Annotated in this window: 183 protein-coding genes, 1 tRNA gene and 11 pseudogenes; 109 read left to right on the forward strand and 86 right to left on the reverse strand. The window is 62.3% G+C overall.

Annotation, left to right across the window (positions count from 1 at the left end):
• The 13 genes and pseudogenes from X733_RS1000000169785 to X733_RS141625 all read right to left on the reverse strand — a co-directional run.
• Positions 1-230, reverse strand: a 230-nt coding sequence (locus tag X733_RS1000000169785; RefSeq protein ID WP_196813767.1) for a hypothetical protein, incomplete at its 3' end; no start/stop codon positions are given.
• A 546-nt stretch (positions 231-776) separates the two neighbouring features.
• A complete protein-coding gene (locus X733_RS141675; protein ID WP_023734807.1) occupies positions 777-1,688 on the reverse strand; it encodes an ABC transporter permease in 912 nt (303 codons plus the stop codon).
• A complete protein-coding gene (locus X733_RS141670; RefSeq protein WP_023695008.1) occupies positions 1,685-2,785 on the reverse strand; it encodes an ABC transporter permease in 1,101 nt (366 codons plus the stop codon). Before X733_RS141670 ends, X733_RS141675 begins: the two co-directional genes overlap by 4 nt.
• Positions 2,782-4,305 carry an ABC transporter ATP-binding protein gene (locus X733_RS141665; RefSeq protein ID WP_023819708.1) on the reverse strand — a complete coding sequence of 508 codons (1,524 nt, stop codon included), beginning with the start codon at positions 4,303-4,305 and terminating at the stop codon, positions 2,782-2,784. Before X733_RS141665 ends, X733_RS141670 begins: the two co-directional genes overlap by 4 nt.
• 3 nt (positions 4,306-4,308) lie before the next feature.
• Positions 4,309-5,403: a BMP family ABC transporter substrate-binding protein gene (locus X733_RS141660; protein WP_196813771.1), complete on the reverse strand. Its 1,095-nt coding sequence runs from the start codon at positions 5,401-5,403 to the stop codon at positions 4,309-4,311.
• A gap of 26 nt (positions 5,404-5,429) precedes the next feature.
• Complete coding sequence (locus X733_RS141655; protein ID WP_023689144.1) at positions 5,430-6,809, reverse strand: amidohydrolase; 1,380 nt, start codon at positions 6,807-6,809, stop codon at positions 5,430-5,432.
• 1 nt (position 6,810) lies between these two features.
• On the reverse strand, positions 6,811-7,470 hold the full coding sequence (locus X733_RS141650) for a glutathione S-transferase family protein (protein ID WP_023819710.1): 660 nt from the start codon (positions 7,468-7,470) through the stop codon (positions 6,811-6,813).
• Positions 7,467-8,312: an aromatic ring-hydroxylating dioxygenase subunit alpha gene (locus tag X733_RS141645; RefSeq protein ID WP_023819711.1), complete on the reverse strand. Its 846-nt coding sequence runs from the start codon at positions 8,310-8,312 to the stop codon at positions 7,467-7,469. The genes X733_RS141650 and X733_RS141645 overlap by 4 nt, the downstream gene beginning before the upstream one ends.
• Complete coding sequence (locus X733_RS141640; protein WP_023819712.1) at positions 8,309-8,962, reverse strand: Rieske 2Fe-2S domain-containing protein; 654 nt, start codon at positions 8,960-8,962, stop codon at positions 8,309-8,311. Before X733_RS141640 ends, X733_RS141645 begins: the two co-directional genes overlap by 4 nt.
• Positions 8,963-9,118: 156 nt before the next feature.
• Positions 9,119-9,385 carry an acylphosphatase gene (locus X733_RS141635; RefSeq protein ID WP_023819713.1) on the reverse strand — a complete coding sequence of 89 codons (267 nt, stop codon included), beginning with the start codon at positions 9,383-9,385 and terminating at the stop codon, positions 9,119-9,121.
• A gap of 265 nt (positions 9,386-9,650) precedes the next feature.
• Positions 9,651-9,727: transfer RNA gene (locus X733_RS141630), tRNA-Arg, on the reverse strand.
• A gap of 163 nt (positions 9,728-9,890) precedes the next feature.
• Positions 9,891-10,873: pseudogene (locus X733_RS01000000166545) on the reverse strand (DUF1003 domain-containing protein).
• Positions 10,874-11,304: 431 nt separating this feature from the next.
• Entirely contained in the window at positions 11,305-12,273 is a 969-nt protein-coding gene (locus tag X733_RS141625; RefSeq protein ID WP_023819714.1) for a D-alanyl-D-alanine carboxypeptidase family protein, read from the reverse strand.
• 266 nt (positions 12,274-12,539) lie between these two features.
• On the opposite strand from X733_RS141625, the gene X733_RS0135500 reads away from it, so the two are divergent.
• From X733_RS0135500 to X733_RS141610, 4 genes are all read left to right on the forward strand, one after another.
• Complete coding sequence (locus X733_RS0135500; protein ID WP_031193887.1) at positions 12,540-14,351, forward strand: chemotaxis protein; 1,812 nt, start codon at positions 12,540-12,542, stop codon at positions 14,349-14,351.
• A gap of 316 nt (positions 14,352-14,667) precedes the next feature.
• Entirely contained in the window at positions 14,668-15,759 is a 1,092-nt protein-coding gene (locus X733_RS141620; protein ID WP_023819716.1) for a hypothetical protein, read from the forward strand.
• Positions 15,760-16,028: 269 nt separating this feature from the next.
• Positions 16,029-16,649: a nucleoside triphosphate hydrolase gene (locus X733_RS141615; RefSeq protein WP_023671222.1), complete on the forward strand. Its 621-nt coding sequence runs from the start codon at positions 16,029-16,031 to the stop codon at positions 16,647-16,649.
• 85 nt (positions 16,650-16,734) lie between these two features.
• Positions 16,735-17,106, forward strand: coding sequence for a hypothetical protein (locus X733_RS141610; protein WP_023683605.1), 372 nt, complete (start codon positions 16,735-16,737; stop codon positions 17,104-17,106).
• A gap of 25 nt (positions 17,107-17,131) precedes the next feature.
• Here the strand turns inward: X733_RS141610 and X733_RS141605 are convergent, their stop codons facing one another.
• The 3 genes from X733_RS141605 to X733_RS141595 form a co-directional block, all read right to left on the reverse strand.
• Positions 17,132-17,836: a glutathione S-transferase N-terminal domain-containing protein gene (locus X733_RS141605; protein ID WP_023671224.1), complete on the reverse strand. Its 705-nt coding sequence runs from the start codon at positions 17,834-17,836 to the stop codon at positions 17,132-17,134.
• 152 nt (positions 17,837-17,988) lie between these two features.
• Complete coding sequence (locus X733_RS141600) at positions 17,989-19,197, reverse strand: beta-ketoacyl-[acyl-carrier-protein] synthase family protein (RefSeq protein WP_023819717.1); 1,209 nt, start codon at positions 19,195-19,197, stop codon at positions 17,989-17,991.
• A gap of 5 nt (positions 19,198-19,202) precedes the next feature.
• Entirely contained in the window at positions 19,203-19,457 is a 255-nt protein-coding gene (locus X733_RS141595; protein WP_023671226.1) for an acyl carrier protein, read from the reverse strand.
• 214 nt (positions 19,458-19,671) lie between these two features.
• Between X733_RS141595 and X733_RS141590 the strand changes: the two genes are divergently transcribed.
• From X733_RS141590 to X733_RS141570, 5 genes are read left to right on the forward strand one after another with little or no spacing between them, the layout of a single operon-like run.
• Positions 19,672-20,514, forward strand: a complete 843-nt coding sequence (locus X733_RS141590; protein WP_023819718.1) for an urease accessory protein UreD — start codon at positions 19,672-19,674, stop codon at positions 20,512-20,514.
• Between the two features lie 30 nt (positions 20,515-20,544).
• Positions 20,545-20,847 carry an urease subunit gamma gene (locus X733_RS141585; RefSeq protein ID WP_023671228.1) on the forward strand — a complete coding sequence of 101 codons (303 nt, stop codon included), beginning with the start codon at positions 20,545-20,547 and terminating at the stop codon, positions 20,845-20,847.
• Between the two features lie 11 nt (positions 20,848-20,858).
• Positions 20,859-21,113, forward strand: a complete 255-nt coding sequence (locus X733_RS141580; protein ID WP_023671229.1) for a DUF1272 domain-containing protein — start codon at positions 20,859-20,861, stop codon at positions 21,111-21,113.
• Between the two features lie 29 nt (positions 21,114-21,142).
• Positions 21,143-21,736, forward strand: a complete 594-nt coding sequence (locus X733_RS141575) for a HupE/UreJ family protein (protein WP_023671230.1) — start codon at positions 21,143-21,145, stop codon at positions 21,734-21,736.
• Positions 21,737-21,744: 8 nt separating this feature from the next.
• Positions 21,745-22,050, forward strand: coding sequence for an urease subunit beta (locus X733_RS141570; RefSeq protein WP_023671231.1), 306 nt, complete (start codon positions 21,745-21,747; stop codon positions 22,048-22,050).
• 26 nt (positions 22,051-22,076) lie between these two features.
• Here the strand turns inward: X733_RS141570 and X733_RS141565 are convergent, their stop codons facing one another.
• Positions 22,077-22,574, reverse strand: a complete 498-nt coding sequence (locus X733_RS141565; protein ID WP_023671232.1) for a hypothetical protein — start codon at positions 22,572-22,574, stop codon at positions 22,077-22,079.
• 123 nt (positions 22,575-22,697) lie between these two features.
• A complete protein-coding gene (locus X733_RS141560) occupies positions 22,698-23,060 on the reverse strand; it encodes a hypothetical protein (protein WP_023671233.1) in 363 nt (120 codons plus the stop codon).
• Between the two features lie 177 nt (positions 23,061-23,237).
• Between X733_RS141560 and ureC the strand changes: the two genes are divergently transcribed.
• The 8 genes from ureC to X733_RS141520 all read left to right on the forward strand — a co-directional run bounded on the left by ureC (position 23,238) and on the right by X733_RS141520 (position 29,482).
• The gene (gene ureC / locus X733_RS141555) at positions 23,238-24,953 is read left to right on the forward strand and encodes an urease subunit alpha (protein ID WP_023671234.1); all 1,716 of its coding nucleotides are present in this window, start codon (positions 23,238-23,240) and stop codon (positions 24,951-24,953) included.
• 91 nt (positions 24,954-25,044) lie between these two features.
• Complete coding sequence (locus tag X733_RS141550; RefSeq protein ID WP_023683601.1) at positions 25,045-25,638, forward strand: hypothetical protein; 594 nt, start codon at positions 25,045-25,047, stop codon at positions 25,636-25,638.
• A 42-nt stretch (positions 25,639-25,680) separates the two neighbouring features.
• Positions 25,681-26,286 (forward strand): glutathione S-transferase family protein, encoded by a 606-nt coding sequence (locus tag X733_RS141545; RefSeq protein ID WP_023683600.1) that lies wholly within the window; start codon positions 25,681-25,683, stop codon positions 26,284-26,286.
• Positions 26,283-26,885 carry an urease accessory protein UreE gene (ureE, locus tag X733_RS141540; protein WP_023689158.1) on the forward strand — a complete coding sequence of 201 codons (603 nt, stop codon included), beginning with the start codon at positions 26,283-26,285 and terminating at the stop codon, positions 26,883-26,885. Before X733_RS141545 ends, ureE begins: the two co-directional genes overlap by 4 nt.
• Complete coding sequence (locus X733_RS141535) at positions 26,878-27,564, forward strand: urease accessory protein UreF (protein ID WP_023819719.1); 687 nt, start codon at positions 26,878-26,880, stop codon at positions 27,562-27,564. The genes ureE and X733_RS141535 overlap by 8 nt, the downstream gene beginning before the upstream one ends.
• Entirely contained in the window at positions 27,561-28,019 is a 459-nt protein-coding gene (locus X733_RS141530; RefSeq protein ID WP_023745871.1) for a DUF3995 domain-containing protein, read from the forward strand. The genes X733_RS141535 and X733_RS141530 overlap by 4 nt, the downstream gene beginning before the upstream one ends.
• Complete coding sequence (gene ureG, locus X733_RS141525; RefSeq protein ID WP_023671240.1) at positions 28,016-28,648, forward strand: urease accessory protein UreG; 633 nt, start codon at positions 28,016-28,018, stop codon at positions 28,646-28,648. Before X733_RS141530 ends, ureG begins: the two co-directional genes overlap by 4 nt.
• A gap of 66 nt (positions 28,649-28,714) precedes the next feature.
• Positions 28,715-29,482 (forward strand): class II aldolase and adducin N-terminal domain-containing protein, encoded by a 768-nt coding sequence (locus X733_RS141520; RefSeq protein WP_023819720.1) that lies wholly within the window; start codon positions 28,715-28,717, stop codon positions 29,480-29,482.
• An 81-nt stretch (positions 29,483-29,563) separates the two neighbouring features.
• Here X733_RS141520 and X733_RS141515 read toward each other — a convergent pair whose 3' ends face one another.
• Positions 29,564-30,196, reverse strand: a complete 633-nt coding sequence (locus tag X733_RS141515) for an HAD family phosphatase (RefSeq protein ID WP_023745869.1) — start codon at positions 30,194-30,196, stop codon at positions 29,564-29,566.
• A 220-nt stretch (positions 30,197-30,416) separates the two neighbouring features.
• Here X733_RS141515 and X733_RS141510 point away from each other — a divergent pair, with 220 nt between their 5' ends.
• On the forward strand, positions 30,417-31,376 hold the full coding sequence (locus X733_RS141510) for a sugar-binding transcriptional regulator (protein WP_023689163.1): 960 nt from the start codon (positions 30,417-30,419) through the stop codon (positions 31,374-31,376).
• A 37-nt stretch (positions 31,377-31,413) separates the two neighbouring features.
• Here X733_RS141510 and X733_RS141505 read toward each other — a convergent pair whose 3' ends face one another.
• Complete coding sequence (locus tag X733_RS141505; RefSeq protein WP_023745868.1) at positions 31,414-31,599, reverse strand: hypothetical protein; 186 nt, start codon at positions 31,597-31,599, stop codon at positions 31,414-31,416.
• Positions 31,600-31,709: 110 nt separating this feature from the next.
• Here X733_RS141505 and X733_RS141500 point away from each other — a divergent pair, with 110 nt between their 5' ends.
• The 10 genes from X733_RS141500 (at position 31,710) to X733_RS141455 (ending at position 42,194) form a co-directional block, all read left to right on the forward strand.
• Positions 31,710-32,618: a LysR substrate-binding domain-containing protein gene (locus X733_RS141500; protein ID WP_023671245.1), complete on the forward strand. Its 909-nt coding sequence runs from the start codon at positions 31,710-31,712 to the stop codon at positions 32,616-32,618.
• 171 nt (positions 32,619-32,789) lie between these two features.
• Positions 32,790-33,071, forward strand: a complete 282-nt coding sequence (locus X733_RS141495; protein ID WP_023819721.1) for a hypothetical protein — start codon at positions 32,790-32,792, stop codon at positions 33,069-33,071.
• 242 nt (positions 33,072-33,313) lie between these two features.
• Complete coding sequence (locus tag X733_RS141490) at positions 33,314-34,624, forward strand: sugar ABC transporter substrate-binding protein (RefSeq protein ID WP_023806257.1); 1,311 nt, start codon at positions 33,314-33,316, stop codon at positions 34,622-34,624.
• Positions 34,625-34,746: 122 nt separating this feature from the next.
• Positions 34,747-35,619, forward strand: coding sequence for a sugar ABC transporter permease (locus X733_RS141485; RefSeq protein ID WP_023671249.1), 873 nt, complete (start codon positions 34,747-34,749; stop codon positions 35,617-35,619).
• An 11-nt stretch (positions 35,620-35,630) separates the two neighbouring features.
• Complete coding sequence (locus X733_RS141480) at positions 35,631-36,455, forward strand: carbohydrate ABC transporter permease (RefSeq protein WP_023671250.1); 825 nt, start codon at positions 35,631-35,633, stop codon at positions 36,453-36,455.
• Between the two features lie 50 nt (positions 36,456-36,505).
• The gene (locus X733_RS141475; protein WP_023689168.1) at positions 36,506-37,510 is read left to right on the forward strand and encodes an ABC transporter ATP-binding protein; all 1,005 of its coding nucleotides are present in this window, start codon (positions 36,506-36,508) and stop codon (positions 37,508-37,510) included.
• Positions 37,507-38,277, forward strand: a complete 771-nt coding sequence (locus tag X733_RS141470) for an L-iditol 2-dehydrogenase (protein WP_023819722.1) — start codon at positions 37,507-37,509, stop codon at positions 38,275-38,277. Before X733_RS141475 ends, X733_RS141470 begins: the two co-directional genes overlap by 4 nt.
• 46 nt (positions 38,278-38,323) lie before the next feature.
• Positions 38,324-39,802, forward strand: a complete 1,479-nt coding sequence (locus X733_RS141465) for a mannitol dehydrogenase family protein (RefSeq protein WP_023819723.1) — start codon at positions 38,324-38,326, stop codon at positions 39,800-39,802.
• 11 nt (positions 39,803-39,813) lie between these two features.
• On the forward strand, positions 39,814-40,473 hold the full coding sequence (locus tag X733_RS141460; RefSeq protein ID WP_023729776.1) for an HAD family hydrolase: 660 nt from the start codon (positions 39,814-39,816) through the stop codon (positions 40,471-40,473).
• Between the two features lie 134 nt (positions 40,474-40,607).
• Positions 40,608-42,194, forward strand: a complete 1,587-nt coding sequence (locus X733_RS141455) for an FGGY-family carbohydrate kinase (protein WP_023819725.1) — start codon at positions 40,608-40,610, stop codon at positions 42,192-42,194.
• 54 nt (positions 42,195-42,248) lie between these two features.
• On the opposite strand, the gene ugpC is transcribed toward X733_RS141455, so the two are convergent.
• The 7 genes from ugpC to X733_RS141420 all read right to left on the reverse strand — a co-directional run bounded on the left by ugpC (position 42,249) and on the right by X733_RS141420 (position 49,514).
• Positions 42,249-43,343, reverse strand: a complete 1,095-nt coding sequence (gene ugpC / locus X733_RS141450) for a sn-glycerol-3-phosphate ABC transporter ATP-binding protein UgpC (RefSeq protein ID WP_023819726.1) — start codon at positions 43,341-43,343, stop codon at positions 42,249-42,251.
• A 2-nt stretch (positions 43,344-43,345) separates the two neighbouring features.
• Entirely contained in the window at positions 43,346-44,392 is a 1,047-nt protein-coding gene (locus X733_RS141445; protein WP_023819727.1) for an NAD(P)-dependent alcohol dehydrogenase, read from the reverse strand.
• A 15-nt stretch (positions 44,393-44,407) separates the two neighbouring features.
• Positions 44,408-45,220 (reverse strand): carbohydrate ABC transporter permease, encoded by an 813-nt coding sequence (locus X733_RS141440; RefSeq protein ID WP_023671259.1) that lies wholly within the window; start codon positions 45,218-45,220, stop codon positions 44,408-44,410.
• Between the two features lie 11 nt (positions 45,221-45,231).
• The gene (locus tag X733_RS141435) at positions 45,232-46,098 is read right to left on the reverse strand and encodes a sugar ABC transporter permease (protein WP_023683583.1); all 867 of its coding nucleotides are present in this window, start codon (positions 46,096-46,098) and stop codon (positions 45,232-45,234) included.
• A gap of 98 nt (positions 46,099-46,196) precedes the next feature.
• Positions 46,197-47,468, reverse strand: a complete 1,272-nt coding sequence (locus tag X733_RS141430) for a sugar ABC transporter substrate-binding protein (protein ID WP_023693095.1) — start codon at positions 47,466-47,468, stop codon at positions 46,197-46,199.
• Between the two features lie 229 nt (positions 47,469-47,697).
• Positions 47,698-48,615: an AraC family transcriptional regulator gene (locus X733_RS141425; RefSeq protein ID WP_023819728.1), complete on the reverse strand. Its 918-nt coding sequence runs from the start codon at positions 48,613-48,615 to the stop codon at positions 47,698-47,700.
• 95 nt (positions 48,616-48,710) lie between these two features.
• Complete coding sequence (locus tag X733_RS141420) at positions 48,711-49,514, reverse strand: LuxR C-terminal-related transcriptional regulator (RefSeq protein WP_023819729.1); 804 nt, start codon at positions 49,512-49,514, stop codon at positions 48,711-48,713.
• A gap of 119 nt (positions 49,515-49,633) precedes the next feature.
• Here X733_RS141420 and X733_RS141415 point away from each other — a divergent pair, with 119 nt between their 5' ends.
• From X733_RS141415 to X733_RS141390, 6 genes are all read left to right on the forward strand, one after another.
• On the forward strand, positions 49,634-50,770 hold the full coding sequence (locus X733_RS141415; protein ID WP_023819730.1) for an ABC transporter ATP-binding protein: 1,137 nt from the start codon (positions 49,634-49,636) through the stop codon (positions 50,768-50,770).
• Positions 50,751-51,914 (forward strand): spermidine/putrescine ABC transporter substrate-binding protein, encoded by a 1,164-nt coding sequence (locus tag X733_RS141410; RefSeq protein WP_023819731.1) that lies wholly within the window; start codon positions 50,751-50,753, stop codon positions 51,912-51,914. The genes X733_RS141415 and X733_RS141410 overlap by 20 nt, the downstream gene beginning before the upstream one ends.
• Positions 51,915-51,976: 62 nt before the next feature.
• Entirely contained in the window at positions 51,977-52,840 is an 864-nt protein-coding gene (locus tag X733_RS141405; protein WP_023819732.1) for an ABC transporter permease, read from the forward strand.
• The gene (locus tag X733_RS141400) at positions 52,840-53,652 is read left to right on the forward strand and encodes an ABC transporter permease (RefSeq protein ID WP_023703706.1); all 813 of its coding nucleotides are present in this window, start codon (positions 52,840-52,842) and stop codon (positions 53,650-53,652) included. The genes X733_RS141405 and X733_RS141400 overlap by 1 nt, the downstream gene beginning before the upstream one ends.
• Positions 53,653-53,680: 28 nt before the next feature.
• Positions 53,681-54,442 (forward strand): glucose 1-dehydrogenase, encoded by a 762-nt coding sequence (locus tag X733_RS141395; protein WP_023752495.1) that lies wholly within the window; start codon positions 53,681-53,683, stop codon positions 54,440-54,442.
• A gap of 188 nt (positions 54,443-54,630) precedes the next feature.
• A complete protein-coding gene (locus X733_RS141390) occupies positions 54,631-56,034 on the forward strand; it encodes an MATE family efflux transporter (RefSeq protein ID WP_023752494.1) in 1,404 nt (467 codons plus the stop codon).
• Between the two features lie 175 nt (positions 56,035-56,209).
• Here X733_RS141390 and X733_RS141385 read toward each other — a convergent pair whose 3' ends face one another.
• From X733_RS141385 to X733_RS1000000170980, 6 genes are read right to left on the reverse strand one after another with little or no spacing between them, the layout of a single operon-like run.
• A complete protein-coding gene (locus X733_RS141385; RefSeq protein WP_023752493.1) occupies positions 56,210-57,130 on the reverse strand; it encodes a 5'-methylthioadenosine phosphorylase in 921 nt (306 codons plus the stop codon).
• Positions 57,131-57,144: 14 nt separating this feature from the next.
• A complete protein-coding gene (locus X733_RS141380) occupies positions 57,145-57,936 on the reverse strand; it encodes an ABC transporter permease (RefSeq protein ID WP_023703703.1) in 792 nt (263 codons plus the stop codon).
• Positions 57,929-58,816 (reverse strand): ABC transporter permease, encoded by an 888-nt coding sequence (locus X733_RS141375; protein WP_023752492.1) that lies wholly within the window; start codon positions 58,814-58,816, stop codon positions 57,929-57,931. The genes X733_RS141380 and X733_RS141375 overlap by 8 nt, the downstream gene beginning before the upstream one ends.
• Entirely contained in the window at positions 58,813-59,850 is a 1,038-nt protein-coding gene (locus X733_RS141370) for an ABC transporter ATP-binding protein (protein WP_023700444.1), read from the reverse strand. The genes X733_RS141375 and X733_RS141370 overlap by 4 nt, the downstream gene beginning before the upstream one ends.
• A 27-nt stretch (positions 59,851-59,877) precedes the next feature.
• Positions 59,878-60,420, reverse strand: a complete 543-nt coding sequence (locus X733_RS1000000170975) for an extracellular solute-binding protein (protein WP_245264390.1) — start codon at positions 60,418-60,420, stop codon at positions 59,878-59,880.
• Positions 60,396-60,992 (reverse strand): extracellular solute-binding protein, encoded by a 597-nt coding sequence (locus tag X733_RS1000000170980; protein WP_245274498.1) that lies wholly within the window; start codon positions 60,990-60,992, stop codon positions 60,396-60,398. Before X733_RS1000000170980 ends, X733_RS1000000170975 begins: the two co-directional genes overlap by 25 nt.
• A gap of 195 nt (positions 60,993-61,187) precedes the next feature.
• On the opposite strand from X733_RS1000000170980, the gene X733_RS141365 reads away from it, so the two are divergent.
• Positions 61,188-62,186, forward strand: coding sequence for a LacI family DNA-binding transcriptional regulator (locus tag X733_RS141365; RefSeq protein WP_023752490.1), 999 nt, complete (start codon positions 61,188-61,190; stop codon positions 62,184-62,186).
• A 173-nt stretch (positions 62,187-62,359) separates the two neighbouring features.
• Here X733_RS141365 and X733_RS141360 read toward each other — a convergent pair whose 3' ends face one another.
• The 8 genes from X733_RS141360 to speB all read right to left on the reverse strand — a co-directional run bounded on the left by X733_RS141360 (position 62,360) and on the right by speB (position 69,529).
• The gene (locus X733_RS141360) at positions 62,360-63,163 is read right to left on the reverse strand and encodes an ABC transporter permease (RefSeq protein ID WP_023752489.1); all 804 of its coding nucleotides are present in this window, start codon (positions 63,161-63,163) and stop codon (positions 62,360-62,362) included.
• Positions 63,160-64,014 (reverse strand): ABC transporter permease, encoded by an 855-nt coding sequence (locus X733_RS141355; RefSeq protein ID WP_023671273.1) that lies wholly within the window; start codon positions 64,012-64,014, stop codon positions 63,160-63,162. The genes X733_RS141360 and X733_RS141355 overlap by 4 nt, the downstream gene beginning before the upstream one ends.
• Positions 64,011-65,048, reverse strand: coding sequence for an ABC transporter ATP-binding protein (locus X733_RS141350; RefSeq protein ID WP_023671274.1), 1,038 nt, complete (start codon positions 65,046-65,048; stop codon positions 64,011-64,013). Before X733_RS141350 ends, X733_RS141355 begins: the two co-directional genes overlap by 4 nt.
• 77 nt (positions 65,049-65,125) lie before the next feature.
• Complete coding sequence (locus X733_RS141345) at positions 65,126-66,205, reverse strand: extracellular solute-binding protein (protein ID WP_031193903.1); 1,080 nt, start codon at positions 66,203-66,205, stop codon at positions 65,126-65,128.
• Positions 66,206-66,282: 77 nt separating this feature from the next.
• The gene (locus tag X733_RS141340; protein ID WP_023711356.1) at positions 66,283-66,930 is read right to left on the reverse strand and encodes an amino acid ABC transporter permease; all 648 of its coding nucleotides are present in this window, start codon (positions 66,928-66,930) and stop codon (positions 66,283-66,285) included.
• Positions 66,927-67,583, reverse strand: coding sequence for an amino acid ABC transporter permease (locus tag X733_RS141335; protein ID WP_023683571.1), 657 nt, complete (start codon positions 67,581-67,583; stop codon positions 66,927-66,929). Before X733_RS141335 ends, X733_RS141340 begins: the two co-directional genes overlap by 4 nt.
• Before the next feature lie 6 nt (positions 67,584-67,589).
• Entirely contained in the window at positions 67,590-68,384 is a 795-nt protein-coding gene (locus tag X733_RS141330; RefSeq protein WP_023711355.1) for a transporter substrate-binding domain-containing protein, read from the reverse strand.
• A gap of 83 nt (positions 68,385-68,467) precedes the next feature.
• A complete protein-coding gene (gene speB / locus X733_RS141325; RefSeq protein WP_023819733.1) occupies positions 68,468-69,529 on the reverse strand; it encodes an agmatinase in 1,062 nt (353 codons plus the stop codon).
• 212 nt (positions 69,530-69,741) lie between these two features.
• Here speB and gcvA point away from each other — a divergent pair, with 212 nt between their 5' ends.
• From gcvA to X733_RS01000000166555, 8 genes and pseudogenes are all read left to right on the forward strand, one after another.
• On the forward strand, positions 69,742-70,710 hold the full coding sequence (gene gcvA, locus X733_RS141320; RefSeq protein ID WP_023671280.1) for a transcriptional regulator GcvA: 969 nt from the start codon (positions 69,742-69,744) through the stop codon (positions 70,708-70,710).
• Positions 70,711-70,879: 169 nt separating this feature from the next.
• On the forward strand, positions 70,880-72,184 hold the full coding sequence (gene pncB, locus X733_RS141315) for a nicotinate phosphoribosyltransferase (protein WP_023683568.1): 1,305 nt from the start codon (positions 70,880-70,882) through the stop codon (positions 72,182-72,184).
• 191 nt (positions 72,185-72,375) lie between these two features.
• Positions 72,376-73,818: a hypothetical protein gene (locus X733_RS141310; RefSeq protein ID WP_023819734.1), complete on the forward strand. Its 1,443-nt coding sequence runs from the start codon at positions 72,376-72,378 to the stop codon at positions 73,816-73,818.
• A gap of 152 nt (positions 73,819-73,970) precedes the next feature.
• The gene (locus X733_RS141305; RefSeq protein ID WP_023671283.1) at positions 73,971-75,275 is read left to right on the forward strand and encodes an ABC transporter substrate-binding protein; all 1,305 of its coding nucleotides are present in this window, start codon (positions 73,971-73,973) and stop codon (positions 75,273-75,275) included.
• A gap of 159 nt (positions 75,276-75,434) precedes the next feature.
• Positions 75,435-76,316, forward strand: a complete 882-nt coding sequence (locus X733_RS141300) for a branched-chain amino acid ABC transporter permease (protein ID WP_023671284.1) — start codon at positions 75,435-75,437, stop codon at positions 76,314-76,316.
• Entirely contained in the window at positions 76,313-77,275 is a 963-nt protein-coding gene (locus X733_RS141295) for a branched-chain amino acid ABC transporter permease (RefSeq protein WP_023689192.1), read from the forward strand. The genes X733_RS141300 and X733_RS141295 overlap by 4 nt, the downstream gene beginning before the upstream one ends.
• On the forward strand, positions 77,272-77,997 hold the full coding sequence (locus tag X733_RS141290) for an ABC transporter ATP-binding protein (protein WP_023693111.1): 726 nt from the start codon (positions 77,272-77,274) through the stop codon (positions 77,995-77,997). The genes X733_RS141295 and X733_RS141290 overlap by 4 nt, the downstream gene beginning before the upstream one ends.
• A pseudogene (locus X733_RS01000000166555) lies at positions 77,994-78,828 on the forward strand (ABC transporter ATP-binding protein). Before X733_RS141290 ends, X733_RS01000000166555 begins: the two are co-directional and overlap by 4 nt.
• Here the strand turns inward: X733_RS01000000166555 and X733_RS141285 are convergent.
• Together X733_RS141285 and pncA are read right to left on the reverse strand one after the other, a co-directional pair.
• The gene (locus X733_RS141285) at positions 78,829-80,196 is read right to left on the reverse strand and encodes a sodium:proton antiporter (RefSeq protein ID WP_050588706.1); all 1,368 of its coding nucleotides are present in this window, start codon (positions 80,194-80,196) and stop codon (positions 78,829-78,831) included.
• An 85-nt stretch (positions 80,197-80,281) separates the two neighbouring features.
• Positions 80,282-80,896, reverse strand: a complete 615-nt coding sequence (gene pncA, locus X733_RS141280) for a bifunctional nicotinamidase/pyrazinamidase (protein ID WP_023819736.1) — start codon at positions 80,894-80,896, stop codon at positions 80,282-80,284.
• A gap of 281 nt (positions 80,897-81,177) precedes the next feature.
• On the opposite strand from pncA, the gene X733_RS141275 reads away from it, so the two are divergent.
• The 6 genes from X733_RS141275 to X733_RS141250 are packed head-to-tail and all read left to right on the forward strand — an operon-like array spanning position 81,178 to position 88,473.
• Positions 81,178-82,041, forward strand: coding sequence for a xanthine dehydrogenase family protein subunit M (locus X733_RS141275; RefSeq protein WP_023819737.1), 864 nt, complete (start codon positions 81,178-81,180; stop codon positions 82,039-82,041).
• The gene (locus X733_RS141270) at positions 82,038-85,016 is read left to right on the forward strand and encodes a molybdopterin-dependent oxidoreductase (protein ID WP_023819738.1); all 2,979 of its coding nucleotides are present in this window, start codon (positions 82,038-82,040) and stop codon (positions 85,014-85,016) included. The genes X733_RS141275 and X733_RS141270 overlap by 4 nt, the downstream gene beginning before the upstream one ends.
• Positions 85,013-86,554, forward strand: a complete 1,542-nt coding sequence (locus X733_RS141265) for a hypothetical protein (RefSeq protein ID WP_023739686.1) — start codon at positions 85,013-85,015, stop codon at positions 86,552-86,554. The genes X733_RS141270 and X733_RS141265 overlap by 4 nt, the downstream gene beginning before the upstream one ends.
• On the forward strand, positions 86,554-87,438 hold the full coding sequence (locus tag X733_RS141260; RefSeq protein WP_023693117.1) for a thiamine biosynthesis protein ApbE: 885 nt from the start codon (positions 86,554-86,556) through the stop codon (positions 87,436-87,438). The genes X733_RS141265 and X733_RS141260 overlap by 1 nt, the downstream gene beginning before the upstream one ends.
• On the forward strand, positions 87,431-88,015 hold the full coding sequence (locus X733_RS141255; RefSeq protein WP_023703687.1) for an amino acid synthesis family protein: 585 nt from the start codon (positions 87,431-87,433) through the stop codon (positions 88,013-88,015). The genes X733_RS141260 and X733_RS141255 overlap by 8 nt, the downstream gene beginning before the upstream one ends.
• Positions 88,012-88,473, forward strand: a complete 462-nt coding sequence (locus X733_RS141250) for a MarR family transcriptional regulator (RefSeq protein WP_023689200.1) — start codon at positions 88,012-88,014, stop codon at positions 88,471-88,473. Before X733_RS141255 ends, X733_RS141250 begins: the two co-directional genes overlap by 4 nt.
• Position 88,474: 1 nt before the next feature.
• On the opposite strand, the gene X733_RS141245 is transcribed toward X733_RS141250, so the two are convergent.
• Both X733_RS141245 and X733_RS141240 read right to left on the reverse strand, forming a co-directional pair.
• Complete coding sequence (locus X733_RS141245) at positions 88,475-89,590, reverse strand: aminomethyltransferase family protein (RefSeq protein ID WP_023819739.1); 1,116 nt, start codon at positions 89,588-89,590, stop codon at positions 88,475-88,477.
• Positions 89,591-89,660: 70 nt separating this feature from the next.
• The gene (locus tag X733_RS141240; protein ID WP_023700430.1) at positions 89,661-90,431 is read right to left on the reverse strand and encodes an ABC transporter substrate-binding protein; all 771 of its coding nucleotides are present in this window, start codon (positions 90,429-90,431) and stop codon (positions 89,661-89,663) included.
• A gap of 254 nt (positions 90,432-90,685) precedes the next feature.
• Between X733_RS141240 and X733_RS141235 the strand changes: the two genes are divergently transcribed.
• Positions 90,686-91,576: an SGNH/GDSL hydrolase family protein gene (locus tag X733_RS141235; protein WP_023689203.1), complete on the forward strand. Its 891-nt coding sequence runs from the start codon at positions 90,686-90,688 to the stop codon at positions 91,574-91,576.
• Positions 91,577-91,598: 22 nt separating this feature from the next.
• Here X733_RS141235 and X733_RS141230 read toward each other — a convergent pair whose 3' ends face one another.
• Positions 91,599-93,281, reverse strand: a complete 1,683-nt coding sequence (locus tag X733_RS141230; protein ID WP_023700429.1) for a hydantoinase B/oxoprolinase family protein — start codon at positions 93,279-93,281, stop codon at positions 91,599-91,601.
• A 1-nt stretch (position 93,282) separates the two neighbouring features.
• A complete protein-coding gene (locus X733_RS141225) occupies positions 93,283-95,367 on the reverse strand; it encodes a hydantoinase/oxoprolinase family protein (protein ID WP_023819740.1) in 2,085 nt (694 codons plus the stop codon).
• A 221-nt stretch (positions 95,368-95,588) separates the two neighbouring features.
• Between X733_RS141225 and X733_RS141220 the strand changes: the two genes are divergently transcribed.
• The 5 genes from X733_RS141220 (at position 95,589) to X733_RS141200 (ending at position 102,286) form a co-directional block, all read left to right on the forward strand.
• Positions 95,589-96,416: a ferredoxin--NADP reductase gene (locus tag X733_RS141220; protein WP_023683551.1), complete on the forward strand. Its 828-nt coding sequence runs from the start codon at positions 95,589-95,591 to the stop codon at positions 96,414-96,416.
• Positions 96,417-96,622: 206 nt separating this feature from the next.
• The gene (gene deoC, locus X733_RS141215) at positions 96,623-97,672 is read left to right on the forward strand and encodes a deoxyribose-phosphate aldolase (RefSeq protein ID WP_023703681.1); all 1,050 of its coding nucleotides are present in this window, start codon (positions 96,623-96,625) and stop codon (positions 97,670-97,672) included.
• A gap of 225 nt (positions 97,673-97,897) precedes the next feature.
• A complete protein-coding gene (locus tag X733_RS141210) occupies positions 97,898-100,270 on the forward strand; it encodes an aldehyde dehydrogenase family protein (RefSeq protein WP_023819741.1) in 2,373 nt (790 codons plus the stop codon).
• A gap of 292 nt (positions 100,271-100,562) precedes the next feature.
• Positions 100,563-101,294 (forward strand): SDR family oxidoreductase, encoded by a 732-nt coding sequence (locus X733_RS141205; protein WP_023689209.1) that lies wholly within the window; start codon positions 100,563-100,565, stop codon positions 101,292-101,294.
• 146 nt (positions 101,295-101,440) lie between these two features.
• Positions 101,441-102,286 (forward strand): fumarylacetoacetate hydrolase family protein, encoded by an 846-nt coding sequence (locus X733_RS141200; RefSeq protein ID WP_023689210.1) that lies wholly within the window; start codon positions 101,441-101,443, stop codon positions 102,284-102,286.
• A gap of 81 nt (positions 102,287-102,367) precedes the next feature.
• Here the strand turns inward: X733_RS141200 and X733_RS141195 are convergent, their stop codons facing one another.
• Positions 102,368-103,387, reverse strand: a complete 1,020-nt coding sequence (locus tag X733_RS141195) for an LLM class flavin-dependent oxidoreductase (protein ID WP_023819742.1) — start codon at positions 103,385-103,387, stop codon at positions 102,368-102,370.
• Positions 103,388-103,469: 82 nt separating this feature from the next.
• Positions 103,470-103,667, reverse strand: coding sequence for a hypothetical protein (locus X733_RS1000000170510; protein ID WP_155924267.1), 198 nt, complete (start codon positions 103,665-103,667; stop codon positions 103,470-103,472).
• 60 nt (positions 103,668-103,727) lie between these two features.
• On the opposite strand from X733_RS1000000170510, the gene msuE reads away from it, so the two are divergent.
• From msuE to X733_RS141175, 5 genes and pseudogenes are all read left to right on the forward strand, one after another.
• A complete protein-coding gene (gene msuE, locus X733_RS141190) occupies positions 103,728-104,285 on the forward strand; it encodes an FMN reductase (protein ID WP_023683545.1) in 558 nt (185 codons plus the stop codon).
• A gap of 55 nt (positions 104,286-104,340) precedes the next feature.
• Positions 104,341-105,717: an LLM class flavin-dependent oxidoreductase gene (locus X733_RS141185; protein ID WP_023819743.1), complete on the forward strand. Its 1,377-nt coding sequence runs from the start codon at positions 104,341-104,343 to the stop codon at positions 105,715-105,717.
• 24 nt (positions 105,718-105,741) lie between these two features.
• Positions 105,742-106,741 (forward strand): annotated as a pseudogene (locus X733_RS0135525) (ABC transporter permease).
• Between the two features lie 57 nt (positions 106,742-106,798).
• Positions 106,799-107,797, forward strand: coding sequence for an ABC transporter substrate-binding protein (locus X733_RS141180; RefSeq protein WP_023819744.1), 999 nt, complete (start codon positions 106,799-106,801; stop codon positions 107,795-107,797).
• Between the two features lie 25 nt (positions 107,798-107,822).
• On the forward strand, positions 107,823-108,590 hold the full coding sequence (locus tag X733_RS141175; protein WP_023819745.1) for an ABC transporter ATP-binding protein: 768 nt from the start codon (positions 107,823-107,825) through the stop codon (positions 108,588-108,590).
• Between the two features lie 180 nt (positions 108,591-108,770).
• Here the strand turns inward: X733_RS141175 and X733_RS141170 are convergent, their stop codons facing one another.
• On the reverse strand, positions 108,771-109,253 hold the full coding sequence (locus tag X733_RS141170; RefSeq protein ID WP_023819746.1) for an RES family NAD+ phosphorylase: 483 nt from the start codon (positions 109,251-109,253) through the stop codon (positions 108,771-108,773).
• The gene (locus X733_RS141165; RefSeq protein ID WP_023755433.1) at positions 109,250-109,681 is read right to left on the reverse strand and encodes a DUF2384 domain-containing protein; all 432 of its coding nucleotides are present in this window, start codon (positions 109,679-109,681) and stop codon (positions 109,250-109,252) included. The genes X733_RS141170 and X733_RS141165 overlap by 4 nt, the downstream gene beginning before the upstream one ends.
• 813 nt (positions 109,682-110,494) lie before the next feature.
• Here X733_RS141165 and X733_RS01000000166560 point away from each other — a divergent pair.
• Both X733_RS01000000166560 and X733_RS141160 read left to right on the forward strand, forming a co-directional pair.
• Complete coding sequence (locus X733_RS01000000166560) at positions 110,495-111,886, forward strand: DUF1173 family protein (protein ID WP_081740735.1); 1,392 nt, start codon at positions 110,495-110,497, stop codon at positions 111,884-111,886.
• A 97-nt stretch (positions 111,887-111,983) separates the two neighbouring features.
• Positions 111,984-112,268 carry a hypothetical protein gene (locus X733_RS141160; RefSeq protein ID WP_081740738.1) on the forward strand — a complete coding sequence of 95 codons (285 nt, stop codon included), beginning with the start codon at positions 111,984-111,986 and terminating at the stop codon, positions 112,266-112,268.
• Here the strand turns inward: X733_RS141160 and X733_RS141155 are convergent.
• Both X733_RS141155 and X733_RS1000000167315 read right to left on the reverse strand, forming a co-directional pair.
• Complete coding sequence (locus X733_RS141155; RefSeq protein WP_023819749.1) at positions 112,225-112,824, reverse strand: thermonuclease family protein; 600 nt, start codon at positions 112,822-112,824, stop codon at positions 112,225-112,227. The genes X733_RS141160 and X733_RS141155 overlap by 44 nt on opposite strands.
• The gene (locus X733_RS1000000167315) at positions 112,824-113,363 is read right to left on the reverse strand and encodes a hypothetical protein (protein ID WP_155924268.1); all 540 of its coding nucleotides are present in this window, start codon (positions 113,361-113,363) and stop codon (positions 112,824-112,826) included. Before X733_RS1000000167315 ends, X733_RS141155 begins: the two co-directional genes overlap by 1 nt.
• 89 nt (positions 113,364-113,452) lie before the next feature.
• On the opposite strand from X733_RS1000000167315, the gene X733_RS0135535 reads away from it, so the two are divergent.
• The 14 genes from X733_RS0135535 to X733_RS141090 all read left to right on the forward strand — a co-directional run bounded on the left by X733_RS0135535 (position 113,453) and on the right by X733_RS141090 (position 127,308).
• Positions 113,453-114,307 (forward strand): lytic transglycosylase domain-containing protein, encoded by an 855-nt coding sequence (locus X733_RS0135535; protein ID WP_032911436.1) that lies wholly within the window; start codon positions 113,453-113,455, stop codon positions 114,305-114,307.
• Between the two features lie 12 nt (positions 114,308-114,319).
• Positions 114,320-114,628, forward strand: coding sequence for a TrbC/VirB2 family protein (locus X733_RS141150; RefSeq protein WP_023819752.1), 309 nt, complete (start codon positions 114,320-114,322; stop codon positions 114,626-114,628).
• A 5-nt stretch (positions 114,629-114,633) separates the two neighbouring features.
• Positions 114,634-114,942: a type IV secretion system protein VirB3 gene (locus X733_RS141145; RefSeq protein WP_023819753.1), complete on the forward strand. Its 309-nt coding sequence runs from the start codon at positions 114,634-114,636 to the stop codon at positions 114,940-114,942.
• Between the two features lie 2 nt (positions 114,943-114,944).
• Entirely contained in the window at positions 114,945-117,353 is a 2,409-nt protein-coding gene (locus X733_RS141140) for a VirB4 family type IV secretion system protein (RefSeq protein ID WP_031193916.1), read from the forward strand.
• Entirely contained in the window at positions 117,317-118,231 is a 915-nt protein-coding gene (locus X733_RS141135) for a hypothetical protein (RefSeq protein WP_245274500.1), read from the forward strand. The genes X733_RS141140 and X733_RS141135 overlap by 37 nt, the downstream gene beginning before the upstream one ends.
• Positions 118,232-118,281: 50 nt before the next feature.
• Positions 118,282-118,956 (forward strand): type IV secretion system protein, encoded by a 675-nt coding sequence (locus tag X733_RS141130; protein ID WP_245274501.1) that lies wholly within the window; start codon positions 118,282-118,284, stop codon positions 118,954-118,956.
• A gap of 226 nt (positions 118,957-119,182) precedes the next feature.
• Positions 119,183-120,253 carry a type IV secretion system protein gene (locus tag X733_RS141125; protein WP_023819757.1) on the forward strand — a complete coding sequence of 357 codons (1,071 nt, stop codon included), beginning with the start codon at positions 119,183-119,185 and terminating at the stop codon, positions 120,251-120,253.
• A gap of 13 nt (positions 120,254-120,266) precedes the next feature.
• Positions 120,267-120,998 carry a virB8 family protein gene (locus tag X733_RS141120; protein ID WP_023819758.1) on the forward strand — a complete coding sequence of 244 codons (732 nt, stop codon included), beginning with the start codon at positions 120,267-120,269 and terminating at the stop codon, positions 120,996-120,998.
• A complete protein-coding gene (virB9, locus tag X733_RS141115) occupies positions 120,995-121,831 on the forward strand; it encodes a P-type conjugative transfer protein VirB9 (RefSeq protein WP_023819759.1) in 837 nt (278 codons plus the stop codon). The genes X733_RS141120 and virB9 overlap by 4 nt, the downstream gene beginning before the upstream one ends.
• Before the next feature lie 7 nt (positions 121,832-121,838).
• Positions 121,839-123,173, forward strand: a complete 1,335-nt coding sequence (gene virB10, locus X733_RS141110; protein WP_245274502.1) for a type IV secretion system protein VirB10 — start codon at positions 121,839-121,841, stop codon at positions 123,171-123,173.
• Positions 123,139-124,185, forward strand: a complete 1,047-nt coding sequence (virB11, locus tag X733_RS141105; RefSeq protein ID WP_023819761.1) for a P-type DNA transfer ATPase VirB11 — start codon at positions 123,139-123,141, stop codon at positions 124,183-124,185. Before virB10 ends, virB11 begins: the two co-directional genes overlap by 35 nt.
• Positions 124,163-126,487 carry a type IV secretory system conjugative DNA transfer family protein gene (locus X733_RS141100; protein WP_023819762.1) on the forward strand — a complete coding sequence of 775 codons (2,325 nt, stop codon included), beginning with the start codon at positions 124,163-124,165 and terminating at the stop codon, positions 126,485-126,487. The genes virB11 and X733_RS141100 overlap by 23 nt, the downstream gene beginning before the upstream one ends.
• Before the next feature lie 219 nt (positions 126,488-126,706).
• Positions 126,707-127,030, forward strand: coding sequence for a type II toxin-antitoxin system RelE/ParE family toxin (locus tag X733_RS141095; RefSeq protein WP_023819763.1), 324 nt, complete (start codon positions 126,707-126,709; stop codon positions 127,028-127,030).
• Complete coding sequence (locus X733_RS141090) at positions 127,027-127,308, forward strand: XRE family transcriptional regulator (RefSeq protein ID WP_006205593.1); 282 nt, start codon at positions 127,027-127,029, stop codon at positions 127,306-127,308. The genes X733_RS141095 and X733_RS141090 overlap by 4 nt, the downstream gene beginning before the upstream one ends.
• 133 nt (positions 127,309-127,441) lie before the next feature.
• Here the strand turns inward: X733_RS141090 and X733_RS141085 are convergent, their stop codons facing one another.
• Positions 127,442-129,709, reverse strand: a complete 2,268-nt coding sequence (locus tag X733_RS141085; RefSeq protein WP_023819764.1) for a relaxase/mobilization nuclease domain-containing protein — start codon at positions 129,707-129,709, stop codon at positions 127,442-127,444.
• Positions 129,706-130,116 carry a hypothetical protein gene (locus tag X733_RS0135540; protein ID WP_244493981.1) on the reverse strand — a complete coding sequence of 137 codons (411 nt, stop codon included), beginning with the start codon at positions 130,114-130,116 and terminating at the stop codon, positions 129,706-129,708. Before X733_RS0135540 ends, X733_RS141085 begins: the two co-directional genes overlap by 4 nt.
• 324 nt (positions 130,117-130,440) lie before the next feature.
• On the opposite strand from X733_RS0135540, the gene X733_RS141080 reads away from it, so the two are divergent.
• The 3 genes from X733_RS141080 (at position 130,441) to X733_RS141070 (ending at position 131,955) form a co-directional block, all read left to right on the forward strand.
• Positions 130,441-131,133 (forward strand): ParA family protein, encoded by a 693-nt coding sequence (locus X733_RS141080; protein ID WP_023819766.1) that lies wholly within the window; start codon positions 130,441-130,443, stop codon positions 131,131-131,133.
• The gene (locus tag X733_RS141075) at positions 131,130-131,471 is read left to right on the forward strand and encodes a hypothetical protein (RefSeq protein ID WP_023819767.1); all 342 of its coding nucleotides are present in this window, start codon (positions 131,130-131,132) and stop codon (positions 131,469-131,471) included. Before X733_RS141080 ends, X733_RS141075 begins: the two co-directional genes overlap by 4 nt.
• 211 nt (positions 131,472-131,682) lie before the next feature.
• On the forward strand, positions 131,683-131,955 hold the full coding sequence (locus X733_RS141070; RefSeq protein WP_023819768.1) for a WGR domain-containing protein: 273 nt from the start codon (positions 131,683-131,685) through the stop codon (positions 131,953-131,955).
• A 215-nt stretch (positions 131,956-132,170) separates the two neighbouring features.
• Here X733_RS141070 and X733_RS141065 read toward each other — a convergent pair whose 3' ends face one another.
• Positions 132,171-132,407, reverse strand: coding sequence for a hypothetical protein (locus X733_RS141065; RefSeq protein WP_155924269.1), 237 nt, complete (start codon positions 132,405-132,407; stop codon positions 132,171-132,173).
• 257 nt (positions 132,408-132,664) lie between these two features.
• Between X733_RS141065 and X733_RS1000000169795 the strand changes: the two genes are divergently transcribed.
• Both X733_RS1000000169795 and X733_RS0135550 read left to right on the forward strand, forming a co-directional pair.
• Positions 132,665-133,111, forward strand: a complete 447-nt coding sequence (locus X733_RS1000000169795) for a hypothetical protein (RefSeq protein WP_155924270.1) — start codon at positions 132,665-132,667, stop codon at positions 133,109-133,111.
• Positions 133,112-133,382: 271 nt separating this feature from the next.
• A pseudogene (locus tag X733_RS0135550) lies at positions 133,383-134,144 on the forward strand (MFS transporter); the annotation flags it as partial.
• Position 134,145: 1 nt separating this feature from the next.
• On the opposite strand, the pseudogene X733_RS1000000168610 reads toward X733_RS0135550, so the two are convergent.
• Positions 134,146-134,692: pseudogene (locus X733_RS1000000168610) on the reverse strand (class I tRNA ligase family protein); the annotation flags it as partial.
• A 340-nt stretch (positions 134,693-135,032) separates the two neighbouring features.
• On the reverse strand, positions 135,033-135,449 hold the full coding sequence (locus X733_RS141055; protein ID WP_245274503.1) for a hypothetical protein: 417 nt from the start codon (positions 135,447-135,449) through the stop codon (positions 135,033-135,035).
• A gap of 305 nt (positions 135,450-135,754) precedes the next feature.
• Between X733_RS141055 and X733_RS1000000169800 the strand changes: the two genes are divergently transcribed.
• From X733_RS1000000169800 to X733_RS141040, 4 genes are all read left to right on the forward strand, one after another.
• Positions 135,755-136,159 (forward strand): hypothetical protein, encoded by a 405-nt coding sequence (locus X733_RS1000000169800; RefSeq protein ID WP_155924271.1) that lies wholly within the window; start codon positions 135,755-135,757, stop codon positions 136,157-136,159.
• Between the two features lie 131 nt (positions 136,160-136,290).
• Positions 136,291-136,533, forward strand: coding sequence for a hypothetical protein (locus X733_RS141045; protein ID WP_023819774.1), 243 nt, complete (start codon positions 136,291-136,293; stop codon positions 136,531-136,533).
• A gap of 269 nt (positions 136,534-136,802) precedes the next feature.
• A complete protein-coding gene (locus X733_RS1000000167320; RefSeq protein ID WP_023819775.1) occupies positions 136,803-137,390 on the forward strand; it encodes a DUF309 domain-containing protein in 588 nt (195 codons plus the stop codon).
• 167 nt (positions 137,391-137,557) lie between these two features.
• Positions 137,558-138,853 carry a DUF2130 domain-containing protein gene (locus X733_RS141040; RefSeq protein ID WP_023819776.1) on the forward strand — a complete coding sequence of 432 codons (1,296 nt, stop codon included), beginning with the start codon at positions 137,558-137,560 and terminating at the stop codon, positions 138,851-138,853.
• A 191-nt stretch (positions 138,854-139,044) separates the two neighbouring features.
• On the opposite strand, the gene X733_RS141035 is transcribed toward X733_RS141040, so the two are convergent.
• The 3 genes from X733_RS141035 to X733_RS141025 form a co-directional block, all read right to left on the reverse strand.
• Positions 139,045-139,353, reverse strand: coding sequence for a DUF736 domain-containing protein (locus X733_RS141035; RefSeq protein ID WP_023819777.1), 309 nt, complete (start codon positions 139,351-139,353; stop codon positions 139,045-139,047).
• A gap of 918 nt (positions 139,354-140,271) precedes the next feature.
• Positions 140,272-141,198, reverse strand: a complete 927-nt coding sequence (locus X733_RS141030) for an ArdC family protein (protein ID WP_023819778.1) — start codon at positions 141,196-141,198, stop codon at positions 140,272-140,274.
• Between the two features lie 334 nt (positions 141,199-141,532).
• Positions 141,533-142,120: a hypothetical protein gene (locus tag X733_RS141025; protein WP_023819779.1), complete on the reverse strand. Its 588-nt coding sequence runs from the start codon at positions 142,118-142,120 to the stop codon at positions 141,533-141,535.
• A gap of 510 nt (positions 142,121-142,630) precedes the next feature.
• On the opposite strand from X733_RS141025, the gene X733_RS141015 reads away from it, so the two are divergent.
• Positions 142,631-142,939, forward strand: a complete 309-nt coding sequence (locus X733_RS141015; RefSeq protein WP_023819781.1) for an alkylphosphonate utilization protein — start codon at positions 142,631-142,633, stop codon at positions 142,937-142,939.
• 13 nt (positions 142,940-142,952) lie between these two features.
• Here X733_RS141015 and X733_RS141010 read toward each other — a convergent pair whose 3' ends face one another.
• The 12 genes and pseudogenes from X733_RS141010 to X733_RS140965 form a co-directional block, all read right to left on the reverse strand.
• A complete protein-coding gene (locus tag X733_RS141010; RefSeq protein ID WP_023819782.1) occupies positions 142,953-143,270 on the reverse strand; it encodes a hypothetical protein in 318 nt (105 codons plus the stop codon).
• The gene (locus X733_RS141005; protein ID WP_023819783.1) at positions 143,270-144,154 is read right to left on the reverse strand and encodes a hypothetical protein; all 885 of its coding nucleotides are present in this window, start codon (positions 144,152-144,154) and stop codon (positions 143,270-143,272) included. The genes X733_RS141010 and X733_RS141005 overlap by 1 nt, the downstream gene beginning before the upstream one ends.
• Complete coding sequence (locus X733_RS141000; RefSeq protein WP_023819784.1) at positions 144,151-144,627, reverse strand: hypothetical protein; 477 nt, start codon at positions 144,625-144,627, stop codon at positions 144,151-144,153. The genes X733_RS141005 and X733_RS141000 overlap by 4 nt, the downstream gene beginning before the upstream one ends.
• Before the next feature lie 97 nt (positions 144,628-144,724).
• A complete protein-coding gene (locus X733_RS140995) occupies positions 144,725-146,467 on the reverse strand; it encodes a ParB N-terminal domain-containing protein (RefSeq protein ID WP_023819785.1) in 1,743 nt (580 codons plus the stop codon).
• Positions 146,468-147,121: 654 nt separating this feature from the next.
• Positions 147,122-147,590 (reverse strand): annotated as a pseudogene (locus tag X733_RS01000000166575) (MucR family transcriptional regulator).
• Between the two features lie 414 nt (positions 147,591-148,004).
• The gene (locus tag X733_RS140990) at positions 148,005-148,193 is read right to left on the reverse strand and encodes a hypothetical protein (protein WP_023819786.1); all 189 of its coding nucleotides are present in this window, start codon (positions 148,191-148,193) and stop codon (positions 148,005-148,007) included.
• Between the two features lie 328 nt (positions 148,194-148,521).
• Positions 148,522-153,614: pseudogene (locus tag X733_RS01000000166580) on the reverse strand (helicase-related protein).
• Positions 153,615-153,700: 86 nt separating this feature from the next.
• Complete coding sequence (locus X733_RS140985) at positions 153,701-154,099, reverse strand: DUF3085 domain-containing protein (protein ID WP_023819787.1); 399 nt, start codon at positions 154,097-154,099, stop codon at positions 153,701-153,703.
• 10 nt (positions 154,100-154,109) lie between these two features.
• Positions 154,110-154,715, reverse strand: coding sequence for a DUF1419 domain-containing protein (locus tag X733_RS140980; RefSeq protein ID WP_023819788.1), 606 nt, complete (start codon positions 154,713-154,715; stop codon positions 154,110-154,112).
• Positions 154,716-155,052: 337 nt separating this feature from the next.
• Positions 155,053-155,952 (reverse strand): DUF3991 and toprim domain-containing protein, encoded by a 900-nt coding sequence (locus X733_RS140975; protein WP_023819789.1) that lies wholly within the window; start codon positions 155,950-155,952, stop codon positions 155,053-155,055.
• A 180-nt stretch (positions 155,953-156,132) separates the two neighbouring features.
• The gene (locus tag X733_RS140970) at positions 156,133-156,321 is read right to left on the reverse strand and encodes a hypothetical protein (RefSeq protein ID WP_023819790.1); all 189 of its coding nucleotides are present in this window, start codon (positions 156,319-156,321) and stop codon (positions 156,133-156,135) included.
• Between the two features lie 1,110 nt (positions 156,322-157,431).
• Positions 157,432-158,328, reverse strand: a complete 897-nt coding sequence (locus tag X733_RS140965; RefSeq protein WP_023819791.1) for a hypothetical protein — start codon at positions 158,326-158,328, stop codon at positions 157,432-157,434.
• A gap of 386 nt (positions 158,329-158,714) precedes the next feature.
• Between X733_RS140965 and X733_RS140960 the strand changes: the two genes are divergently transcribed.
• Positions 158,715-159,791 (forward strand): CBS domain-containing protein, encoded by a 1,077-nt coding sequence (locus X733_RS140960; RefSeq protein WP_031193932.1) that lies wholly within the window; start codon positions 158,715-158,717, stop codon positions 159,789-159,791.
• A gap of 281 nt (positions 159,792-160,072) precedes the next feature.
• On the opposite strand, the gene X733_RS1000000170985 is transcribed toward X733_RS140960, so the two are convergent.
• From X733_RS1000000170985 to X733_RS1000000167325, 3 genes are all read right to left on the reverse strand, one after another.
• Positions 160,073-160,231 carry a hypothetical protein gene (locus X733_RS1000000170985; protein WP_245274504.1) on the reverse strand — a complete coding sequence of 53 codons (159 nt, stop codon included), beginning with the start codon at positions 160,229-160,231 and terminating at the stop codon, positions 160,073-160,075.
• A gap of 86 nt (positions 160,232-160,317) precedes the next feature.
• Positions 160,318-160,431, reverse strand: coding sequence for a type II toxin-antitoxin system prevent-host-death family antitoxin (locus tag X733_RS1000000170990; protein ID WP_023819793.1), 114 nt, complete (start codon positions 160,429-160,431; stop codon positions 160,318-160,320).
• Positions 160,432-160,543: 112 nt separating this feature from the next.
• Complete coding sequence (locus tag X733_RS1000000167325; protein ID WP_023819794.1) at positions 160,544-161,215, reverse strand: hypothetical protein; 672 nt, start codon at positions 161,213-161,215, stop codon at positions 160,544-160,546.
• Positions 161,216-161,594: 379 nt separating this feature from the next.
• Here X733_RS1000000167325 and X733_RS140955 point away from each other — a divergent pair, with 379 nt between their 5' ends.
• The 4 genes and pseudogenes from X733_RS140955 to X733_RS140945 all read left to right on the forward strand — a co-directional run bounded on the left by X733_RS140955 (position 161,595) and on the right by X733_RS140945 (position 165,232).
• A complete protein-coding gene (locus tag X733_RS140955) occupies positions 161,595-161,969 on the forward strand; it encodes a DUF6088 family protein (protein WP_245274506.1) in 375 nt (124 codons plus the stop codon).
• A pseudogene (locus X733_RS140950) lies at positions 161,966-162,208 on the forward strand (nucleotidyl transferase AbiEii/AbiGii toxin family protein); the annotation flags it as partial. The gene X733_RS140955 and the pseudogene X733_RS140950, both read left to right, overlap by 4 nt.
• A gap of 875 nt (positions 162,209-163,083) precedes the next feature.
• Positions 163,084-164,154 carry a group II intron reverse transcriptase/maturase gene (ltrA, locus tag X733_RS01000000166590; RefSeq protein WP_245274507.1) on the forward strand — a complete coding sequence of 357 codons (1,071 nt, stop codon included), beginning with the start codon at positions 163,084-163,086 and terminating at the stop codon, positions 164,152-164,154.
• A gap of 184 nt (positions 164,155-164,338) precedes the next feature.
• Complete coding sequence (locus X733_RS140945) at positions 164,339-165,232, forward strand: nucleotidyl transferase AbiEii/AbiGii toxin family protein (RefSeq protein WP_023819797.1); 894 nt, start codon at positions 164,339-164,341, stop codon at positions 165,230-165,232.
• On the opposite strand, the gene X733_RS140940 is transcribed toward X733_RS140945, so the two are convergent.
• Positions 165,229-166,101 (reverse strand): hypothetical protein, encoded by an 873-nt coding sequence (locus X733_RS140940; protein ID WP_023819798.1) that lies wholly within the window; start codon positions 166,099-166,101, stop codon positions 165,229-165,231. The two genes, X733_RS140945 and X733_RS140940, sit on opposite strands and share 4 nt — an antisense overlap.
• Positions 166,102-166,209: 108 nt before the next feature.
• Positions 166,210-166,485: a hypothetical protein gene (locus X733_RS140935; protein ID WP_023819799.1), complete on the reverse strand. Its 276-nt coding sequence runs from the start codon at positions 166,483-166,485 to the stop codon at positions 166,210-166,212.
• A gap of 389 nt (positions 166,486-166,874) precedes the next feature.
• Here X733_RS140935 and X733_RS140930 point away from each other — a divergent pair, with 389 nt between their 5' ends.
• The 3 genes from X733_RS140930 to X733_RS140920 are packed head-to-tail and all read left to right on the forward strand — an operon-like array spanning position 166,875 to position 175,557.
• Complete coding sequence (locus X733_RS140930) at positions 166,875-168,689, forward strand: hypothetical protein (protein WP_031193939.1); 1,815 nt, start codon at positions 166,875-166,877, stop codon at positions 168,687-168,689.
• A complete protein-coding gene (locus tag X733_RS140925; RefSeq protein WP_023819801.1) occupies positions 168,689-170,230 on the forward strand; it encodes a hypothetical protein in 1,542 nt (513 codons plus the stop codon). Before X733_RS140930 ends, X733_RS140925 begins: the two co-directional genes overlap by 1 nt.
• On the forward strand, positions 170,227-175,557 hold the full coding sequence (locus X733_RS140920) for an FtsK/SpoIIIE domain-containing protein (RefSeq protein ID WP_023819802.1): 5,331 nt from the start codon (positions 170,227-170,229) through the stop codon (positions 175,555-175,557). The genes X733_RS140925 and X733_RS140920 overlap by 4 nt, the downstream gene beginning before the upstream one ends.
• On the opposite strand, the gene X733_RS140915 is transcribed toward X733_RS140920, so the two are convergent.
• Entirely contained in the window at positions 175,545-176,009 is a 465-nt protein-coding gene (locus X733_RS140915; protein WP_023819803.1) for a hypothetical protein, read from the reverse strand. The genes X733_RS140920 and X733_RS140915 overlap by 13 nt on opposite strands.
• Before the next feature lie 119 nt (positions 176,010-176,128).
• Here X733_RS140915 and X733_RS140910 point away from each other — a divergent pair, with 119 nt between their 5' ends.
• Genes X733_RS140910 through X733_RS140895 form a run of 4 tightly spaced genes read left to right on the forward strand, consistent with a single transcriptional unit; the run spans position 176,129 to position 182,415 of the window.
• The gene (locus X733_RS140910) at positions 176,129-177,262 is read left to right on the forward strand and encodes a cysteine desulfurase family protein (protein WP_032911438.1); all 1,134 of its coding nucleotides are present in this window, start codon (positions 176,129-176,131) and stop codon (positions 177,260-177,262) included.
• Between the two features lie 40 nt (positions 177,263-177,302).
• A complete protein-coding gene (locus X733_RS140905; RefSeq protein WP_023819805.1) occupies positions 177,303-178,238 on the forward strand; it encodes a DUF4007 family protein in 936 nt (311 codons plus the stop codon).
• On the forward strand, positions 178,235-181,570 hold the full coding sequence (locus X733_RS140900; RefSeq protein WP_023819806.1) for a hypothetical protein: 3,336 nt from the start codon (positions 178,235-178,237) through the stop codon (positions 181,568-181,570). The genes X733_RS140905 and X733_RS140900 overlap by 4 nt, the downstream gene beginning before the upstream one ends.
• A complete protein-coding gene (locus X733_RS140895; protein ID WP_196813770.1) occupies positions 181,567-182,415 on the forward strand; it encodes a phosphoadenosine phosphosulfate reductase family protein in 849 nt (282 codons plus the stop codon). The genes X733_RS140900 and X733_RS140895 overlap by 4 nt, the downstream gene beginning before the upstream one ends.
• Positions 182,416-182,504: 89 nt before the next feature.
• Here the strand turns inward: X733_RS140895 and X733_RS140890 are convergent, their stop codons facing one another.
• From X733_RS140890 to X733_RS140860, 5 genes are all read right to left on the reverse strand, one after another.
• Positions 182,505-183,902, reverse strand: coding sequence for a restriction endonuclease (locus tag X733_RS140890; RefSeq protein WP_023819808.1), 1,398 nt, complete (start codon positions 183,900-183,902; stop codon positions 182,505-182,507).
• A gap of 23 nt (positions 183,903-183,925) precedes the next feature.
• On the reverse strand, positions 183,926-184,780 hold the full coding sequence (locus X733_RS140885) for an SIR2 family protein (RefSeq protein ID WP_023819809.1): 855 nt from the start codon (positions 184,778-184,780) through the stop codon (positions 183,926-183,928).
• The gene (locus X733_RS140880; protein ID WP_081740737.1) at positions 184,780-185,826 is read right to left on the reverse strand and encodes a DUF262 domain-containing protein; all 1,047 of its coding nucleotides are present in this window, start codon (positions 185,824-185,826) and stop codon (positions 184,780-184,782) included. Before X733_RS140880 ends, X733_RS140885 begins: the two co-directional genes overlap by 1 nt.
• An 820-nt stretch (positions 185,827-186,646) precedes the next feature.
• Positions 186,647-187,735, reverse strand: coding sequence for a hypothetical protein (locus X733_RS140870; protein WP_031193945.1), 1,089 nt, complete (start codon positions 187,733-187,735; stop codon positions 186,647-186,649).
• Between the two features lie 265 nt (positions 187,736-188,000).
• On the reverse strand, positions 188,001-189,131 hold the full coding sequence (locus X733_RS140860; RefSeq protein ID WP_023819814.1) for an RHE_PE00001 family protein: 1,131 nt from the start codon (positions 189,129-189,131) through the stop codon (positions 188,001-188,003).
• Positions 189,132-189,367: 236 nt separating this feature from the next.
• Here X733_RS140860 and X733_RS140855 point away from each other — a divergent pair, with 236 nt between their 5' ends.
• The 10 genes and pseudogenes from X733_RS140855 to X733_RS140820 all read left to right on the forward strand — a co-directional run bounded on the left by X733_RS140855 (position 189,368) and on the right by X733_RS140820 (position 198,737).
• Complete coding sequence (locus X733_RS140855) at positions 189,368-190,465, forward strand: hypothetical protein (protein WP_023819816.1); 1,098 nt, start codon at positions 189,368-189,370, stop codon at positions 190,463-190,465.
• Between the two features lie 7 nt (positions 190,466-190,472).
• A pseudogene (locus X733_RS01000000166595) lies at positions 190,473-191,603 on the forward strand (integrase).
• 232 nt (positions 191,604-191,835) lie between these two features.
• Positions 191,836-192,045, forward strand: coding sequence for a hypothetical protein (locus X733_RS140850; protein ID WP_023819817.1), 210 nt, complete (start codon positions 191,836-191,838; stop codon positions 192,043-192,045).
• Positions 192,042-192,305, forward strand: a complete 264-nt coding sequence (locus X733_RS1000000170995) for an ATP-binding protein (protein WP_023819818.1) — start codon at positions 192,042-192,044, stop codon at positions 192,303-192,305. The genes X733_RS140850 and X733_RS1000000170995 overlap by 4 nt, the downstream gene beginning before the upstream one ends.
• A 66-nt stretch (positions 192,306-192,371) precedes the next feature.
• Positions 192,372-193,072: pseudogene (locus X733_RS1000000171540) on the forward strand (DUF4143 domain-containing protein).
• Between the two features lie 929 nt (positions 193,073-194,001).
• Positions 194,002-195,216, forward strand: coding sequence for a plasmid partitioning protein RepA (gene repA / locus X733_RS140840; RefSeq protein ID WP_023819820.1), 1,215 nt, complete (start codon positions 194,002-194,004; stop codon positions 195,214-195,216).
• Positions 195,213-196,211: a plasmid partitioning protein RepB gene (gene repB / locus X733_RS140835; RefSeq protein ID WP_023819821.1), complete on the forward strand. Its 999-nt coding sequence runs from the start codon at positions 195,213-195,215 to the stop codon at positions 196,209-196,211. Before repA ends, repB begins: the two co-directional genes overlap by 4 nt.
• A 232-nt stretch (positions 196,212-196,443) precedes the next feature.
• Positions 196,444-197,649 (forward strand): plasmid replication protein RepC, encoded by a 1,206-nt coding sequence (repC, locus tag X733_RS140830; protein WP_023819822.1) that lies wholly within the window; start codon positions 196,444-196,446, stop codon positions 197,647-197,649.
• A gap of 183 nt (positions 197,650-197,832) precedes the next feature.
• Positions 197,833-198,222 carry an MbcA/ParS/Xre antitoxin family protein gene (locus tag X733_RS140825; RefSeq protein WP_023819823.1) on the forward strand — a complete coding sequence of 130 codons (390 nt, stop codon included), beginning with the start codon at positions 197,833-197,835 and terminating at the stop codon, positions 198,220-198,222.
• Positions 198,219-198,737: an RES family NAD+ phosphorylase gene (locus X733_RS140820; RefSeq protein ID WP_023819824.1), complete on the forward strand. Its 519-nt coding sequence runs from the start codon at positions 198,219-198,221 to the stop codon at positions 198,735-198,737. The genes X733_RS140825 and X733_RS140820 overlap by 4 nt, the downstream gene beginning before the upstream one ends.
• A gap of 63 nt (positions 198,738-198,800) precedes the next feature.
• On the opposite strand, the gene X733_RS140815 is transcribed toward X733_RS140820, so the two are convergent.
• Positions 198,801-199,220: a hypothetical protein gene (locus tag X733_RS140815; RefSeq protein ID WP_023819825.1), complete on the reverse strand. Its 420-nt coding sequence runs from the start codon at positions 199,218-199,220 to the stop codon at positions 198,801-198,803.
• Positions 199,221-199,436: 216 nt separating this feature from the next.
• Here X733_RS140815 and X733_RS1000000169805 point away from each other — a divergent pair.
• Positions 199,437-199,562: pseudogene (locus X733_RS1000000169805) on the forward strand (IS256 family transposase); the annotation flags it as partial.
• 11 nt (positions 199,563-199,573) lie between these two features.
• Here X733_RS1000000169805 and X733_RS140805 read toward each other — a convergent pair.
• On the reverse strand, positions 199,574-199,902 hold a 329-nt coding region (locus X733_RS140805; protein ID WP_023819828.1), incomplete at its 5' end, for a tyrosine-type recombinase/integrase.

Consider the following 199,902-nt stretch of genomic DNA (forward strand, 5'->3'; position numbering starts at 1 on the left):
CTGGCGGTGGTGCCGCTGGTGCCGCCGACCGTTGCGCCGACATTGGCGCCCTTGCTGCCGCCGACCGAGACGCCGACGCCAAGCCCGCCGCCACTGCCGCCGACCGAGACGCCCACCCCACCGCTGCCGCCGATGCCCACACTGACCCCGCCCGCGCCAGCCGGAAAGCACAAAGCCACGGCAACAGCGCCACCGGCCAAGGCCTTTGTTAAACTTTTAAAGAAATCCATAATGACGCTCCCCGTGTTGGTTGCCTGTACGCAGGTTGAACAGCATCCGTTACCAATATGATTACGCGAGTGTAGCGTTTTTAGTTTCTGCGAGAATAGGTAGTATTGGAAATCGTTGATATGGCTGCTTGCGGCGATCGGAATATATATTTTGGAATTGGCGGAAAAAATCGAGGATTTGCGGTTAGACTCGGAACCTTAGACAGGCAGGACGAGTGCTCGCATGCGGGAATTTACCGGGCGCATGCCTCAGGCCATCTTGCGACGCCGCTTCGCTAGGCTGCGGTGGAGAATGGACCTCGAGAATGGGGCTCGTACTGCAGAAAAGGGGACGACCCAAGAAACCCGCGACGATCTCCACCGATGTCGGGCGCGTTGTGCGTCACATCGTTCCGCTGCTCGCAGTCGACGGCGTCAGCGCTACCCTTGCGGGCATACCTTCGCCCCGTTTGGCGTTTCTGCCCTTTGGATCGGATGCCGATCGTCCGCTGGCGTTTCGAATCTCTTCAACTTACGCCGAGTTTCGCAAATCCACTTTCATCCCGGCTAACGTTCGAAGGGTTCGCCAAGCGAGGCGACACCGTTCAGCCTGAGCAAGCGGCGGTCCGCCGAGATGACACCGAGCACGACGATCGTAACGAGATAGGGAAGGCTGGAAAGCAGTTGCGATGGCAAGTCCAGACCGGTCGCCTGGGCGGCGAGGCTCATCAGCGAAACCGCGCCGAAGAGGCAGGCACCCAGGAAGATGCGGCCAGCGAGCCACGTACCAAAGACAACGAGTGCGATCGCGATCCAGCCACGTCCGGCAATCATACCGTCCGCCCAAAGGGGCGTGTACACCGCCGCCGCATAGGCGCCGGCAAAACCCGCCATCATGCCACCAAAAGCTATGGCCGCGACACGGATAGCGATGACCGGATAGCCGATGGCGTGGGCTGCCTTGGGATTCTCGCCGATTGCCCTCACGACAAGGCCGACTCTCGTATAGGCAAACATCGCCCAGATCGCAAACGTCACGGCAAGGGAAAGCCATACGACGACGTCCTGGACAAACAGCCTGCCGACTACCGGGATTTCCGAGAGGCCGGGAAAGACAAGTTTCGGGAGCCCCTTCACCGTCAAGCTCTCGTAGCTTTTGCCGAACAGCGCCGAAAGGCCTTGGCCGAGAATGCCGATCGCAAGGCCTGTCGCGACCTGGTTTGCCCGGAATCCGAGTGCCAGCACTGCAAAGACGAGGGACAGGACGGCGCTACCGAGGCCGGCGGCAACGAACCCCAGCAGGTGTCCACCGCCGTGGTAGACGACGATGAACGCGAGCACCGCGCCGAGGGCCATCAGGCCCTCTACGCCGAGGTTAAGAACACCGGCGCGCTCGACCACCAACTCGCCGAGTGCGGCAAGGAGAAAGGGGGTTGCCGCTGCGAGCATGCCCGAAATAATGAACTCGACGGCGTTCATGGCTGGCTCAGGTGATGGGGGCGGCGCCACTCGATGCGGTAGCGCACGAAGGCCACAGCGCCGAGATAGGCGAGCAGCAAGCTGCCTTGGAAGACGCGGACGGCGGCGATCGGCAGGTTTGCCGACACCATCGCATTGTCGCCGCCGATATAGAGGACAGCCATGAAGAGCGCGGAAAAGATGATGCCGACTGGATGCAAGCCGCCGAGATAGGCGACAATGATGGCCGCATAACCGTAGCCGGTCGAGATCGAGCGCTGCAGCTGGCCGAGCGGACCCGCGACTTCCGCCGCGCCTGCCAGTCCCGCCGCCATGCCACCGATCAGAAGCGATAGCCAAATCGCACGCCCTTCGCTGAAGCCGGCGTAACCGGCCGCGCGCGGGGCAAGGCCGCCGACCTTGAGCTTATACCCCATGAAGCTTCGCTGCATGAAAACCCAGGCCACCAGCGAGAGCGCAAGTGTGATGAGCAGCGAGACGTTGACGCGGGTACCGGTGATCAGGGTCGGCACCATCGCGTCGTTCTGAAACATGACGGACTGTGGGAAATTGAAGCCGGCCGGGTCCTTCCATGGGCCGAGCAGCAGGTAGTTGAGGACTTGCGCCGCAACGAGGCTCAGCATCAAGGAGACCAGGATCTCGTTCGCATTGAGCCTGACGCGCCAGAAGGCGGTGATAGATGCCCAAAGTGCACCGCCGAGGGCACCGAGAAGCAGCATCAGCGGCCAGATCCACTGCCCGGTCGCCTGCGGAAACCAGACGGGGATCGCCGAGGCGAAAATAGCGCCCAGGATAAACTGGCCCTCCGCGCCGATGTTGAACACTTTTGCGCGGAAACCGATCGCCAGCCCCTGAGCAATGAGGAGAAGAGGCCCCGCCTTCAGCAGCACCTCCGCGAACGATGCCCAGGAGAGGAACGGCTCGAGAAGCATCGCGTACAGGACGGCCGCCGGATCTCGGCCTATCAGCACATAAAGGCCCAGATTGAGGATGATCGCCATGCCAAGCGCGACAGCAGGGGCCAGCATGGCCGCGACGAGCGAGGCATGCTCCCGGCGGACGAGCGCGGGGAGGAACGTCGCGGCCCAAACGCTCATGCAGGAACCTTCTCTGGCGAGGCATGTGCTCCGATCATGTATCTGCCGATGTCTTCGGGGCGCGTGTCCCGCGTGACCAGAGGCGGACTCAGCATTCCATGATGCAGCACCTGGATGAAATCGCAGAGTTCGAAAAGTTCCTCGAGTTCCTCGGAAATTACGAGGATCGCCACGCCCAGGTTGCGCAACGCGATGAGCCGCCTTCTGATGGCGGATGCAGCGCCAATGTCTACACCCCAGGTCGGCTGCGCCACGAAAAGCAGTTTTGGCGACAGCATCATCTCGCGACCGACGATGAATTTCTGCAAGTTGCCGCCGGACAGCGAGCCCGCTTCGGCATCCGGGCCGGAGGCGCGGACGTCGTACCGACGGATGCATTCGCTGGTGAAAGCCGTCGCTCCGGCGCTGTTGATGAGGCCGCGCCTCACGAGATCGAAAGGATGGGCGGTAAGAACGGTGTTGAGCACGAGCGACATTTCAGGGACCGCGCCGCGTCCCAGCCGGTCTTCGGGCACGAAGGCGAAGCCAAATCTCCTGCGCGCGGCCGCATCGAGTGTGCCTACGTCGCGGCCCATCATGTAAATCCGGTCGCGTTGTTCCTTCAGCAGCATCGCTTCGCCCGAGATGAGCGCGGCAAGCTCGCCTTGGCCATTGCCCGATATTCCGGCTATGCCAAGGATCTCGCCTGATCGTACCGTGAGGCTGATGCCGGAGAGCGGCGTGGCAAAGGGGTCGTCCGGCGTGTAGTCCATGCCGATTATTTCCAGCCGCTTCTCCCCCTCGGGCATGGCCAACGCGGGCATCACCTCGGGCATGTCGCGGCCGATCATCATCCGGGCGAGGTCGTGCGCATCATAGTCGCGTGGGTCGACGGTGCCGATAACGCGCCCTCCACGCAAGACCGTCGCCTGGTCACAGATCGTGCGAATTTCCTCCAGTTTGTGGGAGATGAACAGGATGGACACGCCGCGGTCGCGAAGGCGCCTGAGCGTGTCGAACAGCTTCTTCACCGCCTGCGGCGGCAAGACCGAGGTCGGCTCGTCGAGAATGAGCAGCTTCGGGTCCGTCATCAGGCAGCGGATGATCTCCACCCGCTGCCGTTCGCCGACCGAGAGCGCGTGCACATCGGCGAGAGGATCCACTTCAAGGCCAAAATCCTGGCCGAGGCTGCGGATGCGCGCCGCCAGCTCCGCCTTGCCGCCGGGGACGACGAGCTGGATGTTCTCGACGACAGTCAGCGTCTCGAACAGCGAGAAATGCTGAAAGACCATGCCGATGCCCCTGCGCCGTGCCTCAGCCGGCGAGGCAAGGCGCAGAGGCTCTCCGTTCCAGACGACGGTGCCTTCGTCCGGCTGTTCAACGCCATAGATGAGCTTCATCAGCGTCGATTTGCCCGCCCCATTCTCCCCGAGGATCGCATGGATCGATTGGGGCGCCACGTCCAGATCGATGGCTTGGTTGGCCCGGATCTGGCCGTAGCTCTTCGAGATGCCGCGGAGCGACAGAAGGGGCGGGGTCATGACTTACTTCGGCAGTGGTGTGGTGACACCCTTGACGTGCCAGTCCATCGCGACGATCTCGGGATCCGCTATCGTCGCACCGGCGGCGGCTTCGCTGCCGTCGGCCTTGGTGATTGGACCTGTGAAGGGCGAGAAGCTGCCGTCGGCGATCTTCGCCGCCACTTCCTTGATCTTCGTCATCGTGTCGGCTGGGATATCTGAGTTCCAGTCCACGACCTCCACCACCTTTTCGGCGACGCCGAGGAAGGTGTTGGCGCCCTTGAAAGTTCCGGCGAGATGGGCATCCACGGAAGCCTTGAAGAAGGGCGACCAGTCTGTCGCGATGCAGCCGAGATATTTCTTCGGTGCATATTTCTTCATCGACGAATTGAGGTTGAACACATAGACGCCAGCCTCCTCGCAGGCCGAGATCACGGAGGGTGTGTCCTGCGCGTTCGAGAAGATCACGTCGCAGTTCTGTGCCATCAGCGCCTTGGCGGCTTCCTGTTCCTTGGCCGGGTCGAACCAGGAGTTCACCCAGACGACCGATACCTCGACATCGGGATTTACGGTCTGTGCGCCGAGCGTGAATGCGTTGATCGAGGTGATCAGCTCCGGAATGGCGAAGGCCGAGACGGAGCCGAGCTTGCCGGTCTTGGAAAGAGCTGCGGCGGCTATGCCGAGCAGGTAAGTGCCCTGGAAATACTTCGCCGCGAAGGGCGAGAAATTCGGCGCGGTCTGGAAGCCGGAGGCATGCAGCACGGTGACCCCAGGATCGCGGCGGGCGATCTGTAGTGCACCATTCTGGTAGCCGAATGAGCCGGCGATCAGGAACTTGTTACCGTCGGCGACGGTCTTGTTCATGATCCGGTCGGCGTCCGGCCCTTCGGCGATGTTCTCGATGACGGTGATCTTCACCTTGTCGCCGTAGGCGGCCTTGACCGGCTCGAGGCCGGCGGCGAGCGCATGGCCCCAGCCGACATCGCCGACCGGCGACGGGAGCACGAGCGTGATACCGAGCGGCTCGTCGGCCGCAAAGGCGGGACGGCTGCCAAGCGCGCCGGCAAGCCCTGTCGCGGCAAGGCCCTTCATCAGAGTTCTGCGGGTCAGATAGTTCAGCATGTCAGTTCCCCTGTCTTAAGTTGTTAGAATTCCACCGCGGCAAAGGCGGCTTCCGCGTCCGCAGCAAGCCGGGCCTCGTTCAGCCCGGTAAACGCACCCTTCTCCCAGACGATGCGGCCGTTGATCATGGTCATGTCGGTGGGCATGCCGATACCGACCTTGGCGATCAGGCTCAATGGATCGTGGCGCGTGCCGACATAATCCATGCGGCGCGTGTCGATCGCGAAGAGGTCGGCGGCCATGCCGGGCGACAGTCGGCCGATGTCATTGCGGCCCAGAAGCGCGGCCCCGCCCGTTGTCGCATAGCCGAGGAAATCGACCGGCGCAGGCACGGGATGAGCGCGCGTCGAGGCCGCCAGGCATTGCAGCATGTAGGCGGAATGGATGCAGTGCATGAGGTTGGAATTGTCGTTCGAGGCAGCACCGTCGCAGCCGAGACCGACGCGCAGGCCAAAGGCGGACATGGCGGGAATATCAGTCACCTCCGCGCCCACCAGATAGACCGGCTCAGGGCAATGCGAGACACCGGTGCCGCTCGCCGCCATCAGCCGCAGTTCGTCATGCGTCAGCTCCCAGCAATGGGCATAGAAAGTGTCTCGGCCGGCAAATCCGAGGTCCTCGAGATAGTCCACCGTACGCATGCCATGGCGGGCCTCGATGATCGGGCTTTCGCCCTCGCCGACATGGGTGTGCATCCGCACCCCGCGATCACGCGCCAGCGAAACCGATTCCACGAAGGTCTCGCGGTAGCAGTTGACCGGCTGGCAGGGAGCGACCACGACCTGACGCATGCTGAAGGGACTGGTGTCGTGATAAGTGTCGATGAGGCGTGCGCAGTCGGCAATGAATTCGTCCGTGGTCTCCAGCATCTCGTCTGGAATGGTCGAGCCTTCCGATTTTGGCAGCGTGTTGCCGCCGCGGCCGGCATGGAAACGCATGCCGAGAAGATCGGCCGCTTCGAACTGCCGGTCGATGAGCCGTTTTCCGGCATGGCGCGGAAAATTGTACTGGTGGTCGAAGGCCGTCGTGCAACCGTGCTTTATCATCTCTGCCATCGCCGTGATCGAGGCGTGGTAGAAACAATCCTCGTTGAGCCGGGAGAAGATCGGATAGATCCGGTCGAGCCATTCGATGACCGACAGCTTCGTCCAGTCGAGTTCGGCACGGTTGCGCACAAAGCACTGAAAGAAGTGATGGTGCGTGTTGACGAGGCCGGGATAGACGAACCAGCCGTCGGCGTCCTGCACGATAGTACCGGCCGGCAACTCGCTTCTGTGCAGGCCTTGCCCGATTGCCTCGATCTGCGGGCCATTCGTCAGCACATCGACATTGCGCCGGACGCTCGGACCCCTGCCCTCGTCGGTGATGACCGCTGCGCAATTCTTCAGGAGATAGCCGGTCACCTCACGCCTCGTCCAGCATGGGTCGCGGTTCGGGCCTCAACTCGTGCAGCCGGTGAATACCGGGCATTTCGATGAAATTGTCGAGGCTGCGGAGCGCTCGCGACCAGAGCCGGATCGTGGGATACGGATCGAGGGAAACGCCACCGTCGGGCGCGAGCGCGACATAGGGAAAGCAAGCAATGTCGGCAATCGTCGGCCGGTCGGATGCGAGAAACCGATCGCCACGCATTTTTTGTTCGAAAAGGCCGGCTTCCAGCTCACGTAGTGCCGCTATGCCATTGGCCTGAAGCGCACCGATGTCACCGGGGCGCAGCAGCATCTCATGCAGGCGCGCGCCGCCGAGGTTGGCGGTCAGCCTGTGCGAGAAGGAAAGCCATTGCTGGATGCGCGCCGTCTCCTCAGGGGCGCCGCTGCCGAGCCAGGCCGGTGCTGCCTTCGCGGCGAGATAGCCAAGCATGGCGGAAGACTCGGTCAGGATCAGGTCGCCGTCTTCAAGGATCGGGATGGAGCCTCCCGGATTAAGCGCCATAAGCTCGGGGCCACGATGCTCGGCGCCGGGATGGAAGTCGACCGGGCGGATTTCGAGCTTCACACCTGACAGCGTCGCCATCAGGCGCACCTTGTAGCAACTTGGGGAGAGGATGTAGTCGTAAAGCTTCATTGTGCCACCAATTGCGCGCCGTAGGTATAATTGTGGCGCTTCAGCCAGCGGCGATAGGCGATCGAGGTCAAGTCGGCGCGCGTCGGGATTTCCATGCCGGGATCGAGCGGCAGAAGACGCGGGATCTGGTTTTCGAGGATCGAGCGGTCCTGCAGGAAAATCGTCTGCTGGAAATGGATGAGGTCGGTCTGTGGCGTCTCGTCATCGAAAAGCGCCATCCACGGCCAGACGTCGCAGAGATCCTCGGCAAGCGGTTGGACGAATAGCGCAATGACATCCCATTCGCCCGGGCGCGGCGGGCAGGTCTTGTAGAGGACTGAGCAGGTCGGAGCCGGCACGCGGTACATGTATTCCGTCGTGATACCTCCGCTCGCGGATTTCGCCGCCTGCGGCTGGTAGAACTTCACCTGGGTCGCCCAGACCTCGTCCTCTTCCTCGCGGATCTCGACCTTGTAGTTTTCGACCTCGGTATGCGGCTCCGAGCCGAGGATGTCGGTATGGACGAAGGGGAAGTGCGCGATGTCGAGGAAGTTCTCGACGGCGCGGAGCGGCGAGCAGCGCACCCGCACCACGCCGACATCGACGAAGCGGCGCCCGGGCTGGTCTGCCTCGGGAATCGGAAAGACCGGTTTCTTCGGTTCGCCGAGCGACGACCAGATATGGCCATAGCGCACCGAAACCGGCAGCACGCGCCCGTTTTCGCCTGTCACTTTCGCCGCGCCATTGGCGTCGAGCGCAACCTTGATCGGCTCGTCCATCAGGGTGGTCTCGCGCCCATAGCGGTCGAGCCGGCTGAAAAGCCCGACCGGATACCATTCCTGGCGCATCGCATCGTCGATCATGGCACAGTCCCTTTCGCCTCGATCCCTTCGGCCATGCGCCGAAGGCTCTCGGCGGCTCGCGAGGCCGCGATGCGCTCGGACGCATCGCAATCGGCTGGAACAAGGACGTGGATCAGCGTCTCGCCGGCTTCCTGCGGGATAGGCAGCAGGCGGATTGCCGGCGCGCCGGGTGCCTGCCAGACGCATCCTTCAACGGTGGCCTTCGTACCGGCAGCGACAAAGAGCGCCGAACTTCCGGCGCGGGCCGTCAATGAACGGAGCGGGACGTAACCCTCAAAAAGGGGTGGCTTGCCGTCAGGCTCTCCATCCGCGACCCAGATGATCCCGCCTGCCTCTTCGACCAACCGGGTCGCAACGCGAATCGTCTCCGGCGGCGTGAGGCTGGGATGGGCAGGAATGCGCAGGCACTGACCGGCCTGCGAATAGGTCCAGCCGTGATAGATGCAGGAGAGCGCCTCGCCGCGCACGAAGCCATGGGAGAGGCGCATGCCGCGATGCGGACAGCGATCCGCCGATGCCGCCAAGCGCCCCGATTGGCTTCGCCAGAGGGCAATGGGACCGGCGGGCGTCCGCGCCGGCATTACCTGTCCTGTTGGCAGATCCTGGGTAAGGGCGACCGGCACCCAGGTGTCCGTCTTGTCGGACAGCATGACCTTACTTTCCGTACTGATACTACTGTTTCCCGACCAGAGAGATGCCGGCGCAAGGAGTTGGCGAACCGCTCGATGCGGCTGACGTATGCATAATAATTTCGCAATTGCAATATTGGTTAAATTAAGTGCAAACCGAGGTAACCACACGCAAAGCTATATGTTTTTTTGCTCGACAGGCGCGCGGTCGATCGTCTCGACCCAGACCTCAACGGGCCCAAGCGAACATCCCATCTCCATCATGTCGATCAGCTCCGCCGCACCGGCAATATCGAGTTCGATGCGATCGGTGCTTGCATGAGCGATGTGGTGCGCGAGACCGAGCTTGGCCGCATGGCGCATGATCCAGGGCACGAAGGACGCGGGTTCGAGGTGGCCGCGAATGGTCATCCGCTCATGCAAGCGGTGTTGACTTTGCTTCATCACGAACGGAACGCGCGCCTTGGTGTCACGGTCAGCAGCATAGCGTCTGACTGAACGGGCGGAAGTGGTAATCGACGCGCCAATAACACCGAATATCGACTGATCGCCCGTGCCTAGACCCGGGCACTCATGCATGTCGCCCAGAAGTGAGCCGCGGTCCTGGGACAACGACATGCATTAAAACAAAGACTTCAAGCGCGTCGCATGAATCCGTTCAGCGTGACGGGCTTTAGGGTTATCTGAGCTATTGTAATACATCGGTAAGTGGCGCACCCGACAGGATTCGAACCTGTGACCTCTGCCTTCGGAGGGCAGCGCTCTATCCAGCTGAGCTACGGGTGCCTTCAAGGAACCTGAAAACGAACCAGCCGATAGGCCGGCCAGCCACGGCTTCTTAGCGGAAGCCGCGCCGGGCTTCAACGGGCAATTGGCGTGGCGATATTTTTCGAAGCCACGTCGCGCGGCTTGGCAACTTCGCGTCCGCCCTGCAGCCTCAGCCCGGGACTCACCCCGCCACCTCCACCTTCGCCACCCGCCTGCGCACCCTGCGCGGCGCCCGCTTCGCCTTCTTCGCGCCGGTCAGTTCGTGCATCGCATCCAGCTGCATCTGCTGCATTTCGGCCAGCCGCGTCCATTGGCGCGAGATCAGATAGTCGAGCTTTTCGTGCAAATGGCGCACTTCCAGCTCGGCTTTCAGGTTGACCCGGTAGTCGTTGAACGAGCGCAGGCGATCCTTGGCCTCCGTCCGTCTCTGGCTCATCATGATGATCGGCGCCTGGATGGCGGCGATGCAGGAGAGCAGCAGGTTGAGCAGGATGAAGGGGTAGGGGTCGAAGGCGCTGCTCACGCCCGCGATCAAATTGATGCCGATCCACACCGCAAGCACGCTGCCGAACGAGATCAGGAACCACCAGCTGCCGCCGAAAGCCGCCATGTTGTCGGAGACGCGGTCGGCGAACGAGCGGTGCTCCTCGAACTCCTCTTCCGAGTTTTCCGAAATCGTGTCCTGCCTGGCGATCGATTCGACCACCTGGCGGTCGAGCTCGGAGAATTCGCCATGCTCCTGCTGCAGCAACTCCTCCATGTAGCGCATGCGGTAGCGGCCGAGCTCTTCGCGGCNGAGAATTCGCCATGCTCCTGCTGCAGCAACTCCTCCATGTAGCGCATGCGGTAGCGGCCGAGCTCTTCGCGGCTGATGCGGGCGCCGCGCGGCAGGTCGGGATGGTCGGAGCGGATGCGGTCGGCCAGGCTTGGCCGCAGGTCGTCGATGCGCACCAGGTCGCGCTTGCGGAACTTTCTACCTGATATCGCCGACGGTTTTCGCTTCGGCTTCAGGCGGCCGTGGGGTTCGGAGTCCGGCACATCGGGCGCTTCCAGCGCCTCGTCGGCAGCCAGTTCGGCGTCGTGATCGCCGATGGGCGGCGCCTCGAAATACTCGCCGCCGCTGTCGTTTCCATTGTCGGCCTGTTCGGATGGGTTTGGGCTCATGATGCCGGCTCCTGCTGTCGCGCCCACGATACGCCAAGGCGAGGCGGCATAGCCACTGTGGCGGTGAAGATTGGGGGCTTGTGCAAGCGCTTGTGATGAATGCCTGCTGCAATTGCCTGTGGCGGCGCAGCCCCCCGGGGCCTCGCTCGCCTGCTGCTCGGCAACCAGACCGCCGAAGTGCTGTTGCCGACGGAGGTCGCGCCTGCTGCAGAGTTAAGATGAGGCAGCGATCCTTCACGACCCCCCTCTGTCCTGCCGGACATCTCCCCCTCAAGGGGGGAGATCAGATGTCGCCATGGCTTCGCCAAACACGAAAAAGAGGCGAGACGCCGAAGCTGCTAATCTCCCCACTTGAGGGGGAGATGGCCGGCAGGCCAGAGGGGGGTGCTGTCCCGCCGGCGTTTCAGAGTTCCCCCACTCAACGACGGGTTCTATTGCGGCGGTAAACCAGGTAACTGCGACCCCTGCGCCGGCAAACCAGGCGGCGGCAGGCCGGGCGACGCGGCCGGCTGATCTCCCGCAAACATCAGCCGCGTCTTCGTATCGGCCAGCGTCGGCGAAAGACTGCGCTGGATCAGCGCTTCGACATGGTCGTTGCGCTGGCGTGCGCTGTCGGCGCCCATCACCACGGCGATCAGATGCCGGCCGTCGGCATTGTAGGACGTGACGATATTGTAGCCGGATGCCCTGATATAGCCGGTCTTGATGCCGTCGACGCCGCGCACCCGGCCGAGCATGTCGTTGTGGCCGCGCACCAGCCGACCGCGGAACATGAAGTCGCTTTCGGAGAAATAGTGGAACTGCTGCGGGAAGCGGGCGCGCAGCGCCATCCCCAGCGTCGCCATGTCGCGCGCCGATGTGTGCTGGCCATCGTCGGGCAGGCCGGAGGCATTGCGGAAGACGGTGCTGCTCATGCCGATCTGGCGCGCCTTCGAGGTCATCATGGCGGCGAACTGGTCCTCCGAGCCGCCGAGATATTCGCCCACCGCCACCGCCACGTCATTGGCCGACTTGACCACGATCGCTCGGATCGCCGAATCGACATCGATGCTCTCGCCGCGCTTGAAGCGCAATTTGGTCGGCGGCTGCCGGGCGGCATTGTCGGAGACCGGGATCTGCGTTTCCTTCGAGACGCGGCCGGACTCCAGCGCCTCGAACAGCAGGTACAGCGTCATCATCTTGGTCAGCGACGCCGGATAGCGTTGCGCCCTCGAACTGACTTCGAACAGCGTCTTGCCACTGCCGGCATCGATTACGATGGCGGCATATTTCTCCTGCGGCGCCGGCACCGCCAGCAGGCTGTCGGGCGGTGCGGTGGTGCTGCAGCCGGCCACGAAGACGAGCAGCAGGAGGGCTGCGAGAAATTTTTGGACGAGGGAGCGGAAATGGAAGTTTGGCAAGGCAAGTCCGGCGTTGCTGAGAGGGCCGGAACCTAGCCTAACCCATTGTGTTCGTCCATTTGGTTAACGGCGGAGCTGCCGATGACGCTGCCAATCTCCCCCGCAAGGGGGGAGATCAGATGTCGCTTCGGCTTCGCCAATCATCGGCGCTGAAACGGCAACCTCGACATCCGCCCACCCGCCCGAAATCGCCTGCTTCCTGTCCTGTTTTGCCTGCGGGGTCGCGGTGCTGCTATAGAGGCGGCAATTGCTTGGGGGATTTGACAATGACCGGTGACATCGGCGCGGCTGCGCCATCTCTTATCAGGGCTTCGCTCAGCCGCACCGGCAAATGGGCCGGCAGCGTCGCTTTCATCGGCGGCGCTGCTTCCGACATCCTCAATCCGCTGGCGCCATTCGCCGCCTATATCGCGCTGGTCGCTTCGGTTGCCGCCGCCATCATCGCCATTGCCATCGTTCTGCGGCTGGTGCTGGCCGCCAAGGCGCTGCCGGCGCTGATCTTTGCCACCAGCGCTGCCGCCGTCGCCGGCGGCGTCTATGGCCTGCAGCAGCAGACCAATTCGCAGAACGGTGTGATCGCCGGCCTGGTACCGGCCATCGCCCAGTTGCAGCAGCAGATGGGCATCGTCTCGGCCAGGGTGGCCAGGATCGAGCAAACGGTAACCGAGACGAAGCTGACGGTCGACCAGGTCAAGCAATCGACCGACGCGGTGGCGAAGAAGACCGAGGAAATTGCGTCGACCCAGCAGCAGCAGGCTGAGCAGGGCGCGCAGACGCAAAAGTCGGTAGAGGCGGTCAAGCAGACGACCGAAACGCTTGCTGCCGGCCAGCAGAAACAGGCCGAGCAGGCCGACAAGCTTCAGGCGACCACCCAGCAGATCGCCGCCTCGATCGACACCATCGCCAAGGGCTTTGCCGCATTGGCCGCGCAGGGCGGGACGATCGCCGAGCCGAAGCGGCCGGACGAATTCTACCACAATGCCCGCGTCTACGAGCTTTCCGGCGACATGCTGAATGCGCGGCGCTCCTATCTCGCTTTCGCCGGTTTCGACGTCGACGCCGTCGATCCCTACACACGCTTTGCCACCCTGCTGCGCGTGCAGGACGGCAAGGCCGGCGCCCGCGAAGTGTTCGGCGCCCTGGCCGACAAGGCCAAGGCGCTGTCGATCAAGCTGGTCCATATCCTGCAGTTCGACGATGCCCAACGTCTCGACAAGCTCAACGCCTTCATCGCGGCCAATCCGGATTTCGCACCGGCCTATTACCTGCTCGCGCAGGAGTTTTCCGAGGATCGCCTCGGCGTCCAGTCGCTGTCCGACAAGCGCAGCGAGGCCGAGGCGCTGACCAGGTTCGTCTCCTATGAAAAGGAAGGCGGGCTGCTCAAATATTTCGTCGACCAGACGCAGCTCGCCGACTGGCTCGACCGCAGCCGTACCCGCCTGACGGCGCTTGGCGACGTGCTCGACCCAGCACGCTTTGCCCCGACGCTGACGCCGATGCGCTCCAATGCCGGCTGGACGATCTCCATCTCGCTGCCCGAGGCCGCGACCGGCATTTCCTGGCGCATGGGTGTGTCAGGTCCGTTCACCGACACCGGGCTGATGGCGATGAACGACCAGCGCACCGGCAAGCCGATGCCCAATCCGAGCTTCGAATTGCCCGACAGCACCACGGCCACCACCATCGGGGTCAAGTATCTCGATCTCAGGGGCCGCGAGACCGGGCCGTTCGACATAAGTTTCGATCCGGACGCGGCGCTGCAACAGGGCAACAAACAGATCCTCGACCAGTTCTGGACGTCGTGGATCGCCTTCGGCGCCAGCGGCAATCACGGCCTGGTCTATTTCTCCCAGATGCTGTCATTCCGCTGCGGCATCAAGGAGGTGCGCTACAGCCTGAACGGCACGGCGCTCGACAGGGAGATCAAGCTGCCGCCTTGCGACAAGAAGGACCCGTACGCCATTCCTTATGACTACCAGCCTTACTTCAAGGTCGCCGACAACGTGACGTCGATGGCGGTGCAGGTCACCTACACCGACGGCACCAAGTCGCCGGTGCGCGAGTATAAGCGGCAGTAGGCGCCCACCCTCCCCCATGTGGGGAGGGTCGATCCGCGTAGCGGATCGGGGTGGGGGTCCTCGTAGGGCGCTACCNGTAGGCGCCCACCCTCCCCCATGTGGGGAGGGTCGATCCGCGTAGCGGATCGGGGTGGGGGTCCTCGTAGGGCGCTACCCCCACCCCGTCGATCGATCTCCGCTTCGCTCCGATCGCTCGCCGACCCTCCCCACAAGGGGGAGGGTAAAAATCGCCCTGATGCAAAATGCCGGTCGCTGTGCTTGCGCATCCCTCGCGGAGCGGGTTTGTTCGCTGCCATCAGAATCAGCAGGTGCGCGGATGGATACGGTCACGATCAAGGCAAAGGGCATTTCGGTCACGCTCGATCTCACTGTCGGCCATATCGCCGACATAACGGTCGACAGCGATGGCCGCCAGCTGAAGCCGCTGCACCGCGCGCCCTGGATCGATGCCGGCGAGACGCTGCCGCCGGATCTGCCTCAAGGCACGGTGCGGCTGTCGGGCGATTTCCTATGCGCACCGTTTTCGGCCAGCGACATCGAGGCCGCACCGCTGCATGGCTGGCCGGCCAACAGCGCCTGGGATGTCACCGCCAGCGAAGCGACATCCGACGGCTGGCGGGCCGTCTTCCGGTTGCGCCGCACGGTGATGGGCGCGACGGTCGACAAGATCTTCACGCTCCGCAACAGTCATCCCTTTCTCTATCAGGAGCATGTCTTTTCCGGCGGTTCCGGAGCGGTCTCCGCCGCCCACCATCCGATGGCGGCGATGCGCGATGGCGGCCGGCTGGCCTTTTCGCCGAAGCGCTTTGCCGGGACACTGGACGCACCGCTGGAGCCCGATCCGGCCCGCGGCCGCTTCAAGCTTTCCTATCCCGCCCGCTCGACCGATCTGACGCGCTTTCCAGCCACTGGCGGCGGCACGCTCGATCTCACCGACTACCGCATGGAGGATGAGCGCGAGGATTTCATCACCCTGGTCGAAGCCGATCATGACGGTCCGGGCTGGACGGCGCTGGCGCGCCGGGCCGAACAGGATCTGGTGCTGGTGCTGAAGAACCCGGCGGAGCTTCCGGTCACCATGCTGTGGTTCAGCAATGGCGGCCGCGACTACGCGCCGTGGAGCAGCCGCCATCGCGGCGTGCTCGGCATCGAGGACGGCCGCGCCGCCATCGGCCATGCCGCATCGATCGACGACAATTGGCTGAAGCGCGAAGGGGTCGCGACCGCTTTTACCCTCGGCGGCGAAGTCTCCTTCCGCCATGTCATCGGCACGCTGCCGCTGGCGAGCGGCGAGCCGCCGCGCGCTATCGGGACAGCCTCAGGTCACATGCATCTCACCGGAGCCGATGGTTCGACCCGCGATGTCGCATTCGACAGCGATTTCCTGCGGATCGGCCAGCCCGGCTGATTTTCGAACGCTGGCCCTGCCCCTCACCTGCCTGCCGGCATCCTCGACACACGGCACATGGAGCTTGTCCGCCGCACCGCCGCGCCAACCAATCTGCTTGGCGCTGCGGCGGACGCATAGGGGGAGAAGTGTTACCCATCTATCGGCTGCACACCGGCAGGGCGACGAGGGGCAGCGCTGACGTGGCGGATGTCGTGAGATTGCCCAAATCGCGGTTTGAAATTTCCTCAAACTGCCGACAAGATGCAAAGCATAGCTGGAAGCGCCCAATGTCCGAAATCGCCCATCTCGCCGCCACCATCTTCAAGCGCGCCGGCAAGGCGAAACGCTTCATCGTCGCCATTGCCGGCCCGCCCGGCGCCGGCAAGTCGACGCTCTCGGCCGGCCTGCATGATCTGTTGCCGGAGGGCGCGGCTGAAGTCGTGCCGATGGACGGCTTCCACTATGACGACATCGTGCTCGACCAGCGCGGCCTGCGGTCAAGAAAGGGCGCGCCGGAGACTTTCGACTTCGCCGGCTTCGAGACGCTGTTGAAGCGCATCCGTTCGGGCGAGCCAGACATCGCCATTCCGGTGTTCGACCGCAGCATGGAATTGTCGCGCGCCGCCGCCTCCATCGTTGCCGCCGAGACCAAGTTCATCCTGGTCGAAGGCAATTACCTCCTGCTGGACGAGGAGCCGTGGTCGCGGCTGGCGCCGCTGTTCGACTTCACCATCTTTGTCGATGTGCCGCGTGCCGAACTCGAGCGCCGCCTTCTGGTGCGCTGGCACGAGCACGGCCGCTCCGACGAAGACGCCCGCGCCTGGATCGCTTCCAACGACATGCCCAACATCGATCGCGTGCTCGGCCGTCGCAGGTCCGCCGACCTGGTTGTTGGCGATCCCGCATAGTTCGCTGGACTTCGGAACGGGAACCTTAAGACTTTCAGGTCGTTATCTCTCATCGGCAATCGTGCCGCCGTGAGGGAACCGTCAGATGGCAACCAAGGCAAAAACACCCGCCAAGAGCAAGACCGCTCAACCCAAAGCCAGGCAGGCAAAGGCCACGCAGGCGAAGGCAGGCGCCGGCCCGGCGATCGCCGAGCGGTCCAAGGACGCAAAGCCGGCTTTCGGCAAAGCGGCGCCAAAGAAGGTAGAACCGGTGGCGACGGCAAAGGTGACGGCGAAAACCGCCAAACCCAAGAAGCCGGCAAGCAGCGGCTCGGTGGCCGGCGGCGCGATGCGCACCGTCAAGGCGACCGCCAATGTCGCCGCTGGTGCGGTGGCGGCGACAGCCAGGGGCGCTGCGTCCCTCGCTGCGTCCGTCATCGGCAAGGGCGGCTCGAAAAGCAAGGCCAAGGCGAAATAGACCCGGCTGCTTCGGCCGGCCGAGGTCAATTCCTGGCGGGAATGGTCAGGCCGCGCTGCACCGCGGGCCGCGCCAGCCCGCGCTCCAGCCATGCCGCGACGGTGGGGAAGTCGTCGAAGCCGACGAGTTCGCGCGCCTCGTAGAAGCCGATCAGATTGCGCACCCAGCCCAGCATCGAAATGTCGGCGATGGTATAGTCGTCGTCCATGATCCAGGTTCGACCCTTCAGCCGCGTCTCCAGCACCCCGATCAGCCGCCGCGATTCATTGCGGTAGCGATCCAGCGGCCGCTTGTCGGCGATCTCGCGTCCGGCGAATTTGTTGAAAAACCCGACCTGTCCGAAAATCGGCCCGATCGCCGCCATCTGGAAGAACACCCATTGGATGGTCTCGTAGCGCCGCGCCGGATCGGCAGGGATCAGCTTGCCGGTCTTGTCGGTGAGGTAGAGCAGGATGGCGCCGGATTCGAACAGGCCGAATGGCCTGCCGCCCGGCCCGTCGGGGTCGATGATCGCGGGTATCTTGCCGTTCGGGTTCAGCGACAGGAATTCCGGCGTCCAGCTCTGGTCCTTGCCGATATCCACCAGATGCGCCTCGTAGGGGAGGCCGAGTTCTTCCAGCGCGATCGAGACTTTCACCCCATTCGGCGTCGTCGCGGAATAGAGCTGCAGGCGGTCGGGGTGGCTGGCCGGCCAGCGCTTGGTGATCGGAAAAGCGGACAGGTCGGTCATCGAAAGCTCCGGTCGGGAATTTGGCGCGGTATCGCGCCGTCTGGCGAGTTGCGAAGGATTATCCTCGGCTTCTTTGCCGATCAACCGGTCGAAGGTGCACACACCGTCTTCGCAGTCATTCAGGGCCAGTCGCTCAGGCCAGTCGCTTGCCGTCAGACCGCCTTGAACGCCACCACGGCATTGGTGCCGCCGAAGGCAAAACCGTTGCTGATCGCCGCGCGCACCTTGCGCTCGCGCGCCACATTCGGCGTGATGTCGAGATCGCAGTCGGGGTCGGCCTGCCGGAAATTGGCCGTCGGCGGCACGATGCCTTCGCGGATCGCCATCACGCAGGCGATCATTTCCAGGCCGCCCGAGGCGCCGAGGCAATGGGCATGCATCGACTTGGTCGACGACACCGACAGCTTGTAGGCATAGTCGCCGAAGACGCGCTTGATTGCCGCCGTCTCGATCTGGTCGTTGGCCTTGGTGCCGGTGCCGTGGGCGTTGAGATAATCGACGTCCTCAGGATTGAGCCCGGCGTCGGCCAGGCAGGCGCGCATCGCCGCCGTCGGCCCCTCGACTGTCGGCGCGACGATATCGGAAGCGTCGGCGGAAAGGCCGGCGCCGGCAAATTCGGCCAGAATGGTAGCGCCGCGTGCCATGGCGTGTTCATAGGTTTCCAGCACCGCCATTCCAGCACCTTCGCCGAGCGACAGGCCCTGGCGATCGGCCGAGAACGGCCGGCAGGTATCGGGCGCCAGCACCCGCAGGGCCTCCCAGCCCTTCAGGATGCCCCAAAGCAGCGGCGCGTCGGTGCCGCCGGCGACCATGACATCGGCGCGGCCGAGCCGGATCTGGTCGACCGCCGAGGCAAAGGCGTGATTGGACGAGGAGCAGGCCGAAGTGACGCCGAACACCGGCCCGCGCAGGCCGAGATTCATGCTGACATGGCCGGATGCCGCACTCGGCATCACTTTCGGCACGGTGAAGATGCCGGCCCGGTTCTTGCCGTCGACCAGGATGGCGCGATAGTTCTCCTCGATCGCCTCCCAGCCGCAGACGCCGACGCCGACAACCGCGCCCATCCGGTAGGTGGTTGCTTCAGTCGATGTCAGGCCGGCATGCTGCATGGCTTCGCGCGCGGCAATCGTCGCCAAAAGGCTGAAGCGGTCCATCGACACGGTCTGCTTGTGGCTGATGCCATGGTCGGGCAGCGTCTTGATTTCGCAGCCGACCTTGACCTTCAAATCATGCAAACCGGGATTGCTGATTTGACCGATGGCCGATCGGCCGGCCCGCATTTCGTTCCAGATTGCAGGCGCATTGGCGCCGAGCCCGCATATGCCGCCGATGCCGGTAATGACGACGCGCTTTTGCATTCAGCTCAGGCTTTTTTCGCAATCAGCGCGCGAACAGCCTCAACCATATCGCCGACATTCTTGAGATTGCTCCAGGCATCGACCGTGTTCATCTCGATCTCGATGCCGTACTGCTCCTCGAGATCGAAGATGATCTCGGTCAGTTCCAGGGAATGGATGCCAAGCGCGGTCAATTCCGTATTGGTGGTGATCTCTTCGCCACCGGGCTCCGCATGTGCCCTGATCTTGGCGATGATTTCCGTTGCCAGCTCGTCAGCCATTCGATTCCTTCCCCAATTTTATAACGTCGCGGTGCCGATTGGTTGGCGCCCCTGTTGCCTGGACTGAAATCGCCGTCGCCTTCAAAAACCCGCCAGGCGCAGCATGACCGTTCCAAAGAGGCTCCCTCTATAGAAACGGAAACGCTGTCAAGCAACAAGCTATATCAACAAGCACCATATCGACAAAGCGCCGGGAGTGCTTAACGTTAGCGCCATGGATACGTTGCAGCATGTCTTGATCCCGGCTCTTCCGGCCCAGCGCGCGGCCGGGGCGGCCCGGCTTGCGTGCGGCGTCAGGGACGGACGCACCCGGCTTTTGCGCCTCTATCAGGACGGCTCGGCCAAAATCCGCATGCCGGCCGTTGCAGCCGATCCGCTCGAAGCCGTGCTCATCAACACCGCCGGCGGCCTGACCGGCGGCGACCGGCTCGGCTGGGAAATCGATGTCGGTCCAGGTGCCTCCGCCTCGATAACCACCCAGGCCTGCGAAAAGATCTATCGTGCTGCAAGCGACCGCGCCGAAGTTCGGGTCAAGCTCAGCGTCGGCGCGGGCGGGCGTATCGCCTGGCTGCCCCAGGAAACCATCGTCTTCGACCGCTCGGCCTTTGCCCGCACGCTCGAGGTCGAGCTTGCCGCAGGCGCCGAGGCATTGCTGCTTGAAGCCACCATATTCGGCCGCCTCGCCATGGGCGAAGAGGCCGCGCACGGCCATTTCCACGACCGTTGGCGTGTCCGCCAGGATGGTGCGCTCGTTCATGCCGAGGATTTCCGCATCGGGCCGGCTATCGCGGCGGCACTTGGCCGCCCGGCGGTCGCCGGCGGCGCCATTGCCGCTGCGACGCTGCTGATGGTTTCGCCGCAGGCCGAAGGCTTGCTCGATGCGGCCCGCGACATCATCGGCGCCGACGGCGATGCCAGCGCCTGGAGCGTCAAAAAATCTGGCAAGCTTCTTGCGAGGCTGTTTGCCGAGGACGGCTACCAGCTGCGCAAGCGGCTGGTTCCGCTCGTCGAACTGCTCAACGGGCGGGCGGGTCTGCCCAAATTATGGTCACTCTGAGCCAAATCCAGGCCAAATCCAGGAAAGCGCATGAACCTGACGCCGCGTGAAAAGGACAAGCTGCTCATCGCCATGGCGGCGATCGTGGCGCGCAAGCGGCTGGAACGCGGCGTCAAGCTCAATCACCCCGAAGCGATCGCGCTGATCACCGATTTCGTCGTCGAGGGCGCCCGCGACGGCCGCCCGGTCGCCGAACTGATGGAGGCCGGCGCCCATGTCATCACCCGCGCGCAGGTGATGGAAGGCATCGCCGAGATGATCCACGACGTGCAGGTCGAGGCGACCTTTCCCGACGGCACCAAGCTGGTGACCGTTCACGAACCGATCAGGTGAGGAGAAAAACGATGCTGGAGCTGCGACCGAATTGCGAATGCTGCGACAAGGACCTGCCGCCGGAAGCGGCGGACGCGCTGATCTGCACCTTTGAATGCACCTTCTGCGCTGACTGCGCTGAACATGTGCTGGGCGGCGTCTGCCCGAACTGCGGCGGCAATTTTTCCGCACGCCCGATCCGCCCAGTGGAGAAACTGGTGAAATATCCGGCCTCGACCCAACGCGTGCTCAAGGCCGAGGGCTGCGGCCCGCGCAAGGCTGCGTGATTGTTTTCGTGACTTCGAAGGGAAGACCGATGATCTCTGCTTCAACCAAACGCACCACGCTTGCAGCGATCCTGCTGCTGGCGGCGGCGATGCCCGCTTATGCCCATGTCGGCATCGGCACCACCTCGTCCTTCGCGGCGGGCTTCGCGCATCCGCTGTCCGGCCTCGACCATATGACCGTCATGGTCGCCGTCGGCCTGTGGGCGGCGCTCAAGGGCGGCAAGGCAATCTGGGCCTGGCCGCTGGCCTTTGTCGGCGTCATGCTGGTCGGCGGCGCGCTCGGCATGCTCCACGTGCCGGTGCCTTTCGTCGAACCGGGCATCCTTGCCTCCGTCGTCGCGCTTGGCTTGCTGGTGGCGTTGGCGGTCGATCTGCCGGTCTCGGCCGGAGTCGCCATCATCGGCCTGTTCGCGCTGTTCCATGGCCATGCCCACGGCACCGAAGTGCCGGAAAATGCAGGTGGGCTTGACTATATGGCCGGCTTTGCCGTTGCCACCGCACTTCTCCATGCCATGGGCATCGCTGCCGGCCTTGGCCTCGGCATGCGCTTTCGCGGGCTTGCCCGCGCCGCTGGCGCCGCTTGTGCTGCAGTCGGCGGCGGCCTGGTCTTCGGCGTTTTGTGAGGCTAACGATGATTCCCGGCGAAATCATCACCGCAAGCGGCGACATCGAGCTCAACAAGGGGCTGCCGACGGTGACGCTGAAGGTCGCCAACAGCGGCGACCGGCCGATCCAGGTCGGCAGCCACTACCATTTCTTCGAGACCAATGAGGGGTTGAAATTCGACCGCGACAAAGCGCGCGGCATGCGTCTGGACATTGCCGCCGGCACCGCGATGCGCTTCGAACCGGGACAAGAGCGGGACGTCACGCTGGTGCCGTTCGGAGGAAAACGCGAGGTCTACGGTTTTCAGCAGAAGATCATGGGCAGGCTGTGAGATCGACGGGGTCGAGCGCCCTGAGGTCAGTTCGACGGCCTGGCCGCCGCGTAGATGACGATTCTTGCCGAGCCGTCGAATTCCACCGCAAGGACGTCTTCCGTAAGCACGCGCCGCGAATCGATGGCGTTGAACAGCAAGGCGTTGGCGTCGATCTCCTTGCGCAGTTCCGCAATGTCGTCCTGATGCTGTTCGACCTTGCTCTCGACGGCCGGCGGCGGGCCGCCTTCGCTGCGCGCCGCGTCGGTGAGGAAGACGATATCTACTGTATCGAGCTTGGACGTCTTGCGCACGGCGCCGATGTTCTCACGCGTCCGCTCGATCGCGGTGATGATCTTGTTGGTCTGTGGTTCCGTCCGCGCCTCCTCCTGCCGGACATCGGAGCCGACGATCCTGTTGACGGTGTCGGCCCGGTTGACGGCGTCAGCGCTTTCAAGACCTTGCGCGGCTTGCGGGCCGAAAGCTGCGAGAAATGCGCAGGCAGCAAGGCTCTGGAGCCATCTGGTGTCGGCAAAGACAGGCATTGCTCGCTCCTGGTGGACTTTTCTGTGCAACGCCGTTCGGCGCCAAAGGGACGAAACGCCTCCTGTCGGGCGAAGGTTCCCTGTGGGCTGGCGGGCCGGGTGCCGGCCCGCCAAGCGCTTCTTTCAGCTTGCCTTCTTGGTGACAAGGGTCAGCGCGCCATCGGTGGTCATGCTGGCGGCGACCACCTGTGCCGAGGTGAGCCCCTTGGCTTCGAGCGCCGACTTGATCTGCGGCGTCGCGTCGATCGAAGAGCGCAGTTTCTGCAGCCCGGCATCGCCACGCTGGGCGATCACCTGATTGACCTGCGTCTGGGTGGCTTTGGGCAATTCGCTGATATCGACGATGTTGACCTTCTGGATCGCCGGCGCCGCCGGCTGAGCGCTGGGCGCTGCCGGCTTCGGTTGCGGCGTGGGCTGCTGCTGGGCGCCGGCTACGGTTGCGGAGGCCAGCGTGGCGGCGGCTGCAAGAACGATGATTTTGCGCATGTATTTTCCTTTCATCGATTTGGCCAAGGGTTTGGCAAACGGGCGGTTTGGGGTGGCACGGCCACCTCAACGGCCAAATGGGATCAGAAGGTGTCGCCGGGCGGGTCATTGCATGACCATTGGATGGCGACGATGTGGAGTTCGGCTGCGGCCGGCCTCTCGTTTGGGGAGCATTGACTGATGGCTAGAATTACCCGCGCCGCCTACGCGCAGATGTATGGCGCGACGGTCGGCGACAGAGTGCGCTTGGCCGACACCGAGCTGTTTATCGAGGTCGAAAAGGACCTCACCGTCCATGGCGAGGAGGTGAAATTCGGCGGCGGCAAGGTCATCCGCGACGGCATGGGCCAGAGCCAGGTGTCGCGCGCCGGCGGCGCGGTCGACACGGTCATCACCAACGCGCTGGTGGTCGATGCCACGGCCGGCATCTTCAAGGCCGACATCGGTCTCAGGGACGGCCGCATCGCGGCGATCGGCAAGGCCGGCAATCCCGACACGCAGGACGGCGTCACCATCGTCATCGGCCCCGGTACAGAGATCATCGCGGGCGAGGGCAAGATCCTGACCGCCGGCGGCTTCGACGCGCACATCCACTTCATCTGCCCGCAGCAGATCGACGAAGCGCTGATGTCGGGCATCACCACCATGCTCGGCGGCGGCACCGGCCCGGCGCATGGCACGCTGGCCACCACCTGCACGCCTGGACCCTGGCACATGGCGCGCATGATCCAGTCCTTCGACGCTTTCCCGATGAACATCGGCCTGTCCGGCAAGGGCAACGCCTCGCTGCCGGCAGCGCTGGAGGAAATGGTGCTGGGCGGCGCCTGCTCGCTGAAGCTGCACGAGGACTGGGGCACGACGCCGGCGGCCATCGACTGCTGCCTGTCGGTTGCCGACGATTACGACGTGCAGGTGATGATCCACACCGATACGCTGAACGAATCCGGCTTTGTCGAGAACACCGTCGCCGCCATCAAGGGCCGCACCATCCACGCCTTCCACACCGAGGGTGCCGGCGGCGGCCATGCGCCCGATATCATCAAGGTCTGCGGCTTGCCCAACGTCATTCCGTCTTCGACCAACCCGACCCGGCCCTACACCGTCAACACGCTGGCCGAGCATCTCGACATGCTGATGGTCTGCCACCATCTGTCGCCGTCGATCCCTGAAGACATCGCCTTTGCCGAAAGCCGTATCCGCAAGGAGACCATCGCGGCGGAAGACATTCTGCACGATATCGGCGCCTTCTCGATCATCTCGTCGGACTCGCAGGCCATGGGCCGTGTCGGCGAGGTGGCGATCCGCACCTGGCAGACCGCCGACAAGATGAAGCGCCAGCGCGGGTCATTGCCGCAGGAGACCGGCAACAACGACAATTTCCGTGTCCGCCGCTACATCGCCAAATACACCATCAACCCGGCCATCGCGCATGGCCTGTCCAGGGACATCGGTTCGATCGCGGTCGGCAAGCGCGCCGATCTGGTGCTGTGGAACCCAGCCTTCTTCGGCGTCAAACCGGACATGGTGCTGATCGGCGGCATGATAGCCGCAGCCCCGATGGGCGACCCAAACGCCTCTATCCCGACACCGCAGCCGATGCACTACCGCCCGATGTTCGGCGCCTATGGCAAGGCCAGGACCAACTCGTCGGTGACGTTCGTTTCCAAGGCGGCTCTGGACTCAGGCCTGCATGGCCGGCTCGGCGTCGACAAGCAGTTCGTGGCCGTGGAAAACACCCGTGGCGGCATCGGCAAGCATTCGATGGTGCTCAACGACGCTACGCCGCATGTCGAAGTCGACCCGGAGACTTACGAGGTGCGCGCCGATGGCGAGCTACTGACCTGCGAGCCGGCAAGCGTGCTACCGATGGCGCAGCGGTATTTCCTGTTTTGAGGCGAGGGGCGATTTGATCGACCCGGCAAATTCCGTTGCGACCCGGTCGGTCCCACCGCAATATGCGGCTCAAAGAACCGCGTAGCAGGTCATGGTCACCGAAATAGCCTCCGCCCACGACATCTTCCCGCATATCCGCATCGTCATGGGCATGGTGATCGGACTTGGCGTCGCTCGCCTGCTGTCGGGGGTGGCGCGAATCGTCCAGCATCCCGGCCAGTACAGGCTCTATCCCGTGCACCTCGGCTGGGTCGCCTCCATGCTGTTGCTGCTGGTGCATTTCTGGTGGTGGGAGTTCGGCCTCTACACCATAGAGGTCTGGACTTTCGGCAAGTACCTGTTCCTGATCTTCTACGCCATCACGCTGTTCCTGCTGTGCGCGCTGCTGTTTCCGGATTCGATGCTCGACTACACCAGCTACGAGGATTTCTTCTATTCACGCCGTGGCTGGTTCTTCGGCCTGCTGGCGACGACCTATCTGCTCGACGTCGTCGACACGCTGCTGAAGGGTCCCGAGCATTTCGCCCGCTACGGCAATGAATATCTGTTCCGAACGCCGGTTTTCGTGGTGTTGTGCATCGCCGCCATACTGGTGCGTGACCGCCGCTTCCACATCGCATTCGTCGCCGGCACGCTGATCTATCAGATATCGTTCATCCTGCGGCTCTTCGACACCATCGTCTGAACAGTGGCTATGGTTTAGGGTCGCAGGAAAGAGGGTTCAACCATGTACAAGGCCATCGGATCGCGTGGATCCCGCGTCAGCCGCGTTCTGTGGATGCTCGAGGAACTCGGGCAGCCCTATGAATTCGTCGAGGTCAAATTGCGTTCGCCCGAAGCCTATGCGCTCAACCCGTCGGGCAAGGTGCCGATCCTGATCGATGGCGAACTGACGGTGACTGATTCGGCGGCAATCTGCGTCTATCTCGCCGACAAGCACGCCGACAAAGGCATGGGCGCCAATCCAGGTGTGGCCGGACGCGCCGAAATGGATTCCTGGATGCATTTTGCCCAGTCCGAGTTCGAAGCGCCGCTGTGGAACAAGCTGCGCCACCGCTTCCTGTTGCCGAAGGACGTGCGGGTCGATGTCGGCCCCGCCGCCGCCTACGATTTCGCCTCGGAGGCCAAGGCGCTCGACGGCCGGCTGGGGGATCGGGAGTTTGCGCTGGGCGACCGGTTTTCCGCCGTCGACGTGCTGTTGGGCGACATGGGCGGCTGGGCCCGCGCCGGAAAATTTCCGATCGAATCCGAGCGCGTCAACGCGTATTTCGACCGCGTCCTGGCGCGGCCTGCCCGTGCGAGAGCCCAGGCTAACGGTGGAGCCATGCGATGAAACTCAACCTGAACACCGACTTCACCAAGTTCCCCCGGGCCGTCTCGGTGGTGCCTGCCGGCACTGCCGGAACTACGCCGCCATCCGGCCGTGCCGTCCTGCCCCATGACGAGCGTCATTTGCGCCGCCGCGCCATTGAGCTTGCCGACGGCAGCAAGGTGCTGGTCGATCTGCCCGAGCCCGTGACCTTGAACGATGGCGACCGGCTGGTGCTGGAGGATGGCGGCCAGGTCGAGATCACCGCGGCACCCGAAGAGGTCTACGACATCCGTGCCCGCCACGCCGTGCATCTGACCGAACTCGCCTGGCATATCGGCAACCGGCATCTGGCGGCTGCGATCGAGCCCAGCCGCATCCTGATTTTGCGCGACCATGTCATCAAGGCTATGCTGGAAGGGCTGGGCGCCACGGTGCGCGAAGTCTCCGAACCGTTCAAGCCGGTGCGCGGCGCCTATTCCGCCCAAGGTGCGCATGGTCACGATCATGGCCATGCGCATGCGCACGCCGAAGCGCATTCCCATGATGGACGTTCCCACGCACACAGCGAGTCGCATTCGCACAGCCATTCCCATGACGGGCATCATCACGATCATGACTGACCAGCCATCCGGCATCGCTTTGCTGCGGCTCATGGCGTGGCTGTCGCCGGCCTTTCCGGTCGGCGGCTTTGCCTACAGCCATGGTCTCGAACGCGCCGGGCAAGACGGGCTGGTTGCCGATACCGCCAGCCTCGCCTTCTGGCTGGAGACGCTGGTCGAGATGGGCTCGGGCTGGAACGACGCCGTGCTCTTCACGGAAAGCTGGCGTCGCGCCCGCGACGGCGGCGACCTCCATGAAGGCGACCTCCATGAAATTGCCGATCTCGCCGAAGCGCTGGCCGGCTCGCGTGAGCGTCACACCGAAACCATGCTGCAAGGCGCCGCCTTCCTGAAAGCGGCAGCGGCGTGGGCGAATCCGGTGTTGGGCCGCCTGCCGGCCGAATGCGCCTACTGTGTCGCCGTCGGCGCCGTTGCCGGCGGCAACGGCATCGCGATTCAGGACGCGATGTCGGCCTTCCTGCAGGCCTTCTTCTCCAACCTCGTCCAGGCGGCGATCCGACTCGGAATCGTCGGCCAGACGGACGCCATGGCCTTGCTCGCCGGCTTCGAGCCGTTGGCGCTGTCGACGGCCGCGCGCGCCGCCGGCTCGACATTGGACGATCTCGGCGGCTGCGCCTTCATCTCCGACATCATGGCGATGAAGCACGAGACGCAGTATTCCAGGCTGTTCCGCTCATGATCGTCCTCGCCTTCGCCCTCTCGGCCGTCCTGCTGCTGATCACCGCGCTGCATGTCTATTGGGGCCTTGGCGGCATCTGGCCGGGCAGGGACGGCGTCTCCTGCGCCCACGCCGTCGTCGGCTTTCGCGGCGTCGACGAGATGCCGACGCCGTTTGCCTGTTTCGCCGTTGCCGCGTGCCTGTGCCTCGCAACCCTGTGGCCGCTGGCGCTGACCGGGGTCTTCGCCACCCCCTTTCCAAGGGAAGGCCTTGCCGCCACAGCGCTGCTCATAGGGCTGGTCTTCCTCGGCCGCGGCATTGCCGGCTTCACGCCGTGGTGGCGCCGTCTGGCGCCGGAACAGCCTTTTGCGCGGCTCGATGTCAGCTTCTATTCGCCGCTCTGCCTGTTGATCGGACTCAGCTTCGCCATCCTCGCCATCACGGAGTTTTTCGGCATGACGGATTTTTCGCTATGACTCAGGCCAACGGTCCCCTGCGCATCGGCATCGGCGGTCCCGTCGGCTCCGGCAAGACGACGCTAACCGAAAAGCTCTGCAAGGCGCTGCGCGACGATTTCTCCATCGCCGTCGTCACCAACGACATCTACACCAAGGAAGACGCCATGATGCTGGCTCGCCTGCAGGCGCTGCCTGAGGACCGCATCGTCGGCGTGGAGACCGGCGGCTGCCCGCACACCGCCATCCGTGAGGACGCCTCGATCAATTTGCAGGCGATCGCCGGGCTGAACAGGAAATTCCCCGATCTCGACATCGTCTTCATCGAATCCGGCGGCGACAATCTTGCCGCCACCTTCTCGCCGGACCTTGCCGACCTGACCCTCTATGTCATCTCGGTTTGCCAGGGCGAGGAAATCCCCAGGAAGGGCGGGCCGGCGATCACCCGTTCCGATTTCCTGGTCATCAACAAGAGCGATCTGGCGCCCTATGTAAACGTCAACCTCGATGTCATGGAGAGCGACGCCGCCCGAATGCGGGGCAAGCGCCCGTTCGGCTTCACCGATCTATCGCGCGGCAAGGGACTGCAGGAAGTCATCGACTTCATCGTCGAACATGGCGGGCTGCAGTCGGCCCGCTCGGCGGCCTGACCCAGTACTTACCGGTTGCTGGTCGGCATTGGGCGCGGCATTCTCGGGGAAATGGAGGATTTTTTGATGAGCATCGCCCGTTTGCAGAAAGAGCCGCTGACCAACCTGCCCTACTATGAGGAGCGCGTCGATCTGGCCGCCGCCTTCCGCTGGACGGCGCGGCTCAACATGCATGAAGCCGTGGCCAACCACTTCTCGCTGTCGGTCAACGAGGACGGCAGCAAATTCCTGATGAACCCCAACCAGGTGCATTTCTCGCGCATCAAGGCGAGCGACCTTTTGCTGATCGACGCCAACGATCCCGAGACATTGTCCGGCCCGAATGCGCCCGACCCGACCGCCTGGGGTCTGCACGGCGCCATTCACCGCAACGTGCCGCATGCGCGCTGCGCCATGCATGTGCATTCCATTCATGCCACTGTGCTTGCATCGCTGGCCGACTCGACTCTGCCGCCGATCGACCAGAACTCGGCCATGTTCTTCAACCGCCACGTCGTCGATGCCCATTATGGCGGGCTGGCCTTCGAGGAGGAAGGCGAGCGCTGCTCGCAACTGCTCACCGACCCGAAGGTCAAAGTGATGGTGATGGGCAATCACGGCGTCATGGTCATCGGCGACACCGTCGCCGACGCCTTCAACCGCATGTTCTATTTCGAGCGCGCCGCCGAAACCTACATCAAGGCTCTGTGGACCGGCCGTCCGCTGCGCACGCTGTCCGATGCCATTGCCGAAAAGGCCGCCGGCGAGATGGACGACTATCCCGGCCAGGCAGAGCGTCACCTTGCCGAGCTGAAGGCGATCCTCGACGAGGAAGAGCCGGTGTACCGGAGCTGAATGAGTTCACCCTTCTCCCCGTTCACGGGGAGAAGGTCCCGGCAGGGGGATGAAGGGCAGCGCCGACGTTCATAGGCTCACTCAGAGTCCCAACTGAGCCCGCAACTCTTCCGCACTGTTGATCACGACAGCGCCCTTGGGTCCTGCCATCGGCGCTTCCGGCCAGAAGATCGTCCGCATCCCCGCGGCCAGGCCTGATGTGGCGCCGGTAACGCTGTCGTCGACGGCCACCGCGTCTGAAGGATCGACGCCGGCCAGCCACGCGGCGCGCAGGAACGGTTCGGGATGCGGCTTGCCTTCGCGCACGTCGTTTCGGCTGATCGTGCGCATGCCGGGATAGATCAGCCCGACGGCGCTCAGATTTGCATCGACGATCACCCGGTCGGAATTGGACACCACCGCCTGCTGCACACCGAGCGCGCGCAATTCGTTATACACTTCGATCGCGCCGGGGCGCGGCTTCAGCGTCTCTGCCATCGGCATGTAGTGATCGTATTTGCGCACGATCCAGTCGTCGAAGGGCAGGTCGAGGCCGAACTCGCTGCGCAGCATCTCGTAGACCGGCGCGGCGGCGACGCCCAGCACCCGCTCATGCAGGTCGGCCGGCGGCGTGATACCGACGCTGCGCAGCGCCGCCACCAAGGCCGCCTCATGCAGCGGCTCGCTGTCGACCAGCGTGCCGTCCATATCCCAGAAAACCGCTTTCGGCGTCATGCGAGGCTCCTTTTGCCGATCCCCTTAAAGCGTTTGTATCAGGAGATAAACCGCCGAGCCCGTCCGCTGGCGATTTTCGCTTGGTTGGTTGCCGCGCGGCGGCCGGATCGAAGCAGCAAGCAATTGCCCTGCCGATAGACAATTGCGCGCCGACACATTCCCTGCAAGACTATGACGCTTCGCCTAAGGGCGGGCAAAGGGGCAGGGCTGGAGGCACATTTTGAATTCGCGGCAAGACGGCGGCAGCAGCAGGCTGGACGAGGCAGCGCGCGCCGGCTGGCTTTATTATGTTGCCGGCAACACCCAGGACCAGATCGCCGCCACGCTCGGCATTTCCCGGCAGACGGCGCAGCGGCTGGTGTCGCTGGCGGTGTCGGAGGGGCTGATCAAGGTTCGCGTCGATCACCCGATCGCCAATTGCCTTGATCTCGCAGCTAGACTGAAGTCACGCTTCGCGCTCGACCTCGTCGAAGTGGTGCCGAGCGATCCAACCTCATCCTCGACCACGATCGGCATTGCCGAGGCGGCTGCGGCCGAGATCGAGCGGCGGCTGCGGTCACCGACGCCCATCGTCTTGGCCATCGGCACCGGCCGCACGCTGAAGGCGGCGATCGAGCAATTGCCGCCGATGGAATGCTCGCAGCACAAGGTTGTGTCCTTGACCGGCAACATCTCGCCCGACGGTTCGGCCGCCTTCTACAACGTCATCTTCACCATGGCCGACCGGGTCAAGGCGCGCTCGTTCCCGATGCCGCTGCCGGTCATCGCCTCGTCGCCGGAAGAGCGCGAGATGCTGCTTGCCCAGCCGATGATCCAACCGACGCTGGCGCTGGCCGCGGAAGCCGACGTGACCTTTGTCGGCATCGGCGATCTCGGCCCGAAGGCGCCGCTCTACGAGGACGGTTTTATCTCGGAAAGCGAGTTGAAGGCGTTGCAAAAGGCTGGCGGCGTCGCCGAGATCGTCGGCTGGGTGTTCGATCGGGAAGGCCGCATGATCGAGGGCATCACCAACGACCGGGTATCGTCGGCAGCCTTGCCGTCACGCGAAAAGTCGCTGGTCATTGCGCTCGCCATGGGCGAGCGCAAATTGCCGGGCATCCTGGCCGCGGTGAACCGCCGGCTGGTCAATGGCCTCATCACCGACGAGCGGACCGCCACGGCCCTGCTCGACGGTGCCTGATTACCAATTAAGCAGCCCATCGATAAAATCCAACACGTTATTTGCAGCGCCCGGACGGGTCGTTGCCGTCGAGGAAGCCCATGTCGCGCTGCAAATGCGGCGACAGCTCCCGGACGTCGATGTAGCCGCGCCGGCGGTGCACAAGCAGGGAGAATTCATGCGCCAGCAGGGAAAACCAGCTCTGCGCCGGGGTGGAATGGAGTTTTTGCTGTACCGTGGTCATGATCTTCAGCCTCCGCTATGCTTGAACTTGATTGATCGTTGACACCAGATATCGGCCTGATTGGCTCTTGCCGCCAATCAAACGTCGATCACGACCCATAAGGAGGGCTTATGCCCGATCTCAAGGCACCACAGCTCGCCCAGTTGCCGCCGCTGCAGGCCATCAGGGTCTTCGAAGCCGTCGCGCGGCATCTCTCCTTCACCAAGGCCGCGCAGGAACTCGGCATGACGCAGGCCGCGGCCAGCTATCAGATCAAGCTTCTGGAAGAGCGCATCGGTTCGCCGCTGTTCCTGCGCCAGCCGCGCCAGATCGTGCTGACCGAACCCGGCCAGCGCCTGGCGCCCGCCGTCAGCGAGGCGTTCAGCCTGCTCTCAAGCGCCTACTCCGCCGCGCGTGGGGGCGCCGATGGTGTGCTGTGCGTCTCGACGCTGCTGACCTTTGCCTCGAACTGGCTGGCGCAGCATCTCGGCTCCTTCCAGGTCGCGCATCCGTCGCTGGCGGTGCGCGTCGATACCTCGAACAGGGTGATCGATTTTGCCCGCGAGGACATGGACATCGCTATCCGCTCCGGCAGCGGCAAGTGGCCTGGAGTGGAGACCCATCTTTTGTTCAAGGCCGATTTCACCCCGGTGCTGAGCCCGGCACTCGCTGCCACCATAGGTGGCGTCCACGAACCCGCCGACCTGTTCAAGCTGCCCATTCTCGATCCCGGCGACATCTGGTGGCGGGAATGGTTCGCCCTTGCCGGCGTCCCGGCGGACGAACTTGCCAGGCGCACCGGCACCAGCATGGGCGCGCAGGCCTATGAGGCGAACGCGGCCATCGCCGGCCATGGTGTGGCGATCCTGACCACCGCATTGTTCAAGACCGAGCTCGCCGCCGGCCGCCTGATCCAGCCCTTCGACCTGGTCGGCGACGACGGCCACGCCTATTGGCTGGTCTACCCGACGGCGCGTCGCAACGTGCCGAAGATAAAAGCCTTCCGGGACTGGATCTTGGCCGAGATCGCCTGCGCCTGAGGGCGAGCGACTTGCGGATTGATTTCCGAGATGCAAAGCGAGCCATGGATCCGCGACGAATGCTCGCTTCGCGGACAAACAGCTGCGATCGGGCCACCCGGTTAACCAAGCTTGACAAAAACGCTGTCGATATCACTCGCCCGGCATAGGCTTGTGCTTGTGACGACCCAATTGAGCAGGATCAATCGTCTGCAGATTGAAACAGGGTCGATCAGCCGGCTGATGAAAGTCTATCGCGTCGAAGAAATCGAAAACAACACCGTGCGCACGACGCAGGTGATCGAAGCATTTACGCCGTTTCAAGCTGCCGTCAAGGCAATCGGCCGGGAAGTTAGGCTGCGCAAGGACGAGGCCGGCTGGATCCGGGTGACGGAAGTGCTGACCAGAGCCAAGCAAATCCGCGACGGCAGGGTTTTCGAATATTCCGTGGGAAGCTACCCGTCCCACGGCTGATGGACTCGGCCCTATCGCTCCCCTGGCGCGACGATTGGGTTGCGATGGGTCGGCATCAACCCGCTCTCACATTCCCTGCAAACAGCTTCCCAAATCGGTTCAATATCCTCTACGCGCGCAACGCCGCGCTCCGCCTTGCGTGCTGCGCTGCAGCATCGAATCTGGCTTGACATAATTTATGCCAAGTGAGTAATTGCCCATTACCAAGGCAAATGCTCATCTTGGTTCATGGGAGGAATTTGATGAAACTGCGCACGCTCACCCTGGGCTTGTTGTCGGCCAGCGCTTTCGCTTTTGCCGCACACGCCGAATCCATCACCATCGCCACGGTCAACAATGGCGACATGGTCCGCATGCAGAAGCTGACCGACGACTTCACCAAGGCTAACCCCGACGTCACGCTCAACTGGGTCACGCTCGAAGAGAACGTGCTGCGCGAGCGCGTCACCACCGACATCGCCACCAAGGGCGGCCAGTATGACGTTATGACCATCGGCACCTACGAGGTTCCGATCTGGGCCAAGCAGAGCTGGCTGTTGCCGCTCGACAAGCTCGGCGACGACTATGACGCCAAGGACATCATCCCGGCCATCGCCGGCGGCCTGTCGGTCGACGGCAAGCTCTATGCCGCGCCCTTCTACGGCGAAAGCTCCTTCGTCATGTACCGCAAGGACCTGATCGAGAAGGCCGGGCTGACCATGCCCGATGCCCCGACCTGGGACTTCATTAAGCAGGCCGCCGACAAGATGACCGACCGCGCCAATGGCGTGAACGGCGTATGCCTGCGCGGCAAGGCCGGCTGGGGCGAGAACACGGCGTTCCTGACGGCCATGTCCAACTCGTTTGGCGCCCGCTGGTTCGACGAGAACTGGAAGCCGCAGTTCGACCAGCCGGAATGGAAGAACACACTGCAGTTCTATGTCGACCTGATGAAGGCCGACGGTCCGGAAGGCGCTTCGTCCAACGGCTTCAACGAGAATCTGGCTCTGTTCCAGCAAGGCAAGTGCGGCATGTGGATCGACGCCACCGTGGCGGCGTCCTTCGTCTCGGATCCGAAGGCCTCGAAGGTGGCCGACAAGGTCGGTTATGCTTTGGCGCCGGACAATGGCCTCGGCAAGCGCGCCAACTGGCTCTGGGCCTGGTCGCTGGCGATCCCCGCAGGCACGCAGAAGGCGGAATCCGCCCAGAAGTTCGTCTCATGGGCAACCAGCAAGCACTATGCCGAACTGGTCGCTTCCAAGGAAGGCTGGGCCAACGTTCCTCCGGGAACGCGTTCCTCGCTCTACGCCAATCCCGAGTACCAGAAGGCGGCCCCGTTCGCCAAGATGACGCTGGACTCGATCAATGCCGCCGATCCGGCGCATCCGACGGTCAAGCCGGTGCCCTATGTCGGTGTGCAGTTCGTCGCCATTCCTGAGTTCCAGGGCCTCGGCACAACCGTTGGCCAGCTGTTCTCGGCGGCGCTCGCCGGCCAGACCAGCGTAGACGACGCGCTCAAGCAGGCGCAGGACGCCGCCACGGCGACCATGACCGAAGGCGGTTATATCAAGTAAGGCTCCTCCCGGTGCCGAACGCCGGTCGCCTCCTGACCGGCGATGGCCGCCCGAGTCCCAGTTCGGGCGGCCGCTTTTTCCCCGCTGTGAAAATTCAGTCCGACTAGTGAAGGGTGACCGTCATGGCTACTCAGCAGACCCGTTCGCTTGCCCGCTTTATGTTGGCGCCATCCGTGGTGCTGCTGTTCGTCTGGATGATCGTGCCGCTGGCACTCACGATCTGGTTCTCCTTCCAGCAGTACAATCCGCTCAATCCGATCCGCGACGGGTTTGTCTGGTTCTCGAATTACTCGCTGTTCTATTCCAACCCGGCATTCCTGCAGTCGATCCTCAACACGCTGGTCCTGGTGGGCAGCGTGCTGCTGATCACCGTCATCGGCGGCATCATGCTGGCGCTGTTGATCGATCAGCCGATGTGGGGACAGGGGATCGTCCGCATCCTCGTCATCTCTCCGTTCTTCGTCATGCCGCCGGTGGCTGCACTTGTCTGGAAGAACATGATCATGCACCCGCAATACGGCGTCTTTGCCGACATTGCGCGCTTCTTCGGGGCTCAACCGATCGACTGGTTCGGGCAGCATCCGATGCTTGCCATCATCATCATCGTCGCCTGGCAATGGCTGCCCTTCGCAACGCTGATCCTGCTGACCGCCTTGCAGTCGCTCGACGGCGAGCAGAAGGAAGCCGCCGAGATGGACGGCGCCGGCTTCGTCAGCCGCTTCATCTATCTGACGCTGCCGCACATGTCGCGCGCCATCACCGTCGTCATCCTGATCCAGACCATCTTCCTGCTGTCGGTCTATGCCGAAATCCTGGTCACCACCAATGGCGGACCCGGCTATGCCTCCACCAACCTGCCCTTCCTCGTCTACCAGAAGGCATTGCTGGAGTTCAAAATCGGCCAGGCATCGGCCGGCGGTGTCATCGCCGTCATTCTCGCCAACATCGTCGCCTTCTTCGCCATGCGCGCGGTCGGCAAGAACCTGGACAAGTAAGGGAGGATACGATGGCACGTGCAGTCACCACCCAACACAAGGTCATTGCGACAGGCGCCGCCTGGATCGTCGCGCTGCTGATCTTCTTCCCGATCCTCTACACGATCATCACCTCGTTCAAGTCGGAGCAGGAGGCCATCCAGGGCTTCGCGCTGATCCCGTCGGGGACGTTCGAGAGCTATACCGAGGTCCAGGCGCAGAGCGGCTACTTCAAATTCTTCTTCAACTCGGTGCTGCTCTCGGTCGGCTCGACCATCCTGGCCCTGATAGTCGCGGTTCCGGCCGCCTGGTCGATGGCCTTCTCGCCGGGCAAGTGGACCAAGGACATCCTGATGTGGATGCTCTCGACCAAGATGATGCCGGCGGTTGCCGTGCTGTTCCCGATCTACCTCATCTTCCGCGATGCCGGACTGCTCGACAGCCGCATCGGCCTGATGATCATGCTGATGCTGATCAACCTGCCGATCGTGATCTGGATGCTCTACACCTACTTCCGCGAAATCCCCGGCGAGATCCTGGAAGCGGCACGCATGGACGGCGCCACCCTGTGGGGCGAGATCGTCTATGTGCTGACCCCCATGGCCGTGCCGGGCATCGCCTCGACCATGCTGCTCAACATCATCCTGGCGTGGAACGAAGCGTTCTGGACCATCCGCCTGACCACCACCGAGGCGGCGCCGCTGACGGCCTTCATCAGTTCGTTCTCGAGCCCGCAAGGCCTGTTCTGGGCCAAGCTTTCGGCGGCCTCGACGCTGGCCATCGCCCCCATCCTGATCATGGGCTGGTTCAGCCAGAAGCAGCTGGTGCGCGGCCTGACATTCGGCGCGGTAAAATAACGGACGTTGCCTGAAGCAATCCGGCCAAATAACCCCTCGGGGAGGAAACCATGGGAAACATCACGCTCAAGAACGTCTCCAAGCATTTCGGATCGACGGTCATCATTCCAGGCCTCGACCTGGTCATCGAGAATGGCGAGTTCGTCGTCTTCGTCGGGCCGTCGGGTTGCGGCAAGTCCACGTTGCTGCGCCTCATCGCCGGGCTCGAGGACACCAGCGGGGGCACCATCAACATCGATGGCCGTGACGTCACCGGCGAGGCGCCGGCCAAGCGCAAGCTGGCCATGGTATTCCAGTCCTATGCGCTCTATCCGCATATGACGGTGGCCAAGAACATCGGCTTCCCGCTGAAGATGGCGGGCGAGGATGTGGCGACGATCGACAAGAAGGTGAAGGACGCGGCCCGGGTCCTCAACCTCACCAACTATCTCGAACGCCGGCCCGGCCAGCTCTCCGGCGGCCAGCGGCAACGCGTCGCCATCGGCCGCGCCATCGTGCGCCAGCCCTCGGCCTTCCTGTTCGACGAGCCGCTGTCCAACCTCGACGCCGCACTGCGCGGCACCATGCGGCTCGAAATCAGCGAGCTGCACCATCAGCTCAAGACGACGATGGTCTACGTCACCCACGACCAGATCGAAGCCATGACCATGGCCGACAAGATCGTCGTGCTCAACGCCGGCAACATCGAACAGGTCGGCTCGCCGATGGAACTCTACAAGTCGCCGAAGAACCTGTTCGTGGCCGGCTTCATCGGTTCGCCGAAAATGAACCTGATCGAAGGTGCGCCGGCGGCCAAATACAACGCCAAGACCATCGGCATTCGTCCTGAGCATATGGGGATATCGACCACCGCGGGCGACTGGAAAGCCCTTGTCGGCGTCGCCGAGCATCTGGGCTCCGACACCTTCCTGCATGTCCAGGCCGACGGCGTCGGTCCGCTGACGGTACGCGCCGATGGCGAACTGGCCGTACGCCACGGCGACACCATCTATTTGACGCCGGACAAGGTCCGCATGCATCGCTTCGGCCCCGACGGAAAGGCGCTGACGCAGTGAGACTGAAAGGCAAATCGGCGCTGATCACCGGATCCGCGCGCGGCATCGGCAGGGCTTTTGCCGAAGCCTATACGCGCGAGGGTGCCACGGTGGCCCTTGCCGACATCAATCTGGCGGCTGCCGAAAAGACGGCCGCCGAGATTGGCGCCAACGCCTATCCGGTCAGGCTCGACGTCAGCGACCTTGCTTCGATCCAGGCGGCGGTCAAGGCGGTCGAAACAAAGACCGGCGGCCTCGACATACTGATCAACAACGCTGCCTTGTTCGACCTAGCGCCGATCGTCGAGATCACCGAAGCGAGCTATGACAAATTGTTCTCCGTCAACGTCGCCGGCACTTTGTTCATGCTGCAGGCAGCGGCGCGTTCGATGATCGCAAGGGGCAAGGGCGGCAAGATCATCAACATCGCCAGCCAGGCAGGACGCCGCGGCGAGCCGCTGGTCGCCGTCTATTGCGCCACCAAGGCCGCGGTGATTTCGCTGACCCAGTCCGCCGGGCTCGATCTGATCAAGCACCGCATCAACGTCAATGGCATCGCGCCCGGCGTCGTCGACAGCGATATGTGGGATGAGGTCGATGCGCTGTTCGCCAAATATGAGAACCGGCCGAAGGGCGAGAAGAAGCGGCTGGTCGGCGAGGGCGTGCCCTATGGCCGCATGGGCAAGCCGGAGGACCTGACCGGCATGGCGGTGTTCCTGGCCAGCGACGACGCCGAATACATCGTCGCCCAGACCTACAATGTCGATGGCGGCCAATGGATGAGTTGATGGGCCGGGATCACGAAGGCCGCAGCCCGGCCAAAAGGGTAGAAAAATGACCGTGAAACTCTCCTCCTCGATCCTCTCGGAACTCCCAGCCAAGGTCGCCGGTCCGAAATACGACCGCGCTGCGCTCAAACCCGGTATCGTGCATTTCGGCGTCGGCAATTTCCATCGCTCGCATCAGGCGGTCTATCTCGACGATCTCTTCAACGCAGGGATCGGTCATGACTGGGCTCTGGTCGGCGCCGGGGTCTTCGAGGGCGAAAAGCTCGGCCGTTCCAAGCTGCAGGAGCAGGACTGGCTGACGACAGTGGTCGAGCAGGATTCCGATCATATGAGCGCCCGCGTCACCGGCGTCATGATCGACTTCCTGACGCCCGGCGATGCCGATGCGATCATCGACCAGCTCGCCGATCCGGCGATCAAGATCGTCTCGCTGACCATCACGGAAGGCGGTTATTTCATCGATCCGGCCTCCGGCAAGTTCAACCCGACCCACCCCGACATCGTCGCCGACGCACAGGCAGGCACGACGCCGAAGACGGTGTTCGGCCTCATCCTTGCCGGGCTGATGCGCCGCCGGGCCGACGGCATCGTGCCGTTCACCGTCATGTCCTGCGACAACATCCCTCATAATGGCCATGTCACCTCGGATGGCGTCATTGGGCTGGCCCGGCTGATCGACGAGGATCTGGCGAACTGGGTCAGCGACAATGTCGCCTTTCCCAACGGCATGGTCGACCGCATCACGCCCGCCACCTCCGATCGCGAGCGCGGCATTCTCGCCTCGGAGTTCGGCCTCGAGGACAACTGGCCGGTGTTCTGCGAGCCGTTCAAGCAATGGGTGCTGGAAGACCGTTTCACCGACGGCCGCCCGCCGCTGGAAAAGGTCGGTGTGCAATTCGTGAGGGATGTCGCGCCCTATGAGCTGATGAAGATCCGCATCCTCAATGGCGGTCATGCCACGATCGCTTATCCCGCAGGGTTGATGGACATCCATTTCGTCCATGAGGCGATGCAGGAGCCGCTGGTGCGCGGCTTCCTCGCCAAGCTCGAGCATGACGAGATCATCCCGACCGTGCCGCCGGTGCCGGACACCGTGTTGGAGGATTATTATCAGCTCATCGAGCAGCGCTTTTCCAACCCCAAGATCGGCGACACCATCCGCCGGCTTTGCCTCGACGGTTCCAACCGGCAGCCGAAATTCATCATCCCGACCATTGCCGACCGGCTGAAGGCCGGCAAAGGCGTCGCGGGTCTGGCGCTCGAGTCGGCGCTGTGGTGCCGCTACTGTTTCGGCACCACCGACAGCGGCGCCGACATCGAAGCCAACGATCCCAGCTGGGACCGGCTGCAGGCAAGCGCGAAGGCGGCGAAGGATAAGCCCGGTGCCTGGCTTGCGATGGAGGATATCTATGGCGGTGTCGGCCGCTCGGCGCCGTTCGCCGAGGCCTTTGCCCATGCGCTCAACGTCTTGTGGGCGAATGGCACGCGCGCGACGCTGACGCGCTACATCTCCGGCAAGCTCTGACGCCAGCCGCAATGACGCCCGAACTGGTCATCTTCGACTGTGACGGCGTGCTGGTCGACAGCGAGGCGCTGTCGGTTTCGGCTCTGCTCGGCATGATCTCTGCCGCCGGGGGCTCGGTCAGCGAAGATACCGCCTACGAGCATTTCTTAGGCAAGAGCATGAAGAGCGTGCGCGAGATACTTCTTCGCGATTTCACCATCGACATCACCGACGTGCATCTGACCGACATGCGCGTCGAACTGATGCGCAAATTCCGCGAGGAGTTGAAGCCGATTCCCGGCATCAGCGACATCCTGCCGAGGCTGGGCGTACCCTGCTGCGTCGCTTCCTCCGGCACGCTCGACCGGATACGCTACGCGCTCGACGTCACCGGTCTGCTCGGCCTGCTCGAGCCGCATCTGTTCAGTGCCGCCATGGTCGCGCGCGGCAAGCCGGCGCCGGATCTTTTTCTCCATGCCGCCGCCGCCATGGGCGCGCATCCCGGTAATTGCATCGTAATCGAGGACAGCCCTGCCGGCATCGCGGCGGCGCGTGCGGCCGGCATGCGCGTCTTTGCTTTCACCGGCGGTTCGCACGCCGGCAACCCGGCCTTGAAAGCGCGGCTTGCGTCGAGTGAACCGGACTTTATATTCGCGGACATGCTGCAATTGCCCGATCTGATTGCAGGCTAGAGCATGATGCCGAAAAGTGTGAATCGGTTTTCGAACGACATCATGCTCTACTTTTTTGATTTAGAGACGGATTCAGATTTCGGGTCGAACAGACCTGAAATCATACGGCTCTAGGGAGCGAGAGTAAAAGCATCTTGACGAAAAGCTTCGTTTGCGCGGTCGATGTCGGCACCGGGAGCGCCCGCGCGGGCATTCTCGATACGTCAGGCACCTTGCTCGGCCGCGCCGAGCATCCGATCGTCATGAACCAGCCGAAGGCCGATCACGCCGAGCACAATTCGCAGGATATCTGGTCGGCGGTCTGCATCGCGGTGCGTGCTGCGTGCGAAAAGGCCGGTGTGTCAGCCGACGATATTGTCGGCATGTCGTTCGACGCCACCTGCTCGCTGGTGGTGCTGGACAGGAATGCCGGCCAGCTCAGCGTCTCGGTGACGGGCGAACGGCGCTGGGACACCATCGTCTGGCTCGACCATCGCGCCATCGCCGAGGCAGATGAATGCACCGATAGCGGCCACGCCGTACTCGACTATATCGGTGGCGTCATGTCGCCGGAAATGGCGACGCCGAAGCTGATGTGGCTGAAGCGCAATCTGCCGGGAACATGGCATGAGGCCGGCTACCTATTCGACCTTACGGATTTCCTTACCTGGAAGGCGACCGGTTCGCTGGCGCGCTCGCAATGCACGCTGACCGCCAAATGGACCTATCTGGCGCATGAGGACACCGGCTGGCGCCGTGACTTCTTCGACAGGGTCGGGCTTGGCGATCTGTTCGAACACGGCAGCCTGCCGGAGAAGGCAAGTGCTGTCGGCGCAGACATCGGCACGCTCACCCCTGAAGCGGCGGCGGAGTTGGGTTTGAGCGAAAACTGTCGCGTCGGCGCCGGCGTCATCGATGCCTATGCCGGCGCGCTTGGCGTGCTCGGCGGCTTTGCTGGCGACGAGCAGAATATCGGCCGCCATCTGGCATTGATCGCCGGCACCTCGTCCTGCGTCATGGCGATGTCGCCCGATCCGCAGCCTTTCGCCGGCGTCTGGGGTCCATACTATGGCGCCGCACTGCCAAAGCTCTGGCTGTCGGAAGGCGGACAGTCGGCCACTGGTGCCTTGCTCGACCACATCATTCGCTGGCATGGCGCCGGCGGCGAGCCGGATGCGGCCATGCATGCCAAGATCGCCAGGCGCGTCGCTGAACTGCGCAGCACCGAAGGCGACAAGCTGGCGGCGAGGTTGCATGTACTGCCGGATTTCCACGGCAACCGCTCGCCGCTTGCCGACCCGCATGCCGTCGGCGTGGTCAGCGGGCTGACGCTGGATTCCTCCTTCGACAGTCTGTGCAAGCTGTATTGGCGCACCGCCGTCGGCATCGCACTCGGCGTGCGCCATGTGCTGGAGGCGCTGAACGAGAACGGCTATCTCATCGACACGCTGCATGTCACCGGCGGCCACACCAAGAACCCGTTGCTGATGGAGCTTTATGCCGACGCGACCGGCTGCGCGGTGATCGAGCCGCTGGCCGACGAAGCCGTTCTGCTCGGCACCGGCATGGTCGCCGCCACCGCGGCCGGTCTGTTCCCGGACCTGAATGCCGCTTGCGTCGCCATGCAGCAAGGCGGCAGGGCGCGCACCTCGAACCCGGCCGCGTCAGGCCGCTTCGACCGCGACTACAAGATTTTCCTCGAAATGCACCGCCAGCGGCAGGAGCTCGACGCGATCGGCTAGAGCAATTCCAGGAAAAGTGTGAAACGGTTTTCCGTCCGGAATTGCGTACCAAATCTAGGCCTCCTCTCGCCGGCGCAAGGATGCGCCGGTCGCCGCGTCGAACAGATGCACGCTCTCCTCCTCAAATGTGTAGCGCACAGGCGCGCGCAACGCCGGGCATTCGCGGGCCGATACCAATGCGCCGACCTCCTTGCCGCCGCAGGCGAACGTCACCAGCGCGTCATTGCCATGGAACTCGATGAGGTCGGCGGTGCCTTGCAGAAGATTGATGCTCTGAGCGCCGGCGGTCTTCAGGTCCGGCGGTCGGATTCCAAGCACGGCGAGCTGGACGCCGCGCAGATCGAAGCCCGAGCCTTCTATGAAGAAGGTCGAGCCGCCGCCTGTCAGCGTCCAGCGTTCGTCCTTCCGCCCGACGGCCACGTCGATGAAATTCATGTTCGGCGTACCGATGAAGCCGGCGACGAACAGATTGCCCGGCTGGCGATAGATCTCGGCCGGCGAGCCGATCTGTTCGATGACGCCATCCCTGAGCAGCNCTATCCGGTCGGCCAGCGTCATCGCTTCGAGCTGGTCGTGGGTGACATAGACGGTAGTGGTCTTCAGCGACTGGTGCAGGCGGGCGATTTCGACCCGCATATGGTTGCGAAGTTTGGCGTCGAGATTCGACAGCGGCTCGTCGAACAGGAACACTTTCGGCGTCTTGATCATGGCGCGCGCAATCGCCACGCGCTGCTGCTGTCCGCCGGAAAGCTCGGTCGGTTTGCGGGCGAGATAAGGCTCGAGGCCCAGCGTCTCTGCCACCGCTTGGACCCGCTTCTTTATCTCGGCCGCCGAAACCTTCTGCCGCTTGAGTCCGAAGGCGATGTTGTCGAAGATCGTCATATGCGGGTAGAGCGCATAGTTCTGGAACACCATGGCGATGCCGCGCTCGCCGGGCTCGAGATCGTTGACCACTCTGCCGCCGATCGACACTTCGCCGCCGCTGATATCCTCCAGCCCGGCCAGCATCCTGAGCAAGGTCGACTTGCCGCAGCCGGATGGGCCTAGGAACACGACGAACTCATGCTCCTCGATCGAGAGATTGAGATCGCGGATGACGGTGGTAGCCCCATACGCCTTGTCGACATGGGAGCAAACGATCGCGGACATGGTCAGCCCTTCTCGCCGGTAAGCAGGATTTGCAGCTTGACGTCTTGCGGCTTGCCTTGCGCCGCCCGCTCGAAGGCCTTGATGCTGTCGGAGAAATCATAAGTGCCGGTGATCAGCGGCTTGAGGTCGACCTTCCCCGAGGCGATCAGCTGCAGCGCGCGGTCGAAGATGTTGGCGTAACGGAACACCGTCTCGATGCGCACTTCCTTGGAGATCGCCGCCGGAACGTTGAGGCTGACCGGTTCGACCGGCAGTCCGACCAGCACCACCGCGCCGCCCGGCCGCACGACATCGAACAGGTCGGCGAATGCCTTCGGGCTGCCGCTCGCCTCGAACACGATATCCGCGCCCCAATTGTCGGTCGCGGCGGAGACTGCGTCGACCAGCGATTGCTCACCTATATTGACCGGCACGATGCCGGGATATTGTGCGGCAATCTCGAGCTTGGGTGCGGAAAAATCGGAGATCAGCACCTTCGAGCAGCCGCCGGCCAGCGCCGCCAGCGCGATCATGATGCCGATCGGGCCGCAGCCGACGACGACGGCGACGTCGCCAGGCACGATGCGGGCGCGGCTCGCCGCCTGCATGCCGATAGCAAAGGGTTCGACCATCGCGCCTTCGGCGAAGGTGACATTGTCCGGCAGTCTGTAGGTGAAGGCGGCCGGGTGCACGGCATAGGGCGCCAGCACGCCATGCACAGGCGGCGTCGCCCAGAAGGAGACGTCAGGGTCGACATTGTAGATGCCGAGCCTGGTCGCGCGCGACGACAGGTTCGGCACGCCCGGCTCCATGCAGACGCGGTCGCCGACCTTCAGCGTGCCGACATTGGCGCCGATCTCGACGATCGTTCCCGCGGCTTCGTGGCCGAGCACCATCGGGGCCCGCACGACATAGCTGCCGATCGCGCCATGGGTGTAATAGTGCACGTCGCTGCCGCAGACGCCGACCGTGTGGATGGCGATCTTGACATCGCCCGGTCCGACGTCGAGCGGCAGCGCGATCTCGCGCAGCGACAGTTCGCCTTTTTTCTCAAGCACCAGTGCCCGCATAGGTAAGTCCTCGCATCAAGTCTTTTTTTGCCGGAAAACGGAATTCAGGAAGCCGCTGAGCACGCCGAGGAACAGCAGCGGCGGTAGCGACAACAGCACGACCGAGGCGTTGAGGATTCCCCACGGCACGTTCATGCCTTGCTGTGAAAGTTCGGAAGCGACGATCGGCAATGTCTTGGCGTTGGAACTGGACAGCATCAGCGCGATCAGGAATTCGTTCCACACCAGCACGAAGCTGAAGGCGACGGCGCCGATCAGCGAGCGCGCCGCTACCGGCAGCGCAATGCGCCAGAACACCGAGTAAGCGCCGTAGCCGTCGACGAAAGCGGCTTCCTCGATTTCCTTCGGCACGGCCTGGAAGGCGGGAATGGCGAGCCACATGATCACCGAGATGGTGAGCAGCGAATAGGTGACGATCAGCGCCGGCAAGGTGTCGTAGAGCCCGATCTGCAGCCAGATCACCATCAGCGGAATGGCGACTGCCACCGGGGGCAGGAAGCGCAGCGACAACACGAAGAACTGGATGTCGCCAGCGAAGCGATTGGGATAGCGCGCCACCGCATAGGCTGCCGGAAGGCCGAGCATGACGCCGATCAGCACGGCGACGCCGCAGGAAATGACCGAGTTATAGAGACCGGTCATGACGCTGTCGCGGCCGATGATGTAGCTGATATTGTCGAAGGTCGGGGTAAACACCAGGCGCGGCACGCGGGTGATGATGTCGACATTGTTCTTCAGCGAATTGACCGCCGTCCAGGCGAGCGGAAACACCGCCATGAAGCCGGCGAAGGCCAGGATGATCTTGCCGATGAGGCGGCCCGGTCTCATGCGATACGGCCTCATGCCTGCACCCGCTTCCACAGCATGGTGAAGGTGATGACAGTCGCGATCATCATCAGCACCGCCATGGCCGAGGCATAGGACACCTTGCCGGATTCGATGAAGCCTTGCGAGAAGGCGTACATGTCGAGCGTCTCGGTCGCCACGCCCGGCCCGCCGCGCGTCATCACATAAATCAGGTCGAAGGAGCGCAGCGATTCGATCATCTTGACGAACATCAGGCTGATCAGCGGCGCCTTCAGCATAGGCAAGGTCACATAGGCATGGATCTGCCAGCGTTTGGCGTGGTCGAGCCGCGCCGCTTCGATCGGCTGCGGCGGCAAGGTCTCCAGAAGCTTCAGCACGATGACCGCGAAGAACAGTCCCCACTGCCAGACATCGACCGAGGCGACGGCAAACAAAGCCGTCGACGGCTTCGACAGCGGGTCGAAGATCAGCCCGCCGGTGATCAGCCTGTAGGGATAGGTGGCGATGCCGTAGAGCGGATGATAGGCGAACTTCCACACGAAAGCCGCCGACACGCGCGGCAACAGCACCGGGATGATGAACAGCAGGCAGTAGATGTTGCGCAGCCGCGGCGACGCCACTTCGAACATCAGCACGCCGAGCCCGATGGCCACCATCATCGTTGCCACCACGGTGACGATTTCCCACTTCACCGAGACCCAGACCGCGTTGAGGAAACGCCGGTCGGCGAACAGGTCGATGAAGTTCGACAGCCAGACCCAGGAATAGTCCGACGAACTCAGCTCGCGGTTCTGCAGCGCAATGACGATGGCGTACAGCGTCGGCACCATCGACAGCACCAGAAGAATGGCGAGCGTCGGAACCAGAAACGTCACGGGCAGGGAAGAGCGTCGGCGCATTGCCTATCCTCGGGCTGTGCCTTTTTGGGGAGAACCCGCGGCGCACAGGTCCCGGCATCCGGTCGAATGCCGTGGACCGCGCGCCGCGGGCGGGAGGATTACTTCTTCTTCACCAGCTCGTTGGCGTAGGCCTCGAGTTCGTCGAGGCCGCCCTTGACGTCGGTGCGCGTGCCGGTGACCAGCTCTTCCAGGATGATGCCCCAGCGGTCGCCGAGATCCGGCCAGCGCGGATCCTGCCAGAAGTTCACCGCCGTCACCTTGCCGGTATCGGCAAGCGCCTGGCCGAGATCGGCGCCATAGATGTCGGCGAACTCCTTGCTGGACAGCACGCTGGTGCGGTTGAGCTCGCCGAATTGGTGCGCGTCGAGCCGGCGCTTCTCGTTCTCCTTCGACGTCGCCCAGGCGATGAACAGGCCGGCGCATTGCTTCGCGGCGTCATCGGCATTGGCCTTGGCGGCGATGGCGAGGCCGTGGCCGTAGCCGCCGCCGGTCAGTGGCGAGGGCGGCGGCAGGAAGCCGATCTTGCCGACCACTTGCGAGGTCTTCGGGTCGACCGCCATGCCCGACAGCGGCGTCGATTCGACCAAGATGGCAACCTGGCCCGACAGGAAGGCGCCGGTCGATTCATCCCAGCTGCCGGTCTGCGTGCCGGGCGCTGAATCCTTGAACAGTTTAAGATAGGTCTCGGTCGCTTTGACCGCGGCCTCGGAGTTGAAAGCCGGCTTGTCACCGTCGAACCATTTTCCGCCATAGGCCTTGAAGAACGGCATCCAGCGCCAGACATTGGCGCCCGAGCCACGCGCGCCGCGCAGCGCGATGCCGTACATGCCCTTGTCGGGATCGGTCAGCTTCGGCACGTCGGCGATCAACTCGTCCAGCGTCTTCGGCGGCTGGATGCCGGCGGCTTCCAGAATGTCCTTGCGGTAGACCATCAGGTCGCCGCCGCCGGTCAGCGGCGCGAACCACACTTTGCCGTCATAGGTGGCGACCTTCTGCCGGCCCGGGTCGAAATCGGCGTAGTCGTAGTCAGCCGGGTAATAGTCGGTGAGCGGCACGATCCATTTCGACGAGGCGAACAGCGCGACATTGGCTTCGTCGACATAGTAGACGTTGTAGTTGCCGACCGTGGACGCATCGGCGCGCGACTTTGCCCGGCGGTCGTTCTCGTTGAGATAGTCGATCTGGAAGCTGGCGCCGGCCAGTTTCTGGAACTCGTCCTTGGACGCCTCCAGCAGCGTCAGCCCGTCACGCGGTTGCGCCAGCACCTTGACCGGCGCCGAGCAGACCGGCGCCGCCAGCGCCATGGTCGAGAGGGTCGTGGTAAGCATGAAAGCTGCGCTTATGCTCGCAGCAAGCCGAATTGGTTTCATTGATTTTCTCCTCCAGGAACAGTCGCAGGAAGCGGAAGTCTTCGGTTGCGCGATCCTCGCCATCGCCCGAGCGACAAGCCACCCATCGCCAAAATGAGGAGTTGCTAAAGGCCGCGCTAGAAGCCCCGTTGCAGCAGACCTGTACTTTTATGCATTGTGCGCTGCAAAATCCGGCCCGCCTGCACGGCCTCTGTCACATGAGTACCGATGGAGTGAGGAAGGCCGGTTTTCAGGCGCGCATCGTCATCCGCTGCTTCGACAGCTTGCGGTAGGATGACGGCGTCATCCGGTGCTTGCGCAGGAAGGCGCGGTTGAAGTTGGAGATGTTCATGTAGCCGACCTGGAAGCAGATGTCGGTGATCGGAATATCGGTGTCCGCAAGCAGCTTGCAGGCTTGCCAGAGCCGGAGCTTGGCGATGTGGTCGCTGAAACTGTTGCCGGTGTTTTTCTGGAAGAAGCGCGAAAACGTGCTTTCGCTCATCCCCGCCAGCTCCGCCGCCTCCGGCAGCTTCAGATCCTCGGCGAAATGCTGGAAGAGATAGGTCAGCGTGCGCTGGATGATGTCCAGCGAGGTTGCGTCGAGCGCGGGTGAGAAATCCGGCGAGGACAAAAGCTCGTATTCGTCTGTCCTGGCCAGCAGATCGACCAGTTCGAGGAAGAGGCAAAACCGGGCGAGCCCGTGCACCGTGCCCATCCGTTCCATCAGCGCGGCGCCTTCGAGCGCGGCGCGGCCATGGAAGACCAGGCCGCGCAGCGATCGTTCCAGGAACGGTTCCAGTTCGCGCAACTCCGGCAGGAGTCCCGCCGATCCGCGCAGCCGCTGCGGATCGAATTGCAGCACGATGTCGCGTCCTTCGATCAGCTCGCCGGGTTGCACCGATGTCACCCAGTCATGCGGCAGCCCGCCGCCGACGATGCTCAGGTAGCCCGGCCCGAATTCGCCGATGTGATCGCCGACCAGCGCGACCCCGGAAGACTTCCTCAGGAGATGGATCTCGTATTCCGGATGAAAATTCCAGACATTGCGCTCCCAGGGATAGTCGTCGAGCCGCCACAGGAAACTGTCGCTCGCCTCGGTGACGATGTGCTCGAAAGCGGGCACCGTGCGCGGGATTGCAGCCGTGTTCTTTCTGCGCCTGAATGCCATCGTCTGTTCTCCGGGGCGAATGAGGAAGCGGACCGGTTTCGGGTAATCCGTAGCAGTCTGTCGCCGGGAAGTGAACGATGTCTGCCTCAGCGAGTTCAACGCCGGCTCTCGATGATCTCGATGAAGCGGGCGAACAGCCCGGCTTGGGATTTGATGCCGAGTTTGCGATGGATGTTGCGGCGATGGACCTTCACCGTTCCCGGCACGATGCGCATGGCTCTTGCGATCGACTCGGTGGAATGCCCCTGCAGCACCAGATCGACGACATGCTTTTCGCTCGGGGTCAGCGACAGGCTTTCCCAAATGTGGGCGCGGTCGAACTCGTTGACGGCGGCGATCGTCTCGCCCTGCTCCGCTTCGTCCTGCTCCTCGGCCGAAAGTGCGGGCCAGCGCAACCGGGCGAAGTTGATGACCGCCGGCGCCATGTCGCGCAGCAGCCTGGCATCGGCGGTGCCGAAGGGACCCGAGGCGTGCAATCGCATCAGCGACAGCACCAGCGCATCCTTGCCGGGCAGCGGCACAAAGAAGCCGACTTCTTCGGCGAGCCTTGTCTGGCTGTAATAGGTGCGAAAATACTCGCTGGCATAGAAGCGGTCGGGCGCCAGTTCGCGCATGCGCCAAAAACCCTCCTTACGCTCCACCGCCGCATGATGAAACGGGTCGAGCAGATAGGGTCCTTCTTGATAGAGCGTGACGAAGACATGGCTCTCGTCAGGCGAGAAGGTTTCGAACAGCAGCGGCGGTCGCGAGGCGCCGCGATAGCCGAAGATCACGCAGTGGTCGAAGCTGACATGCTGCCTCAGCCAATCGACCATTGCCTGGCCGAACAGGCCGCCGCTCGTCTCTCGTGTCGCCGCGACAAGGGCTGCGAGCCGGCTGTATCCGTCGCTGCGGGACACACTCAAACTATACCCCCTTAAACGAGAAAATAGATCAGATATACCACCAGCGAGGTATATACTAGCCGCCATTGGCTCTGGTAGCGTCCTGGAGTAGCCCTGTTGCTGGAGCCAGCACTTTGACCGCAGTGCCCGACATCGAGTTTCGCGGCGTCACCAAGCGCTATGGCGCCGTGACCGCTGTCAGCGGCATCGATCTGGCTGTGCGGCCCTCCGCCTTTGTCGCCCTCCTCGGACCGTCCGGCTGCGGCAAGACCACATGCCTGCGCATGATCGGCGGCTTCGAGCAGCCGAGCGAAGGCCAGGTGTTCATCCGCGGCCAAGACATGGCCGGCACGCCGCCCTATCGCCGCCCGGTCAACATGGTGTTCCAGCAATACGCGCTGTTTCCGCATCTCGATGTGGAAGCCAATGTATCCTACGGGCTGCGCCAGGCACGGCCACGCCTATCGTCGCAGGAAATCGGCCGGCGCGCCGGCGAGGCGCTCGAAATGGTGCGGCTCGCCGGCTATGGCCGCCGCAAGATCCACGAACTCTCCGGCGGCCAGCAGCAGCGCGTCGCGCTGGCGCGCGCACTGGTCAACAAGCCGGCTGTGCTTTTGCTCGACGAGCCGCTGGCAGCGCTCGACAAAAAGCTGCGCACCGACATGCAGATCGAGCTGCAGAACCTGCAGCGCGAGATCGGCATCACCTTCGTGCTGGTCACCCACGACCAGGAGGAAGCGCTGTCGATGAGCGACTTCGCCTGCGTCATGAACGGCGGCCGCATCGTACAGCTCGGGCAACCAAGCGAGATCTATGACGAGCCGGCCGACCTGTTCGTCGCCGACTTCGTCGGCAAGACCAATCTGTTGAGCGGCAAGGTTGCCGGGCATACAGGCGATCTGGTCAATGTGGCGCTGGCGGACGGAACCGTCATTGCCGCGCGCAAACGAACCGCCTTGCAGCAGGGCGAGACCGTTTCTGTCAGCCTGCGCCCTGAATCGCTAAGCCTCGGCGCCACGGAAGGCAGCCCGTTCAAAGGCATCGTGCGCAACCGGATCTTCTTGGGCTCGACGGCGGAATACGCCATCGAGGTGCAGGGCATCGGAACGCTGCTGGCCAAGGCCGACCATGTGATCGGCCATGGCAACCTCTTCAAGCCGGGTGAACCCGTCGCCATCGGCTTTGCCTCCGGGACGCCGCTGGCGTTTCCGGAGACCAAGAACAACGGGACCAACCAGAGGGTAGCAAAAAATGTCGAAATCATATCGTGACGGACTGCCGATTAGCCCTGAGAACTTCGTCGACCAGCTGATGCGCCTGAAGCGCGGCTCGATCGGCCGCCGCGACTTCCTCGGCCTCACCGGCCTTGGCATCGCAACCGCGGTGATGGCGCGCGAGCTCGGCATCATGCCGACGCCGGCCTTTGCCGCCGAAAACCTTGGCGACCGCATGTCGATCGCCACCTGGCCGAACTATCACGACCCGCAGACCTTCGAGAATTTCAAGAAGGACACCGGCGTCGCCGTCGAGGTCAACGTCTTCGGCTCCAATGAGGAGATGCTTGCCAAGCTGCAGGCCGGCGCCTCGGGCTGGAGCCTGTTCGTGCCGACCAACTACACGATCTCGACCTACAAGAAACTCGGCATCATCGATCCGCTCGACATGGCCAAGCTGCCGAATTTCGACAGCTCCCAGGAGGACCCGCGCTTCACCTCGGAAGGTACGATCGACGGCACGACCTACGCGGTGCCGAAGAACTGGGGCACCACGGGCTTTGCCGTCAACACCAAGAAGCTGGCCAAGCCGATGACCAGCTGGAAGGAATTCTGGGACGTCGCCATGGCTGAGGGCGATGGCCGCACCATGGTGCACGACTACCAGCTGACCACCATCGGCAACGCGCTGAAATATTACGGCTATTCCTTCAACTCGCTGAAGCAGGATGAACTCGCCAAGGCCGAGGAGCTGCTGCTCAAGGTCAAGCCGCATCTGTTCGCGGTCTCGTCCGACTACCAGCCGGGCATGCGGGCGGGCGACGCCTGGCTGACCATGTGCTGGACGAATGATGGCGCACAGCTGCATCGCGATATCCCGGAGATCGCCTATGTGCTGGGCAAGGAGGGCGGCGAGATCTGGACCGACTTCTACGCCATCCCGAAGGACGCGCCGAACAAGCCGGCCGGCTATGCCTTGCTCAATTATCTGATGACCCCGGAGGTTGCTGTGAAGGAGCATCTCGCCAATGGCGCGCCCTCGACCGACGCACGCGTCAACAAGCTGCTGCCCAAGGAAGTGCTCGACAATCCGATCCTTTACCCGGCGGCCGACCTGTTGACACCGCTTGAGTTCGGCGCGGCGGCAACACTGACCGATCCGGGTCGCGCCGAGCTGATGGCGCGCTTCAAGTCGGCTTGAGGCTGGCCTGACGCAAACGAAAAACCGGCGGGCCTAGGTCCGCCGGCATCGGGGCGGTTTCCATGCACGGCAACAGATTTCGGCATAACATCCTGACAGCGCTGCTGCTCGCTCCGGCTACAGCGTGGCTGGTGGTGTTTCTGGTGTTGCCGTTCGTCGCCATTGCCGTGTTCAGCGTCGGCGAGCGGGCGCCGGAGGGCGGCTACCAGGCCGCCTTCACGCTGGCGCAATACGCCAACCTCCCGGCGCGGGCGACCGCCTTCTGGAACACGATGATGCTGGCGCCGGTGGGCGCGCTTGCCTGTCTGCTCGTCGCCTACCCGGTCGCCTACTACCTTGCCCTGAAGGCGCCGGAGCGCTGGCGGCTGATCCTGCTTGCGCTCGTCGTCATTCCGTTCTGGACCAGCCTTTTGATGCGCACCTACGCCTGGATGTACATTCTGGGCGGACGCGGCATTCCCGCACTGCTGGCCTTTGTCGGCATCGAGGATGTCAGGCTGATCAACACGCCGGGCGCCGTTCTGCTCGGCATTGTCTACGGCTATTTGCCCCTGATGATCCTGCCGATCTATGTCAGTCTCGAGCGGCTCGACCGAAGGCTGCTGGAAGCCTCCGCCGATCTCGGCGCGACCCCGCTCTCAACCTTTCTGGGAGTGACGCTGAAGCTGTCGCTGCCGGGCGTGATGACCGGCTTCTCGCTGGTCATGATCCTGCTGCTCGGAGAATACCTGATCCCGACGCTGCTTGGCGGCGGCAAGGTGTTCTTCATCGGCAATGCGCTGGTCGACCTGTTCCTGCAGTCGCGCAACTGGCCGTTCGGATCGGCCATCGCCATCACGCTGGTGGCGGTTTCGGTGGTGGTGCTGATCGCGGCAAACCGCATTTCGACACGGGTGTCGGGCGCCCGCAGGGTGGATCTGATCTGATGCGCGCCTTCGTCACCGCCGTCTTCGCCTTCCTCTATCTGCCGATCGCGCTGGTCGTGCTGTTCTCCTTCAACGCCGGCCGCCATGCCAGCGAGTTCACCGGCTTTTCGGTGCAATGGTACGGCACGGCGCTGTCGAACCCGTTCCTCGTCGAGGCGCTGAAGAACAGCCTGTTCATCGCCACCACCAGCGCGCTTCTGGCGGCGGTGTGCGGCACGGCAGCGGCGCTCGGCCTGGCGCGGGTTGGGCTCAGAACCCGTGCCGTCTTCGACGCGCTGATGGGTGCCGCGATTGTCGTTCCCGGCGTCGTCATCGGCATCTCGACGCTCGTCGCGCTGGTCCAGTTGTTTGGCGTGCTCAATCCGTTCCTGGCCTCGATCTGGCCAAACGACCAGCCGCCGCGCCTGTCGCTCGGCTATGGATCGATCATCGCCGCCCACGGCCTGTTTTCGATGGCGCTGGTAACGATGATCGTCGGCACGCGTCTCGCCAGCCTCGACCGCAACCTGGTTGAGGCCTCGAGCGATCTCTACGCCACGCCGCTGACGACGTTCCGCTCGATCGTGCTGCCGCAGATCATGCCGGCTGTGGTCGCCGGTTTCCTGCTCGCCTTCACCTTCTCCTTCGACGATTTCATCGTCGCCTTCTTCGTCGCCGGCGCGCAGACGACGCTGCCGATCTATGTCTTCGCCTCGATCCGGCGCGGCGTGACGCCGGAAATCAACGCCATCGCCACCATCGTGCTCGTCGCCTCGGTTCTTCTGGTGGTGCTTGCCCAATGGCAGCTGCGCCAGCGCCAGCCGTCAAACTGAACAAGCCATCCAGCTGAAAGACAAATTCATGCTCCTCAAAGACCGCATCGCCGTGGTGACGGGCGCCGGTTCCGGCATCGGCCGCGCCGGCGCCATGATCATGGCCAGGGAAGGCGCGCTGGTGGTCATCGCCGACCGGGACCTGGCCAGCGGCGAGACCACGGCGGCGGACATCCGGGCAGTGGGCGGGCAGGCCGAGGCCGTTGTCACCGACGTCTCTGACGACGCCGCGGTCGAGAAGCTCATCACAGGCACTCTCGGCAAGTATGGCCGCATCGACATTCTGCACAATCACGCCGGCATCCAGGTCGGCGGCACGCTGACCGAGGTCGAGGTCGATGGTATGGATGCGTCATGGCGCATCAATGTACGGGCGCAGTTTCTGGCCGCGCGGCTGGTCATGCCGGCAATGGTCGCGCAAGGCGGCGGCGTCATCCTCAACACGGCCTCGAACTCCGGCGTGTTCTACGACCGCGAGATGATCGCCTATGCCACGTCCAAACATGCCGTGGTGGCGATGACCAGGCAGATGTCGCTCGACTATGCCCGCCACAATGTGCGCGTCAACGCGCTCTGCCCGGGCTGGGTCGACACGCCCTTCAACGAGCCGTTCATCGCCCAGATGGGCGGACGCGAGGCGATCGAGACCTATGTCCGCACCAAGATCCCGATGGGGCGCTGGGCGAGCGCCGAGGAGATCGCCGAAGCGATCCTGTTCCTCGTTTCCGACCGCTCATCCTTCATGACCGGCCAGGCGCTGGTGATCGACGGCGGCGAAAGCATCGGCTGATCCAAGGGCGGCCGGATAGGAGGGTTCCCGCCTCTGGCTCAATCGCCGGCTGCCCGTCCTCCCTTGCCTTCATCTCGCATTTCGTCCAATAGAACGACACAAACGCCGCGAAACCGAAGGTTTTGCCGTTTGGAAGTGCGGCTTCCGGCCTCGTTGCCGACGCGCCGCAACCGGAAAAGAGCAGGACAATGTCTGCGATCGAAGCCGGCGCTCGTGCGCCGGAAAATCTTTGGCGTCAGGAAATCAGGGCGACACTGGCGCTGGCCTGGCCAATGGTGCTGACCAATCTCGGCCAGACCGCGATGACCGCGACCGACGTCATGATGATGGGGCGTCTGGGCGCGGACACGCTGGCCAGCGGCGCGCTCGGCGCCAACCTCTATTTCATGCCGCTGATCTTCGGCCTCGGCCTGATGCTGGCGACCTCGCCGATGATCGCCACCGAGCTTGGCCGCCGGCGCTATTCGGTGCGCGATTTGCGCCGTACCGTGCGCCAGGGCCTGTGGCTGGCGATCCTGATCTCGATCCCGATCTGGATGGTGCTGTGGCATGGCGAGGCCATTCTGCTGGCCATGGGCCAGGAGCCGGCATTGGCACATCAGGCCGGCATCTATCTGCGCTGGCTGGAATGGGCGGTGCTGCCCTTCTACGGCTATATCGTGCTGCGTTCCTTCATCTCGGCGCTGGAGCGGCCGGGCTGGGCGCTGATCATCGTCTTCGTCGCCGTCGCCTGCAACGCCTTCTTCAACTGGGTGTTCATGTTTGGCAATCTCGGCGTCACCTCGATGGGCATTGCCGGTTCGGGGCTGGCGACCACGCTGTCGAGCACGCTGATGTTCTGCGGCCTGGCAGCCGTGGTGATGCTGGAGAAGAAGTTCCGCCGCTACCGCCTGTTCGGCCGCTTCTGGCGCTCCGACTGGCCGCGTTTCAAGGGTCTGCTGCGGCTCGGCATGCCGATCGCCGGCATCCTCGCCTTCGAGGTGACGATCTTCAACGCGGCAGCCCTGCTGATGGGCCTGATCGATGCGGATTCGCTTGCCGCGCACGCTATCGCCATCCAGATCGCCTCGATCTCCTTCATGGTGCCGCTCGGTCTCAACCAGGCCGTCACCGTGCGCGTCGGGCTGGCCCACGGCGCCGGCAATCCGGCAGGCGTTTCGCGCGCCGGCTGGACCGCCTTCGTCATCGGCGTCTCGTCCATGGCGCTGATGGCGCTGGTGATGGTGCTGTGGCCGCATCTGTTGATCAGCGCCTTCATCGACATGACCGCCCCGGCCAACGCCAGGGTGATCGCGCTGGCCGTGTCGTTCCTGGCCTTTGCCGCGTTGTTCCAGATCTTCGACGGCGCGCAGGCTGTTGCCGCCGGCATGCTGCGCGGCCTGCACGACACCAAGGTGCCGATGATCTATGCCGCGATCGGCTATTGGGGCATCGGCCTGCCGCTCGGCGTGCTGCTCGCCTTCCATTTCGGCCTGCACGGCGTCGGCATCTGGATCGGCCTGGCCTCGGGGCTCGCCGTGGTGGCGGTGCTGCTGCTCGCGCGCTGGCTGCGGCGGGACCGCATCGCACCGCCGCTCGTCTTCAGCCATTGAAGACGCACCAAGCGGTCCGCCAACTGCCCGAAGCATTCACTGCAGAGCAGATGTCTGGTTGTCGCCTTTTGGACCGGAAGCGGCCGAACGCTTCGGGCGTGGGATCTTCAAAAGCGGACTCTCAGTTCGACGCGAGCATCGTTGCGAGTGAACGATCCCAGACTCTCGCTGCTTTTCAGAACCGGGTAGAACGCTCTGCCGGTTGGGGCGACTTCAAGCCGTGGCAAGAGCATTCCGGATTGGCCGGAAGTCGCGCCGCGGTCTCCAGCGCAACCCGCGAGGCTGTCATAGAGAGGCTCGGCAGCACGTGCTCCTGCAGCAATTTCTGGCGCTCGCGGTCCATATAGTCGTTGAAGCCGGCCGTGACGAACGCCAGGGGCACGAAACAGGCGCCGATCTCGCGCGATAAGGTGGCCTCAGGGGCGATCGAGTGGTTGAGCACGTCCGCTCCCATGTGTCGATACGCCAGAGCTTCGGCGGGAGTTGTCAGTCGCGGCCCGTAGCAGTGGGCAGCCACCAGCTGCTGCTCGATGCCATGGACGCGGCATCCGGCTGGCCAATGGCGCCGGGCGGTCTCGGCCAACAATGCCGCACATCTTGGACATACGATCTGCTTGCCCGAGCAGTCGAAGCTCTGGCGGCCAGGCAGAAGTGAAAACGGGGTCTGCGACAGTTCGATGATATCGGCGTTTACGACTATGTCGCCGGGCTGGATCGCCTTGTTGACGGCGCCAACGGTCGAGCAGGCCAGCACTTGCCTTACACCCGCTTTCATCAAGACCCAGAACGCGCGGCGATGACAGGAATGGTCGATATGGTCTCGGGGATTGCCGTGCGAATACATGCACAGGGCACGTTTCGTTTTGCCCTCGACGGTAATAGATGCATCGAATTCGAGCAGTTTCCAATTGTCGCTGGGACCGAAAGGGGTTTCGAAACTCATGTCTCGTTGCAAGGTGCGGACGCCATCGACTTCGACATCTTCCGGAAAGGCGAGACCCCAATTCGCCGAGCCGGTGATGATCGCCAACCCCACCTGGGGTATGTCCGTTGAATGATCCGCCAGATCGTCGGCTGCATGATGATTGTTGGGCATGTTTCCAATCTCGGTCAGGATTTTTGGCGAAGGGTCACGACGAGGACAACGACCACGACGATGACGGTCCACAAGGTCGAAATCGCCGCAATGGTCGGGTCGATCTGATCGCGCAGCGACAGGAACATGAGCTTCGGCAGCGTGCTGTTTTGACCACTCGCGACGAAGATCGAAATGACGGATTCATCGAGCGAGGTCAGGAAGGCCATCAGCGTGGCCGACAACAGACTTATCCGAAGTTGGGGGACAATTATTCCGCCAATGGCTCTTGCCCAGTTTGCGCCCAGGCTGCGCGCCGCCTGAACCTGGTTCCAGTCAAAGCGGGCCAAGGCGGGCACCAACACAATGCAGGCGACCGGAATGGCCAGCACCACATGTCCGACCAGGACACCGAACAGCGTTCCGACCAGACGTTGGGCCGCCAGAACAAAGAAGAGACCAATCGCGAGCAGGATTCCCGGCACGATAGAAGGGGTTAGCAGAATACCCTGAATGGCAATGGCGGCCTTTCCGCCGAGCCGATTTATCGAAATGCAGGCCAGCAGCCCCAGGGGCACTGCGATCATCGCCGTCAATGTGCCAAGGATCAGGCTCGTCCTGAGTGCGGCCATCCATGCCGCCGAACCGAAGAAAGCCTCGTACCAGCGCAACGAGTATGCGCGCGGCGGGAACTCCAAAAGATTGGACGCCGAAAAAGAGAGCGGCACGACGACGAGCGTCGGCAGCATCAGGAACGCCATAACGAGCGCGCAAAAGCTCCACAGGAGGATGCGGGCCAGCCTGCTATCTGGATAGGCTTCAAGCATGGGCTGTGCCGATGCTGCGTCCGGCAATCAGCCGCCGCGCAGCCAGGAACATCACCCCCACCAACGCCATTAGTACGAGGAGCAGGATGCCCAGGACGCTCGCCGAGCCCCAATCCTGGAAGGTCGATAGCGTGCGCTCGATCCGGGTGGAAAGAGGGTTTACCTTGCCGCCGCCAAGCACCGCGGGCGTGATGAAGAACCCTATGGTGTAAATGAAGACGATGATCGAACCCGAGAAGATGCCGCCGGCCGAAAGCGGCAGAATGACCGTGCGGATCGTTTGTCCGAGCGTAGCGCCCATGCTCGCCGACGCGCGAACGAGGTTTGCATCGATATCGCGCATCGCCGCATAAACGGGGAGCAGGAAGAGCGGCAGCATGTAGTGAACCATGCCGATGAGCGTTCCCGTTAAGTTGTAGACCAGCGGCAAGGGCTCAGCTGTCAGGCCTGAACCGGTCAAAGCCGCGTTGATCAGGCCATCGCGTCGCAACAGAACGAGCCAGCCATAGGTGCGCACCAGAATGGAGGTCCACAACGGCAGCATGACGAAGGCCATCAGCAAATTGGCCACCCTTGGTCTGGTGCTGGCCAGGGCGAGCGCCAAGGGGGTACCGAGTAGGATGCAGATCGCCAGCGTGCCCACGGACAGCTCAAGGGTGGTGACGAGTGCCGACCATGTCAGTCCGGTCGAAAGCACTTTCTCGTAGTTGCCGACGGTGTATTCACCCGCTGTGGTGAGGAAGGATTGCCGGATAATCCAGACGATGGGCAGGATCGCCGCCAGCCCAACGATCAAAAGCGCGGGCACTGAAAGCGACAGGAAGAACCGCCGCTCGCGTCGTGCGTCTGCCGCGAGCGCAGGATCGGTGATGACGGTCACGCTCCTGCTCCCGGTATCGCGTGAACTTTCGCTGCCGGTGCATATGCGGTCACTCGCTGACCGGTCGCAAGCTCGCCGCAGCCGCTGGCCATCGCCGCCGGAACGCAGACAAGAATCTCTTGCCCGCCGTCAAGTGCCAGCGTCAAAAGCCAGTTCTCGCCGCGAAACGCCTTGGCGCGCAGCGTTCCCTCGAGCGCCACCCCGTCTCGCCCGACGAGCTTCGCATCAAGATGGAAACTTTCGGCGCGGATCATCAGAGCTTCGCTTGATGCATCGGCGCCGTCTATTCTGCGCACCGCGCCCGGGGCCACAATGTTGGCCTCACCCATGAACTCCGCGACAAAGCGGGTCGATGGACGATCATAAATCCGCTGTGGCGTGTCGATCTGCTGAATACGGCCGGAATTCATCACCGCGACCCGGTCTGACATGATCAGTGCTTCGCGCTGGTCATGCGTCACATAAATCGTGGTGATCCCCAGATCGTCGTGCAGACGCCGGATCTCGTACTGCATGGTTTCGCGCAAATTCTTGTCGAGCGCCGACAACGGCTCGTCCATCAGCATCACGCGCGGCTCGAAGACGATCGCCCGCGCTAACGCAACCCGCTGGCGCTGGCCGCCGGACAATGCGGCAATGTTGCGCTCCGCCAAACCTTCGAGCTTCACGCGGTCCAAAGTGTCGAGCGCCCGCTGGCGGGCGTCGGCTTTCGGTACCTTGCGCAGCACCAGCGGATACTCAACATTTGCCAGAACGTTCATGTGGGGAAACAGGGCGTAGTTCTGGAAGACTATGCCGATGTTGCGCCTGTTCGGGGCCAGGCGGGTAATGTCGCGATCGCCCAACAGAAGTCTACCGGAATCCGGCCGGACAAAGCCGGCCAGAGCCATGAGCAGCGTGGTCTTGCCCGATCCCGATGGCCCCAGCAGCGTGAGGAATTCGCCAGCCCGAATATCGAGCGAGACATCGTCCAGCGCGACGTAAGATCCATAGGTCTTGCGCACGCTGTCGATGGTGATCGGGAGCGACTTCATCATGTGCTCAAGCCTTAGAGCTGAGACTCAGCGGGCCATCATCTCATCGAAGGCTTTTTGGGCAGCCTCGCCATTCCTGACCCACCATTCTGAATTCGAAAACACCGAAGTGCCGGCATTTTCAGGCGCGGTCGCCAGCGTCTTGAGACGGTCCTCGGGGATAAGGCCACCCTCATAGCCAGCAGGATTGACCGGGCCATAGGCTATGAAGTCGGTCAGCTTCGCCACGCGCGCGGGCTGTGTCATCGCTGCGATGAGCTTCATAGCTGCTTCCTTGTTCGGCGCCCCTTTCGGCACCGCAAGACAGTCGGTGCCAATGACGGAACCCTTGAACGTGTAGTCGGCCGCGCCGCCATCTGCTTTTACGGTTTGGGCCCGCCCGTTCCAGGTAACGACCAAATCCGCCTCACCATCTTTCAGCAACTGCGCCGACTGCGCTCCCGAGGTCCACCAAACGGCGACATTTGGCTTGAGTGCTTCGAGCCGCTTGATAGCGCGATCCAGACCCTCTGGCGTGCTGAGAACGGGATAGACGTCCGCCGGTGCTACGCCATCGGAGAGCAGCGCGATCTCGNCAGACCCTCTGGCGTGCTGAGAACGGGATAGACGTCCGCCGGTGCTACGCCATCGGAGAGCAGCGCGATCTCGATCGAGTCCTGGGCATTGGCACGCAGCGCACGACGGCCGGGGAATTTGGCAACGTCCCAGAACTCCGCCCATGTCTTCGGCGGGTTTTCGCCATAGGTCTTGGTGTTCCACGACAAGACGGTGCCATAGGAGTCGAATGGATAGCAGTAGTCGGACTTTGCGCCGTCCGGCACGGCCTTTGGGTCGATGATCGTGTAGTCGAGCGGCTCCAGCAGCGACTGTGCGGCGGCCTGCGCGCCCTCCGGTGAGCCCAGGTGAATGACGTCGGTTGTGACCGCGCCCGAGGTAACCTGCATCTTCAGGGCGGCCAAGCCGTCGCTGAGGGTCTCCTCGCGGACAGCATAGCCAAGCTCTTTTGCAGCGGGGGCCCACATGGCTTCCTTCATGGCGTTGCCATAATCGCCGCCCGCGGTCGTGATGGTGACTGATTGGGCATAGACCGGCACGGCGGCCGAGAATGCGAATGCCGTCAATGAAATGCGTAACCAAGACATAGGTTCTCCTCCCTAGAATTTGTTGAGACGCGCTAAAAATGGCCAATTATTGCCAATCGTAACGTTACGATTGCATCCAATTGCAGGAGAGTCAAGCTGCTTTAGCGAGAGCTTGGATTGACCGTGAGGTGGAATTCGGTCACGTAGTGGAAGGCAGCAAATCAGCCGGCGCTTTCGCAAATGAGGTCGGGCGACATGACCAACCTGAAACAGATCGCGGCGGAACTTTCCCTTTCGGTGACCACCGTATCCCGCGCGCTGAAGGATGGGCCGGAGGTTCATCCCGCCACCATCGCTCGCGTCAAGGAAGTGGCGCAGCGGGTCGGCTATGTGCCAAATCATCATGGCTTCGCGCTCAAAACTGGCCGCACGCTGACGATGACAGCAATCTACCCGATGGAAACACAAGATCATCTGTCCGATCTGTTGAAGCTTCCGTTAATCGAAGGCATGACGCTGGCGGCGCGGCAAGCGGGTTATAGTCTATCCATCTACTCCACCACGCCCGATGATGACCCCATCGAGAGTGTGCAGCGACAGCTTCAGGCGGGCAGCACAGACGGACTGATTATCACGCGCATGGTCTCGGGTGATCCACGCGTTAAGCTATTGCTGGATAGAGGCATGCCATTCGTCGCGTTTGGAAGAACTGACCTGGATACAGCATATCCTTATGTCGACATCGACAATGAACAGATTGCCTACGAGGCGACCCGGCGGCTCATGGACAAGGGCTGCCGACGCATTGCGCTGCAACTTCTCGTTCCGGGCGACCAGGCGAGTGCCATGCGTCTTTCCGGGTATGGAAGGGCAATGGCCGAGGCTGGTATTCCGATCGACCAGTCGCTGATCGGTCATGGAATGTTCACCATGGAATCGAGCGCAGCCTGGTTCGATCGCATGCTGGCCTGGTCAGATCCGCCGACGGGCTTGGCTTGCGCCAACGAACTGGGCCTTCTGGGGGCACTACACGCTCTTGGCAGAAGAGGTCTCGCGCCCGGGAGTGACATCCACATTGTCACTCGGGACAGCACGCGGCTGTCACGTTTCTTGCCTGCGAAGATCGGCGTTCATTTCGTGGACATAGCGGGTGTCGGACGCAAACTTGTCGAAGTCCTGGAGAGCCGGATCGTCAATCCCCTCGGGCCGGTGAAGACAGTCTTGTTCAAAGGTGAGTTCGACCCTGGCGACTAGTCGGGCGAAGAAGTCAGTTGTCCGCTTTCGAGGAGCACTTAGGTTCACCCCTGAGTCCGAGATGAGGCGCGAAGCTGCCGCCTGCGCGAGGGTGCACTCAGCACCTTCATGGCATTGGTGGTCTGAGCAGCGATCGAGGGGTGCTGTACTGGTGCTGTTACAAATGAATGCGCTCAGCTCCCGTCCGACGACATCGCGCCGAGCAGCCTGCGTATATCGCCGAACCTGGCGATCGAGCCGAACACCAGTGCCGCCACCGCCACGAAGAACACCGACACCGAAGCCATGGTCGGCGTGTAGCCATAGCGCAGCGCGTTGAAGATCTTGATGGGCAGCGTCTCGGTGGTGAAGCCGATCGTCATGTAGGCGACGATGTATTCGTTGAGCGACAAGACGAAGGCGAAGGCGTAGCCCGAGACGAGGTAGGGCAGGATCAGCGGCAGCACCACGGTCTTCAGCAACGTGCGGTCGTCCGCGCCCATGGTGGCGGCGGCCTCTACCAGCGAGCGGTCGATCGAGGCAAAGCCCAGCGACAGCGTCACCAGCGGCAGCGTCACGAAGAAGATAGCGTGGCTGATGATGGCGGTGAAGAACTGGCCGAACAGCCCGACCGTCGCCCAGAAGGAGAGGAAGCCAAGCGCGGTGATGACCGGCGGCAGGATGAAGGGGGCAAGCCCCAGCACCTGAAAGATGTTTGCCCAGGGCGCGATGCGCCGCCACAGGAACCAGGCCAGCGGCAGCGCCACCGCCACGGCAATCGCCGCCGAGCAGACGGCCAGCGTCACCGAATGGATCAGCGCCAGGCGCCATTCCGGATCGGTGAAGATCTGGGCGTACCAGGCGAGCGAGAAGCCGACCGGCGGGAAGCTGAGCTCCTGCCGCGAATTCACCGACACGCCGGCGACGACGATCAGCGGCGCCGCCAGAAACAAAGCGACGATGGTGAAATAGACACGGCGCAGCAAGGTCGCGGTCATAGGGCGTTCTCCCTTCGTCCGACGAGCAGCGTCAGTCCGACCAGCGCCAGCGAGATCAGCACCAGGAACACCGCCATTGCGGCCGCGAACGGCATGTTGGACTGGTAGATCGCCTGGTCGGTGATCAGCACCGACAGCGTCCAGTGCTGCGGCCGTCCCAGAATCTGCGGCAAAAGATACGAGCCGAGGGCGAACACGAAGACCATGATCAGTGTCGCCACAATGGTGTTGCGCAATGCCGGCGCGACGACGTTGAAGAAGGCGCGGATCGGCGAGGCGCCGAGCGTGCGCGCTGCCTCGAGCAATGTCGGGTCGAGGCGCACGAGGGCGGGGTACAGCACCAGGATCGTATAGGGCAGCGCCTGGTAGACCATGCCGGTCAGCACCGCGCCAAAGGTCGGCAGCAGCGCCACCGGCTTGTCCATCAGCCCGATCGCCACGAACAAATTGGTGATGCCGGCGGTGCGCGAAAACAGCGTCGACCAGGCAAAGCCGATAATGACTTCCGACAGCGACAGCACCGACAGGAGGCCGACCAGCCACAGCGTCTGCACGCGGCGCGGCCGGCGGGTCAAAAGGTAGGTGAAGGGAAAGGCGATGGCCACGCAGCAGACGGCGACCAGCACCGCCAGCAGCAGCGAAAAGCCGAGCACGCCGCCGAAGAACACCGACAGGAAGCGGGCGTAATTGTCGAACACGAAGTCCGGCGTGTAGAAACCGGACGGGTTGCGTTTGAAGAAGCTGACCGCGATCATCGTCGAGAACGGCACGACGAAGAAGACGACCAGCATCAGCGCCGGAAAGAACAGCGGCGTGTAGTCGGCTATCGACTTCGGGGCTTCGCGTCTCATGCGCCGAGCACCACGCAGCTTGCCGGCGGCAATGTTACGCCGACCTTGGCGCCGACCGGCACGTCATGCCGCTCGCGCGGCGTCGTCACCGCAATGATGCTGGTGCCGCCGACGTCGACGAAGGTCTCGATGGTGCCGCCGAGATCGCGCACGAAACTCACCTCGCCGGTGATGGCCGAGCCGCCGGGGCTGCCGAGATGCACATCCTCGGGGCGGACCGATACAGAAGCTTTGGTCTGACCCGCCGGCATGGCAAGACCTGGAATGGCTGTGCCCAGAATGGTGGTGCGCCCGGTGCTGTCGATCTCGGCCGGCAGCAGATTGGTGATGCCGATGAAGTCCGCGACGAAGGCGTCGGCCGGCTTGCGGTAGATCTCGATTGGCGGCGCCGCCTGCAGGATCCTGCCGTGGCCCATGACGACGACCAGGTCGGCCATGGTCATGGCTTCGCGCTGGTCGTGGGTGACGACGATGGTGGTGATGCCCAACCGCTGCTGCAACTGGCGCAGTTCTACCTGCATGGCCTCGCGCAGTTTGGCGTCGAGCGCCGACAGCGGCTCGTCGAGCAGGAACAGTTTCGGCGACAGCGCCAAGGCCCGCGCAATTGCCACGCGCTGGCGCTGACCGCCCGATAGTTTGGCCACCGGACGGTCGGCAAAGCCGGTCAGATGGATGAGGCCCAGCAACTCGTCGACGCGTTTCTTCTGCTCCTCCTTCGAGGCGCCGCGAATGCGCAGCGCATAGGCGATGTTGTCGCCGACGGAGAGATGCGGAAACAGCGCCAGCGACTGGAACACCATGCCGAGATTGCGCTTGTGCGTCGGCAAAGGCGTGATGTCCTCGCCGTCGAGCACGATGGCGCCGCTGGTCGGCTCCTCCAGTCCGGCAATCATGCGCAGCAGCGTGGTCTTGCCGCAGCCCGACGGGCCGAGCAGACACACGAACGTGCCATGCGGCACGTTGAGCTGGACATTGTCGACGGCGGCGAAGTTGCCGAATTTTTTGGTGACGGCGTTGATGTCTAGTCCGGACATGCTCATCCCTTGGAGGGTTTGCTAAGGGGCCGCCGGACTATGCCGGCGGCCGCTGTGGTTCAGACGGATCGAACGGCTCAGCCGACGATCAGCTCGGTCCACTTCTGGTTGATCCAGTCGGCCTTCGACGTATAGAGGTCGTAGCGCGGGATGATCGGATCGATATCCGACGACACCGCGGCGAACTCTTCCGGCTTGAGGTCGAGCACCTCTTTCTTCAGCGTCGGCGTGGTGCCGACCTTGCGCGACATCAGGCCCTGCATCGACGGCTGGCTCATATAGTCGATGAAGGCATGCGCCTCGTCGACCTTGGTCGAGGCGCGCGACAGCACCCAATTGCCGGAATCCTGGATGCCGCCTTCCTTCGGGAACGTCGAGCGGACATGGAAGCCGTCGGCGACCGCGAGGCCGGTGACGTCGTGATAATACTGGCCCATCGGGATCTCGCCCGATTTCAGCGCCTGCTCGAACTGCGCCTCGTCGCGATACCACAGCCGGACATTCGGCTTGAGCTCGGCGAGCTTTTCGAACGCCTTGTTCAGTCCGTCCTCGGTGTCGAGCGCATTGGTGCCGCCCATGAAGGTCTTGGCTGTCACTTCGAGCAGGAACGAGTTCGAGGCAAGCGCCAGGAGGCCAAGCTTGTCCTCATTGGCCTTGTCCCACAGCGTCTCCCATGAGGTCGGCGCATCCTTGTAGACATCGGTGTTGGAGACCAGCGTGATCCACCAGGCGACGGCGCCGATGCCGGCGACCCGGCCATCCGGATATTTGTTGACGAAGCGCGGCAAGAGGTCGTTGTAGTGCTTGAACTTCGACGTATCGAGCGGCGTCCATAATTCGGTCGACTGGCCCTTCAGCGTCGAGGTCTGCGACATCATCGAAAGGTCGGCCGGCGCCTGGCCTGCCTTGGACGCCTGTTCGAGCTGCACCAGCCAGGCTTCGCCGGTCGGCTCGGCGACCGATTCCACTGCAATGCCGGTGGCCTTGGTAAAATCTGGGAAGACGTGCTCGTCAAAGGATTTCTTGAAGTAGCCGCCATAGACGCCGACCTTCAGCGACTTGTCCTGCGCGCGCAGGATCGACGGCATGGCGAGCACGCCGGCTGTAGCGAGGCCCGCACCAAGCACGCCGCGCCGTGTCAGGGATTTTCCAATCAGTCTGTTCATCTGGTTTCTCCTCAGTTGATGCCGTTCTATTCCGGCAGGTTCCCTTCACGCACTGTCGCCGCCTGACGTCAGTGGGCCGCCGCTCGTTGTTCGAGCGTACGGGCGTATTGCGTCAGTGGAAAGCACATGACGAAGAAGATCAGCGCCACCAGCCCGTAGACCTTGAACGGTTCGAAGGTGGCGTTGTTGATGGCGTTGGAGGTTCTGACCAGCTCCTCGAAGCCGATGATCGAGGTCAGCGCCGTCGACTTGATCAACTGCACCAGGAAGCCGACGATCGGCGCCCTTGTGATCGAGAACGCCTGCGGCAGGATGATCAGCCGGAGCTCCTGCAGACGGTGCAGGCCAAGGCTGGCGCCGGCATCCCACTGTCCCAGCGGCAGCGCATCGACGCCGCTGCGCCAGATCTCGGCCAGATAGGCGCTGGCGAAGAAGGTCAGGCCGAGCACCGCTGCCGTCCATGGCTCGATGCGCAGGCCGAGCATCGGCAGGCCGAAGAACATCAGGAACAGCTGCATCAACAGCGGCGTTCCCTGGAACAGGGCGATGTAGCCGGAAGCGACCCGCTGGCTCCATTTATTCTCTGCGATCCTGAAGAACAGCACGATCAGCCCGACCAGCGCCCCGCCGACGAAGGCGGCCAGTGACAACAGCACCGTCCAGCGGGCGGCGAGCAGCAGATTGCGAACGATGTCCCAGAGGGTGAATTCGATCATGTGACACCTGCCCCCAACACGCGGCGCCCGCCTGTGACCAGCAGCCGGCGCAAGGCCATGGACAGGACGAGGTAGACCAGGGTCACGACGAAATAGGTTTCGAAGGACCGGAAGGTGCGGGCTTGCAGCATGTCGGCCTCATAGGTCAGCTCGCGCACGGCGATCTGCGACACCACGGCCGATTCCAGCATCATGATGACGATCTGGCTGGTCAGCGCCGGATAGATCACCTTGAGCGCCTGCGGCAGCACGATCTTGACAAACACCTGGCGTGGCCGAAGCCCGAGTGCCAAGGCGGCTTCCGTCTGTCCGCCGGGCACGGCATCGAGACCGGCGCCGACGATTTCAATGGTGTAGGCCGCCATGTTGAGCGTCATTGCCAACATGGCTGCCAGGATCGGATCGAGCCTTATGCCGAGGCTGGGCAGTCCGAAGAAGATGAAGAACAGCTGCACCAGGAACGGCGTGTTGCGCATCACCTCGACATACACCGCGATGGCGCGCTTCACGAATACCGGGCCGTTGCGCCGGCCGGCAGCGCCCAGGATGCTGAGCAGCGTGCCCACGAGCGTGGTCACGACGATCAACAGGATCGTCGTGGCCGCGCCGCGCGCGATGTCGCCCACAGCACCTGGGAGCCAGGCAAAAGCCACGAGAACTCAATCCTTGAGGTTGTCGGGATTGAGCGGCGTCTTCAGCCAGACCTTCGAGCTCTCGTCGAGCTTGCCGTTGGCCAGCATCTTGGCAACCGCATCATTGACCGCCGTCTTCAGCCGGTCCTCTTTTTTGTTGAGGCCGATATGCGAAGGCGAGGTCAAGAGCTGGAACTTCTGCTCCGGCTTCAGCGCGTCCTGCTTGGCCAGCACCTGGGCGCCGACATCATTGCCGACCACCATCAGCTGGGTCTGGCCGGAGATGAAGGCCTGGATGACGGAATTGTAGTTGTCGAAGCGCTTGATGTCGGCCGATGACGGCGCCGCTTCGGTCAACGACGTATCCTCGAGCGTGCCGCGATTGACGGCGATCGACTTGTCGGCGAGATCTTCCTTGCCTTTGATCGAAAGCGCTGCCGGACCGATGACGGCGATGTAGTAGGGCGCATAGGCGGCGGCGAAATCGATCACCTCCTCGCGCTCCTTGGAATAGCCGACGCTCATCAGGATATCGACGCGCTTGTCGGTGAGATACGGGATGCGGTTCTGGCCGGTGACGCTGACCAGATTGAGCTTCACCTTGAGTGAATCGGCGATCGCCTGCGCGACGTCGACGTCGTAACCCTTGATGCTCATATCGGCGCTGGCCGAGGAGAAGGGCGGAAAGTCGGAGAAGATGCCGACATTGATGGCGCCGGCCTTGGTGATGTCGTCGACGGCGTCGGCATTGGCCTGGGCGGCGAAGCCGAGGCCGGCGAGCATCAGCGCGGCGGCGATGGTTGATTTCATTTGGATTGTCATTGGTATTCCCCTTCTGGAAGCTTGTTTGTTTTGGAAACGGCCGCCGGCTCCAGCGCGGCGGCCGCCTTTGCATGTGAAATCCGTCAGGCCCCCTTGCCGGTGATCGCCGGGCTGAACACCATCAGGCTCAGGATCTCGAACAGGACCTGGGCGCCGACATGGGCGGTGTTGGTGGTCGCGTCATATTGCGGCGCCACCTCGACGACGTCGCCGCCGACGATGTTGAGGCCTTTCAAGCCGCGCAGCAGTTCGAGCACTTCGCGCGTCGTCAGGCCGCCGATTTCCGGCGTGCCGGTGCCTGGCGCGAAGGCCGGATCGACACTGTCGACGTCGAAGGAAATGTAGGTCGGGCCGTCGCCGACTATTCTGCGCGCCTTCTCGATGATGGCCGGGATGCCGAGACCCGTCACCTCTTCGGCATGCACGACCGTCATGCCGGATTCATAGGTGAACTCCCACAGATACTCCGCCGAGCCGCGGATGCCGATCTGGATGGTGCGGGTGGGGTCGAGCACGCCGTCCAGCACCGCGTTGCGGAACGGTCCGCCATGATGGAACTTGGTCATGTCGAACAGCCCGCTTGTGTCGCAATGAGCGTCGATATGGATCATGCCGACCGGCGCCTTTTTGCCGACCGCCTTCAGGATCGGATGGCTGATCGAGTGGTCGCCTCCGACCGAGAGCGGCAGCACGCCGGCATCGATGATCTGGTTGGTGCGGCGCTCGATATCTTCGTGGCTGACCTCCAGCCGGTAGCGGCTGCGGAACGGCGTATCGCCGATGTCGGCGACGCGCAGCTCATGCGTCGGCGCGCATTCCAGCACATGATTGTAAGGGCCGATGCGCTCGATGGCGCGCAGCGCCCTTGGCCCGAAGCGCGAGCCGGGCCGGTTGGTGACGCCGAGATCCATCGGCACGCCGATGATCGCCACCTGCAAATCGCCGAAATCCGGATTGTCGGCAGCGATTTCACGGTAGGGCGCGGCGAGGAAGGTGGGGATGCCGGCATAGGGCGCCAGCCTTGTGCCGCTCTTGGAGAAGATCTTGTCCGCGACCTTGCGGAACTTCGGGTCGAACATCTCGCCGCCATGGCTCTCGCCATACTTGCGGCGCAAGGCTTCCAGCTTGCCTCTGTCATAACCCATGTCGGTCTCCTCCTGCGGGCTGATGCATGCGGCCGTGGCGACATCTGCGAACTGACCATCATCCGGCCGGGTCGCTGTCCCGCTGGCTGCCTGTAGATTTCACGTCATTGATGCTGTTGACCTGCCAAAGTGTCCGGCAGCCGCATTGAAAAATCAATTGATATTGTTACGGTGCTGATTGTGAGAAAATCTCACAGAGTATCCGGTTGCTCATGGCCAAGCGTCTGCCCCCCTTGAATCCCTTGCGCGCCTTCGAGGCGACGGCGCGGCATGCCTCGCTGACCAAGGCGGCGAGTGAGCTCAACGTCACCCACGGCGCAATCAGCCACCAGATCAAGGCGCTCGAGCAATCGCTCGGCGTAAAACTGTTCGAACGCACCGGACAGCGGGTAAAGCTCACCCCGCACGGCGCCGAATTGCTGCCGGCGGTCTCGACCGCCTTCGACGGCATCGCCGCCGCCACCCAGCGCATGACCAGGCCAGCCAGCGCCGGTACGCTGTCGGTCTCCTGCGTGCCGGCGCTGCTGCTTCTGTGGATGACGCCGCGGCTCGGCAGCTTCATGGCGCAATATCCTGATATCAGGTTGACGCTGATCCCGTCCAACGACCCCAAGGACATCCGCGCCCCACAGGTCGATGTCTGCGTGCTCTATGGCGACGGCAGCTGGACCGATTGCTGGATGCGCAAATGGTCGGGCCTCGAACTGTTCCCGGTGGTCAGCCCGACGCTGATCAACAACCGGCCGCTCCGCATCTGCCGGGATCTTGCTGGCCATGTCATCCTGCATGGCGATGATGGCCGCGAATGGCACACCTGGCTGGCCGCCGCCGATGGGCTCGACCTCGAACGTGGCCGCCGCCACCATCTCGGCGACGCCCGTACGGCGATCGAAGCCGCGGTGCACGGACATGGCGTGGCTCTCGGCGATTCCGTCACCGCCAGCATGCTGCTCGCCAGGGGCCTGCTGGTGGCGCCGTTCAGCCTGTCGGTGCCGGCGGTCGATGATTTCTACGTCGTCTGCCGCAACGAGATGCGTTCGGCGCCTATCGTGCAATTGTTCGTCGACTGGCTGTTTGCCGAAAAGGAACAGGCCGACAGCCGGGCCGACGCGCCGGTGGCCGGCCGCATCGGCAGCCGCAGGAAGCGTCCGGCGCTGCGGGTGGTGGGCGCCAAGAGTTGAGGCTGGACCTGAGCGGCTGCTTTTTGTCGGGCCAGCCCGGAAAGCGGGAGGCGCTTTCAAAAATTCAATGCTAATAAGCTCTTGCCCGGCAATTCCAGGAAAACTGTGCGGCGGTTTCCCGTCCGGAATTGCGTAAGAAAGACGTGAGCAGCGAAGGCGACGGCAGGACATGGCAAGAACCGATATAGCGCGGCGCGTCTACAACCACACCTGGAAGCTGGACCCGATCGTCCGCAGCCTGCTCGACACCGATTTCTACAAGCTTCTGATGCTGCAGATGATCTGGGGCATGTACCCCAAGGTCGACGCCACCTTTTCGCTGATCAACCGCACCACCTCGGTGCGCCTGGCCGACGACATCGACGAAGGCGAATTGCGCGACCAGCTCGACCATGCCCGCACGCTGCGCTTCTCCAAGAAGGAGATGATCTGGCTTGGCGGTAACAATTTCTATGGCCGCAAGCAGATCTTCGAGCCGGAATTCCTCGCCTGGCTGGAAGGTTTTCGGCTGCCCGACTACGAGCTGTCCAAGCGCGACGGTCAGTACGAGCTCTCCTTCAGCGGTCCCTGGATGTACACCACCCTGTGGGAAATCCCGGCGCTGGCGATCATCAATGAGCTTCGTTCCCGCGCCGCCATGCGCGCCTTCGGTCCCTTCGCGCTTGACGTGCTCTATGCACGCGCCAAGGGGAAGATGTGGGCCAAGACCGAACGCTTGAAGGCGCTGCCCGGCATCCGCATCTCCGATTTCGGCACCCGCCGCCGCCATTCCTTCCTGTGGCAGCGCTGGTGCGTCGAGGCGCTCAAGGAAGGCATTGGCGAAGCCTTCACCGGCACCTCGAACGTGCTGCTGGCCATGGACAACGACCTCGAAGCGCTCGGCACCAACGCGCATGAATTGCCGATGGTTTTTGCCGCCCTTGCCAAGTCGGAAAAGGAATTGAAGGAATCGCCCTACAAGGTGCTGCAGGACTGGCAGCGCTATTACGGCGGCAACCTGCTGATCGTGCTGCCCGACGCTTTCGGCACCGCATCCTTCCTGCGCGACGCCCCGGACTGGGTCGCCGACTGGACCGGCTTCCGCCCCGACAGCGCGCCGCCGATCGAAGGCGGCGAAAAAATCATCGACTGGTGGCGCGAGAAGGGCAAGGACCCCAGGCAGAAGCTGCTGATCTTCTCCGACGGTCTCGAGGTCGAAACCATCGAGGAGACCTACAGGCACTTCAAGGGCAAGGTGCGCATGTCCTTCGGCTGGGGCACCAACCTCACCAACGATTTCGAAGGCTGCGCGCCGACCGAAACCAACAGCCTGGATGCGATATCGCTGGTCTGCAAGGTGACGGAGGCCAATGGCCGGCCGGCGGTGAAGCTGTCGGACAATCCGGCGAAAGCGACGGGCGACAAGAAGGAGATCGAGCGCTATCTCCGGATTTTTGGGGCGAAGGACCGCGTGGAGCAGCTGGTCAAGGTTTGAGGGTCGGCGGGTGCCTTGCTGGACGAAATGGAAATCGCGATAGCGTGAGTTGCCGCCCACCCCCCTCTGTCCTGCCGGACATCTCCCCCGCAAGGGGGGAGATTACCCCGTCATCTCCGCCTTCGCTAATCTCCGACGTTGCAAAGGAAGCGCCGGCAGGGCAACTGCCAATCTCCCCCCTTGAGGGGGAGATGTCCGGCAGGACAGAGGGGGGCGTCGTAGAGCGCGGCTGTCACCGGCCAACCCTTATCACCACCACCCTCACACTCCTCCCCACCCCTGCCTTCGCCCACGCCTCCGACCGCGGCCACGTCCTCCTCCTCCCGACCGGCTACTACATCGCCGGCGGCGCGCTTGCCGTCGCGGTAAGCTTCCTCGTCCTCGCCCTGCTGCCACCCGCAACCCTCGACCGCTTCTGGCGCCGCCGCCTGCCGCTCTTCCCATTCGCCGACACCCCTCGCACAATCATCAGCCTCATCTCCTTTGCCGGTTTCGCAACGCTCATCGCCGCCGGCCTGTTCGGCAGCCGCGATCCGCTCTCCAATCCGCTGCCCCTGACCATCTGGACGCTGCTCTGGGTCGGCCTTGCCATCGCGCAAGGCCTGTTCGGCGATGTCTGGTCGTGGCCGAATCCATGGTATGGCCCGTGGCGGATCGTAAGCCGCCTGTTCAAGCTTCGTGGCGGTGAGGGACAGAAATCGCGTTTGCCTTCATGGCTCGGCTGCTGGCCAGCCGTTATCCTGTTCTTCGCCTTTGCCTGGTTCGAGCTGATCGACCCGGCGCCCGACGACCCGGCGCGGCTGGCCTATGCCGCCGGCCTCTACTGGTTGCTTACCTTCATCGCCATGCTCGCCTTCGGCTACCGCGATTGGAGCCGGCGCGGCGAATTCCTGACGGTGTTCTTCGCCATGGTGGCGCGCTTCGCCATCGTCGAGCGCGATGAACACGGGCGGCTCGCTCTCTGCTGGCCGGGCTCAAAACTGCTCGGCGCGGCACCCCTGCCGGCAAGCGGCATCGCTTTCCTGCTGCTCAGCCTGTCATCGGTGTCCTTCGACGGCCTGTCGAAAACCTTCTTCTGGCTCGGCCTGTCCGGCATCAACCCGCTGGAATATCCCGGCCGCACCGCGCTCATCGGCATTAGCAGCTTCGGCCTCGTGCTGACCTTCGTTCTGCTGGCGGCGGCATTCCTGCTGGCCGTCATCCTCGGCCAGCGCCTCGCCGGCAGCCGACATTCCCTCCGCGAGGCCGCCGGGCTGCTGGTGTGGTCGATCGTGCCGATCGCGCTCGCCTATCATGTCGCGCACTATCTGACGGCGCTGCTGGTCGACGGCCAGTATGCGATCGCCGCTCTGTCCGACCCGTTCGCGCTGGGATGGAACCTGTTCGGCGCCGCCGACATGCAGATCGAGGCCGGCATCGTCGCCGGGGCCCACTCCGCCTGGTGGCTGTGGAACCTGCAGGCCGGCATCATCATCGCCGGCCATATGCTGGCGGTGCTCGTTGCCCATGGACTGGCCTGGCGACTGCACCAGGTGCCATCGCGCGCCGCCCTCAGCCAGTTGCCGCTCACCATGCTGATGATTGCCTACACGATCTTCGGCCTGTGGTTGCTTGCCACGCCGACGGCCGGATGAGACAAGCTGATCAACATGCCTTTGCGGAAAGCCCGCTTGCAAGCTCTGTGCTTTGGTGATTTAGTTTGTACACATGCAATTTCTGCCCCTCCTGCAAGGGAGTGGCCTTGCCTCGTTACAGACAGTCAAAACTCAAAAACAGGGGAACTGCCGTGACTGACAAGAATGGGTTTTTCGATCTCTCCAAATCCACCCTTAGCCGCCGCACCGCGCTGAAAGGTCTCGCCGCCGGCGCCGGGCTGACGCTCGCGCCCGGCTTCGTCCGCTACAGCCAGGCGCAGAGTTCAGCGCCAATCAAGATCGGCTTCCAGTCGCACCGCACCGGCATCGGCGCCGCCTATGGCCGCTGGTACGAAAAGACCAGTGCCGCCGCGGTCAAGGCGATCAACGATGCCGGCGGCATCAACGGCCGGCCGGTCGAACTGGTGATCGAGGATGACGGCACCGATCCCGGCCGTGGCGCCGAGGTGGTCGGCAAGTTCGCCACCCAGCACAAGACCGACATCGTCTTCGGCACGCTGTTCTCGCATGTGGTGATCGGCTCGGCGCCGGCCGCCGGCGAAAACAAGATCCCTTATTTCGTCGTCAGCGAAGGCCACCACGTCGCTTCGACCAAGCTCAACCGCTACGTCTTCCAGCCCGGCATCACCGATGTGAAGAGCCAGATCCAGTCGATGGCGCCGTGGATCGCGGCCAATGCCGGCAAGAAGGTGACGCAGATCTTCCCGGATTTCGCCTTCGGCTACGACCATCGCGACTACCTGCCGCCGGCGCTGAAGGCGCAAGGCGCCGAGGTCATCGCCCAGATCGCCATCCCGCCGACAGAGTCGTCTTTCACGAAATACTTCCCGCAGATACCCGCCGAGACCGAAGTCATCTACCACGTGATGGTCGGCCCGGCCGTGCTCACCTTCGTCAAGGAACTCGGCGAGTTCTACGGCTCCAACCGGCCGCAACTGTTCGGCTTCATCGATTCGCTCGAAGCCACCGACATCAACAGCCCCGGCCTCGAATTTTTGGACGGCAGCCATTTCTGGGAAGGTTCGCCGCGCTATGCGCAGGCCAATGACTCGGCCGCCCAGAAAGCCTACCGCGCCGCTGTCGGCATCGACGACAATGGGGCTGCCGTCGGCGACCCCAAGGACGTCTCCACCGCCGCCCACATGTTCGGCTGCTGGGAGACGCTCTATGTCGTTAAGAAGGCGATGGAAGATGCCGGCTACAAGGGCCCGGAAGACCGCGCCAAGCTGGTCGAGGCGACCGAGGCTCTGACCGAATTCGCCGAAGGCCCGGAGCATCCGCAAGGCCCCAAGACCTTCAACGGCAAGATCCACCAGTGTTTTGGCATCCAGAACATCTCCAAGGTCGAAGGCGGCAAGATGAAGGTCGTCCACAAGACCAAGATCGAGGACGGGCTTTACGAGGCCGAAGGGGATTATACGACGCAGGCGCTGTGAGGCGCCTTACCCTCCCCCTTGTGGGGAGGGTCGGCACGCAAGCTTCGCACTTTTGCGAAGCTTGCGAGACGGGGTGGGGGTCGCGACGGCCCGTGCCCAACCCCCACCCGACCGCTGCGCGGTCACCCTCCCCACAAGGGGAGGGTAAGGGCGCCCTGAATGCATTTCGGACCCCATCTCCTCCTCGCCGCCCTCGAAGGCCTTGTCACCTCCGCCGTGTTGGCGCTGACGGCGCTTGGGCTGTCGCTGGTGTTCGGCGTCATGCGCGTCGTCAACGTCGCCCATGGCGAGTTCTTCATGCTGGGCGCGGTGCTGGCCTGGGCGATCTCGACGGCGATACCCGGCCATCCCACGCTCGGCTTCCTGGCGGCGCTGGTGATTGCGCCGCTGATTGTCGGCGCCATTGCGCTGGTCGCCGAGCGGCTTGTGCTGCGCCGGCTCAATTACAATCCGGAAGCCACCATCGTCGCCACGATCGGCATGCTCTACATCATCCAGCAGCTGGCGTTGAGCTTCTATGGCCCGGAAGCCCGCCCGGTGGAGCCGCCCTTCAGCTACCGCATCCTTTTGCCCTGGTTCGGCTATTCCGGCTACAAGCTGTCGATCATTGCCGCTTCGGCCCTTCTGCTCATCGCCACCTGGCTGGTGCTGACGCGCACCAAGATCGGCCTCATCATGCGCGCCACCCAATATGACAGCGAGACGGCGCAGGCCTTCGGCATTCCGGTCGACCGCGTCTATGCCGGCGTCTTCGGGCTCGGCGCCATGCTGGCGGCCATCGCCGCCGTGCTGATCGTGCCGATCAGTCAGGCGCATTATCTGATGGGACAGGACCCGCTGCTGTTGTCCTTCATCGTCGTCATCATCGGCGGCCTCGGCTCGCTGCGCGGCACCGTCGTCGCCGCCGTGCTGATCGGCCTGTCCGACGGCATCATCTCGGTGTTCTTTTCGCCGACTTTGGCCAAGATCATCGCCACGCTGCTGGTGGCCATGGTGCTGGTATTCCGGCCGCAGGGCCTGTTCGGGCAGGCGTCGCGATGAGCGAAGCTTCGCCGGCAAAAGCCTATGCATTGCATCTCGGCGTCATCGCGCTACTGTTTGCGCTGAGCTTCGTCCTGCCCGACTACCATCATGGCCTGCTGGCCCGAATCATGGTGCTGGCGGTGTTCGCCATGGGCTACAACATGCTGTTCGGCTATGTCGGCCTGCTCAGCCTCGGCCACGCCATGTTCTTCGCCGCCGGGCTCTATGGCGCTGGTCTCGCGGTCATCCATCTCGGCTGGAGCGTGCCTTTGGCTTTCCTCGCCGGCATCGCCTGCGGCGCGCTGCTGGCACTGGTGATCGGCCTGCTGGCGCTGCGCACCACCGGCGTCGCCTTCATGATCGTCACCATGATGTTCGCGCAGGTGTTTTACCTCGTCATCCTCTATTTCGCCGCCTGGACCGGCGGCGACCAGGGTCTGGTCGTGCCGCAGCCGGCGCGGGTTCTGGCCTTCGGCGCGACATCGCTCGACCTAACCAACCCGACCGTGCGCTACATGAGCGCGCTGGCGCTGTTCTCGGTCGTGCTGCTGATCACCCTCGCCATCGTCCGCTCCCGCTATGGCCGCGTGCTGGTCGCGGTGCGCGAGAACGAGGAGCGCACGAAAATGCTGGGCTACGACACCTTCTCCAACAAGCTGATCGCCGTCGTCGTCTCCGGCACCATCTGCGCCGCCTCGGGTGCGGCCTATGCGCTGCTGTTCGGCTATGTCGGCTCGAGCTTTGCCTCGGTGCAGTATTCCATCCTGCCGCTGCTCTGGGTGCTGCTCGGCGGCGCCGCCACGACGCTGGGCGCGCTGCTCGGCACGGTGTTCATGTACTATGTCATCGACACCGCCAGCGGCTACACCTCCGCCTATCTCCTGATCGTCGGTATTGCGCTCATCCTGCTGGTGCTGTTTTTCCCCAAAGGCATTCTGGGCACCATCCGCCAGCGCTGGCTCGGGTGGCTCCCATGATGCCGTTGCTGACCACCAAAGGCCTGGCGCGCAGTTTCGGCGGCCTGCGCGCCGTCGATGGTGTCGATTTTCAGCTGATGCCGGGCGAGATCCGCGCCGTCATCGGCCCCAATGGCGCCGGCAAAACCACCTTCGTCAGCCTGGTCAGCGGCCGCATTCAGCCATCGTCCGGCATGATCGTCTTCGACGGCGCCGACATCACCAGCCAGCCGGCCTATCTCAGGGTGCGCCGGGGCATCGCCTACACCTTCCAGATCACCAGCGTCTTCGCCAACCTCTCTGCCTACGATAATGTCGCGTTGCCGGTGCAGCGCACGCTGACCGATGGCCGCTCGAAAGGTGCGGTGCGCACCGGCGTCATGGCCGCGCTGGAACGCACCGGACTTGCCGGCCGCGCCCATATGCCGGCCGGCCAGCTTTCCTACGGCCACCAGCGCCTGCTGGAAGTCGCGATGGGCCTGGCGCTTAAGCCGCGGCTTTTGATCCTCGACGAGCCGACGCAGGGGCTGGCCGACAGCGAGATCGACAATTTCATCGGACTGGTGCGCGAGATTGCCAAGAGCGCCACCGTGCTCCTGATCGAGCACAACATGCCGGTCGTCATGCAGCTGGCCGACCGCATCACGGTCTTCAACGCCGGCAGGATCCTGGCCGAAGGCACGCCCGAACAGGTTCGCGCCAACACACAGGTGCAGGAAGCCTATCTGGGGACGGCGCCATGAGCGAAGCCCCCAAGACTGAGGCCCCCAAGACTGAGGCCCCCAAGACTGAAGCCCACAAGACTGAAGCGCTGACCATCTCCAGGCTCGATTGCTTCTATGGCGAGGTTCAGGTGCTCTACGAGCTTGATCTCGTGCTCAACAAGGGCGAGGTGCTGTGCCTGTTCGGTCGCAACGGCGCCGGCAAGACGACGGCGCTGAAAGCAATCATGGGGCTGGTTCCGTCGAGCGCCGGCTCGATCCGGCTCGCCGGCAAGGAGTTGACCGGCCTGCCGGCGCATGAGGTGCCCAAGGCCGGCGTCGCCTATGTACCGCAAGGCAGGCGGCTGTTCGCCGAGATGACGGTGGCGGAAAACATCGAGATCGGCCTGATGGCGCGCGGCAAGGGAAGAGCGACGCGCGAGAGCGTGCTCGACCTCTTCCCGCTGCTGCGCCAGCGGCTGCGGCNGCAAGGGAAGAGCGACGCGCGAGAGCGTGCTCGACCTCTTCCCGCTGCTGCGCCAGCGGCTGCGGCAGCGCTCCGGCACTTTGTCCGGTGGCGAACAGCAGATGCTGGCCATGGCCCGCGCGCTTTGTCTGGAGCCGCAGGTGCTGTTGCTAGACGAGCCGACCGAAGGGCTGATGCCGTCGATGATCGCCAAGATCCGCGAGACGGTGGTGAAGCTGCGTGAGCTAGGTGTCTCCACCATTCTGGTCGAACAGCGCGTCGACGCCGTGCTGTCGGTCGCCGACCGCGTCTGCTTCATCGAAAACGGCCGCAACCGCGAGACCGTCGATGTCGAGCAATTGCGCGCCGACCCATCGGCAGTCAGGCGCTATGTCGGCGTCGGCTGATCAGCCGAAAAACAGGAACCCGGCGATCAAAAAGATCGGGATCAGCACCAGCCCTGACCATGCCATGTAGCCGAAGAAGCCCGGCATCTTCACACCGCGGTGTCGGGCGATGGCGTAGACCATGAAGTTGGGTGCATTGCCGATATAGGTGTTGGCCCCCATGAACACCGCGCCGGCCGAGATCGCGGCCAGCGTCGAGGCCGCCTCCGTCATCAGGTGCCGCGCGTCGCCGCCTGCGAGTTCGAAGAACACCAGATAGGTCGGCGCATTGTCGAGGAAGGACGACAGCCCGCCGGTCAGCCAGAAATAGGCGAGATCATTGGGCTGCCCGGTGGGTGACGTCACCAGCGCGACCAGCGGCGCCAGCGCGCCGTCATGGCCGGCGCGAAGGATGGCAATGACCGGCACGATGCAGATGAAGATGCCAGCAAACAGTTTCGCCACCTCCGCGATCGGGCCCCAGGTGAAGCCGTTGGCCTCGCGATGGCTCTTGAGTGACACGACAAGCGACAGTCCGGCGAGCCCCAGGATAATGGCGTCGCGCGCCAGGTTCTGCAGTTCGAGGCTCACGCCCAGCACTGAAAAGCTCACGCCCGGCTTCCACGCTGCCGACAGCAGGATCGCGGCAATGACGCCGGCCAGCAGCGGCAGATTGGCCAGGCCGCGAAGGCGCACCTTCGTATCCGGCGTCGGATCCTTGATCTTCGGCGCGCCGCCTTCACGGCGATGCAGCATGATGTCGATGGCCAGGAAGACAAGCAGCACCAGGCCGCCGGTAAACAGCGTCTCGCGCCAGAGGTTCGCCGACGTCCAGAAGAAGTCGACGCCGCGCAGGAAGCCGACGAACAATGGCGGGTCGCCCAAGGGCGTCAACGAGCCGCCGATGTTGGACACCAGGAAGATGAAGAAGATGACGACATGGGCGTTGAACTGCCGGTTGTCGTTGGCGCGCAGCATCGGCCGGATCAGGATCATCGAGGCGCCGGTGGTGCCGATCACCGAGGCCAGCATCGCCCCGACGAGCAGCAGCCCGGCATTGACCAGCGGCGTGCCATGGATGTTGCCGGCGACAAGGATGCCGCCCGAAATGGTGTAGAGCGCGAACAGCAGGATAATGAAGGACATGTATTCGGTGAGCAGCGTGTGCAGCACGGCTTCACCGGCTACCGGAACGCCGAATGCAACCATCAGCGGGATGACCGCCAGCGCTGCCCAGCCGGCGGCGATCTTGCCGTAATGATGCTCCCAGACATAGTGGAACAGCAGCGGTCCGGTGGCGATCGAGAGCAGCAGGCCGGCGAAAGGCAGCGCCCACCACAGCGACATGGCAGCATCGGGCAGGCCGCGGGCCTCGGCCGCGAAGGCCATTTGCGGAGACACAGCGGAAGCGAGTACACCTGCCGCGAAAGCCTTCCCCAACTGTGTGCAGCCCCCTCGATGCGTCACGATCCAGTCACTCCGAGATCGGGTCTTCGAGCTTCACCCCGGCATCGCGCATCCTCTTCAGCATCGCCTCGACCGAACCGTTTAGATCGATGCCGCGGCACGCGTTGAGCCGCACCGTCGTCTTGAAGCCTTGCTTGACCGCGTCGAGGGCCGAAAAGGCAACGCAGAAGTCGGTCGCCAGGCCAACCAGGGTCACACTGTCGATGCTGCGCTCCTTGAGGTAGCCGGCGAGCCCCGTCGGCGTCTTGTGGTCGTTCTCGAAGAAGGCGGAGTAGCTGTCGATATCAGGGCGAAATCCCTTGCGGATCACCAGCTCGGCCTTGGTCCAGGCGAGCCCCGAGTGAAAATCCGAGCCGAGGCTGCCCTGGATGCAATGGTCCGGCCACAGCGTCTGCGGCCCATAGGGCATCTCGATCGCGCTAAAGGGCTGCGCCCCCGGATGGCTGGAGGCAAAGCTCGAATGTCCGGCCGGGTGCCAGTCCTGCGTCAGCACGACATGCTCGGCATGCCGAATCAGATCGTTGACCAGCGGCACGATTTCGTCGCCGCCGGCAACCGCCAGTGCGCCGCCGGGGCAGAAGTCGTTTTGCAGGTCGATGACAACAAGCGCTTCGTCGGCCATGGCGCCTCTCCTCTTCTACGTCTCGAACGGGGGATCGAGTGAAATACGCCGCTGATGCGACCGGATGCTGAAACTTGACCGGATGGCCGCCTGCGTCAACCTCTGCAAGCGTAAGAAATGCTTGGCGGCCGGGTTCCCTTAAACTCCGGCTTTGACAATTTCCGCCAGCTTGATATCATTTGCATACGAATGAATTTGGCCTGATCAGACACTGGCGGGTTCGGGAAGTCCCCACCTTTGAAGGCCCCAATGGGAAGGCCGATTTTTTTGGAAGGCAAAGCGTGATCCGTTACGCGAAACCCACCACGCTCGACGAGGCGCTCGCTCTGCTGGGCGAGGGCGCCTGGCGCGTGCTTGCCGGCGGCACCGATTTCTATCCGGCGCAGGGCGCCAAACCGTTCCGCGACAATGTTCTCGATATTAACGGCCTGCACTCGCTGCGCGGCATTGCCGAGACCGAAACCCATTGGGTTTTGGGCGCCCGCACCACCTGGACCGACCTTGTCCGCCATCCATTGCCGGCGGCTTTCGATGCGCTGAAGCAGGCCGCGCGCGAAGTGGGCTCCCTGCAGATCCAGAATGTCGCCTCGATCGCCGGCAATCTCTGCAATGCTTCGCCTGCCGCCGATGGCGTTCCGGGACTGCTGGTGCTGGACGCCGAGGTCGAGCTGCGCTCTGCAGCCGGGACGCGTCATCTGCCGCTGCAGGAGTTCATTCTCGGCAACCGCCGCACCGCGCTGCTACCGGGCGAGCTGGTTACCGCCATCCGGGTGCCGAAGCCCAGGGCCACCGGCACGTCGGCCTTCGTCAAGCTCGGTGCGCGGCGCTACCTCGTCATCTCCATCGCCATGGTGGCGGCGCGCCTCGTTGCCGAGGATGGCATGGTCATGGAAGCCGCTGTCGCGGTCGGGTCCTGCTCGGCCGTGGCCAAGCGGCTCGCCGCTGTCGAAGCCGTGCTGGTGGGCAAGCCTGTCGGCCCGGCACTCGCCGATGCGCTCCTGTCCGCGCCGATGGCCGAGCTCTCGCCGATTGCCGACGTGCGCGGCAGCGCCGAATACCGGCTCGACGCAGCGCGCGAGCTTGTCGCCCGCGCCGTGCTGGGGGCTTGCGGACTGACGAACGACAACAGCATGGTGGCGGCATGAGCCACTCCGAGATGATTGAAGCCCTGCCCGACCTCGTGCCGGGCGTCGGCCTCGATCGCGCCGAGATCGCCTTCGCCGTCAATGGCGCCGCCGTCTCGGTCAATGTGCCGCCGCTGCGCCGTCTGTCGCAGGTTTTGCGCGACGAATTGCAGCTGACGGGCACCAAGGTTGGCTGCGATGCCGGCGATTGCGGCGCCTGCACGGTGCTGGTCGACGGCGACGCCGTCTGCGCCTGCCTGATGCCGGCGGCCTCCGCAGCCGGGACGTCCGTAACGACCGTCGAAGGCCTCGCCAATGGCCGGCTCTCGGCTCTGCAGGCGTCCTTCCTAGCGCATGGCGCCGCGCAATGCGGCATCTGCACGCCGGCGCTGCTGGTCGCGGCAACGGCGCTGCTGGATGGCACGCCGAATCCGACCGAGACCGAGGTGCAGGATGCGCTGGGCGGCATCCTCTGCCGTTGCACCGGCTACAGAAAGATCATCGCGGCAGTGATGGATGCGGGACGGTTCGAGACGTCGACCGACGGCGCTGCCCCTCATCCGCCTGCCGGCACCCTCACCCCGTATAGTGACGGGGAGAAGGGAAGTGCTCCAGCGCCGACGCTCCCCGCTCCCCGTTCTTCACGGGGAGAGGGTAAGGGTGAGGGGCAGCGCCAACGTCATTCGTTGGAATTCAACTTTGAACGTAGAATGCCAACCACAGGGAATGCTGTAGGCGCCTCCCCGGTCCGGCTCGACGGCGTGCCAAAAATCACCGGCGCTGAAAAATTCGGCGGCGATGCCTTTCCCGCCGATGCGCTGGCTGTGCTGGTGGTCCGCTCGCCGCATTATCATGCCGGCTTCGCCTTCGGCGACCTGGAGGGCTGGGTGAAGTCGCATCCCGGCATCGCCGGCGTCTTCACCGCCGCCGACATCCCGGGAAAAAACTGTTTCGGCGTCATCGGTCCGTTTGCCGACCAGCCGGCGCTGGCCGAAGGCTTTGCGCGGCTGCGCGGCGAGGCAGTGGCGCTGGTCGCCGGCGAGCGCGAGGCCATGCTCGATCTCGACCTCCAGGATTTCCCGGTCCGCTGGACCGAGCTGCCGCATTTTCTGCAGCCCGGCGACGCGCAGGCAGAAGGGGCTGCGCTCATCCACGCGAACCGCCCGGCCAATTTGTTGACCAAGGGCTTTGTCGAGCGCGGCGACCCCGAGACGGCGCTTGGCGAGGCTGCTTACACGGTGTCCGGTGCCATCGACACCTCCTATGTCGAGCACGCCTATATCGAGCCGGAAGCCGGCCATGCCTACATGGACGGCGACACGCTGGTCGTCGTCGCCTGCACCCAGGCCCCCTATATGGACCGTGACGAAACGGCAAAGGTGCTCGGTCTTGCCGTCGACAAGGTGCGCATCGTGCCGACCGCGACCGGCGGCGGCTTCGGCTCGAAGCTCGACGTGTCGCTGCAGCCGCTCATCGGCCTTGTGGCACTGAAAACCGGCCGGCCGGCGGCGCTTGCCTACACCCGCACCGAATCGATGATGTCGACCACCAAGCGCCACCCCGCCGAGATGAAGGCGACCATCGGCACTGACGCCGAAGGCCATGTCACCGGCATGATCTTTTCCGGCGATTTCAACACCGGCGCCTATGCCAGTTGGGGGCCGACTGTCGCCAACCGCGTGCCGGTGCATGCCTCCGGTCCCTATGCGACGCCGAATTACCGCGCCGAAGGCCGCGCCATCCACACCCACGGGCCGATTTCCGGCGCCTTCCGTGGCTTCGGCGTGCCGCAGGCGACGATCATGCAGGAGACGCTCTATGATGAGCTTGCCGGCAAGCTCGGCATGGACCGGCTCGATTTTCGCCTGAGAAACTGCCTTCGGAACGGATCCGAAACGGTTACCGGACAGCGACTGGAGTCGGGAGTCGGTATCTTCGAGTGCCTCGACTCCTTGCGGCCGCATTGGGCTCGCGCGAAGGTCGACGCAGATACATTCAACAATGCCAATACGAGCAAAAGGCGCGGCGTCGGCATCGCGTCCTGCTGGTATGGCTGCGGCAACACCTCGCTGCCCAATCCGTCGACCATAAGGGTCGGTATCTCGCCAGACGGCGACGTCATCCTGCACCAGGGCGCCGTCGATATCGGCCAGGGCTCCAACACCGTCATCGCCCAGATCTGCGCCGACGCACTCGGCCTGCCGCTGGAAAAATTCAAGCTGAGAAGCGCCGACACCGCGATCAGCCCGGACGCCGGCAAAACATCGGCCTCGCGCCAGACTTTTGTCACCGGCAAGGCGGCCGAAAAAGCCGGCCGCGCCTTGCGCGAAAAGATCCTGCGTTTTGCCAATGTCTCGGAGAAAGCTGCCCTGCAATTGGACGGTCCGGTGATCGTCATTCGCGAGGGCGAAGCCACTCGGCGCATCGATCTCCCCGCCCTCGATGTCGATGCGGGCGGTTTCGTCTTCCGCGCCGAGGAGACCTACGATCCGCCGACGCTGCCGCTCGATGCCAAGGGCCAGGGCAAGCCTTACGCCGTCTATGGCTATGGCGCGCAGATCGCCGAACTCGAAGTCGATCTCAAGCTCGGCACGGTGAAGCTCTTGAAAATCACCGCCGCGCACGATGTCGGCAAGGCTATCAACCCGCTGCTGGTCGAAGGCCAGATCGAAGGTGGCATCGCGCAAGGCATCGGCATGGCGCTGATGGAGGAATACATCCCCGGTCGCACCGAGAATTTGCACGACTATCTCATCCCGACCATCGGCGATGTGCCTGAGATCGAGCACATATTGATCGAGGTTCCCGATCCGGAGGGACCGTTCGGCGCCAAGGGCCTGGGCGAGCATGTGCTGATCCCGACCGCACCCGCCATCCTCAACGCCATACGCCACGCCACCGGCGTTCTCATCACCAAGGTTCCGGCGACGCCGGCGCGCATCCGCGCCGCCATCCGCGAAAAAGATGGCATCCGCGACAAGGAGGCACGCCGATGAGCGAGCTTGCCGAACGCTTCGAAACCCACGATCCGGGCGAAAAGCTGGTGGCGGAAAAGATCCGCTGCGATGCCTGTCCGGTGATGTGCTACATCGCCGATGGCCGCACCGGCGCCTGCGACCGCTACGGCAATGTCGGTGGCCGCATCGTGCGTATGGACCCGCTGACCATCCTCGACCATGCGGCAGAGAGCGGCGCCGCGGTCGTGCCTTTCACTGCCGAGGGCGAGCAATGGGACGGCGAACTGGTCAACACCGGCCGCCGCTTCGTCACTGCAATCGGCGCCGGCACCACCTATCCCGACTACAAGCCGGCTCCCTTCATCGTCAGCCAGGAGGTCGAGGGGGTCGATCTGGTGACCGTGGTCACCGAAGGCATTTTTTCGTACTGCGGCGTCAAGGTGAAGATCGACACCGACCGCCATCTCGGTCCCGAAACGGCAATCGTGCGCGCGCAAGGCGAGCCGATCGGCCACGTCACGACAGGCGAATACGGCTCGCAGATGCTGTCGCTCGGCGGAGTGCATCATTTGACCGGTGGCTCTAAGGCCGAAGGCCGGGCAACCTGCGACGCGATGCTCAGTCTGTGCAATCGCAAGCCGGTCGAACTGACCATCGATGGCGGCGCCACCATCATCGTCGAAGCCGGCAAACCACCTGTCATCGACGGCAAGCAGGAACACCGTATGCGGGTCGGCTGCGGGTCGGCCACCATCGGCATGTTCGCCACGCAATGGCGCGGCCTTGTCGACGAGGTGGTGGTGGTCGACGACCATATCACCGGCGTCGTCTCCGAGCATCAGGCCGGCAAGGTGCTGGGCTGGCAGGATACCGGCATCAAGATCATCGGCCGCCGTTCGACGCCGGGCCGCTATTTCAAGGTTTCCGAGCCCGGCCTCGGCTGGGGCGGCACCTCGATTTCCGACCCGCTGTCGATCCTCGGCGAATGGAACGCCAAGAAGGGCGCCCGCCCCGGCCTGTCGCTGCTGATGGTGTCGACCACCGGCGAGCAGTTCGCCTATTACGAGCTCGACGACGAGTTGAAGCCGGTGGAAAAACCGTTCCCCGAGCGGCTGCAGAAATCGGTCGGCCTGATCGAGGACAATTGCGAGCCGGCGCTCTGCACCGTGCTGTTCATCGGCGGCGCCGGCGGTTCGCTGCGCGCCGGCGTCACCGAAAACCCGGTCAATCTCACCCGCTCGGTGCAGGGCTTGAATACCTATGTTACCGTTGGCGGCGCGCCGGTCTATGTCTGGCCGGGCGGCGGCATCACGCTGATGGTCGACGTCATGCGCGTGCCGGAAGGCGCCTTCGGCTATGTGCCGACGCCGGCGCTGGTGGCGCCGATCGAATTCACGCTACGCCGCGACGACTATGTCCGGCTGGGCGGCTACGAGGCCGAGATACGCAGCGTCGAGGATATCGTTGCCAAAGGCGGCGAATATCTCAACCCGCGCCGCGGCTCAGGCGCCGAGGCCCACAATCCATGGCCGCCGCTGGCGCAGTTGCGCCGCGTCGGCTCGAACGGGGCCTCTTGATGCAAGGCCCGCAAGTCCACTGGCTGCAGGACGGCAAGCGGCTGCACCTCAACCACGGGCCGATCGACCTGATCGTCGAGGCCTTTGGTGAGGCGGCTGAGTGTCGTGCCGCCTACGATCAGGCGATCGAGCGCTTCCAGACGATCCTGATCGAGTTGGTCGAGGAGCTTCCCGAATTGCGGCTGCCGGCATTTTTCCTGGCGCCGCGCACCTTCGCCGGCCCGACCGCGCGGCGCATGGAAGCAGCCGTCATGCCCTTGGCGGAAAGCTTCATCACGCCGATGGCCGCCGTCGCCGGATCGGTAGCCGACGAAATGCTCTCGGCATTGCTTGCAGGCCGCAGACTCGACCGCGCCTATGTCAACAATGGCGGCGACAGCGCACTCCACATCGGCAAGGGCCAGTCGATGAACCTGGCGATCGCCGGCACCGGCAACGGCTTGGCCGACCGTCTCACCATTCGCTCGGCGGACGGCGTGCGCGGCGTCGCCACGAGCGGCTGGCGCGGCCGTTCGTTCTCGCTTGGCATTGCCGACGCCGTCACCGTGCTCGCGCGCACCGGCGCCGAGGCCGATGCGGCCGCGACACTCATTGCCAACGCCGTCGACCTGCCCGGCAATCCCGCCATCAAGCGCATTCCCGCGCAGGACTTGGTGCCCGACAGCGATCTCGGTGCACGGCTGGTGACACAAGCCGTCGGCATGCTCGCGCGTGGCGATGTGGAGCGGGCGCTGGACAATGGCCTTGCCGTCGCCGAAGATTTTCGCCGGCGCGGCCTGATTGCCGCATCGGCGCTGTTTCTAGGCGGGGAAGCCCGCATCAGTGGTTCCATGGCGCTTGCCGCGCCCAACAAAAGTCCAGGGAAGGAAGTTGCCCATGCCTGAGTTTCCGATCCGCAAGATCGCGGTTCTTACCGAAGAGATCTTTCACGATGGCGGGCCGGTCGCTGCTCTGCCGCGCCGCCGCGCTGCAGCCGTGGCCCTGGTGAAGAACCCGTTCGCCGGCCGCTACGTCGAAGAACTGCAGAGCGCCATGGACGATCTGAAGCCGCTCGGCCTGCTGCTCACCGACAAGCTCATTGCCGCATTGGGCGGCGACATCAAGCAGATCGACGCCTACGGCAAGGGCACCATCGTCGGTTCGTCAGGGGAGCTGGAGCACGGCGCGCTCTGGCATGTGCCGGGCGGTTATGCCATGCGCGAGCGGCTGGGCGACGCCAAGGCGATCGTGCCGTCGGCAACCAAGGTCGGGGCGTTCGGCTCGCGGCTCGACGTGCCGCTCGGCCACACCAACGCTGCCTATGTCCGCAGCCATTTCGACGCCATGGAGGTCGGCCTCAGCGACGGGCCGCGTGCCGACGAAATCCTGTTTTGCCTCGCTATGAGCTGCGGCCCGCGCGTGCACGACCGCATGGGCGGCCTGGCTGCAGGCGACATCAAGGCCTGGGATGGCCTGCGATGAGCGGCGGTGACAATCTTCTCAAGCTGGTCGAGGCCGAAGAGCCCGACGAACATGATTACCGCCTGCAGGAGCAGGTCGGCTTCATCCTGCGCAAGGCGCATCAGCGCCATGTCTCGATCTTTGCCGCCCAGATCAGCGACCTGACGCCGCCGCAATTCGCAGCGCTCGCCAAATTGCACGATGTCGGCGAGACCTCGCAGAACCAGTTGGGAACGCTGATCGCCATGGATGCGGCGACCGTCAAGGGCGTGATCGATCGGCTGAAGGCGCGTGGCCTGGTCGACCTGACCAAGCATGAGGTCGACAAAAGGCGCCTGCTGGTCAGTCTCACGCCAGAGGGACGCGAGGCGATCGAACGGCTGATCCCGTTGGCCCGCGCCATCACCCAGGAGACACTGGCGCCGCTGACGGCCAAGGAAGCGGCCACGTTTATGCGGCTGCTAGCGAAGTTAGCCTGATTTAGGCCCGCAGCCGAGCGCCTTCAGGATCGAAGAATGGCATCGGCGCCACCACCGCGCGGGTCGGCTTGCCGTCAATGTCGATGCTGAGTTCGGTCCCGATGGCGGTGAACGGCAGCCGCAAATGCGCCGTCGCCAGAACTTTGCCTAAGGAATAGCCGTGATCGCTGTAGGTGACGACGCCGGCATCCTCGCCGTCGGCGAAAACCCTGGCACCCGTCGCGGCCGGCTTGTCACCGTCGAGAATCAGCCCGGTCCAGCGTTCGTCGAGCCCCTTGTCGCGAATTGTGCGCAATGCCTCGCGGCCGATGAACTCGCCCTTGTCGAACTTGATCCAGCGATCGAGCCCGACATGGAAGGGCGTACGGCTCTCGTCCATGTCGATGCCATGCGCCGGATAGGCCTTTTCCAGCCCGAGCGTGAACATGGCCAGCACGCCGTATGGCTTCAGGCCGAAATCGCTACCGGTCCGCATCAGCGCGTCCCAGACGGAAGTGGCCTCGTCCGCCGGCACGAACAGTTCGAAGCCGAGCTCGCCGGTCACCCCGGTGCGTGAGATCAGGACTTTGGTCTCGCCGACGCGCCCTGAAGTGAACGCCCAGCGTTTCAACTCATCGAGATCGGCATCCGAAACCAGTGCTTTCAGCAGCTCGCGTGAACGCGGCCCCTGTATCGTCGGAAAGGCGACGGCCGCCGTGATGTCGGTGACATAGGCCTTTCGCGCTTCAGCATGATGCTGCAGCCAGGGCAGCATCTTCAGCCGGTTGACCGAACCGGTCACCAGCATGAAATGCTCCGATCCCAGCCGGAACACGGTGAGGTCGTCCATGATGCCGCCATCGTCGCGGCAGACGGTGGAATAGCGCACCTGGCCGGGGCTCATCGCGGCCGCATCGTTGACGATGATGTGGTTGACCAGCGCCTCGGCTTCCGCCCCCTTGATGTCCATCTTGCCCATGGTGCTGAGATCCTGCACGCCGACATTCTTGCGCGTGTTCAGGTGCTCGTCGGCAATGCCGGAGTAAGTTTTGGCCGAGACGAAATCGCCGCCGACCCGGCCCATCGTGGCGCCGAGGCCAACGATGCTGGTGTAGAAAGGGGAGCGCCGCTCAACCAAGAAACTTCTCCGTCATCTCATGAAAACGGCAGCGCCTGATGGCGCTGCCGAGGTAGGAGCGGTGAAGGGGTTAACTTCCGTAGACGTCGAACAAGAAGTATTTGTCGTTGATTTCCTTGTACTTGCCGTTGGCACGCAGGGCGTCGATGGCGGCATTGAACTTGTCGGCCAGTTCCTTGTTGCCCTTTTGCAGGGCGATGCCGACGCCGGGTCCATGAATGGCCGGATCGGCGGCCAGCGTGCCGAGCAATTTGCAGCAGGCGCCATCGGGCTTCTTCAGCCATTCGGTCAGGATGATCGAGCCGTCCATCATCGCGTCCAGCCGGCCATTGGCCATGTCGGTGCGGGCGTCGTCGCCGGTCGGATAGGCCTTGACGGTCGAGCCGGAGTATTTCTTCTCGGCGAAATTCTGGTGGATGGTGGCGCTCTGCACGCCCAGCACCTTGCCCTTCAGATCGTCAGGCGACGTGCCTGCAATGGTCGAATCCTTCGGCACGGCGATGGCCGGTGGCGTCTGGTAATATTTGTGGGTGAACTCGACCTTCTCGGCCCGTTCCGGCGTGATGGTGATGTTGATGATGGCGTCGAACTTGCCGGCCTGCAGCGCCGGAATGGAACCATCGAAATCCTGTACGGAGAATTCGCACTCGGCCTTCATCTCGGCACACAGCGCCTTGCCGAGGTCGATGTCGAAGCCGCCCAGCGTGCCGTCCGAATTGGCATAGTTGAAGGGCGGATAGGCGCCCTCGGTCCCGATCCTGAGTTTCTCGGCGGAGGCAGCACCGGTCCCAAGCAGCAGGGCGGCGGAAGCGGCAAGCACGAAACGACCGAAAAGACGCATGTTCCTGATCTCCGTTGACTAAGCAATTCCAGGGAAGGTGTTGGCGGTTTCCCGTCCGGAATTGCGCGAAAACAAGGATAGAAGTCTATGGTCTTTTGCAGGCCCCACGGAGACGGAAACGACATGCTCTGCGGCGATCACGGCGTGGCAAGCCGTCCTTCCCCAGGAATCTTACTGTGATCTAAATTACAGACCGATCATGGACATGGGCGCATGCTCAGCTGGAAGTAGACGGTCGTGGGAGGGACCTGGGGATGGACCAGCAGGAATTCGTGCAGGAAGCCGCGCAGCGGCGCATAGACGACGACATCGCCAAGCGCATCAGGGTTCACCAGGCCAACATCGAGCGGCTCGAAACCGCAAGGGAAAGTGCCGGCAATCTCGAGGCGGCCGTCGCCAACCGGCCGCTGGTGATGCTGGCGCAGGGCGATTCCTGGTTCGACTATCCGCTCACCGGGAACGGATTTCCGTTCGTCGACACCGATGTGATCGCGCAGCTGCGCCGCATCGGCTCGATGCCGCCGACCATCCTCAACCTTGCCCATCATGGCGATGCGGCGACCGACGAGATGTCGCTGCCCAAGCAGCAGCGCATGATCGCCGCCCTGCGCAACAAGGCCAACTGGCTGGACGGCAAGCCCGATGCCATCCTGTTCTCTGCCGGTGGCAACGACATTGCCGGCGACCAGTTCTGCATCTTCCTCGACTTCAATGACGGCCACGCCCCCGGGCTGAACAAGAACCGCTTCACCAAGGCGCTCGGCATGGTCGAGGCCTGCTATCTCGATTTGTTCGCGCTGCGCGACCGCGTCGCGCCAGGCGTGCCGATCTTTGGCCATTGCTATGATTTTCCGATCCCGAACGGAGCGCATCCGTCCTGTGTCGGCCCGTGGCTGAAACCGTCGCTCGATTTCTGCAACTGGACGGTCGCCAAGGGCACGGTCATCGTTCACGACGCGCTGGCGGCGTTCCGCGATGTGGTGAAGCGCCTGGCCGACGATCCCAACAACAATTTCCATCTGGTCGACACGCAGGGAACGTTGAAGGTGGCCGACTGGGCCAACGAACTGCATCCCGATCCCGCCGGCTTCAAGAAGATCGCGCAAAAATTCGCCGATGCGCTGAAGGCCAAGCTGCAGACCTGACGCGGCTCGGGCCTGTCGGCTGTCAGGTTCCGAACAGCTCTTTGGCTTGTTCAACGGTGTAGTAACCAAGCCTGATGTCTTCGGCGACCAGTTTCGGGTCGCGCTCACGCGGATCGCCATAGCCGCCGCCCCCGGGCGTGCCGACCCTCACGCGGTCGCCGGCCTTGAGCGCGATGTCCTGTTCCTTGGACAGATGCGGCGGCACATGTGCCTCGCCGTCGCGGAACACGGTCACCGTGTTCACCGCGCCGTCCTTGCCGCCGAGCGCGCCTTGCGGGCCGAAACGGCCATGGTCCATGACGAAGGACGCGCGCGCCTCTCCTCGCAATATCTCGACCTCATAGGCGAGGCCGAAGCCGCCGCGCTGCTTGCCGGCGCCGCCCGAGCCTTCGCGCAAGGCATAGTGGCGGTAGAGAACCGGAAAGGCCTGCTCCATGATCTCGACCGGCGGCGATTTCGAAATGCCGATGGTCGAGCAGCCATTGGTCAGGCCGTCATGGCCGGAATTGCCGCCATAGCCGCCGCCGGAGATCTGATACATCACATAGTCGCGGCCGCGCGCCGGATCGTTGCCGCCCAGCGCGAAATTGCCGCTGGAGCCGGCGGGCGCGGCCGTCACCTTTTCCGGCAGCGCCTGCACCATCGCCGCGAACACCGCCTCGGCGATGCGCTGCGAGACTTCAGCCGCACAGCCGGAGACGGGACGCGGGTATTTGGCGTCGAGGAACGTGCCTTCCGGCCGCTTGACGATCAGCGGCTCGAAAGCGCCGGCGCTGATCGGCACATCAGGGAAAATATGGCGCATGGCGAGATAGACCGACGACAATGTCGTCGCCAGCACGCTGTTCATCGGCCCGGCACAGGGTTTTGACGAACCTGTGAAATCGAAGGTCAGCGTATCGCCCTTCTTCTCCACCGCGAGCGCGATGGTCAGCGGCTCGTTGACCACGCCGTCCGAGTCGACAAAGGCCTTCGAGCTGTAGGTGCCGTCGGGAATGGCGGAGATGTTGGCGCGCATCTGCTCGGCGGCGCGGCGACGCAGTTCGGCGATCGCCCCGACGACGGTTTCGTCCCCGTAACGATCGAGGATTCCATTGAGCCGGTCCTGACCGATCAACAGTGCCGCGGCTTGCGCCCTTATATCGCCGATGCGCTGGTCGGCGACGCGGATGTTGGAGCAGATGATGGCGTAGATTTCGGTGTCGAGCACGCCCTTCTTGAACAGCTTGACCGGCGGCAGCCGCAGGCCTTCCTGCTCGACGGCTGTGGCGGAGGCGGAGAAGCCGCCCGGCACCGAGCCACCGATATCGGGCCAGTGGCCGGTATTCGATAGCCAGCAAAATATCTTGCCGTCGCGGTAGACTGGCATGGCGAAGCGCACGTCCATGAGATGCGTGCCGCCGAGATAGGGATCGTTGACGATGTAGATGTCGCCCGGCTCAGGCGGCAGGCAACGGCCGTCGGCGATCATCTCGATCACCGTTTTGGTCGAATACTGCATGACGCCGACGAACACCGGCAGGCCCTGGCTGCCTTGTGCGATCAACGAACCATCGACGGCCGAGTAGATGCCGTCGGAGCGGTCATTGGCCTCGGCGATGACAGGCGAGAAGGCAGCGCGGGAGAAAGTGAGATCCATCTCGTCGCAGACCTGCTGCAAGGCTGCCTGCAGGACCGAAAGCGTGATGGCGTCGAGCTTTTGCATCTCAGGCCTCGCCAATGTCGATGATGATGTTGCCGTCGGCGTCCGATCTTGCGCGGTCGCCGGGTTCGAGCACGGTGGTGGCGTCCATCTGTTCGAGGATCGCCGGCCCTTGGATAACGGCATCGAGCGGCAATTTTTCGCGTGCGTATATCGGCGTATCGTGCCAGCGTCCGGCATACCAGACCGGCCTTGTCTCGCGCAGCGCCTCGTCTAGCGTCTTTGTACGTCCGGCCGGGTCGATCAGCCGTGACAGGTCGATTGCCGGCCGCACGCCCGTCACCGACGTGTTGAGGTTGACCAGATTGGCGCGGATCTCCGGCAACTCGACCTTGAAGCGGGCGAAATAGGCTTTTTCGAACAGCGCCTGCAACTCCTGCCTTGTCACCGATGAAGACGGCAGCGCCACGTTGATGATGTGGGTTTGGCCGACGAACTGCATGTCGGCAGAGTGCGTGACGCGGATCGTTTCCGGCTTCACCGCTTCCTTGCCGATCAGTTCCTCGCCTTCCCCGCGGTGACGTTCCAGCACCTCGCGAAGCCTGGCTTCATCGAGCACGGCGACCGGCTGGTTGATGGTGTTGACGAAGTCATGGCGCAGATCGGCCACGACGCAGCCGAGCGCATTGGTGATGCCCGGACGCGCCGGCACCAGCACACGGGGCAGGCCGAGTTCGCGCGCCAGGGCGGAGGCATGCAGCGGCCCGGCGCCACCGAAGGCGAACAGCGCGAAATCGCGCGGATCATGGCCGCGCGACACCGAGACCATGCGGATGGCGCCGGCCATCTTCATGTTGCCGAGGCGCAGCACCGCGCCCGCCGCTTCGACGCCGGAGAGGCCGGCGGCCTTGCCTATTCTGTCTTCGAAGATCCCGGTGACCCGCTCGACGGTGACCGGATTTTCGACCGCCAGCAGCTTCTTCGGCGCCAGCCGGCCCAGCACCAGATTGGCGTCGGTGATGGTCGGCTCGGGTCCACCACGACCGTAGCAGATCGGGCCGGGATTGGCGCCGGCACTTTCCGGGCCGATCTGGATCAGCCCGGCCGCATCGACCCGGGCGATGGAGCCGCCGCCGGCACCGACCGTATGCACCGCCACCATCGGCACGTGGATCGGCATCGCATATTCGATCTCGATCTCGTTCGAGACGGCGGGCTCCGCATTGCGGATCAGCGCCACATCGGTCGAGGTGCCGCCCATGTCGTAGGTGACGAGGTTTTCAAAGCCGGCGCGCTTGCCCGTATAGGCGGCGGCGATGACACCCGAGGCTGGTCCGGACATCACGGTCTTGGCCGATTCCCTGGTGACGAAACGGGCCGAGATCATGCCGCCATTGCCGTTCATGATCAGGAAGTCGCGGGCGTAACCTTTGGCGGCCAATTCCTTGCGCAGCCGCTCGACATAACGCTCGAGGATCGGCTGCACCGAGGCGTTGACCGCGGCGGTCACGCCGCGCTCGAATTCGCGGGCTTCCGACAGCAGCGCATGGCCAGTCGTGATGTAGCCGTTCGGCCAAAGCTCGGCGGCGATTTCGGCCGCGCGCCGCTCATGCGAAGGGTTGGCGTAGGAATGCAGGAAATGGATGACCAGGGACTCGCAGCCGGCCACGATCAGCGTCTTCACGGCGTCGCGCATCTCGGCCTCGTCGAGCGGGGTGCGCACCGCGCCGGATGCTTCGACGCGCTCCGAGACTTCGAGCCGGAGATCGCGCGGGATGATCGGAACGAAGGTGCCGGTCATGCCATAGGGCTGCGGCCGTGTGCGCCGTCCAAGCTCGATCACGTCGCGAAAACCGCGCGTGGTGATCATGCCGGTTTTCGCCAGCCGGCGTTCCAGAACCGCATTGGTGGTGGTGGTCGTGCCATGCACGATGAGGTCGATGCCGTCTATGGCAAAGCCGGTGGCGCCGAGCGCTGAAACCACGCCGAAAGCCTGGTTGTCGACGGTGGTGGGCGTCTTGGCGATATGCACCTTTCCGCCATCTTTGCCGTCGATCAAAATGAGGTCGGTGAAGGTTCCGCCGACATCGATGCCGGCAACGACGTGACCCAGGGAATCCGGTTGTTGCACCGAAAAATTCTCTTTCATTGTCGAAATCCGAAATGGCGGAACTACGAATATGCCGCAGTTTGGAAAGCTGTTTTAGCGTGGTATCTTGACACAAATATCGTTTGTATACTAATAAATTTGGGACACAAGAGCTCACTGCTTTGGAGTGTGTGAACGGCACGCCGGGACCTGAAGGGTCTGGGCGCGCAGGAAACGGTTTGGCGCCCGCGTAGTGGCTTGGGCAAGACAGAGTTGGATCGATGAACACCACATCCGCACTCAACACCGCCGGCGCCCGTCCGCTGCAGTTCCCGATTCCGGCCAATGTCTATGCCGAAACCGTCGTCTCGGTGAAGCATTACACCGACCGCCTGTTCTCGTTCCGCATCACCCGCCCGCAGTCGTTGCGCTTCCGCTCCGGCGAGTTCGTCATGATCGGTCTGCCCAATGCCGAAAAGCCGGTGTACCGCGCCTATTCGGTCGCCAGCCCGGCCTGGGACGAGGAGCTGGAATTCTTCTCGATCAAGGTGCCGGATGGTCCGCTGACCTCCGAACTGCAGAAGATCCAGGTCGGCGACACCGTCATCATGCGCCAGAAGTCGACCGGCACGCTGGTTGTCGACGCGCTGACCCCGGCAAAGCGCCTGTTCATGATCTCGACCGGCACCGGCATTGCGCCCTTCGCCAGCCTTCTGCGCGACCCCGATACCTACGAAAAATTCGATCAGGTCATCCTGACCCACACCTGCCGCGACAATGCCGAACTGACCTATGGCCAGGAACTGGTGGCCGCGCTCGAGAACGATCCCCTGATCGGCGAACTGACCGGCGGCCGCGTCACCCTCTACAATTCGACGACCCGCGAAGAATCGGCGCGCATGGGCCGCATCACGGCGCTGATCGGCTCGGGCAAGTTCTACGCCGACCTCGGCATCGAGAAGCTCAATCCGGAGACGGACCGCATCATGATCTGCGGCTCGATGCATATGCTGAAGGACGTCAAGGAAATGGCCGAAAGCCTCGGCTTCCATGAGGGCTCGCTCAGCCATCCCTCGACCTTCGTCGTCGAGCGCGCTTTCGTCGGCTGACATCAGCCGGCGCCTCGGCGCCACGTCTTGAATTGACGTTTTGACCATGTGGTCAAAATTCAGCTGCTTTTGCCGCCTTTTTCCGTTATGAGCCCTTGAAGGACTCGTGAAGCATCGATTCACGGGCTATCTTCGGTGTGTGTCGCCCAAGTCCGGGAGCAACGACACGCACCACGACGTAAAATCGTCGAGCGAAAGGGCAGGAGATGAGCAGCACAATCCGCGAAGCCGATCTCGGCGCGTCCAAGGTCACGCCGCTGCCGGCACGTGCGGCCGCCAACACGCCCGTGCCGCAAAGCCACGGTATTGCCCGCAACACCGGCATGCGGCTCGATCTCGGCTTCATGGAATCGGTGCGCTCGGTCAACCGCTCGGCGCTGGAACGCAGGGTCGCCAGCCTCACAAAGCGGCGCTCGATCAAGGCTGACAACCAGGCGGCATGGCTGCTGCGCGCGGTCTCCTGCATGGATTTGACGACGCTGAATTCCAACGACACCGAAGAGCGCGTCCGCCGCCTGTGCGCCAAGGCGATCAACCCGTTCCGCCGCGACATCGTCGAGGGGCTTGGCATCGAGGGCGAAAAAATCCGCCCGGCGGCGGTCTGCGTCTATCATCCATTCGTCGCGACGGCTGTTGATGCCGTGCGCGGCACCGGCATCCATGTCGCCGCCGTCTCCACCGCTTTCCCGCACGGCCTTGCGCCGCTGTCGACCCGCCTGCAGGAGATCGAGGCATCGGTGCGCGACGGCGCCGACGAGATCGACGTCGTCATCCCGCGCGGCCTGGTCTTCGGCGCCAAGTGGCAGGAGCTCTACAACGAGATCGTCTCGATGCGCGAAGCCTGCGGCGATGCGCATCTCAAGGTCATTCTCGGCACTGGCGACCTCGCCACGCTGCGCAATGTCATGCTGGCCTCGATGGTGGCGATGATGGCCGGCGCCGACTTCATCAAGACCTCGACCGGCAAGGAAAGCGTCAACGCCACGCTGCCCGTCGGCCTTGCCATGGTGCGCGCCATCCGAGCCTATTTCGAGGAGACCGGCTTTCTCATCGGCTTCAAGCCGGCCGGCGGCATCTCTACAGCCAAGGCTTCGCTCGACTGGCTGGTGCTGATGAAGGAGGAGCTCGGCCGGCCATGGCTGGAGCCAGACCTGTTCCGCTTCGGCGCCTCGAGCCTGCTGACCGATATCGAGCGCCAGCTCGAGCATCATCTGACCGGGCATTATTCGGCCAACCACCGCCATGCGATGGCGTGAGGCGGAGAAGGCCTTGAACGTCGAGTTCCTTCGCGCCTCCCTCTGTCCTGCCGGACATCTCCCCCGATTGGGGAGAGACTGGCTAACGTCGACGATTTCGCCAATTGTCGACGTTTCAGAGCCGACAGGCGCGAAGGCTAATCTCCCTCCTTGTGGGGGAGATGTCCGGCAGGACAGAGGGGGGCGCCACAGAGCGCCTGCCAAGACGATTATCTGGAGCGCGTCATGAACATTCTCGAACGCTATCACGCCATGGAATACGGCCCGGCGCCGGAAGCCCGCACCGAGGCCGATGCCTGGCTTGCCGGACGCGATTTCGGCAAGGCGCTGTTCATCGACGGCGGCTGGAAGGCAGCAAGCGGCGGCAAGACCTTCGAGACCAGCGAACCCTCATCCGGCAAGCTGCTGGCCAAGATCTCCGATGCCGGCGCCGCCGATATCGACGCAGCCGTCGCCGCAGCCACCAAGGCCTTACCGAAATGGTCGGCACCCTCGGGCTACCAGCGCGCAAAAGTGCTCTATGCCATCGGCCGCGCCATGCAGCGCCATCAGCGGCTGTTCGCGGTGTTGGAATCCATCGACAACGGCAAGCCGATCCGCGAAAGCCGCGACATCGACGTGCCGCTGGCCATCCGCCATTTCATCCATCATGCCGGATGGGCGCAGGCGCTGGACAAGGATTTCCCCGGCCACAAGGGTGTCGGTGTCGTCGGCCAGATCATTCCGTGGAATTTCCCGCTGCTGATGCTGGCCTGGAAGATCGCGCCGGCCCTCGCCGCCGGCTGCACGGTGGTGCTGAAGCCGGCCGAATTCACCCCGCTCACGGCCATCCTGTTCGCCGAGATCTGCGAGCGGGCCGGCGTGCCGAAGGGCGTCGTCAACATCGTCCAGGGCGGGCCGGAAGCGGGCGTCGCCATCGTCAACCATCCCGGCATCCAGAAGATCGCCTTCACCGGCTCTTCGGAGGTCGGCAAGATCATCAGGAAAGCCACGGCCGGATGGGGCAAGAAACTGTCTCTGGAGCTCGGCGGCAAGTCGGCCTTCATCGTCTTCGAGGACGCCGATCTCGACAGCGCCGTCGAAGGACTGGTCGACGGCATCTGGTTCAACCAGGGCCAGGTCTGCTGCGCCGGGTCACGGCTTCTGGTGCAGGAAGGCATTGCCGATGCCTTGATCGCCAAGGTCAAGGTCAGGATGAGCCGGCTTCGCGTCGGCAGCCCGCTCGACAAGAACACCGATATCGGCCCCCTAGTCGACGCCACACAGCTCGACCGCGTCAAGGGCCTGGTCGCAGAAGGCGCCAGACAGGGCGCCGTCTGCTGGCAGCCCGATGCGGTGCTGCCGTCTTCCGGCTACTACCATCTGCCGACGCTCGCCACGGGTGTTTCGCCGGCAAATATATTGGCGCAGGAAGAGGTGTTCGGCCCGGTTCTGGCCACCATGACCTTCCGCAACACTGAGGAAGCGATCGAGCTTGCCAACAACACGCGCTATGGGCTGGCCGCCTCGGTGTGGAGCGAAAACATCAACCTCGCGCTGCATGTCGCGCCGCAGCTGAAGGCCGGCGTCGTCTGGGTCAACGGCACCAACATGTTCGACGCCGCCTGCGGCTTCGGCGGCTATCGCGAAAGCGGCTTTGGCCGCGAAGGCGGCCGGGAGGGCATGTTCGAATATCTCTCTGCAAAGCTGCCGCTCGGCCCGGTGATCAAGCCGGCGACGTCATCGGCGCAACCGGTCGAGCAATCTGACGGCGGCGCCATCGACCGCACGGCAAAGCTTTTCATCGGCGGCAAGCAGGTTCGGCCTGACGGCAACTACTCGCTCGCCGTCGCCACCGCCAAGGGCAAGCTAGCTGGCGAAGTCGGTCTCGGCAGCCGCAAGGACATCCGCGACGCCGTTGCCGCCGCCCGCGCCTGCAAGGCCTGGCCGGAAGCGACCGCCTACAACCGTTCCCAGGTGCTCTACTACCTCGCCGAAAATCTGTCCGGCCGCACCGGCGAGTTCGCCGCCCGCCTCACCGAACTGACCGGCGCCAACGCCAAGGCCGCGCGGGAGGAAGTAGAACAGTCCATCGAGCGGCTCTTCCTCTATGCCGGCCTTGCCGACAAATTCGAGGGCAGGGTGCATCAGCCGCCGGCCCGCGCCGTCACGCTGGCGCTGCACGAGCCGGTCGGCGTCGTCGGCATCGTCGCCCAGGACAGCGCGCCGCTGCTCGGGTTCATCTCGCTGATGGCGCCTGCGCTTGCCATGGGCAACACCGTGGTCGCCGTGCCGTCGGAAAAATACCCGCTGCTCGCCACCGATCTCTACCAGGTGATCGAATATTCCGACGTTCCGGCCGGCGCCATCAACATCGTCACCGGCCGCACGGCGGAGCTTGCCGGCGTGCTGGCCAAGCATGACGATGTCGACGGGCTCTGGCTGTTTGCCGATGCCGACACCTGCGCCAAGGCGGAGGCCGATTCCATCGGCAATCTCAAGCGCGTCTGGACCGGCAACGGCCGCAGCCTCGACTGGGCGTCCGACGAGGCCGCCGGCGATGCCCTGCTGCGCCGCGCCGTCGAAGTGAAGAACGTCTGGGTGCCATACGGCGACTAATGCCGCCTGAAACGCGCTGTGCTTGAGCGAACCATGGCAACGTGACTCGTTGCCCGGTTGTCATACATGTTGTTGCATCAGAGCAAGCGATGTGCATTACATCGGCCGTCGCGAAGGTGATCGCGTTCGGGCTTGACGCCCGAACGTGTGTTCTTTAACCAGAAAAAACATTTGTTATTTTGGACTGATGGATTGTGCAGGCCGCATAGTCGCGCCTGTCTGGCACAGGACGCCCCGGTCAGCCGGCATTAAATCGGGCCGAGAAGTGGCCAAAGAGGGCGAGGAGAAACGCATGGCGGATCTGGCAGGCAAGGTCGTTGTCGTCACGGCGGCGGCGCAAGGCATCGGCAGGGCGAGCGCATTGGCCTTCGCCAAGGCAGGCGCCGTCGTGCACGCCACCGACATCAACGAGGCGCTGCTGGCCGAACTCGCCAAGACCTCCGGCATCAAGACCCGCAAGCTCGACGTCCTCAACGATGATGCCGTCACGTCGGGCTTCGCCGAAATCGGCCGCGTCGACGTGCTGTTCAACTGCGCCGGCTTCGTTCATTCCGGGTCCATCCTCGAGATGAAGGATGCCGATCTCGACTTCGCCTTCAACCTCAATGTCCGCGCCATGATCCGCACCATTCGGGCGGTACTGCCCGGCATGCTGGAGCGCGGCGATGGCTCGATCATCAACATGTCGTCCGTCGCCGGCGCCGGCAAGGGCGTGCCCAACCGCTTCGCCTATGGCGTCTCCAAGGCGGCCGTGATCGGTCTCACCAAGGCGGTTGCCGCGGACTATGTCGCCAAGGGCATTCGCTGCAACGCCATCTGCCCCGGCACCGTCGAGAGCCCGTCGCTGCAGGACCGCATGCATGCGCAGGGCGATTACGACGCGGCCCGCGCAGCCTTCATTGCCCGCCAGCCGATGGGCCGTCTCGGCACGCCCGAGGAAATCGCCGATCTTGCGGTTTATCTGGCCGGTGCCACGTACACCTCAGGGCAGGCCTATAATATCGACGGCGGCTGGTCGATCTGAGCAATAGCCTTGATCCGCAGGTCCAGGCTCGAACAGTTCTAAAGTCCGGCTTGCCCCAGGTCGGGTCCGATAGCCAGAGTCCGCCCAGTCATCGCTTGGCGGAGCGAGTTTTGAAAACGGCCTTGGGCCACAATTTGGAGAGCAAGATGAAACTGCTGCGCTATGGCGAGATAGGGAGCGAACGCCCCGGCCTGCTCGATGCGGATGGAACGATCCGCGATCTTTCGGGTCATGTCACCGACATTGCCGGCAAGGCGCTCGATCCGGCGTCGCTCGAGACATTGTCGAAGCTCGATCCGAACTCGCTGCCGGCGGTTTCCGGCAAGCCGCGCCTCGGCGCCTGCGTCGCAGGCACGGGCAAGTTCATCTGCATCGGCCTGAATTATTCCGACCATGCCGCCGAAACCGGCGCCACCGTGCCGCCGGAGCCGATCATCTTCATGAAGGCGAGCTCGGCCATTGTCGGCCCCGACGATGATGTGCTGATCCCGCGCGGTTCGGAAAAGACCGACTGGGAGGTTGAACTCGCCGTGGTCATCGGCAGAAAAGCCAAATACGTCAGCGAAGCCGAGGCGCTGGATTATGTCGCCGGCTATGCCGTTGCCCATGACGTGTCCGAGCGCGCCTTCCAGGCCGAGCGCCAGGGCCAGTGGACCAAGGGCAAGAGCTGCGACACGTTCGGTCCGACCGGGCCGTGGCTTGTCACCAAGGACGAGGTTGCCGATCCGCAGAACCTCAAAATGTGGCTGACGGTCAACGGCAAGACGATGCAGAACGGCTCGACCAGGACCATGGTCTACGGCGTCGCCTATCTCGTTTCCTATCTCAGCCAGTTCATGTCGCTGCATCCTGGCGACATCATCTCCACCGGCACCCCGCCCGGCGTTGGGCTGGGCATGAAGCCGCCCGTGTTCCTGAAGCCCGGCGATGTGGTGGAACTGGGCATCGAGGGGCTAGGCCAGCAGAAGCAGACCTTCAAGGCGGATGCCTAGCCGCCTCTTCCCTTAGAGCGTCTCACCGTTTGCCGGCGAAACGGTCTATCTCTTTGTTTGCCGGGCGGCTGGCGCCTCTTGTCAGCGCCAGCCCAGAGCCGGCGCGACGTGCTTCAGGATCGCCTCGATGACGTGGGCGTTGTACTCGACGCCGAGCTGGTTGGGGACGGTCAGAAGCAGCGTGTCGGCCTCGGCGATCGCTTCGTCCTCTTTCAGCTGCTTGACCAGCACATCGGGCTCGGCGGCATAGGAGCGGCCGAAGACGGCAAGCTTCTCAGGCTCGATATAGCCGAAATGATCTTCGCTGCTGCCGCCGCCGAAATAGGCGCGGTCGCGGTCGTTCACCAGCGCAAAGATGCTGCGGCTGACCGACACGCGCGGCTCGCGTGTGTGGCCGGCCGCCTTCCACGCCGCGCGATAGGCGCGGATCTGTTCGGCCTGCTGGATGTGGAGCGGCTGGCCGCCCTCATCGAACTTCAGCGTCGAACTTTGCAGGTTCATGCCGAGCTTGCCCGCCCATTCGGCGGTGGCGTTGGTAGCGGCGCCCCACCAGATCCGATCGCGCAGGCCGGCCGAGAACGGCTCGAGCCGCAGCATTCCCGGAGGATTGGGGAACATCGGCCGCGGATTGGGTTGCGCGAAACCTTCGCCGCGCAGCACGTCCAGAAACACCTCGGCATGGTTGCGCGCCATGTCGGCATCGCTTTTGCCGTCCTGCGGCACGTAGCCGAAGTAGCGCCAGCCGTCGATCACCTGCTCCGGCGAACCGCGGCTGATGCCAAGCTGCAGCCGGCCACCGGCGATCAGGTCGGCAGCACCCGCATCCTCGGCCATATACAGCGGATTCTCATAGCGCATGTCGATGACGGCGGTGCCGATCTCGATGCGGCTGGTGCGGGCGCCGACCGCGGCCAGAAGCGGAAACGGCGAAGCGAGCTGGCGGGCAAAATGATGGACGCGGAAATAGGCGCCGTCCGCGCCCAGCTCCTCGGCGGCGACGGCCATGTCGATCGACTGCAGCAGCGCGTCGGACGCCGAGCGCGTCTGCGATTGCGACGAGGGCGACCAATGGCCGAAGGAAAGAAAGCCGATCTTTTTCATGCGCGCATCCTGTTCTTTGATTCCAGTTGCCTACTTCGTCGCCCACGCGATCGGGTTCAATCGACACTCACACAACGCAGTGTCAATGCCGCCGGCCCTTGACGGTTTCGCAACGATACCCATCGGTGCGCAAAGGACCAAGGCCATGGTCCCCGGCGATGCCTTGCGCGACCGCGTCAGCATCTGCCGCGGCGCTTTTGGGGCCAAATGAACCAACCAAAGGCGATGTACCGCAAACTCCATTCGTTTCAGAGCCCGGTTTTGAAATCTTCTCGCTCATTTAATTCTACAAAATCGGTAGGCTTAATGCGGATAGTGCGTCTGCGAGAAGGAGCCTCGGATGTCAAAAAAGTTGGTGGTGGGGTTGTCCGGCAACCTGACCCGTCCGTCCAAGACGAAGGCATTCGTCAGCCACATCGCCGGTGAGGTGGCGAGCCGGGCCGGCTCGGCTTTGAGCGTTTTCGACATCGAGGATCTCGGCCCGTCCTTTGCGCCTGCAAGACAGCTTGGCGATCTCGATCCGGCGGCGCGCGGTATTATCGAGCAGCTGCTCGGCGCCGACGTGCTGGTGGTCGGCTCCCCGACCTTCAAGGGCAGCTACACCGGGCTGTTCAAGCACTTCTTCGACCTGCTCGACCCGTCGTCGCTGCGCGGCAAGCCGATCATCCTGGCGGCAACGGGCGGCGGCGAGCGTCATTCGCTTGTCGTCGAACACCAGTTGCGGCCGTTGTTCGGCTTCTTCGAGGCGCAGACCCTGCCGACCGCGATCTACGCCTCGGACAAGGACTTTGCAGATGGCGTGCTGGTGTCAGAGGCAGTCAAGGCGCGAGCCCGGCAGGCGGTCGCCGAGGCATGCCGGGTGGCCGGCGTGCCCTACAGCGTCGTCCTTGCCGCCTGAAACCACGATCCGCGACGCAATATTCCATCCCGCATAGACCAGAAGGACGCCTGCAATGACTCGAGCCAGCAAGTCCGATAGCAGGCCGCGGCAGATCAAGCTCGGCGCTTTCCTGCCCGGCGGCGGGCAGCATATCGCCGCCTGGCGTCATCCCGATGCGCCGGCCGACGGCGCCACCAATTTCGAGTTCCACAAGCAGCTGGCGCTGACCGCCGAGCGCGGCCTGTTCGACGCCTATTTCCTGGCCGACAACCTGACCGTCGGCCTCGGCGCCCGCGAGGGCGGCAACGCCAAGATCGCCGGCTTCGAGCCGGTGACGCTGTTTGCGGCGCTGGCGCCGCTGACGACGCATCTCGGCTTCATCGCAACGGCGTCCACCACTTATGAGGAGCCTTACACGCTGGCGCGCAAATTCGCTTCGCTCGACCTGTTGTCGAGCGGCCGCGCCGGCTGGAACGTGGTGACCTCGGCCGGCGACGAAACGGCACGCAATTTCAACCGCGACGTCCAGCCCAGCCATGCCGAGCGCTATGCCAGGGCGCATGAGCATGTCGAGACGGTCAAGGCGCTGTGGGACAGCTGGGAGGATGACGCCTTCATCCGCGACAAGCAGTCGGGCCGTTTCTACGACAAGGACAGATTGCACGACATCGACCACAAGGGCGAGCATTTCAGCGTCAAGGGTCCGCTCAACGTGCCGCGCCCGGTGCAAGGACATCCGGTTGTCGTACAAGCGGGGCAGTCGGAAGACGGCCGTGGGCTTGCCGCGCACTCGGCCGAGGTCATCTTCACCGCCCATCAGAAGCTCGAGACGGCGCAGGAATTCTACCGCGACATCAAGGCGCGCGTGGCTGAAGTCGGCCGCGATCCCGATCAGGTGCTGATCATGCCGGGCGTCGCGCCCTTCGTCGGCCGCACCGAGGACGAGGCCCGCGCCAAATACCAACAGCTTAACGACCTTATCCTGCCCGAGGACGGTGTTGCGCTCCTCAACGGTCTTGCCGGCCAGACGCTCGACATCAGGGGCTATCCGCTCGACGGCCCGTTGCCGCCGAGCAAGGAAACCGAAGGCATGAAGAGCCGCCAGGCGCTGATCCGGCAGATTGCCGACGAGCACAATTTCAGCATCCGCCAGCTTTACCAATGGGTAGCGACGGCGCGCGGCCACTACACCATCGTCGGCAGCGTCACGCAGGTCGCCGATCAGCTGGAGGAATGGTTCACCAGCGAGGCGGCCGACGGCTTCAACATCCTGCCGCCCTGGCTGCCCGGCGCGCTCGACGATTTCGTCGACCTGGTCATTCCCGAGCTGCAGCGGCGCGGCCTGTTCCGCACGGCTTACGAAGGCCGCACGCTGCGCGAGAATCTCGGTCTCAGGCGCCCGGAAAATCCATGGACCGTCGCCCGCTCGACCGTCCTTGCCGCCGAATGACCTTGGCATCGAAGGGGTGAAGCAATGACGTTGCAGCACATCGATCGGCAAATCACGGTTCGCCGCAGTGGTGGCGAAACCGGGCTCGGCACCGACTTTCTGCGCCTCGGCGGCCGGGCTGCTGTTCGCTTCCTGAAGCGCTACGGCGTGCTTGCCGGCTTCCTGGCGCTCTGGCAGGTGGCGAGCAGCGTCGGATGGGTCAACGCGGCGGTGCTGCCGCCGATCGACATGATCATCANTGGCGCTCTGGCAGGTGGCGAGCAGCGTCGGATGGGTCAACGCGGCGGTGCTGCCGCCGATCGACATGATCATCACCGCTCTCTGGAAGGGGCTTGCCGGCGGCAGCCTGCTCGGCGACATCGCCATCAGCCTGCAGCGCGCCGGCATTGCCTTTGCGGCAGCAGTTGCGGTCGCCATCCCGCTCGGCCTGTTCATGGGCCAGGTGCGTCCGGTCGAAACAGCGCTCGATCCGATCCTGCAAGTATTCCGGCAGACTTCGGCGCTGGCGCTCTACCCGGTGTTCATCCTGCTCTTGGGGCTGGGCGAAACCTCGAAGATCTTCGTCATCTTCTGGGCAACGCTGTTTCCGCTGCTGCTCAACACCACCAGCGGCGTCAAGGAAGTCGATCCCAAGCTGCTCGAAATGGCCCGTGTCTACGGCGCGAGCCGGCTCACCGTGTTTCGCCGCGTCGTGCTGCCGGGCGCCGTGCCGTCGATCTTCGTCGGTCTGCGGCTGAGCGCCACCACCGCGCTGCTGCTCCTGATCGCGTCCGAGATGATCGGCGCCAACAAGGGCATCGGCTTCCAGGTGATGAACGCGCAGTACAATTTCCAGATCCCGCTGATGTTTGCGGCAATNGCCAACAAGGGCATCGGCTTCCAGGTGATGAACGCGCAGTACAATTTCCAGATCCCGCTGATGTTTGCGGCAATCGTCATCCTGGCCGGGCTTGGCCTGATCGCCAACCAGGCGCTGGTCGCCCTCCAGCGGCGGCTCTGCCGCTGGAGCAATCCAGTCAACTGAGCACCTCAAGTCCCCCCTCAAAATCAGGCCTACTCTCAACCCAGGAAAGACCGGATCATGAAAGTCACTCGCCGTTCCCTGCTTGCCGGCGCACCGCTAGCCGCCGGACTGATTGCCGCCGGCCTGCCGCGCCTTGCCTTCGCCGAGACCGCAGCCGTCAAATTCCGTTATCTCGCCAGCCGGGGCAGCATCTCTCCGCATGAGCTGGCCGACGAGCTCGGCTACTTCAAGGGGCTTGGCGTCGAGCTGGAGAATGTCGGCTATTCCGGCGGCGGGCCGGAATCGCTGTTTGCGCTTTCTTCAGGCAGCGTCGACATCGGTTCGGCCGCCACTGCGGCGGTGATCAACTCGATCTCCGGCGGCAACGACTTCGTCGCGGCCTATCCGAGCAACGGCATCAACAAGGACGTCAAGAGCGTCTTCTACGTGCTGGAGGACAGCCCGATCAAATCGATCGCCGACATTGCCGGCAAGACCATCTCGGTCAACACGCTCGGCGCCCATCTCGACTATACGGTGCGCGAGGCCCTGCACAGCATCGGCCTGCCGCCGGACGCCGCCAACCTCGTCGTCGTGCCCGGCCCGCAGCTGGAGCAGACGCTGCGCTCGCGCCAGGTCGACATAGCCGGGCTCGGCTATTGGCAGGCAACCTTTGCCGGCGCGCTGGTCGCCAATGGTGGCGTGCGCGGCGTGTTCGACGATACCCAGGTGCTCGGCGAACTCGCCGGCGGCTTCGTGGTGCTCAGGCGCGACTTCATTGCCGCCAATCCGGATGCGGCGCGCAGCTTCGTCGAACAGTCGGCGCGCGCTTCAGACTGGTCGCGCCAGAACCCGGACGAAGCCCGCAAGGTGCTGGCCAATATCCTCAACAAGCGCGGCGAAAACGGCGATCTCGCCCGCTACTGGACCGGCTTCGGTCTGCGTGAAGGTGCGCACGCGACCGACCGGGACATCGAATTCTGGGTGGCCGTACTGGAACGTGACGGCCGCCTGGCCAAAGGAAAGCTGAAGGCCGCCGACATCCTGTATCGGCGCGGCGAAACCAAGACCAATTGAGCCCTGAAAATAACAGAGAGATGAGATGACCGGTTCCAACCGTGGCGGAGAGGTCTCGATCCGCGACCTCTCAAAATCCTTCAGCCTCGGCGGGCGCCGGCTTGCCGTGCTGCGGACGCTCAACTTCGACATTCGTTCGGGGGAATGCCTGGCTATCGTCGGCGCCAGCGGCTCGGGCAAGACCACGTTGCTGCGCATTCTGGCCGGGCTGGAGGCTGCCGACAGCGGCGCCGTCGCGATCGACGGCCAGCCGGTACATGGCGTCGGCGCCGAGCGCGCGGTGATCTTCCAGGAACCGCGCCTGCTGCCCTGGCTGACCGTACTCGGCAATGTGGCCTTCGGTCTCGAGGTGCGGGGCGTCGCGAAGGCGGACGCCGAGGAGAAGGCCCGCTTCTACATCGCGCTCGTCGGTNGTCTCGCCGAATTCGCCGACGCCTTTCCCCGGCAGCTTTCCGGCGGCATGGCCCAGCGCGTCGGCATTGCCCGCGCACTCACTGTCCAGCCCGAGATCCTTCTGCTCGACGAGCCGCTTGGCGCGCTCGACGCCATGACCAAGATCGGCATGCAGGAGGAACTCGCCCGCATCTGGAGCGAGGAGAACGTCACCATGGTCATGGTCACCCATGATCTGGAAGAGGCGATCTACCTTGCCGACCGGGTGCTGATCCTGCCCAGGGAGAAGGGCGGCGCGGCGCGGCTCATCGACGTCGACCTGCCTCGCCCGCGCGACCGCAGCGAAAGCCGCTTCGTGCGCTACCGTGAAGAGTTGCTGCGCGAGTTTGGCCTGCACTGACGGAAGTGAACGGATTAGCCCATCTCTATTGGCCGGTGTGGTACCCCCGCGGGATGGGCAAGAAAAACCGCTGAGGAATGCTCAAGCGCGATCGGTCCTACGCATGAAAAGACGATATCTCGACGCTTTGAGCCCATATGCGATAGCTCTGGAGTAGTAGGGCGCAGAAAGCCCCTCCCCTTACGCGCCAAACAGCCGCCGGTCCCAGTAGACAGGCTGATGGAGACTCGTCTGGATACTTGAAAACTCCGGATGCGCTGGATTGATCAGCACATTGCTATCGAGACGCGCCACGACGCTCGGCACCAGCAGGATGACGCTGCGCCGTTCTAAACACCAGGTTTCGCCAAATCCCTTGCTCACCGTCGCCGGCATCGTGTCCCAGCCGGGCAGTGACGGCTGGGAAAAGACCTCGTAGCTCAGCCCGCGCGGGATTGTGATTTCGAGGTAGTGCTGGTTGGGCGGCAGTCTGCCGCTGCCATGCACGAGCTTTTCCAACAAGGCCGTCGAATAGTGCTCGCTGGTGTAGATGATAGGACTTCCGGGCGTGTTCCATCGTCCTGGCGCGATTATCGAGCCGGTCGCATCGAAGATCGGGTAGGTGCCGGCCGGATCACCGATACGAAAGGACGATAGCGTGCGATCGAGAGTCTGCGCCGTCACGCAGCACTGCCATACTTCAGACCTCCGAGGATATCGACCACCATTTCGGCGCCGAACTCGCTGAGGATAACGATGTCGATCGGTCGCTTGTCCTCAATCATCGGATGCGGCCGAAACAAGAAATCGCGTGCTTCCTCTTCGTTCTGCCAGACATCGACAGCAAGCCCCCAGACCCGCGCCACACGGGCCAATCGTGTGCCCTCATCCGACGACAGGCGATGCGCCGTCTTGCGCCGCTCGTAGGTTGCCTTGGGGATCAGCCGGTATTTGAACTGAGCATCTCCCGGGGCAACGAGATGGGCAACGCGCTCGACCACCCCAATGGGAAGTCCATTCTCGATCCGGGAGATCAGTCCGAATGGCGACCGCGCCGCCACCTCCTTAGCAGGCAGCCCCAACACGTCGGCTACATTTCCGAACGCCAGCATTCCACTCTCCATTCATGTGAGGCAAAATATAGCCTCACATGATGCGCCCTGCAAGTCCCTGCGTCAGCGCGAACCGATCCGATCACCCTGCGATCCTTGCTGTCACGTGTTAGCCTTTGGCGCCCGCCAGCAGCATCAGTCCCACCGACACCTCGCCTGCGTAGCCTTCGAAAAAGCGCTAAGGCGGCGAGTGCGAACCGCCTTGGTCGCGAATGATTGACACCAGGAAAACGCGTTTGCGCCAGCGCTGAACAAGGAAGCCCGGAAGAAAGAATGGCCGGGCTCGGATACGGCCCGGCCAAAGAAGGTTAAAGCCTTCAGGGAGGAACACCGTCCGGTGGAAAATGGGAGGAAACCACCGAACGATTTTACCTGTTTGATCTTATTTCAACGCCTTGGCGACGAATAGGATTCCAAAGATCATATAAAACGGCACAAATTCGTGCGCCACATTACAGAACGTCACAAGCGCGCGGTTCCGGTCTTGAGAGGTCACCATAGTGGCGTAGCTTCGTCGGATTATCCGGCACGAGGACAGACCGCGTTTCATGCACGCCATCGATGAAACAGTCTAAGTCGAGGACCGGATTGTCAGCATGTTTCACCATCCCAGGACGCCGCGGACGGCTACATCGCCGCCACAGCCGCTGCTTGCGGCTCTATCGTCGCCTACCCGAAACATCAGCCCATTCGAGTCTGCTGGGTTAACCACTGTCAATCCATGGGAAGCATCGTTGAACCCAATGGGTTGAACGAAACATCGGTTCAATGATTTAATCATAAGGCGAACAATCTTAAGTCGGATGGCACCTTATGAGTGACTTTGCTGTTCTGGGTCGCACGGTTGGCCCCCAGCACCCGGAAATTCAGACGCTCTTGCGTCAGGCGCGGGATCAGCAGGCTCGCGTCTTGTGTTTGTGTCGGCATCCCGGGGTGCCGATGTACATCGCCGCCGTCGGCGAGGAATTGATCATCAAGCGCATGCCGAACACCGGCAAGGATGCGGTCGACTGTGATCGCTATGAACTGCCCCTTGCACTGTCGGGAAAGGCGGAGATCCTGGGTCAAGCAATCATCGAGGATCCTGCATCGGAGGCGGCGCGGCTGAAGCTGGCCTTCGCACTGACACAAGGCAAGGCGCGACAGGGATCATCCGGCGAGGGGGCTTCCCACCATACTGTGAAGGCCGATCCGAAGAAGCTCACGCTGCGAGGCTTGCTCGACTATCTCTGGGAAGAGGCGGAGCTGACATTGATGGCACCCGGCTTTGTGGGAAAAAGAAATTGGGGGTTGGTCCGGAAATTTCTTTGGGGCGCGGCCGATGCGAAGTCGAGCCAGAAGTTCCAGTTGCGCGAGCTGCTGTTTATGCCGGCAATGTACTCCCCTGAGCACAAGGATCGCCTGGCAGCGGATCGGGTGCGGGCTTTCGCGGCGGCAGCCAAGGCGAAGCACAAGAAGATCGTGATCGGCATTGTGAAATCGCTCGGTCCTGCCCGGTTTGGCGGCAAGCTGTCGATCAAGCATATGCCCGACGCGCAGCTCTTCATGGATGAGAAAATGTTCAGGGCAGTGCCGAAGCGCTTTGCAGCAGAATTCGACCTGTGGCGACTGCACGAAAATTCGCACCTGATCACCATCGCGACGGTCATGCAGATGCCGTCCGGCATTCTGGCGATCGACGAAATCGGCTTTATGAACGTGACTGAGAGTTGGATTCCGTTTCAGCACAACGACGAAAAGGAATTGATCGAGGTCCTGACCGGGGAGCATCGGCGGTTTGTGAAAACGATGCGCTACAACGTCGTGCCGTCGGTGCCCATGGCGTTCGGTCTTCTGACTGATGTTGACCAGCAGGGAACCGCGCTTTTTGTCGTACCGCACGATGCTAACGAGGCGGTACGGGCGGAATTCGACCATCTGATTTCAAGCTGCGAGCTCGAGACTGGCGCTGGGACGCAAGCGGCCCCCGGCCGGCGCTACCGGGCAAACAGCAGCGGCTTTCGCCTCCGCCCGGCAGGCAGGCTTTGGAATATCGACCGAACAACTGAAAAGCCGAAGCGCGTGCGAGGCTGCAGCTGTAATTGGACCCAGCCAGGACATAAAAATCGTGAACAAGCGAAAGACAAGATGACGGCAATGATTCGATGCGGTTGGCGAGGGTCCGTGAGCGCGACGAAGCGCGGACGACGGCTGGCGCCCCCGTAGGGCAGGCTACGTCTGAGCTTGCGTCTGGCGCCGGCGTTTGCGCTGGAGGCGATCGTTGATCGGGGCCGTGACCAGGGAGTGCGAAAAGGAGAAAGCGATGCTGAAGAAATTCGACATGGATCCGGGAACGGGCATCGTCATAGCAACAGTCCTCATTTTGGTGCTGTCCGGCGCCCGGCTTTTGAACCAGTGGGACAGTCTATCGTTTTGGCGAGAGCCGGGGCTGGTCGCGGCTATTGTTCTCGGATTGATTTCGGCGATTGCGCTTGCCGTCGCGTTCGTGGTTTGGCGATGGCCTCAGCAGAACGTACAGTATGATCCAACGCGCCGGGGACCAGTTATCGATTTGCAGGCGGATTCGAAGACTGACCAGCCTGGTTAGATGCGTTTCGGATATCGCGGAGGATGATGGCATTCGGATCGGGCACGTCGGCAAACTGCCACAGGCCAAGGTGCTGCTTTTTAGCGACCTCCTGCGCAACGATATAAGGAGCATGGACCGGAGCGCCGTTCGGAGTGACGGCCGCGAACGCCCAGCCGGTCGAGATCAGCGCCGTGCCGAGATCGATGCGAGAACCGGCCGCGGATCCTGAAGTAGGCTGCGCGACGCAAACGACGAAGCGCGTTTTGGTCGCGGTCTGCCAGGCGGCCGTGTAGCATTGAGGTTTGAGATCCCGGATGAGAGACACGAGCATTGCAAGGCTTGCCTCCCCGCAATCGACATGTCCCCCTGCGCTATTTGTGAAATATGTGCCTCGCAGGCAGGCTTGAACGCCGTAGAGACGGTGGGTCTCACCGACATAGGTCCAGGTGTCGCCGGTGCTGAACGATGCTGTGGCGGGGATCGGAAACCAGGGATTGGATTTGTCCTCGGCCAGTGCCGGAACACTGGCGAGGACGGCCGCGAGAATGCCGGCGGCGGCGAAGCCAGGTTTCATTATTGATACCTGCTCAGATTGAACCAGAACCGTTGTTTGCCGTCGGTCGTCGTGAGATCGAGATAGTTTGGCTCCGTCCTCTGCTCGCGCCGCGTCACGGCCGATGTTGGACGCGCACCGTAACCCGAACCTCTCGGGTTCGTGCCCCAAGAGGCATTCGTTGCATTCCGCGCAGCACAGAAAGCGCCGTTGCTGTCTGGCTTGTAGACGGTTTGTGAGCGAGAGCTGTTGTCGCTTCCGCTCGATTCCGTCTCGGGCGAGACGGCGATCGTGCCGTCCGGGCAGGGTTTGAATTTCTCATATCCGATACGACCGGAACTGCCGGCCTCCGGGCACTGGGGCCAGGGCTCCCCATGCGCGACCATACGGAAAGCGCGCTCGACCGGGGGCACACATTCCCCGACGCTCGCCCAACCCTGCGGGTTGAGGATGCACAGCAAGACCTTGCAGCCAAAATCATCAGCATGGGCCGGCGCCGCCGACAAAACCGACAAGGTCGGCAAAAACGCCACAACGGGAAGAACCTTGCTCATTTTCATTGTGTCTGCCTCAATTTCGCGATTGCAGTTCATCGAATCATTGTATTAATTCAGCATTCCAGAATCGGCAACGGCGCAGGATTATTTTAATGATTCGATCCCGCAAAACGGTACTTGCAGCGGGTGCGATCCTGGTGACGTGCCAAGCGGCGTCTGCACAGGAAGCTTCGCAAAGATTCCAGGACCGCGTTACGACTCCCGCCACCAGCGTTAATGCTGCCGTCGACGTGAATGGCCGGGTGATGCCGGCCTACCAGGTTGAGAGCCAGGGCGTGCAGCGGGTCGGTGCGCCGGGCGACGCTGACAGCGCGGCCGCTACGGTGACACCGACCTTGGCTGACAACCCCTGCCCCGGCGTCGCTGCCCTGTCGAAGGAAGAAGGACAGCGGATCGTCGAAACGGTCGCGCGCGAGCAAGGCTTTGCCCCGCCCCTCGCCCTCGCGGTTGCCCGGGCCGAAAGCCGCTTCAATTCCGGTGCGCTATCGCCCAAAGGGGCCTACGGCCTGATGCAGCTTCTGCCGTCCACGGCGGCAAGCTACGGGGTCGATATCTGCGATCCCGCGGATAATGTGAAAGGTGGGATCGGCTTTCTGCGGGATCTGCATCGCAAATTTCCGAACCCGATATACATGCTCGCCGCCTACAATGCCGGCGAGATCGCGGTTCTCAAATACAAGGGCGTCCCGCCCTACCCCGAGACGATTGGCTATGTCGCCAACGTCATCAACGATTTCTACCAATGGCCATCGGTCGGGTCTGAGGCGGTGATGCCCGCAGGGGCGGTAAGCCTTGACCCGGCCGGTGCTCAACCGGCTGCGGCCGGCGCAGAGGATCAACGAAATGATCCGACACCCCGCGCCAACTCCCGCAATGGCAGCACAATGACGTCTCGCGAAGCGACGGCGCCGGTCTGGCAGGGCGGTATGGTGCAAAACTTTGACTGAGGAGAAGCTTTGATGACTTTGTGGAAGATGTTTGCTGCACGCAGCACTGGTGTGGCGATGCCGCTCATGCTCTTGGCAACGCAGGCGATGGCTGGGGGCGGAAATCTCCAGCCGGTGCAAAGCACGCTGCAGACGTTGGTGCAGACCTTGACCGGTCCGATCGCGACGGCCTTGGCCGTTCTGTTCTGCATCTTCATGGGCTTCATGGCCTGGGCGGCACGCCTGTCATGGTTTGTGGCCGGAAGCTGGGTCTTGGGTATCGTGCTGGTCTTCGGCTCGGCTCAGATCGTCGAATTCTTTCAATCCGCGGTCGGCAGGTGATCGGCATGGCAGACGGCCGGATCGATCCTGGCGAGCCCAAATTGTTGATCACTCCGCTGGTCAAGGGCTTGACCCGAGCGCCGACGGTGCTCGGCATTCCCTACGAGCTTGCCGGGTTCATCGGCGTGCTGACCGCTGTCGTGTTCCTCGCAACCCATAATCTGGTCATGCTCTCTATCTGCGTGCCGCTCTATGCGGTTGCCAGGATCGCGATCATGCGCGATCCCATGTTCATCGAGATCATGTTCATCCGTTCACGCAAGACGCCGCCCCGAAGCGCCAGCTTCTGGGGTGCGCGCAGTTATCGGGTGTGACCGTGGCGATCGCGCGGGCTCTTCGCGATGAACTGAGTTTCGGGGCCGTGTCTCGTCGGGAGAATCCGGTTTCGGCCCATATACCCTATTCGCGGCATGTGTCCGACGAGGTGATCAAGACGCAGGACGGCATGTTGATGTCCTTCGTTCACATGAGCGGACTGTGCTTCGAGACGATCGATATCGCCGAGATCAATTCGCGCCTGCTCGGCCGCAACGATCTCATTCGGGGGTTGGCGAATTCCCGCTATGCGATCTACTCGCATATCGTGCGCCGCGAGGTGAAGCCCGCGATCGAGTCGAGCTTCGAAAACAAGTTCTGCCAAGAGCTGGACCAGCGCTATACGGCGGCCCTGCGCACCCAGCGCATGTTTGTGAACGATATCTACCTGACCATCGTGCGGCGCGAGCTGCAAGGCACGGTCGGGACGGCGGATCTCGTGATCCGCAAGCTTTTGGGACGAAGGGCTGCGGACGGTCGCTCTTCGAGCGAGGAGCGGGCGCTGATCGAACTCACGGACGTGATGAAAGCCGTCAAAGAGAGCCTGCAGGCTTATGGCGCGCGGGTTCTCACCGTCGTCAAGCGCAGTGACGTTTGGCATTCCGAGCCGCTGGAATTCCTGGTGCAGCTCGTCAATGGCGGATTTCCGCGGCCGATGGCACTGCCGCGCATGAAACTCGCGGAGGCGCTAGCGACAAAGCGGCTGTTCTTCGGCCCGAATGCGCTGGAAATCCGCGGGGCGTTCCCTGGCGAAACGCGATACGGGGCCATCATTTCGGTAGGCGAGTACCCCTCGATCACGGGACCGGGGATGCTCAACCCCATGCTGAAGGTGCCGCACGAATTCATCGTCACGCAATCCTTCGCCATCATCGACAAGCCCCAGGCACTGACCCAGATGGAGCGGGTCGGGCGCAAGATCGACATGTCGGATGAAGCAGGCTCGATCGTGGCCGATCAACTTGGTGAAGCGCGCGATGAGCTTTTGTCTTCGGAAGCGCTCTATGGTTTGCATCATCTGACGGTGCTGTGCCTTGGAAAGACCATGGACGACGTGGCGCGCTGCGTGACCGATGTCGGCACGGCGCTGACCGAGGTATCCGCCCTGTGGGTTCGCGAGGACCTGAATTGTGAACCTGCGTTCTGGGCCACCCTGCCGGGCAATTTCGCCTATGTGGCGCGCAAGTCGATGATCTCATCGAAGAACATGGCGGGCTTCTCCGCCTTTCATAACTATCCGAGCGGCCGGACTGGCGGGGTGCATTGGGGAACGCCGATAAGCGTCCTCGAGACGACGTCGCAAACGGCCTACTTCTTCAACTTCCATGTTCGAGACCTCGGCAACTTCACTCTGAACGGCCCCTCGGGCTCGGGCAAGACGGTGCTGCTCGGCTTTCTCGCGGCACAGGCGCAGCGCATCACGCCGCGCCCCAAGCTGGTGATGATCGACAAGGACCGTGGCCTGGATATCTTCGTGCGGTCGCTTGGCGGCCGCTATGAGGTTTTGAAGGCCGGCGAGCCTTCCGGCTTCAATCCGTTGCGCCTGCCCGATACGCCGCGCAACCGGGAATTTCTCTTCCAGCTTTTCAGCTTCATGCTGCGTCGATCCGACGGACACGCCCACTCGACGCGCGAGGAGCAAGTCATCCGCAACGCGATCGCCCAGGTGGCGAGCGCGCCGGAAGGTCGAACCATGGAGGAGTTCGCCGAGCTGTTGCGCGGTGCGATGCGCGCCGGCGATGACGATCTCTATTCGCGCTTGCAGCCATGGATGAGGCCCGATCAGCGCGGTTGGTTGTTCAACAACGCGGAAGACTCGTTTTCGATGTCGTCCATTTTCGGCTTCGACATGACGAGCGTGTTGAGCGACGCAACGACCAGCACGGCGGCCTTGCTCTATATCTTCCATCGCATCGAGGAGCTGCTTGACGGGCAACCGGTCATGATCTTCCTCGATGAAGGCTGGAAGCTGCTGGACAATGATATTTTCAGCTACTTCATCAAGGACAAGCTGAAAACCATTCGTAAGCTGAATGGCATCGTTGGCTTCGGCACGCAGTCAGCGGCGGACATTGTGAAGTCATCGATCGCCAACACGCTGATCGAACAGACGCCGACCAATATTTTTTTCCCCAACCCGAAGGCCGACGAGGAAGCGCACAGGGCGTTCGGGCTGTCGGGGCGCGAGATCAAATGGATCCGCGAAACCCCGCCTGAAGCCCGCAAATTCCTGATCAAGCATGACCAGGACAGCGTCATTGCGCGCCTCAATCTGGGCGCGATGCCTGACGCGATCAAGATCCTCTCCGGTCGAATTGAGACGGTTCAGGAGCTCGACGCGCTACGCGCGCGCGTCGGCGACGATCCGCAGGTTTGGTTGCCAATCTTTCTTGGGAGGGACCCGGAATGAAGACCATTATGGGCACGACGGCCGCCCTTGTGACGATTTTCGCGGGATCGACGGCCATGCCGGCCGTGCCGGTTTCTGACAGCCCTATTCTGTCGCAGCGGAGCGAGGACAAGGCCGACAAGGTTCAGATCAAGCTCATCCAGGAGGACACGAAGTCCGCCACGCAGGGCGTCAATTGCTCGGTAACGACACCCAAAAAGGCGCAGAACGTGAAGAGCCCGAAGGCTTCGGTCGATCCGGCGAGTGGCCAGGCGTCCTTGGAACAGGCCAATCCGGACATCAAGGGTTCTTCGGCTTTCGCCTCGACCGGGTCGGGATCGGGCGCTGTCGGCGGCAATGCCGGCGAAAGGGGCCAGTTGGATATCACCGGTCAGGTTCTCGGCGGCATGAATGGCAGCATGTCAACGGTGGCCCCCAATAGGCAGTCCTTCGAGACCATGGGTCAGGATATCGGGACTGACAAAACGGTCATGGAAGCCTTCGACCGCAACAGCGCAATCCGCGCCCAAGGCGGGCTGACCTTCAACGAGGTGATCCAGGCGACAGGGTTCTTCGCCCAAGCTTTCAACGTGCGAAACATCGGCACTGCCACACTGACAAGTCGGGGATCCTCCGGCCTGGTGGTGCCCACTCCCGCGTCCCCGCCGCCTGGCTCGGGTGGCCCGACGAGCTGTCCCGGGGCTACGAGCGGCGGCGGCACGGCCGGCAACCCGTGCTGCCCCTCGACGGACAGCGCATGCACGGCGCCGCGCACGACCGACACGGTTGAAAACGTCTCGCCCGTGCTTTCGCAAATCCAAAGGGACGCGAACCGCGCTCCCGTGACAATGACGACCGACGAACTGATGTCGGCGGTCAAGCAATATCAGGCTCAATAGGAGAAAGCGCTATGCGTGGAATTCCGTTAACAGCGGCACTCTTGCTTGGCTTGGGCGGCATCGCCTTTGCGCAGGTGCCTACGATCGACGAGGCTAATCTGGAACAGGCTCGGCAGATTGCGTCGGCCACGAGCGAGATCCTCAGCACCGACCGCAACATCATGAACTATACGCAAAAGACGCTGCAGGCAGTCACTGGCGACCGGTCGAGCCAGGCCGGCCAGCTCGCGCAGATGGCCTTGGGCAATGGCGGCTTCTCCATGGGGGACGCGCCTTCGCTTGGTAGCGTGATCTCGGGCGGCTCGTTGTCGTTCGCCGGCCTCGGCAATGGATCGCAGGGCATCGTTTCGAACATGATCAATGGCTTGCAGCTGGTGAAAACCATTTCGGGCCTGATCAATGGCCAGACGACGCAGATGGACAAGAACTACAGCGCCCTGGTGAACGTCGCGGCCACGGTCACCGGGCTGGTCGACTCCTCGCAAAATGGGGTGAAGACCCGTTCCAGCGCTTTTCAGTCGGGCGCTCAACGGATCGGCACGGCGCAGGACATCAAGGGCTCGATCGATCAGAACAGCCAGATCATGGTGCAAACGGGTCTGACCGTGAACGAGCTGATCGGCGCGGTGAACACAGCTACGGCGGCCGCCAATCAGGAAAACATCGATCGTATGAACCTGATCACCCAGGCCTCGCGGGGGCTCGAATACAAGTCCGGCCAATGACGGTGCGCTTTCTTCTATCAGCGGCCGCCATCATTGGCGCTGTCGCCACCTCCGGGTGCGGCCACAAGCCGCTCAAGGCACCATGCTCGCGCGACGAGGGACCAATGCAGCCGATGGCGTTCGCGGCGCCTGAACCAAGAACAGGAGCGAAGAAGCCATTCGAGTGCGGTCCGATGAAGGCACTCAATAGCGATCCATCTTTGTTTCCAGGTGGGACGGCGAAAAAATGAACTTCAATATCACTACGCTTCTGCAGCAGGTCGACAAGTTCGGCAATAACTATGTATCGCAAGCCTACCAGAACCTCGCGTCGGCCCTGACCGGCGGGGGACAGGTGGGTGTCGCCGGCCTGATGCTGACGCTGTACGTGATATTCTGGGCCATCGGCATCTGGCAGGGAACCTCGACCGGATCGGGAAAAGAGATGGTCTGGCGCCTGTTCCGCGCCTTCGTCATCTACGCTCTGGCGACGAGCTGGGGGGACTTTCAAACATATGCCTATTCGTTCGCGAATGAGACACCTTCCGCGATCGGGAACAGCCTTCTGACGAGCGTTTCGGCCAATGTGACCGGGACATCGGCCGGGCTGAACTCCGTCAACTCCGTGCAAACGGCCCTGCAAAACATCTGGGATTCGCTCGCCAATTCCACCTCCGCCTTTATCAAGAGCCTTGGCGTGTTGAACTTCGGCGGCTACGTACTGGCGGCGATCATCCTTGTCGTCGGCGCGCTGCTCATCGGCTATGCGATCTTCCTCATCATCCTGTCGAAGATCTTTCTTTGGCTTTTGCTGGCGCTCGCCCCAGTGTTCATCATTCTTATGCTGTTCGGCTACACGACCCGGTTCTTTGCCGGCTGGATAACCGCGATCGTGCAGTACATGTGCGTGCAGATTCTGGTCTACGCCTTCTGTGCCTTCTTCATCTCGATCACCCAGACCTATTTCGACGCGGTCAACCGGTCGAATGGTGCTGCGACAACGACCTTGACCGAAGCCGCGCCGCTGATCCTGATCTGCCTCGTCGGCGTGCTGCTGCTATCGCAAATCACCAACGTTGCCGCCTCGCTCGCGGGCGGAATTGGTATTGGAACGCCTTCGTTTGGGCGCTTCTACGGCGGCGCCTTCGCAGCGATGGGCCAAGCCGGTCAGCGCAGGCTGATGGGACGCTTAGGCTGGAGCACGCGGCAGGAACGCCTAGTGGGTCGCGAGCGGGCGCGCGTGAGCCTCGCACAGAGAAGGTATGAGGGTTCGGCGGAATATGCACGGCTTTCCCGAAAGCTGACGGATCCCGCATAGGTTTGGGGCACCAATGAGCGATGTGAAGGAAAGCGCTGGGCGACCGGCGAAGGAAACCGAGTCTCCCTTGCCGTACTACGTGGATGCGGCAATCTGGGAAAAAGATATCGCGCGGCGCAATCGCTGGTCGCGATCTCTGGCGTGGTGTGTGGCAAGCGTCGCCTCGGTCATTGCCGTTGCAGCGGTGGGCGCGCTGATCCTTGCGCTGCCGCTCAAGACTTATGAGCCCTACATGGTGGTGGTCGACAAATCCACCGGGTTTGTCGAGGTCAAGAGGCCGCTGGCCGACGGGCCTTTGCAGCAGGACGAGTCGATGGGGATGTTCGATATCGTCCGTTATGTGAAGGCTCGCGAGACCTACGATCCGAAGGCGCTGAAGGACAACTTCGATCTCGCGCAATTGCTGAGCGCCGGTGATGCCTCGAGGGAGCTCGTCGAGCTTTTTAGCCCGGCGAATACGGTGGCGAACCCCGTGGTGCTCTACGGGCGAAACACCGTCGTGGCGGTGACCGTGAAGTCCGTGACGTTTCCTAACCAGAGGACCGCCCTGGTTCGGTTCATGACGGAGGAAAAGAGCCAGGCGAACACCGTGCAGCGGCATTGGGTGTCGTTGATCCGGTTCCGCTACACCGGCGTGCCGGCCAAAAACGAGATCCGCTTTCAAAATCCGCTCGGCTTCCAGGTGCTCGAATATCGGCGCGATCAGGAGACGGCGCCGGCACCCACCGCGGAGACACCGCAATGAAGGTCACCGCCATCCTGATGACAATCGGGCTCGGCGTTTGCGCGGTTCAGCCGGCCCTTGCCGAACAGACCCCTCGGGCGGGATCTCGTGACAGTCGCATTCGCTTCGTCTGGTATCAGAAGGACGATGTGGTGTCGGTACCGGCCAGCTATGGCGCCTCGACCATGATCGAATTCGGCGATGACGAGAAAATCGAAACCCTCGGCGCTGGCGACGTCCCGGCCTGGAGCATCGAGCCCAACAAGAAGGGCAATGTGCTCTTTGTGAAGCCGATCGAGAAGAATGCGGGCGGGAATCTCAATGTCCTGACCAACAAGCGCAGCTATGTGTTCTTCCTCAACGGCGAGTTTCGGCCGGTTGCGCAACAAGTCTATGCGATCAAGTTCCGCTATCCCGAAGAGGCGTCGGACGCGGCGCTGATGGACGAGGCCCAGGCCCGGGCGGCACAGCCGAACCGGCAGGGTTTCAAGGCCGAAAACGCCAACTCGTCCTATGCCTATAAGGGGTCGTCGGCAAATAAGCCGCTCGTGATCTACGACGACGGCGTGAAGACCTGGTTCCGCTTCGATCCGGCAAGGGAAGTGCCGGCGATCTATGTCGTCGATAGCGAGCGCAATGAGACGCTTCTGAATTATCGCCGCGAGGGCGCGTACATCGTCGTCGACAAGGTCAATTACCAATGGACGCTGCGCAACGGCAACGAAGCAACATGCGTCTTCAATCTGAGACTGAACAATGTGAACGAACCGACCGGGCTCGAACCTTACGAGCCGCAGCGTGTCGGCGGTGGGACTGTTCGGAAAGTGAGGGGGCCTGATGCCATCTCCCAATGAGTACAGAATGCTCGCCGAGGAAGGAACAGTGGTCGCCCCGCCAAAATTCGGGGCGAGCACATTCTTCAAGATCGTGGTGCCGCTGGGTGCGGTGGTCTTCGCCGGCTGGATGATCTATGCGGCGACGCGTGCGCCAGACAAGCCGCTGTTGACGGCGTCGGATGGCGAGGAGTTTCACACCACACAGTTTCCCGCACCTGGGCTCGATACGCCGCGTCCCCAGCTTGATAACGGCACGCTGAAAATCCCGACGGCTCCCGAGGAGCCGCCGGCAGCGCCGGCACAGCCGCCGTCGACGGTCGAGGTTCCGCCTCCCCCTCCACCAGCCTTGCAACCGCCTGCAGCTCCACCACAGGTGCAGGATGATTCCGAGGCCCGTCGTCTGGCTGAGGAAGAACGGCGCAGGCAAGAAGAAGAGGAGCGCCGCAAATGGGAGCGCTTGCGCGCCAAGCAGCTCGTCGTCGATAGCGGCGATGCGCCTGGCAGTGCATCAGCGCTCGGCGGCAATGGAGCGGATGCAGCGGCGGCCGTAAACGCGGGCGAGGGCGAGGAGGACCCCAATCGGCGTTTTTTGGCAAGGGCGAGCCAGAGCGGAGCGGATACATCGAAAGCCACGATGAACCCGCGCACGGACGCTCTGGTCGCCCAAGGGACGATGATCAAGGGCGTACTCGAGACCGCGATCCAGAGCGATCTTGCCGGTATGGTTCGGGCCGTCGTGTCGGAGGATGTGTGGTCGTTCGACGGTCGCAGGGTTTTGATCCCCGCTGGCTCCCGCCTTATCGGTGAATATCGCAGTGGCCTCGCAACCGGCCAAACGCGGGTGTTCATAGTGTGGACACGCCTGCTTCGATCGGACGGCATGTCGGTGCAGCTCGGCTCGACGGGCACCGACGAGCTCGGTCGCAGCGGCATGCCGGGCGAGGTCGACAACCATTATTTCGAGCGGTTCGGCTCGGCGATCCTTCTAAGTGTCGTGGGCGGTGCGACGCAATTCATCGCCAACCTTGGCAACGACCCGAATGGGTCGAACACCAACCAGGCCTACACGGACCCGCAGACCGGACAGACGGTGACAATCCAGACGCAGCCCAACCAATACCTGCAGAGCGCCCGCCAGATCGGCGCGCAACAGGTCTCGCAAAGCCTCAACCGCATTGCCGAAGAGGCGCTTCGAAATTCGATCAATATCGCGCCCACGATCCATGTCGATCAGGGGTCGCGCATCATGGTGTTCGTCCGCCGGGACCTCGATTTTTCGGAGTTCTATCCGGACCCGGTACGCGAGGCGTTGAGGGAGATACGACGTGAGCGGGCAGCAAAGAACCGTCTTTCTAAATAAGGCGCTGGAGCCGGTGCGGCGCTGGCTCGACGACGATCGCGTGGTCGAAATCTGTGCAAACGGGCCTGGGCTTGTGTGGGTCGAAATTGTTGGCTCGACACATATGGAGCCCTTCGACGTCCCCGAGCTCGACCGCGCCGCGATCACTTACCTCATGGAACGTATAGCGGCATCATCCTCGCAATCGATCAGCGAGGAAAATCCCTTGCTTTCGGCCGCCCTCCCCGGCGGCGAACGCTTCCAGGGCGTGCTTGCGCCGGCGACGCCGACAGGAGGCGCCTTCGCGATCCGCAAGCAGGTCGTGAAGGATATGCGCCTTGATGATTACCGGAAGCGGGGGTCGTTCGATACGATCTCCGTCCAGGATCCCGGCGAATTGAGCGAGACCGACAGCGCCCTTTGCGAATATCTCGACGCCGGCAAGATCGAGGATTTCCTCCGCCTGGCCGTGCGGGAACGGTATTCGATCTTGCTTTCAGGAGGCACATCGTCGGGCAAAACGACGTTTCTGAACGCGATTTTGCACGAGGTGCCTTCGGATGAGCGGATCCTCACCATTGAGGATACGCGAGAGGTTAAACCACACCAGCCCAACTATCTGCCCCTCGTCGCATCAAAGGGCGACCAGGGCCTGGCGCACGTGACCGTTGAAACGCTGCTGCAAGCCGCCATGCGGTTGCGGCCGGATCGAATCTTCCTGGGCGAGATCCGGGGAGCGGAAGCCTATTCGTTCTTGCGCGCCGTCAACACAGGTCATCCCGGATCGATCACGACGATCCATGCGGACAGCCCGACCGGTGCGTTTGAGCAGCTAGCATTGATGGTCATGCAGGCTGGGCTTGGGCTGAGCAAGGCAGAGATCATCGATTACGTGCGGTCGGTCCTGCCGATTGTGATCCAACAAACGCGCCGGGGCGGCTGGCGCGGAACTTCGGCGATATGGTTCAACCGCATGACCGAATGGAGAGCCGCCAGAAAGGTTCCCCAGAATGTCTCGCGTATTCGCTTATAGGCTTCTCCTCGGCCTCATCGGCCTCGCCGTCTTCTTTGCCCTTTGGAGCCTGGCCTACGAGCTGGTGGCGACATGGCGGTGGACTCCCGCGCTGCCCTCTGAAGGCGCCTCGCGCTGGGGGCTTCTAAAATACCAGAACGCGCAACGCAGCCTAAGCGGCCTGTTCGTTGCCTGGCAGCATTTCAGCCAGCGCCTAACCTATCATCCCACGCAGGGCGAGACGATCATCCGGGGCGTGATCGCGGTCGCGGTTGTCGTGGCGATCGGCGTCGGCCTGGTCTTTGCAAGCCTGAACCGCAAGCCAAAGCACTACGGCAATGCGCGGTTCGGCACGATCATGGACGCCGAAAGGAAAAACCTGCTGGCAAAGCAAGGCTTGATCCTCGGCAACATGGGTGGGGCGACGATCCGCTCGGACGAGCCCGCGCACGTCCTGGTGGTCGGGCCGACCCGATCCGGCAAGGGCGTCAGCTTTGTCATTCCGAACGGTTACATGTGGCGAGGATCCTCGGTGTGGTTCGATCCGAAGCGGGAGAACTTCGAGGCGTTCGGTGCGCATCGGCAGGCTCTCGGCGATAAGGTCTTTTTCTTTTCGCCCGGCGAGCAGGATTCGCATCGCTATAATCCGCTGGATTTCATCCGGCGCGATGCGCGCATGCCGACGGACTGCGCGGTGGTCTCCTCCTTCATCATCCCCGACGCGACAGGAAGTTCCGAGATCTGGGCGCGCGCCGGCCGGCAGCTGCTTTCGGCCATGATCGGCTATGTGCTGACGTCACCACGCTATGAGGGGCAGCGTCATTTGCGCGCCGTCGCGATGCTTCTTTCGACCGGCGTGGATTTTCTCAGGGTGCTGACGAATATCCGCAATGACGAGGAAAAATATCTGCCTTCGTGGGTCGTGCACGGGCTCAACCAGTTCATTGCGCTGGAAAAGGAAACGCGAAACTCAGCCTACTTCAACCTGACGGCGGCTCTCAACCCCTGGACCAATGATCTCGTTGCAGCCGCTACGGCGTCGACCGATTTCGATATCTCGAAGTTTCGCAAGGACCCGACGGCTCTCTTCATCGGCTGCTCGGTGGCGCAGCTCGACGTGTTCCGGCCCATCATCAAACTCCTGGTTCAGCAAATCCATGATGTGCTGATGGCTTCCTCGCCAGGCCCGGACGAGCCCTATCAGGTCCTGGTGATGATCGACGAGTTTCGCCAGCTCGGCAAAATGGAGTCTATCGTTTCCAAGCTGGCGATCAACGCGGGCTATGGCTTTCGCATGGTCCTGATCCTGCAGGATCTAGCCCAGCTTGACGAAGTCTATGGAAAAGCGACGCGGCACACCACGGTGACCGCGTGTCAGGTGAAGCTTTTCATCCGCATGAACGACGTGGAGACCTCCGAACATGTCTCTGTAATGCTGGGGCCGACCACGATCGAGGTGCCCACACCGATCATCAGGGCTGGTCAAGGTATATTTGGTGGCCGAGACAAGAGTTTAAGTTATCAGGAAAGGCCGTTCCGAACGGCGGCGGAGCTTCGGCAACTGCCGGCGAAGCAGGCCGTGGTTCTGGGCTCGAGCCCCCCTGGTTTCATGGTGCGCAAGATCACCTATTATAAGGACGCTCCCTATAAGGCGACCTATCAGGAATTTCGCCACCGGCGCTTGAAGGTTCCGCCTCTCTCACGATGGCAGGATCTTCCGCTGCGCTCCATGGCGGAGGTCGAAGCGGCGGCTAACAACGCGCCGGCGGCCCCTTTCGAGTTGGGGGAACCCGATACCGTCGAAGCGTCGGCTTCGGGCGATACAGCCTATGCCGATGCGGTGCCGCGTGCGACTGGTGCGGCGGCTGAAAGGGCTGATCCCGTCGCGTTAAAGCCGAAAGTAAAGAGCGACAGCGCGGACGCACCACAGGTGCTGCCAAGCTCAGGCCTTTCAACGGGCGGTGAGGCTGAAGCAAAGAGCGAGGTCGCCGCTGAAGTTCCGGAGTTGAAGCCGAAGCGGGCCGATCAGACGGCTGATGATGCGCCGCGGCCGCTTCCCACCCTTGGCCGGCGATCGGCGCCGGCAGCATCAAAGACGTCCGACCCGAGTGCGTCTGAAGGCAAGGCGAGTGTCTTGCAATTCCAAGTCCGGCCGGGAAACAAGTCCACGTCGATCGCCGCGCTGCTCGCATCGCTCGATCAGGAAGTGGAGGCCGGCGCTCGTTCCCTGTCACCGTCAGTGGATACCGGGGATGTCGACGGGCTACCGTCAGCCGCTCTTGAGGCGCTGCAGGATGAAATTAGACGTCACGGCGATCGCTAGGACGTGAAATTCAGTTGAATACAAATGAGCGATTTGTGCCTTCGGTGCCTATGTCGAGTGTGAACAAGACGAAGCGTCCCTAATCCGATGGCGGGCGCATCGAACCGTTTCGTTGCGCCTCCCGGTTCTTGGTGGGGACGTGAGCTGATTGCTGGTCCGTAAAACGCGATTGATTTTCACTCTACCCAACATGTATCAAAACCGATACAGTGCACCCCGATGAAGGTGATTGAATGGCTTGGAAGCAGTAGGGCGGATGTTCGAGCGTTTCCTGACGATGCGCGGATAGAGGCCGGCTGGCAGCTCGAACTTGTCCAGCGCGGCGACGATCCCGACGACTGGAAACCTATGCAGATCGTGGGGGCCGGCGTCAGGGAAATCAGGGTTCGGGAGGCATCGGGAGCGTTCCGCGTCATCTATCTGGCGACCCTGGAGGACCGCGTTTTGGTGCTTCATGCGTTCCAGAAGAAGGCACAGGCCACATCCAAGAAAGACCTCGATCTGGCGGCTCAACGGCTAAAACGATGGAAGGCAGAACGATGAACGTAGAAATCTATGAGAACGTCTGGGATGCCCTGGCGGACACCGAACAGGAGGCAGCAAACCTTAAAGCGCGCTCGGCGCTGCTCTACGAAATCCGTAAGGCAGTCCAGCGTTGGGGCATTCCCCAGGAGGAAGCCGCCAAGCGGCTCGGCCTGACGCGCCCTCGTATCAATGATCTGCTGCGCGGTAAGCTCGCCAAGTTCTCGCTTGACGCGCTCGTCAACATCGCCGCCTCCGCTCACCTGGATATAGAAATCCGGGTGAAGGAGGTTGCATAATCACGAGGTGTCAAATCCTCGTCTTTCCTCGGAGTACATCTTGCGTTTGGAGGCGAGCGTGTGCCGAACGGAGCCGCTGCCAGAGCCCGGCTTGGGGAACAACGAGCCCACGCAGTGGTGCATGACGAGGCAACTACTGCTTTTGCGGCTTCTGTGAATCCGGCTCTTCGCCTTCGACCGGAGCGGTGTTGATGCTCCTCGACTGCAGGCGCTGCAGTTCTTCGAGCCGTTCGCCTTTGACGATCTCGGGATTAAGCCGCTCGTTAGGATTCTGTGCCAATGATCGCGCGGCTTCGCTTGCGGCTTGTGCCTCGCGCGCTTCCTTCGCGGCGATGCTTTCGGCGTTGCGCACCATTTCGCGGTCTTGCGCAACCTGCTCAAGCGAGGTCGGATCAGCCGATCCGGCTCGTTCGTCGCGGATCTCCTGCTCGATGGCGCGATTACGGATCTCGCGAGCGCGATCGGCCTCAAGCCGCTCAGCGGCCTCGATTTCCTGGGCGCGATGGATCAAAGCTTCGGCGCGCGCGCCGGCAATCCGATGGGCCTGGTCTTCGCTGACATGCGTGACGCCGCCTTCCTGCAGGGATTTGAGATCCGTCCGGATCGCCAGCAGTTCCATGGTGGGCGCTGCGCGCCGTAAGAACTCCGCTTTCGTCTGGCCGTTCATCATGGCCGCTGTCTTGTCAACGGTCTCGTTGATCTGTTTTAGGTTTTCCCGCATCTGGTCCGCGGTGGCATCTGAACTCATTTGAACACCCTTTCCATCTCGAATAGCGACCACAACAGTACCGGATCGGAAGGCTTGCGTCATCCGATCAATGAATTGACTCGCTATCGCGTTATTCGGCTCGGAAACAGCGACCGAGTGCCAGTCCCGAAGGCTTGCCTGGGTGGCCTGCAGCTGGCGCGCCGAAATCGGAATCTTTATCGGGTTTGCCTTTGCGTGGTTGATCCGCTGGCGGGCCTTCTCGATGACGTGCGGGTTTGCACGGGCATAGGCGCGATCACGCGCCTCCCTGCCCGGCCGCGGCTTTTCGGCCGTGGCCACAATCGCCTTGTCGCGCGGGCCATAGCTTTGTGATGACGCTCGATAGGCCGCGGAGGTCGCGACGATTTTCATGCCCTGCGCTTGTGCGTGCTGGGCATAGAGCGCGCGCCATTCGCGAAGCTGGGCCGGACCTGGTCGCAAGCGCTCACCGTCCTCACCCTTCACCGCAACAATGGCGTGGACATGAATATGACCGCCCTCCTCCGCCATATCGGCATGCATGCCGAAGGCGAATTTGTGATTGGGGAACAGCTCATGCAGGAACCCACGCGCGGCCCTCACCAGAGCTTGCCTGTCCTCGCCCGCCTTGGCCGACAGGATCATGTGCATGGTGTCGCGAGGCTTGTAGGAATTCAGGGTCTTGTCCCAGGACTGCGCGGTCTGCCGAACCGCTTCCTCAGACGCGATCGCGGCGCCGTCGGCGCCGATCGCCGCTCCGTCATGGCTAAGGCGCGCGAGCTGGAACACGACACCGGCTTTGCCGTGGCTGGGCTCCCCAATTGGCTTCACCGAAACGGTATCCTCCTTGACCCCAAGCGCCTCGGAGATCCGCGAGGCGATCATGGCCCGGGTCGGTGCCGAGAACTGGCGATCCTGCTGGCGTCGATCCGAAAAGTGAAACCGATGCTTCACCTTGTCGTCCTCGTTCTCACCCCGCACGACGCTGTGTCCGGCCATGGTCGCGACGACGCGCGCGATGCTCGATCCGTCCTGCAGTGTGTCGATACGATAGGCGAAACCGTGGCCGGCGAAACCTGCCTGAACTGCCTGTGAAAGGCGCTCGGCATTCTCCTGCCCTCCCAGCGAAAGCCGAAACGTCGCCACATCCTCGCTCTCCCGCCGCTTGTCGAAACCCTTGCCCCACTGTTTCATTTCCTCGGCAACAGCTTCCTGCGTTGCGAGGATACGCGCGTCATGCGTCTCGAGCGCGACGCCCTCCTTCTGGATATATTGACCGATGGCGGCTGCCCTTGTGACGCCATGCCCGTAGGAAATCACCTTCAGAACGGCCGGCTGATACCCGGCCGCCAGCCTGTCGGCAGCGGCCCTCGGCCGAGGTCCGGCGAGTTTCCGTCGCTTCGCTGGCAGGGCGAGGTTTAGGCGCCCGGCTTTACCGCGCGGCGGCTCCAGCTCCCCGGGAGACGAGCGCGGCACGGCGGGTTCCGGTGGCTGGCTTGCCCCGAGACCGCCCTCCCCCTTCCGGCCGCGAACCGTCTTGAACAACCCATCATCGTCATTTCCAGCAAAGGACAACAGGGCCCGACGCCGGCGCTTGCGGTTCTCTTCTTCAAAAGCCGCGCTCGCGCGAATCCGATCGGCTATGGCCTGTATGGAAGACTGGTCGAGGTTCACGCGCCCTCACCATCCAGCAGATGCGCCGCCTTCCGAAGTTTCAGGCCATGGGCGATCGTCATCGCCGTCAACTCGGCGTCGACAGCTTTCACCCTCTCATCCAGCGCTTCCCATATCGGCAACGCCGCCTCCATGGGGGCAGCGTGGCCGGAATGAATGGCATGGAGAAGCTGGCTGAGGTTTCGGCCGACCATCCGGACTTGTGAGGCCAACGCCGCGACCGTGCGTGAATTCTCAGCTGACAGAGCGGGACCAACATCCAGGCTGGCCCGGATAATGCGCCGCAACGTCTCCGCTCGGTCAAGCTGGAACACCTTGCAGGCCTCATCCAGGAGCGCGCCCGCCTCCGGCCCAATGTCGATCCGAGAACGCTTTCGGGTGTCCTTGTGGGCGGCGCTGGTGTCCAAAATTCCTCGCTATGGCGGATGGGCCTCACGTCGAAGACGGTCCAGGTCGAAGCGAAGCGACGACCTGCTCAGCCAATTTGGACCCAAATTGCGTATCTTGTCAATTCAATACGAAACATTATACTGATTCACTGACAAATTGATCCAGAGCCGATCATGCATCCTGGGACATTGCGCCGATGTACAAATTTATATTGCCACACAGACACTTATGCGCCTCGGCACTTTGTTGCATCGGCGCATAGTCATAATGCAAGAAAGTCACTTTGGCGCCAAATCGCCTATGCGCCTTGACGCCAAGGTACGCAACATTGGGAAAAAACAATGCCGGAACAACGCGCGGTGCAAATCACAGTGGCCTCTCCCAAAGGCGGGGTCGGCAAGACCATGACCACCATCCTGCTCGCTGGCGAGTTCGCCGCCGCCGGTCATCGGGTGACGGTGCTCGACACCGATCCGCAACTGTCCGCGGTGGAGTGGAGCAAGAACAGTCGCCGCGCCGGGTACGCGCTTTCAAACATCGACGTCATCCCCATCAGCTCGACCGACGAACTGATCGATCGCCTGGCGCAAGCCGACGCCGAGGACCTGCTGCTGGTCGATGTCCAAGGCACGGCCGTGGCTGCACTCGGCCCGGCCGTCGCCAACGCCGACTTCGTGCTGATTCCGACGAAAGCGCACGTCTTCGATGTCAAGCAGTGCCTCGGTCTGATCCGGCACATCCGCTCACTTGGAGGGCGCCACCGCGAAATTCCCTACGCGGTGATGCTCAACATGGTTTCGGGGATCGAACACAACACGATGGCCTTCCGCACGGCGATCCAGCTGCTGCGGCAGGCCGACGCCAGCGTGCTTGAGACCTTTTTGTCGCAACGGCCGACCTTCGCCTCAATCGCAACCGCCGGGACGCTTTACGAAGTCCAGCCCGTGAACAAGGCCGTCGAGGACGCTCGCGACCAGACAAATGCCCTGACCGCCGAGATCATCCGCAAACTGAACGGAGCCACCCCGCAATGAACGAGAAAAGCGATCGGACCGCAAACCAGCTGCCGCTGCCTGCCTTGAAACCCCGCGCCCGTTCGGATGATCCGTTCTCGCGCAACATGGCTGCCATAGTGGAATCCAGCATCAGCGAAACCGACAGGCTGGAGCAGCAGACGAGAACCCAGTCTGCCCGAGCGGCGAAAGCGAAGCTCGAAAGGCCAAAGGCAGACGGCGAGACAGCCCGGCTGCACACACGCATTCCGGTCTCGCAGATGATCGAGCTGCAGGTCCATTGCGCGCGCAACAGAACAACCATGCAGGAGGTGGTGCAGGGCCTGATAACGGAATTCCTTGCCGGGCAGCCGAAGTAGCCGGACGCGCTATCAGCGTCGATTTTCGTACGACCGACCCCCCGCACTATGGCCCAACGAGGATTGGCTACATCTCTTCGGGGAAGGCCATCAAAGACGGTGCCGAACGACTGACGTTCGGTTCCATCCATCACCAGAGTGAATCGATCCGCGTCCGCTGATTCAAACCATTCATTGGACGCGCGCGTCCGGCTGCGCGATTCTGTCCGCAATGATCGCGCAGCTCTATCGCCTCTGTATCGAACGCCGCGACGCGGATCGGAACATGGCGCGCTTCTATGCACTGTCGATCGAGGAGACCCTGTTCGGCCAGACCTGCCTGGTCCGGCGTTGGGGCCGGATCGGAACCACCGGCCGCACGGTACAGCACTCCTTTGATACCGAGGGCGAAGCCGTCGCCCTTTTCCTCGAGCTGCTGCGCGCCAAGCGGATGCGCGGCTATCAGCCGCGATCCGCCCGACGCGCAGAAGCGATCCCGTCTTGACAGGTAGCCGGTAGAGCGACGGGAGCCAGGTTTTGGAACAAAGTCGCTTCGTGTACCGGGCGCGGGCGCGATGTCGCCAGTGGGAAGTCAGTGATCTTGACACCGTGGCAAGATGTCGGCGGGCACTTGTGAGGCGATAGGTCGGGTGGAGTCGACAGCGAAGATTGTCCAGAGCACGACGAAATTCTCGGCGAACCGTTGAGACGTTCGACAATTCACCCGGCAGCCACTTTGCCCTCGACCAGCATGGTGACGACATCGCGCATGCGAACTTCACTAATGCGCTGGGCCAAAAATGTTCCCGCCATGTTCTGGCACGATCCCTGTTCCGCTATGCCACCGTCGCCGCCGTTCTGGCTTTGATCTTTTTGTCTGTCAGGATAGGTCAGGATGGCGGCGGGCACACCACAAGCGGCTTGCCCGATCCGGCAAAGACGGCCGGTCTCCAGCAACCACGACTCCGGCTTGTGTCGAGGAAGGCATCAGCACCTGCGAGCAGCACAAACATTCCAAGCGCAAATTTTGGGGGTGGAGAGGGACCCTCTCCGTTCTTGCATAGCTGCATTGCACAAAACGTGTTTGCGCATTGCACAACTTTTAGCCATTAAGCCTACAGCTGATGCACGCGATGGTTTCCTCCCATTCCATCGTATCAGCTGTTCCCCTCTGAAGGTTTTGACCTTCACACCTAAAGGGCCTCGGTTTACCGATGGCCCTATTTTTTTGGCGGCCGAACGTCGTTGATTGCCTTCGTCACTGTGTGGAACGCGGCGCGATCGCCGGTTCAGCCAGCAAGCTTTGGGTGTCATTTCTCCCTGGCGAAATCGACCCCTTCCGACAAAAGCCTGACCTTTGCCAGTCTTCTACGGGCAAGCGTTCGCGCCAGAAGTTCAAAGCCGCGTCCATAACATTCAACAATGAAAGCCAGTGTCATGAGATCGAGCAGAAAGTCGTCGATCGCATATGTGAGCGCATCGAACTTTTGTTCGAATTGAAGCAGCAAGGCGCGCGCCTCTTGGATCGCGGACCGACAATCGCCTGCGTCTATCAGGGAATCGATCCTGTCAAAGATCTGCAAGCGTCCTCACTCTCCCAAGCCACACTCAACGCATCGAACGCCGTTGGTGAGCGAGCTTTCAGCGAAAAAACAGGGTAGCGTTTCGCGAAAAGGCATCGCTCCGCAAAGTGCGCGTTGATGAAGCATGGCGCGTCAAACGACAAGCATGAATCCGGGCTTCACCCAGGTGATGTCGTCGAAGGCGAGTGAGCTGGCCCACGTCTGCGTCTCGGCCGCCCGACCACTGGTCAGGAGCAACTGTGGCCACACATTTGTCGGAGGCAAATGGGTTCCATCTATTCTTCCCGCCGCCACGGTTCAGCCTAGATTACATGCTAAACGACAATAACGGAAAGCAAAGGTTCGCAAAATGAGTAGGGTGGCTGGATCAAACGAAGATTTGGCTGCACCAACGACCTTTGGGCCACTTCTGCAGCCGACCTTTCGTTCGATCTGGCTCGCGACGCAGGTTTCAAGCCTCGGCTGGTTGATGCAGACTGTCGCCATCAGCTGGCTGATGGCAACGATCTCGACTTCCGATCTGATGGTTGCGCTGGTGCAGGCTTCATCGAACCTGCCCGCTTTCGTCCTGTCCGTTTTTGCCGGAGCTCTCGCCGACAATTTCAGCCGGCGCCGGGTCATGTTCGCCGGTCGGTGCCTTATGGTGATTGCGTCCGCGATGCTGACCGCGTCCGTGGCGCTGGGCTTTGTCAGTCCGTGGATGATCCTCGGCTTCAGCTTCTTGATCGCAAGCGGCGGTGCTCTCAATGATCCGGCCTGGCAAGCGTCGGTTGGCGATATCGTGGATCGACGCGATGTTCCCGCTGCCGTCACCCTGCTTTCTGTTGGCTTCAACACCGTCCGGACTGTGGGTCCGGCGCTCGGCGGCATTGTGGTTGCCTCATTTGGCCTTATGGCGGCATTCGCCGTAACAACGCTCACCTATTTCGTACCCTTGGCTACTATTTGGCGCTGCAAGTGGAAGGTTCGTTCTTCCCCTCTTCCCCGCGAGTCGATGAGGACGGCAATTTATGATGGGCTGCGCTTCACGGCGATGTCATCGGAAATCAAGGCCGCGATCGCGCGCGGAACCCTCTTTGGCTTGGCGAGCATCGCCATACTCGCGCTGCTGGCATCTTCGGATCCCAGTTGACCAGTCGCTTGTCGCGATAGATCAGGCCTTGCCTGTAGAGCGTGACGAAGACCTCCAGAACGGCCTTCGACAGACCCTCGTCCATGGTGAAGCGCTCGCGCGACCAGTCGCAGGATGCGCCGAGACGCTTGAGCTGCTTGAAGATCACACCGCCCGATTCTTCCTTCCACTCCCAGACCTTCTCGATGAAGGCTTCGCGGCCCATGCTATGGCGATCCGGCAGCTGCTTTTCGGCCAGCCGACGCTCAACCACCATCTGCGTGGCGATGCCGGCATGATCCTGTGCCCGGCTGCCAGAGCACATCCTTGCCGCGCACGCGCTCGAACCGCACCATGATGTCCTGCAGCGTGTTGTTCAACGCATGCCCCATGTGCAACGAACCGGTGACGTTCGGCGGGGGGATCACGATGGTGAAGGTTTCCGCGCCCGGCCTGGCGTTCGCACCGGCGCGAAAAGCGTCTGCCTCATCCCATTTTTGGGCGATCTTCGGTTCGACCGTGGCGGCATCATAGGTTTTGTCGAGCATTTTGGGGAATTTTCTTCTCTGGCATTTTTGGTGCACCAAGGCGCGCCAACTGGATGAGCACGAACTCTTGGTACGCGATTAGGCTACGTTGACCAAGTGGCTTGAACGAGCCGCTGGCGGGGCGTGAAAGGCGAGGTCGCATAACTCGCTCCTGCCTGAAAGGTCAGCCAGATTCGGGCTATCCTCAATCGAAGCGACGCAGCCGCCGCTCCACAATCAACGCCATCGGGAGACCTTTGGACGATATGGCCAGCTCCATCGTGCGCTTATACCGCAGCCATCCGGTCCTGTGTGAGCCGAGGAGAAATCTGGCCGCCGGGTACGAGCAGCGCTGAGCCGGCTAGAAACGGGCGAAGTGACCTGAGTTCCGAAGCTTGGCTAGCAGGATGCTGGCCGTTGAGCGGTGGTCAACCCTCGCTTGCTCACGCAGCGGAGACGCATTCCAGGCAGCCAATTCCGCCACCAAAAGCGCGGTGTCTTCGTTGATCGATGCGCATCTAAGTTGTCCGTTCTTCTCCATCACGATTACCGCAGTGCCGGTTACGCCATATCCAATCGCAGCCATCCGCTGTACGCAGACATCGCCGTCGACGCGAACATCGAACAGAACCGACCCTGCGGTTTTTTCCGCAGCGTCAGCCACACGATCACAGAACGGTCGATTGAGGCCCTCGATATTGCCGAGCGACTGCTCAAACAAGGCCAATTCAACATGCTCCGCCACCATGGCGGCGAGAGTGCGCGCCGGCTGGCGCAATCGGCAAGACACCAGCGCTGATTATCCACATACCAGCCCAACTCTCCGGCCCTTTCATGAGGCACGCCTCGGCGCGAAAGCATCGTCTTGCCTGCGGCTGAGAGAAAGAACTGCTCGACATGCCCTCGCATCAAGGCCCACGACAATCCTGTCGCCACCCTCTCTTGCCGCACGGTTTTGTTTTCCTCGCATGAGCGGCGGCGATTGTATATTTGACAAACCCGTTGGCGGCTTCGACCGCATGCGGCTCCAGGATGACAATTAGACTTCGCTAATATATGCTATGCGGCATGTGGGGGGATGTCATGAGACAGCCACGAAGACGTATCGCGCTGGCGTGGCTTGTCTTAACTGGCAATGCGGATGCTCACGACTGGTATACCGGCAAAAAAGACCCGGTCCTGCTCTATGATTGCTGCGGCAACAAAGATTGCCATCCGATAGACCCTCGCGATGTCAGGGAGACGAAAGACGGCTATTACGTCAGCCTGCCTCGCCCTTCATATCTGAATGAGCCACAAGAGCCAGAGTGGTTTATCCCTAGGGAGCGTGTCCAAGCCTCCCCCGATGATCACTATCATCTCTGTGAGCGATTGATGACGTTCTATCGAACGATCATTCCGCATATGAAGTTCGAGGCCTACCAGAGGTTCAGATGGACGTGTTTCTTCGCGCCCAAGGGCACGAGTTCAATCGAGCAAGGCCGGTAAAGGTTCTTCACCGAGCCTGGTCCCGTTCCACCGGATGAACGCCTTGTCAAAAATATAATCGCGTCAGCGGAAGTTAAATTTCGACTGTTTCGGCTTGCCGCAAATTAGGGTCTCGGTGGCATAACTCGGGCATGACTTTCGGGGTACTGGCAGGAAGACTGATGCGCGGGCGTGGATGGATCAAGGCGTTGCGTCAGGATGATGCCCAACAGGTGCGTGCGCACATTGCCGAACTTGAGCGCAACCTCATTGCGACCACACCTCAGGGACGCCATCGACGTTTCGAAGCCGGGAACGAACTTCGCATTGCGAAATTCCGCCTGGAGCGTCTCGAGGAATGTATCGCCGGAATAGCGGAAAAATGTGGGGGTTAGATGAGATGCTCTCGAAGTTGCCGCGCGGTACGCCGGGCTGTGCGTCGGGGCTGTCACAAGGCCAGCCGTCTGACGCCGCTCGGTCGGGAGCACCCTTTCAAGCTGCGCTGGGCGGCAGACGCGCAGGCACACGAGACTGCCTGGAGACAACCCGCAAGGGGTTCCTGTTCCATAGTACCGGACGAGGGGCGACCGGCCTGCGGGCTCCGCCCGTCGCGGCCAAATCACCTCTATCGTAATTGATTGCCAAGTGACAAAATGCGTCTTTGATGGCTATTAGTTCGACGTTGCGCCCGCGCTGGCTACCGGAAAAGAATTTTCCGTCCTATGCGTATCTTCCCGGCCGGCAGCCGCATCCCGTGCGCGATCCTGCAGGACACAGCTATCACAGCGAAGCAATTCAGATTGCTGAAGAGGCGTCGCTTGACTCGGACATGTTCCTCTGGGGTATCGACCTCTTCAATCATGGCTATTACTGGGAAGCCCATGAGGCTTGGGAAGGTCTTTGGCAGGTTGCAGATCGAGGCGCTCCGCTTCGGATCCTCTTCAAGGGATTGATCCTGTTATCGGCGGCCGGCGTGAAGATCCGCGAGGGCAAGCATGCGGCGGCGGTGCGTCATGCCGGACGCGCCGCGGCGCTCCTTCGTCGGCTGATGAACGCGCCGGATCGCGCCTTCGAATGCGCGCTCGGCATGTCACTCACCGTGCTTGCCGAACAGGCCGAAGCCGCAGCAAGGATTCCGGCAGCCTTGCAGGCGACAGCGCTGGGTCAGCCTCAAGCCGTGTTTGATTTCATTCTCGGGTCACGTTCCGGCGGAATGCCGATCAGATCGCAAAAGAGAAACAGTCATTCGTAGAAGACGGCGGATTCACCGTGCCGTTTTGCCGGGAATTCGACGACGAAATCGGCGTTCCGTCCTTACCGCTGGGGATAACACCCTTGTTCGCTCTTTGTTCTTTTCCAAAAAAGAGCGGTAATATATAGTCTGAAACTACATCAGCCCTCAGTGAGTCAGTGCGCCAAATGACTGTGCAGCCCAGGATTCTCAATGAACCGACAATCAGCTGCCCGAGCTGCAAAACGGAGATCAAGCTCAACGAGTCGCTCGCGGCGCCGCTGATTGCCGCGACTCGCGAGGACTATGAACGGCGTTTGGAGCAGAGCAACGCGTCCATGGCGGCCCGGGAGGAAAAGCTTAAACGCGAGCAGGCCGCGATCGACGCCGCCAAAGAGGACATCGGCAATCAGGTCGCTGAGCAAATCAAGCTTGAGCGTGCCGCAATCGCGGTCGAGGAAGCACGCAAGGCAAAATTGCTGCTTTCGGTAGACCTGGAGGACAGGGATAACAAGCTTGCCGAGCTGGAGGCGACGTTGAAGGCGCGCGACGAAAAGCTCGCCGAGGCCCAGCAGCAACAGGCGGAATTCGTGAAACAGCAGCGTGCGCTTGACGATGAAAAGCGCGAGATGGCGCTGACCATCGAAAGGAAGATCCAGGAAGGATTGAACGCCGTTCGCGTAAAGGCGAGGTCCGAAGCCGAAGACGGCCTCAAAATGAAGGTTGCCGAAAAAGAAGAACAGATCGCCGGCATGCAGCGCCAGATCGAGGAGCTGAAGCGCCGTGCGGAACAGGGTTCTCAGCAGCTGCAGGGCGAGGTCCTCGAGCTTGAGCTCGAGTCTCTCATTGCCAGCCGGTTCCCGATGGACACCATCGAACCGGTCGCCAAGGGCGAGTTCGGCGGAGATGTCCTACACCGCGTGGTCGGACCCGCCGGCCAGCCATGCGGCGCCATTTTATGGGAATCGAAACGCACCAAGAACTGGAGCCAGGGCTGGCTTGGGAAACTCAGAGGAGATCAACGAGCCGCGAAAGCGGATATTGCGCTGATGATCTCCGAAGCGTTGCCTCCCGGCGTGGAAACCTTCGATCTTGTGGACGGAGTTTATGTCGCCCATCCCAAGTGTGCGATCCCGATCGCCATCATGCTTCGGCAATCCCTGATCGAGCTGGCGAACTCCCGCCTCGCCCAGGACGGCCAGGCCACCAAAATGGAACAGGTCTACGGCTATCTGACCGGTCCGCGCTTCCGCCACCGTGTCGAGGCGATCGTGGAGAAATTCTCGGATATGCAAGAGGACCTCGCCAAGGAACGCAAGGTCACAACACGCCTGTGGGCCAAGCGCGAGGCGCAGATCCAAGGGGTGATCGAGTCGACTGTCGGCATGTATGGTGACCTGCAGGGTATCGCCGGAAAAGTGATGCAGGAGATTGAGGGGCTGGATGTGCTGGCGCTTGAAGCCTCTTCGCCTGAAACTGAATAGGGAACCTTCAGGTCGGCCAAGGCGATCAGGACTCCTCACAACGACTGAGCCCAACTGAGACGCGACCAGAAGACGGGACCCGAGTCCCTGCTCCGCAGCCATCGCTTCGTCGGGCTTTCTCGTTCCGCCTGCGGGCTTGGATTGGGAACGGCCGAAGGCCCCGCCTTGCGGCGGAGCCCTCGTCGAGGCGATCAGTCGCGGTTGGGGCGAGACCAGATCAGCTGCAGGCCTTCCTCGCCTTCCACCTCGATCAGGGTAGCGTAGATCGGAGCGGGGAAGCTGGGGTCGTCCAGCTTGACCGAGAGATAGTCGCGGCCCTCGTTGGAGACCTTCTGCCAGGCGGCTCCGAGATCGACGCTACCCGAGTAGACGCGGAAGTGGGGGCCTTTGTCGGAAGGGTTCTCGACGCGGATCAGCTTGGCTTTGACGTTGAGGTTGAGGGTCTTGATGGCTCCGGAAAAGCCGTTGCCGTTTGAGGTGAATGTGCCGATGGTAGCCATTTGTCGTCTCCGTGAGTTTCTCGGGCCGCGACCACCGCGACCTCGATGGCGGTCGATGGACCGGAGGCGATCGGCCCGCACCCACCGGGGTCCCCATTGCGCGTGCGCATGGGGTGGTCCTTAGGGCCGCAACGACAGTGAAGGGCAGCCAGGGGGAGGCTTTCTTGTTGCGCGCGGAATGGCGGCGCAGCCGCCAGGGGAAGAAAGTCGCGACCGGCTGTTGCGGGTTTAAGAACGAGGCGCAGCGAAGCGAAGACGGCCTTCGGTCAGACCAGCCCCATCGAGGACGCAGGTGGTGCGCCTTTCCATGAAACCGCCGGACAGACGACGGTCGAGCTCCCATCGGCATGATCACCGCAACTTCGACTAATGTCAGGGACCATCATGCCTGGCCGTCCCCGTCACGCGTCATTGTAGAACGACGGAAACGGAAAGAGACGCACCCGCCCTCCTCATATCGGTCGAACGATGACGGGCCGCGAGGCGAGTCCCAGGAGCCCGATAATCTGCTGTTCAAGCAGGAGCGGCCGCATAGCGGACATCGATAGGCATCTTTGGGCCGGACGCCGGCACCGGCCGGCTGATCAGGCTTCGGACCCGGGTTACCGCCCGAACGGCCGGCCGCGAGTCGGGGCCTTCTTGGCCGGCCACGTCAAGATGTCGACGGCGGTGCGGGGGTAGAGTGGGAATCGATGCCGAATGCTTGCCCTCAGCGACGTTGAGGGATTTCGCGCAAAGGGCAGCACATTCGGCGAGGCAACCAGCCAAGATTGGTCGCAGACAACGGCCGCTTCCAGGAAGTATCGGCGAATATAGCGCAAAAATAACCGTGTGCCGCCATCAGGACGAGGGGGTCGATTGGACTCCCGCGCCCGGACTGATGACGCGAAAGCGGATCGAGGCGGGCTCGGCACCCCGTCAGGCCGCGCTCGCCAATTCTTCCGCCTGCGCCTGGAACTCGTGGAGATAATTGACCGCGCGTTGTGCGTGGGCGGCCGCCTGAAAGATCGCCCGCTTGTCGCTGCCCAGCAGGCTGGCCCAGCCCTGAATATAGGCGGCATGATCGGGCCTCGGCTCCAGCTCAGGGACGATATCGAGGTCCGCGCAGAGCATCGCGGCACCCAACTCCACGAGCAATTCTTCCCGCGCGCGATCCGTGCGGTCCTTGTGGTAGCGGCTGAGGTCCCTGTTCAGCCGGTGAGGAGCCGATGTCCAATGCAGAGTCTCGTGCGCTCTCGTAGCGACAAATGAAGCCATGTCCCGGAAAAATTCCGGTGACGGCAACTGCACATGGTCGGAAGAGGGAGAATAATAGGCCTTGTCTCCGCCATACCGCACAACCGCTCCGGTGTTGTCGAAAAAACGGTCGGCATGCTCGATGCGCTGGACAGGATCGGCGGCAGGCTGTGGTGCCGCATGATAGTGCGGCGGCAGACCTTCAATCTGGTCGGCGCAAAACACCGTGTAGGCCTTGAGGAACGGAATACCCCGCTCGACTTCCTCGCCATGCGCGTCGGTTTCGGTCCTGGTGAAGCGGCTGGCGTAAACAACCATGGAGCCAGTCTCGCCCTTGCGAACATGACCCCCGAGCTCCGCACTCTGCTTGAACGTCATCCAGACCGGAGAGACAAAGCCCCTCGCGACCGCCTCCGACCACAAAAGCAGTGTATTGATCCCTTGATACGGCAGGCCGTTGTGACGGAGCGGCCGTGTGATGCGACCGGTCGTATTCGCAACGCTCCACGGTTTGACCCAGGGACGCACGCCCTTCTGCAGATCCGCGACGATACGATCGGTGATTTTCGCGTAGATGTCGACGCGGGGCTTGTTGTTGTTCCTGTCCATTTCAAACCTCCATTCGAGGCCGCGCCAATCGCGGCCGTCACAAGGTCCGCACGCGCAGGATCGCAGGTCCGCGAACCCGCGGAGGATCGATGGGGAAGCTGAGAACCATCGCTTGCGGGCCGCAACGTCAGTGGAGGACGGCGCAGCCGTTTCGCGGGACGAGAACCGGAGCAGGACCATCATTCGTGACGGCCGCGATTGGCGCGGCCTTAATCACTTGCCGTGTCCATCTTTGAGCCGGGTGCCTTTGGCACAGCAAAGAGGCCGGCTCCCGAACGGACACCAGCCTCAGTATGAGAAGATCGGGCGGAGCCGAAGCTCCGCCCGATCGCAGTTAGCCAAGGGCCGCCATCTGGAGATCGGCTGCCTGCCGGTTGACGGTCTGGCCGGGGTTCTCGGTCTGGCGTTCGTAGGGCTTCCAGCTCTCGCCGACGATGTGCTCGTAGGCGGCAACGGCGCCCTCGGCGGCCATGCGCAGGGCATGTGCCTGAAGGCCCATTTCAGCGGCGAATTCGCGCTTGCGCTGGGCCTTGCTGTCGAAGCCGACCGGACCGTCAATGTCCTCGTCGCGGGTGTCATTGGCGAGCCTGGCCGTGGCATCCTTCGCCTCGGTGACGGCCTTCGAGTAGAACTGGCCTGCTCCAAAGGCCGAGCCGACATAAGAGCCGACGATTCTTTGCAGGTGGATCTGCATGGCCTTTTCGGAAAGGCCCTCGGAGAGCGTATCGGCGCTTTCGATCAGACTGCGCTCATGGAATTCACGGATGCCGTCACTGTCGAGGATGGAGAGGCCGAAGCTTTCGGAAATGAGGGTGGCCTGGTGGCCATCCGGGCAGCAGAGCCGGACCATTTCGAGGGTTGTGCCCTTGCGGAGCTGGACGACGCGGGCCTTGGCCTTGGTGGAGCGGGTTGAACTGGACATTGAGCTTTCCTTTCTAGCGATGCCCTTCAGGTGTTCCGGCCCTTGCCGGTCTTTCCTGCGGGTGCGGTCAAAAGGAACCGGCGGAAGCTGGACGCTTCAGGGTCCGGAGCCTGCCAGGCGAGCGAGGTTGGCTTGCGGACAAGCGGGGTCAGTTCTTCACTGGCCCTGCGCGGGACGCGGGCCAGCCTTGCCGAGATCGGCGGGATCCGGCCGCCCCGCGGCGCGATAGCGGCCTTGAAGCGGACAGCCGCCGGTTCAGACCGCAGCAAACCCGCCGGGAAGACCGGCAAGGGATGAATTCGGACATCGGCATGCGCGAGGAAATGCAGTGTTCATTCCCGCCGCCAATCCGCCTGCCCGCCAGGCTGCGCGAGGGACGTCAGCGGTTTGAACTTCGGCTCCTGCCGGTATAGATGAGCTGCGCCGGTCCGCCGCTGCGGATCAACTCTTTGGCCTGCTCCCATGTCGGGCTGGCCGCGTAGCGTGTTCACCTCCGAAACGAGGGCAGCAATGACCGATCAGAATGACGACTACGTCTATGACGACACGACAGGGGAATGGCGACCAGCATCGGAGATGGCTGCCATTGCAGCTTCTGCCGGGAAAATTGAAGTGCGCGATGCCGCCGGCAACGTGCTCGCCGACGGCGACTCCGTCGTCCTCGTCAAGGACCTCAAGGTCAAGGGTGCCGGCCAGGCCCTGAAGCAGGGGACCGTGATCAAGTCGATCCGGCTCACCGACGATCCCGAAGAAATCGATTGCCGACATGATGCGATCAAGGGGCTGGTGTTGCGAACGGAGTTCGTCCGCAAGCGCTGATCAGACACCAGTATTAGGCACGCAGCAGGTCCTGCGGGATCCTGTCACGCAGTGCTGCGATTGCAGCGTCCTGCCTGGCCAGTTTGCGTGAAAGCGCATCGATTTCGTGCTGTCTTTCCTGTGTGATCGCGGCAAGGTTCGATCGATACCGTTCCAGAAAGGTCCTGGCATCAGCAGGGTTCGGCGTTGGGGTTCGGTACGCTGGGGCATTGCGGAATAATCGCCTCATCCGCCTCATGATCTGCCGGTCGATCATTTCGAGTTGGCGCTGTGTCTGGCGCCCAGCCTCCTCCATGCGAAAGAGCTGTGCGCGGCGACCGGAGACGGACATTATGTCTCCCTCCCCTGCCAATCCATGAAGCTCGAGGGCCCGCCATAGACGCGATGGCGCGCAACGTCGATGACGAATCCAAAGCGGCCGACATGGTATTCGTCGGTCGCAACGAGAAAGCGACGTTCCTCCGTGCCCGGTCCGCGCCTGCCGCCAGGGGTCGCGATAACCTCGGTGAAACCGGGCTGGTGCCCGGAACGGATCGCCGACACCACGATCCAGTCATCGGTATGCTTCTCGAAAAATGCCCGCTCGTCCTTTTTCGCGGATTGGCCGGGTTCGAGCACCCTCCCGTGGATCGCCTCCCAGGCATCCGGGTACCAGTCGCGTATCGACTTTTCCGCACAAGCCCTCTCGAAGTCCGTGAAGAGTTGGGGGAAGGCTTGGGCGACGGTCGCCCAATGGCAATCCTCTTCATACCAGCCATCATTGGCACGGAGCATCTGATGGACTTTGCGATTTCGCTCCGCCGACAGATGGAACCCGCCATGGCCTGCGGTCGAGTGAGCCACGACGCCCTCGGCATAGACGGTCGCTCCCTGCGACGTTCCCCATGGCGTGTGGGCACGGGAGTGGATTTCGCGACGTCCGAGAGCCGCGCGCTGCTGCTGGTGGAGGGCGCTCTCCTTGACATGCGCGCGAAACGCCGCCTCGTCGGCAAGCTCTCCGGCATGGCCGTAGAAATCGCTGCGCGTCCATTCGGCCATGGGCCGGCGGATACGCCAGCCCGTGACAAGATAGTGCCGGCCATCGCGGGCCGGAGCCATGGCGAAGGCGTGCTCACCGACAAGGGCAACGCAAAGCCCATCGGCGCTTCGGCCAAAAGTAACTTCCGGAGAACCGGGGGGTTCGACGACATGGGTTTCAGAAGTTCGCGCAGTCATGCTGCCGTCCTCCCTTCTACGGTGTCCGCCGCTACGGTGTCGGCCACGACCTGCTGAAACACGGCGTTCGGATAGCCGTGGCGGGTCAGCCATTCCTCGGCGGCCGCGCGATTGGCGGCAAGATAGACAAGCTCCGCATCGTCGCCGGCGCGGTCGAGCACCAGGACGGAGCCGATGGCGGGCCGCTGCTTGACCGAAAACTTCAGGTCGCTGTTCACCGAAAACGTCTGGTGGACGCGCAGCACAATGGTTCCCTGACTGCCATAGTCGCCCTTGTGCAGGGTGATCGAGGCGGGCAGCGTCGTACTGCCGACGCGGGCCTCGGCCTGTTTGCGGATCAGGCGACCGCCGCCGTTGAGATTTTCCCAGGCTGCGACCTTCTTGCGATGCCGCTCTGGCGGGCGTGGGGATCCGTCGGAATAAGTCACGATGGATGCGAGTGGAACAAGGTCATAGATTAATTGGGCGGACATAGTTTTCTCCGTGGTGCTCATGGTGGAAACAGAACCGCCGCCGGTGATGTGCCGGCGGCGGAATGATCGTTCGAAGGGAAAGGTAAGGCGCAGCCGCCTACTCGGCGGCCACCTTGTAAGGCTCGGTCTGTTCGTCCGTGAGGTCCTCGTCCTGCGCAGCGTCATCGTCGCCGACATGGTCATGTGCAGCATCGACGATCGCATCGCCGTCGAGCTCGTCCTGGTCCTCCGGCGTGCCGTCGTCAGGCTGTTCCCTGGCCTCGTTCTTCTTCAGCCAGGAGGTCAGCTTTTCCGGAGTGGGCCCAAACCGCGCCGACGGGTGGACGAAGCGGCCTTCCTTGAAATGCTCGACAAGGGCCGCACGGGTATCCTTGACCTTCTGACGGGGCAGGACGGATGTATCCGCGCAGGCGCTTTCCAATGCCTGTCGCGACAGGCATGACAGGAAATCCTCCGTCCCCATGTTGGCTAAGAAGCTGTCGGCGGCGATGACGTCGCCGGCGACACGGGCGACAACGCCGCTGTCCGAGCGATTTTCCCTGCAGGACAGAACGTCGATCAGCAAGGAACGCACGGCAATGCGCAGCGTGTCCATGTCGAACGCGAACTTGCCCTCCTGGTCGAACAGGCGCGCGGCATGTTCGCCGAGGCCTGCCGCCCCGTAATAGGAGATGTCGCGGGCGCCAGATGCCACTGTCACATTTTGGCCGGCGAAGGCGAGAACGAGCAGCGCCATCAGCGTGTCGTCCTCGATCGGTGCGCGCGACAGCGCCTCGTGCAGTGCGTCGGTACGAAGGTCGCCGATCATCTCCATGCCTTTACGCGTCACGTCCGGACGCGGCTTTGCCGTAACCACCATATCATCGCCATCGGCCTCGACATCAGCGCCATTCTTGTCCTTGGACTTTTTGACCGCCGGCATACGATACGCGACCGACTGCACCTTGCCGTCGCGGTCGAGATACATGGCGGTGTGATCGGATTTCGACGGCTTACCGTACAGACGCTCGGCCTTGGCCGGCAGCTTCGGCTCGCCCCACTGACCGGCTTCCACGATCACGCCACGCTTGGGCACAGCGTTTGCCATCCACTCCTGCTGGGCGCCAAGAAAGGCCTCGACATCCGTCGTGTAGCGGCTGTCCTCGTCGGCCGGAGCGAACAGGTCCTCGACCCAGGCAATGCCGTAGGCCTGGGCGAGATCGTCACCGAAGCTGGCGTCGCGCGCGTACATGCGGCGCTTCGTCAGGCCCTGCGCCACGCTCCACCACGACACCTGGGGATCGGCCTTGGAGGGCTTGTGCTTCTTCCAGACCTCCTTCTGTTCATCAAGCGAAGCCGAGGCGATGGTGCGCAACTGCTGCTCGTTGGGCATGTCGCCCTTGGCCATCTGCTCCAACATGGCCGGCAGAACGTTGGCCAGCAGGCGCAGCTTCCTGATCTGGCGGACGGGCAGCGCCAAAGCGACGGCGATCGCTTCCTCGGTCCAGCCGAGCGCGACCAGCCGCTCAATGGCGCGCCATTGGTCGACGGGATTGAGCTGCTCGTGAGCGAGCGTTTCCGCTAGCGAGCGCATGGCGCCGCCATCCTCGGCCCTCTCGATCACCAGCACGGCGATCTCTTCGAGACCGGCCGCGATCGCCTGCTTCACCCGACGATGGCCGGCATCGATGACGTAGCCATTGCCGCCATCGGTCTCCAGCGCGACGACAGGCGGCTGCACCATGCCGACGGCACGGATCGTAGCCAGCAGCAGCGCGTCGGCCTGCGGACTCGACTTCGAGCGTCGCGCCTTGTCAGGGTTATCCTTCAGCGCGCGCGGGTCGACAAATTTCAGTTCCATGGGGATGCTCCTTCAAGGGTTTTGCGGACACCGCTGATCGCTGCGTCCTTCCTCGTCTTCTTCCTGAAGACATCCCCCGNGGGCGGGCCGGTGCACCTGCGGCCGAGCATCCCTGCCCGGCTGGCCGAGCGGGGCTAACAGCCCTGCGCAGGACGACGCGGCCGGGATCGCGAGCGGCGCGGTTGAGCGCCAGCGTCAGCGGCCCGCCCGATCTGCGAGCGGGTTTAATTCCTCCTAAGTTTTCCTTTCCTCAACCCCTGCGACGTAGACCGGGGCATGGCGATAAGCGGAACGGTTCTCTGCCTTGGCGCGGCGGCTCCGTGGCGAAAGCTCACAGGGTTTTTGTTCTACGTTGGTTTTTCTGAAGAGAAACCCGGGTGCTAGCGAGGGAACCCGGCATTGTCCCATTTCGGGACCAAAGTGCTGGCATTGCGCTTGCTTCGGTCGTGGTGCCGGTTGGTCCCGGTCCTGATCGGGTACTTTGATCAGGTGTAGGCTCGCCGGGCTTGAGGTGGTTGGGGTTTCTTCGCCCGGCGAGTTCCGCCACGCTAAGAACAAAGGCCGGCGCCCTCGCTGGAGCTGATCCGAATGGCGCCGGCTCCGGGCGGGATTGGGATCCGCCGCGCCTTGACATAGCTGAGTCGTTACGTAGCGTCAGGTGGTGGCGGTCACTTTGGTTTTCCGCTTCGCGGGTGCCTTCTTGGCTGGTGCGACGGGTTCAGCCTTGCGCCCAAGCCCGATGGACTTCGCCAGTTGCGAGCGCTGAGCGGCGTAATTCGGAGCCGTCATCGGAATCGCGCGGCAAGCCCCACTTCTCGCGATAGGCGTCCGGCGTCAGACCGAAGTCCGTGCTAAGGTGCCGCTTCAGGGATTTGAACTTCTTGCCGTCTTCGAGGCAGATAATGAAGTCTGGCGTCACCGACTTCTTTGGGTTGACCGCGGGAGTTTGCGGCTCAACGATAGGTGCGATCGGCATACCAAGCGCGGACAGAGACTTGTGCACGGATGCGATTAGTTCAGGCAGGCCGGTAGCCGGTACAGGGTTCTTACTTACGGAGGCGGACACAATCTCCGCAGTAAGCTCGGCTAGTTCGGCGGCGCGGCGGTCGGATTCTTCTGTCAATGTGTCGGTCCTTTTGTCTGATTTGTCCCATCTCTATTTGAGCAATGTCCAGTACGCAACCGGGCCTGATCTATTCTAAGCCAATGATGGCGACCGGCTTTGCGACGCTGGGCAAGAGCGACGCCAAAATTGATGCGTTCTTTTTGGCCCCGGCTCGGCTGTAGACCAAAAAACAGGCGGCCCGTCAGCCAGTGACGGCCCGCTTATATGCCGATTAGCTAAAATAACGGAACGTCCAACGGACAAGTACGGAACCAAGGCGGTTACGTCAGACCTTTGCTTGCGTGGTGCAAGGCTTTAGTCTTGCCGTCTTATGGTGAAGAACGGAAGTTGATTGGCACGACATAGGGCGACCCCGAACGGATCAATAGCAAACTGAACTTAGGCGGCTATGGTGTGAACGCGGAAGTCGGGTCAGATCCGCTTGAAGTCCTTAAGCCCCAGGCGTATCCGCTGGCTTTCCGCGAAGGCAAGGGCGACCGATTCCAGGTCGAATGATCGGGTAAGTTCTTCGCCGTTCCCAACAACACGGACGAACCACTCGCCCATGGCCTCGACTATCTCAACGGACGTGTGGTTTGCGCCGCCTTTGGTGTCTTCCATCGCAACTGCCTCGTGTCTGGATGGGGACAAGACGAAACAATATGACTGCTCGATCTTTCAAGCGCTAAAAGGCCGGCGCCTGCTTTTGCGGGGGCTCTGGCAGGCGCCAGCCGGACGGTCCAATCAGGTCCGCCGCGATGATCCAGTTAGCTGATTCTTGACGTTACGTCATGTGGTCTGGCTGGCCGGAGCCGAGCATGACAGAAACGCGGCATCCAACATGTTAAGCAGTTCGGCGCGCCTCCTGCATCGCCTGCACCCGAGCCACCTCGAACCTTTGCCGCCGGTCAATGCCTGAGACAATGAGCGGCAGCCTTTATCGAGCCTGCTATGCGGCTGCACGCGAATTCTGGCCATCAATCGAAGACGCAAGATCGGTTTCGATGTCCGCAAGCTGCCGGCGCTTGTCAGCCAGTTCACCAGAGAACCCGAACTCGCCGCCCTGACGCGAGCGATAGGAGGTGAGCCTGAGCTCGGCATCCTCAAGACGCTGGCGGTATTGTACCTGCTCGCCCTCGAAGCCGGCCAAGGCATGCTCGAGGCGAGAAATCGCACCAAGTGGCGTGGTCGTGACAGGGAGCTCGATTTCATAATCGGCGCCGGTGCGCATCAGCATCGTGGCATAGCGGTAGCCGTCCTTGCCGAAGCGCTCGCCGCAATATTCGAAATCGAAGCCGCCGATGGAGGCGATGGTGGTTTTCCCATTCTGCTGAAGCTGCACGAGAGTCAGGATTTCCTTCATCAGTGCACGACCGGCGCGTTTGCGCTCCGTGAACGCCTCGCCCCCGACCACCATGCTGAACCCATCGCCGGTCGTCGGCACGAGGCGCTCGATATCCTTGCCCACCTCGCCGATGCGCCGGGTCGCGTATTCGATATCGCGCTCGGCATCGCGGATCTGCCGCCGAACGGCGTGCTCATCATCAATGTGGGCCGCGCGAAGGCGCTCCAGGCGGGCAATGTCTGCCTCCAGACCTGCCTTTTGCATCAGACGTGGATCGCCCGAGGCGATCGCCTTGGCCATAGCAAACTGGTTGGCCTGCCCCTCACCCATATCCTCCAACCGCCGAATGGACGCGTCTCCGGAGAGGGCGGCCGCGATGAACCGGGCCTTGCGCTCGTTGTTCTGCCACATCTGGGCGTCCATCGATCCTTCCGTGGCGTAGGCGAAGATATCGATGACATCGTGCTGGTTGCCCTGCCGCAGGATACGACCTTCGCGCTGCTCGATCTGGGACGGAAGCCACGGCACATCGAGGTGATGCAACGCCTTGAGGCGGAGCTGCGCGTTGACGCCGGTGCCCATCGTGTCGGAAGAGCCGACCAGGAACCGGATTTTTCCGGCGCGCACATCACCGAACAGGCGCTGCTTGGCCTCCGACTTCTTGAAATCCTGCATGAACGCAATTTCCGATGCCGGAACGCCCCTGCGGACCAACTCGTCCCTGATCCAGCGATAGGCCGAAAAGCCTCTGGTTTTCTCGACGCTGATCGTGCCGAGATCGGACAAAATCATCTGCGCTGCGCCAGGAAGCTCGAACGGCTTGCCGTCGGCGCGGACATAGCTGCTTTGCGCTGTTTCTTGCCAGATACGGAAGGCATTGCCGATCAGGTCGTTGAGCTTGTTGTCCGGCTCATTGTCATTGTCGGGATCAACCAGGCGCAGGTCGATAGCAGCGTGCCGGCCATCGGTGATAACCGACAGCAGGATGTCGTCACCAGCTTCTGCCGGACCGTCGCGTTCCTCGATGGCCTTGATGCGGGCGTCGAGCACCAGCTGGTAGCGCTTGAAGGCGGCGGACGGCTTGGCGGTGATGATCTGACGTGCGCCGGTCGAAAGCGCCGGCACCTTCACATAGTCGCGAAGGTCTTGCGGCATCACCACATCCGCGAAGGAGCGGAACATCGCGATCAGCTCCGGCACGTTGACGAAGGTGGCGAAGCGCGTCACCGGCTTGTATTTCCCGGATGGCTGCAATTCGAGTTCAGTCGTGACGTCCCCGAAGGTCGAAGCCCAGGCGTCGAACTCGTGCAGCCCGCGCTGAAGCAGGGCCTGGTAACCGAGATAGCGCTGCACCGAGAACATCTCGCCGAGCGTGTTGGTGATCGGCGTGCCGGAGGCCAGCACGAGCGCCCGGCCTGGGTTCTTCGTCTCCACGAACCGGGATTTGACATAAAGGTCCCAGGCCCGCTGCGAGCCGTTCGGATCGACGCCCTTGAGCGTCGACATGTTGGTGGCGAAGCTGAGCTTCCTGAACTCCTGGGCTTCATCGACGATGATCTGGTCGACGCCGATCTCGGAGATGGTGAGCAGGTCGTCCTTGCGGGTCGCCAGCGCCTCCAGCCGTTCCTTGAGCCCCTCCTTCAGCCGCTCGAGACGCTTGCGCGAGACGCAGTCGTCGCTCTCGACCTTGGTCAGCAGCGTCTCGTAGAGTTCCAGTTCGTCGTGGATCATCTGTTGCTCGAATGCCGACGGCACACCGATGAAGCGGAAGGCGCTGTGGGTGATGATGATCGCATCCCAGGTCGCCGTCGCCGCACGCGACAGGAAGCGATGTCGCTTGGCTAAAGAAAAATTCGTCTCGTCGGCCACCAGGATTCGCGCGGTCGGGTAGAGCGCCAGAAATTCGCGGGCCATCTGTGCAAGGCAATGGCCGGGAACGACCAACATGGCCTTGGCGATCAGGCCAAGCCGGCGCTGCTCCATGACGGCCGCGGCAATCGTCATGGTCTTGCCGGCGCCGACGGCATGGGCGAGGTAGGTCGAGCCAGCCGACACGATGCGCCAGATGCCGCGCTTCTGGTGCCCATAAAGAGAAAAGGCGCCGGAGGCGCCTGGAAGTTGCAGGTGATCCCCGTTGAATCTTCGCGGGGCGATGTTGTTGAAGCGGTCGTTATAGACCCGCGCCAGCCGATCGGTCCGGTCGGGATCGGACCAGATCCAGTTCTGGAAAGCGGTCTTGATCTTCTGCAGCTTTTCCTTGGCGGCTTCCGTATCCACGACATTGAGCACGCGCTTTTCAGCCGGGCCCTCCTTCACAGCGTCGAAGATCTGCGGCACGCGGCTGTTCAGCGCGTCGGCTATGAGCTCGCCGGCATGACGGCGATCGGTGCCCCATTCGGACGTGCCGGCCGCCATCCATCCCAATTGCCGCGCCTCTACCGTCCACGACGCCAGCTCCGGCATATGATGGATCCTGATCTCGGCGCCCATCGTCTCCTTGACGAAGGCGGCAACATCGGCGGCGGGGATCCATGGTGCGCCAAGACGGGCGGTAATGTCGGAAGGCCGAAGATCGGCCGGCTGAACCTCGACCAGGGCACGGACATTGCGCTCGAAGACGGGGTCGAGGGCGGCGGCGGCTTTTGCGGCCTTGAGCTTGTCGCGGACCTGGCCGGAGAGATAAGCGTCGGCCGTTTGCCAGGAACCGGTCTCGGGATCGCGGTAGATGGCGTCGCCAAGTTCGATGATGACTGCTTCGGCATCGGCGTGCAGCAACTCGGCGATGTGATCGACGTTGACATGGCCGCGTTCGTTGAGCACGACGGCAAGCGCATCGGCAGCACTTGTGATGATGGGTGCTGCGGGCGGCGCGATGACGCGCTCGGTGAAGATCGGACCAGGCCGGGCGGTATTGGTTTCGAGATCGTAGTCCTCGATGGAGGCGACCAGCCAGCAATCGGGATCGTCCAGGAAGGGCTGGAGGTTAGGCCGGCGATGCACTTCGCGGACCTCGCCGGTGTCGGCGTCCTCGCTGGTTGAAACGACGGTCGTGTTGATGGGGCCGAAGGCGCGCACAAAATTCGACCAGGCGATGCGCAGCTTGACTTGGGCCGGCTTCCAGGGCCGGTCGAACTCCTGCGCCTTCAGGACTTCACGCACGGCATCACGGATGGGGATCAAGTTGCGGATGATACGCGCGTGCTTTTCCGGCACGCCTTCGCTCGCCCTGCCCTTGCGCACGGTGATGGTCACGGCGGCGCCATCGATCATTTGCATGATGGCGGTATTCTTCGCGATGAAGAAACTGCCCTCGCGCACGCCGGCGCCTTCCGGCAGGGCATCGACGACATCGGCACAGTTCTCGGCGTCATGATCAATCTCGTCCGGCTCGCCGTCATAAATGGCTTCCGGAAGGAGGGAGATCGCCGCGGCGAGCGCCCGCTCCAGATCGACACCGGGATGAGACAGGCAGGAATAGGCCTCGCCGTAAGGCCCCGAGATGGTGGCATGTGTGCCGAGCACGAAATCCGGGTGGCGCGCGAACCAGCGGTTGACGCGGATCGCGCCCTCATCTGCGGTCGCGGCCCGAACTTCCTCGGTGTCGAGCCATGACAGGTCGCCCTCTGGCTCGCCGATCTTGCGCTTGCGGAAGAACAGGATGTCGACCACGACATCCGTCCCGGCGTCGGCCCGGAAACTGCCCTGGGGCAGGCGGATCGCGGCGATCAGGGTCCGCGGTCTTCGCGATATGCTCGCGCGCGGTGCTGTCGGCCCTTATCAAAAGTGCCGCAGCTGGTGACGAAGGCGGCGAATGCCCCCGGCTTCAACAGGTCGACGGAGCGCGCGATAAAATAGTCATGCAGCCGCAATGCCATCGACCGATACGCCCGATCGGAGCGCACGGTTCGATCCGAAAACGGCGGATTGCCGATGGCGAGGTCGAAGCTCGCCGGCAGGTCGGTGCGGGCGAAATCGCCGGCTATGATCCGCGCTTGCGGCTGCAACAGCCGCGCGATGCGCGCGGTGACGGGATCGAGTTCAATCCCGGTGACGTGGGAGACGCCGCGCAGGGACTGCGGCATCAGCGCCGGAAACAGGCCGGTTCCGACGCCCGGTTCAAGAACCCGACCGCCGCGCCATCCGAGACGCTGGAGACCTGACCAGATCGCCCGGCTGATGAACTCAGGCGTGAAGTGGGCATATTGGGTGCAGCGTGCGAGCGAGGCATAGTCGATCTCGCCGACGGCATCTTCCAGGTCCGAGCCGATGTCGTCCCAGCCCTTACGGAATTCGAGCTCGCCGGGGCGGCGGAAGACACCATTGGCAAGGTCGGACGCGCCGAAGCCGGTGAACCGGATCAGCCGCTCCTGCTCCTCACGCGTGGCAGGACGCTCATCGGCCTCGATCTCGGCGGCGAGCCGGATCGAGGCGATGTTGTCGCGGGCCCGATCCTTCCAGCCACGGGCCAGTCCACGATCGCCGGCAAGATGAAAGTTCAGTCCATGAACCCGTCGAGGCTTCGACGTCGGTTGCCTGGCTGCAACCGCCGGCGTGACCGGCGAAGGCGCGGAAGAATCGGGATCATCTTCATCGCCCGGCCCGAAGTCAGCCGCGAAGGCCGTGACGCCAAGGCCAAGTCCGGGCGAAATGGCCGTGCTGCCGAACAGGTCGATGGTGAAGGGGTCGTCATGAGCCATGGAAAATCTCCTTGGATTTGAGGGCGAGCACGATCGGGCGAACGGCGTTGGCGGCCGCGTGAAAGGGCTGGCAGGTTTGGAAGCGGCTAGCGGGCGATCAGGGACAGCGAGACTTCGGTCTCGGTGAGCTGCACGTTGAGATGCGTGCAGCGAAGGTTGCGATCGAACAGCGGGATCAGTTGCTCGGCGTCGATGAATTCGATGCCGTCGTCGCCACCGAAATGGCGCTGCTTGTAGTGAAACCAGTCGGGGTTGCCGATCGGGTGGCATTCTTCGGAATAGAGGACGAGCGGGCGCTCGCCGTCTGCGAGTTTTCCGTTCGATATGATGTAGACCCCTTGGTCTCCGACCAGCCACAGGCCGGGGATCTCGCCCTGGCCGGGCTTGAGGCCATAATAGGGATTGCGGAAACCGCCGTTGTTGGCGGCATCGGTTTTTCCGCGCTCGATGACTTTGCGAACGGCAAGAATGGGAAAAGTGACCATCGCTTCCCCCTCACGCGGCAACGGCCAGGGGAAGGTGGCGCAGATGCACCGGCAGCTTCGCCGCGATCTCATCATCGGTGAGCTCATCGAGCAGCTTCGGCATGGCGCCCTGCCGGCCGCCATAGCAGAGCACGGTGCGCTTGCCGCGATGCTCCGGCAGCCAGCGGTCCCCGGCATAGCCACGGTACTCGTCGTGCGTGGCGCTCCAGATATGCTCCAGCCGCTCTTCGCGCGTCATCGCCTTCACCGGCCAGGACTCGCGCTCGACGATGGCATCGCGCATTTCGGCAGGCGATCGTGCGACATTCAGGTCGCAACAGGCATGATAGTAACGCGTTCTGCCGTCGATGCGCAGCGTGTAGAAGACGCTGGTGATGCTATCGGTAAGGAACTCGCGCAGCGCGAACATGTCGCCCCGCATCCAGAGCGGTGGCAGGATCTCCAGCATGTAGTCGTGCTCGACGGGGCCGACTTGAAACCACTCGCCGCTATAAAGAGATCCGGCATCGACATGCTCCCGGTTCGGGCGCTGCGCATGGCGATCGAACATGCGAAACATCTGCCGGCGGTCGGCGATGCCCTGGTAGACTTTACGATTGGGAAAAAAGGGGTTCATTTGGGGCTCCTTCAGCCTCGTCGGGCCTGAGCGCGCAGCACCCTCGTGGATGCCCATCGTCTTCAGCCCTTCATGACCCCTCCCCTGCGGCCGCCTCTCCGTCCGGGCGGGTCAAGGGCCGGCGCAGCCGGGCGAAGCTTCACCCTTGCACGCGACCGGCGGGCATGCGGCAGCCGGGTTTTCGTTTCTTTTCTCCCTTTCCTTGTTGCCCTCCCCAATTTGGCGGTGCGAACCGGCTGTCATGGGCGCGTGGGCCAGCCTTTGGAGTTGACATGACCATGGCAAAGCGCCGGCCGGCGATCTTCAATTCTGCGCCCCGGTTGAGTGATCGGCGCCATCAGGCGGATGCCGCGTCCTGCAGCATCGCGTTCCAGTCTTCCGCGCGCGGCTTCAGCCGCTCAAAGTCACAGGCGACCTCGCCGGCAAGCTCACGCAGCCTCGACACGAATGCCTCGCCCTGGGGGTTGGCGTCGGTGGCCGCTACAAGCCGCCTGTTCGGCCTTCCTCCCAACAGGCGAAGAGCCGTGTCCGTCGCCGGCGACCAGCCGCCGCCGGTGCTGGCATAGAGCGTATCGCGCCGGATCCGTTCGATCGCGGCCAGGCTCATGGCGTCGATCGCCGCTTCGCTGACGCAGATGCGGGTGGCTGTCTCGGACCCCAACCGGAACAACACCTTGCCGCCCCCGGCGGCAAAACCACGCCATTGCGGGCCACGCTCCTCCCAGCCGGTGACGATACCGGCCGCGTCGCTGTGGGCGGCCCACATGCTGCCGCGCGGGCCTTCCCTCAGAACGTTCTGAGCGATCGCAGTCGCAATGACCTGTTCGGGAATGTGCCGCTCATCGCGCAGATAGCGCCAGGTCGCCGATCCGCGCCACGGCTTGCGTCGGGCCGCCCATCGCTTCGGAACTGACTGGCCGGGTTCGGTCCCCCGAGACTGTCGTTTCCATTCCGGCTCGCTCGGCACGAACCCCGCAAGCGAGGCTACCTGCAAGAGGGCTTCCAGGAAATCGCCGCCATCCAGATGCTGCACCAGCGAATAGACATCGCCCTTTCGATCCGACAACGGGTCGAACCATCCCTTGCCGTCATGGATGACGATGATGATATCGTCGCCACGACGGTATTTGACCGCTTTGCGCGTGCTTTCCTTGAGGTCGACCGTAAAGCCGCTGGTCTCCAGCACCGCGGCACAGCCGACCCGGCCGCGCAGCGCTTCTATATCCGTCTTTTCCATTCTTCTCTCCCGAGAGCCTTCCGGCCGGCCTTTCTTCAAGTCAATTTGTTCCGCACAATTGGCGGAACACTCCCCAACCGCCGCGAAGAGCAAAGGGCGCAAGGGCGCGGCTTTCGCCGCGGCGCAGCCTCCCTTGCGGCCTGCCGCTCGCAAGCGGCACGCCGTGGCATAGAGGCCGGTTCAATGAACCGGCCGACCGCCTGTGTATGGGCAGTATTCGGCGATCGCCTCGACTTCGTCGCTGTCGAGGTCTTCGGCAGGAAGGACGCCGTATTCGTTGTCATCGACCTTGAACAGGATGACCGGCGTCATCAGGATGCGAGCGAGGTTCCAGGCGTGGCTCCGAGCGAGGCTGAGTTCGTGCGACATTTGTTTGGCTCCCGTGTTCGCGGGGACCATTCCCCGCTCGACAGGCGCCCGTCGGGGCCAGCCGGGACCGCGATCATCGCGATGGCGAAGCCTTGAGCGACGGCACGCTTGCGTAGTCCGACCCCGAAGCGGGTTGATCGGCAAGGTCCGGGCTGGAACAAGGGAATTAAGCCGAAAGAGCGGGAAATGGACTCCGCACAGGAGCCAAGTCACTCGCCACGAAACCGCGCGGATTCATGCCTGCGGCACTTTGCGGCTGAGTTGTGCCGGCTTTATCAAGGTCTAGGCGAAAAAACCGTTCTTCCTGTGCCGATGACGCCGCCACGATAGTGGCGTCCGCACGAAGAACCCATCCGGGCAACACCATAACCGCCGAGAATACGAGAGGCACATCAAGCCTGATCGGGCTGACCGCCGATAGCGTTGTCGCCTAGGACTGGCGGTGAAGGAGCTGCAAAAGCCGCGTTCCAGGTTCTTGCAGGTGGCGAGGCTGGAAAGGCGACCGGGGTAATCCGGCGCGCCCCTCGTCGATACTGATCAAGTGAGGGTCGCGCCGGATTTCAGCGAGCGATGCGATGATTATTGCCGCGGTATGCTGCGAATGTTTTTGGCCCGGATGGCCCCCCCTTCGCCATGAAACGTCGCGTGAGCTGGCCTCCAAAGCCGATGAGGTGGCGAGGTCATCGACATTGAATTCGTCCACCATGACCCAGGCCGGCGTATAGAGCTTGGCTCTCTTCGCCTCAGCCTCCGGATCTCGACGCGACGCCGGTCAGGTCCCGGGGCCTTATTCGTGATGGGAAAAAGCAGAGGCCGCGTGCGGCCATCCTTGCCTGCGACGATTGCCATCACGCAAGTCGGCCGAGCCGTTCGGCCACTTTCTTCACCGCGATCGAATTCGCCCGCCCCTAGGTAGGAATAGAGAGTGATGTGGCCGTGTTCAGGCTGGGTCATTCTCCGTTATCCCTCAAGGTGACGGCGTCCAGGCCAGCGAGAATTTCATCACGCTCGGCTCCCTTGAATCTTCGACACGGTACGCCCGCTGTGCGCTTCGTCCCGACAATCGATCGAACTGCTCGGCGGTCAGGAGCACAAAAAGGCAGGCAGCATTCAGAGACCCGCCGGATCGATTGACCAGTTCGCGACCTCGCGATCGATCACACGCCACTGTTCGGCCAGATCAGTGATGTCCGCCTTTTGTACAACCGGCTGATCGAGGCCCTGGAACTGGTCTCCGATATATGTTGTAAGGCCCGTGCCGCCTTCATTTGCAAACCAGACCCCGGTCAGGTCGGCAACTTCCTTCAGCTGCTTAAGGGTCTTTTGCGCATCGCGTACGTCAAAATCGTCGAGCAGCTTGTTAAGGCGGCTCTCCTTGTTGCCGGCATGGGCTACGTGTGTGCTGACATGCACCGCGATTCCATCCAGGGCTGCTAGGCGGGCCTCGATCCGGGTGAAGATCGCCGGATCGACGAGATCATCGGGACTACGTGCCAAGTGGGATACACCGCTTAGGGTATCGAAATGACGGTGCGCGGCTTCGCTCTTCATCAGTTCAGGATCGCCCCAGATGACCCCTCCCTTCGCCGCGGTGAGTTTCTCATGCTGTTCCCGGCGTAGTCGATCGAGATCGTATTGAGCATCCAGCACCTTCTCGACGTAGATCCTCCGGGTGAGCCATTCGCGGCTTGTCTCCACGTCCTTTACGACAGAGCGGATCGAATACACGCCCTTTGGGCCGTTGAGGGGAGCTTTGTCCAGAAGCCGTCTTGTGCCTAGAAGCAGGCTCGACCAGTAACCCTCTGATATAAGGTTGAACAGCATTTGGTTGAGTGGCGGACGCGCCTCGCGCCTTTCGTTTGCGAGCCGCACGATCCTTACCGTCGTCCGGAAAGCAGCGTAGTTCCAGAGGAGGTCCTGAACGGTTTTGTGGATGCCTGTCGTGTCGTCGCGAAATGCTTCACGCCAGCGAGATATGCGTTCGATCTGCTGTGCCGATCTCTGCATCGATTGACCTCGATCATGTCAATAAACTTCGCAGCATGTACTCTGATTTGGCGCAATAACGTGCAGGTTTTCGCGTATTTCACCATCCAAGCAGGCGAGCTGCCGTTGCCGACGCGCGGCGGCAGTGGGATAGAAGATGGCGATTATCAGGGGTTGGACCAATCCCCCTGATCACGACCGTTGATAATGGCGCGCATTGAAAGCGGCGCTCCAGGGCCGAAGCTATAACGATAACTTCGGGCTTCGTCTCAAGTAGGCTTGCATGATATCCAAAAATGAAACACCAGGTGAGGACTGGCCTGACCTGGTGCACATAAATCGGTGTCGACGGCGCTTGGCAAGCCAGTGGGGCCAGTTCGACTGCTTGGGGGAGTTATCTTCGTTTCATGGCGGAAAGTCAAGTTCCTTATCTGTACTCGCAACCCACGATGCAGGCGATCAGGGCCTCCATCTCTGAGCCACGGTTTGCCACCTACCTATCCAAGGGCGGCAACCACGAAGAGTATGCGTTGGCGCTGTATCTTTACAACGCCCGCGTCGCGAAGGCGTTCCTGTATCCTATCAACGTGGCGGAAGTCACGCTTCGCAATGCCGTCGATGAGATCCTCGTCAGTAAGTTTCAGCAGAACTGGCATAAGGATGCCGCCTTCCGGGATCATACTTTGACGCCGGAGGGTCTATGGACTCTCGACAAGGCCATTCAACGGGCGGGACAGAACGCTTCCCGAGATCAGATTGTCGCAACGCTTACATTCGATTTCTGGTCGAATCTCTTTCGATCTGAGTATGGCTCGCTCTGGCGCACGACCGTCAACCTGGCCTTCCCCCATCTGCAGCATGGGGAAAGCCGGCAGGACATCCAGAACCTCGTAAGGCCAATCAACACGTTCCGGAATCGAGTTGCTCATCACGAGCCAATTCTGGACATGAACATCACGGATATCTATGCAAGGATCGTTCGACTGACCGAGTTGCGCTGCAAAGAGACCGCAGAGTGGATGAGGCATCACTCCACGCTGAGCGCGGTCGTCAGAACCCGACCGCGCCGGGACGGTACTGCGGCAAATAATCTCGCTGCGAAGCTCGACAAAGCGTTCTTGAGCGTAACTCCTGACACCGCCTTGAACGATGTGATCGGGCTGGTCGATGAGAAGCATCACGCGATCGTATGTGTGGATAAGGCTGGCAGGCCAACAGGTGCCTTCACGTCCGTTGATGTGACACGTTATATTGCTACCCGGGCGAAGGAACTCGACGGGTTAATTGCGCTTACCGAACACAAGGTTTCTCATCTCATCGAAAGCATCGACATCGGCGCGCGTTGGGCCTCAATGGATGAAGCTGCACCGGTGGGGTTGGCGGTGAAGGCGCTGCAGAAGCCGCGTATCCAGGTCCTTGTAGGCATCGATGTGGAGTCTGGAAAGGCGACCGGAGTAATACTGCGCGCCCATCGTCGGTACTGATCAAGTTAAGGACGCGCCGGATTTCAGCGAGCGGTGCGATGATTATTGCCGCGGTATGCTGCGAATGTTTTTGGCCTGAATGGCTGCCGCTACCTCAGCCGCAATCTTCGCCATGAAACGTCGCGTGAACTGGCCTACCGGAACGGTGGACTCCAAAAGCCCATGAGGTCGCGAGGTCATCGACATTGAATTCGTCCACGAGGGCCCAGGCCGCGATAGAGTTTCACCCTCTTCGCCTCAGGCTCCGGGATCTCGACGCCGGTCAGGTCCCGGAGCGTTAATCATCGGAAAAAGCAGAGCCGCGTGCGGCCGTTCTTGCCGGCGACGATTGCGATCACGCAAGTCGGCCGAGCCTTTCGGCCACTCTCTTCACCGCGATCGAATTCTCGCGCCCACAGATAGGAATAGAGAATGACGTGGGCGTGTTCAGGCTCGGTCATTCTCCGCTATCCCTCAAGGTGACGACGTCCAGGCCAGCGAGAATTTCATCGCGCTCGGCTCCCTTGAGAACTTCGACACGACGCGCTCAATGTGCGCTTCGTTCCGACAACCGATCGAACTGCCCGACGGTCAGGAGCACAAATTTGCGCTTGCCGCGCTTCGTGATCTCGACAGACCTTCGGTATGCCGCCTCGACCACCTCGTCGGATTTGTTGCCGAGGTCGGTTAGCGTAAAGCTGGTTATCGTGGCTCACATCTTCCCCCATAAAATAGGCGAAATAGCTGTTTTCAATGTGGCTAACTTACCTGCTTCACGAAGTACCTTCCCGATCAAATAACGCCCCGTTCGGTTGCTGTCCCTTGAAGCGCACGCGAGCGAGCTCGAGGAGCGCACAGTCTATCTCGTCCTCGGTCCAGCCGGATTCCCCTGCGCGCTCAACCAATTGCTGGAGGGCCGATTCCAAGGCGAGCTGGCATTGAAGGCCGCGGTCCGGATGGTCGACTGGGTAGCCTGGTTGCACGATCGCAATGCTTGATCGCTTCATTGCGGGCCATGGGCTCTCGCCCTTCTCCTTAAGCCAAACGAGGCGCGCCAACTCACGTGTTGTTCGTGCGCGGCTCGGCAACCGTTTCATCTTGTCAACCAGCCGCTCCAGCGATCCCGCGCGTTCCAACTCCGTAAAAAAATGATGCGGCGTGACGCTGCCGAGCCGGTGCATCTCGGCCAGGTTCCACACATACGGATAGTCGACCATGAATTCGGTTCGAGGCGAGGCCTTGGACGGTTTAGCCTCGGTCAGGATGCCGCCGCCCACGAGCCGATCGGCCCTCTCAATGATTTGGCGCACTCTCGATGTCGATAAGCCATGTTCCTGCGCCAGGTCGGCGAAGCGCTTGCCCTTCAGAAACCCCTCAACCAGGGCGACGTTCCTTTCGACAGTCGGGGTAAACCCCCAACAGGCCCGCAGTTTTTCCAGCATCATGCCGTTCGTTCATCCGTTGTTCGCGCCCCCGCAAATTCTAACCGGCCAAATCGGCGCTTGGAAGCCCTCCGAGACTCACATCGTGGCCCGGTGCGTACGTTGCTGTGAAACCGGCCCCTGACAGAACAATCCGCGAACTTCTGTTCTGACCTCGGTACCCGATGCGACCTGACGTTGTGAACACGAAAGATGCGGGCGATCACCACTGATCGTTGTTGACCTCGCGAATGTCGGCTTCGACGGGTGCGAACTCATGGATATGATTGAGACATCGGCATCCAGCTCGTCGCAAAGCCGCTAGCGTTGCAATCTCAAGCCGGCGCTCGGACTTATCCTGCCCGAAGATGAGTTTTCGATCGGCCTGTGTGAAGGCGGCCGCATGACGGCAGCTAACGATCTTGGGCTCACGACGGCGGTGCCTGCGCGGATCGAGGTGGTCGATGCGAGATTGAAGCCGATCAAGCTCGGCAGCCAGGAAATCCATTTCAAGTATGCGGCCCCGAGCCGCCTCTATTGGGCGGATCGGCCGGGGATGCGGGTCGTCCAGGCCCTATATTGGATGCAGGACATGCTGACCCAAGACAGCGAACGCAAGCGGATCGAGGCCGCATTGCGCCGCCTACTTTCAGACCCAAAGCATGGCGAGGCGATTCGCGAGGATCTTCGCGCCGGTCTCTCCGCCGTCCCGATCTGGATGCAGGAGTTCCTCCGCCAACTCCTCAGCCCGGGCCCCGGACTCGAGGGCAAACCATGAGCACCGACGGCTACCGTCGGATTATTGCCGCGTCGCCACGAGACCGGCTCGATCTGTTCCTCGCCACGGCCAACCGCATTGGCGCCCCGGTCGGCAACGTCGAAAAGGACTTCTGGGTCTGCTGGACGCTCAATGCGCTCTATCACGGACGGCCGGCAGGAGAGCCGCGGCTGCTGTTCAAGGGCGGGACGTCGCTGTCGAAGGGCTATGACCTCATCAAACGTTTTTCCGAGGACATCGGTGCGCCGTGACGGCGCGGGAGGTGAAGTATGACTTAGGTATCACCTCCCAAACTTGCTGATTTTCGACCGGCGGCTGTAACGCCGCCCCTCTACCGAGAACAGTAGATGGAAGGGGGCCGCAAATCTCGACCGGGTGTCGCCGGTTGGGTGTCATAAGCAGAACGGCCTTAACTGTACCGGATGCGCCCATCGAGCGCAGGTCGGGCTACCGCAGTGCCCATGGCGAGATAACGAAGTGAGCGTTGGAAGCCTCTATATCCGAGACCGTCTCCAAATCGCGCGATGGCGTGGGAGGCAATATAACGCGAATAGAACTGGCGCGGCTCAATGTTCCTCGCTGGTGAATGCGAACATAGCATTCGAGACGGGAGTGGTTCTCCTTGGCCCATCTCCCGCGTCGCAAGGGGTATAGCTCACCGCCTAACGGCACAAAGGTTGAAGATCGGAACACGGGAACTCAGCTCGCCTGCCCAGCTCGGAACTGGGCTAGCCGCGACGACCGGAGAAGGACGAGTCTGAGGGCGGAGCTTTCGTAGTAGTCGGAGCATGGGAAAGCCATGCACATGGCGAAGGGAAGCAGGAAGACGATAGACTTGTATGACGGAGAAATGGTCCATGGACATGGATCGTCAGGCTGACGAGGCTTGGATACTCAGCGTTCAACGCAAACTCTATCAGTGGAGTCAGGCAAATCCTGACGACAAATGGCGGGACATGTGGGGTTGGTTAACCGACATCCGCACGATCCGCTGTGCTTGGCGGCGCGTGGCCTTTAATCGAGGCGGGCGCACCGCTGGAGTCGACGGGATGACCGTAGGGCGTATCCGCGCCAAATGGGGTGAAAAGCGCTTTCTGGAAGGATACAGGTTGAGTTGCGTCTCGGCGCATATCGGCCCAGCCCTTCGAAACGCATCCTTATCCCAAAGGCCGGAAAACCAGGACAATACCGACCCCTGGGCATTCCTACGATCAAGGACCGCGTCGTACAGGGCGCGGCCAAACTCTTGTTGGAGCCTATCTTCGAAGCGCAGTTTTGGCATGTTTCCTATGGGTTTCGGCCCGGAAGGAGCAGCCATGGCGCTTTGGAGTACCTCCGCCGAGCCACCCTGCCGTTTAAACGCGATCAGGACAATCGACGGAGCCGGTTGCCGTACCCATGGGTTATCGAAGGCGACATCAAAAGCTGCTTCGACCAGATCTCGCACCACCACTTGATGAATCGGTTGCGCTCTCGCGTAGGTGACCGTCAGGTGACGCGGCTGGTCGGGCGGTTCTTGAAGGCCGGTGTACTGGCAGAGGATCAGTTCCTCCGTACAGACAATGGCACGCCTCAAGGCGGAATCATTTCACCGTTGCTCTCCAATATCGTGCTTAGTGCGATCGAGGAGCGTTACGAGAGGTGGACGGATCACCGCACGAAACTCTATCCTCATCGCAAGATCGACGGGGTGACAGCGGCCCGAAGTGCACGGGGCAGCGACCGGAAAGCCGGTCGATGCATATTCTTACCCGTGCGCTACGCCGACGACTTCATCCTGCTGGTATCAGGAACAAGGGAGGAAGCCTTGGCGGAGAAATCCGCTCTGGCTGAATACCTGCATGAGACCACGGGACTGGAACTGTCGCCGGAAAAGACAAAGGTCACGGCCTTGATGGAGGGATTCGATTTTCTCGGATTCCGCCTCGGCGCGTACTGGAACAAATGCTATGGCTTCGGCACACGCGTTCAGGTTCCAAAGCACAAGGTCGCCGATCTGCGTCACCGGATCAAGCAACTGACAAAGCGGAATACCACGCTCGTCAGCCTTGAAGAAAAGCTCCAAGAGATCAATCCCATCCTACGAGGATGGGCGAATTACTACCGCTACTGCGTCTATGCCTGCGATGTATTTACCAGTCTCGACTGGTACGTCGGAGACCGAATATGGCGTTGGCTGCGGTAAAAGCGCCCAAAAGCGTCAGCGCATGAACTCCAGGCCTCTCGTGGGCCTAGTCAGCTTCGGCGCACGCGCACGGTCTGGCGGGACGGATCCACCGAGCAATTTCTGCTCGCAATGACCCCGAGCTGCCGATACCGCCTCGCCTGGATGGGGACGCCTGAGTTCGCCATGTCTTCTGGAGAGCCGGATGCGTAACGAAAGGCGCAAGTCCGGTTCGGGAAGAGGCGGTGAGAAACCGGTCGCCGAGAGGCGACACGGCGCTTGCCGCCTACTTTTACACGTCACTGTATTCCGTGACGACCTCGAAGAGCCGGCCTCGGTCGAAGAGCTCGAGGCGCTGTCCAACAAGAAGCGCCGCGCCAAACTGGAGGCGATTCGAAATGCCTGTCGCGCCTATATCACCGGCCCACTCAATGAGTTCCTCGCCGCCCAGTTGGCAGACGTCACCGCAGGGGCGGGGCGCGTAGAGATCGATGAAGCCGTTGCCGATGGGCAGACCCTGCTGCTTTGGTATCCCGAAGTGGAACCGCGCGATCGTGCCTATGTCCGACCTGCGATCCGTCTCGAATCCGGCGCAAAATCGGCGCTCGACCCCCACGCGCCGCTCACGATAACGCCCTATGTCGCCGGGGAAGTGGCAGGCGTTGATCTCGGGGTACCGGACGTCACCACGATCGAGGCGACGCGGACGTTCTGGGACAAGGTGGTGATCGCTCATGGACTGCGCCGCTGGTATGAACGGCGCGGTGAACTGCGACAGGAAGGACAGCGGGTCTCGCGCCATTATTACGACTTGCACTGCCTCATGCAGTCGGACACCGGTAGGGCAGCGGTCGCCGACCGCGATCTCGGCGCCGATTGCGTGCGTCACGCCCGCATGTTTTTCGATCGGCCCGACTATGATCTCTCCTCGGCAGTGCCGGGGACCTTTGCGATCGAGCCGGTGCCCAAGAGGGTCGATGCGCTTGCGCGCGACTACGACAACACGACCGCGATGATTTTCGGCGCAGCGCCCAGCTTCGATGACATTCGCCTCGGCAGGACAGATCGAGCGGGAAATCAACACACGCCCTTAGTTTAGGCGCCAGTGCGAGAACGTTGCCGTTCCCTGACGCTGGCCGCTTTCCTTGGTACGCGCAGCACCTCGATCGTGGGCTGCCTCCAAGTCCCATCAACAATCTTTGATCCGGCACGTGAGGGCCAGGTTTTCACCAGTTCGGCCCGTGTAGCCGGACGCCATCGCCCCCAAACGATATCAGCTGAGGTTGGAACATCGGAATAAGAAGCCAGAAGGATCTCCGGATCGGCCGGCTCGCCATCGCACCCGATGAAAACGACCACGCCGTACGCAGAGGTCATCACGGGCCGACCAAAGGGCGGTAGATTCTGCGGATCGAGCGGATAGCGCCTGCGGCGCCATTCGGTGGCACGCGCCCGCGCGGCTCGTTCCTTTTCAGAGCCGCGATTAGCCTCTCGGCGCGTCTTGCGTTCCTCCGGCTCGTTGCGCTTGGCCGCCTCCTCGATGCGGCTCCAATGGCGGCGCACGGCGTCATAGGACCGGTATGGAACCGTCCAAACACTGCGGTCGGAATCCCAGGAGGCAAATGGAACCTCGCGCATCTCATCAACGACTGTACGGGAATAGAGGGTCACCACTTCCAAATGGTCGTCAAGGCGCCGAAGGTACTTGGAGAGGATGGGATCAAAGGCAAAGGCGTCACAGCCCTTGAGATCGGCATAGGTCTGCGTCTGAGAACGCTCTCGTTCGAGCCATCGATCGAAACGCCGCGCCGCGGTTTTGCCCGGAACGAACCACGCCTTCAGATCGTCGTTCCAGCGGGCGCGAGGAAAGGTCTTTCGAAACCGCTCGACCGTCATGCGGTCATAGGGAAATGCCGCCGTCGCGCCAGGACGATCCTTTCCGTTCGAACTTGCCTTGCTATCGCTCATGGCTGATCAACGCGCCGCAATCGACAATCACTTTGTTCGACAACGTTTCAACCAGACGCTCGGTTCGGGGGAACCCTCGATTCGGCCTTGTCGTCGACATCGCATTGTTCATTCGCTCGGCGCTTGTTTCGGGTAGTCGGTAGGGAGCGCGCCAAGCCAAGGGTCGCCCTGAGGCACACCTAGCTCGTCCATGTTGAGCGCCGCGATCACACTCGACCTGATCGTCTGGCAGTATCGAAGAACACTCTGGTCGGAGATGTCGGTCCGCTCTCGGGTCACCACGTAGCGTGCCCGCACATAGTCGTTGTTTGCCGATAGTTTGCGGGACTGGGCAAAGATCTGAGCGGGTAGTTTCAGTCCCAGCGATTTGGCGCGAACGACCATCTTCTCAAGGTCATGGCCAGGGCCCGCAGGGCATCGATGGTTTCTCCGGCGGAACGCATGTAGGTTTTGAGAAAGAGCTCAGCCGCATGGTAGGTCATCAATCGCACAGGCCCTGTTCCTATTCTCGGGTCCCGATAGGCGAGCTTGGCGGCAGACAGGTAGTCATCTGCCAGAAGAAAAATGCCGTAGGGAGTGGCTCCGGCCGACTCAGGTTCATCGTCACACGCTTTCTAGCCGAGCCCTCATGAGGCAATTCGCGGCAGCATTCGGGTTGTATTGTTGCGTTTCACGAGTTCTACAGTAGTCTGCAACTGACTGATTTTCATGGGGCTGCGCTGGAATTCCAGGACGGTCGTCAGCGCAAGGCGGCAGTCGTGGGGGGATAGCGCATGCCGACCAACAACTGGATCCGGTTTCTTCGGAACTACGGACCCATTCCGACCAACGATAATATGTACGACGAGACCATTCAGCGGGCGTTGGCTCGCCTGAAGATGCAGCCTATCGAGCTGCCGGCTCAGCATCTGGCATGGTTGGTCGACAATTTCAGGTCAGACGAGTGCCAGTCCATCATCCTCACGGGCACCGCAGGCGACGGAAAGACCTATCACTGCCGACGCGTGTGGCTTGAGCTTGGCGGCACAATTGAAGATTGGAACGGCGGAGAGAAGATCCAGCGCCTCAGCTTGGGGTCTCGTCAACTCATCGTAGTCAAGGATTTGAGCGAGCTTCGCGCGGACGAGAGCAAACCGCTGATCGAGCAGATGGCGTGGGATGTCGCAGACCCCAATTCCCCCCGGGTCTACTTGATGGCGGCCAATCATGGTCAGCTTCTCGAAAAGATGAAGACCGCCGGCAGCGACAAGACGACGAGCGCTCTTGTCGAGGTGGTCGAGAATCTCTTGGTCGTTGGTCGCAGCGGGAACTCTGCGATTAAGCTCGATTTGAGGGATCTCAGCCGGTCTGCCGCCGCCGTGATGATCGATCAGGTCATCGATGCAGTGACGCTGCACCAGGGTTGGGACGGCTGCGCTGATTGTCCGGCGCTGAATGGCGCAACCTGTCCGATCCGTGAGAACCGCGAACGGCTGGTCGGGACCACCGACAATGGTCTCTTCCGGCGTCGGCTCGGCAATCTGGTCGAAGCCAGCGAACAGAATGGCGGTCACTTTACCATCCGCCAGGTTCTATCCCTTGTCACGAACATCATACTTGGCCATCCCGATGCACGGGACGGACTCATGGCGTGCACTGATGTCGCCGAATTGGCAGCTGCGGGAACCGCGGAGCGAGCCAGTCCCTACCGCAATGTGTTCGGCGGCAATCTGAAGCCAAGCCGAGCGGAACGAACTGAACCCTTTCGCAAGCTCAACCTGTTCGGCATCGGCTCGGAAACGAGCAACAAAGTCGACAACATGCTGGTCTACGGCGCCGACGATCCGGCACTGGTGGAAACCTACCGCGCCCTTGTGCAAACCGATCAGGTCTACGGCGAGACACCAGCCTATAGACGGGCGCAACAGTCCTACTTGGAGGGCGACGATCCCAGCGCTGTCGCCCGTTTTCTCGGGCTCCTTCGCGGGCAGCGTCAGCGGTTGTTCTTTACAATCTCAGATGAGCTGGCAGACACGTTGGACCTCTGGGACCTGACCGTCTTTCGGTACGCTGGGCTCTATCTCGAGACCAGTCGCGCGTTGGCCGAGAAACGAGCATTGCCGCGGCAGGTGATGCCCATGCTCATACGCGGGCTGAACCGGGTGTTCACCGGCATGCTGATCCAGAACCAGGACGAACTGGTTCTTGCAAGTTCGGGAAGCCAATCGCAGTCGAGAACCAGTCCCCTACTCGAGGAATTCGTGTCCGTCGCCCGCAGGGCCGGCGAGGAGGTGGCGCTGCTCGGTGACGGGGATGGAGGCATGAAACTGGTGGTTCGACTCGCACGTGACGACCCGCCTGAAGTAACGCTGCAGCTGTCCACGACCCGTTTTGAATTCTTGGGACGTGTGGCCGAGGGCGCGCTGCCGACGAGTTTTTCGCTCGAGTGCCACGAGGACCTTCTTGCCTTCAAAGCACGGCTGCTGAGCGCCGTCGAACGGCGGCGATTCCTTGATGGAGACGACCGCAATGACGGAATCGTCCTCAAGTTCATCGACCTCAATTCTGATGGCCGTGCATCATCGCGTAGCGTCACGGTGAGGCTCTGATGGAGATTCTGAAGCGCCCTATTTCCCATGAGGATCGCACCGGACCAGCGTTCTGGGTCGACGAGGCGATCTGGGGGCATCGACTGCATGACGAACAGACGCCCTGGCTGATCCTGCTTGAATTCCTTGGTGTGCTCCGGTCGGAGCAAGTCGCCGGCCGCGCCTTTGCGGAGGGGGAGTTCAACGCACTTTCCTATCGTCCGCAGACACAGTTGCGACTGCGCAATCTCATCTTCAATAATCCCTACCTCTTGACCATCGGTGCCGAGGGGCTTTCCGACGATGCAGCCTGGACCAAATGGCTGGAGTTGATGGAACAGAACGCCGGCGGCCTCGAGAGCCGGGACTTCAGTTACCTCCGCGGCCGCTTCGACTCCTTCGACGATTTTGCCTCTGTGGTGGGGTTCTTGCAGTCGTCCGCCATCGAAGGCGCCAGCAATAAACGCTGGAGTTCAAAGTTCGTTTTCCCCTTCGGTCCCAGCGCGCTGTACGAGGATGCTGCGGTGACGGCGTCTGGTGTCTCGACCGATAGGCGGTTTTTTGCTCGAACCGGCGAAGTTCTCTATCTGATGCTGTGCCGGTCCAAACGAGCCGCGGAGCTCAAGGAACGACTTGTCGGAAAACTCTTCGAACAGCCAACCGTTTACGATCGGCTGGTCGCCGCGCTGCAAGGCGAGCCTCAACTTGCCGAGCGTGATCGGCCGGGCGCTTACCTGCCCTGCTCGACCCATCCGATCTTCGATCAGCTCGCCGAGGATTGGATCGCCATTTTAGATAGCCCAATTTCGGTGTTCGACGCTCTGCCGCACATCGTAACCATCACCGGGCTCAATCTAGTTCGATACCAGCTTGACCGGGCGCGTGAACTGCTCGACTCCGTGCCCATTACGATGATCTGCGAGATCGTATCGCCAAAAAAGACCGTGATCCGTGACCTTGCCGCGGACTCTTTTCAAGCGAACAATTCGCTGCCCGGTCTTGCCATTGAGCATTACGTCCGCAGTGCCGAAACCTCCCATGAGTGGCAGCTCGCCGTTGCGTCGGACGATGCCGTTCTCAGCGCCGCAGAGGTATTGGGCCGACAGTTTGACTGGCCGGATCCAGACGACCTGCCGACCGGGATGAGCAATCCTGGCGACCTGATCGATGCGCTCGTCGGCAGGGCGAAAACCAGGCACGCGCAACATGTGGGCAAGGTTCATTCGACCTGGGCGCGGCAGATCGGATTGAGCTCGCGTCGCTCAAGCCGGCGCGTGCGCTACGCACCGACCGACCGCCTGCTCAAGACGCTTGTCGTCTGCTGCGTGAGCGAGCGGATGGAGTTCAAGGACTTCCTTGCTGCGCTCCACGATCGCTATGGCCTCGTGATCGGAGATCAACAGGCCGCGAGCATCATCGGCGCCGGAAAAGCCGATCAGGAAGACTTCTCCGACAATGCGCGGCGGCTGGAAGAACGGCTGATTAGCCTCGGCCTGCTCAACCGGCTGTCGGACTCGGCCGCCTATGTGGAAAATCCGTTTCGCCGCGAGGTGAGAGCATGAACCCTCTCGATCTGATCGGCGCGGCAGGGGCTGCGGCGCTCCAAGAGCGCTTGCAGGGCCTCGGGGCCGACAGCGGCACCGCTCGTTTCATGCTCGATCGCCTCACCGGCCCGCAGGTTGCCGCTATCGTCAGGCAGTTGGTTTCCGACGCTTCGATCCAGTCGCAGGTCAAGATAGCTGTGCCCCGCGCACTCGTCGATGGCCAGGGTCTGCCCGATTCCGTCATCACCGATGAGAGGACCGTGGCGTGGCGGCATGCCGAATGCGACCGTCCCGCGCTCCTTATCGCGAACACCGACGATGATCAGGGCGCATCTTTGCACGATGTGGCGTTGATCGGCGCCAAGGAACTCAAAGAAGGACCAGCCTATTGGGTGCTTCCTGCGTCCGATGGTCTTGGGCTGCCGGAAGAGCACATCGAAGCATGGCACACAGCCCTTAAGGCCCTGTCCAGTGTCGATGACTGGCCACTCGCACAGCTCAGCAACTATGTTGCCATGACGCGAGCCGCGATCGACGGCATGTCGCTGCCCGTTGCGGACGCACTTGGCTGGGCGCTACCGGCACTGCAATTGCCGCGCGACACAGGATACTTCCGATCGCAGCGGCCAAAGGATCTGCAGCAGCAAAGCCGCTGGCGACGCCTTTACGACAAACTCATCTCTGATCGTAGACCGCTGCTTTCCAAACAGCGGCCCAATCGCCAGCCGATCGAAGCCGACGAGCTGCGGGATCAGTTCGAGACGGTTCGGGACGAGATCGCCGCCGAGCTGCACCCGACGATCGAGGCATTCGTTGACTCGCCAGCCGGGTGGCGCGAGGCGACCGAAAAGCTCGCTGAGCTCGAGTGGGAACAGGACAATATTCTTCTCATCTTCTCGGGCCTCAAGCTCAAGAAGCTGAAGCTTCCCGAAGAGACCGCTCAGTTTTTCGACTATGAGCGTCCCGATCGCCTCAGCGACCCGGACAAGGCATATCTCGGCGATCTCAAGGGGCGATCCCTCAAGGAGTCGCGCGAGGACGACCGCGAGTTCTTCGAAGCTCATCGGGAGGACCTCGCGGCCAACAGGCAGCTGCGCGCCAAATGGGAGAAGTTCGTCTACGGGCGCCCGATTGAGTGCACGGATTTTCTCGATGGCTTGGTTCGCAGCATCGAGCGGCTCTTTGCCCAGCTCGGTACGCTCAAGATGCCACGCGGGATCGAGATCCGGTCTTCACGCCGGACCAAGACGCAGTGGTTGGACATGAATGTCGACGTGGCCCGCGCCTTCAGCCTCAAGTACAAGGCCCTGCGTCAGGTTCTCCCACCAGCGGTCAGCTGGGACACGCCGCACATTTTCGAGTTCGAAACGCTCCTCGAAGCCGCAAGCAAGAGCCGGAAATTCCGCGAGAATGTCTCGACGTCGCGCGCAAACATCCAGATCAAGTTCGATCTCACTCTGACTGTGGGAAGCGGCCCCGGTGCGGAGAAAAACACGGTTCAGTTGATCTGGCGGGCCGAGCCAAACGCGATCGGATTGGCGTTGCCCGATGACCTCGCCAGGCTCGAAAAGAACCCATTCGGCATTGCCGAAGTGTCGCGCATGCTGGTCAGCAAGAAGGGTGCGATGCAGTCGGTGTCCCTCGCCGACGTAGGCACTTTGCAACCCTCCTTCCGCCAGGATGCCGGATCGTTGGTTCCACGATCGACCAATGTCGAAGACTTAAGCAAGGCCCTGCCCAGGGCCATTAAGGCAGCTGTCGCGGGCGGTCGCATCACGCCGCCTGCCGGCGCGGACCTTGGAGAGACATGGACTGCCTTCGTCGCGGGCTACTCGGCTGCCGTCGAAGATTGGCGGACGAACGGCATGGGGGGAACTCCTCAGCTCGAACAGGCTGATCTGTACGCCAAGCTGCTTGAGCAACTTCGTATCTCGGCGCCAGGTGACTTAAATCGGCGGGACCTGTGGGAACCGATCCTCAGGATCGGCACGGTTCAGATTGCCGGTTCGACGCCGGCTGCGATCGTGGCGCCTTGGCACCCGATGCGGATGGCCGCAACAGCAGTCAAGATGCGGTCTCTCTGCGGCCTGATTGATCACCTGCTCAGGGCGGAGGAAGTCAATTTTGGCGACCAGCGGCTCTTTTTTGCCGATCTCCGGTCCGAGCTCGCGCACCCTTACTATCCTGAGGCAGTACCGGGTTTCACCGGAGGTGAAGCGGTTCTCCTGACCGAGACGAGCACACTCAACGATTACAGCTTCATGGAACGGCCGGTTCGCGATCCCTCGGAAGCGTCCACCGATGTGGATCCGGCCGAGGCTGCGCGTGAGATCCGCGGGCTGATCGGCCGTTATCTCGACCTGCAGCCGCATGAGCGCGCCAATCTCAGCATCATGCTCTACAACTGCGATGCGGCTGGCCTGCCATTGGCCACGGTCAACGCGTTAGGATCCGTTCACGAAGACGAGGTCCACTGCAACGTCCTCGTCCGCCATCGAGACCGCTCGAAGCTCAACAAGGTCTATACCGATCTCCTGGATCAGTCGGGCAACGACCCGGACGCTATCGTCGTCAGTGAGACCTCGCTCAACTTCATGTCGAAACTCAGAATTGGGGTGATGCTTGAGGGCAGCACTGGACGCCGGGCGCCTGACGAGCGCAGCGTGGACGTGGCGTTCCTGCATGATGTCGTATCGCGTCAGGCCAGGGAGGCCTGGTTTTCTGTCCCGCGGAACGACGACACGGACCCCTCGATCGCCGACCACGTGCCGCCTCGCTGGTCGTATCGCCGGGTCGTTGGAGAAGAACAACTCACCGCTACAAGCTATCTGGTTTCGCCCCGCCAACCTCGGGTCGGCTGGTCCTATCTCGATGCTCTTGCGGCCGTGATCCGCAAACAGTCGCATCGCGACAACGAGCATTACCTGCCCGCGCGTCAGATTTCGCTGCAGGACCATGGCTTGGAGGCCATGTTCAAGGATGTCCACGGCCTGGCCGAGTGGGTCGCCACTTATGACGACCTCCTCGACAAGCGGCAGCTCATGGCGCAGGGCATCAAGGTCATCCGATATCGGCGCGAACGCACGCACGGCCGCAACATGGTCGTGTCCTCGACCTCGGACCTGCGCGTCCTGCCGGTGCTTGTCCGTCGACGCCTCGATCAACTCAGCCTCGGGCTTAGCGATGACCGTCTATCTGCGCTTGCCGAGAGAATGATCGCCGATGCGACGGCCATTTCTGGCGATGTCATATTGCGTGCGGCAAAGCGCGGCGTATCAGCGGGGGAGTTGATAGGCCTGGTTCTCAGTCGTGCACTTGTTGCTGAGGAGCTATTGAAGCGTCCGGCATCGTGGTTCCTCCTCGACGACTACGCGCAGTGGCTGGGCCAACGAGAGGAAGGGATTGCCGACATCCTTGCGCTCAGCGTCGACCCGGGGCCTGATGGGCGCCCAAGGCTTCGCGCTGTTGTAACCGAAGCGAAGTATGTCGAGGCCAGTGGTCTGGCGGAAGCCAAACGTCATTCGAGCCAGCAGTTGCGACAGACAATGCGCCGGATCGAGGACGCACTTTTCGGCGATCCGGGGCGGCTTGACCGTGACCTATGGCTTTCGCGTCTTGCTGACATCCTGCTCGATGAACCGTCGGCTCTGACCGCGAGCTTTTCGCTCGAGGAGGTCAGAAATGGAATCCGCAACGGCACGGTGGAGATCGATCTAAAGGGCTATTCCCATATTTTTGTTTCGGGACCCGCAGACGCGGGTGGCTCGCTCGGCGATCAGGACGAAGTGACCGAGGTTCGGGGACTACAGGAGATCTATACGCGAGAAGGTCTTCGGCAGCTCGTCAAGACCTATGAGGCGTCCGACCCATTGATGCCGATCAGGAGCGCCTTGGGGGATCGCCGGCCTTGGGAGACATCGGAGTTTCGCGCGCCGGCACCGCGCGTTCGGTGGACCACGAAGAGTGGCCCAGCCAGTGGTACCGGGCCCAAGCCGGACGCCCCTCCGCCGAGCGCTTCTCCAACGACACCCACGCCCCTTCCGCCCGAGCCCAACGTGAGCGCGGGAACTGCGCCTGTTGCTGATGCCGGCGACGCTCAGCCTCATGCCACTGCCCGCTCCAGCTCGCTTGATCGGGAGGAGCAGGAGGCGACAGGACCGATCTCAGGGGACAACGAGAGTTTCGCCGGCATGGTGTCCCGGCGGGCAGGGCAGGTGCAGTCGGCGGCTGGCGAGGACGAACAATGGCTCGAGGCAACAGCCGGCCGCCTTCGTACCGCGCTGATGGGTTACAATCTACAGGCTAAGATCGCGGGGATGCGATTGACGCCAAACGCCGCCTTGGTGCGATTTGTCGGCAGCGACCGCCTGCGCGTCGAAGACATCGAGGCGAAGCAGTCAGCTCTTCTGACCACGCATGGCCTGAGAGTGATCTCGATCTCGCCGCTGCCCGGCGAGATCGTGGTGGGCGTGGCAAGAGCAAAGCGGCAGATTGTCTCGATGTGGGATCTCTGGGAACGCCGCGCCCTGAACCGCAATGCCGCCGGTCTGAACACGAGCTTCCTTCTTGGTCTGCGCGAGCTGGACGGCGAAATTCTCTATCTCAACTTGGGTGGGCCCTTCGCCGGCGTGTCACAACACGACCCTCACACGCTCATCGCCGGCGCGACGGGCAGCGGTAAATCGGTGCTGATCCAGGCGCTGATCCTCGACATCGCCGCGACCAATCCTAGCGCCCTAGTGCACATTCACCTGATCGATCCAAAAATGGGCGTCGACTACTCCGCGATAGAGCGGCTGCCGCATGTGAAGGGTGGGATCATCATTGACCAAGCGGTCGCCATCGAAATGATGGAAGGGCTCGTCATTGAGATGGACAGGCGATACGAGATCTTCAGGCAAAGTGGGGCTCGCGACATCCGATCGTTCAACATCAAGGCCGCGCCAGAAGCACGGCTGCCGATGAAGTTTCTCATCCACGACGAGTTCGCCGAATGGATGCTGACCGAGGATTACAAGGGTGCCGTCACCTCGATTGTTTCCAGACTCGGGGTGAAGGCGCGAGCCGCCGGCATCCACCTGGTCTTTGCGGCACAACGGCCAGATGCCGGGGTCATGCCCGTTCAGCTGCGTGACAATCTCGGTAATCGGCTGATTCTCAAGGTCGCGAGCGTCGGAACCTCAGAGATCGCCCTCGGGACGAAGGGTGCCGAGAACCTGCTCGGCCTTGGGCACCTAGCGGCGCGGCTGAGCGGCGAGGCCTCGACCGTCTTCGCTCAGGCACCATTTCTGTCCGACGAGGACATAGAAGACGTGGTGTCGGCGATCGCGGCTCAGGACGGTTGAGCTGGCAAAACCGGAGGCGCGGGAGGACAAAGCAGGGGGGCGAGGGCGTAAATGACCCCGGCGCACGAAATCGCCGCCGCGATCCACAACAGGAACTGAATGATCTTCACCGTCGAAGGCGGCCATTTCTTGTCCTTGTTCTTGATCGAGACCGCATACTCGCCGTCGAGCTTGTTCAAATTGGTAATGTAGAGGCTGAAGGCCTGGCTGAAGCGACCCATGATGAAAACGCTGGCGATACTCACGACGGCCGCGAACAAGAAAATTGCGACGGCAATGAGCCGATCGGTCTTGAGCTGGGATGCCGCGAAGTACCACAACCCGCCGATCGCCACCGAGAACAGCGGGGGAATCTTGTAGAGGATGTCGTTCATCGCTCTGAAGTGGGCGTATTGTTCTTTGTAGATTTCTTTGACGCTGACGTCGTTGCCTTCGGGCATGGGGATGCGCATCTCCTGTTCCGCCAGTACTCTATCAGCAAATTGCCTGGGCCTCGACCGTGGGCCGATTTCGAGTTTTTCCCGTTCGGGATAAGGTTGAGCTTGATCCGAAGACAGAGTCACACGCGCCCATGCCGATATATCTTGATGGTCACTCGACAACACCATTGGCGCCAGAGGCGATGGAAGCGATGGCACCCTGGTGGCATGCTCAGGTCGGAAATCCACACTCACCTCACCTGAGCGGTATGTTGGCGTCACAGGCCGTTGAGACTGCTCGCTCGGAACTCGCGTCCCTCATCGGCTGTGATCCACAGGAACTCGTCTTCACGTCCGGGGCGACCGAGGCAAACAACATCGCGATAAGGGGCATAGCTCTCGCCGCGCTTGAAGGTGGCATCGGGCGGCGTGACATTGTCGTATCGGCCATCGAGCACAAGAGTGTGCTGTCGTCCGCGAGTTCGCTGCGGAGTGCCGGCTTCCGCATCATCGAAGCGCCGGTTGATGTGAACGGCATCATCGATATTTCAGCTCTGGAACGGTTGGTCGGCATCGAGACACTCTTGGTGTCGGTGATGGCGGTCAACAACGAGGTGGGATCCATCCAACCGCTTGCCGATGTCGTTCGTATTGCCCGTGCGGCGGGGGCGCTCGTGCATGTCGATGCTGCACAGGGCGCGGGCAAACTTCCTCTCGACTGTGCGGAGTTCGATTTAGCGAGCCTTTCGTCGCACAAAATTTACGGCCCAATGGGCATCGGTGCGCTGTTCATATCATCGGCCGCTTCTCTCCGGCCGTTGCCGGTGTTGTTCGGCGGCGGTCAGGAGGCTGGCGTGCGCCCTGGAACCGTACCGACGCCACTCGTGGTCGGGTTTGGCGCGGCCGCCAAGGTCTCCAGGACGCGGCTCGTAGCGGACGCCGCCCATTCAGGGCGGCTGTCGGCTCTGTTCCTCGAAGAGTTGCGCAGCAGGCAAGTGCAATTCATCGAGAATGTTTCCGCGCCGAGTCGGGTACCCGGAAGTTTGAGTCTGAGATTTCCCGGTAATGACGCCATGTCGACAATAGTGAAGGCCGGTGATCGCATCTCGATTTCCGAAGGATCAGCTTGCACGAGTGGGCAGATAACCGCATCGCACGTCCTACTTGAGATGGGATTTACTTATCAAGAAGCTACAGAAACTATCCGTTTATACTTCTCCCGCTACAATAGCGAGGCGGACGCCATCGAGGCGGCCGCGGTGCTATCAGCAATAGTGGCGCGCTAGGGATTGCCAACTGGCGACACTCTCCAGTAGCATCCCCTCCATGTTGAACGACCTTCATGATCCGGCGACCGCGATTCGCCTTTCGGGCCACGAGACCTTCCCGCTTCGGCTCCTTTGGCTGAAGAAGGCGTTCGACCACGCATCCGACCCGGATGGAGTCGATCGTAGAACATTTCAGGAACAAAACGCAATCGCCACCTTCGGCGTCGGCAAAAATATGGCGCTCTCCATGCGTCATTGGGCGTTGGCGACGAAGATTCTGAGAGACAGCCCCAACCATCTTTACGCCACTGATCTAGGGCGGTTGATCTTCACCGACGGCACCGGGCTCGACCCATACCTCGAGCATCCGTCCACTCTGTGGTTGATGCATGCACACCTCGTGAGTGAGCCGCGCGCCGCAACGACATTTTACTACGCGTTCAACCTGCTCAATCAGATTGCCTTTACCAGGGACGATCTCGTTAGGGCCATGGCAGCGATCATCGAAGCCCGTGCAACCGCAAGGGCAACCGCCGAGACCCTCAAGCGCGACGTTGAAGTGTTCGTACGCAGCTATGCGCCCCGTCACTCCGATGCAGGGGAAGACGCGGCAGAACCGTTGCTAGTCGAGCTCGGCCTGTTGCGGGAGCAGCGGTCGACAGGCCAACTCGAATTTGTCCGTGGGCAGAAGCCTTCATTGGACAACAGCATATTTGCGCTCGTGTTAAAGCAGTTCTGGGAGCGTCAGCACTCGTTGTCCCCCACCCTCTCCGTAGAGCAGGCGCAGTATGACCCCGGGTCTCCCGGGCGTGTCTTCAAGCTTGACGAGGATAGCCTAGTGGCACGGCTGATGAGCATCGGGGACGCCACCGGCGGGAAAATGGTGTGGACCGATACGGCGGGACTCCGTCAGGTCGCTCTGGCTGGCCGTCTCGAGGAAATCGACGAGATCGATCTCGTCAAAGCCGGTTACCGTGGGCGGAGAGCGGCATGACCAAGCTTGCCGACATCGTCAAGGTCGAACGTCGGTTCGCGCTGTCCGCTCGGATCGACACCGATCTCAATGGAACACCGCCGCTCACCGGGTATGTGTTGCAGGCGAGCGTCCGCAAGTCGCTATTGGCCATGCTGGCGGGGATCGCCGATGGGTCGCAGTTCGCCTTCACCTGGACCGGCCCGTATGGCGGCGGCAAATCTTGTGCGGCGCTGCTTGTTGCCAATCTGGTCGCCGGCAACAAGAAACAGCGTGCTCTCGCCGAAGGGATCGTTGGGCAAGATTTGGCGGAGCAGTTTTCCTCGGCGTTTCCTGGCCGAGGACGCTCGTGGGATGTGGTTGCACTGACCGGCCGGCGCACGAGCCTAGCGGGCGCGTTGGCGGATGCGGCCGCAGAGCAATTTGAGTGGACTCAGGCGGCGCGGGATGCAGCGCGCGACGAACGAGCACTTATCGACCAATTGGAAGCGCGTGCTCGTCAAAAGGGCGGTTTGCTGATCGTCATCGACGAGCTCGGCAAGTTCCTCGAGCACGCGACGAATTCAGCCGGCGACGTACATATTTTGCAGGATCTCGCCGAGCGAGCAGCACGCTCCAACGGTCGGCTGGTCATTGTCGGCATTCTGCATCAGTCCTTTGAGCAATATGCCAATCGCCTGAGCCGGACTGGTCGGAACGAATGGGCGAAAGTTCAGGGCCGGTATCAGAACGTCCCCTTCGTTGCGCAGGCCGACGAGGTCGCGGCGCTCATCGCTCGTGCGATCGGCAGCGACCACGCTCCGGGAAACGCCAAAGCGATTGCCGGGCTGACGGCAGAAGCGATCTCGCACCGTCGGCCAGTCGATGTCGCGGGGCTGACGGAAATCCTCACCCAAACATGGCCATTGCACCCCGTCTCCGCTCTGTTGCTGGGACCGGTGTCCCGCCAACGGTTTGCACAAAATGAGCGGAGCGTCTTCGGCTTTCTCTCTTCGTCGGAACCCAACGGGTTTCAGGCCCACTTGGCGCGGACCGACGTCGACGGAAACGCCTGGTATGGTCCGGATCAGCTTTGGGATTACTTAGTTGCAAACTTTGGCAGCGCCCTTTCTGTTGGTCCCGAAAGCAATCGGATGACACTGGCCATGGAGGCCGTAGAGAAAGCGGCGCTCTACGGCCCGTTGGTTGGCAAGCTCGCCAAGGCAGCGGCGGTCGTCGAGCTGTTCAGGAATGGCTCTGGGCTCGCGGTTGCCGACGACATCCTCTCTCTTTGCGCGCCAGAGGCGAAAAAGGCCGACGTTACGGCGGCGATCGACGAACTGGTCAACCGAGCGATCCTCATCCGTCAGCCGCGGCTTGGTGGATACGCCCTCTTCGCCGGCAGCGATTTCGACCTCGATGAGGCGATCTCCAAGGTCGCGCTGAAGCTCGACGCCGATGTTCTGGCTGATTTGCCATCACGGCTTGGCGTGGGGCCGATCGCAGCCAAGAGCCACTACTTTGCGACCGGTGCTTTGCGCACGTTCGACGTTGTCATTCAGTTCGCCGACGAGAGCCCGCAAAGTCCCGCTGCGTGGGCCAAGTGGACCGCTGCGGCATTGGCCAAGACGAAGCGGCGGTCGGCGGGTCTTCTCATTATGCTGCTGCCCGACGCGCGAAGCTTCGAAGCGCCAGTCAAGGTCGCCGCCAAGCAGCTCAGTGTCGAATTGGAAAACCTAGGAGTCCTGGCCGGCGTTGCCGCGAGTGAGCAGGTCTGTCTGCTAAGGGATCATGCGAGCGACCTCTATGCCCTGGATCGCATCGAAGAGACGCATCCGCAGCTCGAGGGTGATCGGATCGCCCGCCGAGAATTGTCGGCACGTAAATCGTTGATCGCCGAGATTGTACGCAGCGACTTGCTGAAGGCGTTCTCTTCGGCCCGCTGGTGGGCATTCGGTGACAGCGCAAAAGATGCATCCGGCAAGAAACTCGATGGCAGGGAACTGACCGTCTTGGCGTCGGCCCTTGCGACGACTGCTTTCAGCAGCGCACCCGTCATCCAATCGGAGTTGCTCTACCGGGATAAGCCCTCGACTGCCGCCATGGCGGGCCTGAGGACCTTGATGCATGCCATGGTTTCGAAGTCGGACGTGGCAGACCTCGGGATCGAGAACTTCCCGGTGGAGCGCGGGCTCTACCTAACGATCGTTCGGCCATTGGGACTTCATCGGCAGGATGACAAGGGCGTGTGGCGCTTCGCCGATCCTGCCGAGGCGGGCAGGACTATGAAGCCTGCCTGGACGGTGCTGGGTGAGAAGCGGGTGAACCTGGCCGAACTCTTCGACACCTGGGCAGCGCGGCCATATGGTATCAAGCGGGGCGTGATGCCCGTACTGGTATTGTCCTATCTGCTGGCGCACAGAAGCGCGGTCGCCGTTTACGTCGACGGCGCTTTCCAGCCTGCCATCGACGATATCGTCGCCGACCGCATTCTGCAGGATCCTGCAGCCATCGAGTTCCGCCGGATTTCGCGCTCCAAGCGCGATGACGCGTTCGTCCAGCAGCTCGCCGCGCTTCTTTCGACCGAAACAAACCCCGTTGAAGCGAAGGCCCTCCCGGTCGCATCGGCGCTCTATCAGCGTTTTCATGCCCTTCCGCTGTGGGCGCAGCGCACTCAGACGCTGGCCGAAAATGTTCGCAAGGTCAGGGACATTGTGCTGAAGGCCAGCGACCCTGAAGCGCTGCTGTTTTCGGACCTCGCGTCCACCCTTAAGGGAGAGCCCGATCCCGGGGTCAGCGTGGTGGCCGCACTGAACAAGGCCGAACAGGCCTATCCAAAAATGCTGGAAACGCTCCGCACGAGCTTGGCCGAGCATCTTGGGGTCGACCCGATGACCTTTGATGGAATTGGGCCGCGGTCTTCTACCGCCTCGGGCGTCTCGGCCGAGTTGCGCGTCGATGCCTTCATCATGCGTGCGGGCGCTTTCGAGGGAAATGGCGGCGATATCGAAGGATTAGCGAGCCTGCTCGTTCATAAGCCGCCGCGTAATTGGTCCGACCGCGAACAAGAACAAGCCATGTTCGAAATGGCCAAACTCTGCCTGCGCTTTCGCGAGGCAGAGACATTCGCCGCAGTTCGTGACCGCTCCCCCACCTCCCAGGCTATTTCGGTCATGGTCGGGTTGGACCCGAAGGAAAAGCCGCTCTTTCATGCCTTCCAAGTGTCAGAACAGGAGCTTGCGGCTGCAGACATGGCGGCAGACGACTTGATGGCGCAGCTTCGCCTAAAGGGCATGCGACCGGCCGTCGAGCTTGCCGCTCTCGCGCGCATCGTGGAACGCCTTTCCGAAGGCAAGGGATTGGAGCCAGCATGACGACTGCAGTGCATGAGCGTCATATTCTTGGAATTTCAGGTGGCCGCGACAGCGCCGCCCTTGCCGTCCATATGCGCCAGACTAGGCCGGACCTTGATCTAGAATACTTCTTCACTGACACCGGCAAGGAGCTAGAAGAGGTGTATTCGTTCCTCGACAAGCTCGAGGGGTTCCTGGGAAAGCCCATTACCCGGCTTAATCCGGACCGGGATTTCGACTTCTGGCTTAAGGAATACAATCACTTCCTGCCCTCCCCCAAAACTCGGTGGTGCACGCGGCAGCTCAAGCTCCGTCCGCTTGAGCAGTGGCTGCGCGAAGACCTCGATGCCGGGGTTGTCGTACATTCCTACGTGGCCATCCGGGCTGATGAACCCAGTCGCGAGGGCTATCAGGCGACCCATGGCAACATGCAGGTGCACTTCCCTCTGCGGGAGGATGGCATCAGTAGGGCTGGCGTGATCGAAACGCTCGAGAGCGCCGGCTTGGGCGAACCCGAGTACTATCGCTGGCGGACTCGCTCGGGGTGCACATTCTGTTTCTTCCAGCAAAAAATCGAGTGGGTGCGCCTAATGCGGGAACACCCCGATTCTTTCGAGGAAGCCAAAGGCTATGAGAAGACTGCTCGTGACCATGGCTCGCCGTTTACCTGGAGCCAGGGCGAGGGACTTGACGAATTGAGCTCGCCTGCGCGCGTTGACGAAATCGAGCGCGAGTTCGAGCAGCGCCGTGCGCGCCTAGTGGCTCGGCGGCGCGTGAACCCGCTCGCCGGCAATATTGTGCCCACGATCGATGACGTCTACGGGATCGACGAGGCCGCGGCAGGATGTGTGATCTGCCACAAGTGAGCGCGTTGACCCGAGCGCAGTTGCGCCGAGGGTTGGGCATGGGAACACGCCGATAGTTACAGGGCGACCGGCGAAACCGCCTACTACGCTCATTCTGCTCGTCGAACCAGATCAGAGAATCTTTCGGCGAGGTATGGTCGAGCTCTGAGCCGCGCCTCCAGATGGCTCGGGCCCCAAAGGTCTACCCAGTGGCCTTTCTGCGCCAGCCCCTCGCAGTAATTGAACAGATCGTTCGACCACCCGGGATGCGCAACAACCAAGATGCCATCGGCGCCATGCCTCTCGATCGTATCGCGTACGTCCCGGACATCGCTTTTGCCAACTGTCTTTTTCCGCGACTTCACTTGGACGACTATCTTTCGTCTCTTCACCGCAGTTTCATAGTGCACTTCTCCCCCCGGCAATCCGGGAGGTGTCAGCCACAAGGCAACGAGATCTCGTCCCTGATCACGTTCGAATGATGGGCCGGCCGCCCGGACCCATTCGAGGCCTTGTTCCTCGGAAAGGATCGCTTCGACTAGAGCTTCGAAGCGCGCCGGATTCAGCGGTGTGCTCCACACCCAGCGAACGCCAACAAGAAAGATCGCCGATTGTTTAGCGTTCTGGTGTTCCCATTCCGCACGGAGCTGATTGTATCGTGCCGCGTCAAATCTACCTGCGAGGGCGACAATGGTGCGCTGTCCGATGAAGACGCAGTGGGTGTCGACCGGAATGACAATGCTCTTGCCCGAATCCGGGTTACCATCGACCCGACGAAGGATCTCCAAGCCTCGCTCGATAGTCGCCTGTGGCACGCAGTTCACAAGGCCATGCTCGGAATAGATATTGTGGCCTGCAAAGGTAACCGAGCTCGGCCCATAGTACGGCACTAATTCATCGAGCGCCTCACGCGCACCAACATCGAGGCGCACGATCGAAACCGAATTGTCCCCCGCGACCAGATATTCCCAATTCGGGTTCTCTCTTGTCACCCAGATCCAGTCGCTGCGCCCAGGAACAATATCCTCAAGGCCCACGATCCACTCTGGCTTCGGCTCGTCCCACCAACGCGGCTCAACGACGTTCGCGGGGCCGAAATGGAATGCCTCCCACAAGATATGTGCTATCCAAGCTGTATGCGCTGCCAACCGCGGGCCGACAAGCTCGCTCTCCCCTTCGCTCAAGGCGGAACTGTATGGCTGCGTGAAGAACATGAAGCGGCTGTAAATCTCGGGGGTTCCGGTCCACCCGACGTCAAGCCAGACTTCGGGAGACGCTGCGCCTGTTGCTCTTAAGGCCGCCGCCCACATCAGTCCGAAGATGTCATGCAAGTCAGTTCGGCCGCCGCCGCCATCCCATTGAGACGAGCTAAGGCGCACCGCTCCATAGAAGATGACACCGCTGGAATCTCCGCCTTTGATCAAGCAGAACGGGAAGTGTTCATCCTGCGCGCAAGGCTGCAACACGAAGAGTTTGTCGATAGACTCGGCGCTTAACCTGGTTTCCAAAATACCCCCAGCTGGAACTAATCCTAGCTTTTCCCCAAAGAGACCAAGAACTCGGTGAGCTCGGAGTATTGGTTGGCACTGCTGATAGGCACGATCTGAACCTTCAAATCCTTGAACCATCGGTCCTGTTCTACTGCGGTCAACTGCTCCTTCGCCATCACCGCATAGTGGCTTGGCCCAGAGTCCTGGGGGTAGGCGTCCGCTATGTAATTCAAGAGCAATCTCGTCTCGGGGTCGTTCATTGATGCGCCCACGAACACCATCGAAAACATGGTGAACGTGCCCGTCAACAAATGTTGGTATGCCCTTTTTCTGTAGAGCGTTTCTCTGTAGTCCCGCTCCGTCAGGATAATCCCGTTGCCCGCGCGCTGGGCGTCGCCGTGGGCTTTGAGAATGAAGAATTCTTGCGCAAATAGCCGACGCTGGAGTTCACCCTCGTCCTGGTAGGTTAGCACCGAGACATCGTCGTCAACCTCGGCGCGATAGGAGCGCTCTATGATAGTGTCATAATTAGTGGTGATGATGAACGGCAGTTTATCCAATTTTACCAACGCTTCATGAAGAGCCGTAGGCTTGGGCTTGGGTGCCTTGAACGTATCTTCCACGACCTTAGCGAAATAACTGCCGAGATCCTCTTTTAGACCGGACGCTATCATGAGGTATTTACTCGGGTCTGAGATAAGTGAGCGGTATTCGCGGGCCTTATCAGCGGCAACGACGTTCTGCTTCTCTGCGACAGCCACCATGGCTTCGAGGAACTGCGGCCAAGTCGGCAGCCCGGCCCCAACAGAAGCACCGGCGCCGACCAGAATAGCCGCTTTCTTGCCGCGATAAGTCGCCCGAAGATTGTCGGGAATGCTCTTTGCGTCGAATGCCATCACGACCTCGCGTCGATGTCGGGGCAGAACGCCCGAAGTGCCTCATTGCGCGTGCGAAGGCTTTCCTTCGTGCCGGCTTGGGTGCGAAATGCTTCGATGTAATTGTATAGGTGCCGATCGAGTGTCGGTTGCGCGCTGTCGCGGCTTAGAAGGACATCCGGCTGCGCGTTATGCATACGACGCCTGGCCTCGAACAATTCGTAGGCCTGAGCCAGCTTCACCGGGTCCACCGCGGCTCCGGCTCGCTGCCGTTGCGATATCAGCAGGGAGAGGTCCACAAAAATCCACTTCTGAGTTATTCGATAGCCGAATTGTTGGTTCACCTCGTCAAGAACGTTGAGGACGGCACCGGCGCGGGACGCCAGTTCGAGGATCGAATCGGTGTCGGTCACTTCCATAACCATGCGTTTCAAGTCCGGGGCCTTCAGATCTCGATCGGTCCCATACTGCAACACTGCAAAGACGTGGGTGATGTAATCCAGATGCTTCGATCTGGCGGACGAAATCCGGCAATGCCCGAAGAACTCGTGTGACTCCGCGATCGATGCCATGATGCGGTTGAGAGGATGCAACATCGCATTGCGCAGCTCTGCAGGATTTAGCGGCACGCCCATTTGTAGGCGTGAGAACAATGCAGCTATGTCGTCGTTCGTGCCTGTAGATATCTCGGCGACGCTGACCTCGAAGGCATCGAAACGGTCTTTTAGATCTTGGTGCAATTGATCGTATCTTAATCCCGCAATGGCGCGCCCGTCGACGGGAGCCAGCGGCTCGCTGTATTCAAGGGGCAGATCTCCTGAACGAAACTCCCACAATGCGCGCAGTCGCTGCTGGCCATCCACGGCATCATGAGTGAATACCGCATCGCCATTGCGAACGCGCAGGTAGACCTTGGGTATGTCCATACCCCTCAGAATGGAATCAACCAAAAGGACTTGGCGAGGCGGCTTCCAAGCCGGTCCTCGCTGCCATTGCGGATTGAGGTTGATGTTCTCACGCTCGCTGAATAGTCGATCGACCGTCCAGGTGCCCTGATGGATTTGCAATTTCTGACGCCCCCCGTCTGACTTTGTTAAAGGTTTAGGCCGCGATGCTCAACCATCGAGGCCACAACTTCCGTCGCCGGGTTCGGATTTCTATTTTAGTGTGGATTCCGGCATCATCCTTCTGTCGAGCCGGAACCCGCGTCGATACGAAGCTTCTTGGCCACTTGGGTTTGCGGGCGCGCCGTGGCGGCGAAGCCTTCACCGCCACGCAGTTGGCCGGATAGAAGCACAATCTAATAGTCTTCGAACTAGGGCTCTTTGCGGGTCGAGAGAGCTGCCCCGCAATGCGGACACCTACATCCTCGAGCTCGGCTCGAGGATGGGAGGAATAGAGGTCGGGACGCACGGCCCGCAGGATCCGGATGGCCGCCTCCATAGCGTCGACCTGGCTCGTACCCACGGCGAGCTTGTCGGCGAGAGAGGGGCTGAAGTCCGACATCTCTTTCTCGGTGACGTTCCGGAAATCAAAGCCGGGCTGACGACGACGATGCGAAACCCCGAGGTTGCGATCCCGCGGTCGATCTGCTGTGAGATGCTATCGCCCAGCTCGACTGAAACTTGTCTTACCAAGCCGCGACACAGCTTGCGCAGCGCCTCGGCGAGCGGCCGCACAAAGCTCGCCTTTGGCTGGCGAGGCATGGCTTATGAAACGTCCGGCTTGTCAGTCATGGCGCTCTCTTGTCTCGCCCTGCGCAACGAGCTGCTCTTTGAAGCGAGGATCTGCCTCTTCACGTCGGCGGACAACTGGGCGACTACTAATCGCTTGTCAGGCCTAATCGGCCGGAAGCTGCGATTTCGGCCTAGGTGCGAGCGACGGGCGTCATACACTAATGCTGATACCATCGCTGAAACCTAAAACAACGCCGTTCCCGTCGAGATCGACCCAAATCGGCCCAGCCAACATGGTCGGCTCTTTGGGACCCCGTCGAAGGGCAAGAACCGGCCCCGCCAGACGCTTGCGCTGATCCAGGGGAACGGTGTCGACCAGAGCGGCAATTTGCGCCGCGGCTTCCGCGACGCTTCGTATTTCCCGGGGCATGGCATACTCGGAATCTGCCCTGGCCTTGATGGCTTCGGCCAACTCATCTCTCGACATTGGCTCCGACGTGCTGCGGACAATGTCCACCATGGCCACGATTAGGGCCGTGCCGATCGACATCAAACTGTCGTGCCTGGCAAGACCCGGAAGCATGCTTTCGCCGATGCCGCGATCATCAAAGGGCGCGACCAGTCGAACCAGTTCCCCATAGTCGCCGTCCCAAACACCCGCGTTCAGAAAATCGCCTTCGGCATGAAAGCTTTCCCAAACTTTTGGCTCGAAATGATTTTGCCCCATGCGAAACCGGGGATGAGCCAGTAGATTGGCCTTTAGGGCGTCCCATGAACGAATGTCCATATGCAGCGTATCGACCGTCCCGACGTAGGTCCAATGGTCGCTGGGGAGCATGATGGCAGCGTCAGTGACGCCATTTGCGTAGTTGTCCCAAAACGCAAGCCATAGGTGATAGTTTAACTCTCGTTCGAACGGTGTCCCGATAGCCCCGATCCCCAGCGCGCGAACATCCCTCAATGCGACGACGGTGTTTTGCATAGTCTGAATCGCTTCTCCGAGAGGCAGGGGCTCCTGGGGTTTGTGTTTCGAGCGATTGTAGAGGTCGCGCATGCCATGCAGCTGCGGCACGCGATCCGGGTGAAGCGACGTTGACTTGAAAAGTTCGATCAGCGTGTAGAAGTTGTCTGCGCGTGTCGACATGGGAAAGGCAACCGACCGCAGAAATGTTTCGATGCGGGACCCCATGGGGTCTATTACTGAGGAGACATCTGCCCTGGCATAAGGACCATGACCGAGGCGACGCAGGCGCTCGAGCGCCGCGTCTACTGCTTCAACAATTTCATCGCCTCTGGTCATACTGTTCTCCCTTGCACTCTGCCGCCTTCGCAAACTGGGATAACGACCGCACGAGAGCGCTCCGACGCCACGATTGCTGCTGCAATCCGAGCAGCTCGGACACGATTTTGTCGAGCACTAGCAACGCCACCAGCAGCCCTTGGCGTTGTTGACGGTGGCCGTCCACGAGCGGCGCTGAGAGCCCCGGCCGTACCTTGGTGCCGTAGCGGCCACGTGGAGCCCGCTGCATTGCCAATTTGGCCCTGTTTGTATCGACTCGGCGCACTTACACGATTCCCCATGCCCGAAACCTTCCCCTGCCCGTCATCTCGCGCAGGCCAAGCTCGCCGATCAGGTTGAGCGCCCCCTGTTTTGTCACCTTTAGCCGCTCCTGGATGATGCCCGTCGAGACGAGCGGCCGCGAGAGTACCAGCTCGACCAGGTCGGGCAGTTTCGAGCTGGCGCGCCGTTGTTTGACTCGCCGCTCCATCTGGCTTTTTGCCAGCACCAGCCGATCGTGTTCCTTCAGGCCAGCCACTGCGGCGTCGTGAATGGCATCGAGCAAGGCAAGCAGCCGATCGCCGCGATTGCGCGCCCGCCTCCGCTCGCGCGGAATGTTTTTCGCGCCGAGATGAATGCAAGCGAGATGGTGGGCGGCGAGTCCTTCCTGTCGCAGCAGTGCAGCCACGAGCAGCGGCCCGAGCCACGTGGCATGCTGCAGCACCTCGATGTCCGACCAGGCTTCGAGCAGGATTGTGGCGCGCAGCACCGACGGCCACTCCCGCGTGGCGGCGAGCACAGCCTGCCATTCGGCCAGCCGTCCTTCTTCATTCCAGTCGAGATCGTAGATCAGGCCGTTTTGCGGCTCCGGCCGGTCGTCCGGGCGCGCCGCTTTCACCGGCACGTCGGCGCCGCTGAGAATCTTCGACGAGCGCGCCAGGACGGCATCGATCTCGGCAAATTCTTCGGCCAGACGATCGGCCTCAGCGTCATCGCGATCGTCGGCTTCCACAGAGGCAGTTCCAGCCCCCTCCCCGTCCCGGCTTTTTTGGCCCGCCGCCGGCATGGCGCCGCCGCGACCGGTCAGCGCCAACAAACCGTCGCGGCTGAGCGCCCAGTCCGGTTTTTGCGCAAAAATCCGCCGCCGGGTTCGCAGCACCGCGTGCGCCCGGGTGAGTTCGTGGGTCGGGGTGCGGATGTCCATGTGGGCGTCGTGCAGCACGAGGTCCTCGAGGTGGACGAGTTCGCCCTCGAGCCAGAGCGCGGACGTCGCGTCGGCAAAGTGCTGGCGCTCGACAAAGCCGTCGCGGACCGGCGAACGGGCGACCCGCTCGTCGAGGCGGACCAAAACCTCGGTCGCGCGGGCAACCGGCCCGATCAAGGTTTCCAGGGGAAGTTTGTCGAGCGTGTAAGCCATTGTTTTCATGATGGCTGATTCGCGTTGGTCAAGCTAGTGAGGGTCTCACTGGACTTACATCGTGTTTCTTCAGGGAGAAAAGTCACTATCGATAATGACCTCTTATCGATAGTCATTGATTTGAGCGCTCAAATCAGCCAGCATCGCGCTGATGACGGCCGCTGATGACGGCCGTCGGCGGCGTGCGGCCGGCGTTCTGGACGGCCTTTCCCCGCCGATAGAGAGGCACATCCGGCATGTCCGAGCAAAACCCCATCCGCCTGCCCGACCCCGCTTCCGTCGAAACCGTGCTCGCAGCTCTGCAGCCGCAGTCGGCCGACGCCGAACTCGCCCCTGCCCTGAGCAAGGCCTTTCCGGGCTTCGCCTTTACCGTTGCGAGGATCGACGATCCCTACTGGCGCAACCCTCATGCTGTCGTCGCTGCCGATGGCACGCGCCTCGGCGGCCATCGCGCGTGGGTCGAGCGCGCACTGGCCGAAGTCGGCGGCGACCTCACCGCCTTCTGGAACCGGCATCGCCAGGACGGCGAAAAATTCACCGAATGGCGCGGCACCAGCGTCTTCGCCTTCGCGCCGACTGGCCCGGGCGTGGCAGACTTCGTCCAGCTCTCACTCGGCCGCGAGATCGAGGTTCTGGCCGGCGCAGTGGTCGATCCAGACTACCGCCCCACCAGCGCCGACCATCTGTTCGAGCCGACCTGGGTTACTCGCGAGTCCGCGGTTGCGGCGCGGCAGCTCGCCGGACCGGTTTACCGGCTGCGCGGCCGCACCGGCGGCGGCATCGTCCATATGCGCAGTTTTTTGGCGCGCCGGGCCCGCATCGAGCGCGAGCAGCGCGAAGCACAGCGCCCGGAGCTTGAGGCCCGCATTATCCGCGAGGTCGGTCCGGACGGCGCGCGGGACACACCGTTCCTGGTCGCCAACCCAGACTGGTTCGATTTCGAGCCGCGCGAAAACCGCTTTTTTTCCGACTGGGAGCGATCGAGCGCTTGCGGCCACCGCATCTTTGACCACTGGGCGTTCGACATCCACGACCTCGAGGGGCGCGAACAAAAACGCGAGATCGGTTTTGTCCCGCGGCCACTGAAATTGCCGGCCGAGCGGCTGCTCGCCGGCGAGAGCGTGTCCGTGCATCGGCTGATGGAACGCATCGAGGCGATTGACGCCGAAATGGGCCTGCCCTTCGCCTGGTTTTTTTTGATGACGCACGGGCATTGGGTCGATCCGGATGTCGGCCACACCATCGCTGACGGACTGCGCGCCAAGCGCGTGCGGCTGGCCGATGGTGATGCTGCCGTGCTGCTCGCCTGGGCCGACAAACCATATCTGTTTTGAGGGCATCATGCAGCTGCGTCTGCCAAAGCCCGCATCCGACCCGAAACTGCGACGCGCCGAAGCGCTCGATGCGTTGGAGTCGGTGCTGCCGTTCGACCGCCGCGACCTTTTGGCCGAAATCCTCACCGACGACGATGTCGCCACGTTGCGCCATCTCGCCAAGGAAGGCATCGGCGAGAATTCGCTGCGGGCGCTGGCCTCGGACCTCGGCTACCTCGAAGCCTGGTCGCTTGCCGCCACCGGTTTTTCGCTCCCCTGGCCCGCGCCGGAGGCACTGCTGATCAAATTCGTTGCCCATCATCTCTGGGATTTTTCGAAACGGGAGACCGATCCGGCGCACGGCATGCCCGAAGACGTGGCAGCGGCTTTGAAGTCGGCCAAACTGTTGCGCGTTGACGGCCCGCACGCGCCCGCCACCGTGCGCCGGCGGTTGTCGAGCTGGTCGACGCTGACCAAATGGCGCGGTTTGCGCGGCAAATTCAACGCGCCGGGGCTGCATGGCGCCATCAAACTGGCCGTACGCGCCAGCGCCCGCCCGCGCGGCCGCAAGAGCAGGAAGGCGGTGACCGCCGACATCTTGGCCGCCCTCCTGAAGGCCTGCGCCGGCGACCGTTTCGTTGACGTCAGGGACCGCGCGATCCTCATCACCGCCTTCGCCTCCGGCGGCCGCCGCCGCAGCGAGATTTCGTCTCTGCGGATCGAACAGCTGGTTGAGGAAGAGCCGGTGCCGGCCGATCCCAAGGATCCAGAGGGGCCAAAACTGCCCTGCCTAAAAATCCGGCTTGGCCGCACCAAGACGACACAGGCCGACGCCGACGCTTTTGTGCTGCTCGTCGGCCGCCCGGTGCTGGTCCTAAAAGACTGGCTCGAGCGCGCCGGCATCAGCGAGGGCGCCGTGTTTCGCGGCATCGACCGCTGGGGAAGTGGAGAAGCGAGCCCTCACCCCGCAGGCGGTCAACCTGATCCTGAAGCGCCGCGTCGCCGAGGCTGGCCTCGACCCCCAAGTCTTTTCTGCGCACGGCCTGCGCTCCGGCTACCTTAGAAGCCAGCAGCAGTCGAAAGCATCGTTCCATGCAACAGGCATCGCGCTATTACAGCCGAGCGCCAATTGGGACGCGCCGCGCGGCTAATCGTCTGACCGGCCTCAGGCTCACTGGTCCTAGCCGCGCTGTTCGGCTCAAAACGATCCCACTGCGCTGCTCATGGCCGCTGAGCTGCAAAATTTGACTTCGCGGGTCCAGGGAACTTGCTCCGTGGCGCCTGACGTTGCAAGGATACGAAACGTATTGTAGCGCGAACGCAGTACCCATCGCGCACCTTGATCTTGGCCCAACAAGGCTCAACAAATCGTAAACGCGGGGCGCGTATTGATGGAAACCAGGATCATCGACAGCCGGGACGATTTCGCGCAATGGGCGATCGATCGGGCCAATGCGATCCTGACGGATCAGGGTTCGGAACTCGCCACCGTCGCCCGCAACGGAAACGAAGCCCAAATCGGCGCGACGGCACAGGCGCTCGGCCAGGCGATCGTCGATGCGCTGCTTGAGGCGTTTGATGGCCTCGCAGGCGACGAATGAGCCGTGAGACACACTGCTGTGACGATGGAAACGGCGGCGCCCGCGTTGGGCGAAAAGCCGGCCGCTTCTTGCTCCTGGGATCGGCATCGATCGAGCTCCTGAAGCAGTCGGGCGAAAGCCTTGCTGGCCGCATCGCCTATCTCGAGATGCGTCCGATCGACGGTCTGGAAGTCGGCGCCGCAGCTCTTGGGTCGCCATGGGTGCGGGGCGGCTTTCCAGACAGCTTTCTGGCCACTAGCGACCGCGCCAGTCGACGATGACGGCAGGATTTCCGGACCTATCTGGAGCGCGACATCCCCCTCCTCGGTCCCCGCATTCCGCCGCTTCTGGACCATGCTGGCCCACACCAGGCCGGCCTTCTCAACGCAGCCGAGTTCGCGCGCGCGCTCGGTGTCGACGGTAAAACTGTCGCGTCCTATCTTGATCTGCTGGTCGATCTGTTGGTGCGCCGGTTGGAGCCGCGGCACGCTAATGTCAGCAAGCGCTTGGTCAAATCCCCGCGCGTTTATGTGCGCGACAGCGGCATCACCCATACGCTGCTTGGTCTCGCAACTCAGGAAGACGTCCTAGGACATCCGGTGGCCGGCGCCTCCTAGATGGGTTCGTAATCGAAACCCTCACTGCCCCCGCCCCCGCCGGCACCCTAAGCAATTTCTACCGAACAGCTGCTGGTGCGGAGATTGACTTGCTACTAACGCTGCCGGGCCAGCGCTTCTGGGCCATCGAAATCAAGCGTAGCCTGACGCCAAAGGTGGAAAAGGGTTCTATCCGGCCTGCGAGGACCTTGCTCCGGAGCAGCGCTTCGTCGTCTTTCCAGGATCGGAGCGTTTTCCGTTCCGGCATGGCATCGAAGCGGTGCCCCTCCAGGATCTGGGCAGGGCGTTGTTTGACGAAGCATGATGCAGAAGTTCTGGCATTCCGCTCAGGGCGAGGCTCAAGCTCCCTCCTTCACTGCTGCAGAGCGAAAAGCCTCGCGGCGTGCTTTGTGTGGGCTTGTCGTTGGCTATCCTCGCGAAACGGCCCTTGACCTCGGCAAAAGGGGCCGTGACACCGGCCTTTCAGCCGCCATCTGCGTGAGGGGGCCGATGTCAGGATCCGGCCAAGCGAAACGGTTGCTGTCAGCGAGCGCAATCTAGTGACGCTCGTTATCGAGCCGCAGCTGGTTCCTCACCGCCGCCCAGTCGAGCGGCTCCTTTCATTAGCTTGCGCGGTTCTGCGGAACGGGGGATGGGCGGTCTACACAGTGGCACCCGCAGGCGCCTATTAAGTGCTTCCCTGTAGGCTCTTCTGCAAAACGGACCCGCTCGCTCGCGCCGCCGTAGCCTGCTCAAATCTCGACGTCCGCGACCGTGTCGTTTTGCTGACGGATTTCGCGTTGACAGGCCTCCGTCGCACCGAAATTGCTGCTCTCCGGGTCGAACAGCTGGTCCAGGAAGAGTCCGAGCCGGCGTGATCCCAAGGCACCCGACGGCGAAAAACTGCCCTGCCTATGGATAGGCCACACCCGGACGAACAGGCCGACAGCGACGCTTTCGTGCTGCTCGTCCCCCGGCCAGCGGCTGTGCTGCAGTCGAGGTTCGAGCGCGTAGGGTAGTGGCCAGGACAGGCGGCGACAGCGCACTGGAGTAAACGTATGGTGCAAGCTCGGGAGGCCGGGTTCGTGCAGAGAGCGCGGTGTGCCGTGCAGGATTGAGCGGCTTATTCCTCTTTTTTGCTTCACGTGAATCTAAAACGGAGAAGTTGGTCGTGGCCAACTTTGCTGGTTGGCCACGACAGAGGCACTATTTGGCGAAGTCGATTCGCACGAAAGAAGAGTTGGCCGCGGCCAACTATCGACCGTCGTTCACCAGAAACCGTTGAATCATAAGGGTTGTTGGCATGGTTCCCGAATCGTGCCATGTTCGATACGGTTTTTTAGCAATCCATCGCTAAAAAGCGCATCGGAAGGGGAAATCGATGTTGCATACTCAAAACGTATCGACGGCCATTTCTTCCGACGCGCGGATTGCTCATCATGCGCGTCAGCTGTCTATGCAGCTACAGCTACTGCGAGAGCGCCTGTTCCCGCCGTCCTCCCAGAAGATGTTGAAGACGTTCACCTCCGGCGAGGCCGCTCAGCTCGTCGGCGTTTCAGACGGCTATCTACGGCAGCTTTCAATAGATGGCAAAGGCCCTTTGCCCGAGGTGTCCCAGACGGGACGACGTTCGTACTCTCTCGCCCAAATTCATGAGTTGCGGCAGTACATGGCTTCTATCAAGCCGAAGGATGCGCTCGCTTACCTTCCGTGGCGGCGGAGAGGCGAAAAGCTCCAGACGATTGCCGTCGCCAACTTCAAAGGCGGCAGTGCAAAGACAACGACATCCATCTACCTCGCACAGTATCTTGCCTTGCACGGATATCGTGTTCTCGCGGTTGATCTCGACCCACAGGCTTCGTTGTCGTCGATGCTCGGTGTTCAGCCGGAGTTCGATCTAGCGGAAGGCGATACGCTCTACGGTGCGATCCGTTACGACGAGAAGCGGCGGCCGCTGAAGGAAATAATCAGAAAAACCTACTTCGCTGGCCTCGACCTCGTTCCCGGAAACTTGGAACTGATGGAGTTCGAGCACGAAACCCCGACGGCTCTGATAGAGCAGCGGAAAACAAGCAACAGCGAAATCTTCTTTCGGCGTGTCGGCATGGCCTTGGCCGAAGTGGAAGCCGATTATGACATTGTAGTGGTCGATTGCCCGCCGCAACTCGGATACCTGACGCTTGGTGCGGTTTGCGCAGCGACATCGCTTCTGATCACCGTCCATCCTCAGATGGTCGACGTGGCGTCAATGTCGCAGTTTCTGCTGATGACTTCCGACCTTCTGTCGGTCGTCCGGAAAGCAGGCGGCGATCTGAACCACGATTTCATCCGGTATGTCATAACGCGCCATGAGCCGCACGATGGTCCGCAAGCACAGATCGTTGCCCTGCTGAGAAGTCTCTTCGGGGACGAGGTTTTGGCGGCGACAGTCCTGAAATCGACGGCGATCGCCGATGCCGGGCTTACGAAACAGACACTCTATGAGATCGAACGAGGACAAGTCCGCCGCTCGACATTCGATAGGGCGATCGAGTCCCTGGATGCAGTCAACGGGGAGATCCTCGGCGGCATCGAAAAGGCATGGGAGCGGTCATGAGCAGGCGAGACGTTCTGAACGGAATATTTGCCGATACGACCCGAGAGTTGGCCGCGGCCAACTTTTCCAAAGAGACGGATGGCGGTCGTGTCCTGGCGGGGCCCGTAAGGACGATGGGACTTGCCCTCGACCGCATGGACCAGGAAGCCAGAGAACTTCGGGAAGCCTTGAAGTCCGGCGAGAGGGTTGTCGAACTTGATCCCGAACTCATTGACGGCTCATTCGTGCGTGATCGCCTCGACGGCGAGGTGACCGCTACGGACGATATTGTGAGGTCGATCGAGGAAAACGGCCAGGAAGTGCCCATCCTCGTCAGGCAGCATCCCGATCTCGAAGGACGATATCAGGTTGCCTATGGCCATAGGAGGCTTCGTGCTGTCAGGCTCCTGAGGCGGAAGGTAAGGGCGGTTGTCAGGCCCTTAACGGACAATCAACTCGTCGTCGCACAAGGCATCGAAAACACTGCGAGAAAGGATCTCTCTTACATCGAGAGAGCGGTCTTTGCCTTAAGCCTCGAAACGCACAGCTTCAGCCGCGATCTGATCATGCAGGCGTTAAGCACTGACAAGACGGAACTGTCGAAACTGTTATCCGTCGCCAAGGGCATTCCGGGCAGCCTAGTCAAAGCCATCGGTGCCGCACCCTCTATGGGCCGCCGCAGGTGGAAGGATATTGCCGAAAAGATCACTGATCCCAAAGTGCTGGAAGCCGCTAGAGATGTCATCCACAGCCCCGAATTCGAGGCCTTGGGGTCGGACGAACGCTTCATGATGGTTTTGGCTGAGGTTTCGAAGAAGCCGCAGCGAGAGCAGACCATCAGCGAGTGGAAACCGAACGGCGGCAAGGTTGCGGCAAAGATCAAGGACACCGGGAGGGCCTATACGCTCTCCCTCAAGACTGCCGAAGCCGATGAGGGCTTCGGCGCATATCTGACAGAACGGCTGGACGATCTCTATGCCGACTGGCAGGCAAACCGAAAATCGAAGCAGGAGTAAACCGCAAAAGAAAAAGGCCCCCAAACGACCNCTCTATGCCGACTGGCAGGCAAACCGAAAATCGAAGCAGGAGTAAACCGCAAAAGAAAAAGGCCCCCAAACGACCTTAGTCGTGGAAGCCTCTCTCATGTTGTCGCAAACTGAGAATCGCATTTCCACGAATCACTGTCAAGAGTCTAGGCGTCGATTCGGCGAGCAGATTTCTTTTGCCTAATTGAAGGCGAAGGAAGAAATGGAAACGGGTATTGCAACGACGCCCTTTGGGCGGCGGCAGATGTCGCTTGCCATGCTGGCAGCGCAAAACGACTCACGTGAAATCCCCAAGGACAGGGTCGTTGAGAAATGGCAGATCTACCGCGACCTCTGCGAGGGCAAGAGCATCGTCGGCATTGGCGATCGCGCCCTGGCCGTCCTGAATGCGCTGCTTTCATTCTATCCTGACAGCGAGCTGAGTGAGGAAAACGGCCTCATCGTGTTTCCCTCGAACGCACAGCTGTCCCTTAGAGCTCATGGGATGCCCGAACCCACAGTCAGACGGCAACTGGCAGCCCTTGTGGACTGCGGGCTGATCATCCGTCGGGACAGCCCGAACGGCAAGCGTTATGCGCGCAAGGGCCGGGAAGGGGAGATCGAGGAAGCATTTGGCTTCTCCCTGGCGCCGCTGCTGGCCCGTGCTCACGAGTTCGAGGCGGCGGCGGAGCGTGTTCGCGCCGGCAACAGGGCGCTCAGGCTTATGCGCGAGCGGATCACCTTGCACCGCCGTGACATCCAGAAGTTGGTCGAGGCGGCCGTAGAGGAAGACGTGCCGGGCAACTGGGGAGGCCTGTGGAGGCGGTTCCGCGCCGTTGTGGAGGCAATTCCGCGCCGAGCTTCCATGGTCGAGCTCGAGCCGATCGTGGGCGATCTGGCCGCGTTGCATGACGAAGTGGATAAGTTGCTGGAAGTCCACATGAAATCCACGAATCCGAGCGGCAATGACTCCCAAAACGAGCGGCAGCAATCCAATTCAAATACCGACTCTATCTTTGAATTTGAACCTGCTTTAGAGAAAAGCGGGTCGACGGCCGAGCCAAGGATGAGGACCGCACAGCCCCCGAAAACCTATCCGCTAGGGCTTGTGCTGAAGGCCTGCCCGGAATTTTCGGATTACGCCGTCGACGGGATCGGCAACTGGCGCGATTTCATGATCACGGCGGCCCAGGTGCGGGGCTACCTTGGCGTTTCGCCGTCAGCATATGAGGAAGCCTGCCATGTGATGGGCCAGGAGGTCGCCGCGATGGTGATTGCCTGCATTGTGCAAAGGGCACAGCACATCAACTCCGCAGGCGGCTATCTGCGGGTGCTGACCGAAAAGGCGCGGGCGGGGCAGTTTTCGGTCGGACCGATGCTGATGGCGGCGCTGAAGGCCAACGGGGCAACGGCGCGGATGACCGGATAAGTGTGTGGGTACCGGGATTTGCCGAGCGAGGGCTCAGGGTTTGATCCGCGCGATAGGGCGTGGATCGTGGCTGCAGCGCTTGTCGGTAAGAACGCCCTATGCGATTGCGGGTTTGAAACCTATCGAAAAATGCCATATTTTTTGCACGAGAAACGTGGCTGTTTATATGGTAGAGTGGATCCTATGAGTCAGGCGCTCAAGATTTCCGTGCAGACTGAACCTCTCGTCTTGGCCTATATGGACCGGAACGGGAAGATCGCGATCGAGCAGGTCGCGGACGGTTTCGGCATGTCCAAGGGGCAGTTGGCCCAGACCGCCGGTCTTGCTCGCGAGACCCTCTATCGGTCGGAGCGCAGCCGGACGGTAAAGACACAGGGACGTCTGCGGGAAATGCTCGAGATCATCAGCCGCGTGGCGGATTGGGCGGGCGGCAAGGAACAGGCGATGGCCTGGTATCGAGCCCAGCCGCTTCCGGCATTCGGCGGGCGCACCGCCGAAGCGCTCGTGAAGGATGGAAAGGCCGCTGCGGTCCGTGACTATCTCGATCACATGGCCGTTGGTGGCTTTGCTTGAGGTTTGCCGCAACCTGCTACAGGGCGCACGATCCACGTTGGGCATTCAAGCCGACTTCCGGTGATGGAGCGGCGATCCGGGGTGCCCGATTCAATCCCAAGGGTGTGCCGGCGCTTTATCTGGCGCTGACCGTCATGACAGCGGTCAAGGAAGCCAACCAGGGTTTCGCGCATCGGATCGACCCTTGCGTGCTGTGCTCCTACGAAGTCGATTGCGACGACATTGCGGACTTGACGACAGAGCAGGCGAGGGGAGAATTCTCCGTCACGCTCGAGGATATGGCCTGCGCCTGGGCGACGGCTCTCAGCGATGGAAATCGCCCAGCGTCATGGTCCATCTATGACCGACTGCGGCCGCAAGGCATTGCCGGTATTCTGGTTCCGAGTTTTGCTCCCGGTGCCGAGACCGAGGATCGCAACCTGGTGCTTTGGGACTGGGGTCCGCGTCTTCCGCACAAGGTAACTGTATTCGACCCGAGCGGCCGGCTGCCAAAGGACCAGCTGTCCTGGCGATGAAGAATTCGCGAAAGGCAGGGACGTTTTCGGCTGCAGGTGTCGCGCGACGCTTTCGGGGCGATGTCAGTCACCGACCTCGATCGAATTGTGATCGCACCATGTCCTCAACGCTCTTTCGTCCGCATTCGCTTCGAAAGCGTACCACCGATCGAGTGCACCCCTTCGCTGCAACAGATCCTTGAACCTTGCGTACGCGCCTCTTTTGCTGAAGATTTCTTGAACGTCACCGACGTTGTCAGGCAGAAATTGGCGGGCGAAGTCCAGGACGAGCGGCTTGCCCAGGTCGAGTTCTTTCTTGTCAGCTATTTGGACGTATTTGTCGCTGTCGTCGATATCATCCGGCAAATCGTCCAAATCACCCGTGAATTCGGAATGCCAGTAGAGCGTGCCTGACTGCTTGCACAGAAAGGCCTGATGTTCTCCCGTGCCCCCAGAACTGACGAATTCGAAAGCTAACAGTATGTCTTTGAAGCTGACGGGCATTGTCGTTCGGCGTCCCATATAGATGGCGTGGAGCCAACGCATCAGAGGTCGGTACCACGAGCTGTTCTCGATCGTGCCCCGCCGCATGGTGTACCCGGCGGTGACGAAGTCGCTCGCGAGCGCGCTCTAAACAACGCTGTAGCGAGCGGCGTAGCGGGGCATCGATGTTCGCTGGCAAGGTCAGGTTGCTCACACTAACCTGATTCGAAGCCACCGATGACCGACGACATGATGAACCGCCGCACGCTCGTGGTGAAGACCCCTGACGCTGATCTTTTGCGCGAGATGATGGGCTTTGCCGCCGAGCGGCGGATAGCGATGGAGGTCGGCGCCGCAACCGGCGGTCCAGGTTCCTAAACGATGAGTCTTGCTGCCCTTCCGAGCGTTCGTTCGGCCTCGTTGTAGTAGTTGGCAGCCTGCTGCACGGAACGATGCTGCGACTGCTGCATGGCTTCGGGCAGCGGAATGCCCCGGCGGGCGGTTTCGGTGAGATAGCCGGAGCGCAGGCCATGGGCGGAAAACGCCGCCGGGTCGAGCCCAGCCTCGGCGACGCGGCGTTTCAGGATCAGGTTGACGGCCTGCGGGGTGAGGGCCCGCTTCTCCAAATTTCCCCAGCGGTCGATGCCGCGAAACACGGCGCCCTCGCTGATGCCGGCGCGCTCGAGCCAGTCTTTTAGGACCA

This window comes from Mesorhizobium sp. L2C066B000 (genome assembly GCF_000502335.1).
Taxonomy (GTDB): Bacteria; Pseudomonadota; Alphaproteobacteria; order Rhizobiales; family Rhizobiaceae; genus Mesorhizobium.

What these genes read in the sequence shown, in the direction of transcription:
- X733_RS141030 (WP_023819778.1), bottom strand. Translation starts at nt 141,198, where the DNA reads ATGGACAGGAACAACAACAAGCCCCGCGTCGACATCTACGCGAAAATC.
- X733_RS141650 (WP_023819710.1), bottom strand. Translation starts at nt 7,470, where the DNA reads ATGAAGCTTTACGACTACATCCTCTCCCCAAGTTGCTACAAGGTGCGC.
- X733_RS141490 (WP_023806257.1), top strand. Translation starts at nt 33,314, where the DNA reads ATGAAACTGCGCACGCTCACCCTGGGCTTGTTGTCGGCCAGCGCTTTC.
- msuE (WP_023683545.1), top strand. Translation starts at nt 103,728, where the DNA reads ATGTCAAAAAAGTTGGTGGTGGGGTTGTCCGGCAACCTGACCCGTCCG.
- X733_RS141310 (WP_023819734.1), top strand. Translation starts at nt 72,376, where the DNA reads ATGTCCGGCAGGACAGAGGGGGGCGTCGTAGAGCGCGGCTGTCACCGG.
- X733_RS141670 (WP_023695008.1), bottom strand. Translation starts at nt 2,785, where the DNA reads ATGAGCGTTTGGGCCGCGACGTTCCTCCCCGCGCTCGTCCGCCGGGAG.
- X733_RS140925 (WP_023819801.1), top strand. Translation starts at nt 168,689, where the DNA reads ATGGAGATTCTGAAGCGCCCTATTTCCCATGAGGATCGCACCGGACCA.
- X733_RS141100 (WP_023819762.1), top strand. Translation starts at nt 124,163, where the DNA reads ATGTCTCGCGTATTCGCTTATAGGCTTCTCCTCGGCCTCATCGGCCTC.
- X733_RS141295 (WP_023689192.1), top strand. Translation starts at nt 76,313, where the DNA reads ATGAGCGAAGCTTCGCCGGCAAAAGCCTATGCATTGCATCTCGGCGTC.
- X733_RS141035 (WP_023819777.1), bottom strand. Translation starts at nt 139,353, where the DNA reads ATGGCTACCATCGGCACATTCACCTCAAACGGCAACGGCTTTTCCGGA.
- X733_RS141300 (WP_023671284.1), top strand. Translation starts at nt 75,435, where the DNA reads ATGCATTTCGGACCCCATCTCCTCCTCGCCGCCCTCGAAGGCCTTGTC.
- virB9 (WP_023819759.1), top strand. Translation starts at nt 120,995, where the DNA reads ATGAAGGTCACCGCCATCCTGATGACAATCGGGCTCGGCGTTTGCGCG.
- X733_RS141500 (WP_023671245.1), top strand. Translation starts at nt 31,710, where the DNA reads ATGCCCGATCTCAAGGCACCACAGCTCGCCCAGTTGCCGCCGCTGCAG.
- X733_RS141330 (WP_023711355.1), bottom strand. Translation starts at nt 68,384, where the DNA reads ATGACAATCCAAATGAAATCAACCATCGCCGCCGCGCTGATGCTCGCC.
- X733_RS140940 (WP_023819798.1), bottom strand. Translation starts at nt 166,101, where the DNA reads ATGAGCGATAGCAAGGCAAGTTCGAACGGAAAGGATCGTCCTGGCGCG.
- X733_RS141400 (WP_023703706.1), top strand. Translation starts at nt 52,840, where the DNA reads ATGCGCGCCTTCGTCACCGCCGTCTTCGCCTTCCTCTATCTGCCGATC.
- X733_RS141425 (WP_023819728.1), bottom strand. Translation starts at nt 48,615, where the DNA reads ATGGCATTCAGGCGCAGAAAGAACACGGCTGCAATCCCGCGCACGGTG.
- X733_RS141445 (WP_023819727.1), bottom strand. Translation starts at nt 44,392, where the DNA reads ATGCGGGCACTGGTGCTTGAGAAAAAAGGCGAACTGTCGCTGCGCGAG.
- X733_RS141435 (WP_023683583.1), bottom strand. Translation starts at nt 46,098, where the DNA reads ATGCGCCGACGCTCTTCCCTGCCCGTGACGTTTCTGGTTCCGACGCTC.
- X733_RS141590 (WP_023819718.1), top strand. Translation starts at nt 19,672, where the DNA reads ATGGATACGTTGCAGCATGTCTTGATCCCGGCTCTTCCGGCCCAGCGC.
- X733_RS141220 (WP_023683551.1), top strand. Translation starts at nt 95,589, where the DNA reads ATGAACACCACATCCGCACTCAACACCGCCGGCGCCCGTCCGCTGCAG.
- X733_RS140825 (WP_023819823.1), top strand. Translation starts at nt 197,833, where the DNA reads ATGAGTCAGGCGCTCAAGATTTCCGTGCAGACTGAACCTCTCGTCTTG.
- X733_RS1000000167325 (WP_023819794.1), bottom strand. Translation starts at nt 161,215, where the DNA reads ATGATGCTGGAAAAACTGCGGGCCTGTTGGGGGTTTACCCCGACTGTC.
- X733_RS1000000170985 (WP_245274504.1), bottom strand. Translation starts at nt 160,231, where the DNA reads ATGACCGAGCCTGAACACGCCCACGTCATTCTCTATTCCTATCTGTGG.
- X733_RS141385 (WP_023752493.1), bottom strand. Translation starts at nt 57,130, where the DNA reads ATGCCCAACAATCATCATGCAGCCGACGATCTGGCGGATCATTCAACG.
- speB (WP_023819733.1), bottom strand. Translation starts at nt 69,529, where the DNA reads ATGGGTTATGACAGAGGCAAGCTGGAAGCCTTGCGCCGCAAGTATGGC.
- X733_RS141000 (WP_023819784.1), bottom strand. Translation starts at nt 144,627, where the DNA reads ATGTCCGCCCAATTAATCTATGACCTTGTTCCACTCGCATCCATCGTG.
- X733_RS141635 (WP_023819713.1), bottom strand. Translation starts at nt 9,385, where the DNA reads ATGAAGCAAAGTCAACACCGCTTGCATGAGCGGATGACCATTCGCGGC.
- X733_RS140895 (WP_196813770.1), top strand. Translation starts at nt 181,567, where the DNA reads ATGACGACTGCAGTGCATGAGCGTCATATTCTTGGAATTTCAGGTGGC.
- X733_RS141605 (WP_023671224.1), bottom strand. Translation starts at nt 17,836, where the DNA reads ATGACCGACCTGTCCGCTTTTCCGATCACCAAGCGCTGGCCGGCCAGC.
- X733_RS141565 (WP_023671232.1), bottom strand. Translation starts at nt 22,574, where the DNA reads ATGCCTGTCTTTGCCGACACCAGATGGCTCCAGAGCCTTGCTGCCTGC.
- X733_RS141560 (WP_023671233.1), bottom strand. Translation starts at nt 23,060, where the DNA reads ATGCGCAAAATCATCGTTCTTGCAGCCGCCGCCACGCTGGCCTCCGCA.
- X733_RS141040 (WP_023819776.1), top strand. Translation starts at nt 137,558, where the DNA reads ATGACTGTGCAGCCCAGGATTCTCAATGAACCGACAATCAGCTGCCCG.
- X733_RS140990 (WP_023819786.1), bottom strand. Translation starts at nt 148,193, where the DNA reads ATGGAAGACACCAAAGGCGGCGCAAACCACACGTCCGTTGAGATAGTC.
- X733_RS141615 (WP_023671222.1), top strand. Translation starts at nt 16,029, where the DNA reads ATGTCCGAAATCGCCCATCTCGCCGCCACCATCTTCAAGCGCGCCGGC.
- X733_RS141185 (WP_023819743.1), top strand. Translation starts at nt 104,341, where the DNA reads ATGACTCGAGCCAGCAAGTCCGATAGCAGGCCGCGGCAGATCAAGCTC.
- X733_RS141430 (WP_023693095.1), bottom strand. Translation starts at nt 47,468, where the DNA reads ATGAAACCAATTCGGCTTGCTGCGAGCATAAGCGCAGCTTTCATGCTT.
- ureG (WP_023671240.1), top strand. Translation starts at nt 28,016, where the DNA reads ATGACTCAGGCCAACGGTCCCCTGCGCATCGGCATCGGCGGTCCCGTC.
- X733_RS01000000166560 (WP_081740735.1), top strand. Translation starts at nt 110,495, where the DNA reads ATGAGTGACTTTGCTGTTCTGGGTCGCACGGTTGGCCCCCAGCACCCG.
- X733_RS141255 (WP_023703687.1), top strand. Translation starts at nt 87,431, where the DNA reads ATGCCTGAGTTTCCGATCCGCAAGATCGCGGTTCTTACCGAAGAGATC.
- X733_RS140860 (WP_023819814.1), bottom strand. Translation starts at nt 189,131, where the DNA reads ATGGCTTACACGCTCGACAAACTTCCCCTGGAAACCTTGATCGGGCCG.
- X733_RS141575 (WP_023671230.1), top strand. Translation starts at nt 21,143, where the DNA reads ATGATCTCTGCTTCAACCAAACGCACCACGCTTGCAGCGATCCTGCTG.
- X733_RS140965 (WP_023819791.1), bottom strand. Translation starts at nt 158,328, where the DNA reads ATGCAGAGATCGGCACAGCAGATCGAACGCATATCTCGCTGGCGTGAA.
- X733_RS141570 (WP_023671231.1), top strand. Translation starts at nt 21,745, where the DNA reads ATGATTCCCGGCGAAATCATCACCGCAAGCGGCGACATCGAGCTCAAC.
- X733_RS141260 (WP_023693117.1), top strand. Translation starts at nt 86,554, where the DNA reads ATGCAAGGCCCGCAAGTCCACTGGCTGCAGGACGGCAAGCGGCTGCAC.
- pncB (WP_023683568.1), top strand. Translation starts at nt 70,880, where the DNA reads ATGGCAAGAACCGATATAGCGCGGCGCGTCTACAACCACACCTGGAAG.
- X733_RS141530 (WP_023745871.1), top strand. Translation starts at nt 27,561, where the DNA reads ATGATCGTCCTCGCCTTCGCCCTCTCGGCCGTCCTGCTGCTGATCACC.
- X733_RS141520 (WP_023819720.1), top strand. Translation starts at nt 28,715, where the DNA reads ATGAGCATCGCCCGTTTGCAGAAAGAGCCGCTGACCAACCTGCCCTAC.
- X733_RS141270 (WP_023819738.1), top strand. Translation starts at nt 82,038, where the DNA reads ATGAGCCACTCCGAGATGATTGAAGCCCTGCCCGACCTCGTGCCGGGC.
- X733_RS141610 (WP_023683605.1), top strand. Translation starts at nt 16,735, where the DNA reads ATGGCAACCAAGGCAAAAACACCCGCCAAGAGCAAGACCGCTCAACCC.
- X733_RS141645 (WP_023819711.1), bottom strand. Translation starts at nt 8,312, where the DNA reads ATGATCGACGATGCGATGCGCCAGGAATGGTATCCGGTCGGGCTTTTC.
- X733_RS141515 (WP_023745869.1), bottom strand. Translation starts at nt 30,196, where the DNA reads ATGACGCCGAAAGCGGTTTTCTGGGATATGGACGGCACGCTGGTCGAC.
- X733_RS140915 (WP_023819803.1), bottom strand. Translation starts at nt 176,009, where the DNA reads ATGCGCATCCCCATGCCCGAAGGCAACGACGTCAGCGTCAAAGAAATC.
- X733_RS141080 (WP_023819766.1), top strand. Translation starts at nt 130,441, where the DNA reads ATGCCGGAACAACGCGCGGTGCAAATCACAGTGGCCTCTCCCAAAGGC.
- X733_RS141150 (WP_023819752.1), top strand. Translation starts at nt 114,320, where the DNA reads ATGACTTTGTGGAAGATGTTTGCTGCACGCAGCACTGGTGTGGCGATG.
- X733_RS141070 (WP_023819768.1), top strand. Translation starts at nt 131,683, where the DNA reads ATGATCGCGCAGCTCTATCGCCTCTGTATCGAACGCCGCGACGCGGAT.
- X733_RS140885 (WP_023819809.1), bottom strand. Translation starts at nt 184,780, where the DNA reads ATGGCATTCGACGCAAAGAGCATTCCCGACAATCTTCGGGCGACTTAT.
- X733_RS141675 (WP_023734807.1), bottom strand. Translation starts at nt 1,688, where the DNA reads ATGAACGCCGTCGAGTTCATTATTTCGGGCATGCTCGCAGCGGCAACC.
- X733_RS1000000167315 (WP_155924268.1), bottom strand. Translation starts at nt 113,363, where the DNA reads ATGAAAATGAGCAAGGTTCTTCCCGTTGTGGCGTTTTTGCCGACCTTG.
- X733_RS141355 (WP_023671273.1), bottom strand. Translation starts at nt 64,014, where the DNA reads ATGAGACGCGAAGCCCCGAAGTCGATAGCCGACTACACGCCGCTGTTC.
- X733_RS141025 (WP_023819779.1), bottom strand. Translation starts at nt 142,120, where the DNA reads ATGTCCAGTTCAACCCGCTCCACCAAGGCCAAGGCCCGCGTCGTCCAG.
- X733_RS1000000170995 (WP_023819818.1), top strand. Translation starts at nt 192,042, where the DNA reads ATGAGCCGTGAGACACACTGCTGTGACGATGGAAACGGCGGCGCCCGC.
- X733_RS140910 (WP_032911438.1), top strand. Translation starts at nt 176,129, where the DNA reads ATGCCGATATATCTTGATGGTCACTCGACAACACCATTGGCGCCAGAG.
- X733_RS140975 (WP_023819789.1), bottom strand. Translation starts at nt 155,952, where the DNA reads ATGGAAAAGACGGATATAGAAGCGCTGCGCGGCCGGGTCGGCTGTGCC.
- X733_RS141240 (WP_023700430.1), bottom strand. Translation starts at nt 90,431, where the DNA reads ATGCGTCTTTTCGGTCGTTTCGTGCTTGCCGCTTCCGCCGCCCTGCTG.
- X733_RS141395 (WP_023752495.1), top strand. Translation starts at nt 53,681, where the DNA reads ATGCTCCTCAAAGACCGCATCGCCGTGGTGACGGGCGCCGGTTCCGGC.
- X733_RS141285 (WP_050588706.1), bottom strand. Translation starts at nt 80,196, where the DNA reads ATGGCCTTCGCGGCCGAGGCCCGCGGCCTGCCCGATGCTGCCATGTCG.
- X733_RS140960 (WP_031193932.1), top strand. Translation starts at nt 158,715, where the DNA reads ATGGCGGAAAGTCAAGTTCCTTATCTGTACTCGCAACCCACGATGCAG.
- X733_RS141180 (WP_023819744.1), top strand. Translation starts at nt 106,799, where the DNA reads ATGAAAGTCACTCGCCGTTCCCTGCTTGCCGGCGCACCGCTAGCCGCC.
- gcvA (WP_023671280.1), top strand. Translation starts at nt 69,742, where the DNA reads ATGGCCAAGCGTCTGCCCCCCTTGAATCCCTTGCGCGCCTTCGAGGCG.
- X733_RS141360 (WP_023752489.1), bottom strand. Translation starts at nt 63,163, where the DNA reads ATGACCGCGACCTTGCTGCGCCGTGTCTATTTCACCATCGTCGCTTTG.
- X733_RS141405 (WP_023819732.1), top strand. Translation starts at nt 51,977, where the DNA reads ATGCACGGCAACAGATTTCGGCATAACATCCTGACAGCGCTGCTGCTC.
- X733_RS140995 (WP_023819785.1), bottom strand. Translation starts at nt 146,467, where the DNA reads ATGGAACTGAAATTTGTCGACCCGCGCGCGCTGAAGGATAACCCTGAC.
- X733_RS141250 (WP_023689200.1), top strand. Translation starts at nt 88,012, where the DNA reads ATGAGCGGCGGTGACAATCTTCTCAAGCTGGTCGAGGCCGAAGAGCCC.
- X733_RS1000000170510 (WP_155924267.1), bottom strand. Translation starts at nt 103,667, where the DNA reads ATGAGCGAGAAGATTTCAAAACCGGGCTCTGAAACGAATGGAGTTTGC.
- X733_RS140815 (WP_023819825.1), bottom strand. Translation starts at nt 199,220, where the DNA reads ATGCCCGTCAGCTTCAAAGACATACTGTTAGCTTTCGAATTCGTCAGT.
- X733_RS141475 (WP_023689168.1), top strand. Translation starts at nt 36,506, where the DNA reads ATGGGAAACATCACGCTCAAGAACGTCTCCAAGCATTTCGGATCGACG.
- X733_RS141045 (WP_023819774.1), top strand. Translation starts at nt 136,291, where the DNA reads ATGACTTTCGGGGTACTGGCAGGAAGACTGATGCGCGGGCGTGGATGG.
- X733_RS141265 (WP_023739686.1), top strand. Translation starts at nt 85,013, where the DNA reads ATGAGCGAGCTTGCCGAACGCTTCGAAACCCACGATCCGGGCGAAAAG.
- X733_RS141620 (WP_023819716.1), top strand. Translation starts at nt 14,668, where the DNA reads ATGGATACGGTCACGATCAAGGCAAAGGGCATTTCGGTCACGCTCGAT.
- X733_RS141205 (WP_023689209.1), top strand. Translation starts at nt 100,563, where the DNA reads ATGGCGGATCTGGCAGGCAAGGTCGTTGTCGTCACGGCGGCGGCGCAA.
- X733_RS0135500 (WP_031193887.1), top strand. Translation starts at nt 12,540, where the DNA reads ATGACCGGTGACATCGGCGCGGCTGCGCCATCTCTTATCAGGGCTTCG.
- X733_RS141600 (WP_023819717.1), bottom strand. Translation starts at nt 19,197, where the DNA reads ATGCAAAAGCGCGTCGTCATTACCGGCATCGGCGGCATATGCGGGCTC.
- X733_RS1000000169800 (WP_155924271.1), top strand. Translation starts at nt 135,755, where the DNA reads ATGAGACAGCCACGAAGACGTATCGCGCTGGCGTGGCTTGTCTTAACT.
- X733_RS141290 (WP_023693111.1), top strand. Translation starts at nt 77,272, where the DNA reads ATGATGCCGTTGCTGACCACCAAAGGCCTGGCGCGCAGTTTCGGCGGC.
- X733_RS141160 (WP_081740738.1), top strand. Translation starts at nt 111,984, where the DNA reads ATGCTGAAGAAATTCGACATGGATCCGGGAACGGGCATCGTCATAGCA.
- X733_RS141200 (WP_023689210.1), top strand. Translation starts at nt 101,441, where the DNA reads ATGAAACTGCTGCGCTATGGCGAGATAGGGAGCGAACGCCCCGGCCTG.
- X733_RS140855 (WP_023819816.1), top strand. Translation starts at nt 189,368, where the DNA reads ATGTCCGAGCAAAACCCCATCCGCCTGCCCGACCCCGCTTCCGTCGAA.
- X733_RS141005 (WP_023819783.1), bottom strand. Translation starts at nt 144,154, where the DNA reads ATGACTGCGCGAACTTCTGAAACCCATGTCGTCGAACCCCCCGGTTCT.
- X733_RS141230 (WP_023700429.1), bottom strand. Translation starts at nt 93,281, where the DNA reads ATGCAAAAGCTCGACGCCATCACGCTTTCGGTCCTGCAGGCAGCCTTG.
- X733_RS141235 (WP_023689203.1), top strand. Translation starts at nt 90,686, where the DNA reads ATGGACCAGCAGGAATTCGTGCAGGAAGCCGCGCAGCGGCGCATAGAC.
- virB10 (WP_245274502.1), top strand. Translation starts at nt 121,839, where the DNA reads ATGCTCGCCGAGGAAGGAACAGTGGTCGCCCCGCCAAAATTCGGGGCG.
- X733_RS141010 (WP_023819782.1), bottom strand. Translation starts at nt 143,270, where the DNA reads ATGTCCGTCTCCGGTCGCCGCGCACAGCTCTTTCGCATGGAGGAGGCT.
- X733_RS141155 (WP_023819749.1), bottom strand. Translation starts at nt 112,824, where the DNA reads ATGAAACCTGGCTTCGCCGCCGCCGGCATTCTCGCGGCCGTCCTCGCC.
- X733_RS141440 (WP_023671259.1), bottom strand. Translation starts at nt 45,220, where the DNA reads ATGAGACCGGGCCGCCTCATCGGCAAGATCATCCTGGCCTTCGCCGGC.
- repB (WP_023819821.1), top strand. Translation starts at nt 195,213, where the DNA reads ATGAGCAGGCGAGACGTTCTGAACGGAATATTTGCCGATACGACCCGA.
- X733_RS140935 (WP_023819799.1), bottom strand. Translation starts at nt 166,485, where the DNA reads ATGGTCGTTCGCGCCAAATCGCTGGGACTGAAACTACCCGCTCAGATC.
- repA (WP_023819820.1), top strand. Translation starts at nt 194,002, where the DNA reads ATGTTGCATACTCAAAACGTATCGACGGCCATTTCTTCCGACGCGCGG.
- X733_RS140850 (WP_023819817.1), top strand. Translation starts at nt 191,836, where the DNA reads ATGGAAACCAGGATCATCGACAGCCGGGACGATTTCGCGCAATGGGCG.
- X733_RS140930 (WP_031193939.1), top strand. Translation starts at nt 166,875, where the DNA reads ATGCCGACCAACAACTGGATCCGGTTTCTTCGGAACTACGGACCCATT.
- X733_RS141370 (WP_023700444.1), bottom strand. Translation starts at nt 59,850, where the DNA reads ATGAAGTCGCTCCCGATCACCATCGACAGCGTGCGCAAGACCTATGGA.
- X733_RS0135535 (WP_032911436.1), top strand. Translation starts at nt 113,453, where the DNA reads ATGATTCGATCCCGCAAAACGGTACTTGCAGCGGGTGCGATCCTGGTG.
- X733_RS141505 (WP_023745868.1), bottom strand. Translation starts at nt 31,599, where the DNA reads ATGACCACGGTACAGCAAAAACTCCATTCCACCCCGGCGCAGAGCTGG.
- X733_RS141350 (WP_023671274.1), bottom strand. Translation starts at nt 65,048, where the DNA reads ATGTCCGGACTAGACATCAACGCCGTCACCAAAAAATTCGGCAACTTC.
- X733_RS141480 (WP_023671250.1), top strand. Translation starts at nt 35,631, where the DNA reads ATGGCACGTGCAGTCACCACCCAACACAAGGTCATTGCGACAGGCGCC.
- repC (WP_023819822.1), top strand. Translation starts at nt 196,444, where the DNA reads ATGGAAACGGGTATTGCAACGACGCCCTTTGGGCGGCGGCAGATGTCG.
- X733_RS141090 (WP_006205593.1), top strand. Translation starts at nt 127,027, where the DNA reads ATGAACGTAGAAATCTATGAGAACGTCTGGGATGCCCTGGCGGACACC.
- X733_RS141365 (WP_023752490.1), top strand. Translation starts at nt 61,188, where the DNA reads ATGACCAACCTGAAACAGATCGCGGCGGAACTTTCCCTTTCGGTGACC.
- X733_RS141195 (WP_023819742.1), bottom strand. Translation starts at nt 103,387, where the DNA reads ATGAAAAAGATCGGCTTTCTTTCCTTCGGCCATTGGTCGCCCTCGTCG.
- X733_RS140945 (WP_023819797.1), top strand. Translation starts at nt 164,339, where the DNA reads ATGCGTAACGAAAGGCGCAAGTCCGGTTCGGGAAGAGGCGGTGAGAAA.
- X733_RS140905 (WP_023819805.1), top strand. Translation starts at nt 177,303, where the DNA reads ATGTTGAACGACCTTCATGATCCGGCGACCGCGATTCGCCTTTCGGGC.
- X733_RS141075 (WP_023819767.1), top strand. Translation starts at nt 131,130, where the DNA reads ATGAACGAGAAAAGCGATCGGACCGCAAACCAGCTGCCGCTGCCTGCC.
- X733_RS141545 (WP_023683600.1), top strand. Translation starts at nt 25,681, where the DNA reads ATGTACAAGGCCATCGGATCGCGTGGATCCCGCGTCAGCCGCGTTCTG.
- X733_RS141380 (WP_023703703.1), bottom strand. Translation starts at nt 57,936, where the DNA reads ATGCTTGAAGCCTATCCAGATAGCAGGCTGGCCCGCATCCTCCTGTGG.
- X733_RS141665 (WP_023819708.1), bottom strand. Translation starts at nt 4,305, where the DNA reads ATGACCCCGCCCCTTCTGTCGCTCCGCGGCATCTCGAAGAGCTACGGC.
- X733_RS1000000169795 (WP_155924270.1), top strand. Translation starts at nt 132,665, where the DNA reads ATGGCCCTATTTTTTTGGCGGCCGAACGTCGTTGATTGCCTTCGTCAC.
- X733_RS140955 (WP_245274506.1), top strand. Translation starts at nt 161,595, where the DNA reads ATGACGGCAGCTAACGATCTTGGGCTCACGACGGCGGTGCCTGCGCGG.
- X733_RS141120 (WP_023819758.1), top strand. Translation starts at nt 120,267, where the DNA reads ATGAGCGATGTGAAGGAAAGCGCTGGGCGACCGGCGAAGGAAACCGAG.
- X733_RS141390 (WP_023752494.1), top strand. Translation starts at nt 54,631, where the DNA reads ATGTCTGCGATCGAAGCCGGCGCTCGTGCGCCGGAAAATCTTTGGCGT.
- X733_RS140970 (WP_023819790.1), bottom strand. Translation starts at nt 156,321, where the DNA reads ATGTCGCACGAACTCAGCCTCGCTCGGAGCCACGCCTGGAACCTCGCT.
- ureE (WP_023689158.1), top strand. Translation starts at nt 26,283, where the DNA reads ATGAAACTCAACCTGAACACCGACTTCACCAAGTTCCCCCGGGCCGTC.
- X733_RS141580 (WP_023671229.1), top strand. Translation starts at nt 20,859, where the DNA reads ATGCTGGAGCTGCGACCGAATTGCGAATGCTGCGACAAGGACCTGCCG.
- X733_RS141015 (WP_023819781.1), top strand. Translation starts at nt 142,631, where the DNA reads ATGACCGATCAGAATGACGACTACGTCTATGACGACACGACAGGGGAA.
- deoC (WP_023703681.1), top strand. Translation starts at nt 96,623, where the DNA reads ATGAGCAGCACAATCCGCGAAGCCGATCTCGGCGCGTCCAAGGTCACG.
- X733_RS141585 (WP_023671228.1), top strand. Translation starts at nt 20,545, where the DNA reads ATGAACCTGACGCCGCGTGAAAAGGACAAGCTGCTCATCGCCATGGCG.
- X733_RS141165 (WP_023755433.1), bottom strand. Translation starts at nt 109,681, where the DNA reads ATGCTGGCGTTCGGAAATGTAGCCGACGTGTTGGGGCTGCCTGCTAAG.
- X733_RS141550 (WP_023683601.1), top strand. Translation starts at nt 25,045, where the DNA reads ATGGTCACCGAAATAGCCTCCGCCCACGACATCTTCCCGCATATCCGC.
- X733_RS140870 (WP_031193945.1), bottom strand. Translation starts at nt 187,735, where the DNA reads ATGACCAGAGGCGATGAAATTGTTGAAGCAGTAGACGCGGCGCTCGAG.
- X733_RS141095 (WP_023819763.1), top strand. Translation starts at nt 126,707, where the DNA reads ATGAAGGTGATTGAATGGCTTGGAAGCAGTAGGGCGGATGTTCGAGCG.
- X733_RS140985 (WP_023819787.1), bottom strand. Translation starts at nt 154,099, where the DNA reads ATGGTCACTTTTCCCATTCTTGCCGTTCGCAAAGTCATCGAGCGCGGA.
- X733_RS141340 (WP_023711356.1), bottom strand. Translation starts at nt 66,930, where the DNA reads ATGATCGAATTCACCCTCTGGGACATCGTTCGCAATCTGCTGCTCGCC.
- X733_RS1000000167320 (WP_023819775.1), top strand. Translation starts at nt 136,803, where the DNA reads ATGGCTATTAGTTCGACGTTGCGCCCGCGCTGGCTACCGGAAAAGAAT.
- X733_RS141125 (WP_023819757.1), top strand. Translation starts at nt 119,183, where the DNA reads ATGAACTTCAATATCACTACGCTTCTGCAGCAGGTCGACAAGTTCGGC.
- X733_RS141640 (WP_023819712.1), bottom strand. Translation starts at nt 8,962, where the DNA reads ATGCTGTCCGACAAGACGGACACCTGGGTGCCGGTCGCCCTTACCCAG.
- X733_RS141485 (WP_023671249.1), top strand. Translation starts at nt 34,747, where the DNA reads ATGGCTACTCAGCAGACCCGTTCGCTTGCCCGCTTTATGTTGGCGCCA.
- pncA (WP_023819736.1), bottom strand. Translation starts at nt 80,896, where the DNA reads ATGGCCGACGAAGCGCTTGTTGTCATCGACCTGCAAAACGACTTCTGC.
- X733_RS141225 (WP_023819740.1), bottom strand. Translation starts at nt 95,367, where the DNA reads ATGAAAGAGAATTTTTCGGTGCAACAACCGGATTCCCTGGGTCACGTC.
- X733_RS140900 (WP_023819806.1), top strand. Translation starts at nt 178,235, where the DNA reads ATGACCAAGCTTGCCGACATCGTCAAGGTCGAACGTCGGTTCGCGCTG.
- X733_RS141595 (WP_023671226.1), bottom strand. Translation starts at nt 19,457, where the DNA reads ATGGCTGACGAGCTGGCAACGGAAATCATCGCCAAGATCAGGGCACAT.
- X733_RS141460 (WP_023729776.1), top strand. Translation starts at nt 39,814, where the DNA reads ATGACGCCCGAACTGGTCATCTTCGACTGTGACGGCGTGCTGGTCGAC.
- X733_RS141145 (WP_023819753.1), top strand. Translation starts at nt 114,634, where the DNA reads ATGGCAGACGGCCGGATCGATCCTGGCGAGCCCAAATTGTTGATCACT.
- X733_RS140920 (WP_023819802.1), top strand. Translation starts at nt 170,227, where the DNA reads ATGAACCCTCTCGATCTGATCGGCGCGGCAGGGGCTGCGGCGCTCCAA.
- X733_RS141465 (WP_023819723.1), top strand. Translation starts at nt 38,324, where the DNA reads ATGACCGTGAAACTCTCCTCCTCGATCCTCTCGGAACTCCCAGCCAAG.
- X733_RS140980 (WP_023819788.1), bottom strand. Translation starts at nt 154,715, where the DNA reads ATGAACCCCTTTTTTCCCAATCGTAAAGTCTACCAGGGCATCGCCGAC.
- X733_RS141210 (WP_023819741.1), top strand. Translation starts at nt 97,898, where the DNA reads ATGAACATTCTCGAACGCTATCACGCCATGGAATACGGCCCGGCGCCG.
- X733_RS141535 (WP_023819719.1), top strand. Translation starts at nt 26,878, where the DNA reads ATGACTGACCAGCCATCCGGCATCGCTTTGCTGCGGCTCATGGCGTGG.
- X733_RS141410 (WP_023819731.1), top strand. Translation starts at nt 50,751, where the DNA reads ATGTCGAAATCATATCGTGACGGACTGCCGATTAGCCCTGAGAACTTC.